This window comes from Actinopolymorpha sp. B9G3, from assembly GCF_040120725.1.
GTDB lineage: Bacteria > Actinomycetota > Actinomycetes > Propionibacteriales > Actinopolymorphaceae > Thermasporomyces.
Genome location: NZ_JBEEAB010000003.1, coordinates 1 through 225,068, shown reverse-complemented (window position 1 = coordinate 225,068; position 225,068 = coordinate 1). Strand labels below are relative to the sequence as shown.

At 68.9% G+C, this 225,068-nt stretch carries 221 protein-coding genes, 3 tRNA genes and 1 pseudogene (1 of these 225 running past the window's edge); 76 read left to right on the top strand and 149 right to left on the bottom strand.

All coding sequences use genetic code 11. The annotated features are described in order from the left end of the window. Positions 1-1,147 carry the 3' portion of a SatS C-terminal domain-containing protein gene (locus ABNF93_RS07265; RefSeq protein WP_349326925.1) on the top strand. It extends 101 nt beyond the left edge of the window, so the window shows 1,147 of its 1,248 coding nt (coding positions 102-1,248); its start codon lies off the left edge, out of view; it ends in the stop codon at positions 1,145-1,147. On the opposite strand, the gene ABNF93_RS07260 is transcribed toward ABNF93_RS07265, so the two are convergent. After that, on the bottom strand, positions 1,119-1,802 hold the full coding sequence (locus tag ABNF93_RS07260) for a MarR family winged helix-turn-helix transcriptional regulator (RefSeq protein ID WP_349326923.1): 684 nt from the start codon (positions 1,800-1,802) through the stop codon (positions 1,119-1,121). The genes ABNF93_RS07265 and ABNF93_RS07260 overlap by 29 nt on opposite strands. Before the next feature lie 61 nt (positions 1,803-1,863). Between ABNF93_RS07260 and ABNF93_RS07255 the strand changes: the two genes are divergently transcribed. Together ABNF93_RS07255 and ABNF93_RS07250 are read left to right on the top strand one after the other, a co-directional pair. After that, on the top strand, positions 1,864-2,598 hold the full coding sequence (locus ABNF93_RS07255; RefSeq protein ID WP_349326922.1) for an SDR family NAD(P)-dependent oxidoreductase: 735 nt from the start codon (positions 1,864-1,866) through the stop codon (positions 2,596-2,598). A gap of 145 nt (positions 2,599-2,743) precedes the next feature. Then, positions 2,744-2,929: a PspC domain-containing protein gene (locus ABNF93_RS07250; RefSeq protein ID WP_349326920.1), complete on the top strand. Its 186-nt coding sequence runs from the start codon at positions 2,744-2,746 to the stop codon at positions 2,927-2,929. A gap of 47 nt (positions 2,930-2,976) precedes the next feature. Here the strand turns inward: ABNF93_RS07250 and ABNF93_RS07245 are convergent, their stop codons facing one another. Next, positions 2,977-3,327, bottom strand: coding sequence for a hypothetical protein (locus tag ABNF93_RS07245; RefSeq protein ID WP_349326919.1), 351 nt, complete (start codon positions 3,325-3,327; stop codon positions 2,977-2,979). Positions 3,328-3,410: 83 nt separating this feature from the next. Further along, positions 3,411-4,532, bottom strand: coding sequence for an adenosine deaminase (locus ABNF93_RS07240; protein ID WP_349326918.1), 1,122 nt, complete (start codon positions 4,530-4,532; stop codon positions 3,411-3,413). 492 nt (positions 4,533-5,024) lie between these two features. Here ABNF93_RS07240 and ABNF93_RS07235 point away from each other — a divergent pair, with 492 nt between their 5' ends. Next, entirely contained in the window at positions 5,025-5,954 is a 930-nt protein-coding gene (locus ABNF93_RS07235) for a hypothetical protein (RefSeq protein ID WP_349326917.1), read from the top strand. Between the two features lie 122 nt (positions 5,955-6,076). Here the strand turns inward: ABNF93_RS07235 and ABNF93_RS07230 are convergent, their stop codons facing one another. The 9 genes from ABNF93_RS07230 to ABNF93_RS07190 all read right to left on the bottom strand — a co-directional run bounded on the left by ABNF93_RS07230 (position 6,077) and on the right by ABNF93_RS07190 (position 18,508). Then, the gene (locus tag ABNF93_RS07230) at positions 6,077-7,381 is read right to left on the bottom strand and encodes a thymidine phosphorylase (RefSeq protein ID WP_349326916.1); all 1,305 of its coding nucleotides are present in this window, start codon (positions 7,379-7,381) and stop codon (positions 6,077-6,079) included. A 130-nt stretch (positions 7,382-7,511) separates the two neighbouring features. After that, entirely contained in the window at positions 7,512-7,910 is a 399-nt protein-coding gene (locus tag ABNF93_RS07225) for a cytidine deaminase (protein WP_349327328.1), read from the bottom strand. A 104-nt stretch (positions 7,911-8,014) separates the two neighbouring features. Next, entirely contained in the window at positions 8,015-9,310 is a 1,296-nt protein-coding gene (locus ABNF93_RS07220) for an ABC transporter permease (RefSeq protein WP_349326915.1), read from the bottom strand. Between the two features lie 85 nt (positions 9,311-9,395). After that, a complete protein-coding gene (locus ABNF93_RS07215; protein WP_349326914.1) occupies positions 9,396-10,532 on the bottom strand; it encodes an ABC transporter permease in 1,137 nt (378 codons plus the stop codon). Further along, positions 10,529-12,091, bottom strand: a complete 1,563-nt coding sequence (locus ABNF93_RS07210; RefSeq protein WP_349326912.1) for an ABC transporter ATP-binding protein — start codon at positions 12,089-12,091, stop codon at positions 10,529-10,531. The genes ABNF93_RS07215 and ABNF93_RS07210 overlap by 4 nt, the downstream gene beginning before the upstream one ends. Before the next feature lie 81 nt (positions 12,092-12,172). Then, a complete protein-coding gene (locus ABNF93_RS07205; protein WP_349326911.1) occupies positions 12,173-13,303 on the bottom strand; it encodes a BMP family lipoprotein in 1,131 nt (376 codons plus the stop codon). 228 nt (positions 13,304-13,531) lie between these two features. Continuing rightward, positions 13,532-14,782, bottom strand: a complete 1,251-nt coding sequence (locus ABNF93_RS07200; protein ID WP_349326910.1) for an amidohydrolase — start codon at positions 14,780-14,782, stop codon at positions 13,532-13,534. Between the two features lie 385 nt (positions 14,783-15,167). After that, the gene (locus ABNF93_RS07195) at positions 15,168-16,136 is read right to left on the bottom strand and encodes a hypothetical protein (protein WP_349326909.1); all 969 of its coding nucleotides are present in this window, start codon (positions 16,134-16,136) and stop codon (positions 15,168-15,170) included. A gap of 755 nt (positions 16,137-16,891) precedes the next feature. Next, the gene (locus tag ABNF93_RS07190) at positions 16,892-18,508 is read right to left on the bottom strand and encodes an acyl-CoA mutase large subunit family protein (protein WP_349326908.1); all 1,617 of its coding nucleotides are present in this window, start codon (positions 18,506-18,508) and stop codon (positions 16,892-16,894) included. 221 nt (positions 18,509-18,729) lie between these two features. Here ABNF93_RS07190 and ABNF93_RS07185 point away from each other — a divergent pair, with 221 nt between their 5' ends. The 3 genes from ABNF93_RS07185 to ABNF93_RS07175 all read left to right on the top strand — a co-directional run bounded on the left by ABNF93_RS07185 (position 18,730) and on the right by ABNF93_RS07175 (position 21,395). Further along, positions 18,730-19,866, top strand: coding sequence for a glycosyltransferase family 4 protein (locus ABNF93_RS07185; RefSeq protein WP_349326907.1), 1,137 nt, complete (start codon positions 18,730-18,732; stop codon positions 19,864-19,866). 71 nt (positions 19,867-19,937) lie between these two features. Continuing rightward, positions 19,938-21,164, top strand: coding sequence for a glycosyltransferase (locus ABNF93_RS07180; RefSeq protein ID WP_349326906.1), 1,227 nt, complete (start codon positions 19,938-19,940; stop codon positions 21,162-21,164). A 3-nt stretch (positions 21,165-21,167) separates the two neighbouring features. After that, positions 21,168-21,395, top strand: a complete 228-nt coding sequence (locus tag ABNF93_RS07175) for an SCO4848 family membrane protein (protein WP_349326905.1) — start codon at positions 21,168-21,170, stop codon at positions 21,393-21,395. 9 nt (positions 21,396-21,404) lie between these two features. On the opposite strand, the gene ABNF93_RS07170 is transcribed toward ABNF93_RS07175, so the two are convergent. After that, the gene (locus ABNF93_RS07170) at positions 21,405-22,367 is read right to left on the bottom strand and encodes a threonine/serine dehydratase (RefSeq protein WP_349326904.1); all 963 of its coding nucleotides are present in this window, start codon (positions 22,365-22,367) and stop codon (positions 21,405-21,407) included. Between the two features lie 75 nt (positions 22,368-22,442). On the opposite strand from ABNF93_RS07170, the gene ABNF93_RS07165 reads away from it, so the two are divergent. Beyond that, on the top strand, positions 22,443-23,789 hold the full coding sequence (locus ABNF93_RS07165; protein ID WP_349326903.1) for a D-alanyl-D-alanine carboxypeptidase family protein: 1,347 nt from the start codon (positions 22,443-22,445) through the stop codon (positions 23,787-23,789). Positions 23,790-23,927: 138 nt separating this feature from the next. Here ABNF93_RS07165 and ABNF93_RS07160 read toward each other — a convergent pair whose 3' ends face one another. From ABNF93_RS07160 to ABNF93_RS07145, 4 genes are all read right to left on the bottom strand, one after another. Continuing rightward, positions 23,928-24,881 (bottom strand): YihY/virulence factor BrkB family protein, encoded by a 954-nt coding sequence (locus ABNF93_RS07160; protein ID WP_349326902.1) that lies wholly within the window; start codon positions 24,879-24,881, stop codon positions 23,928-23,930. A 9-nt stretch (positions 24,882-24,890) separates the two neighbouring features. Then, the gene (locus tag ABNF93_RS07155; RefSeq protein ID WP_349326901.1) at positions 24,891-25,439 is read right to left on the bottom strand and encodes a 2'-5' RNA ligase family protein; all 549 of its coding nucleotides are present in this window, start codon (positions 25,437-25,439) and stop codon (positions 24,891-24,893) included. A 10-nt stretch (positions 25,440-25,449) separates the two neighbouring features. After that, on the bottom strand, positions 25,450-26,457 hold the full coding sequence (gene trpS / locus ABNF93_RS07150) for a tryptophan--tRNA ligase (RefSeq protein WP_349326900.1): 1,008 nt from the start codon (positions 26,455-26,457) through the stop codon (positions 25,450-25,452). 283 nt (positions 26,458-26,740) lie between these two features. Beyond that, complete coding sequence (locus ABNF93_RS07145; RefSeq protein ID WP_349326899.1) at positions 26,741-28,081, bottom strand: hemolysin family protein; 1,341 nt, start codon at positions 28,079-28,081, stop codon at positions 26,741-26,743. A 299-nt stretch (positions 28,082-28,380) separates the two neighbouring features. Here ABNF93_RS07145 and galT point away from each other — a divergent pair, with 299 nt between their 5' ends. The 7 genes from galT to ABNF93_RS07110 all read left to right on the top strand — a co-directional run bounded on the left by galT (position 28,381) and on the right by ABNF93_RS07110 (position 35,399). Beyond that, complete coding sequence (gene galT, locus ABNF93_RS07140) at positions 28,381-29,586, top strand: galactose-1-phosphate uridylyltransferase (RefSeq protein WP_349326897.1); 1,206 nt, start codon at positions 28,381-28,383, stop codon at positions 29,584-29,586. Then, positions 29,583-30,575, top strand: a complete 993-nt coding sequence (galE, locus tag ABNF93_RS07135; RefSeq protein ID WP_349326896.1) for a UDP-glucose 4-epimerase GalE — start codon at positions 29,583-29,585, stop codon at positions 30,573-30,575. The genes galT and galE overlap by 4 nt, the downstream gene beginning before the upstream one ends. Next, on the top strand, positions 30,572-31,726 hold the full coding sequence (gene galK, locus ABNF93_RS07130) for a galactokinase (protein WP_349326895.1): 1,155 nt from the start codon (positions 30,572-30,574) through the stop codon (positions 31,724-31,726). The genes galE and galK overlap by 4 nt, the downstream gene beginning before the upstream one ends. A 128-nt stretch (positions 31,727-31,854) precedes the next feature. After that, complete coding sequence (locus ABNF93_RS07125; protein WP_349326894.1) at positions 31,855-32,751, top strand: formylglycine-generating enzyme family protein; 897 nt, start codon at positions 31,855-31,857, stop codon at positions 32,749-32,751. A 162-nt stretch (positions 32,752-32,913) separates the two neighbouring features. Continuing rightward, positions 32,914-33,837 (top strand): acetamidase/formamidase family protein, encoded by a 924-nt coding sequence (locus ABNF93_RS07120; RefSeq protein WP_349326893.1) that lies wholly within the window; start codon positions 32,914-32,916, stop codon positions 33,835-33,837. 84 nt (positions 33,838-33,921) lie between these two features. Further along, entirely contained in the window at positions 33,922-34,341 is a 420-nt protein-coding gene (locus ABNF93_RS07115; protein ID WP_349326892.1) for a GNAT family N-acetyltransferase, read from the top strand. Between the two features lie 200 nt (positions 34,342-34,541). Then, positions 34,542-35,399, top strand: coding sequence for an alkaline phosphatase family protein (locus tag ABNF93_RS07110; RefSeq protein ID WP_349326891.1), 858 nt, complete (start codon positions 34,542-34,544; stop codon positions 35,397-35,399). Positions 35,400-35,494: 95 nt separating this feature from the next. Here the strand turns inward: ABNF93_RS07110 and ABNF93_RS07105 are convergent, their stop codons facing one another. The 4 genes from ABNF93_RS07105 to ABNF93_RS07090 all read right to left on the bottom strand — a co-directional run bounded on the left by ABNF93_RS07105 (position 35,495) and on the right by ABNF93_RS07090 (position 39,149). After that, positions 35,495-36,544 carry a mandelate racemase/muconate lactonizing enzyme family protein gene (locus ABNF93_RS07105; RefSeq protein WP_349326889.1) on the bottom strand — a complete coding sequence of 350 codons (1,050 nt, stop codon included), beginning with the start codon at positions 36,542-36,544 and terminating at the stop codon, positions 35,495-35,497. Between the two features lie 7 nt (positions 36,545-36,551). Continuing rightward, a complete protein-coding gene (locus ABNF93_RS07100; protein WP_349326888.1) occupies positions 36,552-37,640 on the bottom strand; it encodes a mandelate racemase/muconate lactonizing enzyme family protein in 1,089 nt (362 codons plus the stop codon). Positions 37,641-37,863: 223 nt separating this feature from the next. Then, positions 37,864-38,097, bottom strand: a complete 234-nt coding sequence (locus ABNF93_RS07095; RefSeq protein WP_349326887.1) for a hypothetical protein — start codon at positions 38,095-38,097, stop codon at positions 37,864-37,866. A gap of 242 nt (positions 38,098-38,339) precedes the next feature. Beyond that, positions 38,340-39,149 carry an IclR family transcriptional regulator gene (locus tag ABNF93_RS07090; protein WP_349326886.1) on the bottom strand — a complete coding sequence of 270 codons (810 nt, stop codon included), beginning with the start codon at positions 39,147-39,149 and terminating at the stop codon, positions 38,340-38,342. A gap of 354 nt (positions 39,150-39,503) precedes the next feature. On the opposite strand from ABNF93_RS07090, the gene ABNF93_RS07085 reads away from it, so the two are divergent. Beyond that, positions 39,504-40,595, top strand: a complete 1,092-nt coding sequence (locus ABNF93_RS07085) for a mandelate racemase/muconate lactonizing enzyme family protein (RefSeq protein WP_349326884.1) — start codon at positions 39,504-39,506, stop codon at positions 40,593-40,595. 51 nt (positions 40,596-40,646) lie between these two features. Here ABNF93_RS07085 and ABNF93_RS07080 read toward each other — a convergent pair whose 3' ends face one another. The 8 genes from ABNF93_RS07080 to purN form a co-directional block, all read right to left on the bottom strand. After that, positions 40,647-40,931, bottom strand: a complete 285-nt coding sequence (locus ABNF93_RS07080) for a PIN domain-containing protein (protein ID WP_349326882.1) — start codon at positions 40,929-40,931, stop codon at positions 40,647-40,649. Between the two features lie 68 nt (positions 40,932-40,999). Further along, entirely contained in the window at positions 41,000-42,223 is a 1,224-nt protein-coding gene (locus tag ABNF93_RS07075) for an NADP-dependent isocitrate dehydrogenase (protein WP_349326881.1), read from the bottom strand. Positions 42,224-42,262: 39 nt separating this feature from the next. Further along, positions 42,263-42,619 carry a hypothetical protein gene (locus tag ABNF93_RS07070; RefSeq protein WP_349326880.1) on the bottom strand — a complete coding sequence of 119 codons (357 nt, stop codon included), beginning with the start codon at positions 42,617-42,619 and terminating at the stop codon, positions 42,263-42,265. Between the two features lie 130 nt (positions 42,620-42,749). Continuing rightward, positions 42,750-43,181 (bottom strand): DUF3017 domain-containing protein, encoded by a 432-nt coding sequence (locus ABNF93_RS07065; RefSeq protein WP_349326879.1) that lies wholly within the window; start codon positions 43,179-43,181, stop codon positions 42,750-42,752. Positions 43,182-43,410: 229 nt separating this feature from the next. Beyond that, the gene (locus tag ABNF93_RS07060; protein ID WP_349326878.1) at positions 43,411-44,388 is read right to left on the bottom strand and encodes a hypothetical protein; all 978 of its coding nucleotides are present in this window, start codon (positions 44,386-44,388) and stop codon (positions 43,411-43,413) included. Between the two features lie 348 nt (positions 44,389-44,736). Next, positions 44,737-45,594 (bottom strand): APH(3') family aminoglycoside O-phosphotransferase, encoded by an 858-nt coding sequence (locus tag ABNF93_RS07055; protein WP_502877559.1) that lies wholly within the window; start codon positions 45,592-45,594, stop codon positions 44,737-44,739. Between the two features lie 53 nt (positions 45,595-45,647). After that, positions 45,648-47,237, bottom strand: a complete 1,590-nt coding sequence (gene purH / locus ABNF93_RS07050) for a bifunctional phosphoribosylaminoimidazolecarboxamide formyltransferase/IMP cyclohydrolase (protein ID WP_349326876.1) — start codon at positions 47,235-47,237, stop codon at positions 45,648-45,650. After that, positions 47,234-47,866 carry a phosphoribosylglycinamide formyltransferase gene (gene purN / locus ABNF93_RS07045; protein ID WP_349326874.1) on the bottom strand — a complete coding sequence of 211 codons (633 nt, stop codon included), beginning with the start codon at positions 47,864-47,866 and terminating at the stop codon, positions 47,234-47,236. The genes purH and purN overlap by 4 nt, the downstream gene beginning before the upstream one ends. 117 nt (positions 47,867-47,983) lie before the next feature. On the opposite strand from purN, the gene ABNF93_RS07040 reads away from it, so the two are divergent. Then, positions 47,984-48,766 (top strand): DUF4190 domain-containing protein, encoded by a 783-nt coding sequence (locus ABNF93_RS07040; protein WP_349326873.1) that lies wholly within the window; start codon positions 47,984-47,986, stop codon positions 48,764-48,766. Between the two features lie 51 nt (positions 48,767-48,817). On the opposite strand, the gene ABNF93_RS07035 is transcribed toward ABNF93_RS07040, so the two are convergent. After that, a complete protein-coding gene (locus ABNF93_RS07035) occupies positions 48,818-50,032 on the bottom strand; it encodes a cell division protein PerM (protein ID WP_349326872.1) in 1,215 nt (404 codons plus the stop codon). Between the two features lie 276 nt (positions 50,033-50,308). Here ABNF93_RS07035 and ABNF93_RS07030 point away from each other — a divergent pair, with 276 nt between their 5' ends. Both ABNF93_RS07030 and ABNF93_RS07025 read left to right on the top strand, forming a co-directional pair. Continuing rightward, on the top strand, positions 50,309-50,827 hold the full coding sequence (locus ABNF93_RS07030; RefSeq protein ID WP_349326871.1) for a SigE family RNA polymerase sigma factor: 519 nt from the start codon (positions 50,309-50,311) through the stop codon (positions 50,825-50,827). Next, on the top strand, positions 50,817-51,836 hold the full coding sequence (locus ABNF93_RS07025; RefSeq protein ID WP_349326870.1) for a hypothetical protein: 1,020 nt from the start codon (positions 50,817-50,819) through the stop codon (positions 51,834-51,836). Before ABNF93_RS07030 ends, ABNF93_RS07025 begins: the two co-directional genes overlap by 11 nt. Positions 51,837-52,038: 202 nt before the next feature. Here ABNF93_RS07025 and sucD read toward each other — a convergent pair whose 3' ends face one another. Both sucD and sucC read right to left on the bottom strand, forming a co-directional pair. Beyond that, entirely contained in the window at positions 52,039-52,926 is an 888-nt protein-coding gene (gene sucD / locus ABNF93_RS07020; protein ID WP_349326869.1) for a succinate--CoA ligase subunit alpha, read from the bottom strand. A gap of 52 nt (positions 52,927-52,978) precedes the next feature. Then, the gene (gene sucC / locus ABNF93_RS07015) at positions 52,979-54,184 is read right to left on the bottom strand and encodes an ADP-forming succinate--CoA ligase subunit beta (protein WP_349326868.1); all 1,206 of its coding nucleotides are present in this window, start codon (positions 54,182-54,184) and stop codon (positions 52,979-52,981) included. Positions 54,185-54,518: 334 nt separating this feature from the next. On the opposite strand from sucC, the gene ABNF93_RS07010 reads away from it, so the two are divergent. Next, positions 54,519-55,178 (top strand): hypothetical protein, encoded by a 660-nt coding sequence (locus tag ABNF93_RS07010; protein WP_349326867.1) that lies wholly within the window; start codon positions 54,519-54,521, stop codon positions 55,176-55,178. 14 nt (positions 55,179-55,192) lie between these two features. Here the strand turns inward: ABNF93_RS07010 and ABNF93_RS07005 are convergent, their stop codons facing one another. After that, complete coding sequence (locus ABNF93_RS07005) at positions 55,193-55,732, bottom strand: cobalamin B12-binding domain-containing protein (RefSeq protein WP_349326866.1); 540 nt, start codon at positions 55,730-55,732, stop codon at positions 55,193-55,195. Between the two features lie 1,058 nt (positions 55,733-56,790). Between ABNF93_RS07005 and ABNF93_RS07000 the strand changes: the two genes are divergently transcribed. Then, the gene (locus tag ABNF93_RS07000; RefSeq protein ID WP_349326865.1) at positions 56,791-57,756 is read left to right on the top strand and encodes a M23 family metallopeptidase; all 966 of its coding nucleotides are present in this window, start codon (positions 56,791-56,793) and stop codon (positions 57,754-57,756) included. A gap of 254 nt (positions 57,757-58,010) precedes the next feature. On the opposite strand, the gene ABNF93_RS06995 is transcribed toward ABNF93_RS07000, so the two are convergent. Next, entirely contained in the window at positions 58,011-58,463 is a 453-nt protein-coding gene (locus tag ABNF93_RS06995; protein WP_349326864.1) for a uroporphyrinogen decarboxylase/cobalamine-independent methonine synthase family protein, read from the bottom strand. Between ABNF93_RS06995 and ABNF93_RS06990 the strand changes: the two genes are divergently transcribed. Continuing rightward, entirely contained in the window at positions 58,462-58,839 is a 378-nt protein-coding gene (locus ABNF93_RS06990; protein ID WP_349326862.1) for a CGNR zinc finger domain-containing protein, read from the top strand. The genes ABNF93_RS06995 and ABNF93_RS06990 overlap by 2 nt on opposite strands. Positions 58,840-58,948: 109 nt before the next feature. Here ABNF93_RS06990 and pcrA read toward each other — a convergent pair whose 3' ends face one another. From pcrA to ABNF93_RS06975, 3 genes are all read right to left on the bottom strand, one after another. Further along, a complete protein-coding gene (pcrA, locus tag ABNF93_RS06985; protein ID WP_349326860.1) occupies positions 58,949-61,435 on the bottom strand; it encodes a DNA helicase PcrA in 2,487 nt (828 codons plus the stop codon). Positions 61,436-61,624: 189 nt separating this feature from the next. Next, a complete protein-coding gene (locus ABNF93_RS06980) occupies positions 61,625-63,760 on the bottom strand; it encodes an ABC transporter substrate-binding protein (protein ID WP_349326859.1) in 2,136 nt (711 codons plus the stop codon). Between the two features lie 234 nt (positions 63,761-63,994). After that, a complete protein-coding gene (locus ABNF93_RS06975) occupies positions 63,995-64,912 on the bottom strand; it encodes a polysaccharide deacetylase family protein (RefSeq protein ID WP_349326857.1) in 918 nt (305 codons plus the stop codon). 267 nt (positions 64,913-65,179) lie between these two features. Here ABNF93_RS06975 and ABNF93_RS06970 point away from each other — a divergent pair, with 267 nt between their 5' ends. Further along, a complete protein-coding gene (locus ABNF93_RS06970) occupies positions 65,180-65,905 on the top strand; it encodes a PIG-L deacetylase family protein (protein WP_349326856.1) in 726 nt (241 codons plus the stop codon). A gap of 85 nt (positions 65,906-65,990) precedes the next feature. Here the strand turns inward: ABNF93_RS06970 and ABNF93_RS06965 are convergent, their stop codons facing one another. From ABNF93_RS06965 to ABNF93_RS06955, 3 genes are all read right to left on the bottom strand, one after another. Further along, complete coding sequence (locus tag ABNF93_RS06965) at positions 65,991-66,344, bottom strand: hypothetical protein (protein WP_349326854.1); 354 nt, start codon at positions 66,342-66,344, stop codon at positions 65,991-65,993. A 250-nt stretch (positions 66,345-66,594) separates the two neighbouring features. Beyond that, a complete protein-coding gene (locus ABNF93_RS06960; protein WP_349326852.1) occupies positions 66,595-67,251 on the bottom strand; it encodes a LuxR C-terminal-related transcriptional regulator in 657 nt (218 codons plus the stop codon). Between the two features lie 53 nt (positions 67,252-67,304). Continuing rightward, positions 67,305-68,684 (bottom strand): ATP-binding protein, encoded by a 1,380-nt coding sequence (locus ABNF93_RS06955; RefSeq protein WP_349327327.1) that lies wholly within the window; start codon positions 68,682-68,684, stop codon positions 67,305-67,307. 224 nt (positions 68,685-68,908) lie between these two features. Here ABNF93_RS06955 and ABNF93_RS06950 point away from each other — a divergent pair, with 224 nt between their 5' ends. Both ABNF93_RS06950 and ABNF93_RS06945 read left to right on the top strand, forming a co-directional pair. Further along, on the top strand, positions 68,909-70,627 hold the full coding sequence (locus tag ABNF93_RS06950) for a PspC domain-containing protein (protein WP_349326851.1): 1,719 nt from the start codon (positions 68,909-68,911) through the stop codon (positions 70,625-70,627). 295 nt (positions 70,628-70,922) lie between these two features. Continuing rightward, positions 70,923-71,150 carry a PspC domain-containing protein gene (locus tag ABNF93_RS06945; protein ID WP_349326849.1) on the top strand — a complete coding sequence of 76 codons (228 nt, stop codon included), beginning with the start codon at positions 70,923-70,925 and terminating at the stop codon, positions 71,148-71,150. A 168-nt stretch (positions 71,151-71,318) separates the two neighbouring features. Here the strand turns inward: ABNF93_RS06945 and ABNF93_RS06940 are convergent, their stop codons facing one another. The 3 genes from ABNF93_RS06940 to guaA all read right to left on the bottom strand — a co-directional run bounded on the left by ABNF93_RS06940 (position 71,319) and on the right by guaA (position 75,169). After that, the gene (locus ABNF93_RS06940) at positions 71,319-72,344 is read right to left on the bottom strand and encodes a glutathione S-transferase family protein (protein WP_349326848.1); all 1,026 of its coding nucleotides are present in this window, start codon (positions 72,342-72,344) and stop codon (positions 71,319-71,321) included. Between the two features lie 63 nt (positions 72,345-72,407). Then, positions 72,408-73,508: a zinc-dependent alcohol dehydrogenase family protein gene (locus tag ABNF93_RS06935; RefSeq protein WP_349326847.1), complete on the bottom strand. Its 1,101-nt coding sequence runs from the start codon at positions 73,506-73,508 to the stop codon at positions 72,408-72,410. Positions 73,509-73,594: 86 nt separating this feature from the next. Then, on the bottom strand, positions 73,595-75,169 hold the full coding sequence (gene guaA, locus ABNF93_RS06930) for a glutamine-hydrolyzing GMP synthase (RefSeq protein WP_502877558.1): 1,575 nt from the start codon (positions 75,167-75,169) through the stop codon (positions 73,595-73,597). A 220-nt stretch (positions 75,170-75,389) separates the two neighbouring features. Between guaA and ABNF93_RS06925 the strand changes: the two genes are divergently transcribed. Continuing rightward, entirely contained in the window at positions 75,390-76,100 is a 711-nt protein-coding gene (locus ABNF93_RS06925; protein WP_349326844.1) for a GNAT family N-acetyltransferase, read from the top strand. Between the two features lie 735 nt (positions 76,101-76,835). After that, on the top strand, positions 76,836-77,393 hold the full coding sequence (locus ABNF93_RS06920; RefSeq protein WP_349326842.1) for a hypothetical protein: 558 nt from the start codon (positions 76,836-76,838) through the stop codon (positions 77,391-77,393). Between the two features lie 20 nt (positions 77,394-77,413). On the opposite strand, the gene ABNF93_RS06915 is transcribed toward ABNF93_RS06920, so the two are convergent. Next, positions 77,414-78,385, bottom strand: a complete 972-nt coding sequence (locus tag ABNF93_RS06915; RefSeq protein ID WP_349326841.1) for a helix-turn-helix domain-containing protein — start codon at positions 78,383-78,385, stop codon at positions 77,414-77,416. Between the two features lie 200 nt (positions 78,386-78,585). On the opposite strand from ABNF93_RS06915, the gene ABNF93_RS06910 reads away from it, so the two are divergent. Continuing rightward, entirely contained in the window at positions 78,586-79,446 is an 861-nt protein-coding gene (locus tag ABNF93_RS06910; RefSeq protein ID WP_349326839.1) for a glycoside hydrolase family protein, read from the top strand. A 95-nt stretch (positions 79,447-79,541) separates the two neighbouring features. On the opposite strand, the gene ABNF93_RS06905 is transcribed toward ABNF93_RS06910, so the two are convergent. From ABNF93_RS06905 to ABNF93_RS06895, 3 genes are all read right to left on the bottom strand, one after another. After that, positions 79,542-81,326, bottom strand: coding sequence for a GMC oxidoreductase (locus ABNF93_RS06905; RefSeq protein ID WP_349327326.1), 1,785 nt, complete (start codon positions 81,324-81,326; stop codon positions 79,542-79,544). 70 nt (positions 81,327-81,396) lie between these two features. After that, positions 81,397-82,965 (bottom strand): succinic semialdehyde dehydrogenase, encoded by a 1,569-nt coding sequence (locus ABNF93_RS06900; protein ID WP_349326837.1) that lies wholly within the window; start codon positions 82,963-82,965, stop codon positions 81,397-81,399. A gap of 121 nt (positions 82,966-83,086) precedes the next feature. After that, entirely contained in the window at positions 83,087-83,617 is a 531-nt protein-coding gene (locus ABNF93_RS06895) for a MarR family winged helix-turn-helix transcriptional regulator (protein ID WP_349326835.1), read from the bottom strand. 136 nt (positions 83,618-83,753) lie between these two features. On the opposite strand from ABNF93_RS06895, the gene ABNF93_RS06890 reads away from it, so the two are divergent. After that, complete coding sequence (locus ABNF93_RS06890; protein ID WP_349326833.1) at positions 83,754-87,560, top strand: efflux RND transporter permease subunit; 3,807 nt, start codon at positions 83,754-83,756, stop codon at positions 87,558-87,560. A gap of 43 nt (positions 87,561-87,603) precedes the next feature. Here the strand turns inward: ABNF93_RS06890 and ABNF93_RS06885 are convergent, their stop codons facing one another. From ABNF93_RS06885 to ABNF93_RS06870, 4 genes are all read right to left on the bottom strand, one after another. Then, entirely contained in the window at positions 87,604-88,176 is a 573-nt protein-coding gene (locus ABNF93_RS06885) for a class I SAM-dependent methyltransferase (protein ID WP_349326832.1), read from the bottom strand. Positions 88,177-88,313: 137 nt separating this feature from the next. Beyond that, complete coding sequence (locus ABNF93_RS06880) at positions 88,314-89,420, bottom strand: GuaB3 family IMP dehydrogenase-related protein (protein WP_349326830.1); 1,107 nt, start codon at positions 89,418-89,420, stop codon at positions 88,314-88,316. 58 nt (positions 89,421-89,478) lie between these two features. Beyond that, positions 89,479-90,999 carry an IMP dehydrogenase gene (guaB, locus tag ABNF93_RS06875; RefSeq protein ID WP_349326829.1) on the bottom strand — a complete coding sequence of 507 codons (1,521 nt, stop codon included), beginning with the start codon at positions 90,997-90,999 and terminating at the stop codon, positions 89,479-89,481. A gap of 90 nt (positions 91,000-91,089) precedes the next feature. Further along, on the bottom strand, positions 91,090-92,304 hold the full coding sequence (locus ABNF93_RS06870) for an MFS transporter (RefSeq protein WP_349326828.1): 1,215 nt from the start codon (positions 92,302-92,304) through the stop codon (positions 91,090-91,092). A gap of 243 nt (positions 92,305-92,547) precedes the next feature. On the opposite strand from ABNF93_RS06870, the gene ABNF93_RS06865 reads away from it, so the two are divergent. The 6 genes from ABNF93_RS06865 to ABNF93_RS06840 all read left to right on the top strand — a co-directional run bounded on the left by ABNF93_RS06865 (position 92,548) and on the right by ABNF93_RS06840 (position 96,551). After that, complete coding sequence (locus ABNF93_RS06865) at positions 92,548-93,027, top strand: hypothetical protein (RefSeq protein WP_349326827.1); 480 nt, start codon at positions 92,548-92,550, stop codon at positions 93,025-93,027. Between the two features lie 184 nt (positions 93,028-93,211). After that, positions 93,212-94,015, top strand: coding sequence for a YbaB/EbfC family nucleoid-associated protein (locus tag ABNF93_RS06860; RefSeq protein ID WP_349326826.1), 804 nt, complete (start codon positions 93,212-93,214; stop codon positions 94,013-94,015). A 66-nt stretch (positions 94,016-94,081) separates the two neighbouring features. Next, positions 94,082-94,438, top strand: a complete 357-nt coding sequence (locus ABNF93_RS06855) for a hypothetical protein (protein WP_349326825.1) — start codon at positions 94,082-94,084, stop codon at positions 94,436-94,438. Positions 94,439-94,454: 16 nt separating this feature from the next. After that, entirely contained in the window at positions 94,455-95,498 is a 1,044-nt protein-coding gene (locus ABNF93_RS06850) for a hypothetical protein (RefSeq protein WP_349326824.1), read from the top strand. A gap of 1 nt (position 95,499) precedes the next feature. Further along, a complete protein-coding gene (locus ABNF93_RS06845) occupies positions 95,500-96,093 on the top strand; it encodes a hypothetical protein (RefSeq protein ID WP_349326823.1) in 594 nt (197 codons plus the stop codon). Further along, a complete protein-coding gene (locus tag ABNF93_RS06840; RefSeq protein ID WP_349326821.1) occupies positions 96,090-96,551 on the top strand; it encodes a hypothetical protein in 462 nt (153 codons plus the stop codon). Before ABNF93_RS06845 ends, ABNF93_RS06840 begins: the two co-directional genes overlap by 4 nt. 73 nt (positions 96,552-96,624) lie before the next feature. Here the strand turns inward: ABNF93_RS06840 and groL are convergent, their stop codons facing one another. Continuing rightward, positions 96,625-98,241 carry a chaperonin GroEL gene (gene groL / locus ABNF93_RS06835; RefSeq protein ID WP_349326820.1) on the bottom strand — a complete coding sequence of 539 codons (1,617 nt, stop codon included), beginning with the start codon at positions 98,239-98,241 and terminating at the stop codon, positions 96,625-96,627. Between the two features lie 160 nt (positions 98,242-98,401). Continuing rightward, positions 98,402-98,698, bottom strand: coding sequence for a co-chaperone GroES (groES, locus tag ABNF93_RS06830; RefSeq protein ID WP_349326819.1), 297 nt, complete (start codon positions 98,696-98,698; stop codon positions 98,402-98,404). 230 nt (positions 98,699-98,928) lie between these two features. Here groES and ABNF93_RS06825 point away from each other — a divergent pair, with 230 nt between their 5' ends. Continuing rightward, the gene (locus ABNF93_RS06825; RefSeq protein WP_349326818.1) at positions 98,929-100,245 is read left to right on the top strand and encodes a class I SAM-dependent methyltransferase; all 1,317 of its coding nucleotides are present in this window, start codon (positions 98,929-98,931) and stop codon (positions 100,243-100,245) included. Positions 100,246-100,374: 129 nt separating this feature from the next. Beyond that, the gene (locus tag ABNF93_RS06820; RefSeq protein WP_349326817.1) at positions 100,375-101,376 is read left to right on the top strand and encodes a glutathione S-transferase family protein; all 1,002 of its coding nucleotides are present in this window, start codon (positions 100,375-100,377) and stop codon (positions 101,374-101,376) included. Positions 101,377-101,394: 18 nt separating this feature from the next. Here ABNF93_RS06820 and ABNF93_RS06815 read toward each other — a convergent pair whose 3' ends face one another. Beyond that, positions 101,395-101,868 carry a rhodanese-like domain-containing protein gene (locus ABNF93_RS06815; protein ID WP_349326815.1) on the bottom strand — a complete coding sequence of 158 codons (474 nt, stop codon included), beginning with the start codon at positions 101,866-101,868 and terminating at the stop codon, positions 101,395-101,397. Positions 101,869-101,962: 94 nt separating this feature from the next. Between ABNF93_RS06815 and ABNF93_RS06810 the strand changes: the two genes are divergently transcribed. Then, on the top strand, positions 101,963-102,442 hold the full coding sequence (locus ABNF93_RS06810) for an Lrp/AsnC family transcriptional regulator (RefSeq protein WP_349326813.1): 480 nt from the start codon (positions 101,963-101,965) through the stop codon (positions 102,440-102,442). Positions 102,443-102,507: 65 nt separating this feature from the next. Beyond that, a complete protein-coding gene (locus ABNF93_RS06805; protein ID WP_349326812.1) occupies positions 102,508-102,888 on the top strand; it encodes a Rid family detoxifying hydrolase in 381 nt (126 codons plus the stop codon). A gap of 6 nt (positions 102,889-102,894) precedes the next feature. Here ABNF93_RS06805 and ABNF93_RS06800 read toward each other — a convergent pair whose 3' ends face one another. Continuing rightward, a complete protein-coding gene (locus ABNF93_RS06800) occupies positions 102,895-104,673 on the bottom strand; it encodes a glycoside hydrolase family 3 protein (protein ID WP_349326810.1) in 1,779 nt (592 codons plus the stop codon). Between the two features lie 132 nt (positions 104,674-104,805). Between ABNF93_RS06800 and ABNF93_RS06795 the strand changes: the two genes are divergently transcribed. Both ABNF93_RS06795 and ABNF93_RS06790 read left to right on the top strand, forming a co-directional pair. Beyond that, entirely contained in the window at positions 104,806-105,252 is a 447-nt protein-coding gene (locus ABNF93_RS06795; RefSeq protein WP_349326808.1) for a nitroreductase family deazaflavin-dependent oxidoreductase, read from the top strand. Continuing rightward, entirely contained in the window at positions 105,249-105,644 is a 396-nt protein-coding gene (locus ABNF93_RS06790; RefSeq protein WP_349326807.1) for a rhodanese-like domain-containing protein, read from the top strand. Before ABNF93_RS06795 ends, ABNF93_RS06790 begins: the two co-directional genes overlap by 4 nt. Here the strand turns inward: ABNF93_RS06790 and ABNF93_RS06785 are convergent. From ABNF93_RS06785 to tsaB, 5 genes are all read right to left on the bottom strand, one after another. Beyond that, positions 105,634-106,686, bottom strand: a complete 1,053-nt coding sequence (locus ABNF93_RS06785; protein ID WP_349326805.1) for a formylglycine-generating enzyme family protein — start codon at positions 106,684-106,686, stop codon at positions 105,634-105,636. The genes ABNF93_RS06790 and ABNF93_RS06785 overlap by 11 nt on opposite strands. A 130-nt stretch (positions 106,687-106,816) precedes the next feature. Further along, complete coding sequence (tsaD, locus tag ABNF93_RS06780) at positions 106,817-107,863, bottom strand: tRNA (adenosine(37)-N6)-threonylcarbamoyltransferase complex transferase subunit TsaD (RefSeq protein ID WP_349326804.1); 1,047 nt, start codon at positions 107,861-107,863, stop codon at positions 106,817-106,819. Positions 107,864-108,163: 300 nt separating this feature from the next. Continuing rightward, positions 108,164-110,302, bottom strand: a complete 2,139-nt coding sequence (locus tag ABNF93_RS06775) for an ABC transporter substrate-binding protein (protein ID WP_349326803.1) — start codon at positions 110,300-110,302, stop codon at positions 108,164-108,166. Between the two features lie 453 nt (positions 110,303-110,755). Next, positions 110,756-111,235 carry a ribosomal protein S18-alanine N-acetyltransferase gene (rimI, locus tag ABNF93_RS06770; protein WP_349326802.1) on the bottom strand — a complete coding sequence of 160 codons (480 nt, stop codon included), beginning with the start codon at positions 111,233-111,235 and terminating at the stop codon, positions 110,756-110,758. 21 nt (positions 111,236-111,256) lie between these two features. Continuing rightward, positions 111,257-111,961: a tRNA (adenosine(37)-N6)-threonylcarbamoyltransferase complex dimerization subunit type 1 TsaB gene (gene tsaB / locus ABNF93_RS06765; protein ID WP_349326801.1), complete on the bottom strand. Its 705-nt coding sequence runs from the start codon at positions 111,959-111,961 to the stop codon at positions 111,257-111,259. A 134-nt stretch (positions 111,962-112,095) separates the two neighbouring features. Here tsaB and ABNF93_RS06760 point away from each other — a divergent pair, with 134 nt between their 5' ends. Continuing rightward, the gene (locus ABNF93_RS06760) at positions 112,096-113,064 is read left to right on the top strand and encodes an NAD-dependent epimerase/dehydratase family protein (RefSeq protein WP_349326800.1); all 969 of its coding nucleotides are present in this window, start codon (positions 112,096-112,098) and stop codon (positions 113,062-113,064) included. A gap of 75 nt (positions 113,065-113,139) precedes the next feature. On the opposite strand, the gene tsaE is transcribed toward ABNF93_RS06760, so the two are convergent. Genes tsaE through alr form a run of 3 tightly spaced genes read right to left on the bottom strand, consistent with a single transcriptional unit; the run spans position 113,140 to position 116,424 of the window. Then, positions 113,140-114,129: a tRNA (adenosine(37)-N6)-threonylcarbamoyltransferase complex ATPase subunit type 1 TsaE gene (gene tsaE / locus ABNF93_RS06755; RefSeq protein WP_349326798.1), complete on the bottom strand. Its 990-nt coding sequence runs from the start codon at positions 114,127-114,129 to the stop codon at positions 113,140-113,142. 58 nt (positions 114,130-114,187) lie between these two features. Further along, positions 114,188-115,285 (bottom strand): alpha/beta fold hydrolase, encoded by a 1,098-nt coding sequence (locus tag ABNF93_RS06750; RefSeq protein WP_349326797.1) that lies wholly within the window; start codon positions 115,283-115,285, stop codon positions 114,188-114,190. Continuing rightward, positions 115,282-116,424, bottom strand: a complete 1,143-nt coding sequence (alr, locus tag ABNF93_RS06745) for an alanine racemase (protein WP_349326796.1) — start codon at positions 116,422-116,424, stop codon at positions 115,282-115,284. The genes ABNF93_RS06750 and alr overlap by 4 nt, the downstream gene beginning before the upstream one ends. 165 nt (positions 116,425-116,589) lie before the next feature. Here alr and ABNF93_RS06740 point away from each other — a divergent pair, with 165 nt between their 5' ends. After that, positions 116,590-117,753 carry a P1 family peptidase gene (locus tag ABNF93_RS06740; protein ID WP_349326795.1) on the top strand — a complete coding sequence of 388 codons (1,164 nt, stop codon included), beginning with the start codon at positions 116,590-116,592 and terminating at the stop codon, positions 117,751-117,753. A gap of 33 nt (positions 117,754-117,786) precedes the next feature. Here the strand turns inward: ABNF93_RS06740 and ABNF93_RS06735 are convergent, their stop codons facing one another. Both ABNF93_RS06735 and ABNF93_RS06730 read right to left on the bottom strand, forming a co-directional pair. Next, positions 117,787-119,208, bottom strand: a complete 1,422-nt coding sequence (locus ABNF93_RS06735) for an NAD(P)H-hydrate dehydratase (protein WP_349326794.1) — start codon at positions 119,206-119,208, stop codon at positions 117,787-117,789. Positions 119,209-119,377: 169 nt separating this feature from the next. Next, entirely contained in the window at positions 119,378-119,728 is a 351-nt protein-coding gene (locus ABNF93_RS06730; RefSeq protein WP_349326793.1) for a holo-ACP synthase, read from the bottom strand. Positions 119,729-119,841: 113 nt separating this feature from the next. Between ABNF93_RS06730 and ABNF93_RS06725 the strand changes: the two genes are divergently transcribed. Beyond that, the gene (locus ABNF93_RS06725; RefSeq protein WP_349326792.1) at positions 119,842-120,582 is read left to right on the top strand and encodes a VIT1/CCC1 transporter family protein; all 741 of its coding nucleotides are present in this window, start codon (positions 119,842-119,844) and stop codon (positions 120,580-120,582) included. A gap of 140 nt (positions 120,583-120,722) precedes the next feature. On the opposite strand, the gene glmS is transcribed toward ABNF93_RS06725, so the two are convergent. Then, entirely contained in the window at positions 120,723-122,615 is a 1,893-nt protein-coding gene (gene glmS, locus ABNF93_RS06720) for a glutamine--fructose-6-phosphate transaminase (isomerizing) (RefSeq protein ID WP_349326791.1), read from the bottom strand. A 102-nt stretch (positions 122,616-122,717) separates the two neighbouring features. Here glmS and coaA point away from each other — a divergent pair, with 102 nt between their 5' ends. Beyond that, positions 122,718-123,713, top strand: coding sequence for a type I pantothenate kinase (gene coaA, locus ABNF93_RS06715; protein WP_349326790.1), 996 nt, complete (start codon positions 122,718-122,720; stop codon positions 123,711-123,713). A gap of 287 nt (positions 123,714-124,000) precedes the next feature. On the opposite strand, the gene ABNF93_RS06710 is transcribed toward coaA, so the two are convergent. The 4 genes from ABNF93_RS06710 to rplM form a co-directional block, all read right to left on the bottom strand. Continuing rightward, the gene (locus ABNF93_RS06710) at positions 124,001-125,020 is read right to left on the bottom strand and encodes a GNAT family N-acetyltransferase (protein ID WP_349326789.1); all 1,020 of its coding nucleotides are present in this window, start codon (positions 125,018-125,020) and stop codon (positions 124,001-124,003) included. Between the two features lie 83 nt (positions 125,021-125,103). Further along, complete coding sequence (gene glmM / locus ABNF93_RS06705; RefSeq protein ID WP_349326787.1) at positions 125,104-126,450, bottom strand: phosphoglucosamine mutase; 1,347 nt, start codon at positions 126,448-126,450, stop codon at positions 125,104-125,106. Positions 126,451-126,462: 12 nt separating this feature from the next. Continuing rightward, on the bottom strand, positions 126,463-126,993 hold the full coding sequence (gene rpsI / locus ABNF93_RS06700; RefSeq protein WP_349326786.1) for a 30S ribosomal protein S9: 531 nt from the start codon (positions 126,991-126,993) through the stop codon (positions 126,463-126,465). Positions 126,994-127,053: 60 nt separating this feature from the next. Next, positions 127,054-127,497 carry a 50S ribosomal protein L13 gene (gene rplM / locus ABNF93_RS06695; protein ID WP_349327325.1) on the bottom strand — a complete coding sequence of 148 codons (444 nt, stop codon included), beginning with the start codon at positions 127,495-127,497 and terminating at the stop codon, positions 127,054-127,056. Between the two features lie 281 nt (positions 127,498-127,778). Here rplM and ABNF93_RS06690 point away from each other — a divergent pair, with 281 nt between their 5' ends. The 3 genes from ABNF93_RS06690 to ABNF93_RS06680 all read left to right on the top strand — a co-directional run bounded on the left by ABNF93_RS06690 (position 127,779) and on the right by ABNF93_RS06680 (position 130,839). Continuing rightward, positions 127,779-129,068, top strand: a complete 1,290-nt coding sequence (locus ABNF93_RS06690) for a PQQ-dependent sugar dehydrogenase (RefSeq protein WP_349326785.1) — start codon at positions 127,779-127,781, stop codon at positions 129,066-129,068. Positions 129,069-129,315: 247 nt separating this feature from the next. Next, entirely contained in the window at positions 129,316-129,741 is a 426-nt protein-coding gene (locus tag ABNF93_RS06685; RefSeq protein WP_349326784.1) for a hypothetical protein, read from the top strand. Between the two features lie 255 nt (positions 129,742-129,996). Continuing rightward, positions 129,997-130,839, top strand: coding sequence for a hypothetical protein (locus ABNF93_RS06680; RefSeq protein WP_349326783.1), 843 nt, complete (start codon positions 129,997-129,999; stop codon positions 130,837-130,839). Between the two features lie 45 nt (positions 130,840-130,884). On the opposite strand, the gene ABNF93_RS06675 is transcribed toward ABNF93_RS06680, so the two are convergent. Beyond that, a complete protein-coding gene (locus ABNF93_RS06675; RefSeq protein ID WP_349326782.1) occupies positions 130,885-132,567 on the bottom strand; it encodes an ABC-F family ATP-binding cassette domain-containing protein in 1,683 nt (560 codons plus the stop codon). Positions 132,568-132,643: 76 nt separating this feature from the next. Next, positions 132,644-133,636, bottom strand: a complete 993-nt coding sequence (locus tag ABNF93_RS06670) for a hypothetical protein (protein WP_349326781.1) — start codon at positions 133,634-133,636, stop codon at positions 132,644-132,646. A 427-nt stretch (positions 133,637-134,063) separates the two neighbouring features. Between ABNF93_RS06670 and ABNF93_RS06665 the strand changes: the two genes are divergently transcribed. Both ABNF93_RS06665 and ABNF93_RS06660 read left to right on the top strand, forming a co-directional pair. Next, entirely contained in the window at positions 134,064-134,636 is a 573-nt protein-coding gene (locus tag ABNF93_RS06665) for a SigE family RNA polymerase sigma factor (RefSeq protein ID WP_349326780.1), read from the top strand. Further along, on the top strand, positions 134,633-135,301 hold the full coding sequence (locus ABNF93_RS06660) for a hypothetical protein (protein WP_349326778.1): 669 nt from the start codon (positions 134,633-134,635) through the stop codon (positions 135,299-135,301). Before ABNF93_RS06665 ends, ABNF93_RS06660 begins: the two co-directional genes overlap by 4 nt. Here the strand turns inward: ABNF93_RS06660 and ABNF93_RS06655 are convergent. From ABNF93_RS06655 to ABNF93_RS06380, 56 genes and pseudogenes are all read right to left on the bottom strand, one after another. After that, entirely contained in the window at positions 135,298-135,897 is a 600-nt protein-coding gene (locus tag ABNF93_RS06655; RefSeq protein WP_349326776.1) for a class I SAM-dependent methyltransferase, read from the bottom strand. The two genes, ABNF93_RS06660 and ABNF93_RS06655, sit on opposite strands and share 4 nt — an antisense overlap. Then, positions 135,894-136,814, bottom strand: a complete 921-nt coding sequence (truA, locus tag ABNF93_RS06650) for a tRNA pseudouridine(38-40) synthase TruA (RefSeq protein WP_349326774.1) — start codon at positions 136,812-136,814, stop codon at positions 135,894-135,896. Before truA ends, ABNF93_RS06655 begins: the two co-directional genes overlap by 4 nt. 44 nt (positions 136,815-136,858) lie before the next feature. After that, positions 136,859-137,425 (bottom strand): 50S ribosomal protein L17, encoded by a 567-nt coding sequence (gene rplQ, locus ABNF93_RS06645; RefSeq protein WP_349326773.1) that lies wholly within the window; start codon positions 137,423-137,425, stop codon positions 136,859-136,861. A 155-nt stretch (positions 137,426-137,580) separates the two neighbouring features. Beyond that, the gene (locus tag ABNF93_RS06640; protein ID WP_349326771.1) at positions 137,581-138,594 is read right to left on the bottom strand and encodes a DNA-directed RNA polymerase subunit alpha; all 1,014 of its coding nucleotides are present in this window, start codon (positions 138,592-138,594) and stop codon (positions 137,581-137,583) included. Between the two features lie 139 nt (positions 138,595-138,733). Beyond that, entirely contained in the window at positions 138,734-139,342 is a 609-nt protein-coding gene (rpsD, locus tag ABNF93_RS06635; protein ID WP_349326769.1) for a 30S ribosomal protein S4, read from the bottom strand. Between the two features lie 32 nt (positions 139,343-139,374). Then, positions 139,375-139,779, bottom strand: a complete 405-nt coding sequence (rpsK, locus tag ABNF93_RS06630; protein WP_349326767.1) for a 30S ribosomal protein S11 — start codon at positions 139,777-139,779, stop codon at positions 139,375-139,377. An 88-nt stretch (positions 139,780-139,867) separates the two neighbouring features. Next, positions 139,868-140,248, bottom strand: coding sequence for a 30S ribosomal protein S13 (rpsM, locus tag ABNF93_RS06625; protein ID WP_349326765.1), 381 nt, complete (start codon positions 140,246-140,248; stop codon positions 139,868-139,870). 248 nt (positions 140,249-140,496) lie between these two features. After that, complete coding sequence (gene rpmJ, locus ABNF93_RS06620; RefSeq protein WP_020575560.1) at positions 140,497-140,610, bottom strand: 50S ribosomal protein L36; 114 nt, start codon at positions 140,608-140,610, stop codon at positions 140,497-140,499. Positions 140,611-140,633: 23 nt separating this feature from the next. Continuing rightward, positions 140,634-140,855 (bottom strand): translation initiation factor IF-1, encoded by a 222-nt coding sequence (gene infA / locus ABNF93_RS06615; protein WP_349326762.1) that lies wholly within the window; start codon positions 140,853-140,855, stop codon positions 140,634-140,636. A 208-nt stretch (positions 140,856-141,063) separates the two neighbouring features. Next, positions 141,064-141,492: a DUF1707 SHOCT-like domain-containing protein gene (locus ABNF93_RS06610; protein WP_349326761.1), complete on the bottom strand. Its 429-nt coding sequence runs from the start codon at positions 141,490-141,492 to the stop codon at positions 141,064-141,066. A 210-nt stretch (positions 141,493-141,702) separates the two neighbouring features. Next, positions 141,703-142,551, bottom strand: coding sequence for a type I methionyl aminopeptidase (map, locus tag ABNF93_RS06605; RefSeq protein ID WP_349326759.1), 849 nt, complete (start codon positions 142,549-142,551; stop codon positions 141,703-141,705). A gap of 111 nt (positions 142,552-142,662) precedes the next feature. Then, the gene (locus tag ABNF93_RS06600) at positions 142,663-143,223 is read right to left on the bottom strand and encodes an adenylate kinase (protein ID WP_349326758.1); all 561 of its coding nucleotides are present in this window, start codon (positions 143,221-143,223) and stop codon (positions 142,663-142,665) included. Beyond that, a complete protein-coding gene (secY, locus tag ABNF93_RS06595) occupies positions 143,223-144,524 on the bottom strand; it encodes a preprotein translocase subunit SecY (protein WP_349326756.1) in 1,302 nt (433 codons plus the stop codon). Before secY ends, ABNF93_RS06600 begins: the two co-directional genes overlap by 1 nt. 247 nt (positions 144,525-144,771) lie before the next feature. Next, positions 144,772-145,278 carry a 50S ribosomal protein L15 gene (rplO, locus tag ABNF93_RS06590; RefSeq protein ID WP_349326755.1) on the bottom strand — a complete coding sequence of 169 codons (507 nt, stop codon included), beginning with the start codon at positions 145,276-145,278 and terminating at the stop codon, positions 144,772-144,774. Positions 145,279-145,280: 2 nt separating this feature from the next. Further along, a complete protein-coding gene (gene rpmD, locus ABNF93_RS06585; protein WP_349326753.1) occupies positions 145,281-145,466 on the bottom strand; it encodes a 50S ribosomal protein L30 in 186 nt (61 codons plus the stop codon). Beyond that, positions 145,466-146,065, bottom strand: a complete 600-nt coding sequence (gene rpsE / locus ABNF93_RS06580; RefSeq protein WP_349326751.1) for a 30S ribosomal protein S5 — start codon at positions 146,063-146,065, stop codon at positions 145,466-145,468. Before rpsE ends, rpmD begins: the two co-directional genes overlap by 1 nt. 27 nt (positions 146,066-146,092) lie before the next feature. Beyond that, complete coding sequence (gene rplR / locus ABNF93_RS06575) at positions 146,093-146,476, bottom strand: 50S ribosomal protein L18 (RefSeq protein ID WP_349326749.1); 384 nt, start codon at positions 146,474-146,476, stop codon at positions 146,093-146,095. 2 nt (positions 146,477-146,478) lie between these two features. Beyond that, positions 146,479-147,018: a 50S ribosomal protein L6 gene (gene rplF / locus ABNF93_RS06570; RefSeq protein ID WP_349326748.1), complete on the bottom strand. Its 540-nt coding sequence runs from the start codon at positions 147,016-147,018 to the stop codon at positions 146,479-146,481. 28 nt (positions 147,019-147,046) lie between these two features. After that, entirely contained in the window at positions 147,047-147,454 is a 408-nt protein-coding gene (gene rpsH, locus ABNF93_RS06565; protein ID WP_349326746.1) for a 30S ribosomal protein S8, read from the bottom strand. An 85-nt stretch (positions 147,455-147,539) separates the two neighbouring features. Continuing rightward, positions 147,540-147,725, bottom strand: a complete 186-nt coding sequence (locus ABNF93_RS06560; RefSeq protein ID WP_192751518.1) for a type Z 30S ribosomal protein S14 — start codon at positions 147,723-147,725, stop codon at positions 147,540-147,542. 28 nt (positions 147,726-147,753) lie between these two features. Beyond that, positions 147,754-148,338 carry a 50S ribosomal protein L5 gene (rplE, locus tag ABNF93_RS06555; protein WP_349326745.1) on the bottom strand — a complete coding sequence of 195 codons (585 nt, stop codon included), beginning with the start codon at positions 148,336-148,338 and terminating at the stop codon, positions 147,754-147,756. After that, positions 148,338-148,724 (bottom strand): 50S ribosomal protein L24, encoded by a 387-nt coding sequence (rplX, locus tag ABNF93_RS06550; protein ID WP_349326744.1) that lies wholly within the window; start codon positions 148,722-148,724, stop codon positions 148,338-148,340. The genes rplE and rplX overlap by 1 nt, the downstream gene beginning before the upstream one ends. Positions 148,725-148,727: 3 nt before the next feature. After that, the gene (gene rplN, locus ABNF93_RS06545; RefSeq protein WP_349326742.1) at positions 148,728-149,096 is read right to left on the bottom strand and encodes a 50S ribosomal protein L14; all 369 of its coding nucleotides are present in this window, start codon (positions 149,094-149,096) and stop codon (positions 148,728-148,730) included. 89 nt (positions 149,097-149,185) lie between these two features. Further along, positions 149,186-149,503 carry a 30S ribosomal protein S17 gene (rpsQ, locus tag ABNF93_RS06540; RefSeq protein WP_349326741.1) on the bottom strand — a complete coding sequence of 106 codons (318 nt, stop codon included), beginning with the start codon at positions 149,501-149,503 and terminating at the stop codon, positions 149,186-149,188. Beyond that, positions 149,500-149,748 (bottom strand): 50S ribosomal protein L29, encoded by a 249-nt coding sequence (gene rpmC / locus ABNF93_RS06535; protein WP_349326739.1) that lies wholly within the window; start codon positions 149,746-149,748, stop codon positions 149,500-149,502. Before rpmC ends, rpsQ begins: the two co-directional genes overlap by 4 nt. Beyond that, positions 149,748-150,167 carry a 50S ribosomal protein L16 gene (gene rplP, locus ABNF93_RS06530; protein WP_349326737.1) on the bottom strand — a complete coding sequence of 140 codons (420 nt, stop codon included), beginning with the start codon at positions 150,165-150,167 and terminating at the stop codon, positions 149,748-149,750. Before rplP ends, rpmC begins: the two co-directional genes overlap by 1 nt. Before the next feature lie 3 nt (positions 150,168-150,170). Continuing rightward, positions 150,171-151,040 (bottom strand): 30S ribosomal protein S3, encoded by an 870-nt coding sequence (gene rpsC / locus ABNF93_RS06525; RefSeq protein ID WP_349326735.1) that lies wholly within the window; start codon positions 151,038-151,040, stop codon positions 150,171-150,173. After that, on the bottom strand, positions 151,040-151,468 hold the full coding sequence (rplV, locus tag ABNF93_RS06520; protein ID WP_502877550.1) for a 50S ribosomal protein L22: 429 nt from the start codon (positions 151,466-151,468) through the stop codon (positions 151,040-151,042). Before rplV ends, rpsC begins: the two co-directional genes overlap by 1 nt. Further along, the gene (gene rpsS, locus ABNF93_RS06515; protein WP_349326734.1) at positions 151,465-151,746 is read right to left on the bottom strand and encodes a 30S ribosomal protein S19; all 282 of its coding nucleotides are present in this window, start codon (positions 151,744-151,746) and stop codon (positions 151,465-151,467) included. The genes rplV and rpsS overlap by 4 nt, the downstream gene beginning before the upstream one ends. Before the next feature lie 14 nt (positions 151,747-151,760). Next, entirely contained in the window at positions 151,761-152,594 is an 834-nt protein-coding gene (gene rplB / locus ABNF93_RS06510) for a 50S ribosomal protein L2 (protein ID WP_349326732.1), read from the bottom strand. Positions 152,595-152,668: 74 nt separating this feature from the next. After that, complete coding sequence (gene rplW / locus ABNF93_RS06505; protein WP_349326730.1) at positions 152,669-152,974, bottom strand: 50S ribosomal protein L23; 306 nt, start codon at positions 152,972-152,974, stop codon at positions 152,669-152,671. Between the two features lie 158 nt (positions 152,975-153,132). Next, a pseudogene (rplD, locus tag ABNF93_RS06500) lies at positions 153,133-153,780 on the bottom strand (50S ribosomal protein L4); the annotation flags it as partial. After that, positions 153,777-154,463 (bottom strand): 50S ribosomal protein L3, encoded by a 687-nt coding sequence (gene rplC, locus ABNF93_RS06495; protein ID WP_349326727.1) that lies wholly within the window; start codon positions 154,461-154,463, stop codon positions 153,777-153,779. The gene rplC and the pseudogene rplD, both read right to left, overlap by 4 nt. A gap of 11 nt (positions 154,464-154,474) precedes the next feature. After that, entirely contained in the window at positions 154,475-154,783 is a 309-nt protein-coding gene (rpsJ, locus tag ABNF93_RS06490) for a 30S ribosomal protein S10 (protein WP_349326726.1), read from the bottom strand. A gap of 501 nt (positions 154,784-155,284) precedes the next feature. Continuing rightward, positions 155,285-156,481 carry an elongation factor Tu gene (gene tuf, locus ABNF93_RS06485; RefSeq protein ID WP_349326725.1) on the bottom strand — a complete coding sequence of 399 codons (1,197 nt, stop codon included), beginning with the start codon at positions 156,479-156,481 and terminating at the stop codon, positions 155,285-155,287. An 83-nt stretch (positions 156,482-156,564) separates the two neighbouring features. Next, a complete protein-coding gene (gene fusA / locus ABNF93_RS06480) occupies positions 156,565-158,670 on the bottom strand; it encodes an elongation factor G (RefSeq protein ID WP_349326724.1) in 2,106 nt (701 codons plus the stop codon). A 103-nt stretch (positions 158,671-158,773) separates the two neighbouring features. Continuing rightward, complete coding sequence (gene rpsG, locus ABNF93_RS06475) at positions 158,774-159,244, bottom strand: 30S ribosomal protein S7 (protein WP_349326723.1); 471 nt, start codon at positions 159,242-159,244, stop codon at positions 158,774-158,776. After that, on the bottom strand, positions 159,244-159,618 hold the full coding sequence (gene rpsL / locus ABNF93_RS06470; protein WP_020575530.1) for a 30S ribosomal protein S12: 375 nt from the start codon (positions 159,616-159,618) through the stop codon (positions 159,244-159,246). The genes rpsG and rpsL overlap by 1 nt, the downstream gene beginning before the upstream one ends. A 402-nt stretch (positions 159,619-160,020) precedes the next feature. After that, positions 160,021-163,899 carry a DNA-directed RNA polymerase subunit beta' gene (locus ABNF93_RS06465; protein ID WP_349326722.1) on the bottom strand — a complete coding sequence of 1,293 codons (3,879 nt, stop codon included), beginning with the start codon at positions 163,897-163,899 and terminating at the stop codon, positions 160,021-160,023. A 131-nt stretch (positions 163,900-164,030) separates the two neighbouring features. Further along, positions 164,031-167,528, bottom strand: a complete 3,498-nt coding sequence (rpoB, locus tag ABNF93_RS06460; protein ID WP_502877548.1) for a DNA-directed RNA polymerase subunit beta — start codon at positions 167,526-167,528, stop codon at positions 164,031-164,033. A gap of 341 nt (positions 167,529-167,869) precedes the next feature. Next, positions 167,870-168,409: an Rv1363c family protein gene (locus ABNF93_RS06455; protein WP_349326721.1), complete on the bottom strand. Its 540-nt coding sequence runs from the start codon at positions 168,407-168,409 to the stop codon at positions 167,870-167,872. A gap of 61 nt (positions 168,410-168,470) precedes the next feature. After that, entirely contained in the window at positions 168,471-169,133 is a 663-nt protein-coding gene (locus ABNF93_RS06450) for an Rv1363c family protein (RefSeq protein WP_349326720.1), read from the bottom strand. Continuing rightward, a complete protein-coding gene (locus ABNF93_RS06445; protein WP_349326719.1) occupies positions 169,103-170,380 on the bottom strand; it encodes an MlaD family protein in 1,278 nt (425 codons plus the stop codon). The genes ABNF93_RS06450 and ABNF93_RS06445 overlap by 31 nt, the downstream gene beginning before the upstream one ends. Further along, positions 170,377-171,540, bottom strand: a complete 1,164-nt coding sequence (locus tag ABNF93_RS06440; RefSeq protein WP_349326717.1) for an MCE family protein — start codon at positions 171,538-171,540, stop codon at positions 170,377-170,379. Before ABNF93_RS06440 ends, ABNF93_RS06445 begins: the two co-directional genes overlap by 4 nt. Continuing rightward, complete coding sequence (locus tag ABNF93_RS06435) at positions 171,537-172,712, bottom strand: MCE family protein (protein WP_349326716.1); 1,176 nt, start codon at positions 172,710-172,712, stop codon at positions 171,537-171,539. Before ABNF93_RS06435 ends, ABNF93_RS06440 begins: the two co-directional genes overlap by 4 nt. After that, positions 172,709-173,743 carry an MCE family protein gene (locus ABNF93_RS06430; protein ID WP_349326715.1) on the bottom strand — a complete coding sequence of 345 codons (1,035 nt, stop codon included), beginning with the start codon at positions 173,741-173,743 and terminating at the stop codon, positions 172,709-172,711. The genes ABNF93_RS06435 and ABNF93_RS06430 overlap by 4 nt, the downstream gene beginning before the upstream one ends. Beyond that, positions 173,740-174,864: an MCE family protein gene (locus ABNF93_RS06425; protein WP_349326714.1), complete on the bottom strand. Its 1,125-nt coding sequence runs from the start codon at positions 174,862-174,864 to the stop codon at positions 173,740-173,742. Before ABNF93_RS06425 ends, ABNF93_RS06430 begins: the two co-directional genes overlap by 4 nt. Continuing rightward, positions 174,861-176,126, bottom strand: a complete 1,266-nt coding sequence (locus tag ABNF93_RS06420) for an MCE family protein (RefSeq protein WP_349326712.1) — start codon at positions 176,124-176,126, stop codon at positions 174,861-174,863. Before ABNF93_RS06420 ends, ABNF93_RS06425 begins: the two co-directional genes overlap by 4 nt. A 137-nt stretch (positions 176,127-176,263) precedes the next feature. Next, on the bottom strand, positions 176,264-177,151 hold the full coding sequence (locus ABNF93_RS06415) for an MlaE family ABC transporter permease (RefSeq protein WP_349326710.1): 888 nt from the start codon (positions 177,149-177,151) through the stop codon (positions 176,264-176,266). Positions 177,152-177,244: 93 nt separating this feature from the next. Beyond that, positions 177,245-178,018 (bottom strand): MlaE family ABC transporter permease, encoded by a 774-nt coding sequence (locus ABNF93_RS06410; protein WP_349326709.1) that lies wholly within the window; start codon positions 178,016-178,018, stop codon positions 177,245-177,247. Between the two features lie 67 nt (positions 178,019-178,085). Next, positions 178,086-179,090, bottom strand: a complete 1,005-nt coding sequence (locus ABNF93_RS06405; protein WP_349326708.1) for an ABC transporter ATP-binding protein — start codon at positions 179,088-179,090, stop codon at positions 178,086-178,088. A gap of 292 nt (positions 179,091-179,382) precedes the next feature. Continuing rightward, positions 179,383-179,772 carry a 50S ribosomal protein L7/L12 gene (gene rplL, locus ABNF93_RS06400; protein ID WP_349326707.1) on the bottom strand — a complete coding sequence of 130 codons (390 nt, stop codon included), beginning with the start codon at positions 179,770-179,772 and terminating at the stop codon, positions 179,383-179,385. Positions 179,773-179,832: 60 nt separating this feature from the next. Next, positions 179,833-180,441, bottom strand: a complete 609-nt coding sequence (gene rplJ / locus ABNF93_RS06395; protein WP_349326706.1) for a 50S ribosomal protein L10 — start codon at positions 180,439-180,441, stop codon at positions 179,833-179,835. Positions 180,442-180,737: 296 nt separating this feature from the next. Next, on the bottom strand, positions 180,738-181,685 hold the full coding sequence (locus ABNF93_RS06390) for a hypothetical protein (protein WP_349326705.1): 948 nt from the start codon (positions 181,683-181,685) through the stop codon (positions 180,738-180,740). Next, on the bottom strand, positions 181,682-182,257 hold the full coding sequence (locus tag ABNF93_RS06385) for a hypothetical protein (RefSeq protein ID WP_349326703.1): 576 nt from the start codon (positions 182,255-182,257) through the stop codon (positions 181,682-181,684). The genes ABNF93_RS06390 and ABNF93_RS06385 overlap by 4 nt, the downstream gene beginning before the upstream one ends. Before the next feature lie 224 nt (positions 182,258-182,481). Continuing rightward, a complete protein-coding gene (locus ABNF93_RS06380) occupies positions 182,482-183,054 on the bottom strand; it encodes a DUF6318 family protein (protein WP_349326702.1) in 573 nt (190 codons plus the stop codon). A 213-nt stretch (positions 183,055-183,267) separates the two neighbouring features. Between ABNF93_RS06380 and ABNF93_RS06375 the strand changes: the two genes are divergently transcribed. Continuing rightward, positions 183,268-184,239 carry a hypothetical protein gene (locus ABNF93_RS06375; protein ID WP_349326701.1) on the top strand — a complete coding sequence of 324 codons (972 nt, stop codon included), beginning with the start codon at positions 183,268-183,270 and terminating at the stop codon, positions 184,237-184,239. A 67-nt stretch (positions 184,240-184,306) separates the two neighbouring features. On the opposite strand, the gene ABNF93_RS06370 is transcribed toward ABNF93_RS06375, so the two are convergent. Next, positions 184,307-187,414 carry an AfsR/SARP family transcriptional regulator gene (locus ABNF93_RS06370; protein WP_349326700.1) on the bottom strand — a complete coding sequence of 1,036 codons (3,108 nt, stop codon included), beginning with the start codon at positions 187,412-187,414 and terminating at the stop codon, positions 184,307-184,309. Between the two features lie 131 nt (positions 187,415-187,545). Here ABNF93_RS06370 and ABNF93_RS06365 point away from each other — a divergent pair, with 131 nt between their 5' ends. From ABNF93_RS06365 to ABNF93_RS06355, 3 genes are all read left to right on the top strand, one after another. Next, positions 187,546-188,172 (top strand): hypothetical protein, encoded by a 627-nt coding sequence (locus ABNF93_RS06365; protein ID WP_349326699.1) that lies wholly within the window; start codon positions 187,546-187,548, stop codon positions 188,170-188,172. A 14-nt stretch (positions 188,173-188,186) separates the two neighbouring features. Then, a complete protein-coding gene (locus ABNF93_RS06360) occupies positions 188,187-188,714 on the top strand; it encodes an SUKH-4 family immunity protein (protein ID WP_349326698.1) in 528 nt (175 codons plus the stop codon). A gap of 293 nt (positions 188,715-189,007) precedes the next feature. After that, entirely contained in the window at positions 189,008-190,687 is a 1,680-nt protein-coding gene (locus tag ABNF93_RS06355) for a nucleic acid/nucleotide deaminase domain-containing protein (RefSeq protein WP_349326697.1), read from the top strand. A gap of 98 nt (positions 190,688-190,785) precedes the next feature. On the opposite strand, the gene rplA is transcribed toward ABNF93_RS06355, so the two are convergent. The 5 genes from rplA to ABNF93_RS06330 form a co-directional block, all read right to left on the bottom strand. Then, the gene (rplA, locus tag ABNF93_RS06350; RefSeq protein WP_349326695.1) at positions 190,786-191,499 is read right to left on the bottom strand and encodes a 50S ribosomal protein L1; all 714 of its coding nucleotides are present in this window, start codon (positions 191,497-191,499) and stop codon (positions 190,786-190,788) included. 85 nt (positions 191,500-191,584) lie between these two features. Further along, positions 191,585-192,016 carry a 50S ribosomal protein L11 gene (gene rplK, locus ABNF93_RS06345; RefSeq protein ID WP_349326693.1) on the bottom strand — a complete coding sequence of 144 codons (432 nt, stop codon included), beginning with the start codon at positions 192,014-192,016 and terminating at the stop codon, positions 191,585-191,587. 64 nt (positions 192,017-192,080) lie between these two features. Continuing rightward, positions 192,081-192,971, bottom strand: a complete 891-nt coding sequence (gene nusG / locus ABNF93_RS06340) for a transcription termination/antitermination protein NusG (protein ID WP_349326691.1) — start codon at positions 192,969-192,971, stop codon at positions 192,081-192,083. A gap of 132 nt (positions 192,972-193,103) precedes the next feature. Further along, on the bottom strand, positions 193,104-193,364 hold the full coding sequence (gene secE, locus ABNF93_RS06335; protein WP_349326690.1) for a preprotein translocase subunit SecE: 261 nt from the start codon (positions 193,362-193,364) through the stop codon (positions 193,104-193,106). A 160-nt stretch (positions 193,365-193,524) separates the two neighbouring features. After that, a tRNA-Trp gene (locus ABNF93_RS06330) sits at positions 193,525-193,597 on the bottom strand. A gap of 369 nt (positions 193,598-193,966) precedes the next feature. On the opposite strand from ABNF93_RS06330, the gene ABNF93_RS06325 reads away from it, so the two are divergent. The 3 genes from ABNF93_RS06325 to ABNF93_RS06315 are packed head-to-tail and all read left to right on the top strand — an operon-like array spanning position 193,967 to position 197,409. Then, positions 193,967-195,295, top strand: a complete 1,329-nt coding sequence (locus tag ABNF93_RS06325; RefSeq protein WP_349326689.1) for a pyridoxal phosphate-dependent aminotransferase — start codon at positions 193,967-193,969, stop codon at positions 195,293-195,295. Between the two features lie 9 nt (positions 195,296-195,304). Continuing rightward, positions 195,305-196,453, top strand: a complete 1,149-nt coding sequence (locus tag ABNF93_RS06320; protein WP_349326688.1) for an adenosine deaminase — start codon at positions 195,305-195,307, stop codon at positions 196,451-196,453. Positions 196,454-196,473: 20 nt separating this feature from the next. Next, a complete protein-coding gene (locus ABNF93_RS06315) occupies positions 196,474-197,409 on the top strand; it encodes a phosphotransferase family protein (RefSeq protein ID WP_349326687.1) in 936 nt (311 codons plus the stop codon). Positions 197,410-197,497: 88 nt separating this feature from the next. Here ABNF93_RS06315 and ABNF93_RS06310 read toward each other — a convergent pair whose 3' ends face one another. The 7 genes from ABNF93_RS06310 to ABNF93_RS06280 all read right to left on the bottom strand — a co-directional run bounded on the left by ABNF93_RS06310 (position 197,498) and on the right by ABNF93_RS06280 (position 201,298). Beyond that, positions 197,498-198,550, bottom strand: a complete 1,053-nt coding sequence (locus ABNF93_RS06310; RefSeq protein WP_349326686.1) for a UDP-N-acetylmuramate dehydrogenase — start codon at positions 198,548-198,550, stop codon at positions 197,498-197,500. Positions 198,551-198,570: 20 nt separating this feature from the next. Continuing rightward, complete coding sequence (locus ABNF93_RS06305; protein ID WP_349326685.1) at positions 198,571-199,029, bottom strand: MaoC/PaaZ C-terminal domain-containing protein; 459 nt, start codon at positions 199,027-199,029, stop codon at positions 198,571-198,573. Continuing rightward, positions 199,026-199,481 (bottom strand): FAS1-like dehydratase domain-containing protein, encoded by a 456-nt coding sequence (locus tag ABNF93_RS06300; protein WP_349326684.1) that lies wholly within the window; start codon positions 199,479-199,481, stop codon positions 199,026-199,028. Before ABNF93_RS06300 ends, ABNF93_RS06305 begins: the two co-directional genes overlap by 4 nt. Before the next feature lie 25 nt (positions 199,482-199,506). After that, entirely contained in the window at positions 199,507-199,677 is a 171-nt protein-coding gene (rpmG, locus tag ABNF93_RS06295; protein WP_349326683.1) for a 50S ribosomal protein L33, read from the bottom strand. 227 nt (positions 199,678-199,904) lie between these two features. Next, positions 199,905-199,977: transfer RNA gene (locus tag ABNF93_RS06290), tRNA-Met, on the bottom strand. A gap of 36 nt (positions 199,978-200,013) precedes the next feature. Further along, positions 200,014-200,086, bottom strand: a tRNA-Thr gene (locus ABNF93_RS06285). Positions 200,087-200,140: 54 nt separating this feature from the next. Further along, positions 200,141-201,298: a glycerophosphodiester phosphodiesterase family protein gene (locus tag ABNF93_RS06280; protein WP_349326682.1), complete on the bottom strand. Its 1,158-nt coding sequence runs from the start codon at positions 201,296-201,298 to the stop codon at positions 200,141-200,143. 244 nt (positions 201,299-201,542) lie between these two features. Between ABNF93_RS06280 and ABNF93_RS06275 the strand changes: the two genes are divergently transcribed. Beyond that, on the top strand, positions 201,543-202,418 hold the full coding sequence (locus ABNF93_RS06275) for an LLM class F420-dependent oxidoreductase (protein ID WP_349326681.1): 876 nt from the start codon (positions 201,543-201,545) through the stop codon (positions 202,416-202,418). Positions 202,419-202,478: 60 nt separating this feature from the next. Here ABNF93_RS06275 and ABNF93_RS06270 read toward each other — a convergent pair whose 3' ends face one another. Both ABNF93_RS06270 and ABNF93_RS06265 read right to left on the bottom strand, forming a co-directional pair. Then, positions 202,479-202,625: a hypothetical protein gene (locus tag ABNF93_RS06270; RefSeq protein WP_349326680.1), complete on the bottom strand. Its 147-nt coding sequence runs from the start codon at positions 202,623-202,625 to the stop codon at positions 202,479-202,481. 177 nt (positions 202,626-202,802) lie between these two features. Further along, a complete protein-coding gene (locus tag ABNF93_RS06265) occupies positions 202,803-203,036 on the bottom strand; it encodes a DUF397 domain-containing protein (RefSeq protein ID WP_349326679.1) in 234 nt (77 codons plus the stop codon). 600 nt (positions 203,037-203,636) lie between these two features. On the opposite strand from ABNF93_RS06265, the gene ABNF93_RS06260 reads away from it, so the two are divergent. From ABNF93_RS06260 to ABNF93_RS06235, 6 genes are all read left to right on the top strand, one after another. After that, on the top strand, positions 203,637-204,485 hold the full coding sequence (locus ABNF93_RS06260) for a helix-turn-helix domain-containing protein (protein WP_349326677.1): 849 nt from the start codon (positions 203,637-203,639) through the stop codon (positions 204,483-204,485). A 2-nt stretch (positions 204,486-204,487) separates the two neighbouring features. After that, positions 204,488-204,691: a DUF397 domain-containing protein gene (locus tag ABNF93_RS06255; RefSeq protein ID WP_349326676.1), complete on the top strand. Its 204-nt coding sequence runs from the start codon at positions 204,488-204,490 to the stop codon at positions 204,689-204,691. A 1,209-nt stretch (positions 204,692-205,900) separates the two neighbouring features. After that, positions 205,901-206,296: a hypothetical protein gene (locus ABNF93_RS06250; protein ID WP_349326674.1), complete on the top strand. Its 396-nt coding sequence runs from the start codon at positions 205,901-205,903 to the stop codon at positions 206,294-206,296. A gap of 245 nt (positions 206,297-206,541) precedes the next feature. Continuing rightward, entirely contained in the window at positions 206,542-206,754 is a 213-nt protein-coding gene (locus tag ABNF93_RS06245; RefSeq protein WP_349326673.1) for a cold-shock protein, read from the top strand. Positions 206,755-206,947: 193 nt separating this feature from the next. Then, entirely contained in the window at positions 206,948-207,460 is a 513-nt protein-coding gene (locus tag ABNF93_RS06240; protein WP_349326672.1) for a DUF1203 domain-containing protein, read from the top strand. A gap of 4 nt (positions 207,461-207,464) precedes the next feature. After that, positions 207,465-208,430, top strand: a complete 966-nt coding sequence (locus tag ABNF93_RS06235; protein WP_349326671.1) for a hypothetical protein — start codon at positions 207,465-207,467, stop codon at positions 208,428-208,430. Positions 208,431-208,439: 9 nt separating this feature from the next. On the opposite strand, the gene ABNF93_RS06230 is transcribed toward ABNF93_RS06235, so the two are convergent. Then, positions 208,440-209,327 (bottom strand): UTP--glucose-1-phosphate uridylyltransferase, encoded by an 888-nt coding sequence (locus ABNF93_RS06230; RefSeq protein WP_349326670.1) that lies wholly within the window; start codon positions 209,325-209,327, stop codon positions 208,440-208,442. A 244-nt stretch (positions 209,328-209,571) separates the two neighbouring features. Here ABNF93_RS06230 and ABNF93_RS06225 point away from each other — a divergent pair, with 244 nt between their 5' ends. Then, complete coding sequence (locus ABNF93_RS06225) at positions 209,572-210,960, top strand: hypothetical protein (protein ID WP_349326668.1); 1,389 nt, start codon at positions 209,572-209,574, stop codon at positions 210,958-210,960. 44 nt (positions 210,961-211,004) lie between these two features. Continuing rightward, entirely contained in the window at positions 211,005-211,856 is an 852-nt protein-coding gene (locus ABNF93_RS06220; protein ID WP_349326667.1) for an alpha/beta fold hydrolase, read from the top strand. Positions 211,857-211,897: 41 nt separating this feature from the next. Here ABNF93_RS06220 and ABNF93_RS06215 read toward each other — a convergent pair whose 3' ends face one another. Then, positions 211,898-212,821: a glycosyltransferase family 2 protein gene (locus tag ABNF93_RS06215; protein ID WP_349326665.1), complete on the bottom strand. Its 924-nt coding sequence runs from the start codon at positions 212,819-212,821 to the stop codon at positions 211,898-211,900. A gap of 132 nt (positions 212,822-212,953) precedes the next feature. Between ABNF93_RS06215 and ABNF93_RS06210 the strand changes: the two genes are divergently transcribed. From ABNF93_RS06210 to ABNF93_RS06170, 9 genes are all read left to right on the top strand, one after another. After that, a complete protein-coding gene (locus tag ABNF93_RS06210; protein ID WP_349326663.1) occupies positions 212,954-213,334 on the top strand; it encodes a VOC family protein in 381 nt (126 codons plus the stop codon). Positions 213,335-213,407: 73 nt separating this feature from the next. Beyond that, positions 213,408-213,782 (top strand): ArsR/SmtB family transcription factor, encoded by a 375-nt coding sequence (locus ABNF93_RS06205; RefSeq protein ID WP_349326661.1) that lies wholly within the window; start codon positions 213,408-213,410, stop codon positions 213,780-213,782. Then, on the top strand, positions 213,779-214,699 hold the full coding sequence (locus tag ABNF93_RS06200; RefSeq protein ID WP_349326660.1) for an SRPBCC family protein: 921 nt from the start codon (positions 213,779-213,781) through the stop codon (positions 214,697-214,699). The genes ABNF93_RS06205 and ABNF93_RS06200 overlap by 4 nt, the downstream gene beginning before the upstream one ends. Before the next feature lie 63 nt (positions 214,700-214,762). After that, entirely contained in the window at positions 214,763-215,266 is a 504-nt protein-coding gene (locus ABNF93_RS06195) for an SRPBCC family protein (protein WP_349326659.1), read from the top strand. A gap of 75 nt (positions 215,267-215,341) precedes the next feature. Beyond that, a complete protein-coding gene (locus ABNF93_RS06190) occupies positions 215,342-216,367 on the top strand; it encodes an ATP-binding cassette domain-containing protein (RefSeq protein WP_349326658.1) in 1,026 nt (341 codons plus the stop codon). Beyond that, positions 216,364-217,209, top strand: a complete 846-nt coding sequence (locus ABNF93_RS06185) for an ABC transporter permease (RefSeq protein WP_349326657.1) — start codon at positions 216,364-216,366, stop codon at positions 217,207-217,209. The genes ABNF93_RS06190 and ABNF93_RS06185 overlap by 4 nt, the downstream gene beginning before the upstream one ends. Before the next feature lie 79 nt (positions 217,210-217,288). Beyond that, the gene (locus tag ABNF93_RS06180; RefSeq protein WP_349326656.1) at positions 217,289-217,789 is read left to right on the top strand and encodes a DinB family protein; all 501 of its coding nucleotides are present in this window, start codon (positions 217,289-217,291) and stop codon (positions 217,787-217,789) included. Positions 217,790-217,935: 146 nt separating this feature from the next. Continuing rightward, entirely contained in the window at positions 217,936-218,961 is a 1,026-nt protein-coding gene (locus ABNF93_RS06175) for a Gfo/Idh/MocA family protein (RefSeq protein ID WP_349326655.1), read from the top strand. Between the two features lie 38 nt (positions 218,962-218,999). Beyond that, positions 219,000-220,583 (top strand): DUF4832 domain-containing protein, encoded by a 1,584-nt coding sequence (locus tag ABNF93_RS06170; protein WP_349326654.1) that lies wholly within the window; start codon positions 219,000-219,002, stop codon positions 220,581-220,583. A gap of 82 nt (positions 220,584-220,665) precedes the next feature. On the opposite strand, the gene ABNF93_RS06165 is transcribed toward ABNF93_RS06170, so the two are convergent. After that, positions 220,666-221,754: a hypothetical protein gene (locus tag ABNF93_RS06165; protein WP_349326653.1), complete on the bottom strand. Its 1,089-nt coding sequence runs from the start codon at positions 221,752-221,754 to the stop codon at positions 220,666-220,668. A gap of 276 nt (positions 221,755-222,030) precedes the next feature. Between ABNF93_RS06165 and ABNF93_RS06160 the strand changes: the two genes are divergently transcribed. Further along, positions 222,031-223,065, top strand: a complete 1,035-nt coding sequence (locus ABNF93_RS06160) for a GNAT family N-acetyltransferase (RefSeq protein WP_349326652.1) — start codon at positions 222,031-222,033, stop codon at positions 223,063-223,065. A 73-nt stretch (positions 223,066-223,138) separates the two neighbouring features. Here ABNF93_RS06160 and ABNF93_RS06155 read toward each other — a convergent pair whose 3' ends face one another. The 3 genes from ABNF93_RS06155 to ABNF93_RS06145 all read right to left on the bottom strand — a co-directional run bounded on the left by ABNF93_RS06155 (position 223,139) and on the right by ABNF93_RS06145 (position 225,061). Then, positions 223,139-224,224 carry a Gfo/Idh/MocA family protein gene (locus ABNF93_RS06155; RefSeq protein WP_349326651.1) on the bottom strand — a complete coding sequence of 362 codons (1,086 nt, stop codon included), beginning with the start codon at positions 224,222-224,224 and terminating at the stop codon, positions 223,139-223,141. 77 nt (positions 224,225-224,301) lie between these two features. After that, positions 224,302-224,868 carry a GNAT family N-acetyltransferase gene (locus tag ABNF93_RS06150; protein WP_349326650.1) on the bottom strand — a complete coding sequence of 189 codons (567 nt, stop codon included), beginning with the start codon at positions 224,866-224,868 and terminating at the stop codon, positions 224,302-224,304. Between the two features lie 34 nt (positions 224,869-224,902). Beyond that, positions 224,903-225,061: an MFS transporter gene (locus tag ABNF93_RS06145; RefSeq protein WP_349327322.1), complete on the bottom strand. Its 159-nt coding sequence runs from the start codon at positions 225,059-225,061 to the stop codon at positions 224,903-224,905. Between the last annotated feature and the right edge of the window lie 7 nt (positions 225,062-225,068).

Genomic DNA, 225,068 nt, shown 5'->3' with positions numbered 1-225,068 from the left:
CGACGGCTCCGCCGGCTTCCTCGGCACGAAGGGCCAGGTCTACGGCTTCCGTACCCTCGACGACCTCGTCAGTTTCGTAGACTCCAGCACCCCGACCGACCTGTCGCCGAGCCAGCACCTGCGGCCGCTGCGGATCTGGCCGGCGGAGGAGTACGCCCGCAAGCTGTGTTCGTACGACCTCATCAACCTGCCGGAGATCGCCGACGGCGAACTCGACGCCGACGAGCAGGCCTCCCTGGGGTCGACGCTCGCGCTGATGCTCGACCTGCTCGACTACATGGACGTCGACGACCCGCACGCGCAGGCGCTGCACGACGACGAGGACATCAGCAAGCTCGCCTCCGGCGATGAGGTGCTGTCGATCTTCCGCGCGGCGCACCACCGCAAGCACGTTGTCGAGATCCTCGACGCCAACTGGTCGTGGTGTCTCGCCGAGGTCTCCCGCCGAATCGTCGTCCCGGACCTTCCGGAGTCGCCGGTCAGTAGCTCACCGTTGCTGGGCGGCGCTGCCGGTAGTGCCGCGGTCAGCGAGGAGGGCGACGGCTCGGTACCGCTCGAGGACGCCACCGACGCGATGACGTTGTGGTTCGGCCTTGCCGAGGAGGGGTTCTACGCCGTACGCAGCACGAGCCTGCATGATGGCATCCCGCACTATGCGGGTACGCCCGACGACGCAGGCATCCCCCGGTTGACGGTCTGGACCGACCTCGACCGGATGCGTACCGACCTCACGTCCGGTCCGGTCGCCGGCCTGAGCGACGGACGCGGCGGTGAGGTGGCGCTCAACCTGCTGAGCGTCCTTGACCGTCCGGACGTCAGCCTCACCCCGCACGACGACTCCATCTTCGACCTCGTGCTCGTCGCCGACTCCCTCACCGAGGAGATGGACCACGAGGCCGCCGACAAGCTGGTGAGCGCCTGGACCGAGCTGTCGCGACTGGCCGACTGGGGCGGCTGGACCGACCTCGCGGAACTGCTCAGCCCCGAGTCGCCGGCCGGCAGGTTCGTGATCTCCTGTGCCGTCGACCTGGCCCAGGACCGACCGGGTGCCGCCCAGGCGCTGGCCACGGCCGACGTGAAAGCGGCGGCAGCCGGGTGGCAGGCCGTGCTCCCCGTCCTCACGGCGCATCTGGACCAGCAGAGCTGACGTCGAGTGGACCAGGGGAGCTGACGTCGAGGGTGCGCGACCTGACGTCGGCCGTGAGTTTCGCGAGCAGGGCGATGAGTGTGTCGCGCTCTTTCGCGGACAGGCAGCTGACGAGCGAGGCTTCGCGTGCGAGTACCGCGTCGACCGAACGTTCGATGAGGGCGTGCCCGTCGGCCGTCAACGACACGAGGACGGTACGGCGGCCGGTTGGTGCCGGGGCGCGCCGGACGAGTCGATCGCGTTCGGCCCGCCCTACGCGTTGAGAGATCGCGCCGGCCGTAACCAGCGTCCGCTCCGCGATCTGTCGGGTGGTGAGGGCGTACGGCGGACCCGCGCGGCGGATCACGGACAGCAGGTCCAGCGTCGCCGCGTCGATTCCCGCCTTCCGTAGCACCCGGTTGCGGTCGTCCGCGAAGAGCTTCGCCAGGCGCCAGAGGGGCGTCACGATCTCGATGGAGTCTGTCGGGGTGCCCGGGCGTTCGCGTTGCCAGGCTGCGGCGATCTCCGCGGCCGGATACGGCGAAACGGCTCCTAGCGGTGAGCCAGCATCGGCGGGCGAGCCGGCAGCATGGGCGGGCAAGCCGGCAGCATCGGCGGGCGAGCCGGGACTCTCCACGGGCGAACCTGCATCCCCCGGGGCGGGGTGGTCGGCCACGGCGCGTCCTCCTCGTCTCCGCTATGTTTAGACCTAAACGTATCAGGAGGCAGGAGGAGCCTTGACCCGCATCGTTCTCGTCACCGGCGGTACCAGCGGCATCGGGCGCGCCGTCGCCGCTCGGTTCGCCTCTGACGACGCCGAGGTCTTCATCACCGGGCGCCACACCGACACGGTGGAGGCGGCCGCGAAAGCACTCGAGGTCCACGGCGTCGTCTGCGACGCCACCCGGCCCGACCAGGTGTCGTCCCTGAGTTCGCAACTCGGCGAACGGCTCGACGTCCTCGTCAATGCCGCCGGCGGCCTGGCCGAGGTGGACCCCACCGGCCCCGGCTCGACCGCCCCGGACCCGCTGGACACCCTGGCCGCCGAGTGGCAGTCGAGTCTTGCCCAGAACCTGCTCAGCGCGGTCCTCACCACCGCCTCGGTCCAGGAGAAGCTCGACCGGGGCGGCTCGATCCTGAGCATCGGTTCGATCGGGGCCGAGCGTCGCGGGGGTGCGTACGGCGCGTCCAAGGCCGCCCTCGCAGCCTGGAACGCGTCTCTCTCCGCCCAGGTCGGCCCGCGCGGTGTCACCAGCAATGTCATCTCCGCCGGATACATCGAGGGCACCAACTTCTTCCGAGGCAAGATGACCGACGAACGCCACCGAACTCTCGTGCAGGAGACTCACGACAAACGGCCGGGCACTCCGGACGACATCGCCGAAACCGCCTACTTCCTCGCATCGCCCGGTGCGAGGCACATCACCGGCCAGACGATTCACGTCAACGGTGGTGCCTTCACCACGCGGTAGCCGGCCTGGACATCGGGATCGCGCATCAGGCCGGCGTAGGTCGGGGAGAACCCTCGCCTGTCCCCGATTTCGGCGTACGCAGGAAACACTCCGTGCGGGCGGCTCGTCTTACCGGTGTAAGCACAGTCGAGGAAAGGACTTCCGCATGGCCCGCCTGGTCCGCCCGCGCAGGGGAAAGGTCTTCGCTGGCGTCTGCGCCGGGCTCGCCGACCGGTTCGGCCTGCCGCGCTGGTTCGTGCGGCTGGCGTTCATCCTGTCCTGCCTCCTACCCGGCCCGCAGGTGATCCTCTACATCGTGCTGTGGATCCTCATCCCGCGGGACGACACCTGAGGTGGGGTCCCCTCATCGGAACAACAGGGGCCGCATGGATGGGCGCCCTACCAGCGCAGGCCCCGGCGGGCGAGTTCGATCTCGAGCTCCATCCGGCGTACGCCTGACAACGGGCTCCGCGCGCCCCGTGTCTCGACCTCGAGGGCGCGGCAGGCAAGCAGCAGCGTGTCGTCATAGGCGAGCTCGGTGACGTGCAGGTGGAACGCCCGGGCGGACACCCGCCGGTCGGCGTGCAGGCGCATGATTTCCGCGCCGAGCCGATGCAGATCGGCGGCCAGGCGTTCGATCGGGCGTTGTGCTGGTTGCATGCCGGCCGTGGCCGCATTCCAGTCGGGGGTCGGGCCCATGCCCTTGCGTAGCGCCTGCCCCAGCCAGTCCAACACCCGTCCGCCCGCCATGCCCCATCCTCTGCACGCGCTTATGTGCTTCCAGGATGCGCCATCCGGCGGGCTTTGGCTCCCGCGAAGGCCCGGGAATTCGTTCAGCGTTCGTCGACCGGCCGCTGCATCTGGGCGAACGCCCGCTCGGCAGCGAGCCCGGCATACCCCGGCTTGATGACGTCGTTGATCAGCGCGAGCCGCTGGTCGAACGGCAGGAACGCGCTCTTCATCGCGTTGACGGTGAACCACGCGAAGTCGTTCAGGTCGTAGTCGAACGCCTCGGCGAGGGCGGCGAACTCCTGCCCCATCGACGTACCGCTCATCAGCCGGTTGTCGGTGTTGACCGTCACCCGGAACCGCAGCCGGGTCAACAGGCCGAACGGATGCTGCGCGAGCGAAGGTGCCGCACCGGTCTGGATGTTGGACGTGGGGCAGAGCTCGAGGGGGATCCGCTTGTCGCGGACGTACGCAGCGAGCCGGCCGAGACGCGCGGTCCCGTCGGCGCTGACCTCGATGTCGTCGACGATGCGTACGCCGTGACCGAGCCGGTCGGCGCCGCACCACTGGATCGCCTGCCAGATGGAAGGAAGGCCGAACCCTTCGCCGGCGTGGATGGTGAAGTGGGCGTTCTCACGCTGGAGGTACTCGAACGCGTCGAGGTGCCGGGTCGGCGGGTAGCCCGCCTCAGCTCCCGCGATGTCGAACCCGACCACGCCCTGGTCGCGGTAGTGCACGACCAGCTCGGCGATCTCCCGCGACCGGGCCGCATGCCGCAGAGCGGTCAGGATCTGGCGTACGACGATGGGCCGACCGGCGACCGCTGCCCGCTTCTCACCCTCGGCGAAGCCGTCGCGTACGGCCTCGACCACCGCCGGCAGGCTGAGCCCAGCCTGCAGGTGTTGTTCAGGGGCGTACCGGACCTCCGCGTAGACCACACCGTCCTGCGCCAGGTCGAAGGCAGCTTCCGCGGCGACCCGGGCCAGCGCCTCCGGAGTCTGGAGGACGCCCACCGTGTGGACGAACGTGTCGAGGTAACGCTCGAGCGACCCGGAGTCCGCGGACTCGCGGAACCACTGCCCCAGGTCGGGCGCCGTTGGCGCGGGCAGCTCGTGGCCCACTTCCGCCGCCAGCTCGAGGACCGTCTGCGGACGCAGCCCACCGTCGAGGTGATCATGGAGCAGAACTTTCGGGGCCCGGGCGATCTCGTGGGCGGTGACCTTCATAGCGTGACGATACGCCGTCTCACGTCCGGTCGCGGCCAGCTTTCGGGCGGCGCCTGGGCACGTGGGGGCGTGCGTCCCCGGACCGCGCGGTCAGGTGAGGGAACCGCGGAGACCGCGCACGATCCGGTTGAGCGTGGCAGCGTCCTCGGGCGCCGGATTCGCTGCCACCTGGCCAGGCTGGCAGCGTGCTCGTGGAGTACTCCCCCAAACGTTGGCTTGCGCCGCCCGCTGGGCGTCGGCAACCGTGTGAGACAGGGCGCGGGCTGCCCCCACCCGGTGATCATGAGGGTGGTGGGGGTCCAGGTGCCGCTATTCCTTCATGATCATGGAACGTACGCCGGCTCGGGGGGTAACTGCTACGGCGTCGGCGGCGCGGCCTGGGCGGGTGACGGCAGACCCTGACCACAACGGGTAGGTCAATGTCGGCACAGCACCTTGACAGGTAAGTTACTTTCGCTCACCTTCAAGGCCGGCACGGTGATTGGGGGTTGGATGCTAGCTCTTGTTCGAGACCTGACGCCGCTCGTCCTCGGCGTACTCCTCACCTGGATCGGCGCGACGACACTGCTCGACCGCTCGGCGAGCCAGCAGACCGCTGCCCACGCCTTGTTGCCGCCCCTGATGGGCGAAGGGCCCGCGACGACGGCGATTCGGATCGCGGGATGGGCCGAGCTGCTCGTGGGTCTTGGCCTGCTCGGCGTTCCGACGCACCGGCTGCCCGCGGTTGGCGCCGTGGCGCTGGGAGTGGGGTACGCAGGGATCCTGGCGTACGCCCGACTGCGCCCGTCGGCACCAGCTGGCGCGACGGAGTTGCCCGCGGCCGGCTCGGCCGAGGCGGGCGGGACGACGGTCCGATGGCAGTCCTACGTCCGGGCCGGCCTGGTGGTCGTCGGCGGGCTGTTCGCCGCCAACGCGGCCACCCCGTGGTGGATGGCTGGCGGACAGCACCCGGTGACGTCGTTCGGGATCGTGGTGTTCGTCACGCTCACGCTGGTCGCCCTCTCAGCCCCGATCGACCAACTCTGGGCCCGTCACACGCCGCGACGTCGGTTGCGACTGCCGCACGCGCGGACTGCTATCCCTCTCCATGCACCCGACCTCCATATGCCGGACCTCCATGCGCGGGACCTCCATGTGCCGGACCTCCATGCGCGGGATCTCGGCGCCCCGGACGGCGCCGTCCCGGACCCCGGCGCGCCGGACCTCGGCGCCCTCGACCTCCCCGGCCCCGATCTCGAGGGCTTCGGTCCCGATCTCGAGGGCTTCGGTCCCGCCCAGGCAGGTGGCGTGGCCAGCTCCGCCCTGCCCGTGGCTGGCCGCTCGCCAGACGCATCCCGGACCACCTCGGGCGCGTGGACGCTACCTGTTCCCGTCGGTGGTCATGAGGATTCCCCGGGCCATAGCTCCACGCAGCCTTCATGATCACGGTCATGATCACGGCATAAGGCCCTACCCGACGCCCGGTCACCAGGGGTCCGCACCCGATAGCTCAACCGATGACCTCAACCGACGCGCCTCAACCGACGCGCCTCAGCCGACGCGGGTCAACCGAGCCGGTCGAGCACGAGTGACTGGTGCGGCCGAGCGCCGTCCGGCGCGACCACGATCCCGCCGTCCAACGCGGCGACGGCGCGGTCGAAATGCGCCGGATCCTCGGCGTGCAGCGTGAGCAGTGGCTGGCCGGCGCGGACGTACGCACCAGGTTTCACATGCAGTTCCACCCCCGCCGAGGCTGACACGGGAGCCTCCTTGCGGGAGCGGCCCGCCCCCAGTCGCCATGCCGCGACACCCACCGCGTAGGCGTCGAGCTGGACCAGCACACCCTCGGCCGGTGCGTAGAGCACGTGAGTCTCCGGCGCCCTGGGCAGGGCCGCTGCCGGATCGCCGCCCTGGGCCTGGATCATCTGCCGCCAGACATCCATCGCCGTACCGTCCTCGAGGACTTTGGCCGGATCCACGCCCCCGGACACATCGCATGCGGCCAGCATCTCCCGCGCCAGCGTGACAGTGAGCTCGATGACGTCGGGAGGGCCGCCGCCTCCGAGCACCTCCACAGCCTCGCGGACCTCCAGCGCGTTGCCCACGGCGAGCCCCAGCGGCGTGTCCATCGACGTGAGGAGGGCCGTCGTCCGCACCCCGGCGGCGATACCCAGCTCGACCATGGTCGTGGCGAGCGCGCGCGCATCGTCGACGTTCTTCATGAACGCACCGGAGCCGACCTTGACGTCGAGCACCAACGCCGACGTCCCCTCGGCGATCTTCTTGCTCATGATCGAACTGGCGATCAGCGGAATCGACTCGACGGTTCCAGTCACGTCGCGCAGGGCGTAGAGCTTGCGGTCTGCCGGCGCGAGGGTGTCGGTGGGCGCGCAGATGACCGCGCCGACGTCGGTGAGCTGCCGGACGATGTCGCCGTAGGACAGGGACGCCCGCCAACCCGGGATCGACTCCAGCTTGTCGAGGGTGCCGCCGGTGTGGCCGAGGCCGCGGCCCGACAGTTGCGGTACGGCCGCGCCGCACGCCGCGACGACCGGTGCGAGCGGCAAGGTGATCTTGTCGCCGACGCCGCCCGTCGAGTGTTTGTCGACCGTGGGGCGTCCGATGCCGGCGAAGTCGAGGCGCTCGCCGGACGCGATCATGGCGTGGGTCCAGCGGGCGGTCTCGGCCGCGGTCATGCCACGGAGGAGGATCGCCATCGCCAGCGCGGCCATCTGCTCGTCGGCAACGACACCACGGGTGTAGGCGTCGACCACCCAGTCGATCTGGGCGTCGGTGAGGGTGCCGCCATCGCGTTTGCGGCGGATCACCTCGACGGCGTCGAACAACTCTGGCCGGACCTGCTCACCCACGGGAGCTTCCTATCAGATCGTCCGGGCGCAGCCGGCTCGGATGGTCGGGGCGCTCAGCCGGGTCGAATCGTCCGGGCGCAGCCGGCTCGGATGGTCGGGGCACATTTCGTCGGACTCACCCCCGTCGGACTCACCCTCGGTCCGACCTCAGATCGTCCGGGCCGAAGGCTTCGGGAAGCAGCTCGCGCAGCGGTCTTACGCCGTTCGCTGAGTCGACCTGCAGTTCGGGTCCGCCGTGCTCCCACAACAGCTGCCGGCAGCGACCGCACGGCATCAGGAGGCCACCGTCCCCGTCGCAACAGGTGAACGCCACCAGCCGGCCACCACCCGTCGCATGCAACGTCGAGACCAGTCCGCACTCGGCGCACAGGGTCATGCCGTAGGAGGCGTTCTCGACGTTGCAGCCGACCACGATCCGGCCGCTGTCGGTGAGCGCGGCCGCCCCGACGGGAAAGCGGGAGTACGGCGCATAGGCTCGGGCCATCGCGTCCCGCGCCGCCGAGCGCAGCGCCGCCCAGTCCACGTCCACATCCACGTCGTTCGTCCGCCTGCCTTCTCGTCACGATGCACGCCAATTCCCAACGAGGCACGGCAGATTTACCGCGTATCGTTGGGGAATGATCACGTACGTGATCATTTCACGTACGGCTCACCGTCGGCCTTTGGTGCGCGTACCCGCCCGACGAGGCCGGCTACCGCGATGATGGTCGCGAGGTACGGCGCCATGATCAGCAGCTCCCCCGGGATCGGGGTCTCGATGATCTGCAGCTGGTTCTGCAGCTGCTGGGTGAACCCGAAGAACAGCGCGGCGACCGTCGCGCCGAGAGGATGCCAGCGGCCCATGATGAGAGCCGCCAGGGCGATGAAGCCCTGTCCGGCCGTGAGGTCCTTGTCGAAGCTGCCGGTGAACCCGACGGTGAAGAACGCACCACCCAGTCCGGCCGCGATCCCGCCCGCGAGGACGGCCTGGTAACGCACCCGCAGGACGTTGATGCCCACGGTGTCCGCCGCGCGCGGATGTTCGCCGACCGCGCGGACCCGCAAGCCCCAACGGGTCTTGAAGAGGACGAAGGTCACGATCGCCACCGCGGCGTACATCGCGTACACCAGCAGCGTCTGGTGGAAGAACGTGTCGCCGATGACGGGGATGTTGGCCAGCAGCGGGATGCGGACGGCCGGCAGGACGCCCGGGTTGTTGAACCGGTCGCCGTTGCCCTCGGCTACCTGGTCGAACAGGAACCCGGTGATGCCGGAGGCGAACACCACGAGAACGACGCCGAGCACCACCTGGTTGACGCGGTAGCGGATCGCGAACACCGCGAGCATCGCCGCGATCAGCACCCCCGCCACCACAGCCGCAGCGACCCCGGCCAGCAGGCTCCCGGTCACGGTGGCAAGCACCGCAGCCGCGAACGCACCCGCCAGGAACTGTCCCTCGATCGCGACGTTGATGACACCGGCCCGCTCGCACAGCACGCCGGCCAGCGCGCCCAGAATCAGCGGGGTCGCGACGTTCAGCGTGCCCTGGAGCTGGTTGGTCAGCGGGAACGTCTTGCCGGCGGCGGCCCAGCACAGGAACGTCACCACGAACGCGAGGCCGAACCCGGCCCACAGCAGGCTTGCCCAGCGCCGGGGAAGGCCGCGAACGAGATGAACGAGCGCGACCACCACGGCGTAGGCCGCGAGTGTCACCGCGACAGGCAACGCGGGGAGCCCGAGGTTGGGCAGCGGCCGCTCGGAGAACTGGCTCGACAACGTGAACGTCACCGTCGCCGGCGAGGTGGAGACCGCGAGGACGGCGCCGACGGCCGCGAGCACCAGCATCAGGATGCCGGTACGGATCCGTTGCCGGCGCTCGTCCGGCGACTCGATGGCCATGGCGGGAGTGGGCGGCGGCGCCATCGTGGTGGTGGGTGCGGCCTGGCTCATGCGGTTCTCCTTTTGCATGACCGCTGCGGTGCCTCACTCCGGCACACCTCGTACCTCTGCATACCTCCGTGGGGGCTCCTCGCGCTCATGCGGTCCACCCCTTCGCGAGAACGGTGCCGGTGCCCCGGGCGCGGATCCGGAACACGGCCCTGACGAGGGCGGGTGCCGCGATGAACAACACGATGGTGGCCTGGAGCACCGTCGTGAGGGTCAGTGGTGTCTGGGTCTGCAGCTGCATCTGCAAACCGCCCGCGTTCAACGCACCGAAGACGAGGCCGGCGACGACCGTGCCGGCCGGTGAGGCCCGGCCGAGCAGCGCCACGGTGATGGAGTCGAAGCCGATCGATCCTGCGATCCCGTCCGTCAGGGGGTAGTCGGTGCCGAGCACCTGCTGGGCACCCGCAAGCCCCGCCAGCGCGCCGGCCACGAGCATCGCGACGGTGTAGGCGCGGCCGACGCTCATGCCGGCCGTGCGGGCGGCGTCCGGGTTGGCGCCGACGGCACGGAGCTCGAAGCCGGTCGTCGACCGGGCGAGCAGCCACCACACCACAGCGGCCGCGGCGAGGGCGACGACGAAGCCCAGATGCAACCGGGTGCCCGCCCAGTGCGGGAACTGCGCCGTCGTGGCGACGACCGGACTGATCGGGTCGTTGCGCCCAGGTCGCTGCAGGGCGTCGGTCGTCAGCAACCATTGCAGGAGATAGAGCGCGACGTAGTTGAGCATGATCGTGAGGATGACTTCGTGGGCGCCGGTACGCGCCTTGAGCAGGCCGACCACACCGCCCCACAGCGCACCGCCCGCGATGCCGGCGATCACCGCTACGCACAGGTGCAGCACCACCGGAAGGTCCACCGCGAAGCCCACCCACCCCGCGCACAGCGCACCGGCGATGAGCTGTCCCTGAGCCCCGATGTTGAACAGCCCTGCCCTGAACGCGAGCGAGACGCCGAGACCGGCACAGATCAGCGGCGTCGCCTGCACGAGCGTCTCGGTGAGCGGCCGCCATCCGCCGACCGCACCGAAGAACAGCGCGGAGTAGGCGTCGGCGACGGCGGTCCACGACGCGGCGAGGGCGTCCGGTGGGTACGCGAGGAAGTATCCCCACGTCGCCAGTACCTCCGCGTTGCTGACGATGACGAGAACCGCGCCGGCGAGCAGGGCCAGCACGACGGCTGCCACGCTCACGGCCACCTCACGTAGCGGCAGCGCTGCCGGCCTCATGACGCGTCCTCCAGTGAGCCGAGCACGGTCGGGTGCTCCTCCGCCTCGGTGGCCGCCGCCTCCGGTGGTACGCCCGCCATCATCAGCCCCAGCTGGTCCCAGGGAGTGTCGGAACCGACGATGCCGACGATCCGGCCGCGGTACATCACCGCGACCCGGTCGGCGAGGGCGACGATCTCCTCCAACTCGGTCGACACGATGAGGACGGCCGTCCCCTGGTCGCGTTCGCGCACGATCCGTTGGTGGACGAACTCGATGGAACCGACGTCGAGGCCCCTCGTCGGCTGCGCGGCGATCAGGAGCTCCAGTGGCCGGGACAGCGCCCGGGCGAGGACGACCTTCTGCTGGTTTCCACCGGAGAGCGCGCTCACCGCGGTCTCCGCGGATTCGGTGCGTACGTCGAACTCCTCGATGCGGAGGACGGCATTCGCGCGGACCTCGGCGAGCGAAAGCCTGCCCTGCTTGGCGAACGGAGCTCGCCGGAACAGGTCGAGGACGAGGTTCTCCGCCACCGAGAACGTACCGACGAATCCGTCATGGGCCCGGTCCTCGGGGATGTAGCCGATGCCCGCCTCCAGGCGTTCGCCCGGGCTGGCAGCGGTGAGCTCGCGACCGGCCAGCTCGATCGCACCACCGGCGATGCTCGTCAGGCCGACCAGCGCCTCGACGAGTTCGGTCTGGCCGTTGCCCTGGACGCCTGCGATACCGAGGATCTCGCCTCCGTTGACCTCGAACGACACGTCGTCCACGGCAAGGCAGGCCTGCGCGTCGACGACCTGGAGGTTCTCGACGCGCAGCTTGGGACCTGCCGGCGTCGCGTCCGCCTTGTCAACGGTGAGTTGCACCGGGCGACCGACCATCAGCTCGGCGAGCTCGCTCTCGGTCGCGTCGGTGTCGACCGTCTCGACGACCCTGCCGCGCCGGATCACGGTGATCCGGTCAGCGATCGCCCTGACTTCCTTGAGCTTGTGGGTGATGAAGACGATGGAGGTGCCGCCTTGCTTCAGCGCCCGCATCACCTCGATGAGTTCGTCGATCTCGCGAGGGGTGAGCACTGCGGTCGGCTCGTCGAGGATGAGGACTTTGGCGTTGTTGGCAAGGGCTTTGAGGATCTCGACACGTTGCTGCACCCCGACCGGGATGTCCTCGACCTTCGCCTGGGGATCGACCTCGAGCCCGTACCGCTGCGAGAGATTGCGGACCTGCTCGCTGGCAGCGGCCGGATCCAGCATGCCGAGCCCGCGAGTGGGTTCGCGGCCGAGCATGATGTTCTCGGCGACGGTGAAGACCGGAACGAGCATGAAGTGCTGGTGCACCATACCGATGCCCGCGGCGATCGCCTCGCGCGGCGACGTGCAGACGAGCGGTTCACCGTCGAGGACGATGCTTCCCTCGTCGGGTTGCAGCAGGCCGTAGAGCATGTTGACCAGCGTGCTCTTGCCGGCACCGTTTTCGCCAAGCAGGCAATGGATCTCGCCCGGCTCGACGGTGAGGTCGATGTGGTCACACGCGACGAGGGAGCCGAAACGTTTGGTCAGCCCGCGCAGCTCGAGCTTCATGGCACGTTCCCGCTCCTTCGCCGTCGTGTGTCGTACCGCGAAATACCGTGGGATCTGCGGGGAACCGCTGTCCCGTGGCCGTTACTGCGTCTGCGGGACCGCCTTGGACTCGATGGGGATCGTCCCGTCGATGATCTGCTGCTCGATCTCCTCGATCTCGGCCTTGAGCTCGGCGGGGATCTTGCTGTCCCACTCGTGGTACGGCGACAGTCCGGTGCCCTTGTTCTCCAGGGTTCCGACGTAGGGCGTGTTGTCGAACTTGTCTTCGTACGTCGTCGTGATGACGTTCTTGACCGCGACGTCCATGCCCTTGTAGACGCTGGTGAGGAGCACACTGCAGTACTCGGCCGCGCTCTTGCAGCCGTCGGTGTCGACCCAGATCGCGTTGACCTTGCCGCCGGAGGCCTTCGCGGCCTGCAGACCGCCGAGTCCAGCCGGACCGGCCACCGGGAAGATGATGTCGGCGCCCTGGCTGATCAGGTTCGTGGCGGTGTTCCGGCCCATCCCCTTGTTCTCGAAGTCGTTGGTGAAAAGGCCCTTCTGGGTCTTGTCGTTCCAGCCGAGCAGTTGGACGTCCTTGCCCTTCTGCTCGTTGTAGTACGCCACGCCCTCGGAGAAACCGTCCATGAAGATGGTGACCGTCGGAATCGGCAGTCCGCCGAACGTGCCGACCTTGCCGGTCTGCGACATCCCGGCCGCGAGATAGCCGGCGAGGAAGCTCGACTGTGCCGTGTCGAAGAGCAGCGACTTGACGTTGGTGGGCGCCTTGTCGAGCTTGACCTCCTCGAGGTCGACGGCGTTGATGTCGAAGTCGACGATGCCGAACTTCACGTCGGGGTTCTCCGCCGCGGCGATCGCGGTCTGGTTGCCAAGCTTGAAGCCGACGGTGATGATCGCGTTGCACTTGGCATTGACCATGCCGGAGATGTTCTCCGGGTAGTCGCCGTCAGAGTCGGACTCCGCTGTCGACTCTGCGATGCCGTACTCGCTCACCGCGTCCTGCAATCCCTTGTAGGACGTCTGGTTGAAGGACTTGTCGTCGAACCCGCCGGAGTCCGAAACCATGCAGGCGCGGAAGTCCTTGGCGTCCGCGGCCGGTTTCTCGCCGCCCGAGCCCTCCGCTTCGTTGCTCTCGGTTGGCCTGCTCCCACAGGCGGTGACGACAAGCGCCAGAACGCCTAAGACAGCAAGACCCCTGAGGTACTTCGTCAAGAGACACCCCTTCTCGCCTGACCATTCGGGTGGATGCCCTGCCACGTCGCGTGCCGCTCTCGACGGCACTCGGGCACTGCGCTTCGGTGACTATAGGCCGCGTGGGCGTCCACGGAAGACCCGCCGGGGCGGTTGATGCCACGTGAAACCTTCCCGTGACATTTGGCGTAGAAAAAGGGCGCCGGAGTCACCATCCGCTGCCCGTCGCAGTGCGCGCGGCTGGCGACCTCAGAGAAGCTCGGGACGGACGGGCGCGTCGAGGCCGTCCGTCGCGGCGAGCAGTGCCGTCGCCACGAGGAGACGCACGCCGACGGCGATGGCGTGCTCGTCCACGTCGAAGGTCCCCTGGTGGAGGTCGAACTGCCCGTCGCTGCCCGGAGCGCGGACGCCGAGCCGCGCCATCGCGCCCGCGATCTTCGTGAGGTACCAGGCGTAGTCCTCGCCACCGAGGCTCTGGTCCGTCGGCGCGATCGCACTGCGGCCGAGCGTCGACTCGGCCGCGTCCTGAAGGATGGCGACCGAGAGCGGGTCGTTGACGACCGGAGGTACGCCACGGTGCACCTCGGCCTGGACACTGACGCCGAACGGAGCGACGATCTCCCGCGCGAGAGCGGGGACGAGTTCGGCCGCGGAGGCCCACACCTTGGCGTCGAGGCAACGGAGGGTCCCCTCTGCCTCGCCCTCCATCGGGATGGCGTTGGCGGCCGCGCCGGCGTGGACGCGACCCCAGACAAGGGTCAGGCCCGCCCTTGGATCCACCCGACGGGACAGGGCAGCGGGCATCTGGCTCACCAGGGTGGCGAGCGCATGCACGAGATCGGCGGTGAGATGCGGCCGTGCGGTGTGCCCGCCGGGGCCGGTCAGGCGTACGTGTACACGGTCGGCGGCCGAGGTCAGCGAGCCGGTGCGCAACCCGACCTTGCCGACATCGAGGCGCGGATCGCAGTGCACGGCAAAGATCTGGTCGACTCCGTCCAGGCCGCCGGCCGCGATGACGTCGAGTGCCCCGCCGGGAATGATCTCCTCGGCGGGCTGGAAGAGCAGGCGTACGCCGTGATGGAGCATCCCGGCCTGTGCGAGCTCGGCGAGGACGAGACCGGCGCCCAGCACGATCGTGGTGTGGACGTCGTGGCCGCAGGCGTGGCAGACACCGGCCCTCGTCGAGCGGTACGGCACGGTCTTCTCGTCGGCGACCCGGAGCGCGTCGAGGTCGGAGCGGAGGGCGATCCTGCCCAGGCCAGGTGGGGGCTTACCGATGTCGCAGAACAGGCCGGTGCCGATGGGGAGCCGGGTGGGTGAGAGACCCGCGCTGGCGAGCCGATCGACGAGTACCGTCGTGGTGCGAAACTCCTCGCGACTCGGCTCCGGATGGGCATGCAGATCGCGCCGGAACAGGATCAGCTCGTCGGCGTAGGTCTTGGCGAGCCGGTCGACTTCGGCGGCGATTTCCTCCTCGAGGGGCACCTTTCGATTGTCCACCCCATCCTTTTTGTGACGCACGCCACCCCCGTTTCACGCTGCGTAGGCCCCTTCAAGCATCCCGCACATGTCACTGTCGCCACGCCCCTTTCCCGTGATCATGATCGTGATCATGAAGATCCTCGCGACATATAGCCCTGTTTCGCTTCATGGTCCGGTTTCGCTTCATTGTCCGGTTTCGCTTCATGGTCCGGTTTCGCTTCATGGTCCGGTTTCGCTTCATGGTCCGGTTTCGCTTCATGATCTCGGCCGGGGCGTCGGAACGAGAGTCGGCGAGAAATGGTGGTTCCGCGGCGAGCCAGACCCCACGGCCTACAAGGCTCCGCCGCGGCGTGATCGCAACAGTGCGGACTCAAGTCCGGGCGATCTCACCGACCGCGCTGGCTCACGCCGCGAGCTCACCGACTGCGCAGAAGGGGCCGCACGGTCGCGGGCGGCCCTGCCAGCCGTTCGCCTTCAGGACCTCGGCCACCTGCCAGGCGACGTGGCAGCTCCTCGTCGTCGTGTCTGTCCATCCGTACCGCAAGGTGACGCGGCCACGAACACTCGTGTCGTTGTCCCGCTGGTAGTCGCGGAACCGCCCTTCTTCGGTGTGGCCGGTCAGCCCGTCCAGCTCGACGACTGTCCGAAAGTCCTCGTACTCCACGTCGCTCCGTCGACTCTGCTGGCCGAACCGGCGGTGACGCTGCCGACGGCCCGGAGGCAGTCCGTGGGCACGCTCCGCCCTCTGGGCGTAGGTGATCTCAAGGGGCGACTCGGCGCCCGTCGACACGTCGACGAGCAGGCGCTGCACCTCGCTCCGCCAGCGGATCTTCTTCCGAGCGTCCAACGCGATCCCGAGCCTCTCAGGTGTCGTACGTCGGCGCTGGCAGGCGCGGATCACCCACATCTCGGCGTCCTGCGGACGCTCGGCCTGATCCACCAGGTCGAGGACGGTCTCCTCGACGTTCGTCACCGGTGGCCTCCGGTTGGGATGCCGGGTCGCGTCGAGTCGATACGAGTAGTGGATTTGTACGCCTACCAGGCTTCTCACCCGGCGATCCACGCCGATCGTCACGTGAACACCGTGCCCCGGCTGGTCGACGAGACCCCACAGCTCTGCCGCGGTCTCATGACTCACGGTCGCCCCTGCGCCGGCGTACAACAGGGCGGCCCAGACTTGCGCAGAGCGTGTCAGCGGGCCAGTAAAGGTGGCGTATACCCGTGGAAGCACGCGCTGCCAGCGCCCTGCTCTCACGTTGCTACGCACGAGGTCCCCGGGAAGGCCCGCGTGGGTGAGCTGCTGGCGGGTGAGGACGCCCTCCTGCGCCGCGATGGTCTCGCGGAGGCTTCGCGGTATCCGGTGTTCAGCCATGGTTCGAGCATGGACGGCCCTACGCAGTCAGGTGGCTGCCCGGGACCAGGCTGTGGACGACTGGGCCGATTTCGCACCTGTGGATAGTTTCTGGCGCACCGCACCCCAAATGGACCGCCACACCCGGCGGCACCCGGCGGCGCCATCCCGCGGCGGCGGCACCCGGCGGGCACCAACCCCTGCGGCACCATCCCGCGGCGGCGGCACCCGGCGGGCACCAACCCCTGCGGCACCATCCCGCGGCGGCGGCACCCGGCGGGCACCAACCCCTGCGGCGCCATCCCGCGGCACCAAACCCTGCGGCACCAACCCCTGCGGCGCCATCCCGCGGCACCAAACCCGGCGGCGGGCACACACGCGGAGGGCATCCAAACGACCTCGCCCCACCGCCGCAGGACCGACGTCGGTCCCGCGCTACCTGCCACGGCGACCCCAACTGGCCGAACCATGAAGCGAAACCGGACCATGAAGGCCGAAGGGGCTATAGCTCCGCAGGGCCTTCATGATCACGATCATGATCACGGGAAGGACGCTGACCATGATGGCCGCGCACCTGCCGCCAGCCGAATTCGGCACGAGTACCCGCCCCGGCCCGGATCCCACTCGAATCTGGTACGAATCCCCACCCACGCCCGAATCCCCACCCACGCCCGAATCCCCACCCACGCCCGAACCCCCACCCACGCCCGAATCCCCACCCACGCCCGGATCCCACCCGGATCCCACCCTGACGCCGCCCGGATACCCGAGAGGGGTCAGAGGGCGTCGGCGGGGTGGTAGACGCCCCACACGGAGCGGAGGGCGTCGCAGACCTCGCCGACTGTGGCGCGGGCGGCGAGAGCATCCTTCATCGGATAGAGCACGTTGTCGGCGCCGGCCGCCGCATCTCGCAACGCCGCCAGTGCGCGATCGACCTCGGCGCCGGAGCGGTCCGCGCGCAGCTTCGCCAACCGGTCCCGCTGGGCCTCCTCGATCGCCGGGTCGACCCGCAGCGGCTGGTACGCCTCGTCGTCGGGCGTCACGAACCGGTTGACCCCGACGACGACGCGTTCCCCGTCGTCGATCTGCCGGGCGATCCGGTAGGCCGCGTGCTCGATCTCGGCCTTCTGGAAGCCCTTCTCGATCGCCGCCACCGCACCGCCGAGGTCGGAGACCTGCTCCATGAGCGCGACCGCCTCGTCCTCCACCGCGTCGGTCAACGACTCCACGGCGTACGACCCGGCGAAGGGGTCGACGGTCTTCGTCACGTCGGTTTCGTACGCCAACACCTGCTGGGTACGCACCGCCAACCGCGCCGCCTTCTCACTCGGCAACGCGATCGCCTCGTCGTAGGCGTTCGTGTGCAGCGACTGCGTGCCTCCCAGCACCGCGGCCAGCCCCTGCAGCGCCACCCGGACCAGGTTGACCTCCGGCTGCTGCGCGGTCAGCTGAACCCCGGCAGTCTGGGTGTGGAACCGCAGCATCATCGACTTCGCGTTCGCCGCCCCGAACTCCTCCCGCATCACCCGCGCCCAGATCCTCCGCGCCGCGCGGAACTTCGCCACCTCCTCCAGCAACGTCGTCCGCGCCACGAAGAAGAACGACAACCGCGGAGCGAAGTCGTCCACGGCAAGCCCCGTCGCGACCGCCGCCCGGACGTACTCGATCCCGTTCGCCAACGTGAACGCGATCTCCTGCGCCGGCGTCGCCCCCGCCTCGGCCATGTGGTAACCCGAGATCGAGATCGTGTTGAACCGCGCAAGCTCCGCTTGACAGTACGCAAAAATGTCAGACACCAACCGCAGCGACGGTTTGGGCGGATAGATGTAGGTGCCCCGCGCGATGTACTCCTTCAGCACGTCGTTCTGGATCGTGCCGCTCAGCCGGCCGGGCGCGACACCGTGCTCCTCCCCCACCAGTTGGTAGAGCAGCAGCAACACCGCGGCGGGCGCGTTGATCGTCATCGACGTCGAGACCTGGTCCAGCGGGATCCCGTCGAAGAGCAACCGCATGTCGTCGATCGAGTCGATGGCCACGCCGACCTTGCCGACCTCACCGTGCGCGACCGGCGCGTCCGAGTCGTACCCCATCTGGGTGGGCAGGTCGAACGCCACCGACAGTCCCGCGTTGCCGGCCTCGATCAGTTGGTGGTAGCGCCGGTTCGACTCCGCCGCCGTCCCGAACCCCGCGTACTGCCGCATCGTCCACGGCCGACCCGTGTACATCGACGCGTACACACCGCGGGTGTACGGATACCGTCCAGGTTCGCCGATCTTGTCCGCCGGATCCCAGCCGGCGAGATCTGACGGTCCGTAGACGGCCCGGAACGGAAGTCCCGACTCGGTCACTCTGGGAGGCGTCGGGACCGCCTCCGGCTCGGAACGATCAGTCATCCGGCGTCCTCCGGCGTGTGTGCCTCGGCGGCCACAGGAGGCGGTACGCCTCCAGCGGGCGGAGCCCAGCGGCAATTGTGTCTCAGCGTCATCCTGCCGACACGGATGCCGCCAGCGTACGGCGCCACAAGCGTCCAGGTCAGAAGGGCTCATAGACTCGACCCGGATCGGCAATACGATCAGTCCCGCCCGTTTACCTCCAACCACGAACGTGGGGAGTCGTGCGAGTCGCCGTCATCGCAGAGTCCTTCTTGCCTCAGGTCAACGGTGTCGCCAACTCGGTGCGACACCTGGTGGACCATCTCGTCGAGCGGGGGCACCAGGCACTCATCGTCGCACCAGGCCCAGGTGAGGACGCTCATGGTCCCACCCCCGTCGTCCGGGTGCGCAGCCTGCCGCTGCCGATGTACCCCGACTTCCCGCTCGGGCTTCCCGACGCGGGGTTACGCAAGGCGGTGATCGAGTTCGCACCGGACGTCATCCACCTCGCGTCGCCGCTGATGCTCGGCATGTCAGCGCTGCGTACGGCGGAGAAGTTCGCCATCCCGACCGTCGCCATCTACCAGACCGACGTGGTGGGCTTCGCCCAGCAGTACGGCTTCGTCGGGGTCGAGCGCGCGCTGTGGGCGTGGATGCGGCGGAGCTACGCCCGTGCCGGCCGGACGCTCGCGCCGTCCCGGGCGGCACTGGCACAGCTCGCCGAGATCAAGGTGCCGCGCCTGCACTGCTGGCCGCGCGGTGTCGACCTGCGGAGGTTCCATCCGTCCCGCCGGGACCCGGGCCTTCGCCGTCGTCTCGCGCCGGGCGGCGAGGTCCTCGTCGGCTACGTCGGACGCGTGGCAACCGAGAAGCGGGTCCACCTGCTCCGGCACATCGCGGGGCTGCCCGGTGTCCGGCTCGTCGTCGTCGGTGACGGACCTGCCATCGACGAGGTACGCGCGCAGGCCCCCGGCGCGGCGTTCCTCGGTATGCAGGGCGGCCTCGACCTGGCCCGGGCCATCGCCTCCCTCGACGTCTTCGTCCACACCGGAGCGCACGAGACGTTCTGTCAGGCGGCCCAGGAGGCACTCGCCAGCGGCGTACCCGTCGTGGCCCCGGCCGCTGGCGGCCTGCTCGATCTCGTCGTTCCGGGACGTACGGGCCTGCTGTATCCGCCGGTCGAGTCCGAGGTGGCGGTGCAGGCGTTCCGGGATGCGGTACTCCAGCTGGCCCACGACGAGCCGCTGCGGCAGGAGATGGGCGAGGCCGCCCGGATGTCGGTGCGCGAGCGCAGTTGGGAGCGCATCCTCGACGAGCTGATCGAGGTGCACTACCGCGCGGTCCTCCGCCGCCCGGCGACACCGACGCTCGCTGCCTGAGTCGCCGCCATACGCACGACCTGAGTCGCCGCCGTACGCACGACCAGCCCGCCCGTGACCGGAGGACATCGATGCACATCGCCCAGCTGGCGAACTTCTACGGCCCCTCGTCCGGCGGTCTGCGTACCGCCATCGACGCGCTCGGTCGTGGGTACGTCGAGGCTGGGCACCGCCGGTCCCTGCTGGTTCCCGGGCCGTACGACGCGTGGGAGGAGACCGAGCACGGCCTGGTCGTGACGTTCCGCGCTCCACTCCTGCCCGGTACGTCCTACCGCATGGTCCCCGAGACCTGGCGGATCCGCGACGTACTCGACCGGCTGCGCCCCACCAACGTCGAGGTGTCGGACAAGCTCACGATGACGACCGCCGCGAGATGGGCGCGGCGGCACGACGGCGGCAGCGTCCTGCTCTCCCACGAGCGCCTCGACACCCACCTCAGTCCGCGGATCGGGTGGCGGCCCGGCCTGGTCGCGGGCGTCAACCTCCTCAACCGGTCGTTGCTGCGGCGGTTCGACCAGGTGGTGGTCACGTCGGCCTTCGCGGCGCGGGAGTTCGAGCGGGTCGCGGTGCGGCCGGTACGCCAGGTCGCGCTTGGCGTGGACCTCACGACGTTCCATCCGGACCGCGCTTCGCCCGCTGCCACCCGTGCCAACGGTGGCACCGCTGCCACCGGTGCCGTCGGTGCCGTCGGTGCCGCAGGCGCCGCGGGCGCCGCGGGCGCCGACCGCGATGGCGAGGTCCCCCGTCTCATCCACGCCGGTCGGTTGTCGCAGGAGAAGCGGCCCGACCTCGCCGTCGCGACCGCGGTCGAGCTGCACCGGCAGGGGTTTGCGTTCCGGCTCGACGTCTTCGGTGACGGCCCGGACCGCGCGGCCCTGCAGGACCTCGCCGGTGACGCACCGGTCGTCTTCCATCCGTACGTCGGTGACCGGCTCGCGCTGGCTGCCGAACTCGCCGCCGCGGACGTGTCGCTGTCGGTCTGCCCGTTCGAGACGTTCGGGCTGGCGATCCTCGAGGCGCTCGCCTGCGGGACGCCGGTCGTGACGGCGGACACCGGTGGTGGCCGGGAGCTCGTCACGCTGGCCTCGGGTGCCTGGGCGAAACCAGATCCGCGGGCACTCGCGGCCGCGGTGACCGGTGTGCTGGCGCGCGACCGCGACGCCCGCCGAAAGGCCGCGCGCGAGCAGGCGGAGTGCTATCCGTGGAGCGCGTCCGTATCCGCCATGCTCGACGTCCATGCCGCCACCGGCCGGAGGGCCCGCGTGCGTACGAGTGGCCGCGCACGTACGCATACTTGACGGGTGCGCATCACCAGAAGGATCGCCGCGTTCCTGCTCGTCGTCGCCGCGTGGAATGTCGTGACCTATGCCGTGTTCATCCGTAACCTCGCCGCGACCGAGGGCCGGCCGACCGGGTTCTATGTCGCGCACACGGTTCTCATCGTGGTCAATCTTGCGATCGCCGTGGTGCTCGCCATCCTTGGCTGGAGGGCTTGGCGAGCTGAGCGACGGCGGGACCCGGCGAGCTGAGCGGGCGCGTCACGCCTCGGACGTCGCGCCCGGTATCTCGAGTGTGTTGCCGCCGGAGACGACGACCACGACGGTCGTACCGGCGGCGGGGCGCACCACACCGCAGAACAGGCTCGCGAACGCGGTCGCACCACCGGGCTCGGCCAGGATCCGGCAACGCTCCCACAGGAACTCCCGCGCCGTCACGATCGCGTCGTCCGGCACAAGTGGCGGAGTGATGCCCCGGCTCGCGGCAACCTCGTAAGCGATCCGGCCCGCGGTCGCGGCACCCATGCTGTCGGCCGCCACCCCACCCACCTCGCCCTGAACGGGTCCGCCGGCTGCCAGTGCCGCGTGGAGGGTGCGGCAGCGTTCGGGCTCGACGGGGAGCACCATCGGGCCGCCATCGAGGGCGAGAGCCACACCGGCGAAGAGTCCTCCGCCGCCGCACGACACCAGCACCTGGTCGGCGTCCGGGACCTGGTCGGCGAGTTCGAGACCGAGCGAGCCCTGCCCGGCGACCACTTCGGAAGCGTCGTACGCATGAACCTCGGTGACCTGCCGGTCGGCCGCCCACTCCCGGCTCGCGGCCAGGGCGTCGGGGTAGTACCCGTCCACGACGACGACAGTGGCGCCGTAGGCCGCGATCCGGCGCGCCTTCACCGGAGGGGACGTCGCGGGTACGAAGACCTGCGCGGGTACGCCTGCCCGGCTCGCTGCCCACGCCACTGCCGCACCGTGGTTGCCGCCGGACGCGGCCACGACACCGCCGACGGGGACCGACCGGGTGAGCAACGTGTTGAGAGCGCCACGGGCCTTGAACGAACCCGTGTGCTGCAGAAGTTCGAGCTTGAGGACGACCCGCGCTTTTGTGCCAAGGTCGCCGCCATCGATCTCCATGACCGGCGTACGCCTGACATGCGGCGCCAACCGTGTGGCGGCAGCGCGAAGATCATCACGACTTGGTGACACTACGAAATCAGGCGCTCTCATATTGCTCCCAGGATTGCGGAATGATCGGGTCGACACAAACGGCATCTGAACTGGGCGTACTACTCTGACGGCACCATGACTCGGGACTTCCGTACTCGTTGTCGTCGTGCCACGCGCACCGCCGCCGTGGCCGTCCTCGCCACCCTGATCTCGCTCAGCGTGGTCACGCTACCCGCGACCGCCCAGCCGGTCGTACCCCTCGCCCCCGGCACTCCCACAGCCAAGCCCAGCGCGAGTCCCGACGCGACGGAGTCGCCCGAACCCGGCGGCCGCGAGGCGAGCCCGTTCCAGGGCCCCGTCGGTGGTGAGTCCCTCGCCGAGCTCGACAAGGTGATCGTCGATCCCGACGCGGCAAAGGAACCGCCCGACGTCGACGTCAAGTCCTACGTCGTCGCCGACATCGACACCGGCGAGATCCTCGCGGCCAAGAACCCCCACCTGCGGCTGCCCCCCGCGAGCACACTCAAGACACTCACCGCACTCACCCTGCTGCCCAGGTTGGACAAACGCGCCCGCTACACCGCTGTCCGCGCCGACGCGGACATGGAGGGCAGCAAGGTCGGTCTGGAAGCCGACCGCATCTACACGATCGACCAACTCTTCTACGGCCTCTTCCTTCCGTCGGGCAATGACGCCGCCAACGCGCTCGCCAACGCCAGCGGCGGCATGGATACCGCACTCGGGCTGATGATGGACGAAGCCGCCCGGCTCGGCGCGTACGACACCCACGTGGTCAACACCAGCGGGCTCGACGAACCAGGTCAGGTGTCGTCGGCCTATGACCTCGCGCTCTTCGCGCGGGCCGGCCTGGAGCGGCCGGACTTCCGCAAGTACGCATCGACCCTGCGCTACGACTTCCCCGGGCGGAACGGCAAGACGTTCCAGATCCAGAACCTCAACGACCTGATGACGGAGTACCCAGGCGCCATCGGCGTCAAGAACGGCTACACGACCAAGGCGCACCACACGCTGATCGGCGCCGCCGAGCGGCAGGGCCGGCGCCTCGTCGTGTCGTTGATGCGTACCGACAGCCCGTCCTGGGAGAAGGCGGCGGACCTCCTCGACTGGGGCTACTCCGTTGCCGGCGACATCACCCCCGTCGGCACCCTCGTCACCGCCAAGGATGTCACCCAGGCGGTCGAGGCCCAGACGGCGGCGCTGACCCCCACAGCCGGACCCAACACCGCCCCGGCGGAGGCACCCACGGCCGGCGCCGACGGGGCGACCGGAGCACCGACCGTCGGTGCGGCGCCACCGGTCGACACCACGGTGGCGGTGCTTCCACGAGCGCTGCAACGCCTGCCGCTGTGGATCTGGGCGGCCCTGGTGCTGTTCATCGTGCTGGCCAGCATGCGGGTCTACGGCTACGTCCGTTCCCGACGCCAGTCCGACGCCCGGACCCGCGCCGTCGCCCGCGGCTAGCTGGCCGCCCGACGCCGCCCGCGGTAAGCAGACCACCTGACGTCGTGGCTCCCGCGACGGCGTGGCCGCGCGCGGGGTCCCATGATCATGAAAGAATGTCGCGTATACGCCGCAATGCCTTCATGATCACGATCATGATCACGGGGTCGTGGTGGGGTCGTCGGGGACGGGGGTGGGCCTCTCGGGGGTTCGCTCGTCCGGAGGCTGCTCGTCGGGAGTGGTGACGGCCCAGGCGGCGCCGAGGACCGCCAGCCGGGAGAAGTAGTTGATCCACACCAGCAGCGCGACCATGATCGCGAAGGCGCCGTACAACGGGTTCCTCGTCACGAAGCCGATCACGATGCTCGCCAGCTGCTTGAGCACCTCGAACCCGATGGCTGCCAGCAACGCACCCCCCAGGATCGCCCGGCCGGACACGTCGTGCCGGGGCAGCACCCGGTAGATCACGAAGAAGAGCAGGACGCTCGCCGCGACCCCGACCAGCAGCGCGCCCACCCACAGCAGCGCCCCCGCTCCGGGCACGCCGCGGAGTCCCAGCAGGTCGAGGATGATCTCGGTGAACCCCGTCACCGCCGTGCCCACTCCGACCGATGTGACCAGCACGATGCCGACGACCACGAGCACCAGGAGGTCGTAGGCCTTGCCCTTGACCAGTCCACGCTTGCGTTCCGGCGCGGACTCGAACACCGCCTGCAGGGACGTACGCAGCGCCGAGACCCAGCCGAGCCCCGAATAGAGCAGGACAAGGAGCCCGATCACGCCGACATTCGCCTTCTGGCGGGCGATCGCCTGGACGTCGATCTGGTTCGGTGCGTTCCCGATCATGCCGGGGAACGTCTGCACCAGTGCCGACGTCACCGCCTGCTCCACGCCCGGGATGAAGGCGACCCCGAAACCGACCGCGGCGAAGCACAAGGCGACCAGCGGGAAGAACGACAGGAACGCGAAGTACGTGACGGCGGCCGCCAGCTGGGTACCCATCACCGCCGAGTAGTGCTCGACCGCCCGCACGAGATGGTCGAGCAGGCCGGAGCGCGCCCGGGCCCGCTCAAGGACCGCCCGCAGCCGGTCCTTGATCCGCTCCAGGTTCACGTCCTATCGCTACCCGGGATCGGGCGGTGGATGCGGACCGGGAAGGGGCCCGCCGAGAGCGAAGTCCCGCTGCGGCCGCCACACCGAGTCGGCGCCGTGTTCGAAGAGGCTGAACGCCTCCACGGTGAAGGCGCATTCGTAGAGGTCGAGTGCTTCGTACGCCTTCGTCAGCATGTGGTCGGGCAGGTCGTGGGCGATGGTGACGTGCGGGTGGTACGGAAAGGCGAGCTCCCGCGTGAGAGGCCCGCTGCGAATACCGGTGGCGAGGCGTTCGCACGACGAGATGCCCTCGGCCACTGCGACGAACACCACCGGCGAGACGGGACGGAAGGTGCCGGTGCCGTGCAGCCGCATGTCGTACGGACGGGCCGACTCTGCCACCGCGAGAAGGTGCCGTTCGATCGCCGGCATCTCCTCGTCGACGAGCCGCGTCGGCGGGAGCAACGTGACGTGGGTGGGGATCGCCTCGGCCAGTGGATCACCGAGAGCCGCTCGCCAGCGCTGAAGTTCGCCGCCGTACGGCTCCGGGATCGCGATGGCGACGCCGATCGTGCGCACGCGCGACCACCTATCGTTTCGAGGGTACGAATCCGATGCGCTCGTACACGGTGCGCAGGGTGTCCACCGCCGTGTCCCGGGCGCGGTCGGCGCCGCGGGCGAGGATGCCGTCGAGGGTCTCACGGTCTTCGAGAAGTGCCAGCGTGCGCTCCCGCAAGGGTGTCACGAACTCCACGACCGCATCGGCGACGTCCCGCTTGAAGTCGCCGTAACCCTTGCCGGCGTACGCCTCCTCCAGCTCGGGGACGGGCCGGCCCGTCAGGGCCGAGAGAATGCTGAGCAGGTTCGACACGCCCGGCTTCTCGTTCTCGTCGAAGCGGACCTCGCGGCCGGAGTCGGTGACCGCGCTGCGGATGCGCTTGGCCGACACCGCCGGATCGTCGAGCAGTTCGATGATGCCGCCGGGCGCGGACGCCGATTTGCTCATCTTGGACCTGGGGTCCTGCAGGTCGTAGATCTTCGCCGTCTCGGCGAGGATGAACGGCTCCGGCACGACGAACGTCTCGCCGAAGCGGGCGTTGAAGCGTTGTGCCACGTCGCGGGTGAGCTCGAGGTGCTGACGCTGGTCCTCGCCGACCGGAACGGCGTTGGTGCGGTGGAGCAGGATGTCGGCGGCCATGAGGACCGGGTAGGTGAAGAGGCCCACCGTTGCGCTCTCCGCGCCGCCGCGAGCCGTCTTGTCCTTGAACTGTGTCATCCGGCTGGCCTCGCCGAAGCCGGTAAGGCACCCCAGGACCCAGGCGAGCTGGGCGTGCTCGGCGACGTGGCTCTGGACGAAGAGCGTGCACCGCTCCGGGTCGAGACCAGCGGCCACGAGCTGGGCCACCGAACGCAGCGTGCGCTCCTTCAGCAGAGCCGGGTCATGGCCCATCGTGATCGCGTGCAGGTCGACCACGCAGTACAGCGCGTCGGAGGTGTCCTGCATCGCCACCCACTGCCGGACGGCGCCGAGATAGTTGCCGAGGTGGAACGAGTCAGCGGTGGGCTGGATGCCCGAGAACACGCGCGGTCGCGACATGCCCAAGATTGTGCCAGGGCTCGATCCGCCATTGATCCGCGAGTCCACCCGGTCAACCCGAACCGGCCCTGTCCGCGGCCGCCACCTGGGCCCGCGACCCGGCCGCCGCCCGGGCCGGCGGCGCGGCCCCCGCCCGGGGCCCCGCAAATGACCACGCTGCCCATGCCAGTGGTCGCGAAACAGGTGCCGACGCCGTGTCCGGGTACCAGAGGCCTGCTCAGCGTGGTCATTTACCGGCCGGCTCGGCGGGCGGCGCGCGCGGCGAGACTCCCGACAGCTGAGGTCACTCGGCGGTCGGCGCCCCTGCGGCGGGGCGGGAGGCGGCCGGCTCGGGCGCGGCGTCCGGCGGGCGCGGGCTGAACCGCAACCGGGCAACCCTGCGGCCGTCGAGTTCGATCACCGTGAACAGGTGCCCCTCGAACTCCACCTGCTCCCCCACCGACGGCAGATGTCCCAGCCGGGCGATGACGAACCCGGCCACGGTCTCGTACGGGCCGTCCGGAACGCTGATCCCGGTCTCGTCGGTGAAGTCGTCGAGCCCCAGCCGGCCCTCGACCTCGACGTCGCCGGAGACCAGCCGGCGTGACGAGGCCTCGGCCACCGTGTCGTACTCGTCCCGGATGTCGCCGATGAGCTCCTCGACCAGGTCCTCGAGGGTGACGATGCCGGCCGTCCCGCCGTACTCGTCGAGCACGATCGCGAGGTGCTGGCTGGTCGAACGCATCTCCGACAGCGCCGTCAGCAGCCGCTTCGTGCCGGGCAGCAGCAGCACCTCCCGCGCCAGGTCGCCCACCCGCACCGACCGGGTGGCGACCTCGGGGTTCAGCAGGTCGCGGACGTGGACGAAGCCCACCACGTCGTCGGCGTCACCCCGCATGACCGGGTAGCGCGAGTGCGGCCGGTCGCTGACCATCTTGACGGTCTTGTAGACGGGGATGTCGGCGTCGAGGAAGTCGACCTCGGTCCGAGGCAGCATCACCTCGCGCAGCTGCCGGCTACCGGCGGCGAACACCTCATCGACGATCGCCCGCTCCTCCTCACCGAGGGTCTCGTGGGCGGAGACGAGCTCGCGCAACTCCTCGTCGGACATCTGCTCGCGGCCGACGTTCGGGTCACCACCAAGCAGGCGTACGACGACGTTGGTGGACTTGGACAGGAACCAGATGATCGGCCGGCACAGGCGCGCCACCCGGTGGATGAACGGGCCGAGCGCCATCGAGAAGGTTTCGGCGTTCTGCAGAGCCAGGCGCTTGGCGGCCAGCTCGCCGAGGACGATCGAGACGTACGACACGGCCACCGTGATCAGGACCAGCGCCACCGGCTCCGAGGCGCCACCTGGCACCCCGATCCGTCGGAGCACCGGCGCCAGGTCCGAGGACAGGTTCGCGCCCGCGAACGCCGAGGCGAGGAAGCCCGACAGCGTGACACCGATCTGGACCGAGGACAGGAACAGGTTCGGGTCCCGGGTCAGCTGTGCCACCCGCTCGCCGCGCCGGCCGCGTTGGGCCAGAGTCTTGACCTGACCCTCCCGGAGGGACACGAGCGCCATCTCGGCCGCGGCGAAAACACCGCCGATGAGGACGAAGATCAGCGCGAGTCCGATGTTGGCCAGGACGCCGTTCATGTGCTGGTCACCGCCTGCTCAGTGGCGCAGGCTGCCGGTATGGGAGCCGGGACTGCTGGTCTTCGCCATGGCCCAAGAGTATGAGGCGCCGCACGGCGCACGGTAACGAACCCTTCTGGGAGTGGCCCGGCAGGATGGGATCTTGTGGAGCTTCTAAGGTTTCTCCGACGTATGCGGGACCGGATCGGTTTCGTCGCGCAGAGCCGCGCGGATTCGTCGGGGAGATTCGTCGTACGCGATGTCGCACGAGTGTCGCGAGGACCTCGTGCCTCGGACCGGTGGGGAGATTTCGGGCAGGCATGAAGAAAACGACCACCCGGCTGGCTGACGGACGCGAGCTGATCTACTTCGACGAGACCGACGGCGCGGACCGGTCGGCCCTCGACCTGCGGGACCTTCCGGAGCGTGCCGGCGGATCGGAGCTTCGCTACGACGCGGTCCTCGACGAGTGGGTCGCGGTCGCCGCGCACCGGCAGGGCCGGACCTTCCTGCCGCCGGCTGACCAGTGCCCGCTGTGCCCGTCGCGCCCGGGACGGCTGACGGAGATCCCGGCGAGCGACTACGACGTGGCGGTGTTCGAGAACCGGTTTCCGTCGTTCGGCCTCCTGGGTCCCCCCGACGCGGTGATCAGCGCGGCGGCCGGCGCGGGCGGCGGCGTGCCCGAGGTGGACTCCGAGGCGCCCGACCCCTTCGCGCGCCGGCCGGGTGTGGGTCGGTGCGAGGTGGTCTGCTTCACCGCGGAGCACGGCACGGGGTTCGGTTCGTTGACGCCGACACGCGTGCGGACGGTCATGGAGGCCTGGGCCGACCGCACCGCCGAGCTGAACGCCATGCCGGGCGTCGAGCAGGTGTTCTGCTTCGAGAACCGCGGCGAGGAGATCGGCGTCACGCTGCACCATCCGCACGGCCAGATCTATGCCTATCCGTTCGTCACGCCGAGGACGCGGCGGATGCTGGCATCGGCCCGGGCGTACGCCGCCCGGACGTCGGGGAATCTCTTCGACGATTTGCTGGCCGCTGAACGTGCCGAGGGGATACGGGTCGTCGCCGAGACCGACCACTGGACGGCGTACGTGCCGGCGGCCGCGCGCTGGCCCGTCGAGGTGCAGCTCCATCCGCGTCGCCGGGTGCCCGACCTGCCAGCCCTCACCGATGCCGAACGCGACGACTTCGGGCCGCTCTACCTCCAGTTGCTGCGTGCGCTGGACGGCTACTTCGGGGTCCGGGGTCGTCCCCGGGAAAGCACTGTCGGGGACCAGGACCGCCCTCGGGAACGCACCGCTCAGGAAGGCATTGCCGACGACCCGCTGCCCTACATCGCTGCCTGGCACCAGGCGCCGACGCGAGCCGGCCGTGATCTCATGTCCCTTCACCTGCAGGTGTTCTCGATCCGCCGCGCGCCCAACAAGCTGAAGTACCTCGCCGGTTCGGAGTCGGCGATGGGTGTCTGGATCAACGACGTACGACCGGAAGACATCGCCACTCGGCTGCGGGAGTCGCTGTGAAGTTGCTCGTCACCGGAGGCGCGGGCTACATCGGCGGGATCGTCACCGCGTTGCTGCTCGAGGCCGGCCACCACGTGACCGTGCTCGACGACTGCTCGACCGGTCATGCCGACGCGGTACCGGCCGGCGCGGGTTTCGTGCAAGGTGGAATTGACAGTGCCGGTGACGTGCTCGATCCGTCGTACGACGGGGTCCTGCATTTCGCCGCCAAGTCTCTCGTCGCGGAGTCCGTGCGGCACCCGGATCGCTACTGGCGGGGCAATGTCGGTGGTTCGTTGGCGCTGCTCGACGCGATGCGCGCACACGGCGTTCGACGGATCGTGTTCTCCTCGACCGCGGCCACCTATGGCGAGCCGGCGACGATGCCGATCACCGAGGACACCCCACCGGTGCCGACGAATCCCTACGGTGCTTCGAAGTTGGCCGTCGACCGGATGCTCGAAGGTGAGGCCCGTGCCTACGACCTGGCCGCGGTGAGCCTCCGTTACTTCAACGTCGCGGGGGCCTATGGCCAGCTCGGTGAGCGACACGACCCCGAGACGCACCTGATCCCGAACCTTCTCGCGGTGGCGGCCGGCGAGGTCGAGCAGGCGAAGGTGTTCGGCACGGACTACCCGACCCGCGACGGAACCGCCGTCCGTGACTATCTCCATGTGGTCGATCTCGCCGACGCCCACCTGCGGGCCCTCGACGCCGCGGCGCCCGGCCGCCACCTGGTGTGCAACCTGGGCACGGGCGCGGGTTCGACGGTGCAGGAAGTGCTTGAGGCCGTACGCCGGGTCACCGGGCGGCCGGTCCCGGTCACCGAAAACCCACGCCGGCCAGGTGATCCGCCCGCCCTGGTGGCGTCGAACGAGCGGGCGAGGAGCGAGCTCGGGTGGTCCCCGCAACGCGGCCTTGACACGATGGTGGCCGACGCGTGGGCCTTCCGGCAGGGACTGCCGGAAGCGCCCGGCGGAAGCGCGGCTGCGGGAGGGAGTGCACGGTGAACCTGCGCGAGAGGTTCGAGGAGACGTTCGGACACGCGCCCGACGGCGCGTGGGTGGCTCCAGGACGGGTCAACCTGATCGGTGAGCACACCGACTACAACGACGGCTTCGTCCTGCCGTTGGCGTTGCCACACAGTGTCGTGGCGACCGTGGCGAAACGCGACGACGGCCTGCTCCGCGTGGCATCCCAGCAGGCCGATGGGCGGGTCGAGACCCCCGTCGACGGGTTGGCGCCGGGCAAGGTCGACGGCTGGGCGGCCTATGTCGCCGGTGTGGTGTGGGCGCTGCGGGACGCGGGCTACGACGTCGCGGGCATGGACATCCTGGTCGACGGTGACGTCCCGCTTGGCGCCGGTCTGTCGTCCTCGGCGGCCCTGGAATGCGCGACCGCACTCGCGGCCGTCGACCTGCACGATCTCGCGGTCGAACGCGCGGCGCTCGCGAGGATCGCGCAGCGCGCCGAGAACGCGTTCGTCGGCGTACCGTGCGGCATCATGGACCAGTCGGCGGCGCTGCTCTGCACCCGCGACCACGTGTTGTTCCTCGACAGCCGGTCACTCGACACCGCACAGGTGCCGTTCTCCCTTGCCGTCGAAGGCCTTGCCCTGTTGGTGATCGACACCCGCGCACCGCACCGGTTGGTCGACGGAGAGTACGCCGTCCGCCGGCGTACGTGCGAGGATGCTGCCGCGACACTGGGCCTGTCCGCGCTGCGCGACCTCGACGACCCCTCCCGCGACGGCACCGCACTCGACGAGGCGTTGGAGCGCCTGCCGGATGAGGTCGTACGCCGCCGGGTGCGCCACGTGGTCACCGAGAACGACCGGGTACGCCAGACCGTCGAGCGCCTGCGCACCTCGTCCGCGCGCGAGATCGGCCCACTGCTCACCGCGTCGCACGCCTCGCTGCGGGACGACTACGAGGTGACGGTGCCCGAACTCGACACCGCCGTCGACGCCGCACTCGACGCGGGAGCGCTCGGGGCCCGGATGACCGGCGGCGGCTTCGGCGGCTGCGTCATCGCGCTGGTGGAAGCCGACGCGGCGGAGGCCGTCGCCCAGCGGGTGGCGACGGCGTTCTCCGCGGCCGGGTTCACAACGCCCGCGTGGTTCGTCGCGGAGGCGTCACCCGGCGCCCGCCGGCTGTCCTGAAGGCTGCCCACATGTCGGCCTGCTGCGCACCCTCCTCCGGCGAGGCACGCGGAGAGACCCCCATCGGTCGCGACCACTTGGCCCCGACCACCGCGACGTCCACCGGTCCGGTCGAGTTGCCTTTCACTGTGCCAGCGCGCGACCCGCGCGACATCGCCCGCGGGATGGTACGGATCCCGGCCGGTACGTTCGCCATGGGCGGCGACGACCCCGACGCGTTTCCCGACGACGGCGAAGGCCCGGTGCGCAGCGTCCGACTCTCTTCGTACCTCCTCGACGCGACCGCCGTCACCAACCGGCAGTTCGCGGCGTTCGTCAAGGCCACCGGCTATGTGACGGAGGCGGAGACGTTCGGTTGGTCGTTCGTCTTCCATCTCTTCGTCGGTGCCGTGGGGCGCCGGCATGTCATGGACGCGTCGGTGCCTGGTGCTTCGTGGTGGCTCGCCGTCGAGGGTGCGAGTTGGCGGGCACCCGAGGGCCCCGGCAGCGACGTCGCGCGGCGGCCGCAGCACCCGGTGGTCCACGTGTCGTGGCTCGATGCGTACGCCTATGCCCGCTGGGCCGGCAAGCGCCTGCCGACCGAAGCGGAATGGGAATGTGCCGCGCGGGGTGCCCTCCCGCGAGCGAGGTACGCGTGGGGCGACGACCTCACCCCGCGCGGGCGGCACCGCTGCAACATCTGGCAGGGCAACTTCCCGCGGGTGGACACCGCCGACGACGGGTTCTCCGGGACCGCACCGGTCAAGTCGTACGCACCGAACGGGTTCGGCCTCTACGAGGTGGCCGGCAACGTGTGGGAATGGTGCGCCGACTGGTGGAGCACCGACTGGCATGCCGCCGAAGCGCCTGCGACGCGGATGGACCCCGTCGGGCCGGGCTCCGGTGACGCGCGGGTCATGCGCGGCGGCAGCTACCTGTGCCATGCGTCGTACTGCAACCGCTACCGCGTCGCCGCCCGGACGAAGAACACCCCGGACAGCTCCGCCGGCAACCTCGGCTTCCGCTGCGCCGCCGACCCCCTCTGAACATGGCGTCGCCTCGGATTCCATGATCATGAGGGAGAAACCGGCCACTCGGCGAGGCGAGAGTGCCCGATTTCTCTCTCATGATCATGGAAGAGTGCCGGCAGCCCGGCTCTCGCAGAGGATCGCGCTCTGCAGGCCGGGTGTGGATCCGAAAGGAGCGTTGTGACCCAGCATCGACTCGACCCGAGTCCGGATACCGTTACCGACGTCCTCTCCCGCGAACTCTCGCCGGTGCTCACGGTGGACCCGGGGGATTCCGTTGTCGTTCGTACGCTCAACGCCTCTGGTCATCTGGAGCGCCAACGCACACCAGGCGAAACGCGCCCGACGATGCACACCGACCGGCGCGGCCACTGCCTGGCCGGACCGATCTTCGTCCGCGGGGCGGCGCCCGGGATGATGCTCGGCGTCCACCTGGTCTCGCTGCGGCCGGACGACTGGGGCTTCACGGTCGCCGGCGGGCGCGACACCCCGCTCAACCGGCAGTTGGGCGTCGCGGGCGGCGAGCCCGCGTGGCTGCTGTGGGAGCTTGATGCCGAACGGTGCCTGGGTACGAACGATCGGGGCCACACGGTCGCTCTCGCGCCGTTCCTCGGCCTGATCGGCCTGCCGCCCGACGAGCCGGGCGAGCACTCCACGATCCCTCCGCGGCCAGCGGGTGGCGGCAACATCGACTGCGGGGACCTCGTGGCCGGCTCGACGCTCTACCTGCCCGTCACCGTTCCGGGCGCGCTGATCTGCCTTGGCGACGGGCATGCGGCACAGGGCGACGGGGAGGTCGGTGGTACGGCGATCGAGTGCGGCATGACCACGCACGTCGAACTCACCCTGGCCACGGATCGGCCGCTGCCGACGGTGCATGCGGAGACACCGACGAGTTGGGTCACTTTCGGCTTCCATGCCGATCTCAACCAGGCGATGGTCTCGGCGCTGGACGACATGCTGGGGTGGATGGGTACGGCGTACTCCCTCGGCAAGGCGGAGGCGCTCGCGCTCGCCAGCACCACGGTCGATCTGCGCATCACTCAGGTGGCCAACCAGACCTGGGGCGTGCATGCCGTGCTGCGCCGCGACGCCGTACGCTGAGATCCTGGTCGACGGCCGGCTCCCCAGTCGGGACGGGCGAAAACGCGTGGCCAGCCGGCGGCATGGCGCAGCAGAATCGCCGGCATGCGCCACTGGCTCGTTGGTACGCAGGAAGTCGGCGCCAACGACTTCGCCGCCGTCCGCGAGGTGCGCACCGGCTCCTGGGTGGGCAGACGGCACCACCGCCAGGGCATCGCCACTCAGATGCGGGCCGCCGTCCTTCATCTCGCCTTCGCCGGCCTGGGTGCGGAGTCGGCAAGGTCAGAGGCATTCACCGACAACCCGGCGTCCTTGGCGGTGTCGCGCAAGTTCGGCTACGAGCCAGACGGAACCTCGCTCCGCGCGCGTCGCGGCGTACGCGCCACGCAGCAACGGCTGCACCTCACCAGGGAGCGCTGGGAACGGTTCCAGACGGGTCCGGCGGGAATGCCGGTGTGGATCGACGGGCGGGAGCCATGCCTACCGCTCTTCGGCTTGGAAACAGCGACCGAGCCGAACACCTGATTCCCGCAACCCCTCCTACCGGCCACCCGTACGCCCCGCCACCCCGCATACCGGCCACCGCCACCGCACACGCCGGAATCTCGCGCCGGACGCCCAGATGGCCGCGACGGGCCAAGGGCGGATGCTGGACGGTCGGGGCGGAGCCCGCAAGCATGGACGGTCGAGCCGGTACGCCGACGCACACGAACCAGGAGTGACACATGTCCGACGACCAGGCCCGCGCACGTTCCCGCAGGGTCGTGGTGTTCGGCGTCGACGGGGTGCGCTATGACACCCTGCAGGCGGCGCACACACCACGCATCGACGCGATCGGGGCGCAGGGGTTCCTCACACCGCTCCGGGTCAACGCCGCCGGACCGACGATCTCCGGGCCCTGTTGGTCGACCATGGCCACCGGCGTCCTCGCTCCGACGAACAACATCGCCAACAACGACATGCGCGGACACCGGCTGGACGAGCATCCCGACTTCCTCACCCGCGTACGCCAGGAGATTCCCGGGGCGCGGACGTACGCCGCCGCGAACTGGCCACCCCTCGTGAGCGAGGCCCAGGGTGGGCCGATCTTCCGCGGCGGCGGAGATCTCGTCGTCGAGCACCCCGACCACGGCATCGAGGAGTGGGAGGTCGCGGAGACCACCGTGGCCGCCGACGCGGTCAAGGTCCTCGGCAGCGAGGACATCACGGCGGCGTTCGTCTACTTCGGCAGCCCCGACGGCATCGCGCACGAGTTCGGCGTCTGCCCCGACTACACGGCCGCGATCGAACGCAGTGACGCACGGATCGGCCAGGTGCTCGACACCATCCTCGCCCGGCCCACGGCCGCCCAGGAGCATTGGACCGTCATCGTCGCGACCGACCATGGACACGTCGACGCGGGCGGGCACGGCGGCGACTCCCCCGAGGAACGCACCGCCTGGATGGCCGCCTACGGCCCCACGGTCCCGACCACCGCGCCCGCCGACCTCGAACAGGCCGACGTGTGCGCCCAGGTGCTCACCTCGCTCGGGATCCCGCTCGATCCCTCGTGGGAACTGGTCGGCCGCCCCTTCACCCGGTGATCATGATCGTGATCATGAAGGGAAAGTGGGCCATGTGCCGAAAATCCTTCATGATCATGGGGCCCGGCGCCCCTAGCGCCGCCGGGCAGCCAGCCTCACTCCCACGCGAAACCGACACCTTGCGGGGCGAGCGCGCAACCGTCCTCCAGTCGCGGGTACGCATCGGGCGATGACCGCAGGCCGGTCTCGAGCCAGATCGCGGTCGGTGCGGCCAGTAACAGGCTGAGCGCGGCCGGGCCTCCGCCGTGGGAAGCGTACGGAATGTCGAAAGCCGCGGCGAGCGCACCGACCGCCCGGATCTCGGTCGGGCCACCCGCGCGGCGCAGGTCCGGTTGCACGATGTCGCAGCATCGCCCCTCGAAGAAGTCCCGGAACTCCCTTGCTCCATAGAGGTTCTCGCCCGCCGCCACCGGTATGGTGAGCCGGCGGGTGAGCTCGGCGTAGCCCGCGAAGTCCCCTGCCCGCAGGGGTTCCTCGAACCACGTCAGACCCATCGCCTGGTACGCCTCACCCCGGCGCAGCGCCTCGCTCACGGTCAGGACCTGGTTGGCATCGACCATGATGGCGATGTCGGGACCCACCTCGGCGCGGACGGCCTCGATGCGCTGAACGTCCTGGTCGAGTGACCCGTCACCCACCTTGATCTTCACACCGCGAAATCCGTCGCCGACAGCGGCTACGCACTGCTGGCGCAACTCGTCGAGGCTGAAGTTTGCCCACCCCACCATGGCATACGCCGGAACCCGGTCGCGATAGGCACCCCACAGCCGATAGGTCGGCACGCCATGCGCCTTGCCCAGCAGGTCCCAGAGCGCGACGTCGACCACGCTGATCCCGAACGTCGTGAGCCCGGAGCTGCCGTGGTACTCGGTTTCGACCTTGAGCGCTTCGATGATCGCGCCGATCTGCTCGGCGTCGGCACCGACGACCTTCGGCGCCAACTCCTCCTCGATCAGCACCGCCAGGGTGCGGGGCGCCCCGTCGCCACGCCCGAACGACGTCCGTGCCTCGCCGACAAGGCCGTCGTCCGCCTCGACTTCCACCAGGACACTGCCGCCGCCACTCAGCGTCTGTAACGCGTCCCGGATCGGTCTCGCCGAGTGGGGCCGCCGTTCGTAGCTGACCCGGATCTCCTTGACTCGCACAGCTTCCTCACCCTTCCCTTTCGGCCAGCCGGCGTACGACATCATCATCGAGTTCGACGCCGAGTCCGGGCTTCCCGGATGCCCGCATGCGGCCGTTCTCGACCAGGACGGGCTCGGTCCAGATCGGCCACTCGTCGCGTAGCGGATGCGGCTCGATGTTGTACTCCTGTGGATACACGCAGTTCGGCGTACTCATCCACAGATGCAGATGGGCGAGGGTGCCGATCGTCGGCTGGGTGTTGTGGACCGTGATCGGCTTGTTGAACGTCTGGGCGAGCGCGGCGATCTTCACGAACTCCGTGATGCCGCCGCACTTGATGACGTCGGGCTGCAGGATGTCGACCTGCGCCCGCAGGATGAGGTCCCGGAACTGCCACCTCGTGTATTCCTGCTCTCCCGCCGCGATGGGAATGTCCACCGCCGCGGCGAGCGCGGCATAGCCGTCGTAGTCGTGTGCGGCCAACGGCTCCTCGAAGTGCCACACGCCATAGTCCTCCAACCGGCGGGCGACTTTGATCGCCGTGTGCGGGTAATAGGAGTTGTTGACGTCGACCAGGATGTCGAAGTCCTGCCCGACCGCCGCCCGCATCTCCCGCACCGTGTCGAGGGTCTGGTCGAAACCGTCGTCGTACATCCAGGGCGTCGCCGAGTGGATCTTGTACGCCCGATAACCCTGCTCGGCGAAGGACACCGCCCGCGCGGCCTCCTCCGCGGGCGTCATCCCGCGTTGCATGGAGCTGGCATAGACCTCGGGTGCCTCGCGAAACCTCCCACCCAGCAGGTCATGGACCGGCTTTCCCGCCACCTTGCCGGCGATGTCCCACAGCGCGATGTCGATGCCGGCGATCGCGTTGAGCTGCGCGCCCATCGGCCCGAGCTTGTAGGGCTTGTGGTACATCGCGTGCCACAGGCGTTCGATGTTCGCCGGGTCCTCGCCGACCACGATCGGCGCGAGTGCCTTCTCCACCAGCGTGTGGGTCACCGCGGCGTTCATCGGGCTGACCTCACCGCCGCCGGTCACCCCCTCGTCGGTGTGGACCCTCACCAGGTGATAGCGCCCGAGCAGGACGATCGATTCGACTCTCGTGATCCGCATAGACTCCTCTACTCCCGTTCAGATGACTCCGTCATGGTCCTGGCGTTTCCAGGCCGCTGTCCTATGAGTGGTGGGAGGTTCGACGCTCGAGAAGGCGTCAGACCTCCCACAACTCGTAGCCGGCCAGGGCAACGTGCTCATCCGCTGCCGCTTGCGAGCGCCTGCTCCACTCGGTCCTTCACCTCGCCGAGGGCTTCGGCCGCCGACTTCTGGCCGCTGTAGATCAGGTCGATCTGGGGACGAAGTTGCAGAGCAGGGCGAGAACCAACCCGAAGGCGATGCTGGAGAGCCCGGTCCAGTCGGTGGGCGAGGCGTAGAGCGAGACCATGACCGGAACGAACTGGAACGCGATGACGCCGAAGATCACCGGCCCGATGAACAACCATCCGACCAGTGCGCGGCGGCCACCGCGGCGCGCCGCGACCGGGACTGGTCCGGCCTCGATCCGGGATGTCATAGGGCCTTCCGCTGCAACGGAGTGCGAAAGGGCGAAGTAGATTCGCGCCCTGGATTGGCTATTTCGTCAACCTGAAAACATTTCGGATAGGCGAGCGTCAATAACGCTAGCCGCGGCCCGCGAGGAGGGTCAAGGCTACGCAACCACCTCTCCGTTGGCCGATTCCTGCCGAGCCGCTCGCAGTGTGTCCGCTCCACGTCGGACGCAGCGACGACGCCGCCAACGGCCGCCCGCGTCTCGCGCTAGTCGAGGTCTCGCAGGAAGCCCGGCTCCGACGACGGCGATGGTGAAGGCAGTGCGAGCCGCTCGCAGAGAACCGTCTGGCACCGCATGAGCAGGTCGGCCAACTCCTCCACCCGCGCCGCGCTGAGACGGGCCGTCGGAACCGCCACCGAGATGGCGTCCCGCGGCGGCGACCGGTCGGGAACCGCGACGGCGACGCACCCCAGGCCCTGGTCGCTCTCCTCCCGTTCGGTGGCGTAGCCGAGCTTGCGCGCCTTGGCCAGGTCGCGAAGCAACCGGTCCACGCTCGTTCGGGTGCGTTTCGTGAGAGCGGGTAGCGCGTCACCGAGGATCGCCCGGACCTCCGCATCCGAGCGCCGCGCGAGGATCGCCTTGCCCAATGCCGCGGCATGGGCGGGGATCCGCCGACCGATGGCGGAGTGGATGCGCAACGAGTGATGGGAGTCCCGCTTGGCCAGGTAGACGATGTGTTCCCCGTCGAGCCGCCCGTAGTGCACGGTCTCACCCGTCTCCTCGGCAAGCCGGTCGAGTACCGGCTCGGCCCTCACCAGGACGTCGTCGGATCGGGCGTAGGACGAACCCACCCGCAACGCCTCGACACCGATTCCGAAGCGGATTCCCGTCTCGTCTGTCTCGAGCCAACCCCGGCGCTGCATCGTCCGCAGGATCGCGTGCAGGCTGCTGACGGGAATGTCGAGCTCTCGGCTGATCTCGCTGAGCGTCCGAGGGCGGCCGCTGGCGGCGAGCCATTGGAGGATCGCGAGAACCCGGTCGGCCGACTTCACCGGCCGAAATCGCGGCTCCGTCATCGCACAACCACCTTCGATACCTGGTCGAACGTTGCCTGTCGTCGAAAGGCCGGCGGTCGCGCCCGGCAACGGCCACGTCGTGGCCCGCGTCTTGCCGCTCCGCAGAACGCCGGACTACGCTGCCAGTGCTCGCCCGGCTATTCGTATATGCGGATGCAATTCGAATATGCGAAATGTTTCGAGTAGGAAAGCTACTGAACCACCAGCCTGCAGGGCAACAGATCGCGGCATGGAATGCGGCGACGGACCGAGACTCCGCATCAGATCAGGCAGCGCAGGCGGAGCCGGATGTGTCCGCGGTAGGACTGGTTGCTGCAGAAGATGACGCGCCGATGGAAGGGTGCCAGCACACCGATGAAGATCGCGAGCATCGAGACATTCCTTGCTGATCAGATCGCCATCGTCCGGGTCAGGACCGACGACGGCGCCGAAGGGATCGGGCAGACGTCGCCCTACCGCGCGGGCATCACGGTCCACGTCCTTCACGACATGGTGGCACCGCACTTCCTCGGCCAGGATCCCTGGGATCTCGAAGCACTTGTCGAACGCTGCGTCCGCAAGGAGTACAAGTTCCCCAGCTCGTTCCTCTACCGGGCCCTGTGTGGCGTCGACACCGCGTTGTGGGACCTGCTCGGAAAGGTGACCGGCCAACCGGTCTACAAGCTGCTCGGAGGCGGAGTGCGGGAAAGCGTCCCGATGTACGCCTCCAGCATGAGCCGGGCGATCACTCCCGAAGCCGAGGCGGAGCGGTTGTTGCGCCTGCGGGAGGAGCAGGGCTTCCGCTGCGCGAAGATCCGGATCGGCGATGTCATGGCAAGTGACCGTGACGCGGCTCCCGGGCGTACCGAGAAGATCATCCCGCACATCCGCCAGGCGATGGGTGACGACTTCGACATCAACGCCGACGCCAACAGTGGCTTCACCGTGTCACGGGCGATCCGGGTCGGTCGCATCCTCGAGGACAACGGCTACTTCCACTTCGAGGAACCCTGTCCCTATCCCGAGCTGGAGAGTTCCGCGCAGGTGGCGGCGGCACTCGACATTCCCGTGGCCGGTGGCGAGCAGGACAACTCACTCGTCCAGTTCCGCCGGATGATCGCCATGCGGGCGGTCGACATCGTGCAGCCCGACATCGGCTACCTCGGCGGCGTCGCACGGGCCCGCCGGGTCGCCAGGATGGCAGAGGACGCAGGCATCCCGTGCACGCCGCACTGCGCCAACCAGTCGATGCTGCAGCTGTTCACCCTGCATGTGGCCGCGTCAATGCCAGCTTGCCACCAATACCACGAGTGGAGCATCGAGGACGTCCCCTGGACCAACGGGGTCTACGAACCCATGCTGCGGGTGGTCGACGGTGCCGTCGCCCTACCCGCCACTCCGGGTTGGGGAGTCGAGATCCTGCCGGAGTTCCTGCGCACCACCGAACGCCAGGTGTCCACGCTGTAGGACGGTCGCGGGCGATGCTTCGCGGGCGACCTGCCATCCAAGGTCGCCGCTTCAGCAATAGCTCACCCAACGGACCTGCATCAGGTCCGCGATCGCATCGAAGTCGGCGTCCTTGTGGACGAGGATCGCGTCATTGCGCAAGGCGACCGCGCCGATCTGACGGTCCATGAGCTTGCGTACGGTGCGCCCTGACGAACGTGCGTCACGGCAGAGCGCAGCGGCGTGATGGACGTCGAGATGCGTGGCGACGGACAGCACCGGAAGTCCTGCCAGCATCTTCCCGATCTGATCGAGGGCACGGCTTCCGTGTGCTCCCGCGAGAAGTTCCATGACCACGTGCTCGGCAATCGGCCCCGCCCTACCCCGCTGGTCGGGGCCTGGCGAGGCCGATCCACGGATGTCTTCTAGTGGGCCGCCTTCAGCTTGGTGGCGAGGTTCTCGGCGAGTGCTCCGAGGAACTCGTCCGTCGTGAGCCACGAGGTGTCGCCGCCGACCAGCAGCGCGAGGTCCTTGGTCATCTTCCCGGACTCGACGGTCTGGACGCACACCTGCTCCAGCGTGCGCGCGAACTCCGACACCGCAGGAGTACCGTCCAACTTGCCGCGGTGAGCGAGCCCGCGCGTCCACGCGAAGATCGACGCGATCGGGTTGGTCGAGGTCTTCTCGCCCTTCTGCCACTGCCGGAAGTGCCGCGTCACGGTGCCGTGCGCCGCCTCCGCCTCCACGGTCTTGCCGTCCGGCGTGAGCAGCACGCTCGTCATCAGGCCGAGCGATCCGAAGCCCTGCGCCACGATGTCGGACTGCACGTCACCGTCGTAGTTCTTGCAGGCCCAGACGAAGCCGCCCTCCCACTTCAGGGCCTGGGCCACCATGTCGTCGATGAGCCGGTGTTCGTAGGTGATGCCGGCCTGCTCGAACTTGCCCTTGAACTCCGACTCGAACACCTCGGCGAACAGATCCTTGAACCGGCCGTCGTACGCCTTGAGGATCGTGTTCTTCGTCGAGAGATAGACGGGGAAACCGCGCTGGAGCGCGTAGTTGAACGACGCCCGGGCGAAGTCGCGGATCGAGTCGTCGTAGTTGTACATCGCCATCGCGACACCGCCGCCGGGGTACTTCGCGACCTCGAACTCCATCGGCTCGCTGCCGTCGTTCGGCGTGTAGGTCACCGTGAGCTTGCCCGGCCCGGGCACCACGAAGTCGGTCGCGCGGTACTGGTCACCGTGGGCGTGGCGGCCGATGATGATCGGCTTCTTCCAGCCCGGGACAAGGCGCGGGATGTTGTCGATGATGATCGGCTCGCGGAACACCACGCCACCGAGGATGTTGCGGATCGTGCCGTTGGGCGAACGCCACATCTGCTTGAGACCGAACTCCTCGACGCGCGCCTCATCCGGCGTGATCGTCGCGCACTTCACGCCCACGCCGTGCTTCTTGATCGCGTTGGCGGCATCGACGGTCACCTGGTCATCGGTCGCGTCCCGCCGCTCGATGCCGAGGTCGTAGTACTCGAGCGGTACGTCGAGATAGGGCAGGATCAGCTGGTCCTTGATCGCCTGCCAGATGACACGGGTCATCTCGTCGCCGTCGAGTTCGACGACCGGGTTCTTCACACTGATCTTCGACAAGGGGGCTCCTCCGCCGCAAAGGTGGTTGGGGGTATGGCTTCAGAGATTCTGGACTTCGCTCTGTCGTGGGACGACTCCGCTGGCCGCCTCGAATCCGGCCGGCTCGGCCTCGGAAAACCCGGTTTCGACCACCCTACGTACGACGTCGCGACCGGGCACCGCCAGGACACCCCGGTGACCCGACTCGACACGCCCGCGGGCAGGGCGGCGACGACCGGCCGCGCACGTGCGGGTCTCCGGAACCATTGTCCCGCGTCGGGCGCCGCGCGTGAGCTTTTGGGCCGCTCCGATCCGGACATTCACCGCGTACGGCCCAGGAAAGACCATCACGGATGGGGCACCGGTGACCGCGGCGCCAGGCGCGGGCCTGACGATCTCCGTGAGCGCGATGGTCATGTTCCGGCCTCCGCGGGGTCCGGGCCCGAAAACCGAGCGGTACGAAGATGTCTTGGTGTCGAGATATCTTGCCGGGGAGCCTAGCCGAGGCGGGACGCTGGCGACAGGCCGGGGGTCGCGCGGTGGCGGGTCAGCGGATGTCGGGGACGGCCACAGCGAGCAGCAGCGCCACCACGCCCATCACCGTGAGGGTCACGACGTCCGTCGTCCGGCTGCGAAGGACGAGCAGCCCGGCGCGGCGGGTGGTGAGCACCAGCCGGAATGCGGCGGCGAGCAGGACCGACAGCGCCAACAGCAGGGTGCCGGGACGGAAGTCCACCACGATGACGGTGATCAGCGAGACGAAGATGCCCGTCAGTACGACCAGCAGAGGCCACTGGCGGCGTGGCCATGGACGGATGGGAGGAAGGGGACGTCCCGGCTCGCGCTTCCACCGGCCCCACAACGCCTGCCGGAGTCCTGGCGCCCGGGGTGGCCTGCCGGCGCCTGCGCCAGGGCTCCGGGTGGAGCCAGCGCTTGTCTCCGTCTGAGGCACAACTCCGGAGCCCGGCTGGTCGACCATCGGTGGGTCCTCCTGGCGCCGACGAACGCGACTGCAGAGTCGCAGGTTACCCGCCGGACCACGGCCATGACGACAGGACCCACCCACACGGGGACGACCCCTTGGCGCACGAAGCCCGGCCCGGGCGTGAGCACCGCTCACCTCCCGGGCCGGGCTTGGTACCCCGAGGATCCCCCGATCCCCCGGATCCCCCGATCCCCCGGAATCCTGGAATCCTGGGGACCCCGACTCAGGAGCCGCCGGCCTTCTCGGCCTTGCCACCGTCACCGGTCGCCGCGAACCAGACATCGCCCAGCCCGTGGCCCTTGATGTCGCCGGGGGCCCTGTCCTCGAAGTAGTAGTAGAGCGGCCAGCCGTTCACCGCGACCTGCTTCGTACCGTCCTTGCGGGTGAAGGTGCTGACGAGATCCGGATCCACACAGTCCTCGACCACATCGAGACCGTTGTCGGCGAGAACCGGTGGCCACTTCTCGTTGCACTCCGGGTCTCCCTCGCAGGCACTCGTGCCGGCGTTGGGCTCGTCCGCCTCGAACCGGTACATCGTCCGGCCTTCGCCGCTCACCAGGATCGTCTCGGTGAACGCTCCCAGCTTGGTGTCGGTCAGCACCGTGGCGCCCGACTTCTGCTTCTCCGCCTGCTCAGTCGTCAAGGCCTTGGCCCCGGTCGGTGCCATCACGAACCACCGGCCATCCTTGCCCTGGCCGGTCAGGTCACCCGGCTTCGTGTCACCAGCGAAGGTGTACGCCGGCCAGTCCTTGATGGTGAGCTGCTTGGTGCCGTCCGGCCGGTCCAACGAACCCACCAGCGCCTCGTCGACGCCCTTGACCGCGGTGATCTGGTCGGCCGGCACAGGGTTCCACACCTCGGCACATTCCTCGTCACACCCGCTCGTGGGCGGATCGTTCGAGTCGTTGTCGAACCGGTAGATCGGCTTGTCGTCGGCAGCCTGCAGGTAGTCGGTCCACCCATCCTGGCGGGTGGTCTCGATGACGACCGGGACCTCAGGCCCTGGCCAGGGACCTTCGTCGCCCGCGGCTGCCGGCTCGGCGGTCGAGGCCGTCGGCGTCGGCGTGGCCGTTTCGGTGGTCTCCTGATCGCCGCCGGCGCCGGAGTTCGTGGTGGCGATCTCCGGTCCACACGCCGACAGCGCGAGCACACCAGCGACCAGCACGGCGACCGGTGCACAGACAATCTGACGAGGCTTCATGGTCGGTCCAACTCTCCTGGGTGTTCGGTGGCTGGGCGCGGACTCATCGCCTACTGACGTACGCCCGTCGCTTCACGGCGGCCGCATCTGGGCGCGACGGTCGGCATGCGGACGTACGCCGGAACGCTGCACACCGAACGCCGGTGGCCCCGGCGCCGGAGCGGGCGAACGGCCGCGTGGTCACGCCGTGCCGGCCTGGTGGGCCGGTGCGGTGAACCGGTGTGTGACGCTGGCCGCTCGCCCGGTGAGGGACGGTCCTTACATCTGTCCGTACGCGGGAACTGGCGGAGATGGTTCACGGGGTCGCGTATCGCTGCCCGGCCGCGGGCCTACGCGCTTCGTGGCCGGTCAGGTGAGCTCGTCGAGCCTGCGGTAGTAGTCGATGCGCGGGTCGTCGGGATCGCCGCCGTACCTCTCGAGGAAGCGGGCAGCATGACCCGGCCCGTACTGTGGGTTCAGCTCGACCGACGCGATACTCCCTGTCGCGATGCCCAAGTCGTGGTAGCGGTCGGCGACGCCCAGCCACCCCAGGTCGATCAGGCCCGTGACCTCGAGGGTCTCGGGATCGAGCAGGACGTTGGGAACGCAGTAGTCGCCGTGGCAGACCACCAGATCCTCATCTGCCGGCCGCGTACGCAACAGTTCGGCGAGTAGCGCGCCCCGGTCCTGCGCCCACCGCCAGGGCTCCATCGCCGCGCTCGCCTCGTCGACCACGCCGGCCTCGACGGCGGCACGTTCCTGACCAAGCCGGACGTCGAGCCGGCGGTCGAACGGGCACCCCTCCAGCGGCAGCGCATGCAGCGCCCGGAGCGCGTCGGCGAGCGCATCGATCACCGACACCCGCTGGTGAACTGGCCACGGTGCCGACGCCTCCCGGCCGGGCACACTCGTCATGACGAGCCAGCCGACCTCGACCGCTTCCGGAGATGTCGTCGGGCTGGTGGACAGACAGGTCTCGGTCCCGGCGGCGACGAGTTCGGGCCCTGGGATCCCGGTCGAGGACAGCCAGCGGATCCGTTCCGCCTCGACGCCCAGATGGGAGCGACTGCCCAGGTGCTGCGGCACGACTGCCACCTTGGCGTAGAGCTCCGGCCCGGTCGTCCCGGTGAGCTCGTACGTCGCCGCCCCGGAGAAGCCGTGGTGCACCCGCGTCCATTCGTACCCCGCGAATCGGGTACGCAGGGAACGCACCACGCGCTGGACCAGCTCACCCACGCCGCCATCAAACCCGACGTGTCAACCGGGATACGCCGCCGGCCTCAGTGGAAGAAGTGGCGCGTGCCGGTGAGATAGAGCGGTACGCCAGCCGCCTGAGCCGCCGCGATCACCTCGTCGTCGCGGACGGAGCCACCCGGCTGCACGACGGCCCGTACGCCCGCGTCGAGCAGAACCTGCAGCCCGTCGGCGAACGGGAAGAACGCATCCGAGGCCGCCACCGACCCGGCCGCCCGCTCACCCGCCCGGGCAACCGCCAGCTTCGCCGAGTCGACCCGGTTGACCTGCCCCATGCCGACCCCGACGGCCGCGAGGTCGGAAGCCAGCAGGATCGCGTTGGACTTCACCGACCGGACCGCCAGCCAGGCGAACACGAGGTCGGCCAGCACGTCCTCGGACACCGGCTCGCCCGCCGCCAACCGCCAACCCGACGGACTGTCACCCGGCTCCTGCACGGTGTCCACGCTCTGCATCAGCAGGCCACCTGAGACGGGGCGTACCTCCATACCACCGCGGGCGGAAGGTCCGCACCGGAGCAGCCGGATGTTCTTCTTGCGCGAGAGGACCTCCAGCGCGCCCGGCTCGAAGTCCGGCGCCACGAGCACCTCGGTGAAGACCTCGGCCACCTTCTCCGCCATCTCCACCGAGACCGGCTGGTTCGTCGCGATCACCCCGCCGAACGCCGACACCGGGTCGCACGCGTGCGCCTTCGTGTACGCGTCGGCGACGTTGGACGCGATCGCGATCCCGCACGGGTTGGTGTGCTTGATGATCGCCACCGCCGCGGGCTGGAAGTCGTAGACGGCACGCCGCGCGGCATCGGCGTCGACGTAGTTGTTGTACGACATCTCCTTGCCGTGCAGCTGTTCTGCCTGGGCGAGCCCGTGCGCGGCGACGGAGCCGGCACGGTACAGCGCCGCCCGCTGGTGCGGGTTCTCGCCGTAGCGCAGGACCGACTCCCGCTCCCACGTCGCGCCCACCCATGCCGGGAAACCGCTGCCGTCGTCGGTCGGCGCATGCACGTTGCCCATCCACGACGCGACGGCCACGTCGTAGCTCGCGGTGTGCACGAACGCCTCGACCGCCAGCCGCTTGCGCTGGTCGAGCGTGAATCCACCGGCCGCCACCGCCGCGAGGACGTCGGCGTAGCGGTCCGGTGAGGTCACCACGGCAACGGAGGCATGGTTCTTGGCGGCTGCGCGGGTCATCGCGGGACCGCCGATGTCGATCTTCTCGATCACGTCATCCGGGCCGGCCCCGGACGCGACGGTCTCCGCGAACGGGTAGAGGTTCGACACCAGCAGGTCGAACGCCGCGATGTCGAGGTCGGCCAGCTGCCGCACGTGGTCGGGATTGCCCGTGTCCGCCAGCAGACCGGCATGCACCCGCGGATGCAGCGTCTTGACCCGGCCGTCGAGGCACTCCGGGAATCCGGTCAGCTCCTCGACCCGGGTGACGCTCACACCGACGGACTCGATCGTCGCGGCCGTCGTGCCGGTCGACACGATCTCCACGCCCGCATCGGCGAGCCCTCGGGCGAGCTCGGTCAACCCGGCCTTGTCATAGACGCTGACCAGCGCGCGGCGGATCGGCCGGCGCCCTTCGGTGGCGGCGTCGTTTCGGGGGGCGTTCACGGGATGGTGACCTTTCTGCCCTGGACGGTGAAGCCCAACCGCACCATCGCGCCGATCGTGTCGACGAGCTGCCGGCGTTCGGCGCCTTTGATGCGTTCGGTCAGGGATTCCTCGGTGTCGTCGTCTTCGACGGGTACGGCGACCTGCGCGATGATCGGGCCCGCGTCGACTCCCTCGTCGACGACGAAGAGTGTCGCCCCCGCCACGCGTACGCCATAGGCCAGCGCGTCACGCGGCCCGTGCATGCCGGGGAACGCCGGAAGCAGGGAGTTGTGGCTGTTGACGTAACGTCCGCCGAACGCCGCCAGGAACTGCTTGCCGACCAGCTTGAGGAACCCCGCCGAGACGACCAGATCGGGTTCGTAGGCCTGCACGCGTTCGGTGAGCGCGGCGTCCCATTCCTCCCGGCTCGGGAAGTCCCGCACCCGAAGGGTGAAGGTCGGGATACCGGCGCGTTCGGCGCGGGCCAGCCCGCCGGCGCTGTTACGGTCGGCGCCGACCGCGACCACGGTCGCGCCGTACGCCGGCTCCCGCGTGGCGTCGAGCAGCGCCTGCAACAGGGTGCCGGTACCAGAGAGCAGGACGACGAGACGGGCAGTCAGAATGGGCTCCTCGCTGCTGGGGATCACCTGCTGGAACGGCGTGCGTAAACGGCGTCACAGCCCGGTGACCCGGGGCGCGTACACGTGGAGTTGGACGTTCCGTCACGATAGCGGTAGCCGACAATGACGACAGGAGAAGCCCCTGTGAGCAGTCCCGAGGAGCGTCCTGACGCAGCGGACAGCCCGGAGGCCAAGATCGCGGACGAGCTTTCGCTCGCGCCGATACCGGCGGAGGGTACGACGGCGCCACCCGATGCCGAGCGGGTCTTCGCTCGGCCGCCCGCCTCGTCGGCGTACGCCCGGATCGTCACAGCGTCGGCCCAGCCCTCCGGCCAAGGCGCCGCGAAGCCGACCGACGGTCCGCACGCGTCTCCGGGCGGCGACGGGACCCACCGGCCCCCGGTCCACAGCGAGTCGACCGGCGGCAACGCCGGCGGCAGCTCAGGTGGACCGCCCGGCAGCAGCGCTGGCGGGAAGTTCGGCAACAGCTCGGGCGGCCACGGTGCTCCCCACGCTCCCCACCATCAGCCCCCGGCTCCGCCGACCGAGGACGAGCAGAAGCGGATCCGCAACCGTGGCCGGCTCGCCATCCTGTTCGGACTCACCGGACTGGTGGCGAGCGTGCTGGCGTTCCCGCTCGGTCTGCTCCTCGGGATCGCAGCGATCGTCTGCGGCGCCCTCGCGCGCCGGGCTGCCCGCCTTCACCGCGTCCCCGTGCCCGGGGCTACTCCAGGCCTCGTGCTGGGCATCGTCGCCACACTGTTCGCCAGCATCCTGACCGCGACGGCGGTGGTGTTCTGGGACGAGGTGGTCGAGTACCAACAGTGCTTTTCCGGCGCCAACACCCAGACCGCTCGCGACTCCTGTCAGAAGCGTCTGGAAGAACGCATCATCGACCGCGTCGGCCCCCTGAACACCCCCCGCTGACCCTGGCCCGACCCCCCGCATGGGATCGACCAGCCGGGTTCAGGCCTACGCTCACCGCAGGTCAGCGGAGCCCCGCGCCCGAGCCCATTCCCACATCCGCAACGCCAGGACACCGACGGCTCCGGCGATCCCGAGGGTGCTCACCGCGACGACTCCGGACTCCAGTGCCGACGGACCGACCTCGGCCAGGCGCCCGGGCCCGGCGGAGCCGCTCGAAACCGCCACGGCCGCGGTGAACATCACCCCTCCGGCGAGCCCGGCGAGGCCGCCGCGCAGGGTCGCCGCGTCGATGCTGTACGCCGGATAGCAGCGGATGGCGGCGAGCCCGGCGACAACCCCTGCCGCGATCGGGATCACGAGAACGCCCATCACCCAGCCGGGTGGGTTCTCGGTCACCGGAAGCGCCGCCAACAGGGGAAACGCCGGAAGCGGGCCGAGTGCGACACCGGTCGGCGCCACCACGGTGGCCGTACCGACCGCGAACCCGGGTCCCAGCGCGTACGTCCCTGCGTACACCGCCGCATTGGGCACGTACGCAAGGCACATCCCCAGGAGTACCGGCAAGCCGCTGATGCCGGGTGCGAGTCCGGCCACCAGCTCACCCAGCCGACCGAGGTGCACGACCAGCGAGCAGGCGACGAGCAGCATCCCGCCGGCGACCAGACAGCTGATGCCCGCGACACCGCCGTAGAGGGCCGCCCGCACGTCCTCCGGCACACGTCGCCACGCCCGGACACCGTGCCCACTCACCCGGACGACACCCGCACCACCGGCCACGCCCGCCAGCACACCGGCGTGGACGAACGCCCGCAGCACGTCCGGCGCCGCGTCGCCGGTCCGGGCCAGGATCGCTATCAGGGCCGCGAGTCCGCCGTACGCCGCAGCCAGGACGAGCAGACCGGCACACACCTGGGTGACCCGGCGGACCTCGCTCGTACGACCGACCCACGCGCCGGCCCGGCAGAGGAGGACGAAGGGAAGCAGCGACAGCCCGAGCGGCGCCAGGCTGAAGGCACCACCTGGTAGGGCGACCGGCACCATGTGGGCGAGCAGCCACGCGTCCACGCCGACCCGGAATGCGTCCGGGGCAGTTCCGCCCGCCGTGACGAACCACGCGACGACCGCGACGGCGGCGCAGGGAAGTGCTCCCGCGAGTGCGGCCCAGCCGGCCGCCAGCAACGCGCCAACGGCCGCGGGCCGCGGGTGATCAGCCACCCGCGGGTGCTCGGGAACGCCCGCCGAGGGACGCGTGAGTACGCCGGCCATCGCCTCATGCTCGCAGTCCGGATCAGGTCCTCCGGCCCGAGACACGCCGCTGAGGCGCCCGAACCAGCTAGATTTCCGCCACCGGGATTCACACCCGCCAAGGGACGGGGCACTCGGAGGGTGCCGCGTCGTTATGGATAGGTTCGTACCTGCACATACTCTCAGCTGCGGTTGGTCACATGCCGGTGTCGCAGCGTGTGCCAGGAAGGCCAGTGCAACCTCAGGCTGCGGTGCGGTGTCATGTGGAGTGAAAGTCGGCAGAGTGGCGGAGGGCTCATGGCGGATGCCGACGAGTTCGATGCCTTCTACCACGCTACCCGGCAACGGCTCCTCCACCAGATGTATGCGATGACCGGAAACCTGGCTGACGCCCAAGACTGCGTTCAAGAGGCTTACGCGCGTGCCTGGCAACACTGGGCGCGTGTCTGCGACCACGCCAACCCCGAAGCGTGGCTCCGTACTGTCGCTTGGCGCATCGCGGCCAGCCGCTGGCGCAAGATCAAGAACGGGATCGCGGCGATGGCTCGCCACGGGCCGCCGGTCTACGCGCCAGAACCCAGTCCGGACAACGTGGCGCTGGTTGCGGCGCTGAAAGAAATACCTGAGGCACAACGCCGAGCGATCGTGCTGCACCACCTCGTCGGGCTCTCCGTCGAGGAGGTGGCGCACGAGACCGGCGTGGCGACCGGCACTGTCAAGGCCAGGCTTTCACGGGGGCGCACTGCACTCGCCGAACTCCTGCGAGAGGGCAGCCCGTACGAAAGCTCCGCAGAGGAGACGCAGAATGCCCGCTGACTTCGAGCGTGAGGTGACCGAACACCTGTCGCTCCTGCGCGGTGATGTCGACCAGGTCTCCTGGCGCGACGAAACCGCCGTGCGTGCCCACGGCGCGCGGCGCCAGCTGCGACGCACGGCAACCGCCGGTCTCGCCGTCGTGGCCAGTGTCGGCGCGATCGGCTACGGCGCGGTCGTCGGCATGCCAGGTGACCCGGTCACGCTGGCCAACCCTTTCCTTGCCGCGTCACCGTCCGATGCCGACAAGGCGCCCGCGCCCTCCGGGCGCCAGGGCTCGCGGTCGGCGTCGGACACCGGGGACGAGCCGCCGTCGGGATGGCCGTTCGTTCCGGATCCGACGGCACCCAGGTCGCACCTGCCAGGAGACCCCGGTTCGGCCGTTCCGCCGACGCCGAGGCCGGAACCGCACTCGACGTCTCCGGATGTCTCTCCCAGCGAGACTCCGGCGCCCACGTCCTCCGACACCCCGACGGCGAGTCCCACCCCGCCGGAGTTCACCGTACGGCTGCTCGTCGGTCCCGAGATGCCGAAGGTCAACGACTCGTCCAACACCTGGAGCGCTACCGGCACCAGCGAGGACGAGGGCGCGACGCCGACCTCGGTCTGCCAGTCCGGCGATCTCGCGAGCCTTGGCGCCTCAGCCGCGGTCCGGCGAAACTTCGACTGGGGAACTGACGGCACCGTCACCGGTGTGAACGTCGTCGGAGCCTTCGCCTCAGAAGCAGACGCCACGGCGGCCTACGACACCTACACCTCGTGGCTCGGAAGCTGTACCTGGGGTACACCGCACGGACCCACGGACGTCACCGTCTCCGGCGGCACGGCGAGCTGGTGGTGGTTCGGCCACGACAACGGTGACTCGACCGGCGAGATCGAGGTCGTCGGCCTGGTCCGGACCGGGGCGTTGTTGTCCGTGGTTGTCTGGCACGAAAACGGGCAGGACTTCATCTACGACACCGACCCCATGGCGCCGGTGCTGAAAGCCAGCGCTGACCGCCTCGCCCCCTGAGGCCGCGGCGACTGGGGTAACCCCACATCAGCTGTCCGATGACCGTAACCGCAGGCATCCATCGACGGCGTACGGCTCGAGCAGGGCCCTCGCCTGCTGGTCGAACGATGCCTGCGACGTAAGGGACATCCGGCCCATGAGTTGTTGGAGGTTCGTCGGGATAGAAGGCGACGACGCTCCTGCAACCCAGGTGGCGATGCGCTCAGGCGAGGCTCTCGGCGATCTCGCGGACGAGGCGCGCGGTCTCGCTCGGCGTCTTGCCCACCTTCACCCCACACGCCTCGAGCGCTTCCTGCTTCGCCTGCGCGGTGCCCGACGAGCCGGACACGATCGCGCCCGCGTGCCCCATCGTCTTGCCCTCGGGCGCGGTGAAGCCGGCGACGTAACCCACGACGGGCTTCGAGACGTGGTCGCGGATGAACTCCGCGGCCCGCTCCTCCGCGTCGCCACCGATCTCGCCGATCATCACGATGACGTCGGTCTCGGGGTCGTTCTCGAACGCTGCCAGCGCGTCGATGTGCGTGGTCCCGATGATCGGGTCGCCGCCGATACCGACCGAGGTCGAGAAGCCGATGTCGCGGAGTTCGTACATCATCTGGTACGTCAGCGTGCCCGACTTGGACACCAGGCCGATCCGGCCCGCACCGGTGATGTCGGCGGGGATGATGCCGGCGTAGGACTTGCCTGGCGACGCGACGCCAGGACAGTTCGGCCCGATGATGCGGGTGTGACCCGACCGCTGCGCCCTGGCGAAGAACTCCGCCGTGTCGTGGACCGGGACCTCTTCGGTGATGACGATGACGAGCGGCATGGCCGCATCGATCGCTTCGTTCACGGCGGCCTTGGTGAACGCCGCCGGTACGAAGACGACGCTCACATCGGCGCCGGTCTCCTTCATCGCCTCGGCCACGCTGCCGAACACCGGCAGTGAGGCACCCTCGACCTCGACCTTCTGGCCGGCCTTACGGGGGTTCACACCGCCGACGATCTGGGTGCCGGCGCGCAGCATCTTCCGGGTGTGGACGAGGCCTTCGGAGCCGGTCATCCCCTGGACGATGACCTTGCTGTTCTCAGTGAGGAAAATCGCCATCGCTGGTCCGTCGCTCCCTACTGCGCCGTCACTTGGGCCGTCACTTGGGCCGTCACCTGGTCGTTGCGGCAAGTTCGGCCGCGCGGTGCGCGGCACCGTCCATCGTCTCGACCTGTTCGACACCGGACAGGTTCGCGTCGGCAAGGATCCGCCGGCCGAGGTCGGCGTTGTTGCCGTCCAGACGTACGACGAGCGGCTTCGACACCGCCTCACCCCGCTCCGCCAGGAGGGCGAACGCCGCCACGATGCCGTTCGCGACCGCGTCGCATGCCGTGATGCCGCCGAACACGTTGACGAAGACCGCGCGGACGTCCGGGTCGGACAGCACGATCTCCAGGCCGTCGGCCATCACCTCGGCCGAGGCGCCGCCGCCGATGTCGAGGAAGTTCGCCGGCTTGACCGGATCGCCGTTGGCCCGCGTGCCGTCGGCAGCGAGGTCCTGACCGGCGTACGCCACGACGTCGAGGGTGCTCATCACGAGACCCGCGCCGTTGCCGATGATGCCGACCTCGCCGTGGAGCTTGACGTAGTTGAGGTCCTTCTCCGCCGCACGCTGCTCGAGCGGGTCGGCGGCGGCCTTGTCTTCGTACGCCGCATGCTCCGGATGCCGGAAGCGCGCGTTGTCGTCCAACGTCACCTTGCCGTCGAGCGCCTCCACGGCGCCGTCGGCGAGCTTCACCAGCGGATTGACCTCGAGGAGGGTGGCGTCCTCGGCGATGAACGCCTGCCACAACGCGACGATCACCGGTACGGCCGGCTCCACGACGTCGGCGGGAAACTTCGCCGCGGTCGCGATCTCGCGGGCCTTCGCCTCGTCGACGCCGGTGAGCGGGTCGATCGCCACCTTGGCCACCGCATCGGGGTTGGTGTGCGCGACCTCTTCGATCTCGACACCGCCCTCGGCGCTGGCGATACAGAGGTACGAACGGTTGGCGCGGTCGACGAGGAACGAGAAGTAGTACTCCTCGCCGATGTCCGCGGCCGGTGCCACCAGCACCTTGCGTACCGTGTGGCCCTTGATGTCGAGACCGAGGATGTCGTCGGCCCTCTCCTGCGCCTCGGCCGGGTCTGCCGCGAGTTTCACGCCACCGGCCTTGCCGCGTCCGCCGATCTTCACCTGTGCCTTGACGACGACCGGGCCACCGAAGTCCTGCGCCGCGGCCTTGGCGTCGTCCGGGTTGTCGACGACTCGGCCGAGGGTGACCGGAACGCCATGCTGGGCGAAGAGTTCCTTCGCTTGGTACTCCATCAGGTCCACGAGCGCGCTCTTCCTGGTCGGTTCGCGTACGCCTGGCCCGTGCCGGCTCCGTGGTCGGAGCCCCTGCTCCCAGGCCCGGCCGCGAGCCTAACCCTGCTCGGGGCCGCCGTGACCGCCGGGTGCCGCCCAAGGGCGCGAGCGCGACCGCACAATTCCGGCCCGCGGAAAGTGAGAAATGCCCTGCGTTGTCCGGCACCAGGCACGCGGCCGACCGGGGCCACCATCGTGATCGACTAGTTTCTTCACACCGGCAACCCCATCCAGCGCTTGTGGGTCGTCCCTGACATACGAAAGGACACAGACGAAAGCGGGTTCCCACCGGAGGTGTGGCGCTATGCCCACTCGTTCGCTCGCTGTGCTCGCCGCGATGATCTGGGTCCTCCACCCGTCGGCCTCAGCCTCTCCCCCACGTCGGCGGCCGATTCCTGCGGGACACGGACAAAGAGGAGTCCCGACTTCGACAACGACCGGAAGGGGCCCCGACCTCGCGATCGGCATCCCTCGTGAGGACCTCGGCACCCAGCCGGATGCCGGTGCGGTCGAGGTGAGGTACGCCGACCGCGGACCGCAGATCCCGTATCCGGCGGACTACCGCGCCGGCGACCGCTTCGGCACGTCGATCGTCACCGCGTACGTCGACGACGACACGCGCTCCGAACCCATCGTCGGTGCGCCGGGACAGGACGCCAACGGCCTGAGTGATGCCGGAGCGGTGCACATCTACCTTGGAGCCGACACGGGTCTGCGGTACTGGCGCAGGCTCGTCCAGGGCACCGACGGCGTACCCGGCGAGGCACAGGCCGGTGCACGGTTCGGGGAGAGCCTCGCGATCGGCGGTCATGGCCTTTCCCCGGCCGAACCGCACACTGAACGCCTGTACGTCGGCACACCCGGGCTCGCGATCGCGAATCTGGAAGCAGGAGACCGGTGCGCGGGAGATAGGCGACGGCTTCGGGACCGCCCTCGTCCGGGAGTGGTGACCCCGAGGAGGTGACCGCCCGGCGCGGCTCAGCTGGTCGCGCCCGATCCACCGGCGTACTCGGTGGCCTCGGCGACGTGTTCGCGTACCCAGCGGACGATCTCGTGGGTCGACGTGCCGGGCGTGAAGACCCTCGCGACCCCGAGTTCGGCGAGGGCCTCGATGTCCGCCTCGGGGATGATGCCGCCCCCGAACACCACGATGTCGTCGGCGCCGCGATCGCGCAGGAGTTGCATGAGCGTACGGAAGAGAGTCATGTGTGCCCCGGACAGAACCGAGAGACCGATGCCGTCGGCGTCCTCCTGGAGGGCGGTTTCCACGATCTGCTCGGGGGTCTGGTGAAGGCCTGTGTAGATGACCTCCATGCCCGCATCTCGCAGGGCACGCGCGACCACCTTCGCCCCGCGGTCGTGGCCGTCGAGGCCCGGCTTGGCGACGACAATGCGGATCGGCGCCCGGCTGGTTCGGCCGTCGTTCGCCGCCGTGTCCGGCTGAACGTCGTGCGGCTCGGCGTCCGGATTCGCGTCGTCCGCCGCGGAGGGGGAACTCGTGGTCTCGGCGCCTGTCATGTACCGGCTCCTCCATCGCACCCGGAAGCTGTCGTGGACCCGGAGCTCTGTGATCGCGCCCGGAAGGTGTCGTCGCGGCCCGGAGCACTTCGCTGCGCGGTCTCATCGACGTGCTGAACCTAAGGTATTCCGACCGCCGGGCGCCCGCCCAGCAAAGCACTGGGTAACAAACTGGCGGCAGTCGAACACTTTGTGTAGCGGCACGTCTCGCTATGTCCGGTTTATGGGGACTTTCTCAGACCAGATTCGGCATAATCGCCGCGGAGGCATTTGGCACAGCTTGATGCATCCGTTATCGTCTCCGCCGTTCCTACCTTGCTCTCCAGTTGTTAGCCGTCGAGGAAGGTCTCATCCCTGTGGCCGAGGCAGCGAAGCACCGAGCTGCGCCTGCCAGCCGCTTTCGGCGCTCTGGTGCCACCCCTCCGGCCCCGCAGCCAGGTCGACGCATCCGCACGCAGTCGAGTAGTGCCGGCCCGGCAGTCCGGACGACGCCGAGCAGCCGCCCAGAGCGGGCCCGTCGACCTGAGCAGAGCGCACGACAGGAGCAGAGCGCACGACAGGAGCAGAGCGCACGACAGGACCGGGGTACTCGCCCGGACCTGGGCCGTGACGCGACCCGGCTCAACCAGGCGGCGCCACCCTACGGCCGCCCACCGACACCAGGGTGGCGCGAGAGCGAAGCTGGCCGTACCGGCGTTGGCAAACGCGCGGCGCGCGGTGACTGGAACAACCCGGCGCCCCGGTCGAGCCAACCGACACCTACGAATGGCTCCGAACGCACCAGCCAGCCTGGCCGCGGCATCCAGCCCGACCGCGGCATCCAGGTAGATCGCAGCCAGCCGGTCCGGAACACCCGCCAAACCGGCAGATCGAACGCGATAGGACTTCGGTCGAGCGCCGTGGCTGACCGGCGTCTCAGGTTGGCGAGCCCACCAGCCGCAACCCCGGTCGGACACCTCGACACCCCGACCATCCGCCAGTCCTCCCCATCTCCTCGCCACGAGCCCAGCGCCGCCCGCAAGGACTCCCCCGGAGCCCGTCACGACTCTTCGGCGAGCGTGAGTCAGCACGACGGCCGCCGCAACGGTCGAGACACCGCGACCACTCGCCAGGACGCACTCACCGAAGGGCGCCTCCGGCCGGTTGGCCCGCGGGTCACGCTGCGCACGACGTCCAGCAACCCGCCCCGGACCGGCAGTGCGCTCGCGGGCAGGCGCAAGAAGCCCGGTACCCGCCGTCGTACGGCGACGGCCCGGGCCTTCCCGACCATTCCCGCCGTCGCGAGTGTCGCGACATTGGTCGCTGCCGCCTCCGGTGCCGTCACCCTGCACTCGGTCGCCGCGGCGGGTATCGACGACAACGCCCAGAAACCTCCGACCGGTGTCGCGCTCTCCCTCGGCCAGCTGCAGGACGCACGCAGTGCCGCGGCGGGTCGGGCTGACCGCTCCCGCGGTGGCGCGGCCAGCGTCGATCCAGGGATCGACGACTCCGACGCCCAGCGCGCGGCCGAGCTTCGGCGGGAGACCGAACGTGAACGCGCGGCCTGGGAGGCGCAGCGCACCCGTGAGCTCGAACTGATCGTGGACAAGGCTTCCGACGCCACGCGCGAGCAGGTCTTCGAACGCGCCATCCAGTGGTTCCTGCCGCTGCGCAGTTTCCGGACCTCCGCGGGCTTCGGCCAGTCCGGCGGCATGTGGAGTTCCGACCACACCGGCCAGGACTTCTCCGCGCCGATGGGCACCCCGATCCGAGCGGTTGGCGCTGGCGAGATCACCTTCGCCGGCTGGGACGGCCCTTACGGCAACAAGATCGTCGTACGCCATGACGACGGTACCGAGACGTGGTACTGCCACATGTCCGACTACGAATACACCAGCGGCTACGTGTCGGCGGGCACCGTCATCGGCTACGTCGGAAGCACCGGCAACTCCACCGGCCCGCACCTGCACTTCGAGGTACGCCCGGGCGGCGGCGACCCGATCGACCCCCTCCCCTGGCTGCGCGGGCTCGGCCTGCCGATCTGAGTCCGCCGCGAGCCGCTGTCCGGCGCCGTTCCACAGCCGCTCGGACGCGATCGCCGCACCGTCTGCCATCGCGGGCAGCTTTGCCCAGGTGATCGTGGGATGCACGGTCAGCGAGGTGGCGAACGTCGCGAACCCGCAGTCCGTACCGGCGATGACGTTCTCCCGCCCGACGAGTTCGGCGTAGGTGCAGATGCGCTGCGCAACGAGCTCAGGATGCTCGACGTAGTTGGTCGTGGAGTCGATGACCCCGGGAATCAGCACCTTGCCCTCCGGCAGGCCGACGTCGGCGAAGAGCGTCCATTCGTGGGCGTGCCGTGGGTTGGCCGCCTCGAACGACAGGCCGGCAGGGGGGCGGCGAGCACCAGGTCGAGGATGTCGGCCAGGGGTACGTCACGCGTGTGCGGTCCCTCGTAGTTGCCCCAACAAAGGTGCAGCCGGAGGTCGCTCTCCGGGACGTCGCGGGTGGCGTGGTCGAGTGCCTCGAGGTGGAGGGCGACCCGGCCACGGAAGTCCTCGAGCGACTCGCCATCACGGTGGCGCCCCGCTGCGAGGTCCGGGCAGTCGAGTTGGAGGACGAACCCCGCGCGGTGGATCTCGTCGTACTCCGCCTTCATCGCCTCGGCGAGCGCGAAGAGGTACGCCTCATCGCTGGGATAGTGCTGGTTGTCCAGGAATAGCGCGACCACTCCGGGCGAAGCGGCCGTCATGAACGCGTCGGCATCGACCGAAGCCCTCGACCACATCCGCGACGTCCACGCCGACGCGATCGGTGCCGCACGTCTCCGGATGCCGGCCGGGGCCGGATCACCAGGTCAGCGACAATCAGGTGGGTACGACTGGACATGGCCGCCCGGGGCGCCGCGCCACCTTGCGTTCGTCCAGTGGCAGCTCAGCTGGTACGTCGTCGACTTCCTCGGGGCCGGCGACCTCCAACGGCTCAAGCGCTGCGCCGAGTGCCGCTGGATCTTCCTCGACGAGAGCCGGAACAACAGCCGGCGCTGGTGCAGCATGAAGGGCTGCGGCGCCCGCGCGAAGATGCGCCGCTACCGTGCCGGCCACGCCCGCACCGCCCCACGACCGTGAGCCTCAGGTCCGTACGCCGCAGAACCAATGCCTCAGGACCATCGGCCCACGGGATCCCCGGAGCATGAGCACCAGGTCCGGGACGCGGTAACCGCCGTAGCGCCGCGGTTCAGAGCTTCTCCAGCGGTGCGTACCGCAGGAGGAACCGCTTCACCCCACCCGACCCGAAGTCAACCGTCGCCTCGGCGTTGTCGCCCTGTCCCGCTGTCGCCACCACCGACCCCATGCCGAACGTGTCGTGCACAACCCGGTCGCCCGCCGCCACGGAGATGACCGGCTTCTGGCCTGGGCGCCGCGCCTGCCTCTCCGCCCGGCGCGCGGTCGCCGACTGTGAGCTCCACGACGTGTGGTCGACCTCCGTACGCCGCCACTCGACGAGTTCTGCGGGGACCTCGTCGAGGAAGCGAGACCCGGGATTCTGCTGCGGTGCACCCCACGCGCTGCGCACCACCGCACGGGAGACGTAGAGCCGCTGGCGGGCCCGGGTGATGCCGACGTAGGCGAGCCGACGTTCCTCCTCCAACTCCTTCGCGTCACTCTGCGACCGGGAGTGTGGGAACACGCCGTCCTCCAGGCCCGTGAGGAACACCACGGGGAACTCCAGCCCCTTCGCCGTGTGCAGGGTCATCAGCGTGACGACCCCGCCGTCGTCTGTCCCCTCGCCCCCGTTGTCGGGGATCTGGTCGGCGTCGGCGACGAGCGAGACCCGCTCGAGGAAGTCGGCCAGGGTCGCCGGCGTGTCCTCGGACTCGGCGGCCTCGGAGAACTCACGGGCCACCGCGACGAGCTCGGCCAGGTTCTCGACCCGCGTCTCGTCCTGCGGATCGCCGGACACCTCCAGCTCGTGGAGGTAGCCGGTCTTGGCGAGCACCTGCTCGAGAATGTCGGCAGGCGGCTGGCCCTCGGCGAGGGCATCGGACAACTCGTCGACGATGCCGACGAACGCCTTGATGGCGTTGGCCGAACGGGTCGCCAGGTCGCCGATCTCGTCGACCTGGCGCAGCGCCTGCCAGAAGGTGATCCGCTTCCGCTGGGAGAATGCCTCGACCGCCGCTTCGGCACGGTCGCCGATCCCACGCTTGGGGACGTTGAGGATCCGGCGCAGCGACACGGTGTCCTCGGGATTGGCGAGCAACCTGAGGTAGGCGAGGGCGTCGCGGACCTCACGGCGTTCGTAGAACCGCACACCGCCGACGACCTTGTACGGAAGGCCGACCCGGATGAAGATCTCCTCGAACACCCGGCTCTGTGCGTTCGTACGGTAGAAGACGGCGACGTCCCTCGGCCTGGCGGCCTTCTCGTCACCGAGCCGGTCGATCTCCTCCGCGACGAACTGCGCCTCGTCGTGTTCGTCCTCGGCGACGTAGCCGACGATCGGGGCACCGTCGCCGGCGTCGGACCAGAGGTTCTTGGGTTTTCGGCCGGCATTGCGGCTGATGACGGCGTTGGCGGCGGAGAGGATCGTCTGGGTGGAGCGGTAGTTCTGTTCGAGCAGGATCACCTTGGCATCGGGGAAGTCCTCCTCGAACGCCAGGATGTTGCGGATCGTCGCTCCGCGGAATCCGTAGATCGACTGGTCGGCGTCGCCGACGACCATGAGCTCGCCGTGCGGACTGTCGTCCTCGCCATCGGAGCTGGTCAGCTCACGGACGAGGGCGTACTGCGCGTGGTTGGTGTCCTGGTATTCGTCGACCAGCACGTGCGCGAAGCGCCGCCGATAGTGCTCGCGCACCTCCGGGAACGCCTGCATCAGATGGACGGTCGTCATGATCAGGTCGTCGAAGTCCAGCGCGCTCGACTCACCGAGGCGGCGTTGGTAGAGCTCGTAGCACTCGGCGAACGTCTTCTCCAGATGGGTGTGCGCGCCGCGCGCGGCCTCTTCGTGGTCGATGAGCTCGTTCTTGAGGTTGGACACCCAGTTGAGGACGGCGCGCGGGTTGTAGCGCTTGGGATCGAGATCGAGGTCGCGACAGACCAGCGTCATCAGCCGCCGCGAGTCGGCGTCGTCATAGATCGAGAACGACGAGGACAGGCCGAACCGCTTGATCTCGCGCCGCAGGATGCGGACGCAGGCGGAGTGGAAGGTCGAGACCCACATGTACGAAGCGGCACGCTGGCCGACCAGCGCGGCCACCCGCTCCCGCATTTCGCCAGCCGCCTTGTTGGTGAAGGTGATCGCGAGGATGGCGCTGGGGCGGGCGTTGCGCTCGGCCAGGAGCCAGGCGATCCGGCGGGTCAGCACCCGGGTCTTGCCCGAACCCGCGCCAGCGACCACCAGCAGCGGGTGCTTCTCGTGCAGGACGGCGGCCCGCTGGGACGGGTTGAGTCCCTCGAGGATCTCCTCAGGTTCCAGGTGCCGGGGCGGCTGCCGCTCGCCACCGTCAGTCGCACCGTCCGTTGTCGTGCCGTGCGATGTCGTGCCGTGCGATGTCGTGCCGTGCGATGTCGTGCCGTCCGATGCGCTGTCGGATGGCGCGCCACCGTCACGTTGGACAGCGTCCGGTGCGCCGTCATCATGCGCGGCGTCGGACGGGGTACCGGGTGCGGCGGCGGTGTCGGGCAAGGCCAGCTGGTCTTCTGCAGAGAGAGCACTCATCTTGACGCCCAGCCTACGATCTGGCGCCGACAGTCCACACCGGACAGGCCCGGACATCACGCCCCGAAGGTTCGATATGCCCGCTCGCCCGCCACACGGGACGACCGTTCATGATCATGCGTGGGAAACGAAGGCTTCTCGGGCCGAGAAAGGCCACCATCCCACGCATGATCATGAACCGGCCAAGGGCTACGCGTGTTCGTCGGGCTTCTCCCAGAAGTACGTCTCGGGGTCGTAGACCGCGGGCGACGGCAGGATCCACGGGTTGACCCACCCACCGAGAGCGAGGTTCTCCCGGGTGGGAACGTTCTTCAGCCCGTCGCGGACCAGCACGATGCGCGGGTAGTTGGCGACCACGCCATAGAAGAACGGCCCGTCCTCGATGTGGATCTTCTGGATCTCCCACATCAGGGCGACCCGCTTCATCCGGTCGGGCTCGACCCTGGCCTGGGCGTAGAGCTTCCACAGCCGGTCGATCGGGTCACCCTCCTCGGGCAGGATCCACGGCGGGGTCCGCTCCCAGGGATCGGTGTCCGCCTGCTGCTCGAGCTTCTTCGGGTCACCCGTCTGCATGATGAACGCCTGGCCGTGCAACGGCGCCCAGTGCCCCGTCTCGACCGGTATCACCCAGCCCGGATAGATCAGCGGCGAGCAGTCGCCGACCTCCCACGCAGTCGTGGTCATCAGCTCGCCGCGTCCCCAGGTCTCGCCGAACGCCTCCGGCGCCACCGGCGTCAACTTGGTGGCGACACCCACGGCATCCCAGTCGCGCTTGTAGCGGTTGTTCTTCTGGATGTGTTCGTTCGTCGCATCCGCGGGATAGTCGAGGGAGATCTGCAATTTGGCACCGCTCGGCAACTCCCGCTTGCCGTCGCCGTCCTTGTCGACGACGCCCAGCTCGTCGAGCATCGACTTCGCCTTCTCGATGTCGTACGTGACGTAGGCGTCGCGCCACTTGACGTAGTTGCTCTTGGCCTCGTCGTTGAGGGTGAACATCTCGCCCTTAGGGCTGAGAGTTCCCGTCGTGAGCTCGCCAGTGGCGAAGTAGATCGACTTGCGGATGTCCTTCCGGTCGATCGCGAACGACAGGGCTTGCCGGAACTTCGGGTTGCGGATCAGCTCCCGCATCTCCTTGTCCGGGTAGTCGTAGTTGAAGAACACGATGGAACCGGTGCCGGAGCCGCTGTCCCACAGGTTGACGCGGATGCCGGTGCGGTCCTCGGTCTGCTTGAACCCGGAGATGTCCTCCAGAACCAGCCCGTGGTGACCGCCGTGCACGTAGTCGACCTTGCCCTCGGACATCTGCAGCTTCTGCACCTCGTCGTCGATGACGACGCTGAACTGCACCTCGTCGATGTAGGGGAGCTGCTTGCCCTCCTTGTCGACGCACCAGTAGTAGGGGTTGCGTTCGAAGAGGACGCTCCGCCCGTCCTGGTAGCTCTTCAGCATCCACCCCGTCATCGTGGGGCAGTCGGGGTTGGTGCCGAAGTTGCCCTTGGCCTCGTGCTCGAGGTACCAGTCCTCCTTGGTGATCTCCTTGTTGTACGTCGGGTGGAACTGCTGAAGGTAGTGCTTCGGCTGCATCCACAGCGGCCCGATGGAACCCTCCTGGGCCGGGCTGTTCACCCATGCCGCCAGGCGTTCCGGCGTGATTGGGGCAGGAGCGTCGAACGTCAGGGTGAGGGTCGTCTCGTCAGGCGCGGCGACCTTCGCCACGGTCCCCTTGCCCGAGCGGACGTCGTCGGGTGGGTCGACCCCGGTGTAGTCGTCGTTGTTCACCATGTCGTCCCACCAGTACATGATGTCCGCGGTGGTCCATGGCTCGCCGTCCGACCACTTCAGTCCCTTGCGGAAGTGGAAGACCCACTCGGTCGCGTCTTCGTTGGACTCCCAGCTCTCGACGAGCCCGGGACCGATGTCCAGGCCATCGTTGAGGAAGCGCAGGAACGACCGCCCGTACATGTACTCCTTGATCGCGGAGCTGTAGCTCTCGGCCATGATCATCCGGAGCCGCCCACCGTAGTTGCCCGACGCCACCCAGCGGTGGGGAATGACGTACGGCGCCTCCGGGAGCCGTTCATCGATCGACGGCAGGTCGCCCGCCTTGACGCGGGCGGCGAGCGTGGGCGCTTCCTTGAACGATGAGGGGGGCGCGAGCGGTTTGGTCTCCGAACCCTTCGCCTTCGACGCGGGCCCAGCAGCTGGCGCCTCGCCGGAGCCGCCGCCGGACCCCGAGTCCGAACAGCTGGCGAGCATGATCGAGCCGGCGGCGATCGCCGAGCCGTAAAGGAACCCCCGCCGGTCAATGCCGTTACTGTGCGCCATTGGTTGGTTTCTCCTCGAGAGAGCAATGCTGACATTCGGAGCTGTCGTCCGAGCTTTGCACGACCAGCAAGGTCCTCGCGGCGTTGGGGACGGCCAGCTTCGGAAGGCTTCGGCCGGCGGAAAGCGGGCGTACGCACTCGTGGCGTGGATCAGCCGCTGTTCCGGGAGATGGCCACTAGCGGCCATCTCCGGGAGGTCGGCTGGCGCCGGGCAGGCCGGCTCGCCTAGGTCATGTCAGCAGGGCATGGCCTCGAACGCGTAGCCCTTCTCGATGAGTTGGGGCATCAGCCGTTCCAGCGCGGTGACGGTCTGCGACCGGTCGCCGCCGCCGTCGTGGAACAGCACGATGGCCCCCGGAGCCACGCCCTTGAGGACGCGTTCCTCGATCTTGTCGGCCCCAGGGCGGTCCCAGTCCTTCGGGTCCACGTGCCAGAGCACGACTTCCTGGCGCAGCTCGGCAGCGATGGCGCGTACGTCGTCGTTGATGGCGCCGTAGGGCGGGCGGAAGCATCGCGAGGCGGGTCCCTTCTGTAATTCCTCGCGGGCGTCCTCGTCGGAAAGGCTTGGCAGCGACTTGTGGTCGTGCGTGTGATTTCCGATCGTGTGACCCGCGGCCCGGATCTGCTTCACGATGTCCGGATTGGCGTTACTGGCATCACCGAGTGCGAAAAAGGTGGCAGGCGCCTTGTACTTCGCCAGGATCCGCAGAATCTGCGGTGTGTATTTCACATTCGGTCCGTCATCAAAGGTGAGGAACATGATTTTGGCGCTGGTGTCCTCGATCCGATCGACCCGCTGGGCGACCGGTCCCGGCTTCGGGGTCGGACTGGCGGTTCCTGGTGTCGGCGAGACACTCGGTGACGCGGACGTGGTTGGTGAAGGCGAGCTGCCGGGAGAGCCAGTCGCGTTGGGCGAAGCGCTGCTGGTGGCCTGCTGCGTGGCGCTGGGCACCGTCGCGCTGGGGGTTGCCGTGGCGGATGGCGTCGTACTGGATGGCGTGGCCACGGGGGTGAGCGTGGCCCTCGCCACCGCGGTGCGACCAGGTAGGGCGCTGGGCCGCACCGACGGCGCACGCGTGGCGGTCGGCGTCGACGTGGCGCCTTCGCGTGCGTCCGAGTTCGCGCAGTTCGCCGCAAAAAAGCCAAGGAGCATGCCAAGGAGAAGGATGAGCAGGCCTCGTACGATTGACGGAATTCGCAGTGGCGACACGCCCATCACTCCCCCACATTCGGCGCCAAGAGATATCTCCCGTCGTGCAGACATCGGAAAACGTCTCGTCCGAGGAATTGCGACGGATGGCAAATCAATTTCCGGAGTGGGATTTCGCCCTTTCTGCGTTCGCTGGAAACTATTCGGAACGTCCCGTGCAGCTGGCCCGTCCTGGGCGCAATTTGGCGGGTCGGGTAGGTTCCTGCGGTGATGCCTGATCTACTGCCCGACCATGAGGTCTCCCGGGTCCTCGTTGTCGTCGCACACCCCGACGACGTCGACTTCGGCGCGGCCGGGACCGTCGCACACTGGACCGACGCCGGTCACGAGGTCGTCTACTGCGTGTGCACCGACGGCCAGAGCGGCGGCTTCGACCTCGACATCCCGCGCGCCGAGATGGGCGCGATCCGCCGTGGCGAGCAGGAGGCGGCCGCCGCCGCCGTGGGGGTGACCGACGTACGCTTCCTCGGTTTCGTCGACGGCGAGCTCGAGGCAGACCGCGAACTCGTCCGGTCACTCACCCGCCTCATCCGCGAACTCCAGCCGCAGCGAGTGATGTGCCCCAGCCCCGAGCGCGACTGGGCGATCCTGCCGCGCAGCCATCCTGATCACCTCGCCGCCGGAGAGGCGGCCATCCGGGCGGTGTACCCAGCCGCACGGAATCCGTTCGCCTTCCCCGACCTCGCCGAGGAAGGGCTCGAGCCGTGGACTGTCCGCGAGGTGTGGCTGTCGGGCCATCCCGAGAGCAACCATGTGGTGGATGTGACAGACACGGTCGACCGGAAGATCACCGCACTGCTCGCCCACAAGAGCCAGCATCCCGACCCGGACGCGTTGCCCCTCCGGGTGCGCGAGTGGCTTGGCGCCAACGCGGTGCGCGCCGGGCTTCCCGAGGGTCGCCTCGCCGAGGACTTCTTCGTCGTCTCGACCGGCTGACCACCGGCTCGCTGGGCCAGGTTCAGCGCAGCCAGGTTTGGGAGGCAGGTCAGGGCGTCACGTTCAGGACGTCACGTCGGCGGCGTCAGGTCCAGAAGACGGCGACGGCGACGTTGACGAGCGTGAGTGCGGTGAGAGCGAAGAACAGCCCGTTGGAGATTGTGGGCTTCTTGCGGTTGAGCCAGGCCAGCACCGTGATGACGAGGACGACGAGCAGCTTGACGCCGATCTTGGCGTTGTCGACCGGGTGAGCCGGGTCGTCGAGTCCCTCGAGTACGCCGACCAGAAGCAGGCCGGACACCAACTGCGTCAGCGCGCCGTGCAGGATCGCGGCAAGGATCCGGCGTTCTGGCCCCTTCATCTGGACCAGCAACCCGCCCAGCAGACTCGCCAGACCCACGAAGTGGATGAACACCAGCACCTGGCGCAGGATCTCCATGGAACCGCACCCCTGCCTCTCGTCGGACCCGCCATGCTCGCACTACTACGTCTGGTAGTACGTACGCCTGTCGATCATAGCGAGGGCAGCCATCTTCTGGATGAGGGGTCCCCCGTGCCGTTACCCCTCACCTACCAGGGGACCGGCGCCCACCAGAACCAGACGTTCAGCCCCTGCGGCCTCACACCAGGCGGCGGTCGGTGGCCAAGCGGGTCAGCTCATAGGAGCCAGGCGTTCAGCGCCGGCGCCTTCACACCAGGCGGCGGTCGGTCGCCCAGCGGGTCAGCTCGTAACGGTTGGACAGCTGCAGCTTCCGCAGCACGGACGAGACGTGTGTTTCCACGGTCTTCACCGAGATGAAGAGTTCCTTCGCGACTTCCTTGTACGCATAGCCGCGCGCGATCAGGCGCAGCACCTCGCGTTCGCGCTGGGTCAGCCGGTCGAGTTCCTCGTCGATGCTGCCCGGGTCGACCGCGCCGGCGAACGCGTCGAGCACGAATCCCGCCAGCCGCGGTGAGAAGACCGCGTCGCCGTCGGCGATCCGGCGTACGCCATCGATGATCTCATCCCCGGTGATGGTCTTGGTGACGTAACCGCGTGCGCCCGCCCGGATCACCCCGATCACGTCCTCCGGGGCGTCGGACACGCTCAGCGCGAGAAACCGGACGTCGGGCTCGGCCGCCAGCACCTGCCGGCAGACCTCGGCCCCACCGCCGCCGGGAAGGTGGACGTCGAGCAGGACCACCTCCGGCTTCGTCGCGAGGATCACCTTGACCGCCGCGTCGACATCGCCGGCCTCCCCCACGATGTCGACCGCGGCACCGATCTCGGTGCGTACGCCCGTGCGGAACATCGCGTGGTCGTCGACGAGTACGATCCGGCGCCGGTTGTCAGGGTTGGTCGTCACGAGGTCATCCTTTCAAAGCCTGAACAGGATCATGGTTGTTCACGGTGGCCGCTCTACCCGGCACCAGGACCAGAACCCGAGCCAGAGCCAGAACCCGAACCAGAGCTCGAGTCAGAGTTGGCGGCGGCCTGGTCGACCAGGAGGTGCACCTCGGTTCCCTCACCGGGTGTGCTCCTGATGTCGGCCTTGCCGCCGTGGCGTTCCATGCGTTCGTAGATGCTGCGACGGACACCGAGTCGGTCCGCACCCACATGTTCCGGATCGAACCCGACCCCGCGGTCGCGGACGAAGACCTCCACCCGTGCCGGCTCCACCTCGGCGTAGACGTCGATCCGCGGCGCGCCCGAGTGCTTGGCGGCGTTGACCATCGCCTCCCGGGCGGCGCGGACGACGGCTGTCAGCGTCGGGTTCATCTGGGCGTCGCCGACCATGACCACCTCGACCGGGATCTCGTGGTGGTCCTCGACCTCGGCTCCCGCCCGGCGCAGCTCGCTGCGCAAGGTCGCGTCGGCGTCCTCCTGTTCGCCGTAGAGCCACTGCCGAAGGTCGCGCTCCTGGGCACGCGCCAGGCGTACGACGGCACGCTGGTCATGTGCCTGCTTCTGGATCAACGCGAGCGTCTGCAGGACCGAGTCGTGAAGGTGCGCGGCCATGTCGGCGCGTTCCTGCGAACGGATGCGTACCCTCCGCTCCTCGGACAGGTCTCCAGCCAGCCGCCACACCCACGGGCCGACGATCAGGCCGACCCCGATACCGGCGCCGAGGACGGCAAGCAGAGCCGCGTTGACCTCGTTCATGCCGCCGACGGAGGCGAGTCCCCACGACAGGGCAGCGATGACGAGAGCGAGCCCGACGACGGTACGGAGAACCATGACCCAGCCGCGGGTACTGACGAGCGGCCACATCCACTTCCAGCGCGGTGGGGCGGAGGCGGTCCACCGGGCACGCTGGGACTCGTCGGCCTGCCGCCACAGCAGCGCGAGGCCGACACCGCCCAGGATGAGCGGCCAGAACACCTGGGCCGAGACCCCGCCGAGGTGCGGGTAGATCGCGATGATGCCGATCGCCAGGACTGCGATCGACACCAACTGACCGGTGTCCTGGCGTCTCTTACCAGGTGCACGCTCGCGACGGAGCCCCTTGCGGGTGGCCGCCGCGACACCGGCCGGCTGCGTGGTCTCCTCGACCGCGGGCTCCTGAGGGAGTACGACCCAGAGCGCGGCGTACAGCAACAGGCCGAAGCCGCCGACCGCTGTCAGCGCGACCAGGCCCAGGCGTACGTGCAGGAGCTGAAGTCCCAGGTGATCGGCCAGCCCGGCGGCAACTCCGCCCAGAACTTTCCCGTCGGCACGCCGGTAGCAGCGGGGAGCGGTGCTCCGCGCCGCGGCGACCGGTGGCGTACCGACTGGTGCGCCTCGTGCGTCGGTGAAGATCGTGGCCTCCTGGGGCGTACGGGCCGACTTGCCCGGGTATCGTCGGGCGGCGCCGGTGGACGCCGAGCGCGCGGCAACGCGCCCGGCTGTCCTCCTTGATGGTCACACGAGAAGTGCTGCTGAGCCACCGGGACAGGCCCCACGCTTCACCCCAGGCGGCCCGGGGGTAAAGCCCAGGGTCATCCCGGATGGCGCCGCCACCCAACGGCCCGGAGGATCGGGGTATGCCTGCCACCACGCCGCCCGCGGGATCCGGATGGCCCGACGATCAGTCCCCCTCGCCCAGCGCTGGCGCAGAGACAGGCGCTGGCGCTGAGTCAGGCAACAAGACAGGCACCGACACGGGCGCTGAGTCAGGCACCGACCCGGGTGCTCCCGCGGGGTCAGGGACAGGCACCGGAAGGGGGCAGGACCAGCTCCGGGCTGAGCTCCGTTCACTTCGCCGGGCGCGCGACGGCCGGCTCCTCGCGGGCGTCTGCGCAGGGCTCGGTCCTCGGCTCCAGATCGACCCGGTCGTCCTGCGGGTGGTCGGCGTCATCCTGGCGCTTTTCGGTGGTGTCGGCGTCCTGCTGTATGCGGCGGGTTGGCTGCTCGTGCCGGACGACGGCGAGGACCTGTCGATCCTCGAACAACAGCTCGGCCGGCGCCGCAACGGCGCACCGGACAACGCGATCGTCGTCGGTGGTCTGGTCATCCTGGGCCTCGTGATCTTCAGCGTTCCCTGGTGGGGGTTTCCGTGGCACGTCCCGGTTCTGCTCGTGTTGAGTGTGCTCGGCCTGTACGCCCTGATCCGCCGCAACGCCGAGCAGGACGGCGGCGGCGCAGCACCGTCAGACCGGCCGGGAGAACCTGGCGGCTCCGGCGGGACGTTCCCACCCGGAACCGCAGCCGGCGCCGGCACCTCGGGTGCGTCCGGCGGCACGGGTGACATCACCTCTCCTCCTGCGGCCACCGAACCAGCGCGCTCGACGTGGGACCACACCAAGCCGCTGGACGTCGCCGACCCGGGCTCCTCCGTGCCCACGAGTGCGGCCGATGCTCCTCCTGGTTCCTGGCGTACGGCCGAACCCGCTCCCGCGTCCTTCTGGAATCAGCCGGACCCCCTGGGCCTGGAGATCCAGGACGTCGAACTGGCCCAACCACCGGAGAACTGGACGCCCCCGCCCGCGACTCCCCCGCGCCAGGTCAGGTCCACGGCGGTCCGCAGCGACGGCGAGCGGAAGCGGTCGTGGCTCTTAGCCGGGACGATGGCGGCCGCGCTCCTGCTGGTGATGGTGCTCGCGCTCGCCGACCAGCAGGAGGACGTCCCGCTCGGTGCCTACATCGCCGGTCCGCTCGGTGTGGTCGGTCTCGGCTTGATCCTGGGCGCGTGGTTCGGCCGCACCAGAGCGTTGATCGCCTCCGGTGTCGTCCTCGCCCTGGCGCTGCCTGCGGCCAGCCTGGCCGACCGGTGGCCTGGCGAGGCGGTGGACCTGACCCTGCATCCGACGTCCGTCAGTGCGATTCAGGGCAGCTACGAGTACGGCGTCGGTGAGCTGGTCATCGATCTCAGTGCGGTGCCCTTCCGCGATGGGCAACACGTCGAGTCCTCCATCGACGTCGGCGTCGGCGACGTCCTCGTCGTCGTACCCCCGGATGTCGACGTGATCTTCAAGGGCGACGTCGGGCTCGGTGAGATCTCGCTGTTCGGTCGCGCCCTCCCACCCGAGCCCGTGGCGCCTCGGCCACCGCGCGCCCCCGCGGCTCCAGGAGAACGTGACGCGGTCGGTGAGCTGGGCGACGCGGCCGAAGGAGGAACGAGGGAGTTCGACGCGGGTTCGTCGGAGGGGTTCGGTGTCTCCCGGGAGATCATTGATCGAGGCGACGACGGACCCGGAGGTGGTGAACTCGTGCTGAACATCGACGTCGGTGTGGGCCATGTGGGGGTGCATCGTGGGGAGTAAGCCTCCGGCCGGGAGGCATCCGGCCAACATCGCCGCCCTCGTCGCCGGCCTGGTGTGCTGCGGCCTCGCGCTGGGCTGGTTGCTGCTCCAAAGTGGCGCGCTCCGTGTCACTGACCTTGGCTGGCTGCTGCCTGTCGTCCTGATCGGCGCCGGGGGCGTCGGCGTCGCCATGTCGCTGCAGCGCAACCGTCGCCAACCCTCACGACGCCCCCCGACACGCGTCGGGGACAACCGTAGGGCGTGATCAGGACACTCCCGGATGGCCGTTCACGCTCAGATCGAGGAGGCTTGAGCCATGAACGAGACGACTCCGTTGCGAAAAGACTCCTTTCCCCCACTCAAGAAACTCGTCCGCACGAGGGACGAACGCATGGTCGCCGGTGTCTGCGGCGGTCTCGCGAAGTACGCCGGCATCGACCCGGTGCTGGTCCGGCTCGGGATGGTCGCGCTGGTGATCTTCGGTGGAGCGGGGCTGCTGCTCTACCTGGCCGGCTGGATCATCATCCCCGAGGAAGACGCCTGACCGGTCACGCCGTACCGGCGGTGGTCAGAACCATGGCAGTGCTCACGCAGGACCGATCCACGACGACGGGCTCTCAGACGGACGCCGGATGGGAGACCGGCTGGAGGATCCGGCCGGAGGCATCGGCCGGAGCTACGACTGGTCCCGGCAACGACCAGCGCCTCGCTCCTATCCGCGTCCGTGCGGGAGCGTCCATCCGGTGGGGTCGGGTCCCTTGGGCACCACACCGGTCGGGTTGATCTGGTGATGGGTGAGGTAGTAATGCCGCTTGATCTGGTCGAAGTCGACCGTCTCACCGATGCCCGGGGTCTGGTACAGATCCCGGGCGTACGCCCACAACACCGGTTGCTCGGTCAGCTTGTTCCGGTTGCACTTGAAGTGGTTGTGGTACACGGCGTCGAAGCGGACCAGCGTCGTGAAGAGCCGGATGTCCGCCTCGGTCAACCGGCTGCCGTCGCCACAGAGGTAGCGCTGGTTGCGTAGCCGGTCCTCGAGCCAGTCGAGCCGGGCGAAGAGCGTGTCGAAGGCTCTTTCGTACGCCCGCTGTGAACTGGCGAAGCCGCATTTGTAGACGCCGTTGTTTACGTCGTCGTAGATGGCGGCGGCCACCTGGTCGATCTCCTCGCGCAGGTCCTCCGGATAGAGGTCGGGGGCCCCCGGCCGGTGGAAGTCCTTCCACTGCGTGGAGAAGTCCAGGGTGATCTGCGGGAAGTCGTTGGTGACGACGGTGCCGGAGGGTACGTCGATCAGGCAGGGAACAGTGACCCGTCCCTCGAACGTGGGGTCCGTCCGGTGGTACGCCTCCGCCAGGAACTCGATGTCGAGCACCGGGTCCCGGCCGCCGGCGTCACGTGTGAACCGCCAGCCGCGCTCGTCGCGGATCGGATCGACGGTCGCGAGCGAGATGGCGTCGTCAAGGCCGAGCAGCTGACGCACGATGACCGCGCGGTGCGCCCACGGGCAGGCCCGGGACCAGACCAGGCGGTAGCGGTCCGGCTCGGCGGACCATCCTGACGAGGCATCGGTGGTGACCCGGTCGGTGAACCGGTTGGCCTGGCGTACGAACTCGCCGCGTTTCCCGGTCTCCTTCGGCAACTGCGCCGCCGTCGCGGGCCTGGACTCGTTCGCGGGTACGGGTTCGCCCGCGGGTGCGGGTTCGTTCGCGGGCTGCCGTGGTGCCTGGGATTCCGCCATGCGTCCAGTGTTGCGCACCCTTCCCCGTGGAGGTCGCGGGCGTGGCGAGCGGCGCGGCCGGCATCAAGGCAGCAGCTGGGCGACGGTGATGCCCGGCGTCTGAGGGGCTCCCGAACCCATGGCGGCCAGCGCCGACGGTATCCCGGCCAGGTCGATCCGCCGGCCGACGAGACGCTCGGGCCGTACCTGACCGGCCTCGATGAGGGCGAGCATCGCGGGATAGTCGTGGGCCGGGAGCCCGTGACTGCCAAGGATCTCGAGCTCGTACGCGATCACCCGGTCCATGGGTATCCCCGCCGGTCCGAGCGGCATGAGACCCACCTGCACGTGGCGTCCGCGGCGACGCAGGCCAAGTATCGACGCGGTACAGGTCTCGCGGATCCCGAGGCAGTCGAGCGAGACGTCTGGGCCACCCTCCGTCGCCTCGCGGACCGCGGCCGCCACGTCCTCCCCGACCACGCCCTCCCTCGCCACGTCCTCCCTCGCCACGTCCTCCTCCGTCACGGCGTCCCTCGCGGCATCTACGGTGGCCACCGCACCGAGTTCGCGAGCAAGAGCCAACGCCGCCGGTGACACGTCCACCGCTACTACTCGGGCGCCAGCGGCGACAGCGATCATCACGGCCGACAACCCGGCGCCGCCGCAACCGTGCACGGCAACCCAGTCCCCGCCCGTCACCCGACCCTGGCGAAGCACAGCCCGGAACGCCGTGCCGAACCGGCAGCCGAGGCAGGCACCGACCGCCAACGCCAGCGAATCCGGGAGCGCGACGAGATTGACGTCGGCATGCTCGATGCGTACCAGATCGGCGAACGAACCCCAGTGGGTGAACCCGGGCTGGCTCTGATGTCGGCACACCTGCTGGTTCCCCGCCGCACACTCCGCGCAGGTCCCGCACGCGCACACAAAGGGAACCGTCACCCGCTGGCCGACCCGCCACCGGCGTACGGACGCACCCACCGCAGCCACCGTCCCGGCCAGTTCGTGGCCACCGACGTGCGGAAGTGCGACGTCCGGGTCATGTCCCTGCCAGGCGTGCCAGTCGCTGCGGCACACACCGGTGGCCGCCACCTGGATCACCGCGTCGTCAGGCCCCGGAGTCGGGTCGGGGACCTCGCGAACCTCAGGACTCGCGCCGAACTCGTCGTACCAGACCGCCCTCATCCTCGGCCCGCCCGCCACCGAGGGTCGCCACGAGGGTCATCCATGCACGGCGCAATCCCGCACGATGCACGCCCCACCGTGCCGCGTCATTCCCATTCGATGGTGCCGGGCGGCTTGCTGGTGATGTCGAGGACGACGCGGTTCACCTCGCGTACCTCGTTCGTGATCCGGGTGGAAATCCGTTCGAGCAGGTCGTACGGCAGACGCGCCCAGTCGGCGGTCATGGCGTCCTCGCTGGTCACGGGGCGCAGCACGATGGGGTGACCGTAGGTCCGCTGGTCACCCTGGACACCCACCGATCGGACGTCGGCCAGCAGCACCACCGGGAACTGCCAGATGTCGCGGTCGAGCCCGGCCGCCGTCAGCTCCTCGCGGGCGATCGCGTCTGCCGCCCGCAGGATCTCCAGTCGTTCCTTCGTCACGGCGCCGACCACCCGGATCGCGAGGCCGGGCCCCGGGAACGGCTGCCGCCACACGATCTCCGCCGGCAGGCCCAGCTGCTCGCCGACCTGGCGTACCTCGTCCTTGAACAACGCCCGGAAGGGCTCCACGAGCGAGAACTCCAGGTCGTCCGGGAGCCCGCCGACGTTGTGGTGGGACTTGATGGTCGCCGCGCCCTCGCCACCGCCGGACTCCACGACGTCGGGGTAGAGCGTCCCCTGCACGAGGAAGTCGACAGCCTCGCCGTGGGCACCGGCTTCGGCGACAACCTCGCGGGCGGCCTGCTCGAAGACCCGGATGTACTCACGGCCGATGATCTTGCGCTTGGCTTCGGGGTCGTCGACACCGGCGAGCGCGTCGAGGAACTGCTCGGCGGCGTCGACCACCTTGAGCTTCACTCCCGTGGCCGCGACGAAGTCGCTTTCGACCTGCGCGGCCTCACCCTTGCGCAGCAGCCCGAGGTCGACGAACACGCAGGTGAGCTGATCACCGATGGCCCGCTGCACCAGCGCCGCGGCGACCGAGGAGTCGACGCCACCGGACATCGCACAGATCGCCCGCTTGTCGCCGATCTGGGCGCGTACGGCGTCGACGGTCTCCTCGACGATGTTGACCATCGTCCAGGTGGGACGGCATCCCGCGATGTCGTAGAGGAACCGCTGCAGCACCTGCTGGCCGTGCTCGGAGTGCAGGACCTCTGGGTGCCACTGCACACCGGCCAGCCTGCGCTCGGAGTCTTCGAACGCCGCGACCCGCGCACCGTCCGAGGACGCCGCGAGGGTGAAGCCGGCGGGCGGGCGTACGACCTCGTCGCCGTGGGACATCCATGCGCGGAACTGCGCGGGCACGTCGGCGAGCAGGGCGCCGGTCCGGGGTTCGTGGGCGGTGACGAGGGTGCGCCCGAACTCCGACCGCCCGGTCTTCGCCACCTCGCCGCCCAACGCCTGCGCCATGGCCATGAAGCCGTAGCAGATGCCGAACGCGGGTACGCCCGCCGCGAACAGCTCCGGGTCCACCTGTGGCGCGCCCTCGGCGTAGACCGACTGCGGCCCGCCGGAGAGGATGATCGCCTTCGGGCGCCTGGCGAGGAGCTGCGCGACCGGCGTGGTGTGCGGGACGATCTCGGAATAGACGCGGGCCTCACGGACCCGGCGAGCGATGAGCTGGGCGTACTGCGCGCCGTAGTCGACGACGAGAACGAGATCGTGGTCGGTCACGATGACCCTTCGGAAATGGCCGTGCCCAATTGGGTGTGCGAGTGGGTGTGCCGGCCTGCTTTACTGGCCCGGATCTGACCGCTCCGAGTTTAGTCGGGCACATATCCCATCCTGCGGCTGCCCGAACCGTCCGGCGCGGCGGACCAGCCGAGTCGCCCGAACCGCCCGGCGCGGCGGAGCAGCCGAGTACGCCCCTGTCCGCCCCGATCCGGGAGGAATTGCCATGGCCGCGAGCCTGTCCCCGGTCCAACTCGCCGAGGCCCATGTGCGGGCGCTCTTCCGTGCCACCGGCGACGGCCTCCTCGCCGAGACCAACGAGACGGCGCCCGCGAAAGCACCCAGGGTCTTCGTCGCCCGAAGCAGAGCCGGCACCCTCTGCCACCCTCGCCACGACCTCCACCCGGCGCTCGCCGCCGAGTTGCGCCGACTCGCTCGCGACCTTCCACCGTTGTCGGATCCGACCGGAGATCCGGAGATCTACGCCGCCCTCAGGTCCGCCGTCGAGGAGGACGGGCCGATCACGAACCGGTGGCACGGACCGGCGTACGCCTTCGACGGTCCCGCTCTGGAGCCGCACCCCGATGTCGTGGAGATCCGGGAAGAACGCGACCTGTTCGTCGGCCATCCGTTCGAGGACTTCCGGACCGATCTCGACCACCATCGCCCGCTCTTCGCGGTCGTCCGTGACGGCAGGGTCGTGGCCGCCGGGTTCAGCTCGCGCACGACCAAGCGGGAGGCCGAAGCCGGGGTCAACACGCACGTCGACCACCGGGGCCAGGGCCTCGGAGCGGCCGTCGTCAACGCCTGGCGCCTCGCGATCGAGGGTTCGGGGCGGGTGCCGCTCTACAGCACCTCGTACGACAACCTCAGCTCGCAGGCGGTGACCCGGCGCCTCGGCCTTCGGCAGTACGCCGAGAGCTACTGGCTGGCCTAGTAGCACCCTCACGGCCTGTCCGGACGATCAGTACGCCCTTGTGTGAGGGGAGCCCTCATCCAGAGGTTTCGGCGGGATGAGAGGTCCCCTCACACGAACCCATTGGCGCAGGGGCGCCCTCATCCGAAAGGCCGCCGGCTCAGGGCGCCCTCATCCAAACGGCCGCCGGCGCAAGCCCGGCAGCCCGCCTCAGATGGCGTCCAACCGGATGCCTTCGGAAAAGCGGTGAACAATTGTTCGGGAGGGTCGTAACTCGACAGTCAGTTCAGTCGTTGGGAGGGCGACGGGGCATAGGTCGGCCTGTCCGGCCCGTTTCCGTCCGTACGACGGCAACCGCTCGCGGCCTCGCGGTGCCTCGTACGACCTAGTCAGGGCCCGGCTCCTCGCCTGCTGGAGCCGGGCCCTGCACATGCCTCTGCCTGCCCCACCCCGCGTGACCGTCCCACGTGACCGCCCCACCCCACGTGACCGCCCCACCCCACGTGACCGCCCCACCCCACGTGACCGCCCCACCCCACGTGACCGCCCCACCCCACGTGACCGCCCACCCCACGTGACCGCCCACCCCCGGCGTGATGATCGCCCGTCGTGCCCGCCTTGCCGAGCGACGACCTCCGGGGGAGGCAACCTGTTGCCCGCCCCGCCGGTCCGGTTCGCCCGGATCGGCCGCTGACCAGGGAAGATGCCGATCATCGACCTACGGAACCACACCAGTCCACGGAACGTCGCAGGACCATGATGCTTTCGGTTCTGCGACGCGGCCTACCCTGCGCCGCGGTCACGGGGGTCCTCGTCGTCGCACTGGCGGCATGCGGGACCGAGCAGGGGACATCACCGGACGCCCAGCCAACCGCCACCACCAGCCCCACCGAGTCGGGACCCGCGATGTCGCCCTCCACCCTCGTCCTGCACCGCACCGGCGGCATCGCCGGCTTCAACGACAAACTCACCGTCGAACCTGACGGCACGGTGACCCTGACGAGCCGGGGCAAGGAACCGATGACCTGCACGGTCAACCCCAAGACCAAGCAGCGGCTCGACGCGGCCGCCCAGCAGGCCAGCGAGTCTCCCGCGCCCAGGGCACGCAGCCGCGACGGCAAGAAGTGGGCGACTGCGACGCCCGACGAGCTCCAACTGTTCCTGGTCATCGGCGACCAGCAGGTCCAGTCGTCCGACCTCGGCGAGCAGGACCAGCACTATCGCGAACTGTTCTCGGTGATGAACGACATCCTGTCCTCCGCCGCCGCCGTCCGCGCCGGTAAGGACACCGGAGCGGGCTCCGCCTGCAGCTGACCTCCGCCCGGCAGCAAGCCCTACACGTGGAACGCGTGCCGGTGCGCGTGGGGAGTCGTACCCCTGCGACGGGCGAAGTGGTGTCGTAGCGTGTCGGCGCTGCCGAAGCCTGACCGTTCGGCCACGACGTCGACCGTGAGGTCGGAGGTCTCGAGCAGGAGTTCGGCGCGTTGGAGGCGCTGCTCCAACAGCCAGCGGTGGGGTGTCGTCCCCGTGGTCGTACGGAATCGGCGCGCGAAGTTGCGGACCGACATCCCCGCCCGGTCGGCGAGGGTCGCGACCGGCAGGTCACGGTCCAGGTGCTCCGCGGCCCAGTCGAGGACCTCCGCCATTCCCTCACCCGTGGGCGCGGCCGGCAGCGGCATCTCGACGTACTGCGCCTGGCCGCCCTCACGGTGCGCGGCCACCACCATCCGACGGGCGAGAGCGTTCGCCGTCCCTGACCCGTGCACTCGCCTGACGAGGTGCAGGCACGCGTCGATCCCCGCCGCCGCGCCCGCGCTGGTCAGGACCGGACCGTCGGTCACGTAGAGCACGTCCCTTTCGATGCGTACGCGCGGAAACCGACGTACCAACCGGTCGGCGAACTGCCAGTGCGTCGTCGCCCGGCGCCCGTCGAGCAGGCCCGCGCCGGCGAGGGCGAACGCGCCGCTGCAGACGGAGAGCAGGATGGCACCTCGGGCGTACGCGTCCTGCAGCGCGGTGGCGATGGCCGGGTCCAGCGGGGCGTCGAGGTCCGGCCACGCCGGGATGGCGACGAGGTCGGCCTCGGCGACCCGGCTCAGGTCGTGGGACACCTCGACGGCGAAGCCTGAGGTCGTGGGGACCAGCCCCGGGCGCGGGCCGCAGACGGCGAAGTCGTAGCCCGGCAGTCCGTCGTCGGACCGGTCGAGGCCGAAGACCTGACAGAGGATGCCGAGCTCGAATCCCGCGATACGCGAGCCGACCAACGCGGCGACGGACTCCACGCGAACCTTCGGACCGTTCGTCATCACGCTCCGCTTCACCGAGTGTGCGCAAACTGTAGGTTTTCCGCCGCAGAACCTACAGTTTGCGCACACTCGACCAGATCGCCCGGTTGCCTGCCCGTCCGCCGTTGCCCGGGAGGCCTTGCGGGGTTGGCCGAATGTTCCGGACCCCCGGCGTTCCAGCCAGTATCCCGCGCCGCCCACGCGGCCCGACACTGGGCGCCATGAACGACATCACCGCAATTCCGATACCCGGTCTGGCCTCCAGCGAGGTCGCCGTACCCGCCCCGGCCGAAGGCATACAGCGCTGGGCAGGTGCGCCGACGGCGATGCTGGACCCCGACGGCGCGACGCTGCTCACCTACCGGGTCCGGGACGCGGCCGGCGACCGCGTCGTCCTGGCCCGCTCCGACGACGGGGTCCGATTCGAAACCCTGACCGAGATGACGTCAAAGGCTCTGGGCGTGGCCATGGTCGAGCGGGCGGCTCTGGTGCGGACCGCGACCGGATGGCGGCTCTACCACTCCTGCGCCGAGCCGGGCACCAAAGCCTGGTGGATCGGGCTGCAGGAATCCCGCGACCTGGCGGGCTTGGCCACCGCGAGTCTGCGCCGCCTCGAGATGGAAGGTCCACTGGAGGCATTCAAGGATCCGATCGTCCGGCACAACGGAAGCGACTGGCAGGCGTGGGTCTGCCGCCACCCGCTCGACATCCCGGGCGCCGAGGACCGGATGTCGACGATCTACGCCACGTCCGACGACGGCATCAGCTGGCGGAACCACGGCACGATCCTGGCCGCCCGCCCTGGCGAGTGGGACGCGCGCGGCGCCCGGCTGACCACCGTGCTGCCGGACGGCCGCGCCTGTTACGACGGACGGGCGACGCCTGCGGAGAATTGGCTCGAACGTACGGGCCTCGCGGTCCCCACCGGCACTGGCGCGCAGTTGCGGGCGCTCGACGGCGGCCCGGTCGCCGACGTGCGTTATCTGGAGGTCCTCGCGCTGCCGAGCGGCGGTCATCGGCTCTACTACGAGGCCCGCCGCCGCGACGGGGCGCACGAGCTGCGGACGGAACTGCACAGCTGAGGCGAACGCTCGCCGATGTTGGCGTCGTGCTCGCCATCGCACTGGTGGTGGCGGTCAGTCGAACGAGGGCGGACAAGCCGCAGACACGCAGGCAGTCAGTCGACCAGGTGCGGGGCGATCGGACCGGTCCGGCGGAGAGCGCCCGGCGCGGCCGCCGGGACCACCGGCTGCCGGGGAGCCACCGGTTCGATGCGCACGTAGGAAGAACCGAGCGGCGGGCGGGGGTCGGCATCACCGCGGTTGGGCCACAACGCCATCGCCCGCTCCGCCTGCGCGGTGATCGTCAAGGACGGATTGACACCCAGGTTCGCCGACACCGACGCACCGTCGACCACGTGCAGGCCCGGATGGCCGAACACCCGGTGGTAGCCGTCGACGACCCCTGTCGCGGACGAGTCACCGATGACGCAGCCGCCGATGATGTGCGCCGTCAACGGGATGTTGGCGACCTCCCCGACCGTGCCGCCGGGGGTGCCGCCGATGCGGGTGGCGAGCCGGCGTACGACGTCGTTGGCGGCCGGGAGCCAGGTGGGATTGGGCCGGCCGTGGCCCTGCCGCGACGTGAGGCGTGATCCACGACCCAGCGGTCCACGTCGCAGGCTGACGGTCAGCGAGTTGTCGTAAGACTGCATCACCAGCGCGATGATGGTGCGTTCGGACCAGTGCCGCAGGTTGAACGTCCGCAGCCAGGCGACGGGATTCCGCGCCACGGTGCCCAGCCAGGTCGCCCAGCGCGGCCGGCGCCCACCGCCGTCGGTGAGCACGGTCTGCAGCATCCCCATGGCGTTGCTGCCCTTGCCGTAGCGCACGGGTTCGACGTGGGTGTGGGCATCGGGATGGAACGACGAGGTGATCGCGACGCCACGCGAGTAGTCGACGTCGCGGTGGTGTGCCACCGCCCCGACGATCGACTCGGAGTTCGTGCGCGTCAGGACGCCAAGCCTGGTTGACAGATTCGGCAACCAGCCTTCGGCCTTCATCTGGTGCAGGAGTTCCTGGGTGCCGAGTGCCCCCGCCGCGAACACCACCTGGTCCGCGGTGAACGTACGACGTTCCCTGCCGGCGCGCGGCCCCGTGCGTTCGGTGTCGACGGCGTAGCCACTCGCGGCGAGCGGGCGGACGGCGGTCACGGTCGTCAGCGGGTGGACGACGGCACCGGCGCGTTCGGCGAGGTAGAGGTAGTTGCGGGTCAGGGTGTTCTTCGCGTTGTGCCGGCAGCCGGTCATGCACTCACCGCACTCCAGGCAGGACCGCCGGCGCGGCCCGGCGCCACCGAAGTACGGGTCGTCGACCTCGGTGCCAGGTGGAGTGCCCGGTGCGCCGAAGAACACACCGACCGGCGTCGGCCCGAACGTCCCTCCGACCCCCATCTCCTCAGCCACGGCGCGCATCGCGACGTCCGACGGCGTGGTCGTCGGATTGGTCGTGACGCCGAGCATCCGCTTCGCCTGGTCGTAGTGGGGCGCGAGCTCGCTCCGCCAGTCGGTGAGGCCGCGCCACTGCGGGTCGTCGTAGAACTCGGCGAGCGGTTCGTAGAGCGTGTTGGCGTAGACGAGCGATCCCCCGCCGACGCCCGCACCGGAGAGGACGAGCACGTCGCGCAGCAGGATGATCCGTTGGATGCCGAGACAGCCGAGCCGTGGCGCGAACAGGAACCGCCGCAGCTCCCACGACGTCCGCGGAAGTGGTGCGGCCGGGCCACCGGCGGCGTCGGGTTCGTGGAACCGTGCGCCGGCCTCCAGCACGCCGACCCGGTAGCCCTTCTCGGTCAGCCGCAGGGCCGTCACGCTGCCGCCGAAGCCCGAGCCGATGACGAGGACGTCGTACCGGTCAGCCCCGTTCACCCGGTCAGCCCCGTTCACCCGGTCAGCGCCGTGCATCCCGCCAGCGCCGCTCACCCGGTCAGTCGCGTTCACCCCACCAGCCCTGTCGGCCCCGCTCATCGGTGCCTCATCTGCGGCCGAACCGGTGCAGGGTGCGAAGGCCAGTGGCGATCGTGCGCGCGAACCGGTCGTACGACATGCCTCCCGGCGGAGCGACCGGCAGCCGTTGGACGGCGATGGTCTGCGGTTCGGTGTACTTCAACAGTCCGTCGATCCCATGCCTGCGCCCCATGCCGGAGTCGCCCATGCCACCCATCGGGGCGTCGATGCTTCCCCACGCCGCCGCGTACGCCTCGTTGATGTTGACCGTGCCGGCCCGCAGCCGAGCGGCGACCGCGCGCGCCCGCCGCGTGTCGCGGCTGTAGACGGCGGCGTTGAGACCGTACGCAGAGTCGTTGGCGGCGGCGACCGCGGCCCTGTCGTCCCCGACCCGGTAGACCGAGACGACCGGGCCGAAGGTCTCCTCGCGGTAGCACGCCATGTCCGGCGTGACACCGGTGAGAACCGTCGGCGCGAAGAAGTACGGACCGAGGTCGGGGCGCGCCTTGCCTCCCGCGAGGATCTCCGCGCCCTTGCTCACCGCGTCGTCGACGTGCTCGCTGACCGTCGCCAACTGTTGTGCGGAGATCAGCGACCCCATGTCGGCGGTGAAGTCGAACGACGCCTTGACCACCATGTCGCGGACCCGAGCGACGAAACGCTCGCAGAACGCGTCGAAGACAGGTGCGGCGACGTAGAGGCGTTCGATCGAGATGCACAGTTGGCCGGCGTTGGAGAAGCAACCGCGCACCGCGCCCTCGGCGGCCTTGTCGAGATCGGCATCGTCGAGGACGAGCAACGGGTTCTTGCCGCCGAGTTCCATCGTCGCGCCGATCAGGCGTTCGCCGCAGCGGCGGGCGACCTCCCGCCCGGTCTGCGTCGAACCGGTGAAGCAGATGAAGTCGGCCTCTTCGATCAGTGCGGCGCCGACCCGGGAACCCTCACCGATGACCACCTGCCACAGGTCGGCGGGCAGGCCCGCCTCGGCCAGGAGTTCGGCACCGACCAGCGCGCAGAGCGTGGTCTGGGTCGCCGGCTTGGTGATCACCGCGTTGCCGGCGACCAGCGCGGGCAGGGCGTCGGAGATCGCCATGGTGAGGGGGTAGTTCCACGGTGCGATGACACCGACGACGCCTTTGGGATGGTGCAGTTCGACGGTACGGGTGAGCAACGGGAAGAGGCCCGCCCGGCGCGCCGGGTGGAGCAGCCGCGGGGCCATCCTGCCGTAGTAGCGGGCGTTCATCGCGACGTCGCACACTTCCTCGAACGCGTGCCGCCGCGCCTTGCCCGACTCCCACTGGACGATGTCGAGGATGTCGTTCTGCCGCTGGAACACCAGGTCGTGCAGGCGGAGGAGCAGCGCGGCACGCTCCCGGACCGGTACCCGCGCCCACGCCACCTGGGCCTCGCGGGCCCGGGCGAATGCGGTCGCAATGTCGGCATTGCTGGAAACCGGTACCTCTGCCAGGGTTCCGCCGTTCAGCGGGGTGACCGATCTCACGGTCTCACCCGACGTCGCGGCCACCCGGGCGGTGAGGGTCCGGACCCGCTCGGGGGCCAGAGCGTGTTCGGCTCGGTCCTGCGTCGGCGCAGTCATGCGTTCAGGGTATTCCCGATCGTGGCCGTCGGCCCCGTTCTCGACCGCGGCGGCCAGGCCGGCGCGACAGGTCACCAGCCCAGACGACTCGGGCCAGAAGGGCGCCGGTGAAGGGAGTGGCTCATCCGCGCCCCGACGAGACGTCGGCCCGATCCGCGGAGGCCTCGGAGGCCGAATCCTCTCGGCGTTCCTCCTCACATGCCCGGGCCAGGGCCTCGATCGCGGTCGCGAGGCTGGTGAGGACTTCGTCGTCGAGCCGGCCGAGCAGCCGCCGGAAGTGTTCCTGCCGCACCTCGTTCAGGTCACGCAGGAGCCGGCGGCCCGCGTCGGTGAGATCGATGCGGCGTACGCGGCGGTCTCGGCCGTCGGGCAGCCGGCACACGAGGTCGCGGATCTCCAACCGGTCGACGATCCCGGTGAGAGTGGTCGGCCCGACGCCCAGTGACTCGGCGAGTTCGTGCGCGGAGAGGGCACCCGCGGCGGCGAGGATGAAGAGCACCCGCAGCTGCTGCATGGTGAGGTCGACGGAGAAGAGTCCCGTCGCGCCCTCCCTGACGATGCTCCGGCGGAAATCCTCGTCAGCCCGCTCGATCCGCGCGATCAGCTCGTCCCTGCCGACGCTCGGGTCGATCGACTCATCCCTGCCGCCCATGCTGCCCCCTCGCCTTTCCTCCCTGCGGAGGATCCGCCCGGGAAATACCCTGAGAAGTGCCGCCTGATGGCGATAATCCGTACGACGCAAAGTATCGTCTGCGACGACCGACGCTGGAAGTGGAAGGGCACCCCGCATGTCCAGACTGGCCAGGCTGAGTCTCGCCAACCGGAGCCTCATCGCCCTCATCTCGATCGCGATCCTCGGGTTCGGGGTCATCTCGACCACTTCGCTCAAACAGGAGCTGATCCCCTCCCTCGAGATCCCGGGTGCGTTCATCGCCACCACCTATCCGGGCGCCTCGCCGGAGATCGTCGAACGCGAGGTGACCAAGCCGATCGAGACCGCCATCGCGGGCACGGACGGCCTGGACAAGACCACCTCGACGTCGAACAACGGCTTCTCGATGGTGCAGGCGGAGTTCACCTACGGCACGGACATCGACGCGGCCGTCCAGGACGTCCAGCAGTCGATCAACCGGCTGTCGAGCCAACTGCCGGACGACGTGGACCCGGCCGTGCAGGCCGGCGGCTTCGACGACTTCCCCGTCGTCATGCTCGCCGTCAGTTCGAGCGAGGGCGTGCAGGTCCTCGCCGACCGGCTGGAGGAGCGGGTGCTCCCGGACCTGGAGAACATCCCCGAGGTCCGTGATGTCGAGGTCACCGGCGTCCGCGAGGAGCAGGTGGCGATCACCCTCGACGACGAGAAGCTCGCCGATGCCGGGGTGAGTGTCCAGGGCGTACTCAGCGCACTGCAGGCCAACGGCCTCAGCGTTCCCGGTGGGGAGATGGGCACCGGCGACAGGTCGCTGACGATCGACGTCGGTGCGCCGTTCACCTCGGTCGAGGATCTCAGCGACGTTCCGATCGTTCCCACCGGTGCGGGTTCTGGGACAGGGTCTGGGGCAGGTTCTGGCGCCGGCTCTGGCGATGGTGAGGGTGCGGCAGGCGCGCCTGGCGGAACTGGCCAGGGGGCTGGAGCCGCCCCAGGCGCGGGTGCGTCGGCTCAGAGTGGTGCAGCAGCCCAGGCGGCCCCACCCGCGGCACCGGAGCCCGTCACCCTCGCCGACGTCGCCGACGTCGAGGAGGAGCTGGCCGAGACGAGCTCGATCACGCGGACGAACGGCCGGGCGACGCTTGGCATCTCCGTCACCAAGGTCGCCGACGGCAACACCGTGACGGTCTCCCACGCCGTCCAGGACAAGCTCGACGACCTCCGCGACCAGCTGGGCGACGACGCCGAGCTGACGGTCGTCTTCGACCAGGCGCCGTTCATCGAGGAGTCCGTGGAGGGCCTCACGACCGAGGGCGCGGCCGGACTGTTCTTCGCCGTCCTGGTGATCCTCGTGTTCCTGCTGTCGCTGCGTTCGACCCTCGTCACCGCGGTCTCGATCCCGTTCTCGGTGCTGGTCGCGATGATCGGGTTGTACACCGGCGGCTACTCCCTCAACATCTTCACCCTCGGGGCGCTCACCGTCGCCGTCGGACGCGTCGTCGACGACTCGATCGTCGTGCTGGAGAACATCAAGCGACACCTGGCCTACGGCGAACGCAAGCAGCAGGCGATCATGAACGGCGTCCGCGAGGTGGCCGGCGCGGTCACGGCGTCGACGCTCACGACCGTCGGGGTCTTCCTGCCGATCGCGTTCGTGGGCGGACAGGTCGGCGAGCTGTTCCGGCCGTTCGGCATGACCGTCACCATCGCCCTGCTGGCGTCGCTGCTCGTGTCGCTGACGATCATCCCGGTGCTGGCGTACTGGTTCCTGCGACGCCCGGTCGTACGCCCCGGCGACGAGGAACGCGTCCGCGCCGAGGCGGTCGCCAAGGAACGCCGCAACCCGCTGCAACGCGTCTACGTGCCGATCATCAGCTGGACGACCCGGCACCGCATCACCACGGTCATCGCCGGTATCGCCATCTTCGCGGGCACGATCGCCGCGACCCCTCTGCTCAAGACCAACTTCCTCGACGACAGCGGCGACAACACGATGACGGTGACGCAGGTCATGCCGGTGTCGACGTCGTTGGCGCGTACCGACGAGGCGGCGGAGAAGGTCGAGGACGTCCTTGCCGACATCGACGGCATCGAGTCCTACCAAGCGACGATCGGATCGGCCGAGTTCGCCGGATTCTCAGCAGGCGGCGGGACGAACGAGGCGACGTTCTGGCTCGCCACGGACGGCAGCTTCGACCAGGCGGCCCTCGGCGACGAGATCCGCCACAAGCTCGCGCGCGTCGAGGGTGCGGGCACGATCACGCTTCAGGAGCAGCAGTCCGGTGGTTTCGGGGCAACCGACATCGAGGTGATCGTCACCGCGCCGAACAGTGCGGTGCTGGAGTCGGCGGCGGCACAGGTCCAGCGGGCCGTCCAGGAGGTCGCCGGGACCACGGACGCCACGAACAATCTCGGCGTCGACGTCCCCACCGTCCAGGTCGACGTCGACCGCGCAGAGGCCGCCGCCCTCGGGTTGTCCGACGCTCAGGTCGGGCAGGCCGTCCGCCAGGCGTTCGAGGGACAGCGGGCCGGCACGGTCCTGCTGGACTCCACCTCCCACGACGTGCTGCTCTACACCGGGGCCGAGCCTGAGACGCTGCGCGAACTGCGGGCGCTGCGGGTCCAGACGCCGATGGGTTCGTCCGTACGACTGGACGACGTGGCCACCGTCTCCGAGGTGGACCGCCCGGCGCAGCTCACCCGGATCGACGGCGAACGCAGCGCCACCGTGAGCGCCACGCCCACCGGGTCCGACGTCGGCAAGGTCACCACCGACCTGCGGGCGGCGTTGGACAAGCTGGACCTTCCCGCCGGTGCGTCGTACCGGCTCGGCGGGGTCAGCGCCGACCAGGGCGAGGCTTTCGCGCAGCTGGGAATAGCACTCCTGGCGGCGATCGCGATCGTGTTCATGGTCATGGTGGCGACGTTCCGCAGCATCGTGCAGCCGCTGATCCTGCTGGTGTCGGTACCGTTCGCGGCGACCGGCGCCCTGGGTGCGCTGCTGCTGACCGACACCGCACTCGGCGTACCCGCCCTCATCGGTCTGCTCATGCTGGTGGGGATCGTGGTCACCAACGCGATCGTGCTGATCGACCTCATCAACCAGTACCGGAACCCGAGGCCGGCACCCGAGGGCGGGGAACCCCAGCCCGGCATGAGCGTGCGCGACGCCGTGATCGAGGGTGGACGGCGACGGCTGCGACCGATCCTGATGACGGCACTGGCGACCATCTGCGCGCTGGTCCCGATGTCGCTCGGGCTGACCGGTGGCGGGGTGTTCATCTCCCGACCGCTCGCGCTCGTGGTGATCGGCGGGTTGATCAGCTCGACGCTGCTCACCCTGGTCCTGGTGCCCACGCTCTACACGATGGTGGAGGGCTACAAGGAGCGCCGGGCACTGCGCCGCGAGGCTCGCCGGAGGCGGGCGCGGGCGAGGGCCGGCGACAGCGACGAGGTGCCCGCGAGCACCACGCAGACCGGCCGGGCGGGGAGCGGATCGGCAGGCAGCGGACCGGGAGGCAGCGGACCGGGAGAGCCCGGACGGGGGTCTCCCGACGGACCGGACACGAAGGCGCCTGGCCAACCGTTGCCGGCCGGTGTCGCCGCTCACCGCGCCGCTACCGCTCGCCCCGCTCAGGACGCCGGCAACGGCATCCACCCGAGCGACGCTCCACCCTCCGGATGGCCCCTGGGTACGCAGGAGAGGTCGCCGATCGGAACGGCTCCACCGACCGGATCACCTCAGCCTGCCGGAACCACCCGGCCCACCGCGACCGCGCAGCTCCCGCTCGGCGGTCCCGCGGATGGCGCGGCGCCCGCGTCGGCGACCAGTTCGGTGGCCACGCCTCTGGGCGTCGTCCAGGTCGAGGTCTTCGTCCGCGCCGTACGGGACGAGGACACCACCGACCCGTCGCCGACGACCGCTCCCACGTCCTCGGACGAGCGCTGAGGTAGGGCTGAGACCCGCCTGTCAGCGCTGCGGCGCGGACCGGTCAGGGACGGCGACCGCGGAAGCGCACGCCGTCTCCCCGCGGGGCGAGGTCCACGACCACGTCGGTGAATCCGGCCGCGGTCAGTCGGGCCGGCAGCAGGTCCGGAGCCAGGGTGTTCATGGTGTCGCCGATGTGCAGGAGACGGAAGCGCAGGCTGGGCTGACTGTCGCAGCCGGCGAGGACGCCGCCAGGACGCAGCACCCGGAACGCCTCGGCGAAGATCCGGTCCTGCTGGGCCTCGGTCGGCACGTGGTGCAGCATCGTGAAGCACACCACCGCCGAGTATGCCTCGTCCGGGAGTGGCATAGCGGCCCCGTCAGCGTGCACGATCCGCGCCCGGTCTCCGTACTCCCGCTCGAGTAGTCGCGCCGTGTCGGCATCGACCTCGACCGCGGTGAGGTTCGGCACCCGGTCCACGAGCACGCGCAGGTTCGCGCCGTAGCCAGGGCCGATCTCGACCACGTCCGAGCCGAGCTCGACGTCGGCGAGTGCCCACGGGAGGAGTTCGTCCTCGACGGCCTTCGCCCATTTCGCACTGCTGCACAGGCGGCGGTGCGCCCAGTTCATCGGCATGAGGAGACGCTAGGCCGATCTGAGGATGGCCGCTACATCCCGGGAGCCGCGCGGCGAGCCGGTGGCCGGCCAGCCGGCCCGGCTGCACCAGGTGGCGAGGCTCGCCGATCGACGTGAGGAACGGCCGACGACCTACGTCACTGGACGACGACCTCGATCCGCTGGAACTCCTTCACCTCGGTGTAGCCGGTCGTCGCCATCGCGCGACGCAGGGCACCCACGAGGTTCATGGTTCCGTCGGAGATCCTGGACGGCCCGAAGAGGATCTCCTCCAGGGTCCCGATCGTGCCCACCTCGACCCGGGCGCCGCGAGGCAGCTCGCCGTGGTGCGCCTCCATGCCCCAGTGGAACCCGCGGCCCGGCGCCTCCTCGGCCCGCGCGAGCGGCGAACCCAGCATCACCGCGTCCGCACCGCAGGCGATCGCCTTCGCGATGTCGCCGGAACGCCCGACCGAACCGTCGGCGATGACGTGCACATAGCGGCCGCCGGACTCGTCGAGATAGTCCGCCCGCGCCGCGGCGACGTCGGCGACCGCGGACGCCATCGGCACCGCCACTCCCAGCACCGAGCGGGTGGTGTGCGCCGCGCCGCCGCCGAAACCGACCAGCACCCCGGCCGCGCCGGTACGCATGAGGTAGAGCGCGGCCTTGTAGGTGGCACAGCCGCCCACGATCACCGGGACGTCCAGCTCGTAGATGAACTGCGTGAGGTTGAGCGGCTCGGTCTGGTGCGAGACGTGCTCCGCCGAGACGGTGGTCCCCCGGATCACGAAGATGTCGACGCCCGCGTCGATCACCGTCTTCCACAGCTGCTTGGTGCGCGACGGCGAGAGGGCACCCGCCACCGTGACCCCTGCGTCGCGAATCTCGGCCAGCCGGGCGGTGATGAGGTCAGGCTTGATCGGTTCGGCGTACAACTCCTGCATGCGGCGGGTCGCCGACACCGCGTCGAGCGCGACGATCTCGCCCAGCAGGGGCTGCGGATCGTCGTACCGTGTCCACAACCCTTCGAGGTTGAGCACGCCGAGGCCGCCGCGCTGGCCGAGCGCGATCGCGGTCGCCGGCGACATCACCGAGTCCATCGGCGCCGCGACGACCGGCATCTGGAACTGGTACGCGTCGATCTGCCAGGTCGTCGACACCTCTTCGGGATCGCGGGTGCGCCGGCTCGGCACGATCGCGATGTCGTCGAAGGAGTACGCCCGGCGACCGCGTTTGCCACGGCCGATCTCGATCTCTGTCACCCCGGCATTGTTTCGTACGGCTCATTGCCGCGCGCGAGCCGCCTCCCCCGGGACCGGCTCAGCGTCCCGGGTAGTTGGGTGCCTCCACCGTCATCTGCACGTCGTGCGGGTGGCTCTCCTTGAGACCGGCGGACGTGATCCGGACAAACCGTCCACGCTCCTGCAGTTCCGGCACCGTCCTCGCACCGACGTAGAACATCGAGTGCCGCAGCCCGCCGACAAGCTGGTGCGCGACGGCCGAGAGCGGACCGCGGAACGGCACCTGACCCTCGATGCCCTGCGGCACGAGCTTGTCGTCGGAGGCCACGTCCGCCTGGAAGTAGCGGTCCTTGGAGTACGACTGGTTCTTGCCGCGCGAGCTCATCGCCCCGAGCGAGCCCATGCCGCGATACGACTTGTACTGCTTGCCGTTGATGAACACCAGGTCACCCGGGCTCTCCTCGCAGCCGGCCAGCAGCGAACCGATCATCACCGAGTCGGCGCCGGCGACGAGAGCCTTGCCGATGTCGCCGGAGTACTGCAGGCCGCCGTCAGCGATCACCGGGACGCCGGCAGGACGGGCCACGACGGCCGCTTCGTAGACGGCGGTGACCTGGGGGGCGCCGACACCCGCCACCACGCGGGTGGTGCAGATCGAACCGGGTCCGACGCCGACGCGTACGCCGTCAGCGCCGGCCTCGACGATCGCCTGCGCGCCCTCGCGCGTCGCGACGTTGCCGCCGATGACGTCCACGTCGCTTGCCGACGGCTCGGCCTTCAACGCCCGGATCATGTCGACGACACCGGAGGTGTGGCCATGTGCGGTGTCGACGACGAGCAGGTCCACGCCGGCCTCGACGAGTGCCATCGCGCGCTTCCAGCCGTCACCGAAGAAGCCGACGGCGGCGCCGACGCGGAGCCGGCCGGCGTCGTCTTTGGTCGCGAGGGGGAACTGCTCGCGCTTGACGAAGTCCTTGACGGTGATGAGCCCCTGCAGGCGGCCTGCCTCGTCGACGAGCGGCAACTTCTCGACCTTGTGCCGGCGCAGGAGCGTCATCGCCTCCGGTGCAGAGATCCCGACCTGACCGGTCACGAGCGGCATCGCGGTCATCACGTCACGGACGAGGCGGGACTTGTCGGTCTCGAAGCGCATGTCGCGGTTGGTGACGATCCCGAGGAGTTGCTGGTCGGGGGCGACGACGGGTACGCCGGAGATGCGGTACTGCCCGCAGAGCGCGTCGGCCTCCCCGATCGTCGCGTCCGGTCCGATCGTGATCGGCTGGGCGACCATGCCCGCCTCGGACCGCTTGACGAGATCGACCTGCTGAGCTTGTTCCTCGATCGAGAGGTTGCGGTGCAGGACGCCGATCCCGCCCTGGCGCGCCATCGCGATCGCCATCCGGGCCTCGGTCACGGTGTCCATGGGGCTGGAGAGCAGCGGAATGGCGACGCTGATCCGGCGCGAGATTCGGCTGGTGGTGTCGATATCGCTGGGAATGACGTCGGAGGCGCCAGGCAGCAGCAGGACGTCGTCGTAGGTGAGGCCGATCATGGCGAAAGGGTCGGGGACGCCGGCGTCATGCCGGGGGGTGAGGTCCATGCTTCCTCCGGTCGCGAACGTCTCCTCATGCTAGTCGACCGATGGGGAGGAAGGTCGCCAGGCTCGCGGGGTCTGACGACAGGTGGTCGGCTAACCAGCCGGCGGCGAACCAGACGCGGCGACCCGGCGTGGAGACGGCACATAGTGGGGTATCCAGTGCCCCATCACCACCGCGCCGATCAGTCCCAGGCCTCCGACGAGCAACACGGCGGGGCCGAGCGACACGGCGGCACTTACCGCGCCGATCATCAGCGGTCCGGTGCTGGAGCCGATGTCGGCACAGAGTCGCCACGTACCAAGGAATGTCGTACGCCCCACCGAGGGCGACAGGTCGGCACCGAGCGTCATGATGATCCCGCTGCCGATGCCGTTGCCGACCCCCATGATCATCGCGACGCCGAACAGAGCGGCTCCGGTCGTGGTGAGCGGCAGCAGGAGGTGAGCGATCCCGAGCACCACCATCGAGGGCACGGCGACCCAGGCCCGGCCGATCCGGTCCATGACCTTGCCCGCCGGATAGAACAGCAGCATGTCCACGGCCCCGGCGGCACCGAAGATCAAACTGGTGGTGGCGGCGTCGAGGCCGATGTGCTCGGCCCACAGCGGGATGACGGCCTGCCGGGACGCCCTGACGGCGCCGACGAGTACCGTCCCGACGCCGAGCGTCCGCAGGACGGGCAGGTGGGCGCGGGCCATGCCGACCGTGCCCAGGTGGGTCTTCGCTGGCCGTGCACCGTTGCGGCCCGCGGGCTCGGGAAGGGTGATCAACGCGACGGCCGCCACGGCCACGGCGACGATGTGCAGTCCGTACGGCCCGTCGGTGTGGGCGAGGTGCACCGTGCCCGCACCGAGGAACGGCCCGATGAACATGCCGATCCGATGGACGCCGCCCAGGGTCGACAGCGCACGTGCCCGCAGGTGGAACGGCACGACCTCGGTGAGGTACGCCTGTCGCGCGAGCCCCCACACCGCTCCCGCGAATCCGGTGCAGCCGATGGCGACACCGAGCATGCAGACCGACGTCGCGACGATGCAGACGACCAGCGCGCACACGAGGAGGACGGCCGCCGCGAGCATCGCCTTGCGTTCGCCGATCCTGCCCGCAAGAGCACCCGCCGGAAGGTCGCCGAGTAGCTGACCGATTCCCGCGAGGGCGACGACGAGGCTCGCGACCCCCACCGAGGCGCCCAGGTCGAGTGCCGAGAGGGCGATGATCGGCGCCATGGCGCCCTGGCCGACGCCGTAGAGCAGCGACGGTAGGTACACCCCTAGCCCGAATGAGCGGAGGGTGACCTGTTCTGACATCAGACCAATGGTGACGTATCCGCCGCCTTGTTCGGGTTGGGCGCCCACCATGCGGACCGGACCGCTGGCCAATGCGGGCGGTACACGTGGGTTGCGTACGCCTGTGGTGGGCATGTCCTTTGTCAGCCGGTCCAACAAGGCCGCCGTCTCTCCGGTGTGCGACCGGCCGCCGAACTGACGGGACCCGGAGCGACGGGCGGGGCCGGAGACCACGTGCCCTGCCCAGCAGTACGAGGAGCAGCGATGAGTCAGGACCAGATGCCGACACCCGAGTGGGACCAGTTGATCGCTGAGCGCGGCGGCAGGGGACCGACCGAGTTCGAGGGGCATGACACCTGGGACGACTCGGAGGAGGCGCGTCAGGCGTACGACCGTGGGGTGGCCGAGGCGAAGGCGACGCAGGCCGCGTTCTGGGGCCGTGCCGAGGAGCCCGTCGCGGCGCCTGCTGCCGCCGTGGATCCTGCTCCGACCGAACGCGCCGCGACCGAACGCGCCCCCACCGACCGTGTTCCGACCGACCGTGTTCCGACCGACCGTGTTCCGACCGACCGTGCCGGGGCGGATCTCGCGTCGGCGGGGCCTCCTGCCAGCGGCTCAGGCTCCGCTACGACCGGCACGAAGGGCACCAGGCCGAACGGGTCGGCTGGCTCCGGCCCGAAAGCGACCCGGTCGACCCGGACCAAGCCGGCAGCCGCCAAGGGTGCCGCCGAGCACACGCCCTGACTCACCCGGAGCGCACTAGGACTCCGTGCACGGGGGTGCCGGCCACATGACCACGACACCGGGCAGGCGTCGGCCGTAGCGTGCCCTCGGCACGAGCGTTATCCACAGCGTCCCGAGCACGTATCCACAGCTCTCAGAGCAGGTGGCGATTCGCCCGACTTGTCCTGCACTACGCTGCCTGCCCGTGAATGGTCCCGCCGAATCCGCACGTACGACCGGCGACGCTCACCGGCTCGCCGAACTCCTGGCCGGTGCCAGCGTCACGCACCCCTCCACCGACCACACGGTGACGGTCACCGTGGCGCCCGGCAACACGGTGACGTCGATCGAACTCCAGCACCAGGCCCGTAGACACACCGCCGCGGAGCTTGGCGAGCTGATCGTGGAGACCCTCAGGGCCGCGCACTCCCGCATCAACGACGAGCTGTCCGCGTCGGCGCGCGAGTGGGGTCCGATGGCGGAGGACGCCCTCGCAGCCGTCCTGGGCAAGCCGTCCTCAGCTGCGACGGCCAGCGCCATCCCCGATCCGCCTGGCCTCGACGAGCTCGCGGCCGGCGTCGATGAGTCGGAGGGGTGGGACGACCTCACCCCCGAGGAGTGGGACTCCATCCGTCGGCACGGGATGGAGGACGAACTCCACGCGGCCCGCGAGGGCTTCGCCAAGCTTCAACGAGACGCCGAGCAGCGGATGGCGGCGTACGCCGATGTCCAGGAGCAGATGGCGGGCCAGTCGGCGACGGCGACGACTCCGGACGGCGCGATCGAGGTCACCGTGCAGAACGGCGTCGGCGTGACCCGCATCGACATCAGCGACAGGATCCTCCGGCACGGTCCGTCCAGGGTCGGGCCGATGGTGCTGGCGACCATTCAGCAAGCGACGGCGAACCTGGCGCTGGGAATGGCCGGTATTGCGCAGGCGTACGTGGGTTCGCAGATGGACATGCGCGGCCTGGTCGAGCGATACCAACCCGACGACGACACGCAGTGAAGGCGACCACCAGCCGACTGGCAACGTCGGACGGCTGGAACCGACGAGAACTGGCGGTGAATGGGCATGGGTGGCGGAGGCGGAGGCGCGGAATACAGCGCCGCGGAAATCGCCGAGGTCAAGCAGAAGTTGGAAGGGCTCAACAAGAACGCCGCGGGCATCATGCAACTGGCGAGCGACACAGCGCCGGAGATGAAGGTCTGGGGCCTGGTCGGCATGATCACCGGGGCGGCCTTCCTCTACTGGAAGGTCGCTGGTGAGGACACCCTCGAACACCTGAAGATGATGGGCGAGTCGCTGCAGGACAACGTCCTGCGCGTCGACGCCGCAGGGAAGACATACAGAGCCACCGAGGACGGCATCACCCAGGCTCTCACGCAACTCGAGGGCGCGCTCGACGACACCGGCATGCCAGGATTCTGAGGATAGTGGGCGCGAGATGACGACGAACGACACCGACAGCGACGTCACCAACGACACGGGCGCCAACGCAGACACCGGCACCTGGCGGCTCGACAACAACCAGGTGGACAAGATCCCCTTCGCCGGCCAGGGAGTGGGCATCTGGAAGTCCGGGGACAAGTTCCTCGACGACCCAGGCGCCAACTGGTCCGAAGTCGCCAGCATCGGCGGGTCGGTCGCGGGCATGGCGGGCAGCGTCATGGCGATCGGCGCCGACCCGCTGAACTGGCTGATCAGCCAGGGCCTCGGGTTCCTCATCGACTGGATTCAGCCGCTGCAGGACGCGATCGGCTATGTCACCGGCAACCCCGAGCGCATGGACGCGGACATGGCCAAGTGGGCCCGCGTCCAGAACGCCCTCGTGCCCCTCTCCGGCGAGGTTCGCGACGCCGCCAATGCCGGACTGGTGACCTGGGAAGGTGAAGCCGCCAATGCCGCCAAGACCAAGCTCAACGACTTCGCCGACGGCGTGCTGGGCGTCGCCAACGACGTCAAGCTGATCCAGGCGATCATGGGTGTCGCCAAGATGCTCATGGAGCTCGCCTACAACTTCGTCCTCGGCCTGATCGCCGACTTCGTCGAGTGGCTGATCATGGTCTGGATTCCGGCGCTGGCCTCTGCGCCGGTCACGTTCGGCGCCTCGACCGCAGCGGCCGGGACAGCGACGGCCGTCCGGGCGGCGTCGACCGGCAGCCGGGCGACAAGGTTCATCGCAAAGGTCAACCAGATCCTCTTCAAGCTCAAGAACATCCTCTACAAGCTCAGGCAGTCCGGCATGGAGAACGCCCTCCGGAAGTTCCAGAAGAGAGATGGCGGCCGGTACGCCGGCTACAAGAGCGCCGGCGACGTCGTCAGGGACTTCGCCACCGACGGGAACAGGGTCTTCAGCCCCTCGAGCCCTGGCAGCTGGGGCGGCATTGCGGGCGGGACCACCCAAGCTGGCGACAATGTCACCGACTGGGTGTTGAGCGACGACCGTCAGTCCGACGAGGACATCGAACGCAAGCTTGGTGGTGAATGACGTGAGCGCCGCTCCCGACGACGTTCTGACCACCTACCCGGGAACGCCTTACGACGTGCGGGCACCGAACTCCGATGACCAACTCCTGCTTCCGGCAGGTCATGGCGCCGTCGCGATCGAAGCCTGGTGCCCACGCTCGGAACAGAACGCCGCTCTGCCGATCATCGGTGTCGACGGGAAGCCCGCGACGCATGGCTTCGGTCGTGCCCTCATCGTCGTTCCGGCGGGAGAACGGTTGATCGAGGTGCAGGAGGGTCGGCCGCGCCAAACCACACAGCTGACGATCGCTGAGGGCCAGGTCACCGAGTTCGAGTACTCCCCCGTCCTGAAACCGACCCGTGGTCGCCAACAGGATGGCAAACGGTCGCCAGCGAGGACCCCTGGGCACGCCTTCCAGGCATGGATGTCCTTGGCGATCGGGGTCGTCTCGGTGGTCTGGATCGTCTTCTTCGTCGGCATCACGTGGTACGGAGGCGTACCGGCGGTGGGCGCACTCGGCGCACTCCTGGGTCTCTACGGGATGTGGGTCGGCTATTCGGGCTGGAAGGGCAGCCAACGACCCAAGCGGTCACAGAAGCGGAAGGGGACGCGATGACGCTGCCGCCGACCGAACCGACGCCGCCCGCGGTACTCGTCGACCAGAAGCGCGGGTCGTCCTACCCTGACCTGCCGCAGGGGTGGGGCGCGGTCGAGGTCACGTTCGACTTCGACAGCCTGATCGCCGTGGAGGAGAACGGCACACTCATCGCGGAGAGTCCCAACTGGGGCACCTGGGTCGACCCGCCGACGATCACCATCGACGGCAACGAACGCCGGGCCAGCTGGTCGGTCTGGGCGTACCCGCTGCCCGCCGGGCCGCACACCGTGCGATTCGGAACGCCTGGCTTCGCCGAGCGCAGGGTCGAGATCGCGGCCGGGCAGATCGCCCGGATCAAGTACCACGCCGATATTGCGTTCCACAAGGACAAGGCCGACGACATTCTCGGTGGTCCCGTCCGGGAGACGACCGCCACCGTGAAGGTTCGCGCCCTCAAGTCTCGTCCGGCGCGCTGACGCTGAACCTCAACCAGTCAACGGAGAAGGGGCCCCTCCGCGCAGGAGAGGCCCCTTCTGTACTTCTCGCCGATCAGTGGCCGTGGCCGTGGCCCGCACCCGCGGGTGCCGGCTCAGGCTCCTCGGGCTTGTCGACGACGAGCGTCTCCGTGGTGAGGAGCATGGCCGCGATCGACGCCGCGTTCGCGAGCGCCGAGCGGGTCACCTTCACCGGGTCGATGACGCCCTGTGCGGTCAGGTCGCCGTATTCGCCGGTCGCGGCGTTGTAGCCCTTGCCCTTGCCCGCCTCGCGCACCTTCTCCACGACGACGTAGCCCTGGGCACCAGCGTTCTCGGCGATCCACCGCAGCGGCTCCAGCACCGCAGCGCGGACGAGATCGACACCGATCTTCTCGTCACCGTTGGCCGACACCTTGTCGAGAGCGACGGCCGCGTGGACGAGGGCGGCGCCACCGCCGGTGACGATGCCCTCCTCGATCGCGGCACGGGTAGCGGAGACCGCGTCCTCGATCCGGTGCTTCTTCTCCTTCAGCTCCACCTCGGTGGCGGCGCCGACCTTGATCACACAGACACCACCGGCGAGCTTGGCGAGCCGCTCCTGGAGCTTCTCGCGGTCCCAGTCGGAGTCGGTCTGGTCGATCTCGGCCTTGATCCGCGCGACCCGGGCCGCCACGTCGTCGGCGGAACCGCCGCCGTCGACGATCGTCGTGTCGTCCTTGGTGACGACGACCCGGCGGGCGGTACCCAGGACCTCGAGCCCCACCTGGTCGAGCTTGAGGCCGAGCTCGGGCGCCACCAGCTGGCCGCCGGTGAGCGTCGCGATGTCCTCGAGCATCGCCTTGCGGCGGTCGCCGAATCCGGGCGCCTTGACGGCGACCGAGTTGAAGATGCCGCGGATCTTGTTGACGACGAGCGTCGCGAGCGCCTCGCCCTCGACGTCCTCGGAGATGATCACCAGCGGCTTGCTCGCCTGGACGACCTTCTCCAGCAGCGGCAGGAGGTCGGCCATCGAGGAGATCTTGCCCTGGTTGATCAGGATGTACGGATCCTCGATGACAGCTTCCTGGCGCTCGGCGTCGGTCACGAAGTTCGGGGAGATGAACCCCTTGTCGAACTGCATGCCCTCGGTGAGCTCGAGCTCGGTGCCCAGAGTGTTGGACTCCTCGACGGTGATCACACCGTCCTTGCCCACCTTGTCGAACGCTTCGGCGATGAGCTGCCCGATCGTCTTGTCCTGGGCCGAGATCGCGGCCACGTGGGCCATCTCGTCCTTGGTGTCGACGGACTTGGCCTGCTCGAGGAGCTCGGTGTTGATCGCCTCGACGGCAGCATCGATGCCCTTCTTGAGCGACATCGGGTTGGCGCCGGCGGCGACGGCCCGGAGGCCGACGTGGACCATCGCCTGCGCCAGCACCGTCGCCGTCGTGGTGCCGTCACCGGCGATGTCGTTGGTCTTCGTCGCAACTTCCTTGACGAGCTGGGCGCCGAGGTTCTCGAACGGGTCCTCGAGCTCCACCTCACGGGCGACCGTGACGCCATCGTTGGTGATGGTCGGTGCGCCCCACTTCTTGTCGATGACGACGTTGCGGCCGCGTGGCCCAAGCGTCACCTTCACGGTGTTCGCGAGAGCGTCGACGCCGCGCTCCAGGGCGCGCCGCGCGTTCTCGTCGAACTCCAGGATCTTCGGCATGGGTATGTGTGTCCTTCCACGACACCGCCCCGGCGCCCCGGTATGTGGAGGCCGCCGGGGCGGTGTCAGTCGTCAGGTCATCGGTTGGTTGCTGGTCTTGACTTCGGGGTCGACAGGTTGTGTTGCGACGACCCCACGCGCGTGAGTCCGCGACCTGGTGTCACTTGGTGACGACAGCGAGGACGTCACGAGCCGAGAGGATCAGCAGATCCTCGCCGCTGTACTTGACCTCGGTGCCGCCGTACTTGCTGAAGATCACCTTGTCGCCGACGCTGACGTCGAGCGGGATGCGCTTGCCGTTGTCGTCGATGCGACCAGGCCCGACCGCGAGGACTTCACCCTCCTGGGGCTTCTCCTTCGCGGTGTCGGGGATCACGAGTCCCGACGCCGTCGTCTCTTCGGCGTCCAGCGCCTTGACGACGATCCGGTCCTCGAGTGGCTTGATGGAGACCGACACTTGTTGACCTCCCCCTTCACGGGATGTCACGGGTGGCTGTGCTTTCACCTATGGCGCGACGTGTGGCGAGCCGTCGTCGCGGGTGCCGGCCGCCTCGTCGCGGGCTTGTTGGTTGGCACCCTAAGGTCGAGAGTGCCAACTCAGAATCTAGGCGGTCTCTTAGCACTCGGTCAACCCGAGTGCCAGATGGCGTGGCGTGTCGCGTCCCGGATCGCGGAAGGAGTGTCCTCGTGGATCTCCAGACGTTCCGGGATCTGCTCACGCCAGCCGGCCGTGATCTCCTCGCGGAAGCGTGCACGGCGTACGAGGAACACACAGCGGTCGCGCTCGGGACCCGGCTGCGGCGCCGCCATCCCCCCGACCTGGTGGCGGCGGCGATGACGCAGGCCGCGCTTCGGCGGCGTGCCCAGGTCAAGTGGGGCGAGGACGCGGGCAGGATGTTCTTCACCCGGGACGGCCTGGAGCAGGCGACGACCGGCGCGGTGGCCGCATACCGGGCCGGGCGCATTGTCGATGCCGACTGCCGCCTGGACCCTCCGGAGACGATCGCTCCGGAAACGACAGGGCCGCCAAGCCCCGAGTCGTCCCCGGAACGTGGTGCCCGGATCGTCGACCTCTGCTGCGGCATCGGCGGGGACCTGATCGCCCTCGCCCGGGCCGGCGTCCAGGTCACCGGCGTCGACACGGACCCGCTGACAGTGGCCATCGCCCGCGCCAACCTCGCCGAGCTGGACCTGGCCGGGCACGCGTCGGTCGAGCAGGCGGATGCGCGGGAGGTGGACCGTGCGGCGTACTCCGCAGCAGTGGCGGACCCGGCCCGGCGCTCTCTTCGCGGGCGGATCTTCGACTCTGCGGACTATTCGCCGCCGTGGTCGTTCGTCGAGGAGCTGCTGCGGGGCGACGCCTGCGTGAAGACCGCGCCGATCATCCCGCACCGGCTGATCCCGGCCGGCGTCGAAGCGGAGTGGATCAGCGTCGGCGGTGAGGTGAAGGAGGCCGCCCTGTGGGCAGGGCGGCTGCGGACCGGGGTCGGCGACCGCCGCCGTGCGACCGTCCTCCCGGCGGGCGGAGTGCCTGCGGGTGAGGCCGGCGAGTGGGCGGGGCAGACAGGCGGGTGGGCCGACCGGGTGACGATGACCGATGCCGATGACCCCGGAGGCGCGCCAGTCTCGCCTCCGCTGGCGTACCTCTATGAACCCGACGGCGCGGTCATCCGCGCCGGGCTCGTCACTGGCGTCGCTCCCCTGGTCGACGGATCCCTGCTGCATCCGAAGATCGCCTATCTCACGTCTGACCAGCTGGTGTCGACGCCCTTCGCGTCCGCCTACCGGGTCGTCGCCGTCCTTCCGTACGACCTGAAGGTGTTGAAGCGTGAGCTCCGGGACCGTGAGGTCGGGAACCTCACAGTGAAGAAGCGGGGAGTCGACGTCGACCCGCAGACGCTGCGCAAACGGCTGGGAGTCCGCGGACCCGGTGCGGCCACGGTCGTCGTCACCCGCAGCGAGCAGGGCACACTCGCCCTGCTCGTCGACCCGACCCCCGCGTGAGGGGCACCTTCAGCCAACACGCCTCGGCATCAAGGGCACGTCCGGCAAAAGCGGCGCCGCCGCGTGGACCCGTCACACGACCGAGGTCCGGGAGGGACTAACGAGGCGGCCGGTGGCGTTTTCGTCGCTATGAGCTCCACGCAGGAATCGCAGGACGCCGCGTACGCGAGTCCGGTCGATTACGATGCATATGGCACGTATTCGGTCAAGGACGCCAAATTCGGCGAGGACGGCTTCGAGCGGCCACTCGACCTCTATCCGTTCCGCGGCCGGCTGAGTTCCGACGGGTCCACCGAGTATCCGGCCGAGCCGGGCCGCTACCACCTGTACCTCGCCTGGAGCTGTCCATGGGCACAGCGTGCGGCCATCGTGCGCAAGCTCGCCGGCCTCTCCGGCCTCGTTTCGGCGTCCTACGTCCACGGGGAGCGGGACGGCCGCGGCTGGGCGTTTCGCGAGGACACCGGCCCGGATCCGGTGAACGGCTTCACCTTGCTCCGCCAGGCCTACGACGCGACCCACCCCGACTACCCCGGGCATGTCTCGGTCCCGACGCTGTGGGACAAGCAGACGCACAAGATCGTGAGCAACTTCTTCCCGGACCTGACGATCGATCTGGCCACCCAGTTCGAGGGTCTGGCCGAGGACGGGACGGACCTCTATCCGCCGCGGCTGCGTGCCGACATCGACACGCTCAACGAAACGCTCTACAACGACATCAACAATGCCGTCTATGTGATCGGCAACGAACCCGACCAGGGCACCTACGACAACCTGGTGCACCGCCTCTTCCAGACCCTCGACACGCTCGAACGCCGCCTTGCCGGCAACCGTTTCCTGTTCGGCAACCGGATCACCGAGTCCGACGTGCGGCTCTGGGTGACACTCGCACGGTTCGACACCGTCTACTACGGGCTGTTCAAGGTCAACCTGCGCCGACTGGTCGACTACCCGCACCTGTGGGCGTACGCACGGGACCTGTACCAGCGTCCGGCGTTCAAGGAGACGACCGACTTCGTGGCGATCAAACGCGGCTACTACACCGGATTCGGCAAGCTCAATCCGTACCGCATCGTTCCCGCCGGGCCGGTGCTGGACTGGGACGCGCCCGCCGGCCGTGACCACCTGAGCTGACGTCGCCGTTCGTCCACGTCAGCAGTCGCAGGACCGGCTGCGCACCGGCGCTGTCAGCGGATCGGCCTGCCGTGCGGTGACGCCCTCAGGTGTCTCGACAGCGAATCCTTCCCGGATCCAGTACTCGATCCCGCCGAGCATCTCCTTCACCCGATATCCCTGCTGGGCAAGGGCGAGCGCCGCCCTGGTGGCGCCGTTGCAGCCCGGTCCCCAGCAGTAGGTGACGACGGGTACGCCTGGATCGAGCAGGGCACCCGCGCGTGTCGGGATCTCCGCGGTCGGCAGGTGCACAGCGCCCGGGACGTGGGCCTGCGTCCAGGCCCCGGGCCCCCGCGAGTCGACGAGGACGAACCCCGGCGCCCCACTGTCAAGCGCGGCTTGCACATCGGACACGTCAGCGTGGAACGCAAGGCTGGCCGAGAAGTACGCCACCGCGTCGTCAGGCGTACGCAGCGGCACCGAGAGGACCGGGTTCGGCGTCGTGATCGTCATGTCTGGCAACGTTACGGACACGTCGGACCGAGCTGAAGAAGCGATCCACGGCGCGGACCTGGATTTGCCAGGCATCGCCTGGTATCCATCCCACATGACCGTGGAATCCACCGGCGCTCCCCTCGACGACACCGACTGGCGGATCATCGACGCTCTCCAGCGCGACGGCAGGGCCAGTTTCGCCGACCTCGCCCGGACCGTCGCGATGTCACCGAGCGCCGTCACCGAACGCGTCCGCCGCCTGGAAGAGCGCGGAGTCATCGCCGGCTACTCCGCGGTGATCGACGCCGAACGCCTGGGATACGCGATCATGGCGCTGGTCAGGCTCCGTTATCCCACCGGCAACTACAAGCCCTTTCACGACCTGCTGGCGGCGACGCCCGAGATCGCCGAGGCGCATCACGTCACGGGCGAGGACTGTTTCGTCCTCAAGGTGCTGGCGCGTTCGATGCGTCACCTCGAAGAGATCACCGGACGCATCGCGGGACTCGGTGCGGTGACGACGAGCGTCGTCTACTCCAGCCCGCTCCCCCGGCGTCCCCTCACCGGTGGGCGTACGCAGAGACTTCGTTAGGGTTTCGACCAGCCTCACCCTCGAAGGTTGGCCGGCAGTCGAGACGACGACGGAAGGGCTCGCACATGGCACGGGAAGAAGTTCGTACGGGCAAGGCACCGAACCCCGCGGGTGCCTACTCCCAAGGCATTGTCGCGAACGGTTTTCTCTACACCGCGGGGTTCGGCCCCCAGGATCCGGCGACCGGCACGCTGGTCGAGGGCGGCGTGGCCGAGCAGACCGCCCAGGTGATGCGCAACGTCGCCGCGGTGCTGGCCGAGCGCGGTCTCACCTTCGCCGACGTCGTCAAGGCCACCGTGCACCTCGCGAGCCTCGACGACTTCGCGGAGTTCAACCGGGTGTACGAGTCGTTCCTCGAGAAGCCGTACCCGGTCCGGACCACGGTCGGTTCCACGCTCATGAACATCCTGGTCGAGATCGACGTCGTCGCCGCCCTGCGCTCCTGAGCGTCGTCAGCGGGGACAGCCGGCGCGCGGCGGCAGGCCGTCGACATCGACGGGGAGCCGGCCGGTGCCGCGTGCCCGGCCGGTGAGGACGTCAACCAGTGCCTGGAAGGCGGCCGGTGTCCTTCCGTACAACGCGATCCGCGCCTTCTCCGCCCGACTGCCGCCGAGGCCGTACGGCGTGTCGAGCGCGACCACGACATCGCCCGAGCCCTGCTCCCATCCCGTGTCGAGCAGGCGTACGACGTCGCCGGCACCACCGGCGCCTTCGGCCGCGCTCCGGGTCACGTCGAGGTCCGCGTCGCGCGCGGCGGCGGCGAACCGCTCCCGGTCTTCCCGGTCTCCTCCGATCACCTGCACCCGCGAACCGACGAGCCGGCCACGACAGGGACCTGACGCGACGGTGAGCCCCCGCAACGACGCGGTGTAGGACGCCCGGGACGACCCACCCAAGGCGGCCGCTGACAACGGATCGGCACCCACGCTCGCGCGCTGGTGCAGCATCAGCGCGATCGACCGCGCGGCCGCCGCGTCGAGGCGGGCCTGCGGCAGCCGACCGGAACGGACGGCACGCACGACGGCCGTATGGCTCGCGCCGGCATCGGCCGGCAGCAGCAGGATGTCGGCGCCCGCGAGCAGGGCACGCACGCCCGCGTCGGCACTGCCGTACTTCTCCGCTACGCCGGCCATCTCGAGCGCATCGGTGACGACGACGCCGGAGAAGCCTAGCCGCTCGCGGAGCATCCCGCCGATCACCGGGCCCGACACCGACGATGGCGCACCGGCATCGACGGCGCGAACGTCGATGTGCGCGACCATCACCGCCTGCGCCCCGGCACCGACGGCGGCCTTGAAAGGTACGAGGTCGCGCCGGCGGAGCTCCGCCAGCGATGCCTCCTGCACGGGCAGGCTCACGTGACTGTCGGCCGGAACGCTGCCGTGGCCGGGGAAGTGCTTGGGGACGGCGACGATGCCGGCCTCGGCGTAGCCGCGCAAGGAGCCCTTGACAGTCGAGGCGACCACGCTGGGATCGCTACCAGCGGAGCGGCTGCCGATCGTGGGATCGTCCGGCCCGGTCGTCACGTCGGCATCAGGTGCGAACACCATCGTGAATCCGAGGTCGCGGAGTTCCTTCCCACTCGCCCGCGCGACCGTCCGCGCAAGGCCGGCGTCACGGGCGGCGCCGAGCGTCATGTACGCCGGAAACTCCGTCAACCCTCCCTTGACACGGGCGACTCGGCCGCCCTCCTGGTCCACGCCGATGACGACCGGCCAGCTCCTGCCCAGACGGCGCGCCTCGTCCTGCAGAGCGCGGTTGACGTCGCGGACCTGATCGGTCGAGGCGACGTTGTTGCCCATCACGATGACGCCGCCCACATGGTGGCGGCGCAGCAGGCTGAGCGGCGCCGACGTACCGTCGAAGCCGGCCACGATGACCTGGCCGGCCTTCTCGCCCAGACTCATGTGGCCGACGATCCGCCTGGCCCGTGCCCACTCCGCCTTCGTCGGGCCCCACGGCAGCGCGGCGGGTGCGGCCGCCTTTCTGCCTGGTGTCGGCGTGGGTCCCGGTGTGGGGACGCGGAGGCTCGGCGGAGGCGGTGCGGGTGAGCGGCCGCTGGCCGAGCCGCGGGAGGGCTTCGACGTCCGGTCGGCGGACGGTGTGTGAACACCGGGGCCGCCCGCGTCTCCACCCAAGCCCAGCGCGCCGCAGCCAGCCGTCACCGCTATCGCCAGCACGGGCACGAGCACCCGTGCGGCCAACGACTTCCGACGCGCGGCTTCCGGCACCGGGCCATGGTGCCAAACGAACGATGGGCGGCCAACCGGCGCCCGACGGGGGTGGTTGGACATTCCACGCGATATCGGGCCAAGCTGGCGCCAACCCCTCGATGGCGGGTGAGGCCGGTTCATAATGCCCTTGTGGCCAAGCGATTTCAGCAGACGAGACTCCGGCGGACCGGCAACCGCGCCGTCACGTGGCTGACCCGGCGTGGCTGGATCGACCGGCACACATACCTGCTCACGGTCGCCGGCCGCCGCACGGGCCAACCCCGCACCACGCCGGTGACCCTGGTCGAGAACGTGTCCGGCCGGTACGTGGTCGCGCCGTACGGCCCGGTCCAGTGGGTACGCAACGTCCGCGCCGCCGGCCAGGTGATGCTGCAACGCGGCGGGCGGGTCGAGCCCGTGCACCTGCGTGAGCTGGGTCCGGCCGCTGCCGCGCCGGTCCTGCGCGAGTACCTCAGGACGGTGCCGATCGTCCGGCCCTATTTCGACGTACGACCGGGTTCCGCACTGGCCGACTTCGAGGCTGAGGCCGATCGCCATCCGGTCTTCGAGATCCGCGACGCACCAGGCGGGTCATGACAGAGCCGCCAGGTGCGGAGGAGGTCGACGTCCAGGTCGCGCAGGAGCTGTGGGCGGCCGGCGACCCGGTCGTGGACGTACGCACGGAGCGGGAGTACGCCGCGGGCCACATCGCCGGGGCGCTGAACGTCCCCCTCGACCGGCTCGCGTTCGAGCTCGACGCACTGCCGCCCGGTCAGGTGCTGACGGTGTGTTCGATGGGCAACCGGTCGCGCCACGGCGCGGACCGCCTGGTCCGGTTGGGGCGTACCGCCCTGTCGTTGCGTGGCGGCACAAAGGCGTGGGCCGCGGCCGGACTGCCGATCGCCGCCGGCACCGAGCCCGGTCCGCGCCGGCGCAACCGCGGCCTGCTCGCCGCGGTGCGCCGGCTGGCCCGCCGCCCTACCCGCTGAGCACGCAGCGGAACCCCAGGTGGCAGGCCGTCAACGTACTCGGCGCGCCCTGGCGGGCGGCGGGTCGGTACCGCAGACAGTACGTGTCGGCGCACAGGAACGACCCTCCCTTGAGGACCCGGACGGTGTTGCCGGCGCCGACGTGGGCGTCGGCCCGGGCATCAAGGTGGTCGCCGCCGCCGTGATCCGGCGGACCCTCCGGCTCATGTCCGCGCCATGCGTCCTCGGGCTCGCGCGGGCGCGGCACCGCCGGACGGAGTACGCCGTTCGGCAGGCAACTCGCCTTCGCCCGAAAGGTCGCGCTTCGTGCGATGAAGGGATCGGCCGTCCACTCCCACACGTTGCCGGTCATGTCGTGGAGGCCATAACCGTTGGACGGAAAGCTTCCGACCGGCGACGTGCCGGAGAAGCGGTTCCACCGCGCCATCCGCCACGGAAACGCGCCCTGCCAGACGTTCGCGAGGAGTCGTCCGCCAGGGCTGAACGTGTCGCCCCATGCGTACACCGCCCCGTCGAGGCCACCGCGTGCCGCATATTCCCACTCCGCCTCGGTGGGCAGCCGGCGACCGACCCAGGCCGCGTAGGCCACCGCGTCGTCGTAGCTCACGTGGGTGACGGGATGCCGCTCGCGACCGTGCACCGAACTGTCGGGCCCCTCCGGATGCCGCCACGACGCCCCAGGTACCGACGACCACCACAGCCCGTTGTCGGACAGGTCGACCGGCCGCGAAGGTTGGCGGAACACGAGGGAACCCGGCGAGACGATCCGCCGATCGTGGCGGCCACCGGCAACGGCGGACCGTTCGGCATCCGTGACATGACCTGTTGCGCGGACGAACCGGCGGAAAGCCGCGACCGTGACCGGATAGGCGTCCATCCAGAATCCCGCGACGCTGACCGTCCGGACCGGACCCTCTTCGGGGTAGAAGCCCGCCGCCCCCATCTGGAAAGTACCGCCCGGCACCCTGACCATGGCCTTCCCCGGCCGGCGAACTTGCCTGCCGGGGAACTCCGTCACGGCATGGAACGCGTTGGACGCCATAGGGCTCCTGTTCGAGGCGCTCTCGCGGTGCGCACGTGGACCCGCTGGTTGTCACATTTCCGTTCCTGCGACGGATAACCGTCAACCCGGCCTTGCACGTCGTACCACTTGGATCGACGTAGGACGGATGTCAGACCGCGACGGAGGTCACCGGCAGCGAGGAGTCTGCCGGCAGGTCGAGCCGGGACGGAGTACGCCCGCGCACGACCATCTCCGCACCCAGCGCGGCCACCATCGCGCCGTTGTCGGTGCACAACGACGGGCGTGGTACGCGGAGGCGGATGCCGGCTGCGGCACACCGCTCGGCGATCATGGCCCGCAACCGGGAGTTGGCGGCGACACCGCCGCCGACCAGGAGATCCGCAACTCCGTGCGTACGGCAGGCGTCGACGGCCTTGCGGCTCAACACGTCGCAGACGGCCTCCTGGAAGGAGGCTGCGACATCGGCGACTGGTACCGGCTCCCCGTCCCGCTCGCGGGTCTCCACCCAGCGGGCGACGGCGGTCTTCAGTCCGGAGAAGGAGAAGTCGAACCGGTGCCGCTGCAGGTCCCGTGGACCGGTGAGACCGCGCGGAAAGACCACAAAGGCCGCGTCGCCTTCCTTGGCCGCACGGTCGATGTAGGGCCCGCCGGGAAATGGGAGGCCGAGCAGTCGCGCCACCTTGTCGAACGCCTCGCCGGCCGCGTCGTCGATCGTGGCGCCGAGCGGTGTGACACGTCCCGTCACGTCCTCGACGAGCAGCAGCGACGAATGCCCGCCCGATACCAGCAGCGCCAGACATGGTTGCGGAAGGGGGCCGTGTTCGAGGGTGTCGACGGCGACGTGCGCGGCGAGATGGTTGACGCCGTAGAGCGGCCGGCCGAGCCCGAGCGCGAGTGCCTTCGCCGAGGCGACCCCCACCAGGAGGGCTCCGGCAAGGCCCGGCCCGCTGGTGACCGCGACCGCGTCGATGTCGTTCAGCCGTACGCCGGCCTCCCGAGCGGACCGCTCGAGCGCCGGAACCATGGCCTCCAGATGGGCCCGGCTGGCGACCTCGGGAACGACACCACCGAACCGCGCATGCTCGGAGAGGCTGGAGGCGACCGCATCGGCGAGCAGTGTCTGACCGCGGACGATACCGACGCCAGTTTCGTCACACGAGGTCTCGATGCCGAGCACGAGCGGCTCGTCAGCCATGGTGGTGTGCTCCCGCGGGGATGCCGTCGACTGTCTGGTGCTGCTGTCTGGTGCTGCTGTCTGGTGCTGGTGCGCGCGTGCGTCAGCACCAGACAGCAGTACACCACGTCGACCGACACCGGCCCTCGACCGCCGCCCCCACCCTGGGCATCGATGGTCCGGGCGCCGGGACCTCACATCGCCAGCCCACCGTGATCATGAAGGAACAGCGGTCGTATGACCGGAAAACCTTCCTCATCACGATCATGATCACGGGATGGGCGAGACGAGGGTGAGGCGGCGGCGCGGCGGTGACCGGTGCTAGGCGGCACCACCTTCGACGTGCTGGTCTGGGTTCTCCCAGTACCACGTCTCGGGGTCGTAGACAGCCGGTGTGGGATGGATCCACGGCGCGGCGAAGCCGCCCAGGGCGAGGTTCTCCTTGGTGGGAACGTTCTTCATGTCGTCGTGGACCAGCACGATGTACGGCGTGTTGGCGCAGACACCCAGCAGCCACGGGCCGTCAGTGATGTGGATCTTGACCATCTCCCACACCAACTGGTGCCGCTTCATCTCGTCCGGCTCGATCTTGCTCTGGTCGTAGAGCTTCCAGAGCCGCTCGATCGGACCGCCGGGCTCGGGCTCCATCCGGGGAGGAGTCCGCTCGTACGGATCGACGTCCTTCTCCTGCTTCTCCGCAGGAGTTCCCCTGACGTTGTAGAACTCGCCCTGTAGCGGCGCCCAGCGTGAGGACTCGATCGGCACCATCCACTGCGGGTAGACCAGGCAGTTGGGCCCGTCGCCGGTCTCCCAGTTGGTGTTGGTCATCAGCTTTCCGAACCGCCACTGGTCGCCGTAACCGTCCGGAGCGACGGGATTCAACTTCGCGTCGATGCCGATCGCCTGCCAGTCCCGCGCCAGGAGTTCGTTCTTCTGCACGTGTTCGGGCGCGGAGTCGGCGTGGTAGTCGAGATGGACGCGCAGCTTCGTGCCGTCCGGCATCTCCCGCTTGCCGTCGCCGTCCTTGTCGACCACCCCGATCTCGTCGAGGATCTTCTTGGCGAGTTCGGGATCGTACTCGAGGTAGCTGTCCCGCCACGACTTGTACACCTGTTTGCCCTCGTCGTTGACGTGGAACTCGATCCCCTTCGGGCTCATCGTTCCCGTCGTGAGCTCACCGGTGTTGAAGTAGACGGCCTTCTGCACGTCCTCGCGGTTGTACGCATGTGACAGAGCTTGGCGGAACTTCGCGTTACGGATCAGCTCGCGCATCTTGGGTTCGCGGTAGTCCTGGTTGAAGAACACCAGGGAACCGCTCCCGTCACCGGCGTCCCAGAGGTTGACGCGGAGCTTGGTCTGGTCCTCGGTCTGCTTCAGTGTCGAGATATCGCTGAGGAAGATCGACGTGAAGCCGGCGTACAGGAAGTTGATCTTCCCCTCGGTCGCCTGGAGCTTCTGGACCTCAGGATTCTCGACCACATTGAAGACGAGCTTGTCGAGATACGGCAGCTGGGCACCGTCGGGGGTCACACACCAGTAGTAGGGGTTGCGTTCGTAGACGACCTTCTTGCCCTCGGCGTACGACCCGCACTTCCAGCCGGTCAGCACCGGGCAGTCGGGGTTGCGCGCCCAGACCCGCTTCTTGTCGAACTCGCCCTTCTCGGTGGCCCAGTCCTTCGGCACGCCCTTGGTGTATTTCGGATGGAACTGCTTCATGTAGTGCTTGGGTTCCATCCAGCCTGGGCCGTTGCCCCGCTTGACCCACATCGCCAGCCGGTCGGCGGTGAGCGGTGCAGGCGCGTCGAACGACATCGAGATGGTGAGATCGTCCGGCGCCGTCATCTTCATCAGGGTGCCCGTACCGGACTTCGCCTCATCCGGCGGGACCTCGGGATGGTCCTCGTTGAGCACCATGTCCTCCCACCAGAACATGATGTCGGCCGTCGTCCACGGTTCGCCGTCGGACCATTTCACGCCGGAACGAAAATGCAGGGTCCACTCCGTCGCGTCGGCGTTGGACTCCCAGCTCTCGACCAGACCGGGCGCGATGTCCTGCCCGTCGTTGAGCCAGCGCAGCAGTGAATGGCCGTACATGAACTCGGCATGCGTACCCGACTCGCTGTCTCCGGTGACGGTGCTGATGACGCCGCCGTACTTCCCTGGCTTCACCCAGTTGTGCGGGATGACATAGGGCTTGTCGGGCAGGCGTTCTTCAACCGGCGGGAGCTCGCCGGACTTGACCAGCGTTGCCAGCTCGGGGGACTCGCTGAACTTCGCGGGAATGGGCATCGGCTCGGTCTTCGAGCCCTTCAGAGCGTCAGAGACCGGGCCCTCGCTCTTGTCACCACTGTCGGTGCCGCCGGTCTGTTGTGGCGAGCAGTTCGCGAGGATCACACTGCCCGCTGCCACGGCAGACAGGTGCAGCATGGTCCGCCGGCTGAGTCCGTCTCTGTTGTCCATGATCCGCATCCGTTCAGACGGTCCCCGCTCCGCGGGCGAGCGCGCGACCGGACCGGGGTTCGCCGGGGCGCCGGAGGGGTTGGTGGCTTTCGGCTGCCCCTCGCACGCCACGCCGGTGCCGGTCGGCTCACCCGTCTCTCGTACGAGGCCGACAGGTTGGCAATCGATTTCTCGCCAAAGCTTGGAGGTGCCTCGTGCGGGTGTCAATGGCTGCCGGAACGCCGTCCGACTTCGGCAACTTCAGTCCGCGCGCACCCTTCCGGCCAATGACCACGCTGAGCATGCCTGCGGTCGCCGGGACAGGTGTCGACACCGTTCCGGGTTCCGAGCGCATGGGCACCGTGGTCATTCGCATAGGCACCCTGGTCGAACGCATGGGCACCGTGGTCATTCGCCGCGCGTGCGGCACGGGCTCAGTCAGTGCGGCACGGGCTCAGTCAGTGCGGCACGGGCTCAGTCAGTGCGGCGAAGGGAGTCACTGCCGGGTGGGGCGAGCGTCAGCCGGAGTACCAACGCGTCGGCGCCGTCCCGGTAGTAGCCACGACGCCGGGCGAGCGGAGCGAAGCCGGCCGCTTCATACATCGAGATGGCCGCGGCGTTGGCCGCACTCACCTCGAGCAGGGCCTCGGTGCAGCCGCGATCGCGGGCCGCCGCGACGACCTTGTCCAGCAGGAGGCGGCCAAGGCCCTGACGCCGACGGTCAGGGCGTACGGCGATGCGCGCGACGTCCGCGGTCGCACCCACCGCGAGCAGCGCCGCATAGCCGACAATCTCCCCCGACTCCTCGGCGACCACGACCTCACGCGTCTCCGGAACTCCGTCCAGCTCACCACGAAGCGCCTCTTCACCCCACGCGTCAACGCCGAAGCAGGCCGTCTCCAGTTCGCGGAGCGCGTCGAGGTCGGACCTCCGCGCTGGCCGCAGCCCCACCATGAGCAGACCGACCCAGCCGCGTCAGGCGACCGGACGCGTAAGGACGCTCTTGCGCGCCCCCGGCTCCGCGACGTCGGGGCGGCGGAGATAGAGCGGTTCGGGGTCGAGCAGCGGGACCCGGCGAGCCGCTACCAGCAGCGCAAGGTCACCCGCCGACGGATCATCCGGGCCGCTCGCCTGCGGAAACGCGTCGGGATAGAGCCGCGCACCACGGCCGATCACCAGGTCGGTCGTCGCGATGTCGGCGGGCCGGTCGACGCGCGGACCGTCCACTCGGGTGTAACGGTCGGCGTACCGTGCCCAGTAGACCTCCTTGCGCCTGGCGTCGGTCGCCACGAGGAAGGACCGTGCGCCCGTGGCGGACCGGTCCGGGCCGACCGGTCCGACGGCGCCGCCCTGCGCGGGCTCGTCGATCTCGGCCGCCGCCGCCAGGACGTCGAGGGTGCACACGCCATGGACCGGGATCTCTAGGATGTGGCCGAGCGTGCGAGCGGTGACGAGCCCGACCCGCAGGCCCGTGAACGGCCCAGGGCCGACGCCGACAGCGATGTCGGTGAGGTCGCGGCGATCGGCGCCAGCCTCGCGGAGGACCGCCTCGATGCCAGGAGCGAGCAGCTCGCCGTGACGGCGGGCGTCGACGACGAGCGAGCTCGCCAGCACCCCGCGACCGTCGGAAAGCGCGACGGTGACGGCGGGCGTGGCCGTGTCGAACGCGAGGAGCAGCACGTGGTCAGGCTAGCCATGCGAGGGTTCTGCCAGGAGCGGAACCCCTTCCCACCCGGTGAGGTCGTACGTCACGCTCGATCATCACGAGCGGGTACCAAAGCAGGCCGGCGGCGCCGGCCACGGGAGGTCGGCCAGTGCGCATCGTGGTGCTCGGGGGTACCTGGTTCATCGGTCGGGCCGTCACCCAGCATCTTGCCCGGCAGGGACACGACGTTCTCGTGGTCCACCGTGGCAAGACTGAGCCGGCCGAGCTCGCTTCCGTACGACACCTGCACGTCGAGCGTTCCGCGCTGCCTGGCGCCGCCGGCGAGATCGCGGCGTTCCGGCCCGATGCCGCCGTCGACGTGTCCGCCGGCAACGGCGCCGACGCCCAGGCCGCCCTCGCCGCGCTCCCCGACGACATCGCGCTGGTCGCGATCTCGAGCGGGGACGTCTACCGGGCCTACGAAGGTCTGCACACCGACCGGCAGACCGACCTGGTGCCGCTCACCGAGACCTCGCCGCTGCGCGAGAGGCGGTATGTCGACGGCTCGGACTACGAGAACCTCGAGATCGAGGAGCTCTACCTCGCCCGTGGCGGTGTCTCGCTACGTCTCGGGTGCGTCTATGGGCCGTACGACTACCAACGGCGGTTCGAGTTCGTGCTGCGCCGCCTGCGGGCCGGGCGGACGGCAATACCGGTAGGGTCGGGCGGTTTCCTGTTCAGTCGCGTCCACGTGGACGACGTCGCCAGCGCGGTGTCGACCGTGCTCGACCACCCGGACTGTGCGGGTGAGGCGTTCAACGTCGTCGAAAGACCGACGGCGCCCTACCGACTGTTCGCGGAGCAGATCCTTGCGGCCGCGGGCGACGCCGGCGCCGGTACCGAACTGGTGCGGGTTCCCGACCCCGCGCTGCCGCCGGACATGATGCTCACCGGCACCCTCAGCCAGCACCTGCTGATGGATCCCGGCAAGATCCGGTCCACGCTGGGCTGGGAGGCCGCCGACCCTGAGGCAGCACTGGAGGCATCGGTGCGGTGGCATCTCACCCATCCGCCGCAGGAGTGGAGCCGGGACTTCTCCGCCGACGACACCGCCCTCGCCGCCGCCTCCGGCACCTGACTCCCTGCCACCTGGCCGCTCCGATGCATCCGGCATCGCCACCGATGGCCTATGCCTCAGCTCGCATGGTCGCGCTCAGGTCGGCGGTGCACCAAGGGCCGCGCGCAGCGGCACGTCGACCCATCGGCGTCCCGCGGGAACGATCCGGATCCGCCTGGTCTCCGTCCCACCCCCTGCACCCTCATCCGCCGCACCGCCGGGCCAACCTTCGAGAACCCCGCCGGCCGGGTCGCCGAGGGAGCGGGTCAGCACGACGTCGAGCCGGTCCTCGGCGAGGCCTTCGGCCAACCCTTCACCCCATTCGACGACCGTGACCGACTCGTCGAGGGACGTGTCGAGATCGAGGTCGTCGAGTTCGGGCACCCCACCCAGCCGGTACGCATCGACGTGGACCAGCGACGGCCCGCCCGCGAGCGACTGATGTCCCCGCGCGATCACGAACGTCGGCGAGGTCACGTCTCCCCGCACCCGCAGGCCGGCGCCGATGCCCTGCGTCAAGGTCGTCTTGCCCGCACCCAGCTCGCCCGTCAACAGCACGAGATCTCCCGCTCGCAGGAGCCCCGCCAGCCGCTCCCCGACGGCCCGGGTGTCGCCGGCCGACGGTGCCATCACCTCGACCGGGAGGCGCTTGACCACATCGACCTCCGGCCCCCGCCGGGCGAGCTCGACGTAACCCCGGTGCCACCAGAACGCCAGCGTCGAAGGGAGCTCCGCCCGGGCCACGAGACGCACGCCGTCCATCCCGCGCGTCTCGGCGACCTCCTCGGCGCAACCCACCATCGCCGTCGCGACGCCGCGATGCTGGAACCGCGGGTGGACCGAAACCCTGCGCAGGACCAACCAGCCGCCGTCTTCGGCGAAGAGGATCGCCCCGGCGGGTAGGTCGTCGACACGGGCGAGGAGGCCGCCGTACGCCTCAACCGCGGCCTCGATCGACCCGAGCGTCTCCTGCAGGGCGGTGCCCGGTGGGTCGAGTGGGGGCCGGGCACCGAACGCCGTATGGATGATCCCCAGCAGGGCGGGCGCGTCGGAGGGCTTCGCCTCCGTCACGTGCAGATCGATCACAGCACCTCGTTCGAACGGGTCGCATGGGCGCCCCGGGCCGGGCCGGTCACGCAGATCGTCACGAGGCGCGCTCCTCGGCGGCGTCGGCGGCCCGGTCCAGCAGTTCGCGCAGGGCGGCGTTGACGATCTCGGGGTGCTCGATGATGAACATGTGGCCAGCATCGGAGAGTTCTACGTAGTCGGCGGCCGGATGCCGGTCCGCGATCTCCCGGCTGTGCTCCACCGGTGTGATGAGGTCGTCACGGCCGCCCATGACCAGGGTCTCGACGCCGTTCAGCGCTTCGAGGGCGTCGTACTTGTCGTGGACGGCGAAGCCCGGGTAGAAGTCGGCGACCACGTCGATCGGCGTCGCGGCCAGCATCTCCGCGACGAACTCGACCCGTGCCGCCGGCACCTTCGTACCGAACGAGTAGTGCTTGGTGAGCAGGTAGCCCACGTCGCTCCCCGCCTTGCGGCCGTGCTCGATCAGGTTCGGTGCGCGGGCGATCGCGGCGACGACCGCCGGTGCGAGGCGGTGCACCAGCCGACCGACGGGCCCCGGAACGCCGAGCGTCACCCGGTCGAGCCCGCCTGCGCTGGAGGCGAGCAGCGCGGCGCCGACGACCCGCTCGGCGAAGATCTCCGGGTGCTGGTCGGCGAGCGCGAGGATCGCCATGCCGCCCATCGAGTGGCCGATGAGAACGAGCGGGCCCTCGGGTGCCACGGCCTCGAGAACCTCGGCGAGATCCGTGCCGAGCTGGTCGACGTTGCACAACTCGCGGGGCGACCGGCCGGACCTGCCGTGCGAACGATGGTCGAAGAACACCGTCCGGGCCGTGCCGGCGACGGCCGCGCGCTGGAAGTGCCAGCAGTCGAGGTTCAGCGCCCAGCCGTGGCAGAACACGACGGTGAGGGGGTCGGCGCCGATGTCATGCGCGGGTTCGTCGACCTCGGCGTAGAGCTCGATGCCGTCGCGGGTCTTGACGATGACGGGCGCTCCGCGACGAGAACCCAGCCGTTCCTCGCCATCGGCGTCACGGTTGCGCCGGCGGCCGACGACGTACCGCTCGACCGCGATACCGGCCGCGGCACCCGCGGCCGCACCTGCCGCCAGGACACCGGTTGCCGCACCGAACAGGCTCGGCCGCCGGCCGAGCTGGAGTCCCCCGCGCGTCATCCCGCCTCCTTACCCACGTGTCGCCGGGGCACCCGGGAACCGATCCGGGTGACGATCTCGTACGAGATCGTGCCCGTCGCCGCGGCCCAGTCGTGCGCCGTCGGCTCGCCCGATGTACCTGGGCCGAACAGCACCACCTCGTCACCCTCGGCACTCGGGTCGTCGCCGAGATCGATGACGAACTGGTCCATGCACACGGTGCCGGCGATCCTGCGCCGCCGGTCAGCCACCCACACCGGACCGACATTACTTGCTGCGCGCGGCACACCGTCGGCGTAGCCGAGTGGTACAAGGCCGAGCGTGGTCTCCCGTGACGTGACGTAGCGATGGCCGTACGACACGCCCTCGCCGGCCGGCACCCGCTTCACCAGCGCGAGGCGCGCCCGCAACGTCATGGCCGGGACGAGTCCGGCCGCGGCGTCGGACAGCCCCTGCACGGGGCAGAGACCGAAGGCGGCAATGCCGGTACGTACGAGATCGAAGTGCGACTCGGGGACCGCAAGGGTGCCGGCGGAGTTGGCGAGGTGGCGTACCTCGGGCTTCAGTCCCACCCGGTCAGCGAACGCCAACGCCTCACCGAACGCCTCGATCTGCCGGGCGACCGACGGATGGCCGGGTTCGTCGGCACAGGCGAGGTGGGACCACACCCCGACGACCGTGACGGTCCCGTCGGCCTGAGCGGACAGGGCCACGTCGACCAGAGCCGGCCAGTCCCTGAGGTGGGCGCCACCGCGGCTGAGACCCGTGTCGACCTTGAGATGGACCCGCGCGGTCGTGCCTCTGCTCGCGGCGGCCTCGGCGATTTCCCCGAGCTGCCAGGGAGAGTACGCGGCGACGTCGACACCGGCGGCGAGGGCGTCGGCCCAGCGCTCACCGGGGGCGGCCAGCCAGGACAGGATCCGCGGGCCGGTGAGCCCGGCCGAGCGCAGGGCGACGGCCTCCTCGACGTTCGCGACGCCGAGCCAGGTGGCGCCACCGGCGACGGCGGCCGCTGCCGACGGAACGAGGCCGTGACCGTAGCCGTCCGCCTTCACCACGGCCATGACCTCGGCGTGGCCGGCCCGCTTCCGCAGGGCGGCGACGTTGCTTCGGATGGCGGCCAGGTCGATGATCGCCTCGGCGCGTGCTGCGGTGTCCATGACCGCCCCATCATCCCAGGTGAGGACGACTTGCGCGGTGGAGGTGGACCTTCCGCCCGTGTCGGGCCAGGTCGGCACCCATGGACCCCCTTCTGCGTGATCTGGCTCTGACTGTCGACTGCCACGCGCTACCGGGCGTTCGCGTCCTGTCTAGGCTCGGTCGCTGTGACCACGAAGCAGAACGCGTACGACGGCGCCGAGTCGAACGACACCGGATCGGGCGAGGGGTCGGGCGACGGGTCGGGCGCCAATCCGTACGGCGCGCTCACCGACGTCGCCGGAATCCTCGTCGGACAGGCGGAGCGGATCGGCGACGGCTGGCTCACCGGCGTGACCGTCGTGGTGCCGCCGCGCGGGACCATCGGGGCCGTCGACGTCCGGGGCGGCGGGCCAGGTACCCACGAGACCGACACGCTCGCGCCGGGGACGCTGGTCGACACCGTGGACGCGGTGACGCTGGCCGGTGGCAGTTCGTACGGCCTCGCCGCGGCGACCGGCGTCCAGCGGTGGTGTGAGGAGCAGCGGCGCGGCGTACCGATCACAGCGGAAGCGATCGTGCCGATCGTGCCCGCGGCGATCGTGTTCGACCTCGGCAAGGGTGGCGACCACACCAAGCGTCCGGACGCGGACCTCGGCTACGCGGCAGCCGCGGCGGCGTCCGGCGGGTTCGTACGTACCGGCTGCGTCGGCGCGGGAACGGGCACGACGTTCGGCATTCCGGCGCTCAAGGGCGGGGTCGGGACGGCGAGCATCGACCTCGGTGGCGGCCTGGTCGTCGGTGCGCTGGCGGTGGCCAACGCACACGGGTCGCCGTGCGCGCCGGGTACGGAAGCGCTGCTGGCGGCCCAGCTCGTCGAGGACGAAGACCTGCGCCCGCGAGTCCCGGACGCCGCCGAGGTTGCCGCCTACCGGGACCGCCAGGTCGGGGCTCGATCTCCCCAGGCGTCCGACCCGATGAACACCACGCTCGCCGTCGTCGCCACGAACGCCCAGCTGACCCATTCCCAGGTCCACCGGATGGCGTCGGCGGGCCACGACGGGCTCGCCCGCGCCATCCGTCCCGTCCACACGCTCGTCGACGGGGACACCGTCTTCGCCCTGGCCACCGGCGAGATCGCGCCGACCGTCGGCGCCCAGGCCATGACGTGGGGAGCAGCTGCGGACATCGGTGGCGTGCTCGCCGTGCAGGCCGCCGCCGCCGACGCGGTGGCGCTGGCCATCGTGGACGCCATCCTGGCAGCGACCGGAGTCTCGACACCGGCGATCCAGCTGCAGTCCTATCTGGAGCGGTTCCCGTCCGCCACGCCGCGGGCGTACCGCTCGCGATGACGCCGCGCCATCGATCCCCGCGGCAGTGCGGAGTCACGAACCGCCGAGGAGGAGGCGGTACGCCTCGGGCAGGTGGCGGGCGATGTCCTGCGCCGCGATCGGGCCGCCGCGGGAGGCGAGGACGCCCGCCGTCGCATGGAGGTACGCCCCGACACTTCCCGCGTCGAGCGGGTCGAGTCCCGCCGCCAGCAGGGATCCGCAGAGACCGGACAGCACGTCACCGGAGCCGGCCGTAGCCAACCACGAGGTGCCGACCGTGTTGACCCGCACACGACCGTCCGGCGCCGCCACCAGCGTGGACGCGCCCTTGAGCAGGACGGTGGCGTTCCACCGGCGCGCGGCCTCCCGGGCTGAGGCGAGCCGATGGGCCGCGACATGCACCCGGTCCACGCCGAGCATCCGGCCCAGCTCGCCTTCGTGCGGCGTCAGCAGCACCTGCCCGTCGCAGCGGTCGGGCAACCAGCGCAGCCCGTCGGCATCGACGATCACGGGCACGCCACCGGCAAGGATCCCCGGCACGTCCCCCGCCCGCTCCGGATCGCTGCCGAGCCCCGAGCCCACCACCCATGCCTGGACGCGCCCCTCGCCGACCACGGCCTCCGGCCAGCGCTGCCGTACGTACCTCGCCGGCTCGGCCGGCCCCGCGTACCGCACCATTCCGGCCGGCCCACCGAGCGCGCCACCCACGGCGAGGACGGCGGCACCGGTGTACTGCCGCGAACCGGCGACCACCCCGACGACACCGCGCGAGTACTTGTGCGCCTCCCGCTCGGGAACCGGCAGCAGCGCGGCGACGTCCGCCGCCTGGAGCGCCTCGACGGCAGGTTCTGGGAGGTACGGACCGAGACCGATGTCGACGAAGTGGACGACCCCCGCCGCCGTCGCCCCGGGGTCGACGAAGAGCCCGATCTTGTGCGTGCCGAAGGTCACCGTCACCGCCGCCCGCACGTGCCGCTCCGGCGCCTCCCCCGTGTCGACGTCGATCCCGCTGGGAACATCGACCGCCACCACGGGAACGCCGTCGGCCTCGACGAGATCCATCACCGCCGCGGCGGCCGGACGCAGACCCGGCTTACCACCGATTCCCACGATGCCGTCGAGTACGAGGTCGGCCTGGGCGATCGCCCGGTCGTACGCCGATCCGTCGACCACCCGCCCACCGGCGGCGAGGAGCGCGGCGAGCCCACCCTGGTGGACCTTGGCCCGATCGAGCACGACTGCACCGACCCGGACGCCGCGACTGGCGAGCCGGGCACCTGCGTACAACGCATCACCGCCGTTGTCCCCCGAACCCGCCACCACGACAACCGACCGGCCGTAGGTACCACCGAGGTAGTCCACGCACGCGGTCGCGAGTCCGGCCGCCGCCCGCTGCATGAGCGTGCCGTCGGGCACGGTCGCCATCAGAGCCGCCTCCGCGGCCCGGACCTCCGTCACGGTGTGGGCCGTTCGCATCAGCCGATCATCCCCGCTCCGGTCTCATCGCTCGCGGTCTCATTGCTCGCGGTCTCGTTTCCGCGGTCTCGTTTCCGCGGTCTCGTTTCCGCGGTCTCGTTTCCGCGGTCTCGTTTCCGCGGTCTCGTTGCCGGGGTCTCGTTGCCGGGGTCGCCGGTCGCTGGCGGTCTCACCGCTCCAGCACCACCACGGCGGAGGCCATCCCCGCGTCGTGCGACATGGACAGGTGCATGCCGGTCACTCCCAGCCTTTCCGTCTGCTCGGCGACCGACCCACGTACCTCCAGCCACGGCCGCCCGTCGCTGTCCGTCACGACCTCGGCGTCCTGCCAGTGCAGGCCGACCGGCGCACCGAGCGCCTTGGCCAGCGCTTCCTTCGCCGCGAACCGGGCCGCCAACGATGCGACGGGCCGGTCGCGTTCGGCATCGGTGAACAGCCGGAAGCGCAGCCCAGGCGTACGCCGGATCGTTGCCTCGAACCGCTCGATGTCCACCACATCGATACCCAGACCGACGATCACCGGCCCATCCTCGCGCATCCGCCGTCGTGCACCACACGACACGACGCGACATGCCGAGGTCGGCAAGCCTTTCCTCGCTACCGAAGGTAGCGATCGAGGGCTAACGTGCCGCCATGAGCGACACCGGACGCAACGGCACCGCCGAGGGAGTGCATCCGGAGGAGCCTGACCTCCACGTCGGCAATCTCGCCGGACGCCTGAACTGGCTGCGTGCGGGCGTCCTCGGCGCCAATGACGGCATCGTGTCGATCGCCGGCATCGTCGTCGGCGTCGCGGCGGCGACGAACGACCTCGGCACGATCTTCATCGCCGGGATCGCGGGGCTGCTCGCGGGTGCGTTCTCGATGGCGGCCGGCGAGTACGTCTCGGTGAGCACGCAGCGCGACAGCGAGCAGGCGCTGCTGGACAAGGAACGCCTCGAACTCGCCGAACTCCCCGACACCGAGCTCGACGAGCTTGCCGGACTGTACGAAACCAAGGGCATCTCGCCCGACCTCGCCCGCCAGGTCGCCGTCGAACTCACCAAACACGACGCCCTCCGCGCCCACGCCGAGGCGGAGTTGGGCATCGATCCCGACGATCTCACCAGCCCCTGGCAGGCGGCGATCGCGTCCTTCGCCGCGTTCACGGTCGGCGCACTGCTGCCGATGCTCGCGATCGGCCTACCACCGACCAGCGCCCGCGTACCGGTCTGCTTCGTCGCCGTCGTCCTGGCACTCGCCCTGACCGGCACGCTGAGTGCCCGGCTCGGCGGCGCCCCCGCCCCGCGTGCGGCCGTGCGTACCGTCACCGGTGGCGCGCTCGCCATGGCGGTGACGTACGCGGTCGGCCATCTGGTCGGGGTCACGATCTGACGTTGCGGCGCCCCGGCAAATGACCACGCTGAGCATGCCTGTGGTAGCCGGGACAGGCGCCGACACCTCGCAAAGGTCGGCAGGCATGCTCAGCGTGGTCATTTGCGGCCGCCCTGCCGGGCCACCAGCGGGAACGCGAGCTATTCGACCGTGACGCTCTTGGCGAGGTTGCGCGGCTGGTCGACGTCGTTGCCGCGCGCCATCGCGAGCTCACAGGCGAAGATCTGCAGCGGCACGGTGGCAACCAACGGCTGGAGCAGCGTCGGCACCTTCGGCAACCGGATCAGTACGTCGCTCCACTTCTCGACGGTCAGGTCGCCCTCCTCGGCGAGGACGATCGTGCGGGCGCCACGCGCGCGGATCTCCTGGATGTTGCTGACGATCTTGTCGTGCAGGGCGTCCCGCCCGCGAGGAGGTACGACAACGACCACCGGAAGGCCGTCCTCGATCAGCGCGATCGGGCCGTGCTTGAGCTCACCGGCAGCGAACGCCTCCGCGTGCATGTACGCCAGCTCCTTCAGCTTCAGCGCACCCTCCAGCGCCACCGGGTAACCCACGTGCCGGCCGATGAACAGCACCGACTTGGCGCCCGCGAGATCCTGCGCGAGCGCCCGGACCTGACCCATCGTGCCCAGCGCCTGCTCCACGGCAGCCGGCATCGCGTCGAGCTGGTCGACCTCGACAGACACCTCGTCACCGAACTTCGACTCCCGCACCTGCGCGAGGTAGAGCCCCATGAGATAGCACGCGACGACCTGGGTCAGGAACGTCTTCGTCGCCGCGACCCCGACCTCGGGTCCGGCGTGGGTGTAGAGCACCGCGTCGGACTCTCGCGGGATGGTCGAGCCGTTGGTGTTGCAGATGGCGAGCACTCGGGCCCGCTGTTCGCGAGCGTGCCGCAGCGCCATCAGGGTGTCCATCGTCTCGCCGGACTGCGAGATCGCGACGACGAGCGTCGACCGGCTGACGATCGGGTCCCGGTACCTGAACTCGCTCGACAGTTCGACCTCGCACGGGATCCGGGTCCAGTGCTCGATGGCGTACTTCGCGGTCATTCCCGCGTAGAACGCCGACCCGCACGCGATGATGATGATCTTGTCGATCTCGCGGATCTCGTCGTCGGTGAGCCGCATGTCGTCGAGGCGGAGTCGCCCGTCCTCGGCGAGCCGCCCGAGCAGTGCGTCGGCGACCGCCTTGGGCTGCTCGGCGATCTCCTTGAGCATGAAGTACTCGTAGCCGCCCTTCTCAGCGGCAGAGATGTCCCAGTCGACGTGGAACTCGCGGGTCTTGACCGGCTCGCCGTCGAAGTCGGTGACGGTGATGTCGGAGGCGGTGATCGCGACCACATGGTCCTGGCCGAGCTCGATCGCCTCGCGGGTGTGCTCGATGAACGCCGCGACATCGGAGGCGAGGAAGTTCTCACCCTCGCCGCGGCCCACCACCAGTGGGGAGTTCCGCCGGGCGCCGACCACCAGGTCGGGAGTGTCCGCGTGGATGGCGACCAGCGTGAACGCGCCGTCCAGGCGCCGACAGACCCGGCGCATGGCTGCGGCGAGGTCGCCCCCGCAGGCAACGCATGCGTCCTCGAGCAGGTGCGCCACCGTCTCGGTGTCGGTCTCGGAGGTCAGGTGGTGCCCGGATTCGGTGAGTTCGGTACGGAGGGCGGCGAAGTTCTCGATGATGCCGTTGTGCACCACGGCAAGCTTGCCGTGGCAGTCGATGTGCGGGTGCGCGTTCGGGTCGGTCGGCGCGCCGTGGGTGGCCCAGCGGGTGTGTCCCATCGCCGCTCGGCTCGCCGGCAGGGGTTCCTCGGCGAGAGCGGTCTGGAGGTTGGCGAGCTTGCCCGCCCGCTTGCTCACGCGGACCGATCGGCCGTCGGGCACGGCGACACCGGCCGAGTCGTACCCTCGGTACTCGAGCCGGCGCAGGCCGTCGACGACGACGCTCACAGCCCCCCTGGTCGCGCCCTGTCCTCCCCCGGCTCCAGTGCTCGAAGCACTGCCGGAACCCACGTACCCCACAATTCCGCACATGGCTGCACAGCGTAGCCAGCTCGCATGAACGGCAAGCGACGATCGGCCAAGTCGAGATGCACCAGTCGCAGCGGAGTTTGGACAGCAGGGAACAATTGCCCCATGCCGCGCACCGAGGAGGGCCGGGCCGCCACCGCGGCGGCCACTCCGTACGTCGAACTCGACCGGGCCGCCTGGGCCCGCCTCGCCGCTCAGACCCCGCTCCCCCTCAGCGCCGCCGAGGTCGAGCGGCTGCGAGGGCTCGGGGACGAGATCGACCTCACCGAGGTCAGGGAGGTCTACCTGCCGCTGACCCGGTTGCTCAACCTGTACGTACGGGGGACGGCGGCGTTGCACCGGGCCACCCAGACGTTCCTCGCCGGCGAGGCGAACGGCGGATCGCCGGACGCCGCCGCCGCGCGTACCCCGTTCGTCATCGGTATCGCCGGGTCGGTCGCCGTCGGCAAGAGCACGGTCGCCCGGCTGCTCCGTGAGCTCCTCGCCCGCTGGCCCGACCACCCGCGCGTCTCGCTGGTGACGACGGACGGGTTTCTGCTCCCGAACGCCGAACTCGAACGCCGCGGCCTGCTCGACCGCAAGGGATTCCCCGAGTCCTACGACCAACGGGCGTTGCTTCGCTTCATCGTCGCCGTGAAGTCCGGCGTTCCGGTCGTGACCGCGCCGGTCTACTCCCATCTCGCCTACGACATCGTGCCGGGCGGCGAACTCGAGGTCGCCGCGCCGGACATCCTGCTCGTGGAGGGACTCAACGTCCTTGCGCCGGCGCGGACCCGCGGCGACGGACGGCGCGGCCTCGCCGTGAGCGACTTCTTCGACTTCTCGATCTACCTCGACGCCTCGCCGGCCGACGTACGCGAGTGGTACGTCAGGAGGTTCCTCGCCCTGCGCGAGACGGCGTTCCGCGACGACGCGTCGTACTTCCGGCGCTATGCCGACCTGACCCACGACGAGGCGGTCGCCCAGGCGGGGACGCTGTGGGACACGATCAATGGGCCCAACCTCGAGCACAACATCGCCCCCACGCGCGGCCGCGCCACCCTGGTCCTGCACAAAGGCCCCGACCACACCGTGACCCGCGTCCGCCTGCGCAAAATCTAGTGATCATGATCGTGATCATGAAGGTTCTGCGTACATATGGCCCCGTTTGCATTCACAGTCCGGTCCGGCTTCATGATCATGGCCGCCACCTCGCACCCGCCCGGGGCGTGCCGAGCTGACCGACCGCCGCAGGCCGGCCGGGGACGGCTGTCGCAGGGCCGGCCGGGGACGGCTGTCGCAGGGGCGGCCGGGGACGGCTGTCGCAGGGCCGGCCGGGGACGGCTGTCGCAGGGCCGGCCGGGGACGGCTGTCGCACTGCCGGCCGCGCCGGGCAGTCACGGTGCCGCTCACAGGTCGCGCTGGCGTTCCTGCAGCAGCTCGACGATCTCGAAGCCGAGCGCCTCGTTGACCGCGATCATCGGCCCGTTCTCCTCGGCGTTCCACGTGGTGATGCGTTCGACCTGCGGCTGGGCGGCCGTCACCGCCTGCAGGTTGGCGACCTTCAGCGCGAGGCCGAGGCGGCGCCCGCGGTGCGTACGCAGGACGAGCGTGTCCCACTGGAACGCCCACTCGGGCTGGTGCCGCGACGCCGCGATCTGGGTGTGCCCGGCCAACGTGCCATCCGGCGCGAGTGCCACACAGGTGTAGAGCGACCGGCCCTGGCTGACTGCGAGGTCCTCCTCCTCGCGGAGCCGGGCGACGTCCCAGCGCTCCGGTTCGTAGTCGAGTTCACCTGTCGGAGCCTCGGCCATGATCAGACCCTTGAGGTAGGCGTACTGCTCGGCGTACTCCACCGGACACGGACCTGCCCACGCCACCAGCTGGTAGTCCGACGCCTTCTCGGCCGCCTCTGCGGCGAGCGCCTCCAGCCGCTCCCGGTCGACCGGCAACCGGAGCTGGCGGCGGATCTCGGTGATGCGGGTGGTGAAGCCGTGCCGATCGGCGAAGCGGACACCCGGCCAGTCCGCCAGCACCGTCCCGCGCGGCGCGAACACCTCGGTGAGAAGGCTGGTCCTTGCCTCCTCCCGTGCCTGATCGAGGACGTACGCAAGGAGGGCAGCACCGACTCCGCGTCCCCGCCGCTCCGGTGGCACCGCCAGATCGAACATCGCGAGCGTGCGGTTGTCCCGCAGCGGCAGCTCGAGGTTGCCCGCACCCACGACGACGTCCCGTTCCACCGCCACGAACGGCTGCAGGGTGCAGGTCTGCGAGCTGGTCTGGTAGTGGACGAGTTGTTCGACGAACGCTCTTGGCGGCGGCGCGATCCGGCCGGCGGCCATGCCCGCTTCCCTCGCGTCGAACCAGGCACGAAACGCGACGTCATCGAACGGATCAACGCGAACAACCTCGTACGTGGAGTTCTGCACGGCCGGGAGCCTGGCACGCCGGCCAGCGACCGCGCCACGGAATTAGCGGACGCGTGCACAGCTCCCTCAGAGCCCGAGAACCCTCAGAGTGCGAGAGCCCGCTCCACAGTCGTCGCCAGCTCATCGGCCACCTGCTGGGCCTGCGCGAACGTCGGCGCCTCCACCATCACCCGTACCACCGGCTCGGTGCCGGACGGCCGCAGGATGACCCGTCCCGTCTCGCCGAGCTCCACCGTGGCGGCCTCGATCGCGGCGAGCACGACCGGGTCGGAGTCGGCCCGCGCCTTGTCGACACCACGGACGTTGACCAGCACCTGAGGCAGTCGGGACATCACGCGGGCGAGCTCACTGAGCGGGCGACCGGTCGTCGCCATCCGGGACAGCAGGTGCACGGCCGCGAGTACGCCGTCACCTGTCGTCGCGTGGTCGAGCAGGATCACGTGTCCGGACTGCTCGCCGCCGAGGGCGAAGCCGCCTGCCTTCATCGCCTCGAGGACGTACCGGTCTCCGACCTTCGTCTGCGCGACGTCGATCCCCTCGCGCTGCATCGCGAGAACGAAGCCGAGGTTGCTCAGAACGGTGACGACCACGGTGTTGTTGCGGAGGGTCCCGTCGTCGCGCATCCCGGCGGCGAGGATCGCGAGGATATGGTCGCCGTCGACGACCTCACCTGCCGCGTCGACGGCGAGGCAGCGGTCGGCGTCGCCGTCATGGGCGATACCGACATCCGCGCCGTGCCCGACCACCGCCGCGGTCAACGTCTCGAGATGGGTGGAACCGCAGCCGTCGTTGATGTTGATCCCGTTGGGCTCGGCGTGGATCGGGATGACCGTGGCGCCGAGCCGGCGCAGTGTCTCCGGAGCGGTGCGGTAGGCGGCGCCGTTGGCGCAGTCGACCACCACGGTGAGGCCGTCGAGCGGCTGGACCACTGAGTCGACGAGGTGCGTGACATAGGTCTCGAACCCGGCGCTGTCGTCGCGAACGCGCCCCACTCCGACCCCGGTCGGCCGCTGCCACGGCTCCCGCAACCGGGCCTCGATCAGGTCCTCGATCGCGTCGTCGAGCTTGTGCCCGCCGCGGGAGAAGAACTTGATGCCGTTGTCGGGCATCGGGTTGTGTGAGGCTGAGAGCATGACCCCGAGGTCGGCGCCCATGCTGGCCGTGAGATGCGCGACTGCGGGGGTCGGAAGAATTCCCAGGCGTACGACGTCGATCCCGGCGCTCGCCAGGCCGGCGACCACGGCAGCTTCGAGGAACTCGCCCGAAGCGCGGGGATCGCGCCCGACCACCGCGGTAGGTCGGTGTCCCTCGAAGGCTCCCACCTCGCCGAGGACGTGTGCGGCCGCGACCGAGAGGTCGAGCGCGAGTTCGGCGGTGAGCTCGCCGTTGGCGAGCCCGCGAACGCCGTCGGTGCCGAAGAGCCGGCCCACGACCGAAGGAACTTACCGCTTGGAGTACTGCGGGGCCTTGCGGGCCTTCTTGAGCCCGGCCTTGCGGCGCTCCTTCGCCCGGGCGTCCCGCGTGAGCATTCCCGCGCGCTTGAGCGACGGTCGGTGCGCGTCGACGTCGACCTCGTTGAGGGCACGGGCGATGCCCAGCCGGAGGGCGCCCGCCTGGCCGGTGACGCCGCCACCGTCGATGCGGGCGATCACGTCGTAGTGTCCGGCGAGCTCGAGCAGCGCCAACGGCTCGTTGACGTGCTGCTGATGCACCTTGTTGGGGAAGTACTGGTCCAGCGTCTTGCCGTTGATCCGCCACTCGCCCGAGCCGGGCAACAGACGGACACGCGCGACCGCCTCCTTGCGCCGCCCGGTCGCAGCCGCGGGAGCGACCGCTGCCGGGCGCGGCGCCGGAGAACTCACCGGGGCGCTCTCGGAGCTGTAGGCGACGGTGCTCTCGGCATCGCCCTGCTGACCGGCGCCCTGTGGAGCGGGGTTCTCGGTGTCGACCGGCTGGGTGGTGGACTCGGCCACGGGATTCCTCACTTCGGCGCAGTCGAAACTGCGAAATCTTGGTGGTTACTGATCTGGGTCTTACTGGGCGACCTGGTGGATCGAGTAGGTCTCGGGGTGCTGGGCCTGGTGCGGGTGATCAGGACCCGAGTAGACCTTCAGCTTCTTCAGAAGCTTCCGGCTGAGACGGTTCTTGGGAAGCATTCCCCAGACCGCGCGTTCGATCGCCTTGCGGGGGTTCTTGTCGAGCAGGGTGCCGTAGGGGACCGCGGAGAGCCCGCCAGGGTAACCCGAGTGCCGGTAGGCGAACTTGGTCTCACGCTTGTTGCCGGACAGTGCCACCTTGTCGGCATTGACGATGATGACGAAGTCACCGGTGTCGATGTGCGGGGCAAAGGTGGGCTTGTGCTTGCCGCGCAGGAGCGTCGCCGTCTGGCTGGCAAGCCGGCCAAGGACGACGTCGGTCGCGTCGATCACGTGCCACTGGCGTGGAACGTCGCCGGGCTTGGGGCTGTAGGTGCGCACAGTCGTCGGCCTTCGTAGTCGATCGTGGTGGACCATGTCACTAGCCATGGTCGGTCTGGGGTCTCATGGCTCCGCGGGAGGCAGAGCGCTTCGCGCGCCGCCCGTGGACGTACATATTGCAGGAGTCGTACGGCCAGCAAGCGCAACGACCGCTCAGGATACCTGGGGCCGCGCAGACGGGTCAAAATGGGGCCGCGATCGTGACCCGGGTGGGGCGCACCGGACGATCCGAAGAACCGGACCTGGCGTCTCCGCCACCGCCAGGAAGATACCGTCAGTACGTGACCTGTCACAAATTGTCATCAGCATTGCAGTGCGATGTGCCGACCCCGTACCGCATCCGCGCTGCCGCGCTGGTCGTGGGCCTGGCACTTGCCCTGGTTTCGGCGTGTACGACAGATCCGGCGCCATCGCCGACGGACATCCCCACGCCCACTGACTTCCACTATCACCAAGACCCCAGGGGATCGTCCAAAGGCGACGATCTCGTCTCGGTCAGCACGCTCGTGACGAAGCTCGACGTCCCCTGGGGAGTGGCGTTTCTCCCCGACGGCGGCGCGCTCGTCACCGAACGACACAAACGCCGCATCCTCAAGGTCGGCCCCGGCCGCGACGCGAGCGGTGAGCTCACCGTCAAACCCCTCACCAGCATCGAGGGCGTGTACGCCAACAACGAGGGCGGCCTGCTCGGCATCGCGGTCTCACCGAGGTTCGCCCGAGACAAGACGATCTTCATCTACTACACGACGAAGAAGGACAACCGGATCGCCAGGGTGCGGCTCAACGGCCGCCCGCGGCCGGAGGCCATCGTGACCGGCATCCCCGGCGCCGGGGTGCACAACGGCGGACGGCTGAGGTTCGGACCCGACGGCTATCTGTACGCCAGCACCGGCGACGCCTCCCACGCCGGCGGCTCGCAGGGCCTGGACAATCTCGGCGGCAAGATCCTGCGGATGACCACCGACGGTAAGCCGGCCCCGGGCAACCCGTTCAAGGACTCACTGATCTGGTCGTACGGGCATCGCAATCCCGAAGGGATGGCCTGGGACGCCGAGGGGCGCATGTACTCCGCCGAGATCGGCGAGGCGGTCTGGGACGAGCTCAACCTCATCGCACCCGGACGGAACTACGGCTGGCCCAAGGTCCAGGGCATGGGGACTGAGCCGAACATGGTCAACCCGGTCGCGGTGTGGCGGCCGGAGATCGGCGTCACGAACGGCATCGCCATCCTCGGTCGTACCGCGATCGTCACCTGCCTGCGCGGTCAGCGGATCTACCTCGTGGGCCTCGGCGGCCCGGTCAACATCAGCAGCGAACGGATCGCGGGAGCGGGCACCGGCGAGGCCAGCATCCGGTGGCGGCCGGGGGCCGGGATCGCCGGTCGACCGATAGATGCGTTGGTGGGGAGGTACGGACGGATCCGGGACGCGATCAACGCGCCCGACGGCAGCATCTGGCTCACCACGTCCAACCGGGACGGCCGCAACGACATCGTGGCCGAGGACGACCGGATCCTGCGGCTCACCCTGCGCAAGCCGAGGAGCCCCAGCCCCACGACCACCACCCGGTGATCATGATCGTGATCATTAGGTTTCGGGGCGCATAGCCGACTTTTCGTCATGATCATGGCCGGCCGCCCGAGACGTCATCCGGTCCCGCTCGAAGCCTCAAGGGGTCGGCGTCCGAGACGTCGTGGGGACCCGCTCGAAACCTCAAGTGTCGGCGCGCGCGACGTCATGGGGCTTGTCGTGACGCGGACCTCGTGCCGACACGCCTCGTGCAGTTTTGGCGTTGTAGGGCGGGGAATTATGCCCTGCGATGATGGACCTCGATCCCGTACTCAGCCGCTGGCAAGGCACAGCACCATGGAACGCCCCCCTGCCGGAGTGGAGCAGGCGCGGAGCCGAGACCACCCTCACCCATCTCGGACGGGCCCACAACCTCACGCTGACGGCGTACGAACCGCCGGAGGAGGAGTGGATCTGCGTCGGGGGCCCCGACGCCACCGCCGTCACGTCGGCGCTGTTCCCGCTTGCCTTCGTCACCGTGGGACTCCGCGACGCTCTGCTCGCCTGCGTCCCACAGCTCACCGTCGTGCCCCTCGCGTCGATGGTCGCCACCGACTACCGGGCCTCACCGTCGGTCCTGCGCGCGACCCTGCTCCGGTTCGGGTGGACGAAGGACTTCTCGCCGGCCTGCTTCTGCGTCTCCGACCTGCTGGTGGAGAGCATCCCGTCGATCTGAGTCCGGCACGCGAGTACGGAAAAGCCCGGCGGAACCCATTGATGGCCATGACTGGGTTGGTGTGGTTCGCAGGACCTGCTCGACCTCGGACAGCTGGTCGGGCGTAAGCGGTCCGTGCTCACCGACGAGCGCCGTTCGCGCCGTCTGTAGAAAAGCTCTGCGCCAGTGAACGGACTGTGACACCGATCCGCTTTCGGTTGTGACATCCTCTATGTCCTTATATGTCCGGGGTCACTCGACGGGGAGGATCCAGCAATGACAACGCCGCCTGGGCAGTACCCGCAACAGCCGCACCAGCAGCAAGCCCCACACCAGCAGCCGCCGCAGCCACACCAGCAGGGCCACCCGCCCCAGAAGCCCTACCAGCAACAGGGCTACCCGCCACAGCAGCCACAGGGCTACCCACCGCAGCAGGGCTACCCACCGCAGCAGCCACACCAGCAGCACGGCTACCCACCCCAGCAGGGCTACTCACCGCAGGGCTCCCCCGGCCAGCAGGTCCCGCCGGGCGGCGGGAACAAGCGTGCTCTGCCCTGGATCATCGCTGCCGGTGCGGCGGTGCTCGTCGTTGCCCTGGTGGTCACCGTCGCGCTCGTCCAGGGCGGCGGCGACTCTGACAACACGGCCGGTGGCAATGGGACCGCAGGCAAGGCCGTGAGCAGCGGCGACGCCGGGACCGGAACTGAACGGGACAGCCAGGAAAGTACCGACGGGGACCAGAGCAGCCCCGAGGCAGCGGCCCAGACGTTCTTGTCGGCCGTACAGGCCGGGGATGTCGACACGGTATGGATGATGCACTGTGTCGCACGCCCAGACTGCCTCACGGCAATGGGGGAGGAGCTGAGCCAGGAGGAGATCAACGAGATGCAACCGGACTCCGCGGCCGACATCAGTGAGTTCGCCGAGCTGACCAAGGACGCGGAGATCGTCGGGACCACCGATTCGACCCGGTTTCCGGGCACGACAGGGGTTTCGCTCCGGACGCCGGAGGGCGAGGCCACACTTGCGTTCCTCGAGCAGGACGGCGCCTGGTACTACGTAGGCGCCGAGGGCGGCCAGTCCGGCGGCAGTAGCTCGGGTGGTTCGGGAGGCAGTTGATCAGCCGAGACCTTGCTGATGCGGCCACGTTCAGGCGTAGCCGCATCAGCGAGCGCGGCTCACCCGACCCTCGTCCCAGACCGGGGTGTCGGATTCGTACACGCTGCCGTCCTCGCCGAAGACGAGGTACCGGTCGAACCCGCGCGCGAACCACCGGTCGTGGGTGACCGCCACCACAGTTCCTTCGTACGACGCCAAGCCCTCCTCGAGCGCGTCGGCGGAGGTGACGTCGAGGTTGTCCGTCGGCTCGTCGAGCAGCAGCAGGGTCGCACCGGACAGCTCCAGCAACAGGATCTGCAGCCGCGCCTGCTGGCCACCCGACAGCGACTCGAAGGTCTGGTCGCCCGCCTGCGCCAACTCGTAGCGGTCCAGCGCCCTCGCCGCCTCCTCCTGCGGCATGCCCACCCGATGGTCGTCGCCGCGATGCAGGATCTCCAGCAGCGTACGACCGACCAGCTCCGGATGCTCGTGCGTCTGCGCGAACCAGCCGGGACGTACCCGCGCGCCCAGCCGCGCCCGGCCGGTATGCGCGACCGGCGCGATCGGGACGTCGCCCACCGGCCGGTGCTCGGGTTCGGGGAGCGAACCTCCGGCCGCGAGCAGCCGCAGGAAGTGCGACTTGCCGGAGCCGTTGGAGCCCAGCACCGCTACCCGGTCGCCGTACCACACCTCGAGGTCGAACGCTCGCATCAGACCGGAGAGCTCCAGGGTCTCGCAGATCACGGCCCGCTTGCCGGTGCGGCCGCCACGCAGGCGCATCTTGACGTTCTGCTCGCGTGGGAGCGCCTGCGGAGGCCCGGCCTCCTCGAACTTCCGCAGCCGGGTCTGCGCCGCGTGGTAGGCCGAAGCCATCTTGTCGTTGCTGGTGGCCTTGCGTTTGTACAGCGCGACCAGCGCCTTGAGCTTGGCGTGCTGTTCGTCCCAGCGCCGGCGAAGCTCCTCGAGCTTCGCGAACCGGTCGAGGCGGGCCTGGTGATAGGTCGCATACCCCTGCGGATGCGTCCACACCGAGTTGCCGGCGGCGCCCAACTCGACCGTGACGACGCGGGTCGCGGTGTTGGCGAGGAGCTGCCGGTCGTGGCTGACGTAGAGCACGGTCTTGTCCGACTCGTTGAGGCGTTCCTCGAGCCACAGCTTGGCGGGGACGTCGAGGAAGTTGTCCGGCTCGTCGAGCAGCAGCACCTCGTCGGGACCGCGGAGCAGGGCCTCGAGGGCGAGCCGCTTCTGCTCGCCGCCGGAGAGGGTGCGGACCTCCCGGTAGCGTGCGCGTTCGTACGGCAGGCCGATGGCCTCGGTGCAGCAGACGTCCCACAACACCTCGGCGTCGTAGCCGCCGGCGTCGGCCCAGTCGGCGAGGGCCTGGGCGTAGCGCAGCTGCGTGGGTTCGTCGTCTCGTTCCATCATGGCCAGCTCGGCCCGCTCGACGGACTCGGCGGCGGTACGGATGCGCGGCGGCGCGACCGAGAGCAGCAGGCCGGCAACCGTGGTGTCGTCGCGTACGGACCCGACGAACTGCCGCATGACGCCCAGGCCGCCACTGCGGCTCACGGCACCCGCGTGCGGGTCCAGGTCGCCGGCGACGATCCGGAGCAGGGTGGTCTTGCCCGACCCGTTCGCGCCGACGAGGGCGACCTTGGCGCCTTCACCCACCCGGAACGACACGTCGTCGAGCAGCACCCGACCGTCCGGCAGCTCGTACCGGATCCCCGCGACGTCCACATAGCCCATGCAGCCCAGTGTCCCGGTCCACCGTCAGCGGGCGCGAGCGGTTTACGGTCGTACGCCGGAACCACCGGGTCCGCGTCTACTTCGTACCGGTCCGGGGCCAGACCATCAGGCCGACCGGCCCCTGGAGTCCGCCCGGGGCATGCGGCCCGCGCAGCAACGGCCGCACGACGTCGGCAGTGAGTGCCCGCAGAGTGGCGCCGTCGTCGATACCGTGGGCATCACAGCCGCTGTAGCGGACAAAGACCTCCTGCTCCCGGTCGCCGTTCACCCGCAGGACGATGACCTCCTCGCCAAGGGCCCAGTCCGCGCTGCAGTTCTGGGGCTCGTTCGGTCCACCGCCCTCCGGTGCCGCGCGCACGGCGTCCACAAGCTTCCGGGCAGCGGGGCCAGCGAGCCGACTCGCGGACAGCACCGGCTGGGGAGCGACGTTCTGCCCGCGGTCCAGGGCGTACCTGCACACCGTGATCGACGCGACCTGTCCGACCGTCGCGAGCCCGCCGGTACCGGGATCGGGTCGTGCGTCCGGACCGGTGGTGATCCGGTGGTCGACCGGGCACCCGTAGGTGTCCGTCTCGCGGACCTCCCGGGCGGAGTCGAACATCCGCTTACGCAGCGTGGCATCGTCGGTGAGTATCGTCAGCATGACGCCCGCCACGACCCGCGTCTCCTCGGCCCAACCGCCGTCGTGGTTCTTCAGACCGGGCGGTGCACGGTAGGCGTCGAACCAGAGATAGGCCTTCCGCTTGTCGAGGGGAGCGACCTTCTCCTTGCAGGCGATGAGGGGAATCCCGCCGACGGGCCGTCCGACGTACGGCGAGTCACTTGCCTTCTGCAGGCAGGGCGGCCAGCCGGTCGTGCCGTATCCCCAGCTCGCCGGCACCTGCACCTCGACTCCTCCGTACGACTCCCCACGCATGGCGGTCGCTCCCGCCGCCATCCCCTCCGTCATGCCCTCCGTCGGCACAGAGGCCAGCCAGCGGACACCGAGGATCAGTGCGGCGACCGCCGCGGCAGCGAGGACGCAGGCCGGGACCAGGTGCTGACGGGGCGGCATCAGAGGAACGTTCATGGGCAACTCCGCCCGCAAGACACCGGAGCCCGGCGTCGACGATGATGCTCATCATCGGTGTTGGCGGGACCGGGCGCCATCCCTGCCAGAGGTCGGCGTGAATCCCGTGATCACGGGGTCGGGCTCTCGCGGCGCTTTCCTCGCCGAGGTCAACCAACCGGCTACAGGGTGGTAGGCAGCTGGAGATCCCCGACTTCGGCGACGCTCCTTCCTGAACGAGCGCTCGACGTGAGCGTCTGAGAGGACCACGTAAGAGCAGTCGGCCGGTTGCCTGGCGCCGTGCGTCGCTTCCGCGGCGAACCGGAGCGCCTGCCGAGCGTGGTCCTTTCCGCTTCTTTTCGAATGCAGGTTCCCTTCCGAACTGCAGGCATAGTGACTGGACGTCCGTGCGTCTTAGGGGATGACTAGTCAACGGGAGGATGCCTGCATGGACGCACGGTCCGAGCACGAGTTCCGGGAGTTCGTCGACGCGCGCTCGCTGGCGTTGCTACGCACGGCATATGTCCTGACCGGCGACCAGCACCTCGCCGAGGACCTCGTGCAGAACGCGCTCGCCAAGCTGGCGGCCAGGTGGCACAAGGTCAACGAACCCGAGGCGTACGTCCGGCGTGCCATCTACCACGACCAGGTGAGCCGCTGGCGGCGAAGGGCGAGGATTCGCGAGGACCCGTCCGCCACCCCCTGGGCCGGCAACGCTGGCGCCGTACACGACCCTGCCGCCCGTGATCCGGCCGAGCAGGTCGGGCCGCGCCTGGACGTCCTGCAAGCGCTGCGGAAGCTCGCTCCACGGCAACGGGCCGTCCTGGTGCTGAGATTCCTCGAGGACCTGCCCGAACGCGAAGTCGCCGCCGTCCTCGGTTGCTCGGTCGGCACCGTACGCAGCCAGACCTCCCGAGCGCTCGCTCGACTTCGCGTCCTCGCTCCAGACCTTGCCGACCACCCGCTGGCCGCAGCCGCAGCGGCGGCACGCAAGCCCACATCGATGGAGGTACGCCCGTGACTCCCCACTCATACCAGCAGATGCCGCCGGACGATCCCGACGGTCGGATCCGGCACGCGATCGAGGACCTTGCCCACCATGCCCGGCCGGTTCCCGGTATGGCCGATCTCGCACTCGCGCGGGCGCGGCGACGCCAACACGCTCGACGCGCGATGGTCGCCGGAGGCGCCGCCTTCGCTGTGGTCGGTACGGTGACGAGCGTCGCGGCCCTCCCGATTCTGGAGCGTGGCATCGTCCCCGCCGACGGCACGCCCTCCACGCCGACGCCACGGCCCGCGACACCCACGCCACGACCCACGGACTGCACACCCCAACCGTCCCCGACGCCCTCCCTGCTCCCGTCGAAGCCACCGGCGGCGACCGCACCATCCACCAGGCCAACGACCGCACCGACGCCTACCGCCAAACCGCTCGAGCCTTCTCCACCACCGGCCCCGACCTGCCCGCCAGGCACGCCGCGGCCATCCGAGCCAACGCCGACGCCGTCGGACTCGCCGACGGCCACGCCCACGCCGTGGCCGGACTGGCCCGAACCCACGCCGACGCCGTCCGAATCCCCCGCCCCACCGCGACCCACTCCCGCACCGACCACCACGCCGACACCCGCGGACTGGCCGGACTGGCCGGAGCCCACCCCACGCCCGCCGGACGCGATGAGGAACTAACTCCGGCGTACGGCGAGAACCCGGTATCCCTTGGAGCTGGCGTGCCGCTCGGCACGCCAGCCCTCGCCATTCAGCCAGCGTTGCAGCGAGTCGGCGCCGAGGTTGCGGGCGACGACCAGCCACGCCACACCGTCGGGGGTGAGCCTCGGTAGCCACCGCTCGAGGAGGGCATGCAGGGCCGGCTTCCCGATCCGGATCGGCGGGTTGGACCAGACCTGGTCGAAGGACACGTCGTCAGGCACATCATCCGGCGTCGCGACGCGTACCCGTCCGGCGATGCCGAGCGTGGCGGCGTTGGTACGTGTCAGCTCCAGCGCCCGCACATTGACGTCCACGGCCCACACCGTCGCCCCAGGTTGCTCGGTCGCGAGCACGCAGGCGATCGGGCCGTAGCCGCAGCCCAGGTCGAGAAACGTGCCGGGCCGACTCGGCAGCGGCGCCTCTCGCAACAGCACGGACGTCCCCAGGTCGAGCCGATCGCCGGCGAACACCCCGCTCGAGGACGTCAGCGTGTACGCACGCCCGTACGCCGAGAACGACACGGTCCGCGGCACGGCCCGGGAGCCCGGCTCGGCGGAGAAGTAGTGATCGCTCATGAGCCGGCGGCTCCCACCGGGCCTCCGTCCCCGGCCTCCACGGTCCGGCGCCGCCGGGCCGCGTGCGCGCGGGCGGCCAGCTCGTCATCCGGTGGATAGCCCACCTCTTCGAGGGTCAGGCCGCGCGGTGGTACGACGTTCACGGCCGAGTCCCGCACGCGACCCGCCAACACAGCCGCCGGCCACTCGACGGGGCGCTGGCCCACACCCACCGCCAGCAATGCGCCCACCAGTGCCCGCACCATCGAATGGCAGAACGCGTCCGCCGTCACCCGGGCGGTCACAAGACCGCTGGCGTCGCGTTCCCACAAAAGGTCCAGCAGCCGGCGGACCGTCGTCGCGCCCTCCCGCCGCCGACAGAACGCCGCGAAGTCGTGCTCGCCGAGCAGGCGGTGCGACGCCGCGTTCATCGCCGCCACGTCGAGCGGGCGCGCGTGGAGGAGCACCTCGTGCCGGCGGAGCGGATCCGCAGCGGCCAGGTCATCGCACACGCGGTACGCATAGCGCCGCCAGACCGCGGAGAACCGCGCGTCGAACCCGGCCGGCGCCTCACGGACGCCCCGGACACGGACGTCGGCAGGCAGTGTGCCTGCAAGCCGGCGGAGGAGGGACACGGCGGGCGGGTGGGTGGAATCCCGGCCGGGGACCGCGGAGTACGCCGGACGTGGGACGTCGACGTGGCAGACCTGCCCGCGAGCGTGGACGCCGGCATCCGTACGCCCGGCACACGTCGTCGGCGCCGGCTCGGCGAGCCGCAGGACCGTGGCGAGCGCGCGCTCCAGCTCGCCCTGGACGGTGCGCTGTCCACGCTGAGCCGCCCAGCCGGCGAAGTCGGTTCCGTCGTACGCCACATCCAGCCGGAGACGCACCAACTCTGCCGCCGGCTGGATGCGCGAGAGCCCGCTGTCCTCCTGCATGGAAGGCTCAGCGGGCTCTGGCTCGTGGTCGGATGGGACAGCCGTCAGGACTTGTCGTCCTTACTGTCACCGCTGTCAGCGCTGTCCTCCGCAGCCTCCGCCGGTTCGTTCCCGGCGTCTGTCGCGGACGCGTCGGCAGCCTCCTGCGACGCGCTCTCGGCCGGAGCAGACTCACTCTCCGCCGCAGCGGGCGCGGATGCGGCCCTCTTTGCCGCCGTGCCAGCGTCGGCACCACCGGTGTCGCCGCCACCCACCTGGCCCTGGACCAGCTCGATCACGGCCATCGGCGCATTGTCACCCTTGCGCGGACCGATCTTCGTGATCCGGGTGTAGCCGCCCGGCCGATCGGCGTAGTAGGGACCGATCTCCGCGAACAGGGTGTGCACGATCTCCTTGTCACGGATGACCGCGTGCACCTGCCGGCGGGCGTGCAGATCGCCGCGCCGCGCCTTGGTGATCAGCTTCTCCGCATACGGCCGCAGCCTGCGCGCCTTCGTCTCCGTCGTTGTGATCCGGGCGTGCCGGAACAGCGACGTCGCGAGATTGGCCAACATCAGCCGCTCATGTGCCGGGCCGGCGCCGAGGCGAGGGCCCTTGGAGGGCTTGGGCATTGCTGGTTCTCCTTCCTGCACCGGCCGTATGAGGTACCGGAGTCAGTGGTGGGGACGTTCCCCGATGAAGGGACCCCTCGTAGCAACCGCTGGGATGAGGGGCCCCTTCATACGAAAGCGATCCTGCGTGAACGACCGCCCTACGTACGGCCGTATCAGTACTGCTCGGTCTCGGCGAAGCTTTCTTCTTCCTCGTCGAAGTTGTCGACCGCGGCACTCGGGTCGAATCCAGGCGCGCTGTCCTTGAGCGCGAGGCCCATGCCGGACAGCTTCTGCTTCACCTCGTCGATCGACTTGGCGCCGAAGTTGCGGATGTCGAGCAGGTCCTGCTCGCTGCGGGAGATCAGCTCACCCACCGTGTGGATGCCCTCCCGCTTCAAGCAGTTGTACGAACGGACGGTGAGGTTGAGGTCCTCCACCGGCAGCGCCAGGTCGGCGGCGAGCTGCGCGTCGACCGGCGACGGGCCGATCTCGATGCCCTCGGCGTCGACGTTGAGCTCGCGTGCCAGCCCGAACAGCTCGACCAGCGTCTTGCCCGCACTCGCCACCGCGTCCCGCGGCCGCATCGACGGCTTGGTCTCGACGTCAACGATCAGCTTGTCGAAGTCGGTCCGCTGCTCGACCCGCGTCGCCTCGACCTTGTAGGTGACCTTGAGCACCGGCGAGTAGATCGAGTCGACCGGGATCCGGCCGATCTCCGCGTCCACCCGCTTGTTCTGCACCGCCGAGACGTAGCCGCGGCCGCGCTCCACGACCAGCTCCATCTCGAGCTTGCCCTTGCTGTTGAGCGTGGCGATCTGGAGGTTCGGGTTGTGCACCTCGACACCGGCCGGCGGCGCGATGTCGGCAGCGGTCACCTCGCCCGGGCCCTGCTTGCGGAGGTACATCGTCACCGGCTCGTCGTGCTCGCTGGAGACGACCAGCTCCTTGAGGTTCAGCACGACCTCGGTGACGTCTTCCTTGACGCCCGGGATCGTCGAGAACTCGTGGAGGACACCGTCGATCTTGACGCTGGTGACAGACGCTCCGGGGATGGACGACAGCAGCGTCCGCCGGATGGAGTTGCCGAGCGTGTAACCGAATCCCGGCTCGAGGGGCTCGAGCACGAAACGCGAGCGGAAGTCGTTGACAACCTCTTCGGCGAGAGTGGGACGTTGTGCGATGAGCATTGTTGTTTCCTTTCCGCGGCGCCCGCCATATGACGCCAACGAATGAATGACCTGCGGGAGGTTCGTAGCCCGCCGGTCGACTCCTTTTCGGGTTCCCCACGAAATCGCGGAGCTTGCGCAGCGATCTCGTGAGGTGGAATCAGACCTTCGAGTAGTACTCGACGATCAGCTGCTCTTGGAGCGGAATGTCGATCTGCGCCCGGACGGGCACCTGGTGGACGAGGACCCGCAGGGTTCCCGGCAGGACTTCGAGCCAGCCGGGGACGGGACGCTCGCCATGGGTTTCGCGTGCGATCAGGAACGGTGTCGTCTCGCGCGACTTCGAGCGTACGTCGATCACGTCGTGCGCGCCCACCTGGTAGCTCGGGATGTTGACCTTCCGGCCATTCACCTCGAAGTGGCCGTGCACCACGAGCTGGCGTGCGTGCCGACGCGTGCGGGCGATACCGGCGCGGTAGATCACGTTGTCGAGCCGGCACTCCAGCAGCTGCAGCAGGTTGTCGCCGGTCTTGCCACCGCGGCGGTGCGCCTCTTTGTAGTAGCGGTGGAACTGCTTCTCGAGAATTCCGTACGAAAGCCGCGCCTTCTGCTTCTCCCGCAGCTGAAGGAGGTACTCGCTCTCCTTCGGCCGGCCACGGCCGTGCTGGCCGGGTGGGTAGGGGCGGCGCTCGAACGCCTTGTCGCCGCCTACCAGGTCGGTGCCCAGGCGGCGGGACTTCTTGGTCATCGGACCGGTGTAACGGGCCATCGCTCGTCGTACTCCTTAACCGCTAGTGGGGCTCAGACCCGGCGCCGCTTCGGCGGGCGGCAGCCGTTGTGGGGCACGGGGGTGACGTCCTGGATCGTGCCCACCTCGAGGCCGGTGGCCGTGAGGGAGCGGATCGCGGTCTCGCGGCCCGAACCCGGTCCGCGGACGTAGACGTCGACCTTCTTCATGCCGTGCTCCATGGCCCGGCGAGCGGCGGACTCCGCGCACATCTGCGCGGCGAACGGCGTGGACTTGCGCGAACCCTTGAAGCCGACCGTGCCGGCACTGGCCCACGCGATCACCGCACCCGTCGGGTCGGTGATGGTCACGATGGTGTTGTTGAACGTGCTCTTCACGTGCGCGTGCCCGAAGGCGATGTTCTTCTTTTCCTTGCGGCGCACCTTCTTGGCGGCGCCGGCTCTGCTCTTGGGAGGCATCTGGTGTACGAACTCCTAAAGATCGAGGGCCCTGGCCCCATCCGGCGAAACCACTGAGCAAACGCTGACGATTCCGCGGGAACGGGGACTACTTGCGGCCTGGCTTCTTCTTGCCTGCGACGGTCTTCTTGGGACCCTTGCGGGTGCGTGCGTTGGTCCGCGTGCGCTGACCATGCACAGGAAGACCGCGGCGGTGCCGGAGGCCCTCGTAGCAACCGATCTCGATCTTGCGCCGGATGTCGGCCGCGACCTCACGCCGGAGGTCACCCTCGACCCGGTAGTTGGAGTCGATCCAGTCGCGGAGCTTGACGATCTCTTCGTCACCGAGCTGGTGGACGCGTAGGTCCGGATTGACCCCGGTGCCCTCGAGTGTTGCCAGAGCCCGGGTCCGGCCGATGCCGAAGATGTAGGTGAGCGCCACCTCGATGCGCTTGTCGCGCGGGAGGTCGACGCCGACGAGGCGTGCCATGTGGGCAGGTGTCCTTTCGGTTGGCGGAGGTCTCATGCGCGCCGCGTCCCTGCCTGCCCTGGATCATTCGGTCCTCAGGTGGACCTCTTTCGATCCGGCAGGGCCCCGGCCTCCGTGCCGGGGGCAACACCACCACGACGTGTGCTGGTGAGCGGTCGCGCCATTTCTTTCGGCGGCTTCAGTTGTGGGGATGGTGACCTGCGCTGGTGTGCCGGTCGCCGCGGTCCTGGGCCGGTGGCGTCAGACGCTCAGCCCTGGCGCTGCTTGTGGCGCGGGTTCTCGCAGATCACCATGACCCGGCCGTGCCGCCGGATCACTTTGCACTTGTCACAGATCTTCTTGACGCTGGGCTGGACCTTCATCAGTGCTCTCTAGGCTCGGTGTTCTAGCGGTAGCGGTAGACGATCCGCCCTCGGCTCAGGTCGTACGGCGACAGCTCTACAACCACGCGGTCTTCGGGAAGGATCCGGATGTAGTTCTGTCGCATCTTGCCACTGATGTGCGCGAGGACCTTGTGCCCGTTTTGGAGCTCCACGCGGAACATCGCGTTGGGTAGCGCCTCCACGACCGTGCCCTCGATCTCGATGACACCTTCCTTTTTCGGCATGTCCTCCGCACTTCGCCTGGCTTGTGATCGTTGGGCGGGCGTCTGCTTGGCTGACATCCCGCTTCCGAAAGCCCTGCCCACGGCCCCAGGTCAGGCACAGACGTGCCACAGGGCAGAGCAAAGACCGACGTCGCAGTCTACGTCACGGGCGTCAGGATGCGAAATTGGGGCAATAGAGGGGTTCCTCGGCCGGGTGGCGCCCTGCCGCTCAGTCCCGGAACTGGCGGCGCGTCACCTCGATGGCCAGCAGCGTCGCGCCCCAGGGTCCCGCGACCCACGCCGGCCAGAAGTACTCCACATTGCCGTTGCCGACCGAGACCATCAGCCAGACGACGAGGTTGATGCTGACGGCACACGCCCAGATGGTCCACAGGACCGCCATCGCCTTGTCGCCCTTGGAGCGCTTGCGCACCTCCTGGGACTGAGCCGATTCGCGAGGTTCCTCGACGATCGCCGGAGTCTTGTGGGTACGCATGACCGGAATGTCGCGGACCAGTGGCTCCAGCTCGCCATAGGTCTGGGCGTCGTACAGCGCGTCCAGGCGATCCTGGAACTCCCCGAGGGACAGCCTGCCCTCCGCATGCGCGTCACGCAGGCGCGAGGCGATCTTCTCCCGATCACCGTCTGATGCACGCATTTCCGGTCCGTAAGGCACCGTCATATCTTGCCCTCTCAGGATCGCCCCGCGCATCCGGAAGCACCCTGACCCGCCCGGGGGGTCACCCCGACCCGGTATGCCCGCGCTTGGCCGGCCTGTCGCCGCGCAAATGACCACGCCGAGCATGCCTGCGGTAGCGCAGCCATGCGTCGGCACCTGGTTCGGGTTCCACCGGCCCGCTCAGCATGGTCATTTGCCGCCGGCGGGTGGGCCGCCAGCGGGTGGGGCTCCCACCTGAACGCCGAGCGCGGCGAGGCGCGCGGCACCGCCGTCGTGGGCGGTGAGGACCCAGGGGCCGCGCTCGGTGAGCGCCACCGTGTGTTCCACGTGGGCGGCGTACGACCCGTCGACGGTCACCACGGTCCAGTCATCGTCGAGGACGTCGGTCTCCAGCGAGCCGAGCGTGATCATCGGCTCCACGGCGATCGCCCATCCCGGCTGGAGCCTGAGACCCTTGCCGGGTTTGCCGACGTTGGGCACGTTCGGTGGCTGATGCATCTGGGTGCCGATGCCATGACCCACGTAGTCCTCGACGATGCCGTACGCAGCACCCGCCGACCGGACACCGGCCTCGACAGCGGCCGAGACGTCACCGAGCCGACCACCGACCCGCATCGCCGCCAAGCCACGCCACAACGCGTCCTCGCAGACCCTCGCCAACTCCTGGAGCTCCGCCGAGATCTCGCCCACGCCGACGGTGATCGCCGCGTCACCGTGCCATCCTTCGACGATCGCCCCGCAGTCGATGGACACCAGATCGCCGTCCCGCAGGACACGCTCGCCGGGGATGCCGTGGACCACCTCGTCATTGACCGACGTACAGATCGATGCCGGATAGCCGAGATAGCCCATGAACGACGGAACCGCCCCACGGGACCGGATCAGCTCCTCAGCCAGCCGATCCAGCTCTCCTGTCGTGACCCCCGGCGCCACCGCGTCGCGGAGCATCGCGAGTGTGTCCGCCACCACCAGCCCGGCCTTGCGCATGAGAGCGATCTCAGTGGGCTTTTTCAGTTGGACCTTGCGGTCGAGGAACAACGCCGTTCACCTGCCACTTCTCCCCCAGGCCCGCTGTTTCGCCACCGCTGACCCGACATCCACGCCAACCAAGCAGCGCGCGGGTGGGCGGGTGCTTGCCACGGCCGGTGCCTACGCGAGCGCCGCCAACACGCGCTCGGTGACCTCGTTGACCTCACCCATCCCCTTGACGATCACCAGGAGACCGCGCTGCGCGTACACCCCGAGCAAAGGCTCGGTCTGCTCGCTGTAGACCTCCAGCCGGCGACGGATCACCTCTTCGGTGTCATCCGTACGCCCGTCGGACTCCGCGCGACCCAGCAGTCGGCGGACGAGTTCGTCGTTGTCGACCTTGAGGACGAGGACCCGGTCGAGCTTGACGCCTTCGTCGGCGAGGATGTTGTCGAGCGTTTCCACCTGCGCCAACGTCCGCGGAAAGCCGTCGAGCAGGAACCCGTGCCGGGTGTCAGGTTCGTCGAGGCGGGCCCGCACCATGCCATTGATGATCTCGTCCGGCACCAGGTCGCCGCGATCGAGGTAGCGTCTGGCTTCGCGGCCGAGCAGGGTTTGGTCCTCGACGTTCTTGCGCAGGATCTCCCCGGTCGAGATGGCCGGGATCTCGAGCCGCCTCGCGATCTCTTTGGCCTGGGTCCCCTTGCCGGCGCCAGGGGGACCCATGATGAGCAGACGCATCAGCGCAGGAACCCTTCGTAATGCCGCTGCTGCAGCTGGCTTTCGATCTGCTTGACCGTGTCGAGGCCGACACCCACGACGATGAGGATGGAGGTACCGCCGAACGGGAAGTTCTGGTTGGCGCCGATGAGCACGAAGGCGATCAGCGGAATGAGGGAGACGACGCCCAGGTAGAGCGAACCGGGTGCGGTGATCCGGGACAGCACGTACTGGAGATACTCCTCCGTCGGCCGGCCGGCACGGATGCCGGGGATGAAGCCGCCGTGCTTCTTCATGTTGTCGGCCACATCCTTCGGGTTGAACGTGATGCCCACGTAGAAGTACGTGAACGCCACGATCAGCAGGAAGAAGCCGATCATGTAGACGGGGTGGCTGCCTCGTGCGATGTTGGCGTTGACCCAAGCCGCCCACGGTGCAGTCGGGTCGAACTGCGCGGCCAGCACGGGCAGATAGCTCAGGCTGGACGCGAAGATCACCGGGATGACGCCCGCCTGGTTGACCTTGAGCGGGATGTAGGTCGAACTTCCGCCATAGGCGCGGCGGCCGATCATCTTCTTGGCGTACTGCACCGGGATCCGGCGTTGCGCCTGTTCGACGTAGATGACGGCGCCCATGATGACCAGACCGATCGCCATCACGACGAAGAAGATGCCCCAACCCTGCTGCTGGCGGATCGCCCACAGCGACGTGGGGAAGGCGGCGGCGATCGACACGAAGATCAGGATGGACATGCCGTTGCCGACACCGCGGTCGGTGATGAGCTCGCCGAACCACATGATGACGCCGGTACCGGCGGTCATCGTGATCACCATCGTGACGAGCGTGAGGATGCTGTCGTTGGGGATCAACGTCTCGGTGCAGCCGGGGAACATCTGACCCGACCGGGCCAGCGCCACGATCGTCGTCGACTGCAGGACCGCCAGTCCCATGGTGAGGTACCTGGTGTACTGCGTGATCTTCGTGGTGCCGGCGTGGCCTTCCTTCTTCAGCGCCTCCAGCCGCGGGATCACCACCGTCAACAGCTGGATGATGATGCTTGCCGTGATGTACGGCATGATCGTCAGCGCGAAGATCGACAGCTGCAGCAGCGCCCCGCCCGAGAACAGGTTGAGCATGCCGTAGATGCTGTTGCCGCTACCCCCCTGCAGGACCGGGTTGAGGCAGCGCTGCACCGCCGCGGCGTCCACGCCGGGTGTGGGCACGACTGAACCGACCCGGAACAACGCGATGATGAAGAGCGTGAAGAGCAGCTTCTTGCGCAGGTCCGGCGTCTTGAACGCGTTGACGAACGCGGTGAGCACCCAGTCCTCCTGCGTACCGCCTCGAGGGGCGGGTAGTTATGGTCGGAGGACCTACCGGCTGTCCATACGACACCCTGCCCGGTCCCCTGACGCCTTGTTCGGAAAGGTACAGCCGAAGTTACAGCCGGACGATACTGCCTCAGGACTTTACAGGCCGACCCGCGACCACATGACGCTTGGGGCGCCTCTGTGCCGGTCTGGCGGGCCATATGGCACAGAGCGCCCCAGTTGTCGCCGATCTCTTGGACTACCCCTTCGTGACGGTGCCGCCCGCTGCGGTGATCTTCTCCGTCGCGCTGGTCGAGAACGCGTCGGCGGTCACCTCCCATGAGGCGCTCGCGTCGCCGGTGCCCAGAATCTTGACCGGACGCCCGGAACGGACCGCGCCCTTCGCAGCAAGGTCCTCCGCCGTCACCTCGCCGCCGTCGGGGTAGAGCTCGGCGAGCTTGTGCAGGTTGACGACCTGGTACTCGACCCGGTTGCGGTTGGTGAAGCCACGCATCTTCGGCAGTCGCATGTGCAACGGCAACGCGCCGCCCTCGAGCCCGACCGGGACGCTGCCGCGGGCCTTGCTGCCCTTGGTGCCGCGCCCCGCGGTCTTGCCCTTGCTGCCTTCACCGCGTCCGACCCGGGTCCGTGGTGTCTTCGCCCCGGGCGCGGGACGCAGATGATGGACGCGGAGCGGACGGCTGGCCTTGCCGCCAGTCGCGGCACCTTCGTCCGCGGCGTTCTTCGTACTGGACTGGGTAGCCATCGTCAGTCGACCTCCTCGACCACGACCAGGTGGGACACCTTCGAGATCATGCCGCGAATCTCCGGCCGATCCTCCTTGACAACCACGTCGTTCAGGCGCTTGAGACCGAGCGAACGCAGGGTGTCCCGTTGGTTCTGCTTGCGGCCGATCCTCGACCGCACCTGACGAACCTTCAGACGTCCGGCCATCAGGCAGGCACCTCCGCCCGGGCGCGCAGCAGCGCCGCCGGCGTGACGTCCTCGACCGGCAGGCCACGGCGTGCCGCCACCATCTCCGGCGACTCGAGCGCCCGCAGTGCGGCGACGGTCGCGTGCACGATGTTGATCTGGTTGGACGAGCCGAGCGACTTCGACAAGACGTCGTGGACGCCGGCGCACTCCAGGACTGCCCGCACCGGTCCACCGGCGATCACACCAGTACCAGGCGACGCCGGACGGAGCAACACGACTCCGGCGGCCTTCTCGCCCTGGATCGGGTGCGGGATCGTGCCCTGGATACGCGGCACCTTGAAGAAGTGCTTCTTCGCCTCCTCGACACCCTTGGCGATGGCGGCCGGCACCTCCTTGGCCTTGCCGTAGCCGACGCCGACCGTGCCGTCGCCGTCGCCCACCACGACGAGCGCGGTGAAGCTGAAGCGACGGCCGCCCTTGACGACCTTCGCGACACGGTTGATCGACACGACCCGCTCGATGTACGCGGTCTTGTCCGCGGAGCCGCCCCGACGTTCGTCCCGGCGGTCCCGGCGGTCACCAGAGCCGCTACCGCGGCGCTGCTGGGGTCCAGCCATGGTTACCTCATCTCTCCTGGTCGAACGTCAGAACTCGAGCCCGGCTTCGCGGGCAGCGTCGGCGAGCGCGGCGATTCGGCCGTGGTACTGCCGGCCGGCGCGGTCAAAGACCACCGCGGAAACACCCGCGGCCTTCGCCCGCTCCGCGAGCCGCGCGCCCACCTCGCGGGCACGTGCGGTCTTGTCGCCGTCGTGGGAACGCAGATCCGCTTCCAGCGTCGACGCCGACACCATCGTGTGGCCCAACGTGTCGTCGACCACCTGGGCCACGACATGGCGCGCCGAACGCGTCACGACGAGCCTTGGGCGGGCCGGCGTACCGGAGACCTTCTTGCGTACCCGCAACTGCCGGCGCAGCCGCGCCCGCGTCTTGGGACTGGTGGTCTTGTGGGTGCTGAGACTGGCGGCCATCGTTACTTACCAGCCTTTCCGACCTTGCGGCGGACCTGCTCGCCTTCATAGCGGATCCCCTTGCCCTTGTAGGGCTCGGGCTTCTGCAGCTTGCGGATGTTGGCGGCCACCTCACCGACCTGCTGCTTGTTGATCCCGGAAACCGAGAACCTGGTGGCGGACTCCACGGCGAACGACACCCCGTCTGGCGCGTCGAAGATGATCTCGTGGCTGTAGCCGAGCTTGAGCTCGACCTGCCGCGGACCCCTCGCCAGGACGCGGTAGCCGACGCCGACGATCTCCAGCTTGCGCTCGTAGCCCTGCGTCACGCCGATGATCATGTTGTTGACCAGCGTACGGGTGAGGCCGTGGAGCTCCTTGCTCTTGCGTTCGTCGTCGGGCCGCCTGACCTCTATGTTTTCGCCCTCGCGTTGCACCGTGATCGGTGCCGCCACCGTGTGCGCGAGGCTGCCCTTCGGGCCATTCACCGTGACCGTCTGACCGTCGATCGCCACGTCGACGCCCGAAGGCACCGGGATGGGGAGCTTGCCGATGCGAGACATGCGGTGTCCTTCCTCCTTCCCGTACTCGTCACCACACGTAGGCGACGACTTCGCCGCCCACGCGTCGCTTGCTGGCCTGGCGGTCGGTGAGCAGGCCCTGCGACGTCGAGATGATCGCAACACCCAGACCACCGAGCACCTTGGGTAGCCCCGTCGACTTGGCGTACACCCGCAGGCCAGGCTTCGAGATCCGCCGGATGCCCGCGATCGAACGCTCCCGGTTGGGACCGAAGCGCAGCTGCACCACCAGCGTCTTGCCGACCGCACCGGGCTTCGGCTCCTCGACCCGCCAACCGGCGATGTAACCCTCCTGCTGGAGGATCTCGGCGATGCCCGCCTTGAGCTTGCTATAAGGCATCGCGGCATCGTCGTGGTAGGCCTGGTTGGCGTTGCGCAGACGGGTCAACATGTCTGCGATCGGATCCGTCATGCTCATAGGACTGGCCGCTTTCCCGCCGCGGTTTCCGACCACTCGGACCTGCGGCGACTAGAAGGGTCGTACATCGGCGTCACGTCGGGTCTCACCAGCTGCTCTTGGTGACACCGGGAAGCTCGCCCCGGTGCGCCATCTCGCGCAGGCAGATCCGGCACAGGCCGAACTTGCGGAACACCGCCTTCGGGCGCCCGCAGCGCTGGCAGCGGGTGTAGGCGCGCACCGCGAACTTCGGCTTCGCCTTCGCCTTGTTGATCAGGGCGGTCTTAGCCACGTCTGGACTCCTTGCTTCTGCGGGCCCGTTACCGGGCGCTCGTCCCCGAGGCGAACGGGAACCCGAGCTCGGTGAGGAGGGCGCGACCCTCTTCGTCATTCGATGCGGTCGTGACGACGGTGATGTCCATGCCACGGGACCGGTCGATCTTGTCGGGATCGATCTCGTGGAACATCACCTGCTCGGTGAGACCGAACGTGTAGTTGCCGCGGCCGTCGAACTGGCGGGGCGAAAGGCCCCGGAAGTCACGGATCCGGGGCAGCGCCAGCGACAGCAGCCGGTCGAGAAACTCCCACATCCGGTCACCGCGCAGCGTCACGTGGGCGCCGATCGGCATGCCCTCGCGGAGCTTGAACTGGGCGATCGACTTCCGGGCTCGGGTGACCGCCGGCTTCTGGCCGGTGATCGCGGTGAGGTCGCGGACGGCGCCATCGATCACCTTGGAGTCGCGGGCGGCGTCGCCGACACCCATGTTGACGACGATCTTCGCGACCGTCGGCACCTGCATCGGGTTGCCGAAGCCGAACTGCTTGCGGAGCTGACCCGCGATCTCGTTCCGGTACCGCTCCTTGAGCCGGGGCAGTGCCTTGCGTTCGGTGGTGGCAGCTGTCATCAGATCTCCTCGCCGGTCTTCCGAGCGATGCGTACGCTGCGGGAACCGGTGTACGTGGTGCCGTCGGCGCGACGCTTCTCGACCTCACGCCGCTCGTAACCGACCCTGGTGGGCACCTTCTTGCCGTCGACCTCGACGAGCAGCGTGACGTTGGACGCCGGGATCGAAGCTTCCTGCGTCACGATGCCACCGGTCGTGCCCTGGCGGCCCTGCGACTGGACGACCTTCGTGTGCCGCTTCACGCGGTTGGCACCTTCGACGAACACCCGGCCACGCGTGGTGTCGACGTCGATGATCTTGCCCTCGACGCCGCGATCACGGCCGGTCAGGACACGTACGACGTCGCCCTTCTTGACGTGCAGGCCCTTCTTGCGCGACTGAGCCATGATTCAGAGCACCTCCGGGGCGAGCGAGATGATGCGCATGTACCGCTTCTCACGAAGCTCGCGACCGACCGGTCCGAAGATGCGCGTGCCGCGCGGCTCGCCATGATCGCGCAACAACACCGCAGCGTTCTCGTCGAAGCGGATGTAGGACCCGTCAGGACGGCGGCGTTCCTTCGCGGTACGCACGATGACGGCCTTGACGACCTCACCCTTCTTGACGTTGCCACCGGGTATGGCGTCCTTCACGGTGGCGACGATCACGTCACCGATCCCGGCGTAGCGTCGACCGGAGCCACCGAGCACCCGGATGCACAAGATTTCCTTGGCACCGGTGTTGTCGGCGACCTTGAGTCGCGACTCCTGCTGGATCACGGCACTTCTCCCATTCGAACGACCAGCTTGCCGGCCGGCCTCTTCGTTTCTCTGCGGGGGCACCGGGGGGTCCCCCGGCTGACACTGCGCTACTTGGCCTTTTCCAGGATTTCGACGACGCGCCAACGCTTCGTCGCCGACAACGGACGGGTCTCCATCAAGAAGACCCGGTCGCCGACGCCACACTCATTGGCCTCGTCGTGCGCCTTGAGCCGGTTGGTCCGCCGCATGACCTTGCCGTAAAGCGCATGCTTCACGCGGTCTTCGACCTCGACCACCACGGTCTTGTCCATCTTGTCGCTCACGACGAGACCCTCACGGGTCTTCCGACGTCCACGCTGCTGCTTCTCGCCGGCCGTCGTCTCGACACCTGTCTCGGCAGTCACCGATTCCACCCCTTCACTCATGCGACCGTCTCCGATGCGGCCTCGGCATCGGCCGGCGCGGTGATACCGAGCTCGCGCTCCCGCATCACCGTGTAGATCCGGGCGATCTCGCGACGTACGGCGCGGAGCCGACCATGACTTTCCAGCTGGCCGGTCGCCGCCTGGAAGCGCAGGTTGAACAGCTCCTCCTTCGCCTCGCGCAGTTTGTCGGCGAGGTCGTCAGCGGAGAGGCTGCGCAGTTCGTGGGCCTTCGACGTCATGGCCATCAGCCCTCGCCTCCTTCACGTGCGACGACGCGGCACTTCATAGGGAGCTTGTGGATGGCGAGCCGCAGGGCCTCACGCGCGGTCGCCTCCGGTACGCCGGACAGCTCGAACATCACCCGTCCGGGCTTGACGTTGGCGATCCACCACTCGGGCGAGCCCTTGCCGGAACCCATCCGCGTCTCGGCGGGCTTCTTCGTCAGCGGACGGTCCGGGAAGATGTTGATCCACACCTTTCCGCCACGCTTCATGTGCCGGGTCATCGCGATACGCGCCGACTCGATCTGGCGGTTGCTGACGTAGTGACCCTCGAGCGCCTGGATGCCGTACTCGCCGAACGCGAGCGACGTGCCGCCCTTGGCCTTGCCACCCCGCTTCGGGTGGTGCTGCTTGCGGTGAACGATCTTCCGCGGGATCAGCATGGTTCAGCTCTCCTGTCCCGAACTCGCAGTGCCCGCAGGAGTACCAGCGGCCTCGGCGCCGGCCGAACCACTGCTCGCCTCCGCGCTCGCCTGCTGTGGCTGCCGGCCGCCTTCGCGCCGGTCGCGGCCCCCACCGCGCTCGCCACGCTCGCCGCCGCGACGGCCTCCGCGCGGTGGCCGCTCGCCACCCGGACGCCGCTGCGCTGCGGCCCTGGCCGCCGCCTGCTGCGCCTCGCGCTCGGCCCGCGACACGGGGACCTCGCCCTTGTAGATCCAGACCTTCACGCCGATCCGGCCGAACGTCGTCCGTGCTTCGTAGAAGCCGTAGTCGATGTCCGCGCGCAGGGTGTGCAACGGCACGCGACCCTCGCGGTAGAACTCCGACCGCGACATCTCGGCACCGCCGAGGCGACCCGAGCACTGGACCTTGATGCCCTGTGCACCGGCCTTCGCCGCGCTCTGCAACGCCTTGCGCATCGCCCGGCGGAACGCCACCCGGCTGGCCAACTGCTCGGCGACGCCCTGGGCGACAAGCTGTGCGTCCACCTCGGGGTTCTTCACCTCGAGGACGTTCATCTGCACCTGCTTGCCGGTGAGCTTCTCCAGCTCGCCGCGAATCCGGTCGGCCTCGACGCCACGCCGGCCGATGACGATGCCCGGCCGGGCGGTGTAAATGTCGACCCGGACCCGCTCACGGGTGCGCTCGATCTCGACCTTCGAGATACCGGCCCGGTCCATACCCTTGGTGAGCAGCCGCCGAATCGCGACATCCTCGGACACGTAGTCCTTGTACAGCTTGTCGGCGTACCACCGGCTCTTGTGGTCGGTCGTGACGCCGAGGCGGTACCCGTGCGGGTTGACTTTCTGTCCCACTATCGGGCCCTCCGCTTCTTCTGGGTGGACGTACGGCCGGCAGCCGCCGGCTCTTCGTCGACAGGTTCGACGACCACGGTGATGTGGCAACTACGCATGAGCAGCGGGCCCGGACGGCCCTGGGCACGGGTGCGCCAGCGCTTCGCGGTGGGTCCTTCGTCGACGTAGGCCCGCGCCACCTTCAGACTGGCTCTCGACAACTGCAGGTTGTTCTCGGCGTTGGCCATGGCGCTTTCGAGCACCTTGCGGACCGGCTCGCTCGCGGCCTGGGGCGCGAAACGAAGCAGATCCACCGCACGCTCGGCCGGCAACCCGCGGATGAGGTTGACCACCCGGCGGGCCTTGGTCGGCGTCATGCGGACGTACCGCGCCACCGCCCTGGCCTCCACGGCGGCTTCCATCTCGTCACTCCTCGCTGTGGCGGTCACCGGCGCCGGCTCCTTCGGTCGTCCTTCTCGTGACCACGGAAGGTGCGGGTCGGCGAGAACTCACCGAGCTTGTGCCCCACCATCGCTTCGGTCACGAAGACCGGCACATGGGTCTTGCCGTTGTGCACGGCGATCGTGTGACCGAGCATGGCCGGGACGATCATCGAACGGCGCGACCAGGTCTTGATGACCTGCTTGCTCCCCTTGTCGTTGTGGGCGATCACCTTCTTCATCAGGTGATCGTCGACGAAGGGGCCCTTCTTCAGGCTGCGTGGCATCAGTCAGGCTCCCTCTAGCGCTGCTTGCCGCTCTTGCGACGACGGACGATGAGCCGGTCACTGGACTTGTTCTTGCGGGTACGCCCCTCGGGCTTGCCCCACGGCGATACCGGGTGCCGACCGCCGGAGGACTTGCCCTCGCCACCACCCAGCGGGTGGTCGACGGGGTTCATCGCCACACCGCGGACGGACGGCCGCTTGCCCTTCCACCGGTTACGACCGGCCTTGCCGAGGGAGATGTTGCTCTGCTCGGCGTTGCCGACCTCGCCCACCGTGGCACGGCAGCGTACGTCGACCATCCGGATCTCACCGGACGGCATCCGCAGGGACGCCATCGCGCCTTCCTTGGCGATCAGCTGGACGCTCGCACCGGCCGAGCGGCCGATCTTGGCACCGCCGCCGGGACGCAGCTCGATGGCGTGCACCGTGGTGCCGACCGGGATGTTGCGGAGCGGAAGGTTGTTGCCCGGCTTGATGTCGGCACCGGTGCCGCTCTCCACGTCCGCACCCTGGCCGAGACGCGCCGGCGCGATGATGTAGCGCTTCTCGCCGTCGGCGTAGTGGAGCAGGGCGATCCGGGCCGTGCGGTTGGGGTCGTACTCGATGTGCGCGACCTTCGCCGGCACGCCGTCCTTGTCATAGCGCCGGAAGTCGATCAGTCGGTACGCCCGCTTGTGACCGCCGCCCTGGTGCCGGGTCGTGATCCGGCCGCTGCTGTTACGTCCGCCCTTCTTGGGAAGGGGACGCAGCAGCGACTTCTCCGGGGTCTTCCGGGTGATCTCGGCGAAGTCCGAGACACTCGCCCCGCGACGACCCGGTGTCGTCGGCTTGTACTTGCGGATAGCCATGTCTACTTAGCCCTTCAACCCTCTTCTCGGGGCCCCCGCGAAAACGCGGAGCTTGCGTTGCGCTTTCGTGGGGATCAAGAAACGGGCCCACCGAAGATGTCGATCCGCTGCCCGTCGGCAACGGTCACGATCGCCCGTTTGGTGCTCGGGCGCTGCCCCCAGCCGTAGCGGGTACGGCGGCGCTTGCCCTGTCGGTTGAGCGTGTTGACACCGGTCACCTTGACGTTGAACACCTTCTCGACCGCGATCTTGATCTCGGTCTTGTTGGCGGTGGGTAGCACCAGGAAGGTGTACTTGTTCTGGTCGAGGAGGCCGTAGCTCTTCTCACTGATCACCGGAGCGACGAGCACATCGCGGTGGTCCTTGTGGATGTTGCTCATTCGTCAGCCTCCCCAGCGTTGGCATCCGCGCCGGAGGTCTCGGCGGCCTTCGTCGCCGTCGCCTCCTTGGCGGTCGCCTTCTTGGCCGTGGTCTTCTTGGCCGCCGTCTTCTTGGCCGGAGCCTCGTCCGAGGTCGCCTTCTTGGCGGCGGTCTTCTTCGCCGGCGCTTCGTCGACTGCGACCTCGGCGCCGGTGAAGTCCTCGTACGCCTGTGTCGTGAACACCACGTCGTCCGACGTCAACACGTCGTAGGTGTTGAGCTGGTCGGCGGCGATCAGGTGGACCTCGGGGAGGTTCCGCAGGCTGAGCCAGGTCACCGCGTCCGTCCGGTCGACGACGACGAGCACGTGGTCGCGGTCGGTCACCGAGCGCAGTGTCGCGAGCGCCTGCTTCGTGGAAGGTACGTCACCGTCGACGAACGCCGTCACGACGTGGACACGGCCGTGCCGCGCCCGGTCTGACAGCGCGCCCCGAAGTGCCGCGGCCTTCATCTTCTTCGGCGTCCGCTGGGTGTAGGACCGCGGCTGCGGGCCGTGGACGACGCCACCGCCGGCAAACTGCGGAGCCCGCCGGGAGCCCTGCCGCGCGCGACCGGTGCCCTTCTGGCGGTAGGGCTTCGCGCCACCGCCACGGACCTGGCCACGCGACTTGGTGGCGTGGGTGCCCTGCCGCGCCGCCGCCAGCTGGCCGACAACCACCTGGTGGATCAGCGGGACGTTGACCTGGACGTCGAAGATCTCGGCCGGCAACTCGAGAGTGCCCGCCTTGCCGCCTTCGCGGTCGAGCAGGTCGATGGTCGCCGTCACTTGGCCGCTCCCTTCGCCTTCGCCGCGCTGCGGATGAGCACGAGGCCGCCACGAGGGCCGGGCACCGCGCCCTTGAGCAGGACGAGGCCCTTCTCGGCGTCCACCGCGTGGACCGTGATGTTTTGGGTCGTGACCCGCTCGCCGCCCATCCGGCCGGCCATCTTCACGCCCTTGAAGACCCGTCCTGGCGTCGCGCACGCGCCGATCGAGCCGGGCGAACGGTGCTTGCGCTCGACGCCGTGACTCGCGCGGAGGCCGTGGAAGCCGTGCCGCTTCATCACGCCCGCGAAGCCGTGGCCCTTGCTGGTCGCCGTCACATCGACGGTCTCGCCGGCGGCGAACACGTCGGCGGTCAGCTCCTGCCCGGTCGTGTAGGACGAGGCGTCAGCGGTACGCACCTCGACCACATGCCGCCGCGGCGTCACTCCAGCCTTCGCGAAGTGGCCCTGCTTCGGCTTGTTGACCTTGCGCGGGTCGATGGCACCGAATGCCAGCTGGACCGCGGCGTAGCCGTCGTTGTCGGGAGTGCGGATCTGCGTGACGACGCACGGCCCGACCTTGACCACGGTGACGGGGACCAGACGGTTCTGGTCGTCCCACGTCTGGGTCATGCCGACCTTTTCGCCGAGCAGGCCGCGTACTTCACGCGCCGCGCCTTGGCTCACAGTCTTAACGCTGCTCATAAGTGAGGTCCTCAGAGCTTGATCTCGATGTCGACGCCCGCAGGCAGGTCGAGTCGCATCAGCGAGTCGACCGTCTTGGGCGTGGGGTCGATGATGTCGATGAGCCGCTTGTGCGTACGCATCTCGAAGTGCTCGCGGCTGTCCTTGTGCTTGTGCGGTGAGCGGATCACGCAGAAGACGTTCTTCTCGGTGGGCAGGGGCACGGGCCCGGCGATCTTGGCGCCCGTCCGGGTCACCGTGTCGACGATCTTGCGCGCCGAACTGTCGATCACCTGGTGGTCGTAGGCCTTGAGCCTGATGCGGATCTTCTGTCCCGCCATGGCGTGTTCGCGTCCTTCTCTCGTACGCCGGGAGCTGTGCGGCCCCCGAGTGCCGTTCGGTCGTCGGCCGGCCGTGGCCCAAAGTCAGCGCGAGACTCCTGGGTGGAGCTTCGCTTGGGTGGCACCCCGCGTCCGGTTCCTCCGACCCCCGCGGTCGGGTGTGTCGCCCACCCGAACCGCACGAATCCCCAGCTGCGGAACCCGTGAGGGAGATCGAAAACCCCGGTCGTGCCGGGCGCCAAGTTGTCCCGCGGCTTACCCACCAGCGCCGAACCGCATCGCGGATCCGCGCCTGCCAGACCACCTCGGGATCAGGGCGGGGTCTCCGGCTCGGCGCTGCCCACGAAACGAACAGTCCCGCGGAAGCACGCCCCGGCGGCCCGCCTAGGCAACTGCACCAGTATGCCAGAGCGCCCCGATTGTTGACCAATCGGGCCCTCCGACCAAGCGAGGTGGGCCGCTCACCCGCCAGGGCTGCGCGGCCCACCTCGTTTGACTGGCCTATTTCAGGATCTTGATGACCCGACCGGCACCGACGGTACGGCCACCTTCACGGATCGCGAACTTCAGACCCTCTTCCATGGCGATCGGCTGGATCAGCTCGACCTTCATTTCCGTGTTGTCGCCCGGCATCACCATCTCGGTGCCCTCCGGAAGGTGGACAACACCGGTGACGTCCGTGGTCCGGAAGTAGAACTGCGGGCGGTAGTTGTTGAAGAAGGGCTTGTGCCGACCGCCCTCTTCCTTCGACAGGACGTAGACCTGAGCGTCGAAGTCCGTGTGCGGGGTGTTGGTCCCCGGCTTCACGATGACCATGCCGCGCTCGACGTCCTCGCGCTTGGTGCCACGAAGCAGCAGGCCGACATTCTCGCCCGCCCGAGCCTCGTCGAGGATCTTGCGGAACATCTCGACCGCGGTGACCGTGGTCTTCGGGGCCGGGCCGGGACGGATACCGACCAGCTCGACTTCCTCGTTGACCTTCAGAACGCCGCGCTCGACCCGGCCGGTAACTACCGTGCCGCGACCGGTGATCGTGAAGACGTCCTCGACAGGCATGAGGAACGGCCGCTCGATCTCACGGACCGGCTCGGGGACCGACTCGTCGACGGCGTTCATGAGTTCCATGATCTTTTCTGCCCACGCGTCGTCGCCCTCGAGCGCCTTCAGCGCCGAGACGCGGACCACAGGGCAGTCGTCGCCCGGGAACTCCTGCTCGTTGAGCAGCTCCCGGACCTCGAGCTCGACAAGCTCGAGGATCTCCTCGTCGTCGACCATGTCGGACTTGTTGAGAGCGACCACGATGTAAGGAACGCCGACCTGGCGAGCGAGCAGCACGTGCTCGCGGGTCTGCGGCATCGGACCGTCGGTCGCCGCGACCACCAGGATCGCACCGTCCATCTGCGCGGCACCGGTGATCATGTTCTTGATGTAGTCGGCGTGACCCGGGCAGTCGACGTGCGCGTAGTGGCGCTTGTCCGTCTGGTACTCGACGTGGGCAATCGTGATCGTGATGCCACGCTGCTTCTCTTCCGGCGCCTTGTCGATCTGGTCGAAGGCGTAGAAGGGATTGACGTCCGGCATCTTCTCGTGCAGCACCTTGGTAATCGCCGCGGTGAGAGTCGTCTTGCCGTGGTCGATATGCCCAATGGTGCCGATGTTGACGTGCGGCTTAGTGCGCTCGAACTTCGCCTTCGCCACTTCGGGCTCCTCCTGGTTTCTTGCTTGCTACGCCGTTGCGAGACGCGGGGCAGCGAACTTTACGGGACTGACAGGCGTGAGGCTCACTCGCCCCGCGCCTTTTTCACAATCTCTTCCGCCACGGTCTTCGGAACCTCGGCGTACGAGTGGAATTCCATATGGGGTACGGCCCGACCCTGGGTCTTGCTGCGCAGGTCGCCAACGTACCCGAAGGTCTCCGACAGCGGGACCAGGGCCGTGATGACCCGGTTGCCGGACAACTCATCCATCTTCTGGACATGTCCCCGGCGACTGTTGATATCGCCGATCACATCACCGAGGTAGTCATCCGGCGTCGTGACCTCGACCTTCATGACCGGCTCCAGCAACGTCGGCTTCGCCCTCCGCGCCGCCTCCTTGAAGGCCATCGAACCGGCAATCTTGAAGGCGAGTTCGGAGGAGTCGACGTCGTGATAGGCACCATCCTGCAGGGTGACCTTGATGTCGACCATCGGATATCCGGCGAGGACGCCGAACTCCATGGCCTCCTGAATGCCCTCGTCGACCGCGGGAATGTATTCCTTCGGAATCCGGCCACCACTCACGGCATTGACGAACTCGTAACCGCCGTCGCCGTCCCCACCGGTGGGCTCCAGGTCGATGATGACCCGACCGAACTGGCCCGAACCACCCGTCTGCTTCTTGTGGGTGTATTCGACCTTCTCGACCTTGGCACGAATTGTCTCGCGATAGGCCACCTGCGGCTTGCCGACGTTGGCCTCGACGCGGAACTCGCGCTTCATCCGGTCGACCAGGATGTCCAGGTGCAACTCGCCCATCCCGGAGATGATCGTCTGACCGGTCTCCTGGTCGGTGCGTACCTGGAAGGTGGGGTCTTCGTCGGCCAGCCGCTGAATGGCGCCAGACAGCTTCTCCTGGTCACCCTTGGTCTTCGGCTCGATCGCCACCGAGATGACCGGGGCCGGGAAGTTCATCGACTCCAGGATGACCGGAGCCTCGGGGCCGCAGAGCGTCTCGCCTGTCGTGGTCTGCTTCAGACCCATCACCGCGACGATCTGGCCGGCGGAGGCCTTCTCGATCTCCTCACGCTTGTTGGCGTGCATGCGGTAGATCTTGCCGATCCGCTCCTTGCGGTCCTTGGTGCTGTTGAGCACCTGGGATCCGGAGGTCAGCGTGCCGGAGTAGATCCGGAGATAGGTGAGCTTGCCGAGGTGCGGATCACTCATGATCTTGAAGGCGAGCGCCGACATCGGCGCCTCCTCGTCCGGCTCGCGCTCGAGGATCTCGGCCTCGTCACGCATCGAGTGACCCTTGACGTTGCCGACGTCGAGCGGCGACGGGAGGTAGGCGACCACCGCGTCGAGCAGCGGCTGCACACCCTTGTTCTTGAACGCCGTGCCGTTAAGCACCGGCGTGAGGTTGTTGGCGAGGGTCGCGCGGCGGATCCCGGCCTCGAGCTGCTCCACCGTGGGCTCGATGCCCTCGAGGTAGAGCTCCATGATCTCGTCGTCGGCTTCGGCCAGCGTCTCGAAGAGCCGGTCGTGCCACTCGCGGGCGGCCTCGGTGTGGGTCGCCGGGATCTCCTCGACCGTGTAGTCCTCGCCCTTCTGCGTCTCACCGCGCCAGGTCAGCGCACGCATGTGGACGAGGTCGATGACACCGATGTAGTCGCCCTCGGCGCCGAGGGGGATCTGGAGCACCAGGGGCGTGGCGTTCAGCCGGTCGACGATCATGTCGACACAGCGGTGGAACTCAGCGCCCACCCGGTCCATCTTGTTGACGAAACAGATCCGGGGCACGCCGTAACGCTCGGCCTGGCGCCACACGGTCTCCGACTGCGGCTCGACACCGGCCACACCGTCGAAGACCGCGACCGCGCCATCGAGGACCCGGAGGTTGCGCTCCACTTCGACGGTGAAGTCGACGTGGCCGGGGGTGTCGATCAGGTTGATCGTGTGGTCTTTCCAGTGGACCGTCGTCGCGGCGGACGTGATCGTGATGCCGCGCTCCTGCTCCTGCTCCATCCAGTCCATGACGGCAGCGCCCTCGTGGACTTCACCGATCTTGTAGGTGATGCCGGTGTAAAACAGGATGCGTTCGGTTGTGGTCGTCTTGCCCGCGTCGATGTGGGCCATGATTCCGATGTTGCGGACTTTGGCCAGGTCGACGGTGCGAAGGTCAGTCGCCATCAGGCTTGTGGTCTTCCGTGGGTTCTCGGTCAGTGTGGGTGGAGCAGGGCGCCCGTGGGTGCGGCGGCTCTCCTGCCCATCGTGCTCCGCGGGTCCGCGACGCCTACCAGCGGTAGTGCGCGAACGCCTTGTTGGACTCCGCCATCTTGTGGGTGTCCTCGCGCCGCTTCACGCTCGCGCCGAGGCCGTTGGAGGCGTCGAGGATCTCGTTCATCAGGCGTTCGGACATGGCCTTCTCTCGCCGGGACTGGGAGTAGCTCACCAGCCACCGCAGCGCGAGGGTCGTCGAACGACCGGGGCGCACTTCGACGGGCACCTGGTAGGTAGCGCCACCGACCCGACGGCTCTTCACCTCGATGGTCGGCTTGACGTTGTCGAGCGCGCGCTTCAGCGTGATCACCGGGTCGGTGCCGGTCTTTTCGCGGCAACCTTCCAGGGCGGTGTAGACGATGCGCTGCGCGAGCTGCTTCTTGCCGCTCTTGAGCACCTTGCTGATCAGCTGGCTCACCAACGGCGACGCGAACACCGGGTCGACGATCGGCTGACGCTTGGGAGCCGGGCCCTTGCGCGGCATTAGCTCTTCTCCTTCTTCGCACCGTAGCGGCTGCGCGCCTGCTTGCGTCCCTTGACGCCCTGGGTATCGAGGGAACCGCGGACGATCTTGTAACGGACTCCGGGGAGATCAGCCACCCGACCGCCGCGCACGAGCACCATCGAGTGCTCCTGCAGGTTGTGTCCCACACCGGGAATGTATGCCGTGACCTCGATCTGGCTCGTCAGGCGGACGCGGGCCACCTTGCGGAGCGCAGAGTTGGGCTTACGAGGAGTTGTGGTGTAAACGCGCGTGCACACGCCACGCCGCTGGGGTGATCCCTTGAGCGCCGGCGTCTTGTTCTTGGACACCTTGTCCTTGCGGCCCTTGCGGACCAGCTGCTGGATCGTGGGCACCGCGTCGTTCCTCAATCTCTTTAGTCAGGACTGTCTCTTCGGTGTGGACTGTCGCGTTCGGCAGGCTGTCGATCGTCTTCGCGCTGTCGACGCCGTGCGGCCCGCGCGACCCCCGCGGTCGGGAGTGTCGCTGCGGCGCCCAGTCGGGCGGCCTCTGACTCGATCAGCTGGATCTCGAAGACCAACACGTGCGTCCTTGAAGGGCACACGCGAATGCCCAGCTACCAGCCGGGCACGACGTTGAACCTTACCCCGCCTGGCAGGCATTGGTCAAAACGGATGGCGTCCCCGCGCCCGCCGGGCGGGCAGGTGGTGTCGATCTTCTGTTGCGTTCGGCACGAAAGCGGCGGCCACACGTCTACGTGCGGCCGCCGCATCCCACTGCGTGTCGTGCGGGTGGTGCTAGCTGGTGTAGCCGCCGAAGTCGAAGTCCTCCAGGCGGACGGCCTCTCCGGAGCCAGCGCCGAAGGAGTAGTCAGCGTCGTATCCCTCGTAGCCCACCATGGAGTACATCGCGGCCTTCGCCTCTTCGGTCGGCTCCACCCGGATGTTGCGGTAACGCTCCATACCGGTACCTGCCGGGATGAGCTTGCCGATGATGACGTTCTCCTTCAGACCCCGCAGCGAGTCGCTCTTGGCGTTGATCGCGGCCTCCGTGAGGACCTTCGTGGTCTCCTGGAAGGACGCGGCCGACAGCCACGAGTCGGTCGCGAGCGACGCCTTGGTGATACCCATCAGCACCGGACGCCCGGACGCCGGTGTGCCGCCCTCGGCGACCACGCGGCGGTTCTCCTCCTCGAACCTCATCCGGTCGACCAGCTCGCCCGGGAGGAGTTCGGAGTCGCCGGACTCGATCACGGTCACCCGGCGGAGCATCTGCCGGACGATCGTCTCGATGTGCTTGTCGTGGATCGCCACACCCTGCGAGCGGTAGACCTCCTGCACCTCGTCCACGAGGTGCTGCTGGACCGAACGCATACCGAGGACGCGGAGCACGTCCTGCGGGTCGGGAGTGCCGTGGGTGAGCTGCTGACCGACGTCGACGTGGGTGCCTTCGTCGACCAGCAGACGTGACCGCTTGGAGACGGGGTAGCCCTTCTCCTCGCTGCCGTCGTCGGGGATCACCACGATCTTCCGGCTCTTCTCGGAGTCCTCGATCCGGACCCGGCCCGCCGTCTCGGCGATCGGCGCCTTCCCCTTGGGCTGGCGCGCCTCGAAGAGCTCGACCACCCGGGGCAGACCGTGCGTGATGTCCTCACCGGCAACCCCACCGGTGTGGAAGGTACGCATGGTCAGCTGGGTGCCCGGCTCACCGATGGACTGGGCCGCGATGATGCCGACCGCCTCGCCGATGTCGACGAGCTTGCCGGTCGCCAGCGAACGCCCGTAGCACGCCGCGCAGGCACCCACCCGCGAGTCACAGGTGAGCACGCTGCGGACCCGGATCTCCTCGACTCCGGCAAGGACCAGCCGGTCGATGACAAGGTCACCGAGGTCGGTCCCGGCCGGGGCCGCGATCTCGCCGTTGGTGCCCTTGACCTCTTCGGCGAGGACCCGGGCGTAGACCGACGTCTCCACGTCGTCCGCACGGCGCAGGGACCCGTCCGGCTGCTTGCTCGCGATCCGCTTGAGCAGACCGCGCTCGCTGCCGCAGTCGTCCTCGCGCACGATGACGTCCTGGCTGACGTCGACGAGCCGCCGGGTGAGGTACCCGGAGTCCGCCGTCCGCAGCGCCGTGTCGGCCAGACCCTTACGGGCGCCGTGCGTCGCGATGAAGAACTCGACGACGGACAGGCCTTCGCGGTAGTTGGACTTGATCGGGCGCGGGATGATCTCGCCCTTCGGGTTGGCCACCGGACCACGCATGCCGGCGATCTGGCGTACCTGCATCATGTTTCCGCGGGCACCGGAGTGGACCATCATGTAGATGGGGTTGATCTTGTCGAACCCCGCCTCCATCTCCTTGCCGACCTCGCTGGTCGCCTGGGTCCAGATCTCGATGAGCTCCTGGCGGCGCTCGTCGTCGGTGATGAGGCCACGGTCGAACTGCTTCTGGACCTTGGCCGCCTTGTCCTCGTAGCCCGCGAGGATCTCCGGCTTGCGCGGCGGCGTGATCACGTCGCCGATGGAGATCGTCACACCGGACCGGGTGGCCCAGCCGAAGCCGACGTCCTTGAGGCCGTCGAGGCAGGCTGCCACCTCGACCTTGGGGTAGCGTTCGGCGAGGTCGTTGACGATCACGCCGAGCTGCTTCTTGCCCACCTCGTAGTCGACGTACGGGTAGTCGGCCGGCAGGACCTCGTTGAACAGCGCGAGGCCCAGCGTGGTGTCGAGCGTGATCGACTGGCCGGGCTCCCAACCCTCGGGAGCCGTCCAGCCGACCGGTGGTGTGAGGTCCTTGAACCGGAGCTTGATCTTGCTCTGGATGTGGATCTCGTGCCGTTCGAACGCCATCAACGCCTCGGCGACCGACCCGAACGCCCGACCCGCTCCCGGCAGATCGTCGCGGTCCATGGTGAGGAAGAAGATCCCGATGATCATGTCGTGAGTCGGCATGGTCACCGGTCGACCGTCGGACGGCTTGAGGATGTTGTTGGTCGAGAGCATCAGGATCCGGGCCTCGGCCTGCGCCTCGGCCGACAGCGGCAGGTGCACCGCCATCTGGTCGCCGTCGAAGTCGGCGTTGAACGCCGTACACACGAGCGGGTGGATCTGGATCGCCTTGCCCTCGATCAGCTGCGGCTCGAACGCCTGGATGCCGAGTCGGTGCAGCGTCGGTGCCCGGTTGAGCAGCACCGGGTGCTCGGCGATGACCTCTTCGAGCACGTCCCACACGACGGGGCGGGCTCGCTCGACCATGCGCTTGGCGCTCTTGATGTTCTGCGCGTGGTTGAGGTCGACCAGCCGCTTCATCACGAACGGCTTGAAGAGCTCGATCGCCATGCCCTTGGGCAGGCCGCACTGGTGCAGCTTCAACTGCGGACCGACGACGATCACCGAACGACCGGAGTAGTCGACCCGCTTGCCGAGCAGGTTCTGGCGGAACCGGCCCTGCTTGCCCTTGAGCATGTCGGACAGCGACTTCAGCGGACGGTTGCCCGGCCCGGTGACCGGACGGCCGCGGCGGCCGTTGTCGAACAGTGCGTCGACGGCCTCCTGCAGCATCCGCTTCTCGTTGTTGACGATGATCTCGGGCGCGCCCAGGTCGAGCAGCCTCTTGAGCCGGTTGTTCCGGTTGATCACCCGGCGGTAGAGGTCGTTGAGGTCACTCGTCGCGAACCGGCCACCGTCGAGCTGCACCATCGGGCGCAGGTCCGGTGGGATGACCGGCACGCAGTCGAGCACCATCCCGAGCGGGTTGTTGCTGGTCGTGAGGAACGCCGACACGACCTTGAGCCGCTTCAACGCCCGGGTCTTCTTCTGACCCTTGCCGTTCTTGATGATGTCGCGAAGGTTGACCGCCTCCGCCTCGAGGTCGAAGGTGTCGAGGCGCTGCTTGATCGCCGCGGCACCCATGTCGCCGTCGAAGTACTTGCCGAACCGGTTGCGCATGTCGCGGTAGAGGATCTCGTCGCCTTCGAGGTCCTGGACCTTGAGGTTCTTGAACCTCGTCCAGACCTCCTCGAGCCGGTCGAGCTCACGCTGGGCGCGGTCACGGAGCTGGCGGATCTCCCGCTCAGCACCTTCCTTCACCTTGCGGCGGGCGTCGGCCTTCGCGCCTTCGGCCTCGAGCTGCCCGAGGTCCTCCTCGAGCTTCTTCATCCGCTGCTCGACGTCGTTGTCGCGGCGCTGCTCGAGCTGCTTGCGTTCGACATCGATGCGCGCCTCGAGCGACGGCAGGTCGCGGGTGCGCGCCTCGTCGTCGACCCTGGTGATCATGTACGCAGCGAAGTAGATGACCTTCTCGAGATCCTTGGGCGCGAGGTCCAGCAGGTAGCCGAGCCGGCTCGGCACGCCCTTGAAGTACCAGATGTGGGTCACCGGCGCGGCCAGCTCGATGTGGCCCATCCGCTCCCGGCGTACCTTGGCACGGGTCACCTCGACACCGCACCGCTCGCAGATGATGCCCTTGAAGCGGACCCGCTTGTACTTACCGCAGTAGCACTCCCAGTCGCGGGTGGGCCCGAAGATCTTCTCGCAGAAGAGTCCGTCCTTCTCGGGCTTCAGCGTGCGGTAGTTGATGGTCTCGGGCTTCTTCACTTCGCCATGCGACCACTGGCGGATGTCGTCGACGGTCGCAAGGCCGATTCGAAGCTCGTCGAAGAAGTTGACGTCGAGCACGTGTTCTCGAACCCCTTATGTTGTCGCTCGGGGGTCCGGGGGTTGCCCCCCGGGCCAGCACTGTGGATTCGCTCAAAGTCGGTGGTCTGGCCGGACGTCGCACAACCCGCGATCGTCCGGCCAGGCCGCCGTCAAACCTCCTCGACGCTGCTCGGCTCACGCCGGGTCAGGTCGATTCCGAGCTCTTCCGCTGCGCGGAAGACGTCTTCCTCGCTGTCGCGCATCTCCACGGCCATGCCGTCGCTGGAGAGCACCTCGACGTTGAGGCAGAGCGCCTGCATTTCCTTGACGAGCACCTTGAACGACTCCGGAATGCCGGGTTCAGGGATGTTCTCGCCCTTGACGACGGCTTCGTAGACCTTGACCCGGCCCATGACGTCGTCGGACTTGATCGTGAGCAGCTCCTGCAAGGCGTAGGCGGCACCGTAGGCCTCGAGCGCCCACACCTCCATCTCGCCGAAGCGCTGACCACCGAACTGCGCCTTACCACCCAGCGGCTGCTGAGTGATCATGGAGTACGGGCCGGTCGACCTGGCGTGGATCTTGTCGTCGACCAGGTGGTTGAGCTTCAGCATGTAGATGTAGCCGACCGCGACCGGCTCGGGGAACGGCTCCCCCGACCGACCGTCGAGCAGCCTCGCCTTGCCGTCAGGGGCCACCATGCGGTTGCCATCACGGTTGGGCAGGGTCGACGACAGGAGCCCGGTGATCTCCTCCTCGCGAGCACCGTCGAACACCGGTGTCGCGACGTTGGTGCCGGACTCCGCCTCGGCCGCGCCGATCGCCGCGAGCCTGGACTTCCAGTCCTCGTCGTCGCCCTCGATCTTCCAGCCGGCGTTCGCGACCCACCCGAGGTGCGTCTCGAGCACCTGGCCCACGTTCATCCGCGCGGGCACGCCCAACGGGTTGAGGATGATGTCGACCGGCGTGCCGTCCTCGAGGAACGGCATGTCCTCCACCGGAAGGATCTTGGCGATGACGCCCTTGTTGCCGTGCCGGCCGGCGAGCTTGTCGCCGTCCTGCACCTTGCGCTTCTGGGCGACGTGGACGCGAACGAGCTGGTTGACACCCGGCGGCAGTTCGTCGCCTTCCTCACGGTCGAAGACCCGGTGCTTGATCACCGTGCCGCTCTCGCCGTGCGGCACCTTCATCGAGGTGTCGCGGACCTCCCGCGCCTTCTCTCCGAAGATCGCACGGAGCAGCCGCTCTTCTGGCGTCAGCTCTGTCTCGCCCTTCGGTGTGACCTTCCCGACGAGGATGTCCCCAGTGGTCACCTCGGCGCCGATCCGGATGATGCCGCGCTCGTCGAGATCACCGAGCATCTCCTCGGAGACGTTCGGGATGTCCCGGGTGATCTCCTCCGGACCCAGCTTGGTGTCGCGGGCGTCGACCTCGTGGTCGGTGATGTGGATCGAGGTGAGGATGTCCTCCTCCACGATCCGCTGGGACAGGATGATCGCGTCTTCGTAGTTGTGACCCTGCCACGACATGAACGCGACCAGCAGGTTGCGCCCCAGCGCCATCTCGCCGTTCTCGGTGCACGGGCCGTCGGCGATGACCGTGCCGACCTCGACCCGAGAGCCTTCGGACACCAGCGGCCGCTGGTTGATGTTGGTCCCGGCGTTGGAACGACGGAACTTGGCCAACCGGTAGGTCTGGTAGGTCCCGTCGTCGTTGGCGACCTCGACGAAGTCGGCGCAGGCCTCGCGGACCACACCGGGCTTCTCGGCCGTCACGACCTCACCGGCGTCGACGGCGGCACGGTATTCCATGCCGGTGCCGACCAACGGCGACTCCGAACGGATCAACGGCACCGCCTGGCGTTGCATGTTGGAACCCATGAGTGCGCGGTTGGCGTCGTCGTGTTCGAGGAACGGGATCATCGCCGTCGCGACCGAGACCATCTGCCGCGGCGAGACGTCCATGTACTGCACCTCGGCGGCGGCGATCGCGTCGACCTCACCGTGCCGCTTGCGGACCAGAACGCGGTCCTCGGCGAACGTACTGTCGGCGTTCAACAGCGCGTTGGCCTGGGCGATGACGTAGCGGTCTTCCTCGTCGGCCGTGAGGTATTCGACCTGGTCGGTGACCCGACCGTCGACCACCTTGCGGTAGGGCGTCTCCACGAAGCCGAACGGGTTGACCCGGCCGTAGGTGGCGAGTGACCCGATCAGACCGATGTTCGGCCCCTCGGGCGTCTCCACCGGGCACATCCGGCCGTAGTGGGAGTGGTGGACGTCACGGACCTCCATGCCGGCCCGGTCACGGGACAGACCACCGGGCCCGAGCGCGGAGAGCCGCCGCTTGTGCGTCAGCCCGGCGATCGGGTTGGTCTGGTCCATGAACTGGCTCAGCTGGGAGGTGCCGAAGAACTCCTTCAGCGCCGCGACCACCGGGCGGATGTTGATCAGGGTCTGCGGCGTGATCGCCTCGACGTCCTGGGTCGTCATCCGCTCGCGGACGACCCGCTCCATCCTGGCGAGGCCGGTGCGGAGCTGGTTCTGGATCAGCTCGCCGACCGTGCGCAGGCGCCGGTTGCCGAAGTGGTCGATGTCGTCGTCCTCGACCACGATCGGACCCTGCGGTGCGGGCAGCTCGGTCCGCCCCTCATGCAGCGCGACGAGGTAACGGATGGCGGCCACGATGTCGTCGATCGTGAGCACCGACTGGTCGTGGGGCAGCTCCAACCCGAGCTTCTTGTTGATCTTGTAGCGACCGACCTTGGCGAGGTCGTACCGCTTCGGGTTGAAGTAGTAGTTCTCCAGCAGCGCCTGGGCGGCCTCCCGGGTGGGTGGCTCACCTGGCCGCAGCTTGCGGTAGATGTCGAGCAGCGCGTCATCCTGGCCGGAGGTGTGGTCCTTCTCCAGGGTGAGCCGCATCGACTCGTAGTCGCCGAACTCCTCGAGGATCTGCGCGTCGGTCCAGCCGAGCGCCTTCAGGAGGACGGTGACGTTCTGCTTGCGTTTGCGGTCGAGGCGTACGCCTACGGTGTCGCGCTTGTCGACCTCGAACTCGAGCCAAGCACCCCGCGAGGGGATCATCTTGGCGGTGAAGACGTCCTTGTCGGACGTCTTGTCGGGTACGCGCTCGAAGTAGACGCCGGGCGAACGGACGAGCTGGCTGACCACGACACGCTCGGTGCCGTTGATCACGAACGTCCCCTTGGGCGTCATGAGCGGGAAGTCGCCCATGAACACGGTCTGGGACTTGATCTCGCCGGTCTCGTTGTTCATGAACTCCGCGGTGACGAACAGGGGCGCGGCGTAGGTGAAGTCGCGGTCCTTGCACTCGTCGACGGAGTTCTTCGGCGGCTCGAACCGATGATCGCGAAACGACAGGGACATGGTTCCCGAGAAGTCCTCGATCGGGGAGATCTCCTCGAAGATCTCCTCGAGGCCGGACTTGCCGGGAACGTCCGTGCGGCCCTGTTCGAGGGCTTCGGCCACCCGGGCCTGCCAGCTGTCGTTGCCGACCAGGGTGTCGAAACTCTCGACCTGCAGCGCGAGCAGGTCGGGAACCTCGGCAGGCTCCTTGATCTTGGCGAACGAAATCCGGCGCGGTGGTTCGACGCGGGTGGAGTTGTTCGGACGGGCGGACGTGGTGGACGCATTGGTGCGCGAAGCGGCCAAAAGGGGTCCTTCCGAGGCTTGCGGCTCATCTCGCAGATGGCGGGTCTCTCACATGCCGGACCGACCTAAGAATTTCCCAGGCGCGGTCGGAAGGCAGGGCAAAGCGACAGTGTAGCTACAGCGCCCACTGCTGTCTAGTCCCCTCAGATTTCTTTGGACTTGCCACTGCTCCGTCGCCCGACACCAATGCGGGGAGTCCCTGCCGACCCCGATACGACCTATTCGCCGAGCATGAGCCCTACTGTGAGGCCACGTCAAGCATCCCGGCGACCGTTTGCCGGCCTTTCGCCCGTGCGTACCGCCCGACTTGAGCTAGTTGCCCGGAAGGCGCGGGTGATGCCTCAGAGCGCGTCGACCTTGCTGACGAGCCACCGGTCATTGACCCGCTCGACCGTCATGAGAACCCGGTTCAGGTCGGTGCGCGGTTCGTCCGCGCGGTTGCTGGTCGTCGTCTGGTTGACGAACAGCAGCGCGACCACCCGGTCAGGCGTCGCCGACACCACCGACGATGCCCGCACCTCGGCGACCACCACCGCCCGGGTCTTGGCGGCGGTCGGCTTGACGACCCGTGCGGTGGTGGAGGCGTACTCCTTGCGGAACTCGCCCGTGAGTAGCTTCCGCGCCCGGGAGAAGTCGCGGTCGAGATGGCGGAAGTCGTACGCCATGAACACCGGTGCCGCGGACCTGGCGGCGTCCAGTCCTTCCGACCGGGCCGTGTCCAGCTGGCTCGCCGCGTGCGCGCGGTAGCCGAGGGCGGCACACGCCAGCAGCGCGACGACCACGCCCACGGCGAGCCCGATGGCCAGGGCGACCGGCAGCCAGCTCTTCCCTCCGGGGGGCGGCGGGCCCTCCGCCGGCTGGATGTACGTGCTCGCGCTCATTGCCGCCAGCTCCCTTCGTCCCGACGCTCCGTTGAACCGCTCACGGCCCGCTCCCGACCCCTCATCCGACGAACGACAGGTCGACGACCCGCCAGCCGTCAGGCTCCCGGCTCAGGTCGAGCTGCAGGCGGTAGGTGCGCAGCTGCGGCTTGTCGGCCGCGACATTGGTGACGTCGGCGTCGGCCACGACCAGAACGCGCGCCGAGTCGGGGTCGAAACTCACGACGCCGGCATAGAGGACCTTGCCGGAGGAGACGGTCTTGTTCTCCTTGACGAGCTGCTCGAGCTCCTTGGACGCATTGGCGTACTGCTGGCGGAAGTCGCCGGCCGACAGCGCCAGCACACCCTTCGTGCTCTTGTCGAACGACCGGTGGTCGACGGTCGTGAAGTTGACGACGAGTTGCCGGGCGGCGTGGACGGCTTCGGTACGCAGGCGCTCCTCGTCCTGCGCCGCGGCGACTCGCTGGCCGAGGATCGCCGCGCCGACCAGCGCGATGACGAACAGGCCCGCGAGGACGCCGACGAGGACGTTCCTGACCCGGCGGGCATGGACCGCCTCGTCGCCCGACTCCGCATGGCCGGCGAGCGGCGCAACAGACTGGGCGGCGGTGGGCTGGTCACCCACCGCGTTGGCCACGGCAGACTCGTTGGCCGCCGCCTCGTCGACGGCCGGCTCGGCGCCGACGCCGTCCTTCACTGGGTGAGCGGTCCGATCAGCAGCCACTTCCACGAATCCTCTCCAAAGGCGCTGCGCTGCCCCCCGAGTGAGCCGACACGTGCGGATCCGCCGTCCGGCAGCCGGACCCTACCGCTTGCCGGGTCGTACGCCGCGGCAGCGTACGTGTCGTCGTCACCACCCTCAGGTGCGGAGGGCGGTGCGAACTGGGCACCTCGTTTGTTTCTCGTGCGGTCGTCGCACCTGGCGTCGACGTTGGCGGGGGTGGGTTCGACCTGCTCGGGCGGACGTTTGTGGGTGCTCTCGTAGCCCTTCCGGCAGGAGCCGGGAGTGGCGCCGAGCTGGAGCCCGAAATGTGCGGTGTAGTCGCCGGTCGTCGGGTCTGGGGCGATGACGGTGTAGCCGCCGCGTACGACGTAGGGGTACAGGATCAGGATGTGCTGGACCCCGTCGAGCCGGGCCCGGACGATCTGGCCCGTGGTGAGGAGATTGCCGAGCAGGACCGGCACGTCGCCGGCGTTCTCGTCGATCAGCGCCTGCAGTTGGTGGGCGGTCGCCACACCCGAGTCGAGGGTCGTCCGCAGGTCGGGGTCGGCTTCGACGAGGGTGTCGGACAGGTCGGCGAGGTCGGCCGAGAAGCTCGTGATCGCGCTGCCGGACTCGCGCTGGGTGTCGAGGACCGTACGACCATCCTCGATCAGGTCGACGGTCTGCGTCAGATTCGCGTCCGCGCTCTCGACCAGCGCGTTGCCCGCGTCGACGAGGCGGGACAGGTCGGGGCCGGTGCCGCGGAAGGCGGTGCCCAGCTCGTCGATCACCGTGACGAGGTCCTGCCGCGGCACCGACGCGACCAACCGGTCGAGGTCGAGCAGCAGGGCAGTGGTCGACAGCGGGGTGCGGGTGTCGGCGCGCGCGATGACCGAACCGTCGCGGAGGTACGGGCCGCCGGACCCGCGGGGCTGGAGATCGACGTACTGCTCGCCGATCGCCGACCGGTTGGCGACCACCGCGAGGGTGTCGGCTGGTACGCGGGCCGCTGGCTCCAACGCGAGGGTCACCTCGACACCGGTGCTGGTCGGGGCGAGCTCTGTCACCCGGCCGACGCCGACGCCGCGGTAGGTGACCTCGGCGCCCTCGAAGATCCCGCCCGCGTCGGCGAACTCGGCGCGGACCCGCTGCTGGCCACCGAACAGCGCCTCCCCGATCCCGGCGTACCGGGAACCCGCGATCGACACGCCGACCAGAGTGAGGATCACGAACAGCACCAGCTGGATGCGTACCGTCCTCGTCGTCATCCCAGGCCTCCCAACAGCAAGTCGGTCAGGTCGGACTGGTCCTCGCTCGAGGCACCGGAACCACCGAGCGGCGGGAGCGGAAGGAGGGTGGGAACGTCGGTCGGCAGCGACGTCGGGTCGTCGTCGGAAGGCTGCGGCACCTGGGGCAGCGGTGGCGGTGTCGAGCCCGACAGCAGGCCTTCGAGGTCGGCGTCGAGCGTGATCTGCAGGTTGGTGTAGTCACCCTGCACGGCGTCGGCGGCCGAATCGGCGAACGGATAGGTGAACAGCAACTCCAGCGACTTCGGCAGGCTGTCGCCAGCCCTGGCCAGCTCGGTGAGGATCGGCGCGAGGGCTTCGAGGTTGGCGAGCAGGTCCGCACGGGTCCCCTCGATCACCCGGGTGCCGACGTCGCCCAGCCTGGACAGCTCCACCAGCATCCGGGTGAGGTCCTCCCGCTGGTCGGCGAGGATCGTCAGCGCGGCCGGCAGTTCGTCGACGGTGCTCCCGATCGTCCTCCGCTGCTTGGCGAGCGACGCCGAGAGCCGGTCGAGACTGTCGATCGCCCGGCTGATCTCCCGCTTGTGCGCGTCCAGCTCGCCGACGAACGTGTCGAGCCGGCGGAGCAGCTGGTTGATGTCGGTCTCGCGGCCGTCCATGGCCTTGGTGAGCTCGACGTTGATGGTCTTGAGTTGCGCGACACCGCCGCCGTTGAGCAGCAGGGACAGCGCGGAGAGCACCTCCTCGACCTCGACGCTGCGGCCGGTCCGGGCGAGCGGGATGACGTCGCCGTCCGCGAGCCGGCCGTAGGACCGCTGGCCGCCGCGCGGAGCGGAGACGGAGACGAACTTCTCCCCCAGCAGGCTGGTCTGGCGGATCTGTGCCGTCGCGTTGTCGGGCAGGCGTACGGACCGGTCGAGCCGGAGCCTGGCGTTGGCCGTGAAGCCGTCGAGCCAGATCTCCTCGACCTCGCCGACGGTGACGTCGTTGACCTTCACCGCGGAGCGGGGAACCAGGTCGAGGACATCGGCGAACCGGACGGTGACCTGGTAGCTGTCGCCGCCCGGGCCGGCACCTCCCGGCAGGGGCAGGTCGTACGCCGAGAACGCGCATCCGGCGAGCAGCCCACCCGCGAGGACGGCGAGGGCCGTCCGGCGAACGCAGCTGAGTAGGCGGCTCATCGCAGGATTCCCCCCAACGTCAGGTCACGCGGAGGCTGTCCGGCGGTACCGCTGGGGACCCGGGACGCCACCCCGCCGGGCACCTCGGGCAGGGGAAGGTCGTCGAGGACCCCGCGCAGGTCGTCGCACACCGACTGCGGCTGACCGGCCTGCAGCAGCAGCGAGCAGAGGTACAGACCGGGATCGTCGAGCTGGGCGAAGTTGTCGCGGGTGTCCAGCGTGCCGGTCTGGGCGTTGTAGGCATGGTCGAGGTTGGCGAGCGCGACCGGCCCGACGTCGAGTGCCTCACGCAGGGCGTCCTGCTGCTTCACCAGGGTCTTGGAGAGCTCGGTGAGGCCGTCGACGTTGGCCCGAAGCTCCCCGCGGTTGTCGCGGACGAACGTCGAGATCTCCGTCAGTGCCTTCGCGAGGTGGTCGAGGGCGAGCTGCAGATCACCACGCTCGGCGGCCAGCTGGTCGGCGACCGCGGCCAGGTCGGTGTTGAACTCCCGGACCTGAGCGTCGTTGGCGGCGAGGGTGCTGGTGAACTGCTGCAGCTGGCGTACGGTCGCGAAGAGATCGTCCCGGGACCCCGAGAGCGTCTGCGTGGCGTCGGAGAGGTCGCCGATGGTGCCGTGCAGCTTCTCCCCCTGACCGTCGAGGTTGTCCGCGCCCACCCGCAGCAGCCGCGACAGTGAGCCGTCCTTGTTGGCCCCCTCCGGCCCGAGGGCGACGGCGAGGTCGTCGAGGCTCGCATAGATCCGGTCCAGCTCGACCGGCACCGCCGTCTGGTCGAGCGCGATCTCGGCACCGTCGGCGAGCACCGGACCCTTGCGGTAGACCGGTGTGAGCTGGACATAACGGTCGCTGACGATCGACGGAGAGATGACCGCGGCCCTGGCGTCGGCCGGGATGTCGTACTCCGCCTCGTAGGTCATCTCCACCCGGACCGCCCGGCCGTCGGGCACGACCCGCTCGACCCGGCCGATCGGGACGCCGAGGACGCGGACGTCGGATCCCTCGTAGAGCCCGACCGTCCGGGGGAAGTGCGCGGTGAGTCGCTTGCGCGGCTCGTCCGGCCACAGGGCGTAGGTGAGGGTCGCGACGATGGCCAGCGCGACGACGACCGCCAGGACGTGGGTGCCCCGGGAGAACCGGCGTACGAACGAGAGGCGGGGTTCGGACCAGGTCATCGGCCGCCTCCGTTTCCGGCCGCGCCGTCGGGCAGCGAACCCGTCCCATCCGGCAGGCCAGGCAGCCGCGGCGTGCCCGGCAACGGGACCAGGTTGGGGATGTAGGTGTCGAACCACGGTCCGGTGCCGACCGTGTTGGCGAAGACCCGCAGGAACGGCGCGAGCAGCTCGATGCTCTTGTCGAGGTGTTCCTGGTTGTCGCGGAGCAGCTTCACCACCGCCGCGAGGCGCTGGAGCGCGGGTTCGAGCTGCCTGCGGTTGTCCTCGACCAGGCCGGTGATCTGCAGGGACAGTTCCTGCGTGGTGACGAGCAGCTGGTGGATGAGCGCGCGGCGGGCACGGACCTCCTTCAGCAGCAGGTCGCCGTCGCGGATCAGCTTCGCCAGCTCCTGGTCGCGGTCGGACAGCACCTTGGAGACGGTGTTGGCCCGGGCCAGCAGAGCCTGCAGCTGCTTGTCACGGGAGGCGATCGTGCGGGAAAGCCTCGACAGGCCCTCGAGCGAGCCGCGCACCTCCTCCGGCGTGTCCGCGAACGTCGTGCTCAACGTGTCGAGCGCCTTCGCCAGCTGGGCCGTGTCGATGCTCTCCGTCGTCGTGGTGAGATCACTGAACGCCTCGACCACGTCGTACGGAGCGACCGTGCGTGAGCGCGGGATCTCCTTGTCAGGGTCGAGCTCGCCCGTGCCGGCGGGGGCGAGGGCGAGGTACTTGCGGCCGAGCAGGGTCCGGATCCGGATCGCGGCACCGGTCTCGGCGCCGAGGCGTACGTCCCGGTCCTCGACCTTGAACTCGACCCGCACGTGGTCGCCGGCCAACTCGACCGCGCGGACGGCACCGACCTTGACGCCTGCCACGCGTACCTCGTCGTCGACCCGGATCCCGCCGGCCTCGGTGAACTGGGCGGCGTACGTCGTGCCACCTCCGATGAACGGCAGATCCGCGGCGTTGAACGCGGCGTACAGCAGGGCGGCGATGACGGCAAGACCGACCACCCCGGTCGTCACCGGGTTGCGCGCGTCGCGGCCCCTCATCGCTGGCACCTCGCCGCGTCGACGTGCAGCCCGGCGCGCGGCAGTTCCTGGCCGGTGGGCAGCACGACCCGGCCGTCGAAGTCGCAGAGGTAGAAGTTGAACCACGAGCCGTAGGTCGCTGTGCGGGTCAGCGCGGTGAGCTTCGGCGGCATGTTCTGCAACGTGCGCTCGACGATCGGTCCGTTGTCCTCGAGGGTGCCGGCGATTTTGCCCAGCTCGGCGATGTCGGTCTTCAGGTCACCGCGGCTATCCTCCAGCAGGCCGGCGGTCTGCTCGTTGAGGGCGACGATCGAGCCGAGCGAGTCGCCGATCGCCTCCCGGTCGGCGGCGAGCCCGGAGACGAACCGCTGGAGCTCGAAGATGAGCTGGGTGAGCTTCTGGTCCCGGTCGGCCACGGTGGCGAGCACGACGTTGAGGTTGTCGATGAGGTCGCCGAGCACCTTGTCCTTGTCGGCGAGCGTGGTGGTCAGGGATGCGGTGTGCGCCAGGAGGCTCTCGACGGTGCCGGCCTCGCCCTGGAGGACCTGGATGATCTCGTACGCCAGTTTGTTGACGTCCTGCGGCGACAGCGCGGCGAACAACGGCTTGAACCCGTCGAAGAGCACGGTCAGGTCCAGCGCCGGCTGGGTCTGCGAGACCGGGATCGTGCCGCCGGCGGGCAGGGGCGCCGCCGAGCCGGCACCTTCGCTCAACGCCAGGTAGCGCTGACCGACGAGGTTGCGGAACCGCAGCGCGGCCTGGGTGCTGCGAGACAGTGACTGGTCGGCGTCGACGGTGAAGGTCAGCTCGGCCAGGGGTCCGCCCGCCGACCCTGCGCTCTCCGACGCTTCGCCACCCGCGGCGCCGCTGGCCCCAGCGTCCCTTCCCGCGTCGAGCACCTCGATGTCGCGGACCTCGCCGACGCGTACCCCGGCGATGCGTACGTCGTCGCCCTTCTCGACACCGGTGACGTCGGTGAAGACGGCTTTGTACTCCTCGGTGCCGCCCAAACCGACATTGGCGATGGTGAGTGCGAGCAGGGCCGTGGCGAGCGTGGTCACGACGACGAAGACGACCAGCTTCGCCGCTGCCGCCGTCGTCGCCCGGTCCAGCGGACGCAACCGCACACCAGGGAACGTCACTTCACACTCACCTCCGTTCCGCGGGCCATGGGACCGAAGAGCAGGGTGGCGATATCGGGGACGTCCTGCGGCGCGGTCCCCGTCGCCGGTCCGACGATGGCGTCGACGATCTGTTGCTCCGCGGCCGTTCCGGCGTACCCGCTCGTGGTGTCGAACACCGGCACCCGCGAACCCGGGCCCGGCTGGTTGCCCACACCCGTCTGGACGCCGCTGCGCGGCGCCAGATTCTCCTGGGTGTACGGCGGATTCGGCAAGCCGCGGCAGCCGGGTCCCCGGTCGTCGAGGAACGCCGGCCGGTCGTCGTCGGTGTAGGCGTTGTTCTGGTTGACGATCTCGAGGGTGATGTGCAGCGCACCCGAACTGCCGTCGAAGTGGTCGCCCTTGCCGAACGCGTCCTCGAAGCGCGGCACCCAGCCCGCCATCCCTTCCAGCAGGCAGGAGTACTCCGGTGAGTAGGTCTCCAGCAGGTCGAGGGTGGGGCGGCTCACCTCGCCGACCCGGATGAGCGAGCGCTCGTTGTCGGCAAGGAAGTACCGCGCCGTCGTGCTCGTGCCGGCGAGGTCGGTGAGGAAGTCCTCCAACGCCCGCTGCTTGACCACGACCGTGTTGCCGGTCCTGGTGGCGTTGGCGAGGAGGCGCACGAGGTCAGGGCTCGCCTCGTCGTAGACGTCCGCGACGTCCGCGAGCGCCGACACGTCCTCCTTCAGCGCCGGAAGGTGCGGGTTGAACTCACCGAGGTAGTCGTTCAGGCGGGTGAGGTTGCCGCCGATGTCATCGCCCCGTCCTTCCAGGGCGGTCGCGAGCGCCGACAGGGTGGCGTTGAGCTTGGCCGGCTGGAGGGTACGCAGCAGCGGGTAGGTGTCGTCCAGGACCTGTTCGAGCTCGATGTCGACCCTGGCCCGCTCACGGCCGATGACATCACCCGCCGCGAGCGGCCGCAGGTCCGGGTCGGGCGGCACCACGAGTTCGACGTACTTCTCGCCGAAGAGCGTCTTGGGCACGATCCGCACGCGTACGTTGGCCGGGATCGCGTCGATCGTGTCGGGCTTCAGCGCGACGTGGATGCGCGCCCCACGTCCGTCCGACTCGACGTCGCGCACCTCCCCCACCAGCAGTCCACGCATCTTGACATCGGCATGCCGACTCAACTGCAGCCCGATGTGGGACGTTTCCACCGTGACGTCGACGGACGGCGTGAACGCCTTGACGAAGAAGGCGTAGGTGAGGACGCCCACGAGGGCCAGCACCAGCAGGAACCCCACGCCGAGTGCCGATCGCCTGCGGTCGTGGCCGCTCCTGCCGTGCCCTGTACGTCCGTGCCCTGTACGTCCGTGCCCTGTACGTCCGTGCCCTGTACGTCCGTGCCCTGTACGTCCGTGCCCTGTACGTCCGGCCATCGCTACCCCGCCAACCTGACTGTGGTGGTCGCGCCCCAGATCGCCATCGACGCCAGCAGGTCGACGACGTTGATGGCGACGATCGAGGTACGCACCGCCCGACCCACCGCGACGCCGACACCGGCCGGACCGCCCGATGCGTGGTAGCCGTAGTAGCAGTGGATTCCGATGATGACGATCGCGAAGATGACGACCTTTCCGAACGACCACAACACGTCGTACGGCGGGAGGAAGAGCTGGAAGTAGTGGTCGTAGGTGCCGACACTCTGGCCGTAGTAGCCGGTGACGATCAGCCTCGTCGCGAAGTACGACGAGAAGAGCCCGATGACATAGAGCGGCACGACCGCGGCCAGTCCGGCGATGATCCGCGTGGTCACCAGGAACGGCAGCGACGGCACCGCCATCACTTCGAGCGCGTCGACCTCTTCACTGATCCGCATCGCACCGAGCTGTGCGGTGAACCCGCAGCCGACCGTGGCGGCGAGGGCGATGCCGGCGATGAGCGGAGCGATCTCCCTGGTGTTGAAGTACGCCGAGACGAAGCCGGAGTAGGCTGACGTGCCGAGCTGGTTCAGAGCGGCGTACCCCTGCAGGCCCACCTCGGTGCCGGTGAAGAACGCGAGGAACGCGATGACGCCCACCGTGCCGCCGATCACCGCCAGCGCGCCGGTGCCGAAAGTCACCTCGGCGAGCAACCGCCCCACCTCACGGCGATAGCGACGCAGCGTACGGGGTGTCCAGGCGATCGCCCTGACATAGAAGGCGAGTTGGCCGCCGAGCGCGTCGAGTCCGTCGACCGGTTTCGCTGCCAGCCTGCGGAGGGTGGCCCGGCGTCTGGCAGCCCGGCGTTGGGCTCCCAACCGGGCGGGATCGACGTGTATCTGGGTCATCGCCGCCTCACGCCCCCTTCGGCGGGACGACCTGGCGGTGTTTGCCCAGGGGGACGACCCCCTGGCACCCCCGACCCTGGCTGATCATGCAGCTCACGCCCCCTTCGGCGGGACGACCTGGAAGTAGATCGCCTGCATCACGAAGTTGGCGAAGAACAACAGCATGAACGTGATGACGACCGACTGGTTGACCGCGTCGCCGACGCCCTTGGGGCCCCCTCCTGCGTTCAATCCCTTGTACGACGCGACGATCGCGGCGATCAGACCGAACACCAGGGCCTTGATCTCGCCGGCCCACAGGTCCGGTAACTGGGCGAGGGCGGTGAACGACGCGAGGTAGGCACCGGGAGTGCCGCCTTGGAGGACGACGTTGAACACGTAGCCACCGATGACGCCGACAACACTCACGAGACCGTTGAGGAAGACGGCGACGAACATCGCGCCGACCACCCGCGGGACCACAAGGCGTTGCAGCGGATCGATGCCGAGCACCTGCATGGCGTCGATCTCCTCCCGGATCCGGCGTGAGCCGAGGTCGGCGCAGATCGCCGAACCGCCCGCGCCGGCGATCAGCAGCGCGGTCACGATCGGCGAGGCCTCGCGGACGACGGCGAGGACCATCGCCGCACCCGAGAACGACTGGGCGCCGAACTGCTTGATGAGTCCGCCGATCTGCAACGCGATGACGGCACCGAACGGGATCGACACCAGAGCCGTCGGCACGATCGTCACACTGGCGAGGAACCAGGCCTGCCGGATGAACTCCCTTACCTGGAAGGGTCCTCGCGGCACGACCTTGAGGACGTCCCACGCGAAACCGCAGAGATTACCCGTGGCGCGAAGCGGCGCCGTGAGCTGCCAACTCATGCGTCGTCCCGCTTTGCTGTGCACACAGGCGAGGCACCAGGCACGCTGTGTCCACTGATCCGCTCGCTCATGTCCATCCCCCGCCGCTGGGCGTGTCGGTCGGGGCGCCGACGATCGCTCCGGGCGCGGTCGTGACGTCGCGCTGGAACGAACCGGGCGGCGGGCGTACACCATGCGCCAGACACCACTGGCCGGCCGGGCGTTGGGTGTAGCGAGGCTGGCCGTTCGACGGCTCCAGCTGCAGCGGGATCGGCGGCAGCGGTGGGAGTTCGACGCCCAACGCCTGCTCTGCCGCGAGCTCGTCGGCGTCCTTCTCCTCCGCCATACCGATCGGTCCGAACCTCTGCGCGTTGAGGAACTGGCGTACGACGGGTTCTTGCGAGCACAGGCACATCTCCCGCGGACCGAACATCGCGAGGTGCCGGTGATAGAGCAGGCCGATGTTGTCCGGGACCGTGCGTGCGGTGTTGACGTCGTGGGTGACGATGAGGAACGTCGCGCCGGTCTGCTGGTTGAGGTCGACGATGAGCTGGTTGAGATAGGCCGTACGCACGGGATCGAGGCCGGAGTCGGGCTCGTCGAACAACACGATCTCCGGTTCGAGCACGAGCGCGCGCGCCAGGCCGGCCCGCTTGCGCATGCCACCGGAGATCTCGCCGGGCAGTTTGCGTTCGGAGCCGAGGAGCCCGACCATCTCGAACTTCTCCATGACGATGGCCCGGATCTCGGACTCGGGCCGCTTCGTGTGTTCCCGAAGGGGAAACGCGACGTTGTCGTAGAGGTTCATCGACCCGAAGAGGGCGCCATCCTGGAAGAGCACACCGAACAACCGGCGCACTTCGTACAGCTCCCGCTCACGACACGTGGCGATATCGTGACCCTCGATAAAGATGTGACCGCGTTCGGGATTGAGGAGTCCGACAAGACACTTCAGGAAGACCGACTTCCCGGTGCCGGACGGGCCCAGCATGACGCTGATCTCGCCCGAGGGAATCGTCAGGCTGACATCCCGCCAGACCGCCTGCCCACCAAAGGACTTGGTGAGCTCCTCGACTCGGATCTCCACCCCCAAGGGACCACTCCTCACACCGTCGGAAAGGCTCACGGCCTCGATGTCATGGAGGTCGCCTCGGCTACCGGGGTCCCCCGCGGACAGCAGCCAGCACGCCCTGACCTCACCCAACGAGCAGCGCGCCGTGAGGTTACGTACGAGTTACCGCTCGGGAGGGCGCCTCATCCACACTCACGTCGCCCGGCGTAGACCAAGCAGAAGGGGCGGCCACCAGGAACCTGGTGGCCGCCCCTTTCGGTGCGAAGAACACAGCCCGGCAGGTCGAACCCGCCGGCGTACTGCGATCTGCTGCCTACTTCACCGAGACCGACGCGCCAACGCCCTCGAGGGCTTCCTTGGCCTTGTCGGCGGCTTCCTTGTTGACCTTCTCCAGGACCGGCTTGGGCGCGCCCTCGACCAGGTCCTTGGCCTCCTTCAGACCAAGGCTGGTGAGGCCGCGGACCTCCTTGATGACCTGGATCTTCTTGTCGCCGGCAGCCTCGAGGATGACGTCGAACTCGTCCTTCTCCTCCTCGGCCGCGGCCTCGCCGCCACCGCCGCCGACAGGAGCCGGGGCGACGGCGACCGGCGCCGTCGCTGTGACGCCGAACGTGTCCTCGAACTGCTTGACGAACTCGCTGAGCTCGAGAAGGGTCATCTCCTTGAACGAGTCGAGCAGCTCATCGGTGCTGAGCTTTGCCATGGTGGCGTTACCTTCCGTGTGTGATGCCGTGGTGATGGGTGGTCGTACGTAGGTCAGGACTCACTCCGAGTCGCTGCTCTCCTGCTCGCCCGCGGACCCTGACTCCGGGGCCGCCTCGGCGGCCGACTCCGCCGACCCGGCGGCAGCCGGACCTTCGGCTTCGACCTTCGCCCGCAGCGCTTCGGCAAGCCTCGCGGCCTGCGACAGCGGCGCCTGGAACAGCGACGCCGCGCCTGCGAGCGACGCCTGCATGGCGCCTGCGAGCTTGGTGAGGAGCACCTCGCGGGACTCGAGATCGGCGAGCTTGGTGATCTCGTCGACGGCGAGGGTCTTGCCCTCCAGGACGCCGCCCTTGATGACAAGACTCGGGTTGGCCTTGGCGAAGTCACGCAGACCCTTGGCGACCTCGACCGGGTCCCCAGAGATGAACGCGATGGCCGTGGGGCCGACCAGGAGCTCGTCGAAGTTCTCGACGCCTGCTTCCTTCGCCGCGATCTTGGTCAGCGTGTTCTTCACCACGGCGTAGCTTGCGTTGTCGCCGAGCGAGCGCCGCAGCTCCTGCAGTTGCTTGACGGTGAGCCCGCGGTACTCGGTCAACACCGCGCCGCCCGATCCGCGGAACTGGTCCGTGAGCTCGGCGACGGCGGTTGCCTTGTCCGGCCTCGCCATGGTTCTCCTTCCACTGTGTGGTGGCCCGAGGACGGTGCCGGTCGTGGAAGGACCCGAATGATGCGAAATGCCCCGTGCAGACGCACGGGGCATGCTGTCACGGAAGCGGGGAGACGGTGCTGGGCGTACGCCCATGATCGTCGCCTGCTACGTGGCTACCACGTCACGCCTGCGCGGGCCGCCCGCATCGCGGGACCTTCAGCCACCCGAGGGCGGCAACCAGCGGTCTTCGGCAGCGGCCAGGATACGGGAGGGTTCACGAAGGGACCAAACCGCCCCCGCAACCCGGCCGGTGGTCAGTCCTTGCTCAGGACGGGACTGTTCTCGAGCACCTCGACGTCCTCGGTCACCGCCGGAAGGTTCACCGGGACGATCTGCTCCGGCGCCAGCGGCGGCACCGTGACGTCTCCCGTCCAGCTGACGTCGAGCGTCACCGTCTTCTGGCCGGGGCGTTCGAAGATGTTCGTGACGTAGAAGCCGGGGTTGTTCTCCGGCAGTCGTCCCGAGACGTACGGCCTGCCGCGCCCGGTGGCCGTACCTCCGTCCTCGAACGTCCAGGTGAGGTCGGCTTCCGCGGTGATCTCACCGTCCAGTCCGCCGTTCGGCCGGTCGATGTGGATCGGGATGCTGATCCGAGGCGGGTCCTGCGACAGGACCGTCGCGGGTGGGCCGATCCCGGCTGGATAGTTCGTCGAGACGATCGTGGGCAGGTTGATGAGGGTCCGGGCATTCGGCGAGATCTGGATGGCCGGCGCGTTCAACTGCTGGAAGACCTGGTAGTTGACCTCCCAGCTGATCTCCTGCATCGGGATGAAGTCGTCGTCGCCGGGCTCTTCGCAGTCGGCTTCGCGTCCGACCCACGGCCCCGGCTCGCCGTCGACGATCTCCCGTTCCCACCTGATCCACGCGAAGAGCGGAAGGCCACGCGGGCCGCGGAGGTTCGCACCACAGATGATTCCGGTGATGTACGCGGGAGGGCCGTCGCAGGCGAAGTCCGGATCTCCTTCAGGGCACAGGAGTTCGTTGGTGTTGCTCCGCTGGACGAAGACGGTGGCCGGGCCACTACTCCCTCCGGTGGGAGGCGCTCCGGTCGCCTGTGGCGGGCGCCAATAGCCGCTGGCGGACTCGCTGTACTGCCAGCCGATGCCGTCCTGTGGTCCTGCGTAGGCCGGCGTGACGAGGCCCACCGCCAGGAGACCGGTGAGCAGGGAGACGCTCAGAGCCCTTCGCGCAAGCCGCCTCATCCGACCTTGCTCCCTTCGGCGATCCGCCAACTCTCGCCGACGTTGGTGACGGAGTACTGGTATCGCACGGTCTCGGCCGGGCCCTTGTCGACGACCTTGCCGGATCCGCTGGTTGTTTCGTACGCGCTGATCACGGCGTCGACGGTCACCACGATGCGGTCGGAGCGTTGGCCGCCGACGGTGATCTCGGGCTTCGTGAAGATGCCGCCCTCGACCTTGCCGCCGCTGGAATAGGCACCGCTGATGTACTGCTTCGAGGCGTCGCAGACGGTGCACGACTCCACCATCGCATCGACCGCGGAGAAGTCGCCGTCGCCCGTCGCCTTGTTCTGTGCCGCGAGGTAGTCACCGATGAACGCCTTGACGTCGGCAGCGGTCGCGGGATCGACCTTTCCGGCACCACCGGTGATGATCTTGCCGGACTTACCGCTGGGGCTCGCGGACGCCGTCGGGCTGGGATCTTTCGTCGCGTCGCTTGTAGCGGAGGTGCGCGCCGACGGCTTGTCGAGCGACTTCGGCTCGGGCGAGCCACCGCAGCCGGCGATGGTCAGCACAAGTCCTACGGCGGCCATCGCCGCCCACCCCACTCGTCGCACAGCCCAAAGCTCCCCAGAAGCACCGTGGCGCCGCCCAGTCCGACAAACCGGGCCAACCGTAACAGCACGTGACCGACCGCCGGAAGCGGCGATCTCGGAAACAGCGCACGCACGGACAGGTTCGGTGGTTGCGCCCGACCTGCGCTCTGTCGGTTCGATGAGTACGTGCGTACTGGCCCGTGGGCCCCCTGCGGCCAGGCTCAGTCGTAGGTCCATCCCGCGACGTGCCAGGTGCCGTCCGCGTCCTTCTTCAGCGTGAACGTCGAGGCGTTGGGCTTGGCGGGGAACTTCTTGCTCGACCCGGCGGCGCTCACGATCTCGTAAGCGGACACGGTGCTCTTGACCTCGACGACCACCGAGTCGTCGTCCCTGCCGGAGACGTTGAACGTCGGCTTGGTGAACGTGCCGCCCTCGACCTTGCCGCCCTCTTCGTACAGCTGGGAGTAGTAGGTCGCCGACATCTGGCAGTTGCCGCACTCGTCGGCGCTCATGGCGGTGACGGCCGAGAAGTCGCCGTCGGCCATCGCCTGGTCGTGGGCTGCGAGGAACGTCTGGACGAACCTCTTCGCCGCCGCCTCGTCATCGGCGGCGACGTCGGCACCTTTGGCGGCGGAGCTGGGCGATGCCGAGACACTGGGGCTCGCACTCGCGGAAGGGCGCGCTTTGGTGTCCTTCTTCGGTTCGTCGGTGCTGCCCGGCGAACCGCCGCACGCCCCCAGCGCCAGGCCGAGTCCCACTGCCAGACCGGCCATCCACCCCGCTGTCGATCGCACTGTCCACTCCCACGTTGATCTGGTGCCGCGACAAAGCCGGGCAACCGTAACAAACCGTGCGGGTGTCCTCTCAGCCGGGATTCTGATCAAACAGATCCGACCGATACGAACGCGTGCCTGTGTACGACGGCCTGTAAGCCGGCTGTTAGCCCGTTCGGACCAGTCTCGACTGCGCACAGCTCCACTGGATGGTCGCTGTGCGTAGGGGGCGCCATGAGGACCGAGCCGGCCGGCCAGAACGACGTGGCCGCCATCGTCGTCGGCGGGGCCGGCCTCTGCCTCCTGCTCCTGGGGCTGGCGCTGCCGTGGATGTCCGGAGCCGAGTTCACCAGCGGCTGTGAGGTCACTGGGTCGACGGCCTACGCATTCGAGTTTCGTCCCTGGTCGGTGATCTACGTCGTCTGCGCCGGCGCCCTGGTCGGTAGCCAGTTCTTCGGCAGGTTGAGGGCGCCGGGCAGGCTGGCGGTTGCCGTGCCGCTCAGGTTGGTCGCGGTGCTCGTCGCGTTCGGCGCCACGCTCGGCGCGGAGGCGATGATCCGGGCCGAGGACATCAGGGCGAACCAGCGCCTGGTCGTTCGTGGCGACGTCGGCGACTGCGACGCCGCCGCCTGGATGAGCCCGACGGGCGGCTTCTTCCTCTCCCAGCTGGTCGTCCTCGTGCTCGGGCTCATCGTCCTGCGAGTCCTGCCGCGGTGGTTCCGCCTGGTGGCCTGCGCCGGCTACGGGATGCTGTTGCTCGTCGCGTCGCTGGCGATGCCGTGGGCGGAGTACCGGGCCTATGTCGCCGGCCGCGTGGAGACGGAGCTGTACTGGTTCACGTCGTACGGCTCCAAGGGTCTCGGGTATCTGTGGGGTGTGGTCACGGTCGGCGGGCTGGTCCTCCTCTCCTTGGGTACGAAGGGTGCAGCGCGCCGGATATTCGCCGCCCTCGCCATCGTCGCGACGGTCGCCGTGCTGGTGTTGCTCGGTCTCGTGGACCTGGGCGACCTGCAGGGTGCGGTCCGTCCAGAAGAATCACCGGTGTACGACGACATCGACACCGGTCACAGCACCTGGCTGGCGCTCGGGGTGGCCGGCGCCCTCACGCTGATCTCCACAGCGGCGTCAGCCCTTCGCGGACGACTTCTGCCAACACCTCGTACGCCTGGCAAACCGGCGTTGTTCTCGAGCAGGGAAACCAGCTGAAGGGACTTCGAAGGTTCACAGCATGCAGTCTTGACCGGGCGGCGAGAGGCTTCGCCATCCGACGCCCTCACTGTTCCCCGCGCGGCACCCCGCGGATCGCTTTCGTGCACCAGGCGTGGGCGTCGGCGATGAGTGTGGTGAACGCGGCGTCGGTCCAGCGGTACGCCGGATCGGGCGGGCCTGGAGGCTCGGCGTCGAGTCCGAGCCGCGTCGCCGCTTGCTCCAGGCCGATCGGGAGGGGCAGGCCCAGCTGTCGCCGCAGTGCGTCCCACTGGCCGGCCAGCACCGTGCTGGCCTCGTAGTCGCCGAGGTCGGCGGCGAACAAAGCCGTCTGGAGTACGCCCGGCAGCGCGTGGCGAAAGTTGGAGTGTCCCAGGCTGGCATCCAGACCGTCGACGAGGGCTGCCAGGCCGGCCGCCGGGTCGCCGGCCCGTCGGTGCGCCTCGGCAAGCAGCATCCACAACGCAGCGTGCCGCGCGCCGAGCCCTGGGTAGGCAGTACGCATCAAGTCCGTCGCCTCGGTGAGGAATCGCCTGGCCCCTTCGCACTCACCAGCGGCGAGGTGGGTGAGCGCGATCGCCCGGCGCGGCGGCTCCTGCTCGGCCGGATTGGTGATCTCGGCCAACCGCGCGGAGAGTGCGTGGGTCGCGTGACGCGCCCTTGCGAGGTCGCCGCGGCATAGCGCAACCTCGATCTGCACCGCCTCCTGGGCGGGCGAGGGTGGACGGCCGGCGAGTGCCGGAGCGCGGTTGTAACGTTCACAGGCGTCGGCGGCTTCGTCGTAGCGACCCCAGGTCGTGAACACGGACGCGGTGGCCGTGAGGACCGTTCCGGCGGCCGGGTACGAACTCGCTCGCACGTCATCAACGGCACGCGCGGCATCCGCCAGCGCCTCGGGATCCAGCAAGGAGCAACGAATGGTGAGGAGGTTTGCCTGCGCCTCGAGGTGTTCGCGGGGTCGAAACCGAGCCAGGTCGTCGGTGATACCGCTCATCAGGGCGAGGTTTCCCAGGTAGTCACCGCGGATCGCGCGCAGCATAGCCTGATGGAAGCGCAGCAGGACAGCCACCTCGTGGACCGCCGCGACGTCGACGCAGGCCAACGCGCGATCGAGCCAACGCTCCCCTTCGCGAAGGTACGCCCGGTGCGTCAACCAGAACTCGAAGAGGCGGGCGGTGAGCTCCGCCGCCTCGGTGACACGGCCGCGGGCGTACGCATGGTCCAATGCACTGCGGAGGTTCACAACATCGGCCTCGAGCTCCCGCGCGGCTGCTACCCGGTCCCGGTACCGGAGCAACCCGTCGAGGCCGCATGCACGGTCGAGCCACTGCGCCAGGTGCCGATCGGCAACGGCCACCGTCTCACCCGCATCTGCGAGGCGTTCCGCCGCGAACACGCTGACCGCCTGCAACAGCCGGAAACGCCGTTGCTCGCCGCGCCCCTGCGGCTGGACCAGCGAACGCTCGACAAGCCTGGCAAGGACAGGCGCCACCTTCGCCTCGTCCAGTGGCGCGAACCCGCAGACCCGTTCGGCATCGGCCAGCCGGAACCCGCCGGCGAATCCGGACAGCCGGCGAAGCAGGAGACATTCGTCCGCGCCCAGCAGGCCGTACGACCAGTCGACTGTCGCCGAGAGCGTGCGGTGCCGTGGATCGCCGCCTGAGCTGGCCCGCTCCAACAGCCCTATCCCGTGCCTCAGCCGCTTGTGCAGCTCGTTGACGTCCAGCACGCGCAGCTGGGCCGCGGCGAGTTCGACAGCGAGTGGCAGCCCGTCCAGGAGCCGGCAGATCGCCGCGACGTGTGACAGATCCTCGTCCTCGGTGAGTGCGAGGGACGGCAGGGTCTCTTCCGCGCGGACGAGAAAGAGGGAGACCGCGGGTGTCTTCGGGTCGGGCAGGCTTCCTGCAGCAGGCACGGCGAGCGGCTCGAGCGGCCAGACGGCTTCCTCAGCCACACCGAGCGGTTGGCGGGAGGTCACCAGCACGGTCAGGTCCGGGCAGGAGCCGAGCAGGCGCCGGACCAGCACCGCACATTCCTCGGCGAGGTGCTCGCAGTTGTCGAGGACCAGCAGCATGCGTCGTCCGGCCAGCAGGCGTTCGACGCTACTGAGGACGTCGCCGTGCGGGTTGTTGATCCGTACCATCGCGCCGAGCGCCGCGACCGCATCCTCCGCCGACGCCAGAGCCGCAAGCGCCACCACCGCGACACCGTCGGGGAAGCGCGGCGCCATGTCCTCGGCCACCCGCAGCGCCAGCGTCGTCTTGCCGCAGCCACCGGCACCGGTGACGGTCACCAGCCGCCGGCCGGCGAGGAGGCCCAGCAGTGCGAGCTTGTCCTGGTCGCGTCCGATGAGCCGGTGAAGGTGGCAGCGCGGGCCGCGCCAGGTCGAGGCGTACGACCTCCGCTGCGGCGGCCGGCGCCCGCCGACGGACTGGTGCAGGAGACGCTCATGCGCCTCGCGTATCTCGTCGCCAGGATCGACGCCGAGCTCATCCGAGAGGCGTCTCGTCAGCCCATGCAGAAGGTCGAACGCCGCTGCCTGCTCACCTCGGCTGGCAAGCAGCAGCGCGTGGCGCGCGTGCAGCCGCTCGTGGAACGGGTGCTCCTCCACCAACGTGGCCAGGTGTGGCAGTGCGTCGTCCGCGCCGGTGCACCGGAGTGCCGCCTCGGCCAGCTGTTCGGCCGCGACCAGGCGTTCACGGTTCAGGCGTTGGGCGCGCTCGCAGGTGCGTACGGGATCCGGGACGTCGGCGGCGACCGGTCCGCGCCACAACGCCAGCGCGCTGGTGAGAAGGGCGCACCGCTCGTCGGCATCGTGCGTGGCGGCGGCCGTCGCGACTAGGCCGGTGAACCGGTGGGCGTCGGACTCGCCGCCCGGGATGGCGAGTCGATACCCGCCGGCATCGCGGTCGATGCGTACGGCATCACCCATGTGCGTACGAAGCCAGGCGCGGAGCCGGTTGACCGCGACGTGCACCCAGGTGCGGCCGCTCGCGGGAGGGTCCTCCTCCCACAACAGGTCGAGGAGCCGGTCGGCGTCTACTGATGGCTCGCTGAGCGCGAGTGCGGCGAGCAGGCTGCGCTGGGTGGCCGGCATGGAGAGCATCGACGCGTCGCCGTCGCGCCAGACTCCGACCGCGCCGAGCGCCCCCACCCGAACCACCGGCTTGCCCACATCGCGCTCCCCCGCCACACCAAGATCACCTAGCCCGTCACCTTAACCGAGCGTCGGCCTTCCTGCTGTAAGCCAGGTGTAAGCGTGCGCTGGCCATCCTCGACCACACGTACGGAGTGGGGAGCATCGGGATGAGCCAGGTAGGCGGATCGAGGGAATCCGGGCGGGCGCTGGTCGTTGTGCTCCTCGCCGTTCTGGTCGTCGTGGCTGGCGGAGTCGGTTACGCGGTCTGGTCCTGGTCGGCCAAACCGCGCCCCCTGGACGGACTTCCTGACACCTCCACCGTCGCCGAGGCGTGTGCCGAGCGCGGGTACTTCCCTGCCGCCGCACCCCATGACGGTTCCGGACCAGCCCCGGTACGGATCGCGATCCGGAAGGAGAAGGAGGGTGCGTACGGCGGGGAGTACGAATCCCTGCTGATCCGTCCTGTGCCGGGGCAACGGGTACCGGCCACCCTGAATCCGACGCGGAATGAGACCGCAGAGCTGATCGCCTGCCTCGACCAGACCGGCGTGGGCGAGCAGGTCGAGACCTGCCGGTTCGACAGTGCATCCGACGAGATTCCGATGTACGAAGCGACGTACGACGTCACGGTCTACGAAGCCCGCACCGGTGAGCAGGTGGGGAGGACCGCGCTCGCCGACGCCGAGCAGGCTCTCTGTCCGGCCATGCTGTTCGTCGGTGATGGCGAAACGAAGCTCTATACCGAACCCAGCGCCCGCCAACTCGACGACGCCCTGTCGGAGTTCACGTCATGAGGACGGAGGATTCCATGGACGGGACTCCGGCGTGCCGCCTGCTGGGCGAGGTTCGGCGGCTGTGGGGAGACCGGCTGGCACTCGTTCCAACCGAGCACCTTCGCGACAACATGCCGGAGGACGTCCGCCTCTTCCTGGCTCAGGTAGGCCTTCCCGTGCGGTCGCCGACGTTGGTGACGTTCCGCGACAACGATCGACTCGGAGAGCTGATCTCCGCTGGAGAGGCGGAATTCTCTGCCCTGGCAGACGAGGCTGAGGCAACCCTCGGAATCAAGTCAGGTACTCACCAGATATGGGCTGTGCACCCCGAAGGCCTGTTACCTCAGCGCTTTGTGAACTCCGACCTGCCGCGATTTCTCCTTTTCCTGGCCCACTTTGATGACCACCTGCCGGATCTCCGAGATGCCGACAACCAGCAGGAAGCACGCGCACTCACCGGTCAGCTGCGCCGGCTGTTCACCGTCACGGACCCAATAGCGCTGACCGATCCAGAAAGCTGGTGGAGTCTCGTGCTCGAACAGGCTGACGAGGGGTTCATGTGAAGGCCATACGGACCCCTCGCACAGTGCTCGCCCTTCTCCTGGCGTTAGCGCTCCTGGACGTAGGCATCACCTCAGCACTGGCGGCACCCCCATCAGCGGCGGCGCACTCCTCTGCCCCGAGCAATCCCGAGCCTGGCCCTCGCTTTACGCCGGACCCGCGATCTGGAGGCACCACCCGCAACGTGCCCGCACCCAGCCGTGATCTCGACTTTCGAGTCGCGCAGTACCGAGTGCGATATCAGATCCAGGCGCGGAACATCGCGATTTACGAGTGCATTTTCAATGGGGAAAGGGTGACCGTAACCACCGCCAGCGTGTCAAGCTTCAAGAACAGTCCCAAGGTGGCGATATTCGAGTTCCGGAACCAGGTGGGTAACCTGATCCAGGTCAAGGACAGTGGCGGCAACCCGATGTCAGAAAAACACCTCTCAGACATTGATGGACAGTCGGTGATCGGGAAGCACGCCGAGGAGCTCATTGAAATGATGCTCGACCATCTTGGAGTAAATTCTCAGGCGGTCAACAGGATTCACTCGGAGCTCGACTTCTGCACGCTTCCGGGTCACAACTGCGGCCCGCGGGTCCAATCCAAGTTTGCCGGGGCGACCAAGACGTCGTGTTATCGTTACGGAACAGCGGAGGAACGATCTGCGGCCGAACGCAACCTACGCAACGACACTGCATATTTCACGAAGGTGCTCGGCTCGGCCAGCTTGTTGTTCAACCAGGCCTCGCGAGCGACTTACGCCGAGGTGCTGACAGAGCTGTTCAACGAATTCACAAGTCCCACGCTGGGCGGAGTGGACTTCTCGACACTGGAACTGCGATACCTCTCCGAACAACCTGGCGGCGACAAGGGCCGGGTCATGTATGTCTTCAGCGTCGTTCCCGGACAGGATGCTCGGAAGAGTGGTCCCTTGGAAGGTGTACACCATGCAGACGAAGCGTCGGATGCATTCATGGTGTGGTTGGCGTTGCGGCCGGAGACGTTCACCGTCAACCTCAACCCCAACGAGCCGGACCGGATCATCGACAAGGACTTCGGGCGCACGAACGCCGGCCGCGTCCTGCTCGAAGCCGACCTGCGGCTGAAGAAGACCGTCGCCGGGTTGATCCATCCGAAACGGCCGCTCGGCAAGGCATTCTGGGCACAACTCCAGGGTCCGGACAGGTGCGTCTCGATCCGTCAGTGGATCGTCCCGGATCAGGCTACGGTCCGCGATACCGGCGACGAACTCTACATCCTGGATGCGCCGTTACAGGTCCTGGCCGAAACGCTGTACCTGAAGAAGCGCGGAAACCGCCACTACGACTCCTGCCCCGGTCAGCCCCAGGCCGCCACCGACCACAACGAGGCGCTGTTTCGCCGGATGGTCCTCCCCCACGTGGAGCGGACGGTGAACGCGGCGCCCGACTACGCCGCCCTTCGTCGCGTCTACCTCAGCCGGGTCGCCGCCGAGTGGGTCCGCGACCGGCATGGCTACCAACGCACCGCCTACGACAACCTCATCGACTCCGGGCGCATCGATCGCTGGAGGCTCCGCGTGAACTGGACGCCGCAAGACACCTTCCGGCGCTATGTCCACTCCTACGAGCACGGAGAGTTCCAGGTCGCGATCCCGGGGCCCGGCGGAAGCGCTCCTACGAAGGCGTACGTCTTCGGTGGCGTGGACCTGACCAACGTGCCCAGCCGCAACGTCGGGGATGTGGAGTTCCGCAGGCGGTGGCCAGACACCGCGCAAGCGATGCGGAAAGCAGCCAGCGAACCGACATTCGACGAGAGCACGCGGCGACTGCTGGTCGGCGGGCAGACGGTGTTCCAGCAGACATCGCCCGGTTCCTCGACTGACGAGAACCAACATCGAGACGCGCCTCCGCAGCTCCCTGCGGGCGTGTTCATCGCGCTCGCGGTCGGCCTCGGGTTCGTACTACTGCTCGCCCTCCTCTTCGTACGTACTGCAAGGAGGCGATGACAGGCGGCCCGGGTCGGGATACACGAACGCCCCCCGGCACGCGGGGGGCATTCGCGGCGGAGGGCGTTCGTAGCGAGGCGTCGAGACAGACCGCGCGATCAGGCGTTCGCGGCCTCCGCGTCCTCCACGGTCTTGGCGGGGTCGACGGGGATACCCGGGCCCATCGTCGTCGACAGGACGATCCGTCGAACGTACCGACCCTTCGACGACGACGGCTTGAGCCGGAGCACCTCGCCCAGCGCTGCGTCGTAGTTCTCGCCGAGCTGCTTTTCGGTGAACGACGCCTTGCCGATGATGAAGTGCAGGTTCGCGTGCCGGTCGACACGGAACTCGATCTTGCCGCCCTTGATGTCGGTGACGGCCTTGGTGACGTCAGGGGTCACCGTGCCGGTCTTGGGGTTCGGCATCAGGCCACGGGGACCGAGCACCCGGCCGAGGCGACCGACCCGGCCCATCAGATCAGGCGTCGCGACAACCGCGTCGAAGTCGAGCCAGCCACCCTGGATGCGTTCGATCAGGTCGTCGGAACCGACATGATCGGCGCCCGCCGCAAGCGCGTCCTCGGCCTTCTGGCCGACGGCGAACACGAGCACGCGGGCGGTCTTGCCGGTACCGTGCGGAAGGTTGACCGTCCCGCGCACCATCTGGTCGGCCTTGCGCGGGTCGACGCCCAGGCGCACGGCGACGTCGACGGTCTCGTCGAACTTCTTCCCCGCGCCTTCCTTCGCCAGCCGCACCGCCTCGCTGGGTGCGTACAACGCGTCCTTGTCGATCTTGGACTCGGCCGATCGGTAGGTCTTGCCGCGCTTCATGATTCTCCTCAGATTCCGTCAGGTGATGGGAGTTGTGGTGCGGGCCAGCGCGTGGCCCTCCCACGGGTGTGGCACCGGAACCGCCTCAGTCGTTGACCGTCACGCCCATGGAACGTGCGGTGCCTTCGACGATCTTCATCGCCGCGTCCATGGAGGTGGCGTTGAGGTCGGGCATCTTCGTCGTGGCGATCTCGCGCACCTGGTCGCGCGAGATCGACCCCACCTTGTCGGTGTGCGGCGTCGATGATCCCTTGTCGAGGCCGGCGGCCTTCTTGATCAGTTCGGTCGCCGGAGGGGTCTTGGTGACGAAGCTGAACGACCGGTCTTCATAGATCGTGATCTCCGCCGGCACGACGTTGCCGCGCATCTGCTCGGTCGCGGCGTTGTAGGCCTTCGTGAACTCCATGATGTTGATGCCGGTTGGACCGAGCACCGTACCCACCGGTGGGGCGGGCGTTGCGGAGCCGGCCTGCAGCTGGAGCTTGAGGACGGAGGCGATCTTCTTCTTCGGGGGCATCTCGTCGGATCCTCTGTGGGTAGTACGTGGTCGCTGCGTTGTCCGTGGTGGACCGTACGACGGATCAGGACTTCTGGATCTGGTTGAACGACAGCTCGACCGGAGTCTCGCGGCCGAAGATCTCGACCAGGGCCTTGACCCGCTGGGCATCGGGGTTGAGTTCGGTGATGGTGGCGTGCAGGGTGGCGAACGGCCCGTCGACCACCATGACCGAGTCGCCCACGGCGAAGTCGAGCACCTCGGCCTTCTTCTTCTTGCTGTCGGGCACCTTGGTCTCGACGACCACCGGCGCCAGCATCCCCTCGACCTCCTCGAGGCCGAGCGGCACCGGCTGGTGGGCGTGGCCGACGAAGCCGGTCACCGATGGGGTGTGGCGGACGGCCGCCCAGGACTCGTCGGTGAGGTCCATCCGGACGAGGACGTAGCCGGGGAGGACGGTACGCCTGACCATCCGGCGCTGGCCGTTCTTGATCTCGGCCACTTCCTCCTGCGGGACGACGACCTCGAAGATGTAGTCCTCCATGTTGAGGGACTGGATGCGGTTCTCGAGGTTGCCCTTGACCCGGTTTTCCATGCCGGAATAGGTATGGATCACATACCAGTCACCCGGCTTGGCACGCAGCTCCGCGCGGAACTCGTCGAGAACGTCGTTGCTCTCGGTCGGTTCCTTCTCTTCCTCTTCGTCGGCAGCGTCGGCGGTTTCCATAGCGTCGGCGGTATCTGCGGCATCCGCACTGTCCGCGGCATCCGCCGCGTCCAGGCCGGCACCTGTGTCGAGGCTCGCCTCGTCGCCTTCGCCGGCGGCGCTTCCCGCCGTACCGGCCGCCTCGAACTCGCGGGCGTCGTCAGCGGAGGCCTCATCGACAGGCGCGCCACCCAGAGGGTTCTCGGCGGCGGCCGCCTGCTCCGACGCAGGACTCTCTTGGCCCTGGTTATCGTCGTCGAGGTCGGACACTTTGGCACTCCGTCTTCTGTGAGCTTGGGTCTTCTGTGAGCTTGGGTCTTGCCTTGAGCTTGGTTGTGGTCGTACGGCGGTGGTGGTCGAAACCCGGCAGTGCTGGCTCGAAGGTGGGGTGGGTGTGCCTCGTCAGCCGAAGATCTTGAACGTCAGCCAACCGATCCCCAGGTCGAGGAGCGACACGATCCCGATCACGACGAGGACGAAGACCAGGACGACCAGCCAGTAGGTCGTGAGCTGCTCCCGCGTCGGCCAGATGACCTTGCGTAGCTCACCGACGACCTGCCGGTAGAAGAGGCCGATACGGGCGATGGGACCCCCGCCGTGTTCGCCACGCTTGTCCGGGCGAGCACGTTCCGGGGTCGCGGTCGACCCGCGCGTCTCGGTCACTGTTCGTCCTCACCGGTTCCTTCGAGCCCAGCCGGAAGCTCCGCCTGGGCGCAGCGGCCGCACATAGAAGGAACGAACGAGTGTCCCCCTTAGTGCGGTCCCTCGCGCATCACCCGCCGCGAGCGACACGCGCGACTCCGACCGTCACGGCCGAGGCCGGCAGGGCAGGAGGGACTCGAACCCCCAACCACCGGTTTTGGAGACCGGTGCTCTACCAATTGAGCCACTGCCCTTTGGAGGTCGTACGAACCGTCCGTGCACCATCTGCTGTGATGCTCGCGTTGGGCACACTTCGGAGAGGTCCTAGGACCACCAGAAGGACGAGTGTACGGGGTCCGCGTCCGCCCGGTCGAGCCGGCCCCGCGAGGCCCAGGCCGCCGCAAACCCGTCATCTCGAGCGAAACACCGTCCACGCGAGTGGAGCGTCCGAACCGCCCGGACCCGGACGTGCCGCCCACCTGCCCACGCCCGCAGGGGCCCGCCTGCCCACGCCTGCTGGTGCGGCCACTTGCCCGCGCTCGGTGCAGGCGCAGCGCAGGGACCCGCGCGCCGGTCGGGGGTAGACGAGGTCCAGACTGGACCGAAGTGCCACGATAAGGCTTATGACCAGCCCCGAGCGCGGCACCCACGACGAGGTGGCCGCAGAAGCCTCCCGCGCCGTCCCGACCCCCAGCCCTTCCCCCACGGCCGCGAAGACCTCGCACGACGGCCGTGCCACGAAGGTCGACAAGGGGCGGATCTCCACGCGCGTCGCCGCGATCGCGGAGTCGGCGACGCTGGTGGTCGACGGCAAGTCGAAGGCGCTCAAGGCGGCGGGGCGGCCGGTCATCGGCTTCGGTGCTGGGGAACCCGACTTCCCGACGCCCGACTACATCGTCGAGGCCGCCGTCGAGGCCTGCCGGGACCCGCGCAACCACCGCTACACCCCTGCCGGCGGCCTGCCCGAGCTCCGCGAGGCAGTCGCGGCCAAGACCCTGCGCGACTCGGCGTACGACGTGAAGGCCAACCAGGTCCTCATCACCAACGGCGGGAAGCACGCGGTGTTCGCGGCGGTCACGGTCCTGCTCGACCCGGGTGACGAGGTGCTGCTCCCCGCGCCGTACTGGACGACCTATCCCGAGCCGATCGCTCTCGCCGGCGCGCGGACCGTCCCGGTGCTGACCGACGAGTCGCAGGGCTATCTGGTGAGCGTCGAGCAGCTCGAGGCCGCGCGCACACCGCGGACGAAGGTCCTGCTGATCTGCTCGCCGTCCAACCCCACCGGTGCGGTCTACCCGGCCGAACTGCTCCGCGAGATCGGCCGCTGGGCGCTCGACCACGGCATCTGGGTGATCACCGACGAGATCTACGAACATCTGACGTACGACGGTGTGAAGGCCACCTCGCTCCCGGTCGAGGTGCCCGAGATCGCCGACCAGTGCCTGGTACTCAACGGCGTCGCGAAAACGTACGCCATGACCGGGTGGCGGGTCGGCTGGCTGGTCGGCCCGGCGGACGTCGTGAAGGCCGCGGTCAACCTGCAGTCCCACACGACCGGCAACGTCAGCAACGTCGCCCAGCGGGCCGCGCTCGCGGCGGTGTCGGGTGACCTGTCGGCGGCGGCTGTGATGCGGGAGGCGTTCGACCGGCGGCGGAAGGCGATCGTCCGGCTGCTGTCGGAGGTGCCGGGGTTCAGCTGCCCCACGCCCCTCGGCGCGTTCTACGCCTATCCGTCCGTGAAGGGCGCGCTCGGGAAACTCATCCGCGGCAAGCGACCCACGACGTCGGCGGAGCTCGCCGAGCTGATCCTCGACGAGGTGGAGGTCGCGGCCGTGCCGGGTGAGGCTTTCGGTACGCCGGGCTATCTGCGGTTCTCCTACGCCCTCGGCGACGACGACCTGCACGAGGGCGTCACGCGGATCCAGAAGCTGCTCGCCGAAGCACAGAACTGAGCGCGCGAGGTGCCGGCGCACGCGGACCGGGCCAGCCATGGGGGTGCGGCACGTCCGCTCGACGCGCTGCCGAAGGCGCACCTGCACCTCCACTTCACCGGCTCGATGCGACACGAGACGCTGGTCGAGCTGGCCGACCAGCACGGCGTACGCCTGCCTGACGCACTGCGCAAGGACTGGCCGCCGAAACTGCTCGCGACCGACGAGAAGGGCTGGTTCCGGTTCCAGCGGCTCTACGACGTGGCGCGGTCGGTGCTGCGCGGCGAGGCGGACGTACGCCGGCTGGTCCGCGAGACCGTCGAGGACGAAGCGGCCGAGGGCTCGGGCTGGCTGGAGATCCAGGTCGACCCGTCCGGTTATGGTGCGCGGTTCGGCGGGATCACGGCGTTCACGGAACTCGTGCTCGACGCGGCGCAGGACGCGTCCGCGCGCACGGGCGTCGGTGTGGCGGTCGTGATCGCCGCCAACCGGACCCGGCACCCGCTCGACGCCCGGACGCTCGCCCGGTTGGCCGTCCAGTACGCCGGGCGGGGCGTCGTCGGCTTCGGCCTGTCGAACGACGAACGCCGCGGCCGGCCGGAGGAGTTCGCCCGGGCGTTCGCGATCGCGGCCCGGGCAGGCCTCGGCAGCATGCCGCACGGCGGCGAGCTGTGCGGGCCCGACAGCGTGCTGGGCTGCCTCGACGCGCTCGGCGCCACGCGGGTGGGGCACGGTGTGCGGTCGGCGGAGGATCCGCGCCTCGTGGAGCGGCTGGCGGGAGCCGGGTTGCCGCTCGAGGTCTGCCCGGCGTCCAACGTCGCCCTGGGCGTCTATCCCGATCCGGCGGCGATCCCCCTGCGGAAGCTGTACGAGTCGGGTGTCCAGATCGCGCTGGGGGCCGACGATCCGTTGTTGTTCGGCGTACGCCTGACCGGGCAGTACCGGCTCGCCCGGGAGCTGGGATTTGCCGACGCGGAACTCGCCGAGCTGGCCCGGATGTCGGTGCTCTCGTCGTACGCGCCCTCCGAGGTGCGGGCCCGCCTGCTCGCCGGCGTCGACACATGGCTCACCGACGAGTCGGACACCCACCGCTCAGCCCCGGCGCCGCATGCCCCATCCGGTGATCATGATCGTGATCATGAAACGTTCCGGGACGTAGGACACCGTTCCTCTTCATGATCACGGAGGCGGGGTGAGGGTTGGACTGGGCTGCTGAGCTGGGCAAGGTCGGCTTGACGGTAACCGGCCAGCTGGGCGCGGGCATGGACGGTGCGGTCTTCGCGCTCGCCGACGGGTCCGTCGCGAAGGTCTGGAGCCGGCAGGACGCCGCGACGCTGGCCCGGTTGCGGGACTTCTACGCACAGCTGGACGGCAACGGCCTCCCCTTCGCCACGCCGATGATCCACGAGATCCGATCGGTCGCGGGTACACCGGTCACGGTCGAACGCCACCTCGAGGGCTGCCCGCTGAGCGAACGCATCGCTGGACGGGCGGACGGCGGGCATTCGGAGCGGGCGATGCGGACGTTCGTCGAGGTCCTCGCGGCTCTCCGAGAGGTCCCGGTGCCGTCAACGGCGCGAACCCTGGCCGTCATGGACGAGCCCGAGCCGTTCTACGCCAGTTCGGACGACACGTGGCCGGCCGCACTCGAACGCCTCGTGTGTCGACGCGTCGATGCGTTCGGGCCACCACTGCGCCGGGCGGTCGCCGATCTCGACACGCTTCTCGACCAGGTGGTCGGCGGCCTTCGCGCGCTGCCTGATGGGGACCGCTCCGTCATCCACGGCGATCTGTGTACGCCGAATCTCCTGGTGGGCGACAAACCAGGCGACAACCTCGACGTGGTGAGTGTCCTCGACTGGGGCTACCTCAGCATGGAGGGCGATCCGGCGTTCGACGCGAGCCTCGCCGCCGGGTTCTTCGACATGTACGGCGACGACGCGCGCGCGATCGACCAGACCCTCACCCGTTGGATCGCGGTCGAGTTCGGCTATCCGGTCGAGCTGCTGGCGTTGTACCGGGCGGTCTACGCGATCGCTGGCGCCTGTGCGTACGACCCGGACGGTCGCGACGGGCATTTCGCGTGGTGCGTGGACCAGCTCCGCCGCCCCGACCTCCGCACGCTTTTGCGCTGACCCGTCCTGCCTTCCCGTGATCATGATCGTGATCATGATCACGGGAAGGCGCTTCGGGCTCTGCAGAGCCGGAGGAGGGCACGCTCGGCTAGATGGCGCAGCCGACCAGGACAGGTTCGTTGACGAGCTCGATGCCGTATTTCGTGCGGACGCCCTCACGCACCTCACGCGCCAACCGAAGCAGGTCCGTGGTCGCCGCCCCGCCACGGTTGGTCAGGGCGAGCGTGTGCTTGGTCGACAGGCGTACGACACCATCGCCGTGCCCCTTGCCGAACCCCGCCCGCTCGATCAGCCACGCGGCGCTCGTCTTGACCTGCCCGTCGCCCGACGGCCACCGCGGCGCGTCGACGGGCAGTGACGCCGCGATCTCGGCCGCCACGATCGGATTGGTGAAGAACGACCCGACGCTCCACGTGTCATGGTCGTCCGCGTCGAGCACCATGCCCTTGCCTCGCCGCAAGCCCAACACCGCGGTACGCACGTCGGCGAGCGGTGCGCGCTTGCCGATCTCGACGCCGAGCGTGCGGGCCAGTTCGGCGTACCGGACGGGCGCGCCCAGGTCACCCTTCTCGAGTTGGAACACCACCTCGAGCACGACATAGCGTTCCGGCGTCCGCTTGAACCGGCTCGTGCGGTAGCCGAAGCCGCAGTCGGCCACCGGGATCGTGCGTACGACCGAGTCGACGCGGTCCCATGCCCGCACCTGCGCCAGCGTCTGCGCAACCTCCTGACCGTAGGCACCGACGTTCTGGATCGGAGCCGCTCCGACCAGGCCGGGGATGCCGGACAGTGCCTCGACACCCACCCAGCCCTGTCCGATCGCGTGGACGACGAACCCGTCCCAGTTCTCACCGGCGCTGACGCGAACGGTGGCTCCGCCGCAGGCGCTGTCGGACTCGACCTGGATCCCTCGCGTGCGCACCTGGACGACCGTGCCGGGGAAGCCTTCGTCGGCCACCACGACGTTGCTGCCGCCGCCGAGGACGAGGACCGGTTCCCGTTCGGCGTCGCAGGCGCGGAGCACCTCGACCAGTTCAGCGGTGTCCTCGACCTCGACCAACCGCTTGGCGGGGCCACCGAGCCGGAGCGTGGTCAGCTCCGCGAGCGGGACGTCGAAGCGTTCGTACACAGGCCAGCCCATGGTTGTCGAGTCGCGGATGATCAGGTGAGCCGGACGGTCGCCCGTGCGGCTCCGAGCACCTTCACCCCGTCGCCGGCCGGCTTGTCGCCGACCGGTTCCTCGGCGGCGAACGCGGTCAGGTCGACACGGACGAGACCGTCGTCACCCCTGCTCACCACCTTCCCCCCGAAGCGAACCTCGACTCCCTCGTCGGTGTCCGGAACGACGACCGGGCGGGTGAAGCGGACCGAGTAGTCCACGATCCGAGCGGGGTCCCCCACCCAGTCGGTGAGCACTCGTGCCGCCGCCGCCATCGTGAACATTCCGTGGGCGATGACGTCCGGGAGGCCGACCTCGTGAGCGACCCGGGCGTTCCAGTGGATCGGATTGAAGTCGCCCGAAGCGCCCGCGTACCGCACCAGGTCGGAGCGCCGCACGGCGATCGTGACCGTGGGGAGTTCCGTGCCCGCCTCGACCGCGTCGTAGGTCAGCGCGCTCATGATGCGGCTCCGTCGGGCCGGTGGACGACGGTCGCCTGGGCCGTGCAGACCGGCGCGCCCTCCGCGGTGGTGATCTCGGTACGCGTGGAGATCAGGTCGGTGCCGGCGGCCTGGCGTACGCCGGCGACCGTGAGCGTGCCGACCAGCCGGTCGCCTGGGTGGATCGGCCGGGCGTAGCTGAACTTCTGGTCCGAATGCACGATCCGGTGCAGCGCCAGACCCGCCTCGGGGTCGGCGAAGAGGGCCTCCAGCAGGCCGAACGCCACGACGATCGGAAAGGTCGGTGGCGCGATCACATCCGGGTGACCCAGCGCCTTCGCGGCACCGGCGTCACGATAGGCGAGATTTCCGTCACCGATCGCGTCGGCGAACTCGCGAATCTTCTCGCGGCCGACTTCGTACGGTGCTTCGGTGGTGTAGGTCCGCCCCACGAGGGCAGCATCGACGGGCATGACCGCGACCGTAGCGCGGAACGCCTCAGCGCGTCTCGCGGTGGGCCCGGTGGGCGCGGCAGCGCGGGCAGAACTTCTTCAGCTCGAGCCGGTCCGGGTCATTGCGGCGGTTTTTGCGCGTCAGGTAGTTGCGCTCCCGGCACTCGGTGCATGCCAGCGTTATCTTCGGGCGTACGTCGGAGCTTTTGCTAGCCACGGGATGCCTCTTGTGCTCGGTGGGACCAGGTTCCAGGGTTGGCCCCTGGACTTCACGTGCCCCAGGGGGTTGCCCCCCTGGGCTAACACAGCGAGCACGGCGCAGCTGATCGAAGATCAGCAAGCAGCCCCACCCGCCACGGGGGTTCCAGGGGGTTGCCCCCCTGGGCTAACACAGCGAGCACGGCGCAGCTGATCGAAGATCAGCAAGCAGCCTCACCCACCGCGTAGCGGTGGCCGGACTTGAACCGGCGACACAGCGATTATGAGCCGCTTGCTCTACCGTCTGAGCTACACCGCCGCCGGACCGGGTGACCGCGTGAGCGGATCCGGCCAGAGCCCCAATACGGAATCGAACCGTAGACCTTCTCCTTACCATGGAGACGCTCTACCGACTGAGCTATTGGGGCGAGCGACAACCGAGGATACAAGAGCATCGATCGCGACCGGTAATCGGATGGACCTCACGCGCCCAGGTTGTTTCCGGCAAGGTCGACGAGCTCGCCGTCGGGACGGTGCAACGCCACGCTGTCGCCGCCCTTGCTGAAGACCGTGGAGGTCAGCCCGCTGTAGTAACGGCCGTCGGTGTGGTGGCCATGCCCGACATAAACGGCGAGGGTGCCACCGCCGGCGATCACGCGGTCCGGCCCGATCGGCAACCGATAGCCCGGATCGTCCCGGAGGTACCAATCGCCGACGTCGACCGGCTCGGCCGTCAGGTTACGCAGGACAACGTGTTCGCCTCCGTCGGGCACGTCTCCGACCACGCGTTCGATGACGACCGGGGCCGGGCCCGGCACCGGGTCGCGGTTCTCCACCATCGCCCGTGCGACGGCTGGATAGTTCTGGATCAGCGCGTCGGCCCCCTGGGCAAGCAGCGAGGCAACGGCTACGGGGTCGTTCGGTGTCCAGAACCCGGTCTTCAGGCCCGCCGAGCGGATCCGCACGATGTCGCCGGGCCGCAGCCTGCGGTAGTTGGGGATGAAGTACTGCATCCAGCCGGCGAGCTCCCGCAGCGTCGCGTCGTCGGGGACGCGCTCGGTGATCCCACCGACCGGCACGGCGTGGTCGACCTCCCGTACGAAATCGGCGAGTACGTCGAAGTTGAACGACGTCACCTTCAGCCACCGGGCACGGTCGGGTGCGGTCAACCAGCCGCCAGGTGCGGTGCGCAGGACATCCGCGACCGCCTGCACCAGCCGCGGATGCCGGTCTGGGCTCTTCAGCTCCATCCAGAGGCCGAGGCCGTGGCCGCGGAAGACCCGGAGCGCCTCCCGCAGAGTCGGGATGTGCTCTCCCGCGAAGCGCTGATCGAACCACCCGCCCGCGTCGAGCATCCGCAGTTCGGCGAGGGTGAACTCGGCGACGTTCCACGTGGTCCGCTCGGGGAAGATCTCCGCGACGTTGGTCGTACGTTCCAGCGTCAGGTCATGGGCCAGCACCGGCACGCCGTCCTTGCTGAGCACCACGTCGACCTCGGCGAAGGTCGCACCCTGGGCGGCGGCCTCCCGCAGAGCCGTGAGCGTGTTTTCCGGTGCGGTGCCGGAAGCGCCGCGATGGGCGACGACCTCCACCTCACGTCTAGCCCGCACGGTGGTTCGGACGTCCGGATCTTCCCGCATTGACTGCATTCCTCCTGCCCCGGCCACGAAGGTCACAGCGTGACCGAGCCGGCGTACCGCCGTCCAGACCTGGCTCACGTGCTGGCCACGACTTTTCCTCCATGCAAGGCGTGGCCGCCGTGCCGGTGCGGGAACCTGGAGCACACCCGGAATCTCGGCGTTCGAGAGTGGCAGCGGGAACCGCGCGGCCTGGAGACCGTGGCGGCCGCGATGGCACGACCGAGTTCTGGTAAACCTCGATGGCATGCGCATCGGAGTGGTGTTTCCACAGACCGCGATCGGGGCTGACCGGGGTGCGATCCGCGCGTACGCACAAGGCGTGGGCGAGCTCGGCTACAGCCACCTTCTTGCCTTCGACCACGTGCTGGGCGCCGACCCTTCCCAGCATCCCGGCTGGTCAGGTCCTTATACGCACGTGAGCACGTTCCACGAACCGTTCGTGTTGTTCGGCTACCTCGCCGGGATCACGTCACTCGAACTGGTCACCGGCGTCATCGTCCTGCCCCAACGCCAGACCGCTCTGGTCGCCAAGCAGGCCGCAGAGGTCGACATCCTCACCGACGGCCGGTTCCGCCTGGGCGTGGGAATCGGATGGAACGCCGTGGAGTACGAAGCTCTCGGGGAGGACTTCCGCACCCGTGGACGCCGGATGGACGAGCAGATCGACGTGCTCCGGCGACTCTGGACGGAGCCGGTCCACACCGTCGAGGGCCGGTACCACCGGATCACCGCGGCCGGGATCGCGCCACTCCCTGTGCAACGGCCGATCCCGATCTGGCTTGGCGCTCAGAGCGCTCCTCGGTCACTTCGACGGGCGGGGCGGCTCGGCGACGGCTGGATGCCGCAGTTCCAGCCTGGTACGCGCGAGCTCGAGGACGCGATCGCCCACGTCCACGAGGGGGCCCGGGAGGCAGGCCGCGATCCGGCCTCCCTCGGCATGGAGGGCCGGCTCTCGGTCGACCGTACGACCGTGGACGACGTCGCCGAGAACGCCCGCCGATGGCGGGACGTGGGCGCGACCCACCTCTCGATCAACACGATGGGCGCCGGGCTCAGCAGCGTCGACGAGCACGTCGACCTGCTCGGACAGGTCGCCTCAGCCGTCACGCTGAGCCGCTGAGCCGGCGGACTCACGAAACCTCCGCCAACCGAAGCGCTGGCCTCTTCCGAGCAGGAGGGCTCAGCGGCGGCCTCGGCGTACGACGGCGGCGATGGCGGCCGACCCGCCGAGCAGCAGCATCAACATGCCGGTGATCTTGAGCCCTCGACGGGAGGACCCGCGCGACGACAGCGGCCTGCGTGCCGAACGCCTGTTGAGAACGGGCATCGTCCACCTCTTTCGGGTCGCAGCGATTGCTGGATCTTCGAGGTATGCCCGCGGTAATGGTCGCCGCCGTCGCCCAGTGAGGGTGAAACACGAGCAGCCGCAGGCAGGGGCGGCGTGTCGTGGCGGCCACCACGCCCGTCAGTGCCGGCCTGTAGCCGTCCGGCAGCCCAGCCTTGCTCAGCTCCCCGCGTCGTCGAACTCACCCTTCTTGGCTCCGTCGAGGAAGCACTCCCACTCGTGGTGGTCATAGACGAGGACCCGGTTGCTCGCTTCGCCACCCACGCGCATCAGGACCCACGAGCCGACGAACCCCACTTCGATGCTTCCGGCGGAGTTGCCGGAACGATGCCAGTCCACGGTGTCGAGGTCGATGCCGAGTTCGTCGACCGTCGGCTTCCGCCGTGCGTTCACGTTGTGCCCCTTCATTCGCCCGGTCTTCGTGGCCCCGCGTTGCGTTCGGGCGCTTGCCACCAGCGCCGCGTCGGCGCCAGCCCACTATTAGACCCTCGCAACACGTCGTAACCACGTGCCAGGGTGGTACGACAACGGCCGACTCGCCATGGCGTGCGCCACGTGACGCCGCCAACCGCCCCACCGCGCGGCGACCTGGCCGATCCGGCGCCCGCGTCGTAGGGTCATCCCGTTCTGGTCACGCGCCGTCACCACGCAACGTGCTCGCGTGCGAGCCGAAGGTCGTCGACTGGGCACGTCGGGGCCCGCCACCGGAGCCACCGGGCCACCCCCTGGTGCCGATGTCGGCAGGCAGCTGTCGGCGACAACGTCCGACACGGGGAACGGAAGGCACGGTGCAGCACCGACTGGTGGCCAGAATTGCCGGAGTTCACCTCCGGCGAGATCAACTTTGAGGCACGCTAGCACAAGACAATCCGCGCACTCCGCGAGTCGGGATCTTGGACAGACGCACTTGTGATTCACAAGTTAAGGGAGCAGTATGATGCGTGCGACGTCCTGTCAAGAGGTAGAAGCCGGCGCGAACGAAGGAGGGCCTAGGTGAGCGACGCCTACGGCGCCACCATCGCGAAGCGCCGGCTCTCACGCAGGCTCACCGAGCTGAGAATCGCCAGTGGCTACACCGCCAACCAGGTCTGTGACCGGCTGAACTGGGGACGCGGCAAGGTTGGGCGCTTCGAATCCAACCAGTGGGTCCGGCCGGAGATGAGCGACATCCGCGACCTGCTCCGGATCTACGGCGTCGACGAGGACGAGGCGAAGGAACTCGAGGACCTCGCCTCTCTGGCCCGCAAGCGTGCGTGGTGGCGCGACTACAACGACGTCTGGGCCAACGAGTTCCCCGGCTACGAAGACGACGCCGCACGCATCTGCACCTACACCCCACTGATCCTGCCGGCCTATCTGCAGACGCCTGCGTACATGGAGGCGCAGATGCGGCTGACCACACAACCGTCCGCGTGGCGCAACCGCGCCGTGGGCGCGCGGTTGCGGCGCCAGGAAATCTTCGACCGGACGGACGGCACCGCGCCCGAGTTGGTGGCGGCCATCACCGAGGCATCCCTGATGTACCGCTGGGGCTCATCTGCCGAGCGACGTTCCCAGGTCAATCACCTGGTGGAGATGAGTCGCCGCGAAGGGATAGAGATTCGCCTGCTCCGGTTCGCCGACGGCCCGCATCCCGGGATGGGTGGACCCATCAACATCTTCGAGTTCCCCGGCGGTGAGCCCAGCGTGGCTTACGTCGAGACCGACTTCGCCCTCCAGGAGGTGAGCAAGCCCAAAGAGATCGACGCGTACGTACGGGTTTTCAACCAGGCCCGCGCCGCGGCGTTGGAACCAACGGCGACCACGGCGCATCTAAAACAACTCGCGGAAACGCTGGAGTGAGCATGATCGACCTGTCTCAGGCTCAGTGGCGGAAGGCCAAGCGCAGTGGTGCGAACAACGGAGGCTGTGTGGAGATCGCAGCCAACCTGCCCGGTGTCGCGGCAGTACGCGACAGTGTGCATCCCGACCGAGGCGCACACGTCGTGGACCGAGGTACGTTCGCGGCCTTCCTAGAAGACGTGAAGGCTGGTCGCTACGACCTCTAGGTCGAGCAGATCCGCCCTCGCACAAAGCAGATCCCCCCGGAGCGCAGATCCGGGGGGATCGCTGTTTCTACGCCCTGTCTCAGCGGGCAGATGATCACCATACAACGACCGGCAACGGACAATGAAGTGGTGAGGACACAGCGCATCTGAGACGGGGCCGGCCACTACCCCTCGCCATGGGGTGCGCTCCCGGCGTTTCAGTGCCGTGACCTCGGCGTATGCCGCCATCCGCCCTCGCGAGACGACGACATCACCGGGGCGTCGACCAACCTGCTCAACGCAACCCGCCGCTCCATGGCCTTCGCTGTCAGCACTTCAGGTCGACTACGCAACGCAGCCGTACGACTCCACTACTAATTAGTCACATTCCTTCTCAGCTTGTGATTGTCAAGGACACGATTCGTGCCATACGCTTCGGTATGTGTGATTCACAGATTCCAAGACAGGAAGTTCCAAGACGTGAACTTCCGAGACGGGAAAGGCGGAGGCGCATGTTGCAACGACGACACGGCCGTGACCAGGCCTTGACCCGCTCACCCGTCGCGGAGTCGCACCACAACACCTGGGGACCACTCTCGTTCGTAGCCAGGAAACCGCTTTCTACGGCCAGAAATCGGAGTCTCACTCCAGGCCGATCAGAGGGGCGCTCCGCCCACACCGCGGCCGGAGCGGGCCATGAGCCAACCGGTCGCCCCCGCACGCAACGGCCGACGGCAGCCGGCTGTTCGCTCGACCCCTGACACGCGCATGTGCGATCCGGATCCTCAGACCTCGGAAACGGAGCATCAGATGAGCAGCTCGGTTGATCTCGGCGCCACCCAGTCGGGATCCCTCCGACCCCTGATCGTGACGCATGTGCCTGGTATCGGGCGGGTCGAGTGGTCCCAGACAGAACTCTCCGCGCATGCCGGCCTCCTGAACCGTACGCATGTGCCGGACCACGCGCCCACGGGTTTCGGTGGCCGCTGGTTCCGCCTGCCGGTGTCGCGATCCCACCGCCAGCCCGCCTGCTGCGTGTCATGCGCGCTCGACTGGCCGTGCCCTGAAACCCGCTGGGCGTCCTCCTGGCTCTCGGCGAAGCAGCGCCTCCTACGAGCTCTCACCCATCAGCCCCGCAGGTAACGCCAGTCAACCCAACCCGCGGCGTAGGGGGACAGCTCCCAAAGCCGCATCGACCGCACCGCAGCGACGGAGGGAGACCGGTCGACAATGGCCGCCATTCACGAGCTCTCACGGGACAACGTGAGTGTGCAACGTGCCGTGGATTTTGAGGATCTGGTAGCCGCGGCGCGGATCCTGGTCCGCGTCCACGAAGCAGACAGCCTCGGCGTCGGTGTGCGCTGGCAGTGGGGCGTCATCCCGGTCCTCTACAGCAAGAAGCGCACCTGCATCGTGTGCCATGGCGTGTGGCCCTGCTGGCGCGCACGCTGGGCAGCATCGACGCTCTCGACGCTTGACGGCGTGTGGCGCGAGATCACCGGTGAGGACCTGGCCTCGGAGTACGGCTACACGGCACCTCCCGAGCAGCTCGCGACGCTGTACGAAGCGCAGCCGTGGCCAGCCGAGGAAGCCTCCGGTCCCGGCCTGGACCGCCGGGCAGGGTAGCGCGTCGCCGCATTCGCAACGCCGCGTTTCCTGGTGTCGTCGCCACTTCCGCCGCAAGGCGGCTACCATGGGTAGTGGTTGCAAGTTTCTGTGTACGTGTTGGCCCTGTTCTTTCACGCCCGCGGAAAGTCGATGCGGGCCTTTGCCTTGCCAGGAATGGTGGGCGCTCCGCCGCTCGAGAGTGACCAGCAGGTCCGTAAGACCACGGACCCGCTTCCACCACACCTGTTCAGGAGAAGTACGAAATGACGCAGGGCACCGTGAAGTGGTTCAACCCAGACAAGGGTTACGGCTTCATCACCCCGGACGACGGCGCGAAGGATGTCTTCGTCCACTTTTCAGAGATCGTCGGCGGCGAGACCTCAGGATTCCGCACCCTGGAGGAAAACCAGCGGGTGGAGTTCGAGGTGACGCAGGGGACCAAGGGACCTCAGGCGAGCCAGGTTCGCCCACTCTGATCCACTCGGACCCGCCATCGGGCCGCCCTTCTGCGGCGGCCCGGTGGCGGGTTTCGTCTTTTCGGCCCGTACGCTCGGGCTCCGGTGGCAGGTTCCGCGTCATCGTGCGCGTCCGGTGAGGGCTCGGTGCCGCGGCGGACGCCAGGTCTGATTCCCGCCGGCTGTGGCGCCACCAGCCCGGCACGCTGGTGACATGCAACCAACCTCCCGTTATGACTACCGCGCCATCGATCCGGACGTCCTCGGCCAGATCCGGGTGAGTGACGACGCCGGTCGGCCGCCGAGGCTGCTGGTGGACGAGAGCGGCAACAATCCGTTGCGGTGTTGCCTGGGCCGCAGCCGACCCGGCGAGGAGATCGCGCTCGTGTCGTACGCCCCCCTCCGCCGGTGGGCGGCCGAGGCCGGAGCCGAACCAGGGCCGTACGACGAGACCGGCCCCGTCTTCATCCATCCCGTGCCGTGCGCAGGACCGAGCCAGTCGGGTTACCCGGTGGCGATGGGCGGCGAACGCCGGGTCTTCCGGGCGTACTCCCCCGACGGTCGGATCCTCGGCGGTCAGATCCTGGACGACCACACCTCCGAGCAGGTCGAGCGTGCCGAGGAAGCCCTCGACAAGCTCTTCGCCGACCCGGACGTCGCGGTCGTGCATGTCCGGGCGGTGGAGTTCGGCTGCTTCGCCTTCGAGGTACGCCGTCCGCCAGGATGAGGGAATGGCCACCAAACTGATCGAGCGGATCGAACGTGCGGCGGGGATCCCGGGTCTGGTCGAGGTCCTCGCCGACCGGCTCAGCCCGACAGACCTCTCGTCGCTGCTCCTGGAGGTCCACCGCCGCCGGGTCGAGCGGATCGCCCCGGCGAAGGTCCTGGGGCAGTACGAAACCAACCGGTTCGTCCGCCCTACCGGCATCGATCCCGCGGCCCTGGCGGACTTCGACCGGCTGGCGTTCGAGTCGCTGCGTTCGGCGGGCTACGAGGCCATCGAGCTGTCGCCGGTGAGTCCGCTGGGCACGGTGGCCGCGCTCGCGACGGTGGACCAGAACAACGTGCTCACCACCAGTCGTACGACCGAGGTCGTCGCCGACGCCACGAACTCCCTCGCGCTCGAATGCGCCCTGCGCAGGCGTGCCCTGCTCCGCTCCAGTCCTCGGGACATCTCACGGGTACGCCTGTGCGCGTCGCACCGACTCGTGCGGGGCCAGCTGTTCGACGGGCCCGCAATGTGGCCGCACTTCCGGCTGCTGGCGCTGACGACGGCCGGACGGGACGAAGGGTCGTTCCGGTTCGAGACGACGAGCCTGCGCGACGAGCTGGGTGCACTGTTGTGTCTGCTGGCCCGGGCGCAGGACGCCGGCCCCGCATTGTCGGACGTACGTCTGACGATCACCGAGTTGGCGGACGGTCTGCGTAAGCCGGTGCTGCAGGAGCAGGTCCTGAGGCCGCTGGCCGAGCGGTTTCCGGACGTAGCGGTGGCCTTCGACGACGAGCGTGAAGGCGGTCGGGGCTACTACACCGGCGCCTGCTTCCACCTCCACGGCACCCTTCCGGACGGGCAGCGGCTGCAGCTCGGTGACGGCGGCTTCACGTCCTGGACCGCACAACTGCTCGGCAACGCGAAGGAGCGGCTGCTCATCGCGAGCCTCGGGATCGAACGCCTGTGCGCCCAGCCGGGTACGTGAACCCGCCGGTCACCGTGGGCCTGGTGCTCCTCCACCGTTGGCGAGCTTGCGAAGCTCGGGACCGTATTCGGGGTGGTCGAGCGCGGCCGCGAACTGCGCCCGCAGGTAGCCCAGCGGGTTACCGGTGTCCCACCAGGTGCCCTCGATGACCTGTCCGAAGACGGGACTCTCCGACGCGTGGGCGTGGATGGCGCCCGACAGATAGATCTCGCCGTCGGGATTGTCGCGGTGCCGCTCGACCTGGCTTTCGAGCTCGGCAACGATGCCGGGCGTGACGACGTATCCGCCGATGGCGGCGTAGTTCGACGGCGCTTCCTCGGGCGCTGGCTTCTCGATGATGCCGGAGATCCGCAGCAGACCCGCGCCGAGCTCGTCGTCGACGATGGGTACGCCGTAGCGGCGGGACTCGTGCGGCTCCATCGGCATCAGGCCCAGGACCGGTGCGCGGGTCCGTTCGTACGCCGCGATCAGTTGCTGGGCACGCGGGACGGCCGCGGTGAACACGTCGTCGGCCCACAACACCATGAAGGGTTCGTCGCCGACGATCCGGGCGGCGTTGAGCACCGGCGTGCCGTTGCCGTAGGGGCCGTGCTGGTAGAGGTAGGTGATGCGGGCCATCGAGGTCACGGCGTGCAGCGTGTCGGCGATGTCGGACTTGCCGTCGGAACGCAGGCGTACGTCGAGGTCCTCGTCGGGCGCGAAATGTTGGTGGATCAGTGCCTTGCGGCTCGACGTGACGATGATGATGTCGTCGATGCCGGAAGCGACGAGTTCCTCGATGGTGTGTTGCAGAACTGGCTTGTCGAGGATGGGCAGCATCTCCTTGGGCAGCGCCTTGGTCAGGGGAAGCAGCCGGGTGCCCAACCCGGCAACGGGGATGACTGCCTTGCGAACCATCTGTGGCGTCCTTCTCCTCTGGCGATGGCGATCGTTTCGCCGTTTCGAGCCGACTCGACGACGCTACCGTCTCGGGATGAGGGGAGCCGGCAAAGTGACCGAATGCCCGTGTCCGTTGGGGTTCCGGCATCCTCGCGGGATGGCTTCGATCACGATCATGTAACAGCGGCGAGGTCGTGCAACCTCGCCGCTCTTCTTGATCGTCTTCCGTGGACAACTCTTCGACGACGAACAGGGGTCGCGTGTGCGCGCTGAACGGCAGGTAACTCGGCTGGCTGTCATCGGTGCCGTCACACTGGCAGCCGCGTACGGTTTCCCCGGCGCCGCCGACGCCATGCATGCCGAGGACGAGTCTGCTCCGATCCGTCCGGGCGAGCGCCGCGTCACCCAGGACCAGCCACCCGCGCCCCCGGCGGACCTACCGGGATGGCGGGTACACGAGGCCGAGGTGGGCTCGAGCACCTGGGTGGACATCTCGGCGCCCACGCTCGACAACGTCTGGGTGATAAGCGAAGGGGATGTCGAAAACGGACTCGGCTCGCGGGTCGCGCGGTGGGACGGCGAGCGGTGGACGGAGGACACGTCAGCGCAGTTCTGGGCGCACACCATCTCGGCTGCCGGCGAGGACAGTGTGTGGGTCATGGGCATGGACACCTGGGAAGCCGAGTCCGACCGGGACAGCCTGGCGTACCACTGGGACGGTGGGTCCTGGACCGAAGTGGAGCTTCCTGCAGAGCCGCCGCAGTCAGGGCCGCCCGAGCAGTCAGGGCCGCCCGAGCAGTCAGGGCCGCCCGAGCAGTCAGGGCCGCCAGGGCAGGGACCGACGGAGAGGCAAGGCCAGGCGCAGCAGACGGTTCACGACGCGACGTTCCATGACGTGGCATCGATCGCACCAGACGACGTCTGGGCCGTCGGTGAGTACGGCACCGAACTCCTCGAGGACGGCGTCCCGATCAGCCAGACCTACCGGCCGTACATCGTCCACTGGGACGGCGAGGCATGGAATACGGTGCCCACACCCACGTTCGGCAAGCACAGCCGGCTCACCGCACTGGCACCGGTATCGGCTGACGACATCTGGGCCGTGGGCCACGACGCCCCGGACGCATGGGTCTCCGGAACGCCGATCGCGGCGCACTGGAACGGGCGATCCTGGCAGCAGGTGACGCTGCCAGACCTGCCCGGCAAGGCAAGGTTGACAGCCGCCACCGCGGCCTCGACGACGAGCATCTGGGCAGTGGGCACTCTCAACGGGAGCCCACTGGCCCTGCACTACGACGGTGGGACCTGGCATGTCGTCCCGACACCGGGCCAACGGGGCGAGCTCACTGGTATCGCCACCGACGGCTGCGGCGGCCTCTGGGCGACCGGCGAAGACGAGGACGTCGAGGAGGAGCACGGCACCACGACGTATTTCCTGCACTGGGACGGCACCGAGTGGACCCGGGTCGAGGACCCTGCTGGCGGGCAAGGCAACCTCGACTCGATCGCGCGCGTACCCGGCACCACGACGATCGTCGCCGGTGGGGACAGGTCGGGAGGCGGCGTCGACTACGCTGACCACGCCATGATCGAGGTCAATGGACGACTTGCGCGGGGATGCTCCTGCGAGTGCGTGGAACCGGCGAAGTGACCGAAAGCCTTGTGTCCGTTGACGATGGGGCGCGACTCTGGACCATGACGACCGGCCCGGCGGGCGGTGCGGCAGACGCTGGGGCAGGCGGTCCGGCGGGCGGTACGACAGGCGCGACGACAGATCCTTCGGCCGGGACCGCGGTGGTTCTGTGTCATGGGGGACCTGGACTGTGGGACAACCTTGCCCCGGTCGCGGACCTGATCGACCCGACTCAGGTCGTCCACCGCTACGACCAACGCGGCTGCGGACGGTCGACCGGGCCGGACGACTACCGCCTTGCCCGGGCGGTCGCCGACCTCGATGCGTTGCGGGCGTACTGGGGACACGAGCAGTGGATCGTCTTCGGTCATTCATGGGGTGCCACGCTGGCGCTCGCCTACGCCTGGACCCATCCGGAGCGGACCCGCGCGGTCATCTACTGCGGCGGCGTCGGGCCGGGCTCGGCATGGCGCGAGCCCTGTCGCGCCGAGTCCGCCCGGCGGCTCACCCCGGAGCAGCGCACCCGGCTGGCCGAGCTCGAAGACGGGGAGCGTACGTGGGAGGAGGAGGTGGACTACCGCACGCTCTGCTGGGTGCCCGACTACGCCGATCCGGCCACGGCGGAAGCCGCCGCGCGCGCCGAGGCAGTCACGCCGTACGACATCAACTGGCGGGCCAACCGCGGGCTCGCCACCGACCTGCCGGACGTCGAGGCACTCGCGCCGACGGTCCGCGCACCCACGCTGATCCTCCACGGCGAAGCCGATCCGCGACCGCTCGCCAACACCAGGCTGCTGCTCGACCTGATCCCCCGCGTCCGACTCGCGGTGGTGCCCGACGCGGGCCACAGTCCGTGGGTCGAGGCACGGGGCGCCGTCGCCGCCGAGCTGCGTGCCTTCCTCACGACCGTCTGACCCGTTCGGTCAGCTGACCTGGAATCGCAGGTCCCTGGCTGTCAGACAACCGGTGGGCGGCCGAGCCGGGTCATGCGCCAGACGGTCCGCCACCTCATCGGCCGCCGGACGCCGGAGAAGCTCCGCCAACCGTCGACGAAGCCGGCGCACCACTGCCGAAGCCCCGCCCACGGCGGCCGCCGGAGCAGCGTCACCACGATCCAGGTGCCGAGGTAGATAGGGACGAGGACGGCCGGCAGATGGCGCCGGGCCAGCCAGACCCGGTTGCGCGCGGTCAGCCGGTAGTAGGTCGATCCGTGCCGGGCCGGCGAGGTCTTCGGGTGCTGGAGCACGATGTCGGGCCGGTAGTCGATCCGCCAGCCGGCGTCGAGGGCGCGCCACGCGACGTCGGTCTCCTCGTGCGCCCAGTAGAACTCCTCCGGCCAGGTGCCGGTCTGGTCGACGACGGCCATCCGGATCGCGTTGCCGCCGCCGAGGAACGTGGTCACCTCCGATGCCCGCTGCGGATCTCGCGCCCGCAACCGTGGCACGTGGCGGCGCTGTGTCGTGCCCTGCTCGTCGGCGATCCGGAACCCCACGATCCCCAGCACAGGATCGCGGGCGAACGCCTCGCGCAGCTTCTCGGCCGTGTGGGCATCGAGCAGAAGGCCGTCGTCGTCGAGGTACATCACGACATCGACGTTCCCGTGCGTCCGCAGTGCGGCGAGTCCGATGTTGCGTCCCGCGAGCAGGCCGAGGTTCTCCGGTAGCTCGATCGCCTCGACGCCTGGGGGCATGCCGGGCAGTGGCGTGCCGTTTCCGACGACGACGATCCGCACCGGCGGACCTTCCTGCGTACGTACGGACTCCAACAGGGCTGTGAGTTCGGCGGGCCGCGTACCCATGGTCACGATGACCGCGGCGATCCTCGGCGCGGCAGCATCGACCGGGCGGGCCGAGTCCTGCAGCTGGCCGTAGACCACCACTGGGCCTCCTCGCGCGGCACGACAGCATCGTGACCGGGACATGAAGGGGACGGAACTGGATCGTAACCGACCGGGGTGGGAACTCCCCGCACCCCGGAGCGCGCCCGACGCCGTCGTTACAGAATGGCGAGCATGCTGAGGAAGATCGACTGCGTCATGGTCCGCGTCGAGGACGTGAGCGCCGCGGCGGACTACTACGTCGGGGTCATGGGGCTGCGGCGGCTCTGGTCCGACGCCGACGGTGGGCACCAGACCGTCGGCCTCGGCTTTCCCGAGACCGATGCCGAACTCGTCCTGCACGACGACCCAGGCGTGCCGGGGCCGCTGAACGTCCATTACCTCGTCGAGGACGTACGCCTCGCCTGCGACGCGCTCGTCGGGCAGGGGTGTGCACTGCGCGTCGCGCCGTTCGAGATCAGGATCGGCTGGTGCGCGCTGCTCGACGATCCGTTCGGGACGCAGCTCTGCATCCTCGACATGTCCAAAGGGCCCCGGCCTGTGGCGGCCGGGTAGGCACGCCCGCAGAACGGCGTTCCTGCCGTACGTACCCGTCTAGATATATAACCGTCGTGGTATGTTCGTCGTCATGTCCGCGCCCTTCGACGTTCTCGCCGAGCCCACCCGGCGGCGGATCCTCGACCTCCTGCTCGAGCGTCCCCGGTTGGTGGGTGAGCTCACCGGCCAGCTCGGGCTCTCCCAGCCCGGAACCTCCAAGCACCTGCGGGTGCTGCGCGAGGCGGGGCTGGTCCGGGTCCGTCCGGACGCCCAACGCCGGTGGTACGAACTGCGGCCCGAGCCCCTCGTCGAGCTCGATGCCTGGCTCGCGCCGTACCGGCGGCTGTGGGCCGACCGCCTCGACGCTCTCGAACGCCACCTCGACACGATGCCCGACACTCCGGTGTCGCCCCAGGAACGCGACGACGATGTTCCAGGATCGCAGCAGGAGAAGGACCTCTCATGAACGAAACGCTCCTCACCGTCGACGGTCGACCGATGCTGCGGATCGAACGCCGCCTCGGCCATCCGCCGGAGAAAGTCTGGCGGGCGGTCACCGAACCTGCCGAGCTGAGCCAGTGGTTCCCCGCGACCGTGGAGATGGAGCTCGAACTGGGAGCGAAGGTCAGCTTCGACGTGGGCGACGGAGGGGGGCCCAGCGTCGACGGCACCATCGTCGAACTCGACCGACCACGCGTCTTCGCGTTCACCTGGGTCGACGACCTGCTGCGCTGGGAGCTGCGCCCGCATGACGACGGGTGCCTGCTGGTCTTCACCCACACCTTCGACGACCGCTTTGGCGCGGCGAGCTTCGCCTCGGGGTGGCGGCAGTGCCTCGACGCCCTGGAGCTGGTGGTCGCTGGTCAGCCGATCCACCATGTACGGCCGTCAGCGGAGCTGCACGACGGTCTCGTCACGGCGTTCGGGCTGGACGAGGGCACGGCGGAGGCGACACCCGGCGGCTGGCGGGTCCGGTTCGAACGCCAGCTCACCCAGCCGGCCGAGTCGGTCTGGAAGCTGCTCGTCAGCGACGGGGCAGACGCCTTGGCGGTGGGCGGCGCGGTTCCTGGTGAGTTCACGGTGGCGGGTTTCCGTCCCGGCGCAGTCACCGCGGTGGAGCGCCAGACGGTGCTGGAGTACAGCTGGTACTTCGACGGCGACGACGCACCCGCGGACACCACAGGACCATCCGGTGCAGCGGGGCCTTCAGGCGTGGCCGGGACCGTCCGGTGGGAGCTGACCACCGGGACCGGACACGGTGCCCGCCTGATCCTCTCCCAGACCGGGCCTGAGGATCTGGTCACCGAGCGGTCCCGCGCGCTCGCCGCCTGGCGCTCGCGCATCGACGAGCTCGCCGCCCAGTTGCGCGGCATGGCCGACTGAACCGAGGCCCGCCCGCCGCGCCTGTCCCCTCGACGCCGTACGTACTGGAAGGACCCGATCACCATGCTGGGCACGTTGGCGACCACCGACGACGGAAGGTACGCACTGCGCTTCGAACGCCGCTACGCCCACCCACCCGAGAAGGTGTGGCGGGCGATCACCGAGGCCAAGCACCTGCGCGCGTGGTTCCCGGCGGTGGTCGACTTCGATCTGAGACCGGGCGCGACGCTCCGGTTCCTGCCCACCGCCGAGCAGGTACGCAGGTACGGCATGACCGAGGACCAGGCCGCGACCGGCGAGATCACCCGGGTCGATCCACCACACCTGCTGGAGTACACCTGGGACGCTGAGGTCCTGCGCTGGGAGCTGACCGCCGACGGTGTGGGCGGATGCCGCCTGGTGTTCACCAACGTCTTCGACGACCGCGCCATGGCGGCGCCCGCGGCGGCCGGGTGGCATGCCGGGCTGGAGGTCGTCGCTGCCCAGCTCGACGAGCGGGAGATCGACTGGTCGCCGTGGGAGCGCGCGGATGCGCTCACCGGCGAGTATGTCGGCAGCATCGATTAGTGTTCCGAACGCCTGGCCGGAGTGCTCTCTGGACCTGGCACGGGCGCCCGATCCGGGCGTGTCGCAAGGAGAGACATGAACGCAGCACCCGCCGAGCTCGCCATCGAGGCGTCCGGGCTCGTCAAGGTTTTCGGTCAGACCCGGGCGGTCGACGGCGTGGACCTCGCCGTACCTCCTGGCGGTGTCTACGGTTTCCTCGGTCCGAACGGCGCCGGCAAGACCACGACCATCCGGATGCTCGCCACCCTGATCCCGCCCGACGGGGGCACCGCGCGGGTCCTCGGCCACGACGTCGTACGCGCTGCCGATGACGTGCGCAGCCGGGTCAGCCTGACCGGACAGTTCGCCTCGGTCGACGAGGATCTCACCGGCATGGAGAATCTCATCCTGCTCGCGCGCCTGCTGGGCTATTCGCGGCCACGCGCGAGGGAGCGGGCGAACGAGTTGCTCGAGGCGTTCGGACTCGCCGAGTCGGCCGGCAAGCAGGTGAAGACCTACTCCGGCGGCATGCGGCGCCGGATCGACGTCGCGGCGAGCATCGTCATCACCCCCGACCTGATCTTCCTCGACGAACCGACCACCGGCCTCGACCCACGCAGCCGCAACCAGGTGTGGGACATCGTGCGGGCGCTTGTGGCCGAGGGCACGACCGTGCTGCTGACGACGCAGTACCTCGACGAGGCCGACAAACTCGCCGACCGGATCGCCGTCATCGACCACGGCAAGATCATCGCGGAGGGCACGAGTGGCGAGCTGAAGGCTTCGGTCGGTGCGGGAGCGGTCCACGTGCGACTGCTCGACCCCTCCCAGCGACCCGAGGCGGCGCGGGTGCTGTCGGCCGCACTCGGCGCCCAAGCCCATCTGGAGTCCGACCCTTCCGCACTGTCGGCGCGGGTCGGCACAGGTGCAGACGGGAACGAAGCGGGAGAGCGGGTCGCACAGGCGCTCGCCGAGTTGTCCCGGTCGGGTGTGGCGGTCGGACACTTCTCGCTCGGCCAGCCGAGCCTCGACGAGGTGTTCCTGGCCCTGACCGGCCATCCGGCCGAGCCGGGAGACGCTGACAGGCAACCCGCGGGGGCTGCCGAAGGAGGCGCCGCATGAGTACGCCGACCGCACCCGCGTCCTCCGAGCTCGCCGACGCCGGCGCTCTTCGCACCGCTCTGTCCTCGGGGAGTCGCCCGCCACGGCCTCACCCGGTGTCGGTCTCGCTGACGTTCGGCTGGCGTGCCCTGCTGAAGATCAAGCACGTGCCGGAGCAGCTCTTCGACGTCACCGCCTTCCCGGTCATGCTCACGCTGATGTTCACGTATCTGTTCGGCGGGGCGCTGGCCGGCTCGACCGACGCCTACCTGCAGTACTTCCTGCCCGGCATCCTCGTGCAGACGGTCACCATGATCACGATGTACACCGGCGTCGCGCTGAACACCGACATCTCCAAAGGGGTGTTCGACCGGTTCCGTTCGCTGCCGATCTGGCGGCCCGCCGCATTGGTCGGCGCCCTCCTGGGCGACGTGGTGCGCTACTCCCTCGCGTCGATCGTCGTCGTCGTGCTCGGCGTCGTCATGGGGTTCCGGCCGGGAGCGGGGCTCACCGGTGTCGTGCTGGCGGTGCTGCTCCTGTTGGTGTTCTCGTTCAGCCTCGCCTGGGTGTGGGCCGCGCTCGGCCTCATCCTGCGCACCCCGAACTCCGTGATGGGCTGGAGCATGATGGTGCTGTTCCCGTTGACGTTCGGGAGCAACATCTTCGTCGACCCGCGGACCATGCCGGGATGGCTGCAGGCGTTCGTCGACGTGAACCCGATCAGCCATCTGGCGACGGCGACCCGCGGGCTCATGCACGGGACCGTGACGACCGGCCAGCTCGGCTGGGTGTTCCTCGCCTGCGTGCTGCTGGTCGCGGTCTTCGGACCGATCACCATGCGGCTCTACCGGACGAAGAGCTAGGGACTATCCCCGCTGGTGGAGGTCGCGGTCGACGGCGACCAGGCGCCACCAGTCCGAGGTCGGGATTAGGGTGACTCGGGTGGAGAGAGCGTCCGAACCCGGCGACGTCGCCGAGCGCGACCTGCTGGTCGGCTGGTTGGCGTTTCACCGGGACGCGTTGGCCGCCAAGTGCGAGGGTCTCGGCGACGGCGACTTGGTGATCGCGTCCGCGCCGCCATCGGACCTTTCGCTGCTCGGCCTTGTCCGCCACATGACCGAGATGGAGCACGCGTACCTCGCCTTCGCGCTCGGCGGCGCCGACGACGGGCCATTTCGACTCATCTACTGCACGGACGACGCGCCGGACGGTGACATCGTCGGCCTCACCCCGGCGATGACACGGCCGTCCCTCGACCGATGGCACGAGGAGCGCCGGCGCGTCGACAATCTCCTCGCCGGTGTCGCATCGTTCGACGCGACGAGTCCCGGCAATGGCCGCGCGGTGCGGTGGAACCTGCTCAAGGTGATCCAGGAGTACGCCCGCCACAACGGCCATGCCGACCTCATCCGGGAACGCATCGACGGCACGACCGGCGAGTGAGCTATCCCCTCGTGGCGGTACCGAAGCTCGGCAGCGCCGCGTCCTTGACGGACAATGACGTGCACGAGAGCCGGCACGCCTGCTGCGCCGAAGGATGAACCTGCTCGCGGCTGGCCGGCGTCGACGGAACGTGCTTCGATGCGTACGTGCTCGACATCGGTGTGGTGGGCGCGGGCCTGCGCGGGCGGCTGTTCGCCCGCGCGCTGCGCCAGATCCCGGACGTACGCATCGTCGCGGTTGCCGACGCGAACTCGGCGGCGGGTGAGGCGTTCGCGGCAGAGTTCGGAGCCGCGGCCCATCCGGATCACCGGGCCCTGCTCGCCGCGTCGCCCGGTCTCGCGGGGCTCGTCGTGGCGACACCCGACTTCGCCCACCGCGACGCCGCCGTCGAGGCGGCCCGCACGGGCGTCGGCCTGCTGATCGAGAAGCCGCTCGCCACCGACGTCGCCGAGGCCGAGCAGATCCACGAGGCTGTGCAGCAAACGGGTACCAAGGCCATGGTGGCCTTCGAGAACCGCTGGAACCCCCGCTTCGTCCTCACCCGCCAGCAGGTGAGGTCCGGCGCTGTCGGCGACGTGCTGTTCCAGTGCGCGCACCTCAACGACACCACGTTCGTGCCGCGGACGATGCTGTCGTGGGCGGCACGCACCACGCCCGGATGGTTCCTGATGCCGCACACCGTCGATCTGGCGTTGTGGCTGTCGGGCAAGCGGCCGAAGACGGTCTACGCCACCGGCCTGCGCCGGGTGATGGCGGCGTCCGGGATCGACACGTACGACGGAATCCACGCCCTGGTGACGTTCACCGACGACACCACGCTCACGCTCCAGTCGCACTGGATGCTGCCCGAGTCCTATCCCAGCGTTTTCGACTTCCGGTACGAACTCGTCGGCGAGCGAGCGGCGCTGCAGATCGACGGGGCCGACGAGGGTGTGTCCATGGCCGGCCCCCGCTACCAGTGGCTGCACCACGCCACATTGGAGGATGATGGCCGCGTCATCGGCGTCGCCGCTGAGATCGCCCGCAGTTTCGTCGACCTGCTGACCGGTGCGCGCCGGCCGGACGACGTACCCACAGTTGCCGAGGCGGTCGTCGTGACGACCGTCGTGGCCGCGATCCACCAGAGCATCGAGGCGGGGGTACCAGTTCAGCTCGGATCCGCCGCCGGGTGAGGACGTCACCCGCAGCGGGTAGGGGAAGGGAGCCCGTCATGAGGAAGCTGCTCGCCGTTCCGGCTGTGCTCTGCGGGGTGGCCATGGTTTGTGCGTCGATCGCACCAGCCGCCACGGCCGCGCAGGTGGCACTCGACGCCCCCGCCCCGAAGGAGAGTGCCGACAACCGCGTCGTGCGTGCGTACGAACCCAGCGACGCCAACCTGGCCAACCCCGAACGCGGCTTCTACCACCACACCGAGACCCACTACCGCGCCGACGGATCCGGCTACGTGCCGCTCGACGGCGCACGCCTCGCCACCTGGCGGCAGGACGAACAGATCACCCAGATCCTGCGGGTGATCTACCTGGAGAAGTTCGCGGACGTGGACACGCTCGACCGGGCATACCTCGACCTGCTCCGCGCCGACTTCGCCACCGCACGTGACGCGGGCGTCAAGGTGATCGTGCGGTTCGCGTACGCCCAGCCGAAGGATGACTGGCCCTACCAACCGCCGTACGGCGACGCGCCCAAGGCACGGGTCCTGTCGCACATCGCCCAGCTCACGCCCGTGTTGCGCGAGAACGCCGACGTGATCGCGACCGTGCAGAGCGGGTTCATCGGCCTGTGGGGTGAGGGCTACTACACCGACCACTTCGTCGCCGACCCGACCGATCCCGGCACTGTCACCGAGGAGGACTGGGCGAACCGGCGCGACGTCTTCCTCGCGCTGCTGAAGGCGCTGCCGAAGGACCGGACGATCCAGGTGCGCACCATGCTGATGAAGCAGAAGGCACTGAGCCGGCCGAGCGGTGTGGAGGGTGCGCTGACGGCGGAGGAGGCGTTCGACGGCTCGCCCGCCGCCCGGATCGGTCACCACAACGACTGCTTCCTGGCCAGCCCGGACGACTTCGGGACGTTCCTGTCCGACCCGATCACGCTCGACCAGGAGTACCTCGGCCAGGAGACGAACTTCGTCCCCATGGGCGGGGAGACCTGCAACGTCAACCCCCCGCGATCGGAGTGGCCGAGTGCGTCGGCGGAGATGGCGCGCTACCACTACAGCTACCTCAACACCGACTACAACCGCGATGTGCTGGGCAGTTGGGGCGAGGCCGGGATCGAGGAAACCAAGCGGCGGTTGGGTTACCGGTTGGCGCTGACCGAGGGTTCGTTCACCGAGGGCGTACGACCGGGGAGGGCGTTCACTGTCAACCTCGGCTTGCGCAACGACGGCTGGGCCGCACCGTACAACCCGCGGGACGTCAAGCTCGTGCTGGAGGGTGAGCACAAGACGTACGCCGTCCGGCTGGACACCGATCCCCGGCAGTGGGCGGCGGGTACGACGGCCGACGTGGCGGTGAAGGCCTGCGCCGCCGTGCCGCCGGGCGAGTATCGGTTGCTGCTCGACCTGCCGGCACCCGAGCCCCGGCTACGGTCGGACACGCCTTTGCCGGGAGTGCCGGGGATGAGCTACCACTCGGCGTACGCCATCCAGCTCGCCAACGCTGGCGTCTGGGACGCGGCGACCGGGGCGAACGACCTCGGCCACACGCTGGTGGTCGGCTGGGACCAGCCGTCGACGGGTGGCTGCAACGGCGCTCTGCTGCCGGGTCAGGTGGCGACGGCCGGGGCACGGTGACCATGACGGCGCTGCTCAGGGTCCGAGCCCTCGCAGCAGGCGCAGGGCGTGGGCGTGCGGTGGAAGGGCGTGGGCTGGTGGGTCAGGTCAGGGCGTCGGCGACTGAACGGAGGAACGCGAGTTCGTCCTCGGTCGGGTCCTGGGTGCCGGACTGGTTGCCACCACCTGAACCCGGGCCCGCGCCGTCGGTGCCCGTCTCGGCCGCCTGGTCGGCGTTCACACCGAAGATCGAGAGCACCTGGTCTCCGACCTTGACGAACGTTCCGTCCATGGGTGAGCCGAAGTAGTACGCCTGGTCGCCGATCCCGTCGAGCGCCTGACCACCGGCCTTGCTCGCCTCGAAGTTCGTCGAGTCCTCCGACGAGTCACCGCTGGTGATCGAGAGCGCCACACCTCGCGCGGTGAAGTCGCAGGCGAACTTCCGGTCGTTCGTCCGCACCGATCGCTGCCCGCTGAACTCCTCGGCCCCGAGGACGGTGCCGGCGAGCTTCAGGTCGACCTTCGTACACGGCTGCTCGATCTTCTTCGGCTCGACCCGGAGCGGATCGGGCAACCGGAAGTGGGCCGTCCGTGCCAACTCGATGGCCGCCGGGACATCCGGCTTCGCGTCCTTCGCGACGTGCAGGCGTACGACGATCGCGACAGTGCCCTGCAGCACGTGCACATCGACCGTCTGTGGAGCCAGCCGCTGGCTGTTGTCGCGGCCGACGACTGGTACGTAGGTCGTCTGCGTCCAGGCGTCGTCACCGAGCTGGGCGACCTCGCGCGGCTTGGCGTCGGGGTACTTCTCGAGTCCACTGCGCGGTCGCGTCTGCTGGCTCGCCTCGAAGTCCGCGGACGTCGTATCCGTGGTCACCTCGACACTCGAGGTGTAGGCGCCGAGGCTGTCACCCGTCATGTACCCGCACGTCGAGCTCCACCCACGCTCGGTCTGGCGAACCGATCGCGCGGTGACCTGGTGAGGCTTGGTGTCGAGGGCGTCGTCGAAGTCCTCGGGAAGCAGCAGTCGGCACTCGTCGAAGAACTTGGGCTCGGCCGGCATCTCGAAACCCGGCTCCTCTTCGCCAGGCGGCGGGGAGTTTTCCTCGGTCTGCGGCGCACCGCCGCAGGCGGCGGTGAAAGTGAGCAGGGCTGAGATCGACAGAAGTAGGTTCGCCGATCGCCGTCCCATCGTCCCCCCGAATCTGTCGAAAGCGTGACCTCGACGTGGCCTGATGCTCAGCACCCACTGCCAGGCAGCGGCCGAGTTGCCGGCCACGCGAGCCAGGCTGATCCTAAGGTGCCGCGCGCGGGACGTCTACGCCGGAGGACCGGCACGTGAGCCGGCTCACGGACGAACCCGCGCCGCGGCAAATCACGAGTCCTCGCCTTGTGTGTTCCGGGAACTTTCAGGATCACCGTGTCGTCGGTGGGGGTCGGTACGGCGGTGTGGGCTAGCGTGCCGGTCATGCGCGAACCGGATTGTGTCGGCGCCTTCATCCACGACGACCACCACCGGATCTTTGTGCAGCGCAGAAGCCCACACCGCCGCGTACTCCCCGGAATCTGGGATGTCGTCGGCGGCCACGTCGAAGCCGGCGAGACGCCCGAGCAGGCACTTGCCAGAGAGCTCAACGAAGAGACCGGCTGGAAGCTCGCCCACATCGAGGCGATGATCGCCGACTGGGAATGGGAGTGGGACGGGGTGGTACGCCGGGAGCTCGACTATCTCGTGCAGGTAACGGGCGACCTGTCCGCGCCCCGGCTGGAGGAGGGCAAACACGATGAGTACGCCTGGGTCGGCCCGGACAACCTCGACCTGATGATGGTCGGGCGTACCGACAACGACCGGCGCCTCCGCGACATCGTCGGCAAAGCGGTCCGGATGCGGCTCACCGAGCGGCTGCGGCTGGAGCCCGTCGGACCTGGCCACACCGACGATCTGGTACGCCTCCACGACGACGCCAACGTCGCCTTCTGGTACGCCGGCCGGTGGAGCACCGACGAGGCCCGCCGCTGCGCGGTCCGCATGGGCGAGGCGTGGGAGGCCGACGGCGTCTGCAAGTGGATGGCGTACGAACGGTCCGGTCGCCGCACGGGCGCCGGTGAACTGGGCGGCGACGGTGAGTTGGTGGGAAGGGGCGGTCTGTCGCGGATGGCGTCCGAGGCCGAGGTGACGCGGCGGATCGAGACGGCGCTGGGCCACCGGGGGCGAGCGTGGGCGCGACAGCGGCTCGAGCTCGGTTGGGCGATCCGCACGTCGGCGTCGGGACGAGGGCTTGCCACGGAGCTGGGTCGGGCCGGGCTGAGGTACGCGTTCGACACGCTGGGCGCGAACGAGGTGGTCGCTTTCACCGAACGCCACAACACCCGGTCGCGTGCGGTGATGGGACGTCTCGGCATGGAGTACGTGGGCGAGTTCCCCGGCGAGGGTCTGGTGGAAGGTGTCGAGGGGGTCCAGGAGGGCGCACCGTTCGCGCTCCACGCGATCGCGCGCTCCTGAAGATGATCTTCGATCCGGGACGAACGCCTGGGGCCTGACCACCGGCGCCAGGGCACCATCAGGAGCCTCGCGGTTACTCGGTCGCCCAGGGTTGGCGGGTGGTGCGGATGACCTCACCCGTACGCACCGCCCGCTCGATCATCGTGCCGAGATAGTGGTCCTGCGACGCCTCGGGCAGCCCGTAGAAGTCCGGCCCACCCGCGACGTACTCCCCCATCTTGGCCAGGCAGGTCGCGATCGCGATCTCGTCGTCGTAGAGCCGGCCCGGCTGGAACGGATTCGTGTACACCCAGCGGTCGCCGGCCGTGATCCCGGCCAGAAAGTAGCCCTCCTGGTTCTCCCACTCGCCCTTGTTGACCCGCGTGAGCGAGTAGTCCAGCTGCGTACACGAGGGATCCTGGATGCGGACCCGCTCGTCGAAGATCTCGCCGCGCTGGCCCCGGACCGAGAGGTGGTTCGACCGGATCCAGGAGCGGTGCTGGTTGCCGGTGAAGTCGTAGATCCCGAGCCGGTCGCCGAAGTCGAGCCAGGCCAGGTCGCGTTCGGAGGATACGAGGACGTCCTCCGTCGGCGGCCCGCTCCGGTTCGGTCCGGCCACCCAGTCGGAGACGAACCGCATCCCGCGGATCTCCGCGTCGGCAAAACCCACGCCCAGCATGACCCGCATGAGGCTGGCCGCGTGGTAGAGGTGGGAGATCGAGATGGTGGCCTGGGTGACGGGGCCAAGCCGGCCTTCGGCGATGAGCGCCAGCCGGGCCTGGTTGAGCGGGTGGAACTGGTACTGCTCGGCGACCTGCACCTTGGCGCCCGCCGTAGTCAGGTCCTCGTGGAGCCGGACCAGGCCGGCGAGGTCCGGGGCGGGTGGCGTCTCGGCGAGGGCGGGGATGGCGAGTGCCGCCAACTGCCGGAGATAGTCGGCGCAGGCGGCCGGGCTCACGGAGACGACGACGAAACTCGGTTCTTCCTGCGCCAGAAGGGATTCCAGGCTCCGATAGGTCGCGACACCCCACTCCTGCTGCATGGCCCGCCCGCGCGCCTCGTCACGGACGACCATCCCGGCCACCCGAAACGTTTCGGGAAGGGCGCGGGCGATCCGGAGGAAATACTGTGCCCGGAAACCTCCGCCGCCGATGATGCTGAACGTCGTGCACGTCCCCATCCGTACGCCCTTTCCTGACCCCACTGCCGACCCCGCCGCCCGAGAAAGCTACCGGACGTCGGTCGCAGACGACGGTCTCAACCGTCGCGGAGCCCCACGCAGTCGAGGTCCCAGAATGTCTGCGAGTAGACGAACGTGCCGGTCATCTCCGGCTCGTACGACCGCAACCGGGCGACCTGGAACGCTGGCGGCGGAATTCGCAGCGACGGCGGACGAAATCCCACCGTGTCGGCTCTTTCGAAACCCCGGGGACCGTAGAAGTCCGGCGACCCCTCGAGGAAGACGAGCGGTATTCCGTGGGCGTCGGCGGCCGCGAGGGCGTGCGCGACGAGGTGCGTACCGATGCCGCGATTCTGGTGGTCAGGGAGCACCCCGAGCGGCGACAGGGTGAGCACGTCCACCAGTCGGTGGGGTGCGTCGAGCCGGCAGGCGCTCAGCAGGACGTGGCCCACGATGACGTCGTCGACGGTGGCGACGTAGGACAGCGGACCGATCGGAGCCTCGGCAGCCCGTAGCGCCTCGACGAGCCGGGGAACCACCTCGTCCCCGCCGAATGCCTGAGCATGGACCGTGTGCACGTCCTCGCGGTCGGCGTCCCGCTCCGCCCGGATCCGCGCTGGCGACGTCGATGAGGCTGGTGTCATGACGAGTGAGGCTAGCCGCTGTCAGGACGCCAGCTCACTGCATTTCTTCCAGCTCCCGGCCCTTCGTCTCCCTGATGCGCCTCACCACGAACACCAGGGAGAGTGCCGCGAAGAACGTGTAGATGCCGTACGCGAATCCGAGGCCGATCGCCTGCAGCGTCGGGAACGTCGTCGAGACGGTGAAGTTCGCCAGCCACTGT

Excerpts from the sequence above, each read along its gene's own strand:
- ABNF93_RS07250 (WP_349326920.1), top strand. The coding sequence starts at position 2,744 with ATGGCCCGCCTGGTCCGCCCGCGCAGGGGAAAGGTCTTCGCTGGCGTC.
- ABNF93_RS07245 (WP_349326919.1), bottom strand. The coding sequence starts at position 3,327 with ATGGCGGGCGGACGGGTGTTGGACTGGCTGGGGCAGGCGCTACGCAAG.
- ABNF93_RS07240 (WP_349326918.1), bottom strand. The coding sequence starts at position 4,532 with ATGAAGGTCACCGCCCACGAGATCGCCCGGGCCCCGAAAGTTCTGCTC.
- ABNF93_RS07235 (WP_349326917.1), top strand. The coding sequence starts at position 5,025 with ATGCTAGCTCTTGTTCGAGACCTGACGCCGCTCGTCCTCGGCGTACTC.
- ABNF93_RS07220 (WP_349326915.1), bottom strand. The coding sequence starts at position 9,310 with ATGAGCCAGGCCGCACCCACCACCACGATGGCGCCGCCGCCCACTCCC.
- ABNF93_RS07215 (WP_349326914.1), bottom strand. The coding sequence starts at position 10,532 with ATGAGGCCGGCAGCGCTGCCGCTACGTGAGGTGGCCGTGAGCGTGGCA.
- ABNF93_RS07210 (WP_349326912.1), bottom strand. The coding sequence starts at position 12,091 with ATGAAGCTCGAGCTGCGCGGGCTGACCAAACGTTTCGGCTCCCTCGTC.
- ABNF93_RS07195 (WP_349326909.1), bottom strand. The coding sequence starts at position 16,136 with ATGGCTGAACACCGGATACCGCGAAGCCTCCGCGAGACCATCGCGGCG.
- ABNF93_RS07190 (WP_349326908.1), bottom strand. The coding sequence starts at position 18,508 with ATGACTGATCGTTCCGAGCCGGAGGCGGTCCCGACGCCTCCCAGAGTG.
- ABNF93_RS07180 (WP_349326906.1), top strand. The coding sequence starts at position 19,938 with ATGCACATCGCCCAGCTGGCGAACTTCTACGGCCCCTCGTCCGGCGGT.
- ABNF93_RS07170 (WP_349326904.1), bottom strand. The coding sequence starts at position 22,367 with ATGAGAGCGCCTGATTTCGTAGTGTCACCAAGTCGTGATGATCTTCGC.
- ABNF93_RS07165 (WP_349326903.1), top strand. The coding sequence starts at position 22,443 with ATGACTCGGGACTTCCGTACTCGTTGTCGTCGTGCCACGCGCACCGCC.
- trpS (WP_349326900.1), bottom strand. The coding sequence starts at position 26,457 with ATGTCGCGACCGCGCGTGTTCTCGGGCATCCAGCCCACCGCTGACTCG.
- ABNF93_RS07145 (WP_349326899.1), bottom strand. The coding sequence starts at position 28,081 with ATGAACGGCGTCCTGGCCAACATCGGACTCGCGCTGATCTTCGTCCTC.
- galT (WP_349326897.1), top strand. The coding sequence starts at position 28,381 with ATGAAGAAAACGACCACCCGGCTGGCTGACGGACGCGAGCTGATCTAC.
- ABNF93_RS07115 (WP_349326892.1), top strand. The coding sequence starts at position 33,922 with ATGCGCCACTGGCTCGTTGGTACGCAGGAAGTCGGCGCCAACGACTTC.
- ABNF93_RS07110 (WP_349326891.1), top strand. The coding sequence starts at position 34,542 with ATGTCCGACGACCAGGCCCGCGCACGTTCCCGCAGGGTCGTGGTGTTC.
- ABNF93_RS07100 (WP_349326888.1), bottom strand. The coding sequence starts at position 37,640 with ATGCGGATCACGAGAGTCGAATCGATCGTCCTGCTCGGGCGCTATCAC.
- ABNF93_RS07095 (WP_349326887.1), bottom strand. The coding sequence starts at position 38,097 with ATGACATCCCGGATCGAGGCCGGACCAGTCCCGGTCGCGGCGCGCCGC.
- ABNF93_RS07090 (WP_349326886.1), bottom strand. The coding sequence starts at position 39,149 with ATGACGGAGCCGCGATTTCGGCCGGTGAAGTCGGCCGACCGGGTTCTC.
- ABNF93_RS07085 (WP_349326884.1), top strand. The coding sequence starts at position 39,504 with ATGAAGATCGCGAGCATCGAGACATTCCTTGCTGATCAGATCGCCATC.
- ABNF93_RS07070 (WP_349326880.1), bottom strand. The coding sequence starts at position 42,619 with ATGACCATCGCGCTCACGGAGATCGTCAGGCCCGCGCCTGGCGCCGCG.
- ABNF93_RS07065 (WP_349326879.1), bottom strand. The coding sequence starts at position 43,181 with ATGGTCGACCAGCCGGGCTCCGGAGTTGTGCCTCAGACGGAGACAAGC.
- ABNF93_RS07060 (WP_349326878.1), bottom strand. The coding sequence starts at position 44,388 with ATGAAGCCTCGTCAGATTGTCTGTGCACCGGTCGCCGTGCTGGTCGCT.
- ABNF93_RS07035 (WP_349326872.1), bottom strand. The coding sequence starts at position 50,032 with ATGGCCGGCGTACTCACGCGTCCCTCGGCGGGCGTTCCCGAGCACCCG.
- ABNF93_RS07030 (WP_349326871.1), top strand. The coding sequence starts at position 50,309 with ATGGCGGATGCCGACGAGTTCGATGCCTTCTACCACGCTACCCGGCAA.
- ABNF93_RS07025 (WP_349326870.1), top strand. The coding sequence starts at position 50,817 with ATGCCCGCTGACTTCGAGCGTGAGGTGACCGAACACCTGTCGCTCCTG.
- sucD (WP_349326869.1), bottom strand. The coding sequence starts at position 52,926 with ATGGCGATTTTCCTCACTGAGAACAGCAAGGTCATCGTCCAGGGGATG.
- ABNF93_RS07010 (WP_349326867.1), top strand. The coding sequence starts at position 54,519 with ATGCCCACTCGTTCGCTCGCTGTGCTCGCCGCGATGATCTGGGTCCTC.
- ABNF93_RS07005 (WP_349326866.1), bottom strand. The coding sequence starts at position 55,732 with ATGACAGGCGCCGAGACCACGAGTTCCCCCTCCGCGGCGGACGACGCG.
- ABNF93_RS06990 (WP_349326862.1), top strand. The coding sequence starts at position 58,462 with ATGAACGCGTCGGCATCGACCGAAGCCCTCGACCACATCCGCGACGTC.
- ABNF93_RS06995 (WP_349326864.1), bottom strand. The coding sequence starts at position 58,463 with ATGACGGCCGCTTCGCCCGGAGTGGTCGCGCTATTCCTGGACAACCAG.
- pcrA (WP_349326860.1), bottom strand. The coding sequence starts at position 61,435 with ATGAGTGCTCTCTCTGCAGAAGACCAGCTGGCCTTGCCCGACACCGCC.
- ABNF93_RS06980 (WP_349326859.1), bottom strand. The coding sequence starts at position 63,760 with ATGGCGCACAGTAACGGCATTGACCGGCGGGGGTTCCTTTACGGCTCG.
- ABNF93_RS06975 (WP_349326857.1), bottom strand. The coding sequence starts at position 64,912 with ATGCTCCTTGGCTTTTTTGCGGCGAACTGCGCGAACTCGGACGCACGC.
- ABNF93_RS06970 (WP_349326856.1), top strand. The coding sequence starts at position 65,180 with ATGCCTGATCTACTGCCCGACCATGAGGTCTCCCGGGTCCTCGTTGTC.
- ABNF93_RS06965 (WP_349326854.1), bottom strand. The coding sequence starts at position 66,344 with ATGGAGATCCTGCGCCAGGTGCTGGTGTTCATCCACTTCGTGGGTCTG.
- ABNF93_RS06950 (WP_349326851.1), top strand. The coding sequence starts at position 68,909 with ATGCCTGCCACCACGCCGCCCGCGGGATCCGGATGGCCCGACGATCAG.
- ABNF93_RS06945 (WP_349326849.1), top strand. The coding sequence starts at position 70,923 with ATGAACGAGACGACTCCGTTGCGAAAAGACTCCTTTCCCCCACTCAAG.
- ABNF93_RS06940 (WP_349326848.1), bottom strand. The coding sequence starts at position 72,344 with ATGGCGGAATCCCAGGCACCACGGCAGCCCGCGAACGAACCCGCACCC.
- ABNF93_RS06935 (WP_349326847.1), bottom strand. The coding sequence starts at position 73,508 with ATGAGGGCGGTCTGGTACGACGAGTTCGGCGCGAGTCCTGAGGTTCGC.
- ABNF93_RS06925 (WP_349326844.1), top strand. The coding sequence starts at position 75,390 with ATGGCCGCGAGCCTGTCCCCGGTCCAACTCGCCGAGGCCCATGTGCGG.
- ABNF93_RS06920 (WP_349326842.1), top strand. The coding sequence starts at position 76,836 with ATGATGCTTTCGGTTCTGCGACGCGGCCTACCCTGCGCCGCGGTCACG.
- ABNF93_RS06915 (WP_349326841.1), bottom strand. The coding sequence starts at position 78,385 with ATGACGAACGGTCCGAAGGTTCGCGTGGAGTCCGTCGCCGCGTTGGTC.
- ABNF93_RS06910 (WP_349326839.1), top strand. The coding sequence starts at position 78,586 with ATGAACGACATCACCGCAATTCCGATACCCGGTCTGGCCTCCAGCGAG.
- ABNF93_RS06905 (WP_349327326.1), bottom strand. The coding sequence starts at position 81,326 with ATGCACGGCGCTGACCGGGTGAACGGGGCTGACCGGGTGAACGGGGCT.
- ABNF93_RS06900 (WP_349326837.1), bottom strand. The coding sequence starts at position 82,965 with ATGACTGCGCCGACGCAGGACCGAGCCGAACACGCTCTGGCCCCCGAG.
- ABNF93_RS06895 (WP_349326835.1), bottom strand. The coding sequence starts at position 83,617 with ATGGGCGGCAGGGATGAGTCGATCGACCCGAGCGTCGGCAGGGACGAG.
- ABNF93_RS06890 (WP_349326833.1), top strand. The coding sequence starts at position 83,754 with ATGTCCAGACTGGCCAGGCTGAGTCTCGCCAACCGGAGCCTCATCGCC.
- ABNF93_RS06885 (WP_349326832.1), bottom strand. The coding sequence starts at position 88,176 with ATGCCGATGAACTGGGCGCACCGCCGCCTGTGCAGCAGTGCGAAATGG.
- guaB (WP_349326829.1), bottom strand. The coding sequence starts at position 90,999 with ATGGACCTCACCCCCCGGCATGACGCCGGCGTCCCCGACCCTTTCGCC.
- ABNF93_RS06870 (WP_349326828.1), bottom strand. The coding sequence starts at position 92,304 with ATGTCAGAACAGGTCACCCTCCGCTCATTCGGGCTAGGGGTGTACCTA.
- ABNF93_RS06865 (WP_349326827.1), top strand. The coding sequence starts at position 92,548 with ATGAGTCAGGACCAGATGCCGACACCCGAGTGGGACCAGTTGATCGCT.
- ABNF93_RS06855 (WP_349326825.1), top strand. The coding sequence starts at position 94,082 with ATGGGTGGCGGAGGCGGAGGCGCGGAATACAGCGCCGCGGAAATCGCC.
- ABNF93_RS06850 (WP_349326824.1), top strand. The coding sequence starts at position 94,455 with ATGACGACGAACGACACCGACAGCGACGTCACCAACGACACGGGCGCC.
- ABNF93_RS06840 (WP_349326821.1), top strand. The coding sequence starts at position 96,090 with ATGACGCTGCCGCCGACCGAACCGACGCCGCCCGCGGTACTCGTCGAC.
- groL (WP_349326820.1), bottom strand. The coding sequence starts at position 98,241 with ATGCCGAAGATCCTGGAGTTCGACGAGAACGCGCGGCGCGCCCTGGAG.
- ABNF93_RS06820 (WP_349326817.1), top strand. The coding sequence starts at position 100,375 with ATGAGCTCCACGCAGGAATCGCAGGACGCCGCGTACGCGAGTCCGGTC.
- ABNF93_RS06815 (WP_349326815.1), bottom strand. The coding sequence starts at position 101,868 with ATGACGATCACGACGCCGAACCCGGTCCTCTCGGTGCCGCTGCGTACG.
- ABNF93_RS06810 (WP_349326813.1), top strand. The coding sequence starts at position 101,963 with ATGACCGTGGAATCCACCGGCGCTCCCCTCGACGACACCGACTGGCGG.
- ABNF93_RS06805 (WP_349326812.1), top strand. The coding sequence starts at position 102,508 with ATGGCACGGGAAGAAGTTCGTACGGGCAAGGCACCGAACCCCGCGGGT.
- ABNF93_RS06790 (WP_349326807.1), top strand. The coding sequence starts at position 105,249 with ATGACAGAGCCGCCAGGTGCGGAGGAGGTCGACGTCCAGGTCGCGCAG.
- ABNF93_RS06785 (WP_349326805.1), bottom strand. The coding sequence starts at position 106,686 with ATGGCGTCCAACGCGTTCCATGCCGTGACGGAGTTCCCCGGCAGGCAA.
- tsaD (WP_349326804.1), bottom strand. The coding sequence starts at position 107,863 with ATGGCTGACGAGCCGCTCGTGCTCGGCATCGAGACCTCGTGTGACGAA.
- ABNF93_RS06775 (WP_349326803.1), bottom strand. The coding sequence starts at position 110,302 with ATGGACAACAGAGACGGACTCAGCCGGCGGACCATGCTGCACCTGTCT.
- rimI (WP_349326802.1), bottom strand. The coding sequence starts at position 111,235 with ATGGTGGGGCTGCGGCCAGCGCGGAGGTCCGACCTCGACGCGCTCCGC.
- ABNF93_RS06750 (WP_349326797.1), bottom strand. The coding sequence starts at position 115,285 with ATGACGCGCGGGGGACTCCAGCTCGGCCGGCGGCCGAGCCTGTTCGGT.
- alr (WP_349326796.1), bottom strand. The coding sequence starts at position 116,424 with ATGGACACCGCAGCACGCGCCGAGGCGATCATCGACCTGGCCGCCATC.
- ABNF93_RS06735 (WP_349326794.1), bottom strand. The coding sequence starts at position 119,208 with ATGCGAACGGCCCACACCGTGACGGAGGTCCGGGCCGCGGAGGCGGCT.
- ABNF93_RS06725 (WP_349326792.1), top strand. The coding sequence starts at position 119,842 with ATGAGCGACACCGGACGCAACGGCACCGCCGAGGGAGTGCATCCGGAG.
- glmS (WP_349326791.1), bottom strand. The coding sequence starts at position 122,615 with ATGTGCGGAATTGTGGGGTACGTGGGTTCCGGCAGTGCTTCGAGCACT.
- coaA (WP_349326790.1), top strand. The coding sequence starts at position 122,718 with ATGCCGCGCACCGAGGAGGGCCGGGCCGCCACCGCGGCGGCCACTCCG.
- ABNF93_RS06685 (WP_349326784.1), top strand. The coding sequence starts at position 129,316 with ATGATGGACCTCGATCCCGTACTCAGCCGCTGGCAAGGCACAGCACCA.
- ABNF93_RS06680 (WP_349326783.1), top strand. The coding sequence starts at position 129,997 with ATGACAACGCCGCCTGGGCAGTACCCGCAACAGCCGCACCAGCAGCAA.
- ABNF93_RS06675 (WP_349326782.1), bottom strand. The coding sequence starts at position 132,567 with ATGGGCTATGTGGACGTCGCGGGGATCCGGTACGAGCTGCCGGACGGT.
- ABNF93_RS06670 (WP_349326781.1), bottom strand. The coding sequence starts at position 133,636 with ATGAACGTTCCTCTGATGCCGCCCCGTCAGCACCTGGTCCCGGCCTGC.
- ABNF93_RS06665 (WP_349326780.1), top strand. The coding sequence starts at position 134,064 with ATGGACGCACGGTCCGAGCACGAGTTCCGGGAGTTCGTCGACGCGCGC.
- ABNF93_RS06655 (WP_349326776.1), bottom strand. The coding sequence starts at position 135,897 with ATGAGCGATCACTACTTCTCCGCCGAGCCGGGCTCCCGGGCCGTGCCG.
- truA (WP_349326774.1), bottom strand. The coding sequence starts at position 136,814 with ATGCAGGAGGACAGCGGGCTCTCGCGCATCCAGCCGGCGGCAGAGTTG.
- rplQ (WP_349326773.1), bottom strand. The coding sequence starts at position 137,425 with ATGCCCAAGCCCTCCAAGGGCCCTCGCCTCGGCGCCGGCCCGGCACAT.
- ABNF93_RS06640 (WP_349326771.1), bottom strand. The coding sequence starts at position 138,594 with ATGCTCATCGCACAACGTCCCACTCTCGCCGAAGAGGTTGTCAACGAC.
- rpsD (WP_349326769.1), bottom strand. The coding sequence starts at position 139,342 with ATGGCCCGTTACACCGGTCCGATGACCAAGAAGTCCCGCCGCCTGGGC.
- rpsK (WP_349326767.1), bottom strand. The coding sequence starts at position 139,779 with ATGCCTCCCAAGAGCAGAGCCGGCGCCGCCAAGAAGGTGCGCCGCAAG.
- rpsM (WP_349326765.1), bottom strand. The coding sequence starts at position 140,248 with ATGGCACGCCTCGTCGGCGTCGACCTCCCGCGCGACAAGCGCATCGAG.
- rpmJ (WP_020575560.1), bottom strand. The coding sequence starts at position 140,610 with ATGAAGGTCCAGCCCAGCGTCAAGAAGATCTGTGACAAGTGCAAAGTG.
- infA (WP_349326762.1), bottom strand. The coding sequence starts at position 140,855 with ATGCCGAAAAAGGAAGGTGTCATCGAGATCGAGGGCACGGTCGTGGAG.
- ABNF93_RS06610 (WP_349326761.1), bottom strand. The coding sequence starts at position 141,492 with ATGCGTGCATCAGACGGTGATCGGGAGAAGATCGCCTCGCGCCTGCGT.
- ABNF93_RS06600 (WP_349326758.1), bottom strand. The coding sequence starts at position 143,223 with ATGCGTCTGCTCATCATGGGTCCCCCTGGCGCCGGCAAGGGGACCCAG.
- rplO (WP_349326755.1), bottom strand. The coding sequence starts at position 145,278 with ATGGCTACCCAGTCCAGTACGAAGAACGCCGCGGACGAAGGTGCCGCG.
- rpmD (WP_349326753.1), bottom strand. The coding sequence starts at position 145,466 with ATGGCCGGACGTCTGAAGGTTCGTCAGGTGCGGTCGAGGATCGGCCGC.
- rpsE (WP_349326751.1), bottom strand. The coding sequence starts at position 146,065 with ATGGCTGGACCCCAGCAGCGCCGCGGTAGCGGCTCTGGTGACCGCCGG.
- rplR (WP_349326749.1), bottom strand. The coding sequence starts at position 146,476 with ATGGCCGCCAGTCTCAGCACCCACAAGACCACCAGTCCCAAGACGCGG.
- rplF (WP_349326748.1), bottom strand. The coding sequence starts at position 147,018 with ATGTCTCGCATCGGCAAGCTCCCCATCCCGGTGCCTTCGGGCGTCGAC.
- rpsH (WP_349326746.1), bottom strand. The coding sequence starts at position 147,454 with ATGAGCATGACGGATCCGATCGCAGACATGTTGACCCGTCTGCGCAAC.
- rplE (WP_349326745.1), bottom strand. The coding sequence starts at position 148,338 with ATGACAGCTGCCACCACCGAACGCAAGGCACTGCCCCGGCTCAAGGAG.
- rplX (WP_349326744.1), bottom strand. The coding sequence starts at position 148,724 with ATGGCTCAGTCGCGCAAGAAGGGCCTGCACGTCAAGAAGGGCGACGTC.
- rpsQ (WP_349326741.1), bottom strand. The coding sequence starts at position 149,503 with ATGAGTGAAGGGGTGGAATCGGTGACTGCCGAGACAGGTGTCGAGACG.
- rpmC (WP_349326739.1), bottom strand. The coding sequence starts at position 149,748 with ATGGCCATGACGTCGAAGGCCCACGAACTGCGCAGCCTCTCCGCTGAC.
- rplP (WP_349326737.1), bottom strand. The coding sequence starts at position 150,167 with ATGCTGATCCCGCGGAAGATCGTTCACCGCAAGCAGCACCACCCGAAG.
- rpsS (WP_349326734.1), bottom strand. The coding sequence starts at position 151,746 with ATGCCACGCAGCCTGAAGAAGGGCCCCTTCGTCGACGATCACCTGATG.
- rplB (WP_349326732.1), bottom strand. The coding sequence starts at position 152,594 with ATGGCTATCCGCAAGTACAAGCCGACGACACCGGGTCGTCGCGGGGCG.
- rplW (WP_349326730.1), bottom strand. The coding sequence starts at position 152,974 with ATGAGCAACATCCACAAGGACCACCGCGATGTGCTCGTCGCTCCGGTG.
- rplC (WP_349326727.1), bottom strand. The coding sequence starts at position 154,463 with ATGAGCAGCGTTAAGACTGTGAGCCAAGGCGCGGCGCGTGAAGTACGC.
- rpsJ (WP_349326726.1), bottom strand. The coding sequence starts at position 154,783 with ATGGCGGGACAGAAGATCCGCATCAGGCTCAAGGCCTACGACCACCAG.
- fusA (WP_349326724.1), bottom strand. The coding sequence starts at position 158,670 with ATGGCGACTGACCTTCGCACCGTCGACCTGGCCAAAGTCCGCAACATC.
- rpsG (WP_349326723.1), bottom strand. The coding sequence starts at position 159,244 with ATGCCGCGCAAGGGCCCGGCTCCCAAGCGTCAGCCGATCGTCGACCCG.
- ABNF93_RS06455 (WP_349326721.1), bottom strand. The coding sequence starts at position 168,409 with ATGAGCGCGAGCACGTACATCCAGCCGGCGGAGGGCCCGCCGCCCCCC.
- ABNF93_RS06445 (WP_349326719.1), bottom strand. The coding sequence starts at position 170,380 with ATGACGACGAGGACGGTACGCATCCAGCTGGTGCTGTTCGTGATCCTC.
- ABNF93_RS06440 (WP_349326717.1), bottom strand. The coding sequence starts at position 171,540 with ATGAGCCGCCTACTCAGCTGCGTTCGCCGGACGGCCCTCGCCGTCCTC.
- ABNF93_RS06435 (WP_349326716.1), bottom strand. The coding sequence starts at position 172,712 with ATGACCTGGTCCGAACCCCGCCTCTCGTTCGTACGCCGGTTCTCCCGG.
- ABNF93_RS06430 (WP_349326715.1), bottom strand. The coding sequence starts at position 173,743 with ATGAGGGGCCGCGACGCGCGCAACCCGGTGACGACCGGGGTGGTCGGT.
- ABNF93_RS06415 (WP_349326710.1), bottom strand. The coding sequence starts at position 177,151 with ATGACCCAGATACACGTCGATCCCGCCCGGTTGGGAGCCCAACGCCGG.
- ABNF93_RS06410 (WP_349326709.1), bottom strand. The coding sequence starts at position 178,018 with ATGAGTTGGCAGCTCACGGCGCCGCTTCGCGCCACGGGTAATCTCTGC.
- rplL (WP_349326707.1), bottom strand. The coding sequence starts at position 179,772 with ATGGCAAAGCTCAGCACCGATGAGCTGCTCGACTCGTTCAAGGAGATG.
- rplJ (WP_349326706.1), bottom strand. The coding sequence starts at position 180,441 with ATGGCGAGGCCGGACAAGGCAACCGCCGTCGCCGAGCTCACGGACCAG.
- ABNF93_RS06390 (WP_349326705.1), bottom strand. The coding sequence starts at position 181,685 with ATGAGGCGGCTTGCGCGAAGGGCTCTGAGCGTCTCCCTGCTCACCGGT.
- ABNF93_RS06385 (WP_349326703.1), bottom strand. The coding sequence starts at position 182,257 with ATGGCCGCCGTAGGACTTGTGCTGACCATCGCCGGCTGCGGTGGCTCG.
- ABNF93_RS06375 (WP_349326701.1), top strand. The coding sequence starts at position 183,268 with ATGAGGACCGAGCCGGCCGGCCAGAACGACGTGGCCGCCATCGTCGTC.
- ABNF93_RS06365 (WP_349326699.1), top strand. The coding sequence starts at position 187,546 with ATGAGCCAGGTAGGCGGATCGAGGGAATCCGGGCGGGCGCTGGTCGTT.
- ABNF93_RS06360 (WP_349326698.1), top strand. The coding sequence starts at position 188,187 with ATGGACGGGACTCCGGCGTGCCGCCTGCTGGGCGAGGTTCGGCGGCTG.
- rplA (WP_349326695.1), bottom strand. The coding sequence starts at position 191,499 with ATGAAGCGCGGCAAGACCTACCGATCGGCCGAGTCCAAGATCGACAAG.
- rplK (WP_349326693.1), bottom strand. The coding sequence starts at position 192,016 with ATGCCCCCGAAGAAGAAGATCGCCTCCGTCCTCAAGCTCCAGCTGCAG.
- ABNF93_RS06325 (WP_349326689.1), top strand. The coding sequence starts at position 193,967 with ATGACCAGCCCCGAGCGCGGCACCCACGACGAGGTGGCCGCAGAAGCC.
- ABNF93_RS06310 (WP_349326686.1), bottom strand. The coding sequence starts at position 198,550 with ATGGGCTGGCCTGTGTACGAACGCTTCGACGTCCCGCTCGCGGAGCTG.
- ABNF93_RS06305 (WP_349326685.1), bottom strand. The coding sequence starts at position 199,029 with ATGAGCGCGCTGACCTACGACGCGGTCGAGGCGGGCACGGAACTCCCC.
- ABNF93_RS06300 (WP_349326684.1), bottom strand. The coding sequence starts at position 199,481 with ATGCCCGTCGATGCTGCCCTCGTGGGGCGGACCTACACCACCGAAGCA.
- ABNF93_RS06280 (WP_349326682.1), bottom strand. The coding sequence starts at position 201,298 with ATGCGGGAAGATCCGGACGTCCGAACCACCGTGCGGGCTAGACGTGAG.
- ABNF93_RS06275 (WP_349326681.1), top strand. The coding sequence starts at position 201,543 with ATGCGCATCGGAGTGGTGTTTCCACAGACCGCGATCGGGGCTGACCGG.
- ABNF93_RS06270 (WP_349326680.1), bottom strand. The coding sequence starts at position 202,625 with ATGCCCGTTCTCAACAGGCGTTCGGCACGCAGGCCGCTGTCGTCGCGC.
- ABNF93_RS06255 (WP_349326676.1), top strand. The coding sequence starts at position 204,488 with ATGATCGACCTGTCTCAGGCTCAGTGGCGGAAGGCCAAGCGCAGTGGT.
- ABNF93_RS06250 (WP_349326674.1), top strand. The coding sequence starts at position 205,901 with ATGGCCGCCATTCACGAGCTCTCACGGGACAACGTGAGTGTGCAACGT.
- ABNF93_RS06245 (WP_349326673.1), top strand. The coding sequence starts at position 206,542 with ATGACGCAGGGCACCGTGAAGTGGTTCAACCCAGACAAGGGTTACGGC.
- ABNF93_RS06240 (WP_349326672.1), top strand. The coding sequence starts at position 206,948 with ATGCAACCAACCTCCCGTTATGACTACCGCGCCATCGATCCGGACGTC.
- ABNF93_RS06235 (WP_349326671.1), top strand. The coding sequence starts at position 207,465 with ATGGCCACCAAACTGATCGAGCGGATCGAACGTGCGGCGGGGATCCCG.
- ABNF93_RS06230 (WP_349326670.1), bottom strand. The coding sequence starts at position 209,327 with ATGGTTCGCAAGGCAGTCATCCCCGTTGCCGGGTTGGGCACCCGGCTG.
- ABNF93_RS06220 (WP_349326667.1), top strand. The coding sequence starts at position 211,005 with ATGACGACCGGCCCGGCGGGCGGTGCGGCAGACGCTGGGGCAGGCGGT.
- ABNF93_RS06210 (WP_349326663.1), top strand. The coding sequence starts at position 212,954 with ATGCTGAGGAAGATCGACTGCGTCATGGTCCGCGTCGAGGACGTGAGC.
- ABNF93_RS06205 (WP_349326661.1), top strand. The coding sequence starts at position 213,408 with ATGTCCGCGCCCTTCGACGTTCTCGCCGAGCCCACCCGGCGGCGGATC.
- ABNF93_RS06200 (WP_349326660.1), top strand. The coding sequence starts at position 213,779 with ATGAACGAAACGCTCCTCACCGTCGACGGTCGACCGATGCTGCGGATC.
- ABNF93_RS06195 (WP_349326659.1), top strand. The coding sequence starts at position 214,763 with ATGCTGGGCACGTTGGCGACCACCGACGACGGAAGGTACGCACTGCGC.
- ABNF93_RS06190 (WP_349326658.1), top strand. The coding sequence starts at position 215,342 with ATGAACGCAGCACCCGCCGAGCTCGCCATCGAGGCGTCCGGGCTCGTC.
- ABNF93_RS06185 (WP_349326657.1), top strand. The coding sequence starts at position 216,364 with ATGAGTACGCCGACCGCACCCGCGTCCTCCGAGCTCGCCGACGCCGGC.
- ABNF93_RS06170 (WP_349326654.1), top strand. The coding sequence starts at position 219,000 with ATGAGGAAGCTGCTCGCCGTTCCGGCTGTGCTCTGCGGGGTGGCCATG.
- ABNF93_RS06165 (WP_349326653.1), bottom strand. The coding sequence starts at position 221,754 with ATGGGACGGCGATCGGCGAACCTACTTCTGTCGATCTCAGCCCTGCTC.
- ABNF93_RS06160 (WP_349326652.1), top strand. The coding sequence starts at position 222,031 with ATGCGCGAACCGGATTGTGTCGGCGCCTTCATCCACGACGACCACCAC.
- ABNF93_RS06155 (WP_349326651.1), bottom strand. The coding sequence starts at position 224,224 with ATGGGGACGTGCACGACGTTCAGCATCATCGGCGGCGGAGGTTTCCGG.
- ABNF93_RS06150 (WP_349326650.1), bottom strand. The coding sequence starts at position 224,868 with ATGACACCAGCCTCATCGACGTCGCCAGCGCGGATCCGGGCGGAGCGG.